The 194,946-nt window shown below is 62.3% G+C and carries 198 protein-coding genes, 2 other RNA genes, 2 pseudogenes and 1 riboswitch (1 of these 203 only partly in view); of the genes and pseudogenes, 97 read left to right on the top strand and 105 right to left on the bottom strand.

All coding sequences use genetic code 11. The features are described from left to right. Together prpC and prpB are read right to left on the bottom strand one after the other, a co-directional pair. Positions 1 to 763: the 5' portion of a 2-methylcitrate synthase gene (gene prpC, locus ABTW55_RS04580; protein WP_033646891.1), read on the bottom strand. It extends 401 nt beyond the left edge of the window; only the first 763 of its 1,164 coding nucleotides appear in the window; the start codon lies at positions 761 to 763; its stop codon lies off the left edge, out of view. A gap of 33 nt (positions 764 to 796) precedes the next feature. Next, positions 797 to 1,687 (bottom strand): methylisocitrate lyase, encoded by an 891-nt coding sequence (gene prpB / locus ABTW55_RS04585; protein ID WP_033646893.1) that lies wholly within the window; start codon positions 1,685 to 1,687, stop codon positions 797 to 799. A gap of 244 nt (positions 1,688 to 1,931) precedes the next feature. Between prpB and prpR the strand changes: the two genes are divergently transcribed. Continuing rightward, complete coding sequence (gene prpR / locus ABTW55_RS04590; protein WP_060419979.1) at positions 1,932 to 3,521, top strand: propionate catabolism operon regulatory protein PrpR; 1,590 nt, start codon at positions 1,932 to 1,934, stop codon at positions 3,519 to 3,521. A gap of 3 nt (positions 3,522 to 3,524) precedes the next feature. On the opposite strand, the gene ABTW55_RS04595 is transcribed toward prpR, so the two are convergent. Further along, positions 3,525 to 4,433 (bottom strand): DMT family transporter, encoded by a 909-nt coding sequence (locus tag ABTW55_RS04595; RefSeq protein WP_041034093.1) that lies wholly within the window; start codon positions 4,431 to 4,433, stop codon positions 3,525 to 3,527. 136 nt (positions 4,434 to 4,569) lie between these two features. Here ABTW55_RS04595 and ABTW55_RS04600 point away from each other — a divergent pair, with 136 nt between their 5' ends. Beyond that, positions 4,570 to 5,004 (top strand): Lrp/AsnC family transcriptional regulator, encoded by a 435-nt coding sequence (locus ABTW55_RS04600; protein ID WP_060419982.1) that lies wholly within the window; start codon positions 4,570 to 4,572, stop codon positions 5,002 to 5,004. On the opposite strand, the gene dinG is transcribed toward ABTW55_RS04600, so the two are convergent. The 4 genes from dinG to ABTW55_RS04620 all read right to left on the bottom strand — a co-directional run bounded on the left by dinG (position 5,005) and on the right by ABTW55_RS04620 (position 8,765). Beyond that, positions 5,005 to 7,203 (bottom strand): ATP-dependent DNA helicase DinG, encoded by a 2,199-nt coding sequence (gene dinG, locus ABTW55_RS04605; protein WP_033637643.1) that lies wholly within the window; start codon positions 7,201 to 7,203, stop codon positions 5,005 to 5,007. A gap of 66 nt (positions 7,204 to 7,269) precedes the next feature. Further along, on the bottom strand, positions 7,270 to 7,662 hold the full coding sequence (locus ABTW55_RS04610; RefSeq protein WP_033646903.1) for a tautomerase family protein: 393 nt from the start codon (positions 7,660 to 7,662) through the stop codon (positions 7,270 to 7,272). Continuing rightward, positions 7,652 to 7,984 (bottom strand): carboxymuconolactone decarboxylase family protein, encoded by a 333-nt coding sequence (locus tag ABTW55_RS04615; RefSeq protein WP_033637641.1) that lies wholly within the window; start codon positions 7,982 to 7,984, stop codon positions 7,652 to 7,654. Before ABTW55_RS04615 ends, ABTW55_RS04610 begins: the two co-directional genes overlap by 11 nt. Positions 7,985 to 8,108: 124 nt before the next feature. Continuing rightward, positions 8,109 to 8,765, bottom strand: coding sequence for a glutathione S-transferase family protein (locus ABTW55_RS04620; protein WP_060419984.1), 657 nt, complete (start codon positions 8,763 to 8,765; stop codon positions 8,109 to 8,111). A 241-nt stretch (positions 8,766 to 9,006) separates the two neighbouring features. Between ABTW55_RS04620 and ompC the strand changes: the two genes are divergently transcribed. From ompC to ABTW55_RS04635, 3 genes are all read left to right on the top strand, one after another. Then, a complete protein-coding gene (gene ompC, locus ABTW55_RS04625) occupies positions 9,007 to 10,104 on the top strand; it encodes a porin OmpC (RefSeq protein ID WP_033646909.1) in 1,098 nt (365 codons plus the stop codon). Between the two features lie 179 nt (positions 10,105 to 10,283). Further along, the gene (locus tag ABTW55_RS04630) at positions 10,284 to 11,135 is read left to right on the top strand and encodes a GNAT family N-acetyltransferase (RefSeq protein WP_350429239.1); all 852 of its coding nucleotides are present in this window, start codon (positions 10,284 to 10,286) and stop codon (positions 11,133 to 11,135) included. A gap of 17 nt (positions 11,136 to 11,152) precedes the next feature. Next, positions 11,153 to 11,983: a 5'-nucleotidase, lipoprotein e(P4) family gene (locus tag ABTW55_RS04635; protein ID WP_049233841.1), complete on the top strand. Its 831-nt coding sequence runs from the start codon at positions 11,153 to 11,155 to the stop codon at positions 11,981 to 11,983. A 3-nt stretch (positions 11,984 to 11,986) separates the two neighbouring features. Here the strand turns inward: ABTW55_RS04635 and ABTW55_RS04640 are convergent, their stop codons facing one another. The 3 genes from ABTW55_RS04640 to ABTW55_RS04650 form a co-directional block, all read right to left on the bottom strand. Next, positions 11,987 to 12,505, bottom strand: coding sequence for a GNAT family N-acetyltransferase (locus ABTW55_RS04640; protein ID WP_060425332.1), 519 nt, complete (start codon positions 12,503 to 12,505; stop codon positions 11,987 to 11,989). A gap of 2 nt (positions 12,506 to 12,507) precedes the next feature. Continuing rightward, on the bottom strand, positions 12,508 to 13,077 hold the full coding sequence (locus ABTW55_RS04645) for a helix-turn-helix domain-containing protein (RefSeq protein ID WP_033646915.1): 570 nt from the start codon (positions 13,075 to 13,077) through the stop codon (positions 12,508 to 12,510). 187 nt (positions 13,078 to 13,264) lie between these two features. Further along, the gene (locus tag ABTW55_RS04650) at positions 13,265 to 14,719 is read right to left on the bottom strand and encodes an MFS transporter (RefSeq protein ID WP_033646916.1); all 1,455 of its coding nucleotides are present in this window, start codon (positions 14,717 to 14,719) and stop codon (positions 13,265 to 13,267) included. 103 nt (positions 14,720 to 14,822) lie between these two features. On the opposite strand from ABTW55_RS04650, the gene ABTW55_RS04655 reads away from it, so the two are divergent. The 4 genes from ABTW55_RS04655 (at position 14,823) to ABTW55_RS04670 (ending at position 17,462) form a co-directional block, all read left to right on the top strand. Then, the gene (locus ABTW55_RS04655; RefSeq protein WP_033637630.1) at positions 14,823 to 15,476 is read left to right on the top strand and encodes a metalloregulator ArsR/SmtB family transcription factor; all 654 of its coding nucleotides are present in this window, start codon (positions 14,823 to 14,825) and stop codon (positions 15,474 to 15,476) included. A 177-nt stretch (positions 15,477 to 15,653) separates the two neighbouring features. Then, complete coding sequence (locus ABTW55_RS04660; protein ID WP_033646919.1) at positions 15,654 to 16,148, top strand: DUF2878 domain-containing protein; 495 nt, start codon at positions 15,654 to 15,656, stop codon at positions 16,146 to 16,148. Between the two features lie 110 nt (positions 16,149 to 16,258). After that, entirely contained in the window at positions 16,259 to 17,179 is a 921-nt protein-coding gene (yedA, locus tag ABTW55_RS04665; protein WP_033646923.1) for a drug/metabolite exporter YedA, read from the top strand. Positions 17,180 to 17,285: 106 nt separating this feature from the next. After that, positions 17,286 to 17,462: a hypothetical protein gene (locus tag ABTW55_RS04670; protein ID WP_016928550.1), complete on the top strand. Its 177-nt coding sequence runs from the start codon at positions 17,286 to 17,288 to the stop codon at positions 17,460 to 17,462. On the opposite strand, the pseudogene ABTW55_RS04675 reads toward ABTW55_RS04670, so the two are convergent. The 9 genes and pseudogenes from ABTW55_RS04675 to ABTW55_RS04715 form a co-directional block, all read right to left on the bottom strand. Beyond that, positions 17,450 to 17,554: pseudogene (locus tag ABTW55_RS04675) on the bottom strand (LysR family transcriptional regulator); the annotation flags it as partial. The gene ABTW55_RS04670 and the pseudogene ABTW55_RS04675 sit on opposite strands and share 13 nt — an antisense overlap. Positions 17,555 to 17,724: 170 nt before the next feature. Next, on the bottom strand, positions 17,725 to 18,486 hold the full coding sequence (locus tag ABTW55_RS04680; protein WP_080431143.1) for a phosphate/phosphite/phosphonate ABC transporter substrate-binding protein: 762 nt from the start codon (positions 18,484 to 18,486) through the stop codon (positions 17,725 to 17,727). 28 nt (positions 18,487 to 18,514) lie between these two features. Then, positions 18,515 to 19,288: an ABC transporter permease gene (locus ABTW55_RS04685; protein WP_033637624.1), complete on the bottom strand. Its 774-nt coding sequence runs from the start codon at positions 19,286 to 19,288 to the stop codon at positions 18,515 to 18,517. Further along, positions 19,285 to 20,220: an ABC transporter ATP-binding protein gene (locus tag ABTW55_RS04690; protein WP_033637623.1), complete on the bottom strand. Its 936-nt coding sequence runs from the start codon at positions 20,218 to 20,220 to the stop codon at positions 19,285 to 19,287. The genes ABTW55_RS04685 and ABTW55_RS04690 overlap by 4 nt, the downstream gene beginning before the upstream one ends. Next, complete coding sequence (locus tag ABTW55_RS04695) at positions 20,217 to 21,377, bottom strand: ABC transporter permease (RefSeq protein ID WP_043146959.1); 1,161 nt, start codon at positions 21,375 to 21,377, stop codon at positions 20,217 to 20,219. Before ABTW55_RS04695 ends, ABTW55_RS04690 begins: the two co-directional genes overlap by 4 nt. A 61-nt stretch (positions 21,378 to 21,438) precedes the next feature. Beyond that, complete coding sequence (locus ABTW55_RS04700; protein WP_033637621.1) at positions 21,439 to 22,368, bottom strand: ABC transporter substrate-binding protein; 930 nt, start codon at positions 22,366 to 22,368, stop codon at positions 21,439 to 21,441. Positions 22,369 to 22,408: 40 nt separating this feature from the next. Further along, entirely contained in the window at positions 22,409 to 23,440 is a 1,032-nt protein-coding gene (locus ABTW55_RS04705; protein ID WP_060419989.1) for a fatty acid desaturase, read from the bottom strand. Positions 23,441 to 23,594: 154 nt separating this feature from the next. Beyond that, positions 23,595 to 23,963: a cell envelope integrity TolA C-terminal domain-containing protein gene (locus ABTW55_RS04710; RefSeq protein WP_060419992.1), complete on the bottom strand. Its 369-nt coding sequence runs from the start codon at positions 23,961 to 23,963 to the stop codon at positions 23,595 to 23,597. Positions 23,964 to 24,006: 43 nt separating this feature from the next. Beyond that, a complete protein-coding gene (locus tag ABTW55_RS04715) occupies positions 24,007 to 24,918 on the bottom strand; it encodes a LysR substrate-binding domain-containing protein (RefSeq protein ID WP_033646934.1) in 912 nt (303 codons plus the stop codon). 140 nt (positions 24,919 to 25,058) lie between these two features. On the opposite strand from ABTW55_RS04715, the gene ABTW55_RS04720 reads away from it, so the two are divergent. Genes ABTW55_RS04720 through ABTW55_RS04730 form a run of 3 tightly spaced genes read left to right on the top strand, consistent with a single transcriptional unit; the run spans position 25,059 to position 28,190 of the window. Next, positions 25,059 to 25,703 carry a hydrolase gene (locus tag ABTW55_RS04720; protein WP_033637618.1) on the top strand — a complete coding sequence of 215 codons (645 nt, stop codon included), beginning with the start codon at positions 25,059 to 25,061 and terminating at the stop codon, positions 25,701 to 25,703. Between the two features lie 48 nt (positions 25,704 to 25,751). Further along, positions 25,752 to 26,297, top strand: coding sequence for an antibiotic biosynthesis monooxygenase (locus ABTW55_RS04725; protein WP_033637617.1), 546 nt, complete (start codon positions 25,752 to 25,754; stop codon positions 26,295 to 26,297). Positions 26,298 to 26,318: 21 nt separating this feature from the next. Further along, on the top strand, positions 26,319 to 28,190 hold the full coding sequence (locus tag ABTW55_RS04730; RefSeq protein ID WP_060419995.1) for an amidohydrolase: 1,872 nt from the start codon (positions 26,319 to 26,321) through the stop codon (positions 28,188 to 28,190). Positions 28,191 to 28,292: 102 nt separating this feature from the next. On the opposite strand, the gene ABTW55_RS04735 is transcribed toward ABTW55_RS04730, so the two are convergent. From ABTW55_RS04735 to ABTW55_RS04745, 3 genes are all read right to left on the bottom strand, one after another. Further along, the gene (locus ABTW55_RS04735; RefSeq protein ID WP_041034068.1) at positions 28,293 to 29,423 is read right to left on the bottom strand and encodes a Gfo/Idh/MocA family protein; all 1,131 of its coding nucleotides are present in this window, start codon (positions 29,421 to 29,423) and stop codon (positions 28,293 to 28,295) included. Between the two features lie 228 nt (positions 29,424 to 29,651). Further along, positions 29,652 to 30,275 (bottom strand): glutathione S-transferase family protein, encoded by a 624-nt coding sequence (locus tag ABTW55_RS04740; RefSeq protein ID WP_033646945.1) that lies wholly within the window; start codon positions 30,273 to 30,275, stop codon positions 29,652 to 29,654. Positions 30,276 to 30,284: 9 nt separating this feature from the next. Continuing rightward, positions 30,285 to 30,467: a DUF1127 domain-containing protein gene (locus ABTW55_RS04745; RefSeq protein ID WP_033637613.1), complete on the bottom strand. Its 183-nt coding sequence runs from the start codon at positions 30,465 to 30,467 to the stop codon at positions 30,285 to 30,287. Between the two features lie 180 nt (positions 30,468 to 30,647). Here ABTW55_RS04745 and ABTW55_RS04750 point away from each other — a divergent pair, with 180 nt between their 5' ends. Continuing rightward, the gene (locus ABTW55_RS04750) at positions 30,648 to 32,087 is read left to right on the top strand and encodes a PLP-dependent aminotransferase family protein (RefSeq protein WP_033646949.1); all 1,440 of its coding nucleotides are present in this window, start codon (positions 30,648 to 30,650) and stop codon (positions 32,085 to 32,087) included. Here the strand turns inward: ABTW55_RS04750 and ABTW55_RS04755 are convergent. Next, the gene (locus tag ABTW55_RS04755; protein WP_060419998.1) at positions 32,075 to 32,497 is read right to left on the bottom strand and encodes an NUDIX hydrolase; all 423 of its coding nucleotides are present in this window, start codon (positions 32,495 to 32,497) and stop codon (positions 32,075 to 32,077) included. The two genes, ABTW55_RS04750 and ABTW55_RS04755, sit on opposite strands and share 13 nt — an antisense overlap. 102 nt (positions 32,498 to 32,599) lie before the next feature. Between ABTW55_RS04755 and sseA the strand changes: the two genes are divergently transcribed. Further along, positions 32,600 to 33,445: a 3-mercaptopyruvate sulfurtransferase gene (gene sseA, locus ABTW55_RS04760; protein ID WP_060420002.1), complete on the top strand. Its 846-nt coding sequence runs from the start codon at positions 32,600 to 32,602 to the stop codon at positions 33,443 to 33,445. Here the strand turns inward: sseA and ABTW55_RS04765 are convergent. Further along, positions 33,442 to 34,311 (bottom strand): LysR substrate-binding domain-containing protein, encoded by an 870-nt coding sequence (locus ABTW55_RS04765; RefSeq protein WP_049233835.1) that lies wholly within the window; start codon positions 34,309 to 34,311, stop codon positions 33,442 to 33,444. The two genes, sseA and ABTW55_RS04765, sit on opposite strands and share 4 nt — an antisense overlap. 124 nt (positions 34,312 to 34,435) lie before the next feature. Here ABTW55_RS04765 and ABTW55_RS04770 point away from each other — a divergent pair. From ABTW55_RS04770 to ABTW55_RS04780, 3 genes and pseudogenes are all read left to right on the top strand, one after another. Continuing rightward, a pseudogene (locus ABTW55_RS04770) lies at positions 34,436 to 34,558 on the top strand (DUF4865 domain-containing protein); the annotation flags it as partial. Positions 34,559 to 34,634: 76 nt separating this feature from the next. Beyond that, entirely contained in the window at positions 34,635 to 35,852 is a 1,218-nt protein-coding gene (locus tag ABTW55_RS04775; RefSeq protein ID WP_060418339.1) for an FAD-dependent oxidoreductase, read from the top strand. Between the two features lie 41 nt (positions 35,853 to 35,893). After that, complete coding sequence (locus tag ABTW55_RS04780; RefSeq protein ID WP_043146939.1) at positions 35,894 to 36,406, top strand: GNAT family N-acetyltransferase; 513 nt, start codon at positions 35,894 to 35,896, stop codon at positions 36,404 to 36,406. Positions 36,407 to 36,428: 22 nt separating this feature from the next. Here ABTW55_RS04780 and ABTW55_RS04785 read toward each other — a convergent pair whose 3' ends face one another. Then, a complete protein-coding gene (locus ABTW55_RS04785; protein ID WP_049233831.1) occupies positions 36,429 to 36,941 on the bottom strand; it encodes a DUF2165 family protein in 513 nt (170 codons plus the stop codon). A 135-nt stretch (positions 36,942 to 37,076) separates the two neighbouring features. On the opposite strand from ABTW55_RS04785, the gene ABTW55_RS04790 reads away from it, so the two are divergent. Genes ABTW55_RS04790 through ABTW55_RS04800 form a run of 3 tightly spaced genes read left to right on the top strand, consistent with a single transcriptional unit; the run spans position 37,077 to position 37,623 of the window. After that, a complete protein-coding gene (locus tag ABTW55_RS04790) occupies positions 37,077 to 37,340 on the top strand; it encodes a type II toxin-antitoxin system ParD family antitoxin (RefSeq protein WP_049195072.1) in 264 nt (87 codons plus the stop codon). After that, positions 37,325 to 37,534 (top strand): hypothetical protein, encoded by a 210-nt coding sequence (locus tag ABTW55_RS04795; protein WP_229601695.1) that lies wholly within the window; start codon positions 37,325 to 37,327, stop codon positions 37,532 to 37,534. Before ABTW55_RS04790 ends, ABTW55_RS04795 begins: the two co-directional genes overlap by 16 nt. Further along, complete coding sequence (locus ABTW55_RS04800) at positions 37,492 to 37,623, top strand: type II toxin-antitoxin system RelE/ParE family toxin (protein ID WP_229601694.1); 132 nt, start codon at positions 37,492 to 37,494, stop codon at positions 37,621 to 37,623. Before ABTW55_RS04795 ends, ABTW55_RS04800 begins: the two co-directional genes overlap by 43 nt. Positions 37,624 to 37,630: 7 nt before the next feature. On the opposite strand, the gene urtE is transcribed toward ABTW55_RS04800, so the two are convergent. From urtE to trpS, 15 genes are all read right to left on the bottom strand, one after another. Continuing rightward, entirely contained in the window at positions 37,631 to 38,329 is a 699-nt protein-coding gene (gene urtE, locus ABTW55_RS04805) for an urea ABC transporter ATP-binding subunit UrtE (RefSeq protein WP_060420005.1), read from the bottom strand. Between the two features lie 12 nt (positions 38,330 to 38,341). Next, complete coding sequence (urtD, locus tag ABTW55_RS04810) at positions 38,342 to 39,148, bottom strand: urea ABC transporter ATP-binding protein UrtD (protein WP_049195077.1); 807 nt, start codon at positions 39,146 to 39,148, stop codon at positions 38,342 to 38,344. Further along, the gene (gene urtC, locus ABTW55_RS04815) at positions 39,145 to 40,221 is read right to left on the bottom strand and encodes an urea ABC transporter permease subunit UrtC (RefSeq protein ID WP_060420007.1); all 1,077 of its coding nucleotides are present in this window, start codon (positions 40,219 to 40,221) and stop codon (positions 39,145 to 39,147) included. The genes urtD and urtC overlap by 4 nt, the downstream gene beginning before the upstream one ends. Then, entirely contained in the window at positions 40,221 to 41,801 is a 1,581-nt protein-coding gene (urtB, locus tag ABTW55_RS04820) for an urea ABC transporter permease subunit UrtB (protein WP_047568689.1), read from the bottom strand. The genes urtC and urtB overlap by 1 nt, the downstream gene beginning before the upstream one ends. A 56-nt stretch (positions 41,802 to 41,857) precedes the next feature. After that, the gene (urtA, locus tag ABTW55_RS04825; RefSeq protein WP_060420009.1) at positions 41,858 to 43,126 is read right to left on the bottom strand and encodes an urea ABC transporter substrate-binding protein; all 1,269 of its coding nucleotides are present in this window, start codon (positions 43,124 to 43,126) and stop codon (positions 41,858 to 41,860) included. A 35-nt stretch (positions 43,127 to 43,161) separates the two neighbouring features. Beyond that, complete coding sequence (locus ABTW55_RS04830; RefSeq protein ID WP_060420012.1) at positions 43,162 to 43,872, bottom strand: GntR family transcriptional regulator; 711 nt, start codon at positions 43,870 to 43,872, stop codon at positions 43,162 to 43,164. A gap of 14 nt (positions 43,873 to 43,886) precedes the next feature. Further along, the gene (gene uca / locus ABTW55_RS04835; protein ID WP_060422243.1) at positions 43,887 to 47,507 is read right to left on the bottom strand and encodes an urea carboxylase; all 3,621 of its coding nucleotides are present in this window, start codon (positions 47,505 to 47,507) and stop codon (positions 43,887 to 43,889) included. 2 nt (positions 47,508 to 47,509) lie between these two features. Continuing rightward, positions 47,510 to 49,339, bottom strand: coding sequence for an allophanate hydrolase (atzF, locus tag ABTW55_RS04840; RefSeq protein ID WP_060420014.1), 1,830 nt, complete (start codon positions 49,337 to 49,339; stop codon positions 47,510 to 47,512). Between the two features lie 253 nt (positions 49,340 to 49,592). Then, positions 49,593 to 52,736, bottom strand: coding sequence for a right-handed parallel beta-helix repeat-containing protein (locus ABTW55_RS04845; RefSeq protein ID WP_060420015.1), 3,144 nt, complete (start codon positions 52,734 to 52,736; stop codon positions 49,593 to 49,595). A gap of 187 nt (positions 52,737 to 52,923) precedes the next feature. Continuing rightward, the gene (locus tag ABTW55_RS04850; RefSeq protein ID WP_004939471.1) at positions 52,924 to 53,388 is read right to left on the bottom strand and encodes a DUF1456 family protein; all 465 of its coding nucleotides are present in this window, start codon (positions 53,386 to 53,388) and stop codon (positions 52,924 to 52,926) included. Between the two features lie 108 nt (positions 53,389 to 53,496). Further along, complete coding sequence (gene phnE / locus ABTW55_RS04855; RefSeq protein ID WP_033637591.1) at positions 53,497 to 54,396, bottom strand: phosphonate ABC transporter, permease protein PhnE; 900 nt, start codon at positions 54,394 to 54,396, stop codon at positions 53,497 to 53,499. Next, entirely contained in the window at positions 54,393 to 55,256 is an 864-nt protein-coding gene (phnE, locus tag ABTW55_RS04860; protein WP_033637590.1) for a phosphonate ABC transporter, permease protein PhnE, read from the bottom strand. The genes phnE (ABTW55_RS04855) and phnE (ABTW55_RS04860) overlap by 4 nt, the downstream gene beginning before the upstream one ends. A gap of 78 nt (positions 55,257 to 55,334) precedes the next feature. Continuing rightward, positions 55,335 to 56,267: a phosphonate ABC transporter substrate-binding protein gene (phnD, locus tag ABTW55_RS04865; protein WP_025302014.1), complete on the bottom strand. Its 933-nt coding sequence runs from the start codon at positions 56,265 to 56,267 to the stop codon at positions 55,335 to 55,337. A gap of 41 nt (positions 56,268 to 56,308) precedes the next feature. After that, a complete protein-coding gene (phnC, locus tag ABTW55_RS04870) occupies positions 56,309 to 57,142 on the bottom strand; it encodes a phosphonate ABC transporter ATP-binding protein (protein WP_033642325.1) in 834 nt (277 codons plus the stop codon). A gap of 117 nt (positions 57,143 to 57,259) precedes the next feature. Continuing rightward, on the bottom strand, positions 57,260 to 58,267 hold the full coding sequence (trpS, locus tag ABTW55_RS04875) for a tryptophan--tRNA ligase (RefSeq protein ID WP_033653446.1): 1,008 nt from the start codon (positions 58,265 to 58,267) through the stop codon (positions 57,260 to 57,262). A 278-nt stretch (positions 58,268 to 58,545) separates the two neighbouring features. On the opposite strand from trpS, the gene ABTW55_RS04880 reads away from it, so the two are divergent. Then, on the top strand, positions 58,546 to 59,421 hold the full coding sequence (locus ABTW55_RS04880; protein WP_033653447.1) for an NAD(P)-dependent oxidoreductase: 876 nt from the start codon (positions 58,546 to 58,548) through the stop codon (positions 59,419 to 59,421). Positions 59,422 to 59,454: 33 nt separating this feature from the next. On the opposite strand, the gene ABTW55_RS04885 is transcribed toward ABTW55_RS04880, so the two are convergent. The 3 genes from ABTW55_RS04885 to ABTW55_RS04895 all read right to left on the bottom strand — a co-directional run bounded on the left by ABTW55_RS04885 (position 59,455) and on the right by ABTW55_RS04895 (position 62,152). Further along, positions 59,455 to 59,982 (bottom strand): cysteine hydrolase family protein, encoded by a 528-nt coding sequence (locus ABTW55_RS04885; protein ID WP_033653449.1) that lies wholly within the window; start codon positions 59,980 to 59,982, stop codon positions 59,455 to 59,457. A gap of 29 nt (positions 59,983 to 60,011) precedes the next feature. Then, the gene (locus tag ABTW55_RS04890; RefSeq protein WP_043146926.1) at positions 60,012 to 61,115 is read right to left on the bottom strand and encodes a suppressor of fused domain protein; all 1,104 of its coding nucleotides are present in this window, start codon (positions 61,113 to 61,115) and stop codon (positions 60,012 to 60,014) included. 164 nt (positions 61,116 to 61,279) lie between these two features. After that, the gene (locus ABTW55_RS04895) at positions 61,280 to 62,152 is read right to left on the bottom strand and encodes an oxygenase MpaB family protein (protein ID WP_060420018.1); all 873 of its coding nucleotides are present in this window, start codon (positions 62,150 to 62,152) and stop codon (positions 61,280 to 61,282) included. 241 nt (positions 62,153 to 62,393) lie between these two features. Here ABTW55_RS04895 and ABTW55_RS04900 point away from each other — a divergent pair, with 241 nt between their 5' ends. The 4 genes from ABTW55_RS04900 to ABTW55_RS04915 all read left to right on the top strand — a co-directional run bounded on the left by ABTW55_RS04900 (position 62,394) and on the right by ABTW55_RS04915 (position 65,626). Then, positions 62,394 to 62,837, top strand: coding sequence for an acetyltransferase (locus ABTW55_RS04900; RefSeq protein ID WP_015377088.1), 444 nt, complete (start codon positions 62,394 to 62,396; stop codon positions 62,835 to 62,837). Positions 62,838 to 63,101: 264 nt separating this feature from the next. Beyond that, a complete protein-coding gene (locus ABTW55_RS04905; RefSeq protein ID WP_041034030.1) occupies positions 63,102 to 64,127 on the top strand; it encodes a methionine ABC transporter ATP-binding protein in 1,026 nt (341 codons plus the stop codon). Continuing rightward, the gene (locus ABTW55_RS04910; RefSeq protein WP_033653452.1) at positions 64,120 to 64,788 is read left to right on the top strand and encodes a methionine ABC transporter permease; all 669 of its coding nucleotides are present in this window, start codon (positions 64,120 to 64,122) and stop codon (positions 64,786 to 64,788) included. Before ABTW55_RS04905 ends, ABTW55_RS04910 begins: the two co-directional genes overlap by 8 nt. 19 nt (positions 64,789 to 64,807) lie before the next feature. Beyond that, positions 64,808 to 65,626 (top strand): MetQ/NlpA family ABC transporter substrate-binding protein, encoded by an 819-nt coding sequence (locus ABTW55_RS04915; protein ID WP_033653453.1) that lies wholly within the window; start codon positions 64,808 to 64,810, stop codon positions 65,624 to 65,626. Between the two features lie 35 nt (positions 65,627 to 65,661). On the opposite strand, the gene ABTW55_RS04920 is transcribed toward ABTW55_RS04915, so the two are convergent. Further along, positions 65,662 to 66,306 (bottom strand): TetR/AcrR family transcriptional regulator, encoded by a 645-nt coding sequence (locus ABTW55_RS04920; protein ID WP_033637579.1) that lies wholly within the window; start codon positions 66,304 to 66,306, stop codon positions 65,662 to 65,664. 176 nt (positions 66,307 to 66,482) lie between these two features. Between ABTW55_RS04920 and ABTW55_RS04925 the strand changes: the two genes are divergently transcribed. The 3 genes from ABTW55_RS04925 to dapF all read left to right on the top strand — a co-directional run bounded on the left by ABTW55_RS04925 (position 66,483) and on the right by dapF (position 68,181). Then, entirely contained in the window at positions 66,483 to 66,740 is a 258-nt protein-coding gene (locus ABTW55_RS04925) for a DUF1471 domain-containing protein (protein WP_033637578.1), read from the top strand. A 193-nt stretch (positions 66,741 to 66,933) separates the two neighbouring features. Continuing rightward, entirely contained in the window at positions 66,934 to 67,191 is a 258-nt protein-coding gene (locus ABTW55_RS04930) for a YdgH/BhsA/McbA-like domain containing protein (RefSeq protein WP_033637577.1), read from the top strand. A 114-nt stretch (positions 67,192 to 67,305) separates the two neighbouring features. Next, positions 67,306 to 68,181 (top strand): diaminopimelate epimerase, encoded by an 876-nt coding sequence (dapF, locus tag ABTW55_RS04935; RefSeq protein WP_047568715.1) that lies wholly within the window; start codon positions 67,306 to 67,308, stop codon positions 68,179 to 68,181. On the opposite strand, the gene ABTW55_RS04940 is transcribed toward dapF, so the two are convergent. Both ABTW55_RS04940 and ABTW55_RS04945 read right to left on the bottom strand, forming a co-directional pair. Further along, positions 68,156 to 69,454, bottom strand: coding sequence for an SLC13 family permease (locus ABTW55_RS04940; protein ID WP_060420020.1), 1,299 nt, complete (start codon positions 69,452 to 69,454; stop codon positions 68,156 to 68,158). The genes dapF and ABTW55_RS04940 overlap by 26 nt on opposite strands. Before the next feature lie 84 nt (positions 69,455 to 69,538). After that, positions 69,539 to 70,444: a helix-turn-helix domain-containing GNAT family N-acetyltransferase gene (locus ABTW55_RS04945; protein ID WP_079656317.1), complete on the bottom strand. Its 906-nt coding sequence runs from the start codon at positions 70,442 to 70,444 to the stop codon at positions 69,539 to 69,541. Positions 70,445 to 70,925: 481 nt separating this feature from the next. Between ABTW55_RS04945 and ABTW55_RS04950 the strand changes: the two genes are divergently transcribed. The 5 genes from ABTW55_RS04950 to ABTW55_RS04970 all read left to right on the top strand — a co-directional run bounded on the left by ABTW55_RS04950 (position 70,926) and on the right by ABTW55_RS04970 (position 75,203). After that, on the top strand, positions 70,926 to 71,597 hold the full coding sequence (locus ABTW55_RS04950) for a CsgG/HfaB family protein (RefSeq protein WP_060420025.1): 672 nt from the start codon (positions 70,926 to 70,928) through the stop codon (positions 71,595 to 71,597). 18 nt (positions 71,598 to 71,615) lie between these two features. Further along, positions 71,616 to 71,972, top strand: coding sequence for a DUF4810 domain-containing protein (locus ABTW55_RS04955; protein WP_033637573.1), 357 nt, complete (start codon positions 71,616 to 71,618; stop codon positions 71,970 to 71,972). Next, positions 71,969 to 72,625: a DUF799 domain-containing protein gene (locus ABTW55_RS04960; RefSeq protein ID WP_033647017.1), complete on the top strand. Its 657-nt coding sequence runs from the start codon at positions 71,969 to 71,971 to the stop codon at positions 72,623 to 72,625. Before ABTW55_RS04955 ends, ABTW55_RS04960 begins: the two co-directional genes overlap by 4 nt. Positions 72,626 to 72,743: 118 nt before the next feature. Beyond that, complete coding sequence (amyA, locus tag ABTW55_RS04965) at positions 72,744 to 74,234, top strand: alpha-amylase (RefSeq protein WP_033647018.1); 1,491 nt, start codon at positions 72,744 to 72,746, stop codon at positions 74,232 to 74,234. A 120-nt stretch (positions 74,235 to 74,354) separates the two neighbouring features. Next, on the top strand, positions 74,355 to 75,203 hold the full coding sequence (locus ABTW55_RS04970) for a PA4780 family RIO1-like protein kinase (RefSeq protein ID WP_033637570.1): 849 nt from the start codon (positions 74,355 to 74,357) through the stop codon (positions 75,201 to 75,203). A 9-nt stretch (positions 75,204 to 75,212) separates the two neighbouring features. Here the strand turns inward: ABTW55_RS04970 and ABTW55_RS04975 are convergent, their stop codons facing one another. Then, positions 75,213 to 75,431 carry a hypothetical protein gene (locus tag ABTW55_RS04975; protein ID WP_060420028.1) on the bottom strand — a complete coding sequence of 73 codons (219 nt, stop codon included), beginning with the start codon at positions 75,429 to 75,431 and terminating at the stop codon, positions 75,213 to 75,215. A 69-nt stretch (positions 75,432 to 75,500) separates the two neighbouring features. Here ABTW55_RS04975 and ABTW55_RS04980 point away from each other — a divergent pair, with 69 nt between their 5' ends. Continuing rightward, entirely contained in the window at positions 75,501 to 76,328 is an 828-nt protein-coding gene (locus tag ABTW55_RS04980) for an AraC family transcriptional regulator (protein ID WP_047568720.1), read from the top strand. On the opposite strand, the gene ABTW55_RS04985 is transcribed toward ABTW55_RS04980, so the two are convergent. The 3 genes from ABTW55_RS04985 to lsrG all read right to left on the bottom strand — a co-directional run bounded on the left by ABTW55_RS04985 (position 76,304) and on the right by lsrG (position 78,264). Beyond that, on the bottom strand, positions 76,304 to 76,894 hold the full coding sequence (locus ABTW55_RS04985; RefSeq protein ID WP_060387815.1) for a LysE family translocator: 591 nt from the start codon (positions 76,892 to 76,894) through the stop codon (positions 76,304 to 76,306). The genes ABTW55_RS04980 and ABTW55_RS04985 overlap by 25 nt on opposite strands. Positions 76,895 to 76,977: 83 nt before the next feature. Then, a complete protein-coding gene (locus tag ABTW55_RS04990) occupies positions 76,978 to 77,883 on the bottom strand; it encodes an EamA family transporter (RefSeq protein ID WP_033647025.1) in 906 nt (301 codons plus the stop codon). Between the two features lie 87 nt (positions 77,884 to 77,970). After that, positions 77,971 to 78,264 (bottom strand): (4S)-4-hydroxy-5-phosphonooxypentane-2,3-dione isomerase, encoded by a 294-nt coding sequence (gene lsrG, locus ABTW55_RS04995; RefSeq protein ID WP_004939559.1) that lies wholly within the window; start codon positions 78,262 to 78,264, stop codon positions 77,971 to 77,973. Between the two features lie 193 nt (positions 78,265 to 78,457). Between lsrG and lsrK the strand changes: the two genes are divergently transcribed. The 6 genes from lsrK (at position 78,458) to ABTW55_RS05025 (ending at position 84,009) form a co-directional block, all read left to right on the top strand. After that, the gene (lsrK, locus tag ABTW55_RS05000; RefSeq protein ID WP_033637567.1) at positions 78,458 to 80,023 is read left to right on the top strand and encodes an autoinducer-2 kinase; all 1,566 of its coding nucleotides are present in this window, start codon (positions 78,458 to 78,460) and stop codon (positions 80,021 to 80,023) included. Between the two features lie 221 nt (positions 80,024 to 80,244). Continuing rightward, positions 80,245 to 81,429, top strand: coding sequence for an MFS transporter (locus tag ABTW55_RS05005; protein ID WP_033647027.1), 1,185 nt, complete (start codon positions 80,245 to 80,247; stop codon positions 81,427 to 81,429). Positions 81,430 to 81,488: 59 nt separating this feature from the next. Next, positions 81,489 to 82,382: a LysR family transcriptional regulator gene (locus tag ABTW55_RS05010; RefSeq protein ID WP_033637565.1), complete on the top strand. Its 894-nt coding sequence runs from the start codon at positions 81,489 to 81,491 to the stop codon at positions 82,380 to 82,382. Between the two features lie 79 nt (positions 82,383 to 82,461). Further along, positions 82,462 to 82,803 (top strand): HNH nuclease YajD, encoded by a 342-nt coding sequence (gene yajD, locus ABTW55_RS05015; RefSeq protein WP_016928619.1) that lies wholly within the window; start codon positions 82,462 to 82,464, stop codon positions 82,801 to 82,803. Positions 82,804 to 83,074: 271 nt separating this feature from the next. Then, on the top strand, positions 83,075 to 83,710 hold the full coding sequence (locus ABTW55_RS05020; RefSeq protein WP_033637564.1) for an AAA family ATPase: 636 nt from the start codon (positions 83,075 to 83,077) through the stop codon (positions 83,708 to 83,710). Then, positions 83,707 to 84,009, top strand: coding sequence for a hypothetical protein (locus ABTW55_RS05025; protein WP_033637563.1), 303 nt, complete (start codon positions 83,707 to 83,709; stop codon positions 84,007 to 84,009). Before ABTW55_RS05020 ends, ABTW55_RS05025 begins: the two co-directional genes overlap by 4 nt. Positions 84,010 to 84,059: 50 nt before the next feature. Here ABTW55_RS05025 and ABTW55_RS05030 read toward each other — a convergent pair whose 3' ends face one another. Next, positions 84,060 to 84,815: a CDP-diacylglycerol diphosphatase gene (locus ABTW55_RS05030; RefSeq protein ID WP_060422246.1), complete on the bottom strand. Its 756-nt coding sequence runs from the start codon at positions 84,813 to 84,815 to the stop codon at positions 84,060 to 84,062. Between the two features lie 237 nt (positions 84,816 to 85,052). On the opposite strand from ABTW55_RS05030, the gene ABTW55_RS05035 reads away from it, so the two are divergent. The 3 genes from ABTW55_RS05035 to ABTW55_RS05045 all read left to right on the top strand — a co-directional run bounded on the left by ABTW55_RS05035 (position 85,053) and on the right by ABTW55_RS05045 (position 88,611). Next, positions 85,053 to 85,853 (top strand): alpha/beta fold hydrolase, encoded by an 801-nt coding sequence (locus ABTW55_RS05035; protein ID WP_077791438.1) that lies wholly within the window; start codon positions 85,053 to 85,055, stop codon positions 85,851 to 85,853. Positions 85,854 to 86,143: 290 nt separating this feature from the next. Further along, positions 86,144 to 87,166: a methyltransferase gene (locus ABTW55_RS05040; protein WP_060420030.1), complete on the top strand. Its 1,023-nt coding sequence runs from the start codon at positions 86,144 to 86,146 to the stop codon at positions 87,164 to 87,166. Positions 87,167 to 87,240: 74 nt separating this feature from the next. Continuing rightward, on the top strand, positions 87,241 to 88,611 hold the full coding sequence (locus tag ABTW55_RS05045; RefSeq protein ID WP_033653464.1) for a tyrosine phenol-lyase: 1,371 nt from the start codon (positions 87,241 to 87,243) through the stop codon (positions 88,609 to 88,611). 221 nt (positions 88,612 to 88,832) lie between these two features. On the opposite strand, the gene ABTW55_RS05050 is transcribed toward ABTW55_RS05045, so the two are convergent. The 4 genes from ABTW55_RS05050 to ABTW55_RS05065 all read right to left on the bottom strand — a co-directional run bounded on the left by ABTW55_RS05050 (position 88,833) and on the right by ABTW55_RS05065 (position 93,483). Then, a complete protein-coding gene (locus ABTW55_RS05050; protein WP_144337685.1) occupies positions 88,833 to 89,051 on the bottom strand; it encodes a hypothetical protein in 219 nt (72 codons plus the stop codon). Between the two features lie 106 nt (positions 89,052 to 89,157). After that, complete coding sequence (locus ABTW55_RS05055; RefSeq protein WP_060420032.1) at positions 89,158 to 90,081, bottom strand: hypothetical protein; 924 nt, start codon at positions 90,079 to 90,081, stop codon at positions 89,158 to 89,160. 71 nt (positions 90,082 to 90,152) lie between these two features. Next, complete coding sequence (bglX, locus tag ABTW55_RS05060) at positions 90,153 to 92,450, bottom strand: beta-glucosidase BglX (RefSeq protein ID WP_060420035.1); 2,298 nt, start codon at positions 92,448 to 92,450, stop codon at positions 90,153 to 90,155. A gap of 112 nt (positions 92,451 to 92,562) precedes the next feature. Further along, positions 92,563 to 93,483 (bottom strand): LysR substrate-binding domain-containing protein, encoded by a 921-nt coding sequence (locus ABTW55_RS05065; RefSeq protein WP_033653469.1) that lies wholly within the window; start codon positions 93,481 to 93,483, stop codon positions 92,563 to 92,565. Between the two features lie 118 nt (positions 93,484 to 93,601). Here ABTW55_RS05065 and ABTW55_RS05070 point away from each other — a divergent pair, with 118 nt between their 5' ends. Both ABTW55_RS05070 and ABTW55_RS05075 read left to right on the top strand, forming a co-directional pair. Next, the gene (locus ABTW55_RS05070; protein WP_060420038.1) at positions 93,602 to 94,756 is read left to right on the top strand and encodes a methionine aminotransferase; all 1,155 of its coding nucleotides are present in this window, start codon (positions 93,602 to 93,604) and stop codon (positions 94,754 to 94,756) included. Positions 94,757 to 94,790: 34 nt separating this feature from the next. After that, positions 94,791 to 95,570 carry an ABC transporter substrate-binding protein gene (locus ABTW55_RS05075; RefSeq protein ID WP_033647048.1) on the top strand — a complete coding sequence of 260 codons (780 nt, stop codon included), beginning with the start codon at positions 94,791 to 94,793 and terminating at the stop codon, positions 95,568 to 95,570. Between the two features lie 34 nt (positions 95,571 to 95,604). Here the strand turns inward: ABTW55_RS05075 and ddlA are convergent, their stop codons facing one another. After that, positions 95,605 to 96,708, bottom strand: coding sequence for a D-alanine--D-alanine ligase (gene ddlA, locus ABTW55_RS05080; RefSeq protein ID WP_049195873.1), 1,104 nt, complete (start codon positions 96,706 to 96,708; stop codon positions 95,605 to 95,607). 168 nt (positions 96,709 to 96,876) lie between these two features. Between ddlA and ABTW55_RS05085 the strand changes: the two genes are divergently transcribed. The 5 genes from ABTW55_RS05085 to ABTW55_RS05105 all read left to right on the top strand — a co-directional run bounded on the left by ABTW55_RS05085 (position 96,877) and on the right by ABTW55_RS05105 (position 101,880). After that, a complete protein-coding gene (locus ABTW55_RS05085; RefSeq protein ID WP_006324220.1) occupies positions 96,877 to 97,080 on the top strand; it encodes a ParD-like family protein in 204 nt (67 codons plus the stop codon). After that, positions 97,077 to 97,871 carry a type I methionyl aminopeptidase gene (gene map / locus ABTW55_RS05090; RefSeq protein WP_033653472.1) on the top strand — a complete coding sequence of 265 codons (795 nt, stop codon included), beginning with the start codon at positions 97,077 to 97,079 and terminating at the stop codon, positions 97,869 to 97,871. Before ABTW55_RS05085 ends, map begins: the two co-directional genes overlap by 4 nt. Before the next feature lie 125 nt (positions 97,872 to 97,996). Further along, positions 97,997 to 99,703, top strand: a complete 1,707-nt coding sequence (gene dld / locus ABTW55_RS05095) for a D-lactate dehydrogenase (RefSeq protein ID WP_060420041.1) — start codon at positions 97,997 to 97,999, stop codon at positions 99,701 to 99,703. Positions 99,704 to 99,925: 222 nt separating this feature from the next. Further along, positions 99,926 to 100,351 carry a PAS domain-containing protein gene (locus ABTW55_RS05100; RefSeq protein ID WP_033647052.1) on the top strand — a complete coding sequence of 142 codons (426 nt, stop codon included), beginning with the start codon at positions 99,926 to 99,928 and terminating at the stop codon, positions 100,349 to 100,351. Between the two features lie 5 nt (positions 100,352 to 100,356). Then, positions 100,357 to 101,880 (top strand): sulfite reductase flavoprotein subunit alpha, encoded by a 1,524-nt coding sequence (locus ABTW55_RS05105; protein ID WP_060420043.1) that lies wholly within the window; start codon positions 100,357 to 100,359, stop codon positions 101,878 to 101,880. Positions 101,881 to 101,893: 13 nt separating this feature from the next. Here ABTW55_RS05105 and ABTW55_RS05110 read toward each other — a convergent pair whose 3' ends face one another. Genes ABTW55_RS05110 through ABTW55_RS05120 form a run of 3 tightly spaced genes read right to left on the bottom strand, consistent with a single transcriptional unit; the run spans position 101,894 to position 104,587 of the window. Beyond that, positions 101,894 to 102,901: an iron ABC transporter permease gene (locus ABTW55_RS05110; protein ID WP_060420046.1), complete on the bottom strand. Its 1,008-nt coding sequence runs from the start codon at positions 102,899 to 102,901 to the stop codon at positions 101,894 to 101,896. Continuing rightward, the gene (locus ABTW55_RS05115) at positions 102,898 to 103,854 is read right to left on the bottom strand and encodes an ABC transporter substrate-binding protein (protein WP_060420049.1); all 957 of its coding nucleotides are present in this window, start codon (positions 103,852 to 103,854) and stop codon (positions 102,898 to 102,900) included. The genes ABTW55_RS05110 and ABTW55_RS05115 overlap by 4 nt, the downstream gene beginning before the upstream one ends. Positions 103,855 to 103,870: 16 nt before the next feature. Continuing rightward, positions 103,871 to 104,587 (bottom strand): ABC transporter ATP-binding protein, encoded by a 717-nt coding sequence (locus ABTW55_RS05120; protein WP_060420052.1) that lies wholly within the window; start codon positions 104,585 to 104,587, stop codon positions 103,871 to 103,873. Positions 104,588 to 105,185: 598 nt separating this feature from the next. On the opposite strand from ABTW55_RS05120, the gene ABTW55_RS05125 reads away from it, so the two are divergent. Continuing rightward, positions 105,186 to 106,037 (top strand): DMT family transporter, encoded by an 852-nt coding sequence (locus tag ABTW55_RS05125; protein WP_033653478.1) that lies wholly within the window; start codon positions 105,186 to 105,188, stop codon positions 106,035 to 106,037. Between the two features lie 57 nt (positions 106,038 to 106,094). Here ABTW55_RS05125 and ABTW55_RS05130 read toward each other — a convergent pair whose 3' ends face one another. Next, positions 106,095 to 106,685: a Yip1 family protein gene (locus tag ABTW55_RS05130; protein ID WP_033637547.1), complete on the bottom strand. Its 591-nt coding sequence runs from the start codon at positions 106,683 to 106,685 to the stop codon at positions 106,095 to 106,097. Positions 106,686 to 106,890: 205 nt separating this feature from the next. Between ABTW55_RS05130 and ABTW55_RS05135 the strand changes: the two genes are divergently transcribed. The 5 genes from ABTW55_RS05135 (at position 106,891) to ABTW55_RS05155 (ending at position 110,497) form a co-directional block, all read left to right on the top strand. After that, positions 106,891 to 107,358 (top strand): acyltransferase, encoded by a 468-nt coding sequence (locus tag ABTW55_RS05135; protein ID WP_049212816.1) that lies wholly within the window; start codon positions 106,891 to 106,893, stop codon positions 107,356 to 107,358. Next, positions 107,358 to 107,900 (top strand): GNAT family N-acetyltransferase, encoded by a 543-nt coding sequence (locus tag ABTW55_RS05140; protein WP_060420055.1) that lies wholly within the window; start codon positions 107,358 to 107,360, stop codon positions 107,898 to 107,900. Before ABTW55_RS05135 ends, ABTW55_RS05140 begins: the two co-directional genes overlap by 1 nt. A gap of 104 nt (positions 107,901 to 108,004) precedes the next feature. After that, a complete protein-coding gene (locus ABTW55_RS05145; RefSeq protein WP_060420058.1) occupies positions 108,005 to 108,856 on the top strand; it encodes a DUF1460 domain-containing protein in 852 nt (283 codons plus the stop codon). Positions 108,857 to 108,986: 130 nt separating this feature from the next. Next, positions 108,987 to 109,799, top strand: coding sequence for a MetQ/NlpA family lipoprotein (locus ABTW55_RS05150; RefSeq protein ID WP_060420061.1), 813 nt, complete (start codon positions 108,987 to 108,989; stop codon positions 109,797 to 109,799). A 158-nt stretch (positions 109,800 to 109,957) separates the two neighbouring features. Continuing rightward, positions 109,958 to 110,497, top strand: coding sequence for a GNAT family N-acetyltransferase (locus ABTW55_RS05155; protein ID WP_060420064.1), 540 nt, complete (start codon positions 109,958 to 109,960; stop codon positions 110,495 to 110,497). A 229-nt stretch (positions 110,498 to 110,726) separates the two neighbouring features. On the opposite strand, the gene ABTW55_RS05160 is transcribed toward ABTW55_RS05155, so the two are convergent. The 3 genes from ABTW55_RS05160 to ABTW55_RS05170 form a co-directional block, all read right to left on the bottom strand. Then, the gene (locus ABTW55_RS05160) at positions 110,727 to 111,647 is read right to left on the bottom strand and encodes a DUF808 domain-containing protein (protein ID WP_049195887.1); all 921 of its coding nucleotides are present in this window, start codon (positions 111,645 to 111,647) and stop codon (positions 110,727 to 110,729) included. 102 nt (positions 111,648 to 111,749) lie between these two features. Next, positions 111,750 to 112,715, bottom strand: coding sequence for an alpha/beta fold hydrolase (locus ABTW55_RS05165; RefSeq protein WP_230199950.1), 966 nt, complete (start codon positions 112,713 to 112,715; stop codon positions 111,750 to 111,752). Between the two features lie 79 nt (positions 112,716 to 112,794). Next, the gene (locus ABTW55_RS05170) at positions 112,795 to 113,199 is read right to left on the bottom strand and encodes a VOC family protein (RefSeq protein WP_060420067.1); all 405 of its coding nucleotides are present in this window, start codon (positions 113,197 to 113,199) and stop codon (positions 112,795 to 112,797) included. Positions 113,200 to 113,274: 75 nt separating this feature from the next. Here ABTW55_RS05170 and ABTW55_RS05175 point away from each other — a divergent pair, with 75 nt between their 5' ends. Further along, a complete protein-coding gene (locus tag ABTW55_RS05175) occupies positions 113,275 to 113,496 on the top strand; it encodes a hypothetical protein (protein WP_230199949.1) in 222 nt (73 codons plus the stop codon). An 18-nt stretch (positions 113,497 to 113,514) separates the two neighbouring features. Beyond that, positions 113,515 to 113,730: a GNAT family N-acetyltransferase gene (locus ABTW55_RS05180; protein WP_258366548.1), complete on the top strand. Its 216-nt coding sequence runs from the start codon at positions 113,515 to 113,517 to the stop codon at positions 113,728 to 113,730. 34 nt (positions 113,731 to 113,764) lie between these two features. Here ABTW55_RS05180 and pbpG read toward each other — a convergent pair whose 3' ends face one another. The 3 genes from pbpG to ABTW55_RS05195 all read right to left on the bottom strand — a co-directional run bounded on the left by pbpG (position 113,765) and on the right by ABTW55_RS05195 (position 116,939). Further along, entirely contained in the window at positions 113,765 to 114,694 is a 930-nt protein-coding gene (pbpG, locus tag ABTW55_RS05185) for a D-alanyl-D-alanine endopeptidase (RefSeq protein WP_041033978.1), read from the bottom strand. Positions 114,695 to 114,845: 151 nt separating this feature from the next. Further along, complete coding sequence (locus ABTW55_RS05190; RefSeq protein ID WP_060420070.1) at positions 114,846 to 115,949, bottom strand: adenosylhomocysteinase; 1,104 nt, start codon at positions 115,947 to 115,949, stop codon at positions 114,846 to 114,848. Between the two features lie 45 nt (positions 115,950 to 115,994). Then, entirely contained in the window at positions 115,995 to 116,939 is a 945-nt protein-coding gene (locus ABTW55_RS05195; protein ID WP_060420073.1) for a GlxA family transcriptional regulator, read from the bottom strand. 91 nt (positions 116,940 to 117,030) lie between these two features. Here ABTW55_RS05195 and ABTW55_RS05200 point away from each other — a divergent pair, with 91 nt between their 5' ends. After that, positions 117,031 to 117,708, top strand: a complete 678-nt coding sequence (locus ABTW55_RS05200; RefSeq protein WP_060387410.1) for a DJ-1/PfpI family protein — start codon at positions 117,031 to 117,033, stop codon at positions 117,706 to 117,708. A gap of 50 nt (positions 117,709 to 117,758) precedes the next feature. Continuing rightward, on the top strand, positions 117,759 to 118,322 hold the full coding sequence (locus ABTW55_RS05205; RefSeq protein WP_033647075.1) for a DedA family protein: 564 nt from the start codon (positions 117,759 to 117,761) through the stop codon (positions 118,320 to 118,322). Positions 118,323 to 118,338: 16 nt separating this feature from the next. Here ABTW55_RS05205 and ABTW55_RS05210 read toward each other — a convergent pair whose 3' ends face one another. Then, on the bottom strand, positions 118,339 to 119,232 hold the full coding sequence (locus ABTW55_RS05210) for a LysR family transcriptional regulator (RefSeq protein WP_060420076.1): 894 nt from the start codon (positions 119,230 to 119,232) through the stop codon (positions 118,339 to 118,341). 112 nt (positions 119,233 to 119,344) lie between these two features. Between ABTW55_RS05210 and ABTW55_RS05215 the strand changes: the two genes are divergently transcribed. Together ABTW55_RS05215 and ansP are read left to right on the top strand one after the other, a co-directional pair. Next, positions 119,345 to 119,782 (top strand): PACE efflux transporter, encoded by a 438-nt coding sequence (locus ABTW55_RS05215; protein ID WP_060420078.1) that lies wholly within the window; start codon positions 119,345 to 119,347, stop codon positions 119,780 to 119,782. Between the two features lie 436 nt (positions 119,783 to 120,218). Beyond that, on the top strand, positions 120,219 to 121,685 hold the full coding sequence (ansP, locus tag ABTW55_RS05220) for an L-asparagine permease (protein ID WP_033637529.1): 1,467 nt from the start codon (positions 120,219 to 120,221) through the stop codon (positions 121,683 to 121,685). Between the two features lie 37 nt (positions 121,686 to 121,722). Here ansP and ABTW55_RS05225 read toward each other — a convergent pair whose 3' ends face one another. Next, positions 121,723 to 122,502, bottom strand: coding sequence for a 2OG-Fe(II) oxygenase (locus ABTW55_RS05225; protein WP_060418318.1), 780 nt, complete (start codon positions 122,500 to 122,502; stop codon positions 121,723 to 121,725). A gap of 116 nt (positions 122,503 to 122,618) precedes the next feature. Between ABTW55_RS05225 and ABTW55_RS05230 the strand changes: the two genes are divergently transcribed. From ABTW55_RS05230 to ABTW55_RS05240, 3 genes are all read left to right on the top strand, one after another. After that, a complete protein-coding gene (locus ABTW55_RS05230; protein ID WP_060420081.1) occupies positions 122,619 to 123,518 on the top strand; it encodes a LysR substrate-binding domain-containing protein in 900 nt (299 codons plus the stop codon). Between the two features lie 197 nt (positions 123,519 to 123,715). Beyond that, positions 123,716 to 123,973 (top strand): hypothetical protein, encoded by a 258-nt coding sequence (locus ABTW55_RS05235; protein WP_350429240.1) that lies wholly within the window; start codon positions 123,716 to 123,718, stop codon positions 123,971 to 123,973. Positions 123,974 to 124,026: 53 nt separating this feature from the next. Then, a complete protein-coding gene (locus tag ABTW55_RS05240; protein ID WP_350429241.1) occupies positions 124,027 to 125,550 on the top strand; it encodes a hypothetical protein in 1,524 nt (507 codons plus the stop codon). A 32-nt stretch (positions 125,551 to 125,582) separates the two neighbouring features. Here the strand turns inward: ABTW55_RS05240 and ABTW55_RS05245 are convergent, their stop codons facing one another. Next, positions 125,583 to 126,335, bottom strand: coding sequence for an SDR family NAD(P)-dependent oxidoreductase (locus ABTW55_RS05245; protein WP_060420084.1), 753 nt, complete (start codon positions 126,333 to 126,335; stop codon positions 125,583 to 125,585). Positions 126,336 to 126,486: 151 nt separating this feature from the next. Here ABTW55_RS05245 and ABTW55_RS05250 point away from each other — a divergent pair, with 151 nt between their 5' ends. From ABTW55_RS05250 to ABTW55_RS05285, 8 genes are all read left to right on the top strand, one after another. Then, positions 126,487 to 127,251 carry an arylamine N-acetyltransferase gene (locus ABTW55_RS05250; protein ID WP_060420088.1) on the top strand — a complete coding sequence of 255 codons (765 nt, stop codon included), beginning with the start codon at positions 126,487 to 126,489 and terminating at the stop codon, positions 127,249 to 127,251. Between the two features lie 123 nt (positions 127,252 to 127,374). Then, positions 127,375 to 128,004: a response regulator transcription factor gene (locus tag ABTW55_RS05255; RefSeq protein WP_033647090.1), complete on the top strand. Its 630-nt coding sequence runs from the start codon at positions 127,375 to 127,377 to the stop codon at positions 128,002 to 128,004. After that, positions 128,004 to 129,545 carry an MASE1 domain-containing protein gene (locus tag ABTW55_RS05260; protein WP_060420092.1) on the top strand — a complete coding sequence of 514 codons (1,542 nt, stop codon included), beginning with the start codon at positions 128,004 to 128,006 and terminating at the stop codon, positions 129,543 to 129,545. The genes ABTW55_RS05255 and ABTW55_RS05260 overlap by 1 nt, the downstream gene beginning before the upstream one ends. A 60-nt stretch (positions 129,546 to 129,605) precedes the next feature. Further along, positions 129,606 to 130,934 (top strand): MFS transporter family glucose-6-phosphate receptor UhpC, encoded by a 1,329-nt coding sequence (gene uhpC / locus ABTW55_RS05265; protein WP_225845470.1) that lies wholly within the window; start codon positions 129,606 to 129,608, stop codon positions 130,932 to 130,934. Then, entirely contained in the window at positions 130,931 to 131,962 is a 1,032-nt protein-coding gene (locus ABTW55_RS05270; RefSeq protein WP_033647097.1) for an ABC transporter substrate-binding protein, read from the top strand. Before uhpC ends, ABTW55_RS05270 begins: the two co-directional genes overlap by 4 nt. Positions 131,963 to 132,029: 67 nt before the next feature. Then, positions 132,030 to 134,108, top strand: coding sequence for an iron ABC transporter permease (locus ABTW55_RS05275; RefSeq protein ID WP_060420095.1), 2,079 nt, complete (start codon positions 132,030 to 132,032; stop codon positions 134,106 to 134,108). A gap of 11 nt (positions 134,109 to 134,119) precedes the next feature. Next, on the top strand, positions 134,120 to 135,166 hold the full coding sequence (gene fbpC, locus ABTW55_RS05280) for a ferric ABC transporter ATP-binding protein (protein WP_033653496.1): 1,047 nt from the start codon (positions 134,120 to 134,122) through the stop codon (positions 135,164 to 135,166). A gap of 246 nt (positions 135,167 to 135,412) precedes the next feature. Beyond that, entirely contained in the window at positions 135,413 to 135,679 is a 267-nt protein-coding gene (locus ABTW55_RS05285; RefSeq protein WP_033637517.1) for a hypothetical protein, read from the top strand. Between the two features lie 41 nt (positions 135,680 to 135,720). Here ABTW55_RS05285 and dusC read toward each other — a convergent pair whose 3' ends face one another. The 3 genes from dusC to rhlE form a co-directional block, all read right to left on the bottom strand. Continuing rightward, positions 135,721 to 136,653 carry a tRNA dihydrouridine(16) synthase DusC gene (gene dusC, locus ABTW55_RS05290; RefSeq protein ID WP_060420098.1) on the bottom strand — a complete coding sequence of 311 codons (933 nt, stop codon included), beginning with the start codon at positions 136,651 to 136,653 and terminating at the stop codon, positions 135,721 to 135,723. Between the two features lie 84 nt (positions 136,654 to 136,737). Next, entirely contained in the window at positions 136,738 to 137,697 is a 960-nt protein-coding gene (locus ABTW55_RS05295; protein WP_060420101.1) for a D-2-hydroxyacid dehydrogenase family protein, read from the bottom strand. A 113-nt stretch (positions 137,698 to 137,810) separates the two neighbouring features. Then, complete coding sequence (rhlE, locus tag ABTW55_RS05300) at positions 137,811 to 139,187, bottom strand: ATP-dependent RNA helicase RhlE (protein WP_033637514.1); 1,377 nt, start codon at positions 139,185 to 139,187, stop codon at positions 137,811 to 137,813. 297 nt (positions 139,188 to 139,484) lie between these two features. On the opposite strand from rhlE, the gene cecR reads away from it, so the two are divergent. From cecR to ABTW55_RS05325, 5 genes are read left to right on the top strand one after another with little or no spacing between them, the layout of a single operon-like run. Continuing rightward, complete coding sequence (gene cecR, locus ABTW55_RS05305) at positions 139,485 to 140,183, top strand: transcriptional regulator CecR (protein ID WP_041033964.1); 699 nt, start codon at positions 139,485 to 139,487, stop codon at positions 140,181 to 140,183. An 18-nt stretch (positions 140,184 to 140,201) separates the two neighbouring features. Next, positions 140,202 to 141,188 carry a secretion protein HlyD gene (gene hlyD, locus ABTW55_RS05310; RefSeq protein ID WP_033647110.1) on the top strand — a complete coding sequence of 329 codons (987 nt, stop codon included), beginning with the start codon at positions 140,202 to 140,204 and terminating at the stop codon, positions 141,186 to 141,188. An 8-nt stretch (positions 141,189 to 141,196) separates the two neighbouring features. Beyond that, positions 141,197 to 142,933 (top strand): ATP-binding cassette domain-containing protein, encoded by a 1,737-nt coding sequence (locus tag ABTW55_RS05315; protein WP_049235001.1) that lies wholly within the window; start codon positions 141,197 to 141,199, stop codon positions 142,931 to 142,933. Beyond that, entirely contained in the window at positions 142,930 to 144,084 is a 1,155-nt protein-coding gene (locus ABTW55_RS05320) for an ABC transporter permease (RefSeq protein WP_060420103.1), read from the top strand. Before ABTW55_RS05315 ends, ABTW55_RS05320 begins: the two co-directional genes overlap by 4 nt. 11 nt (positions 144,085 to 144,095) lie before the next feature. After that, positions 144,096 to 145,202 (top strand): ABC transporter permease, encoded by a 1,107-nt coding sequence (locus ABTW55_RS05325; protein WP_033637509.1) that lies wholly within the window; start codon positions 144,096 to 144,098, stop codon positions 145,200 to 145,202. A gap of 75 nt (positions 145,203 to 145,277) precedes the next feature. Here the strand turns inward: ABTW55_RS05325 and ABTW55_RS05330 are convergent, their stop codons facing one another. The 6 genes from ABTW55_RS05330 to moaA form a co-directional block, all read right to left on the bottom strand. Then, positions 145,278 to 145,988 carry a Bax inhibitor-1/YccA family protein gene (locus ABTW55_RS05330; RefSeq protein WP_033637508.1) on the bottom strand — a complete coding sequence of 237 codons (711 nt, stop codon included), beginning with the start codon at positions 145,986 to 145,988 and terminating at the stop codon, positions 145,278 to 145,280. 130 nt (positions 145,989 to 146,118) lie between these two features. Next, on the bottom strand, positions 146,119 to 146,586 hold the full coding sequence (moaE, locus tag ABTW55_RS05335; protein WP_004939764.1) for a molybdopterin synthase catalytic subunit MoaE: 468 nt from the start codon (positions 146,584 to 146,586) through the stop codon (positions 146,119 to 146,121). Between the two features lie 2 nt (positions 146,587 to 146,588). Then, positions 146,589 to 146,834, bottom strand: a complete 246-nt coding sequence (gene moaD / locus ABTW55_RS05340) for a molybdopterin synthase sulfur carrier subunit (RefSeq protein WP_019453985.1) — start codon at positions 146,832 to 146,834, stop codon at positions 146,589 to 146,591. Further along, positions 146,831 to 147,310, bottom strand: coding sequence for a cyclic pyranopterin monophosphate synthase MoaC (moaC, locus tag ABTW55_RS05345; RefSeq protein ID WP_033637506.1), 480 nt, complete (start codon positions 147,308 to 147,310; stop codon positions 146,831 to 146,833). Before moaC ends, moaD begins: the two co-directional genes overlap by 4 nt. A gap of 3 nt (positions 147,311 to 147,313) precedes the next feature. Then, positions 147,314 to 147,829: a molybdenum cofactor biosynthesis protein B gene (moaB, locus tag ABTW55_RS05350; RefSeq protein ID WP_033637505.1), complete on the bottom strand. Its 516-nt coding sequence runs from the start codon at positions 147,827 to 147,829 to the stop codon at positions 147,314 to 147,316. Between the two features lie 148 nt (positions 147,830 to 147,977). After that, positions 147,978 to 148,964, bottom strand: coding sequence for a GTP 3',8-cyclase MoaA (gene moaA, locus ABTW55_RS05355; RefSeq protein WP_041033959.1), 987 nt, complete (start codon positions 148,962 to 148,964; stop codon positions 147,978 to 147,980). Beyond that, positions 148,951 to 149,095: riboswitch (molybdenum cofactor riboswitch) on the bottom strand. (Overlaps the previous gene by 14 nt.) Positions 149,096 to 149,629: 534 nt before the next feature. Between moaA and yvcK the strand changes: the two genes are divergently transcribed. Beyond that, positions 149,630 to 150,547, top strand: a complete 918-nt coding sequence (yvcK, locus tag ABTW55_RS05360; protein WP_033637504.1) for a uridine diphosphate-N-acetylglucosamine-binding protein YvcK — start codon at positions 149,630 to 149,632, stop codon at positions 150,545 to 150,547. Positions 150,548 to 150,553: 6 nt separating this feature from the next. Here the strand turns inward: yvcK and ABTW55_RS05365 are convergent, their stop codons facing one another. The 4 genes from ABTW55_RS05365 to ABTW55_RS05380 form a co-directional block, all read right to left on the bottom strand. After that, complete coding sequence (locus ABTW55_RS05365; RefSeq protein ID WP_004939783.1) at positions 150,554 to 150,820, bottom strand: VF530 family DNA-binding protein; 267 nt, start codon at positions 150,818 to 150,820, stop codon at positions 150,554 to 150,556. A 100-nt stretch (positions 150,821 to 150,920) separates the two neighbouring features. After that, positions 150,921 to 152,933 (bottom strand): excinuclease ABC subunit UvrB, encoded by a 2,013-nt coding sequence (gene uvrB, locus ABTW55_RS05370; RefSeq protein WP_060420105.1) that lies wholly within the window; start codon positions 152,931 to 152,933, stop codon positions 150,921 to 150,923. Positions 152,934 to 153,464: 531 nt separating this feature from the next. Next, positions 153,465 to 153,587: a hypothetical protein gene (locus tag ABTW55_RS05375; protein WP_258366539.1), complete on the bottom strand. Its 123-nt coding sequence runs from the start codon at positions 153,585 to 153,587 to the stop codon at positions 153,465 to 153,467. 130 nt (positions 153,588 to 153,717) lie between these two features. Then, the gene (locus tag ABTW55_RS05380; RefSeq protein WP_130042688.1) at positions 153,718 to 153,897 is read right to left on the bottom strand and encodes a hypothetical protein; all 180 of its coding nucleotides are present in this window, start codon (positions 153,895 to 153,897) and stop codon (positions 153,718 to 153,720) included. A gap of 144 nt (positions 153,898 to 154,041) precedes the next feature. On the opposite strand from ABTW55_RS05380, the gene ABTW55_RS05385 reads away from it, so the two are divergent. Both ABTW55_RS05385 and ABTW55_RS05390 read left to right on the top strand, forming a co-directional pair. After that, positions 154,042 to 154,752 carry an ATP-binding cassette domain-containing protein gene (locus ABTW55_RS05385; protein ID WP_060420108.1) on the top strand — a complete coding sequence of 237 codons (711 nt, stop codon included), beginning with the start codon at positions 154,042 to 154,044 and terminating at the stop codon, positions 154,750 to 154,752. A 90-nt stretch (positions 154,753 to 154,842) separates the two neighbouring features. Then, complete coding sequence (locus tag ABTW55_RS05390; RefSeq protein WP_230199947.1) at positions 154,843 to 156,516, top strand: hypothetical protein; 1,674 nt, start codon at positions 154,843 to 154,845, stop codon at positions 156,514 to 156,516. 66 nt (positions 156,517 to 156,582) lie between these two features. Here ABTW55_RS05390 and bioD read toward each other — a convergent pair whose 3' ends face one another. Genes bioD through bioB form a run of 4 tightly spaced genes read right to left on the bottom strand, consistent with a single transcriptional unit; the run spans position 156,583 to position 160,195 of the window. After that, positions 156,583 to 157,263, bottom strand: coding sequence for a dethiobiotin synthase (gene bioD, locus ABTW55_RS05395; RefSeq protein ID WP_060420113.1), 681 nt, complete (start codon positions 157,261 to 157,263; stop codon positions 156,583 to 156,585). Continuing rightward, on the bottom strand, positions 157,256 to 158,023 hold the full coding sequence (bioC, locus tag ABTW55_RS05400; protein ID WP_060420115.1) for a malonyl-ACP O-methyltransferase BioC: 768 nt from the start codon (positions 158,021 to 158,023) through the stop codon (positions 157,256 to 157,258). Before bioC ends, bioD begins: the two co-directional genes overlap by 8 nt. Next, positions 158,007 to 159,158, bottom strand: coding sequence for an 8-amino-7-oxononanoate synthase (bioF, locus tag ABTW55_RS05405; RefSeq protein ID WP_060420118.1), 1,152 nt, complete (start codon positions 159,156 to 159,158; stop codon positions 158,007 to 158,009). Before bioF ends, bioC begins: the two co-directional genes overlap by 17 nt. Further along, positions 159,158 to 160,195, bottom strand: a complete 1,038-nt coding sequence (gene bioB, locus ABTW55_RS05410) for a biotin synthase BioB (protein ID WP_033653544.1) — start codon at positions 160,193 to 160,195, stop codon at positions 159,158 to 159,160. Before bioB ends, bioF begins: the two co-directional genes overlap by 1 nt. Positions 160,196 to 160,283: 88 nt before the next feature. On the opposite strand from bioB, the gene bioA reads away from it, so the two are divergent. Beyond that, positions 160,284 to 161,558: an adenosylmethionine--8-amino-7-oxononanoate transaminase gene (bioA, locus tag ABTW55_RS05415; RefSeq protein ID WP_049212786.1), complete on the top strand. Its 1,275-nt coding sequence runs from the start codon at positions 160,284 to 160,286 to the stop codon at positions 161,556 to 161,558. A 4-nt stretch (positions 161,559 to 161,562) separates the two neighbouring features. Here bioA and ABTW55_RS05420 read toward each other — a convergent pair whose 3' ends face one another. Then, on the bottom strand, positions 161,563 to 161,964 hold the full coding sequence (locus ABTW55_RS05420; protein WP_016928691.1) for a YkvA family protein: 402 nt from the start codon (positions 161,962 to 161,964) through the stop codon (positions 161,563 to 161,565). Between the two features lie 2 nt (positions 161,965 to 161,966). Continuing rightward, on the bottom strand, positions 161,967 to 162,242 hold the full coding sequence (locus tag ABTW55_RS05425) for a metal/formaldehyde-sensitive transcriptional repressor (RefSeq protein ID WP_019453999.1): 276 nt from the start codon (positions 162,240 to 162,242) through the stop codon (positions 161,967 to 161,969). Between the two features lie 78 nt (positions 162,243 to 162,320). Here ABTW55_RS05425 and dmeF point away from each other — a divergent pair, with 78 nt between their 5' ends. Together dmeF and ABTW55_RS05435 are read left to right on the top strand one after the other, a co-directional pair. Continuing rightward, positions 162,321 to 163,286: a CDF family Co(II)/Ni(II) efflux transporter DmeF gene (gene dmeF / locus ABTW55_RS05430; RefSeq protein ID WP_072264992.1), complete on the top strand. Its 966-nt coding sequence runs from the start codon at positions 162,321 to 162,323 to the stop codon at positions 163,284 to 163,286. A 32-nt stretch (positions 163,287 to 163,318) separates the two neighbouring features. Then, positions 163,319 to 163,801, top strand: coding sequence for a kinase inhibitor (locus ABTW55_RS05435; protein ID WP_033637497.1), 483 nt, complete (start codon positions 163,319 to 163,321; stop codon positions 163,799 to 163,801). 67 nt (positions 163,802 to 163,868) lie between these two features. On the opposite strand, the gene pgl is transcribed toward ABTW55_RS05435, so the two are convergent. Further along, positions 163,869 to 164,864: a 6-phosphogluconolactonase gene (gene pgl / locus ABTW55_RS05440; protein ID WP_033637496.1), complete on the bottom strand. Its 996-nt coding sequence runs from the start codon at positions 164,862 to 164,864 to the stop codon at positions 163,869 to 163,871. A gap of 178 nt (positions 164,865 to 165,042) precedes the next feature. Between pgl and ABTW55_RS05445 the strand changes: the two genes are divergently transcribed. After that, entirely contained in the window at positions 165,043 to 165,861 is an 819-nt protein-coding gene (locus tag ABTW55_RS05445; protein ID WP_049212871.1) for a pyridoxal phosphatase, read from the top strand. A 31-nt stretch (positions 165,862 to 165,892) separates the two neighbouring features. Here ABTW55_RS05445 and modC read toward each other — a convergent pair whose 3' ends face one another. The 9 genes from modC to ABTW55_RS05490 all read right to left on the bottom strand — a co-directional run bounded on the left by modC (position 165,893) and on the right by ABTW55_RS05490 (position 174,598). Continuing rightward, entirely contained in the window at positions 165,893 to 166,960 is a 1,068-nt protein-coding gene (gene modC, locus ABTW55_RS05450) for a molybdenum ABC transporter ATP-binding protein ModC (protein WP_060420266.1), read from the bottom strand. Then, complete coding sequence (modB, locus tag ABTW55_RS05455; RefSeq protein ID WP_033653514.1) at positions 166,961 to 167,650, bottom strand: molybdate ABC transporter permease subunit; 690 nt, start codon at positions 167,648 to 167,650, stop codon at positions 166,961 to 166,963. It lies immediately after the preceding gene. Continuing rightward, on the bottom strand, positions 167,647 to 168,420 hold the full coding sequence (modA, locus tag ABTW55_RS05460; RefSeq protein WP_033647133.1) for a molybdate ABC transporter substrate-binding protein: 774 nt from the start codon (positions 168,418 to 168,420) through the stop codon (positions 167,647 to 167,649). Before modA ends, modB begins: the two co-directional genes overlap by 4 nt. A 158-nt stretch (positions 168,421 to 168,578) precedes the next feature. Then, a complete protein-coding gene (locus ABTW55_RS05465) occupies positions 168,579 to 168,728 on the bottom strand; it encodes an AcrZ family multidrug efflux pump-associated protein (RefSeq protein ID WP_004939813.1) in 150 nt (49 codons plus the stop codon). Positions 168,729 to 168,872: 144 nt separating this feature from the next. Next, positions 168,873 to 169,661, bottom strand: coding sequence for an ABC transporter ATP-binding protein (locus ABTW55_RS05470; protein ID WP_060420269.1), 789 nt, complete (start codon positions 169,659 to 169,661; stop codon positions 168,873 to 168,875). Continuing rightward, positions 169,658 to 170,683 (bottom strand): iron ABC transporter permease, encoded by a 1,026-nt coding sequence (locus ABTW55_RS05475; RefSeq protein WP_041033936.1) that lies wholly within the window; start codon positions 170,681 to 170,683, stop codon positions 169,658 to 169,660. The genes ABTW55_RS05470 and ABTW55_RS05475 overlap by 4 nt, the downstream gene beginning before the upstream one ends. A 1-nt stretch (position 170,684) precedes the next feature. Continuing rightward, the gene (locus tag ABTW55_RS05480) at positions 170,685 to 171,440 is read right to left on the bottom strand and encodes a trans-aconitate 2-methyltransferase (RefSeq protein ID WP_033647137.1); all 756 of its coding nucleotides are present in this window, start codon (positions 171,438 to 171,440) and stop codon (positions 170,685 to 170,687) included. Between the two features lies 1 nt (position 171,441). Beyond that, entirely contained in the window at positions 171,442 to 172,431 is a 990-nt protein-coding gene (locus ABTW55_RS05485; protein WP_033653522.1) for an ABC transporter substrate-binding protein, read from the bottom strand. Positions 172,432 to 172,435: 4 nt separating this feature from the next. Then, positions 172,436 to 174,598 (bottom strand): TonB-dependent siderophore receptor, encoded by a 2,163-nt coding sequence (locus ABTW55_RS05490; RefSeq protein ID WP_033653523.1) that lies wholly within the window; start codon positions 174,596 to 174,598, stop codon positions 172,436 to 172,438. Between the two features lie 188 nt (positions 174,599 to 174,786). On the opposite strand from ABTW55_RS05490, the gene modE reads away from it, so the two are divergent. The 9 genes from modE to gpmA all read left to right on the top strand — a co-directional run bounded on the left by modE (position 174,787) and on the right by gpmA (position 183,846). After that, the gene (modE, locus tag ABTW55_RS05495; RefSeq protein WP_033653524.1) at positions 174,787 to 175,578 is read left to right on the top strand and encodes a molybdenum-dependent transcriptional regulator; all 792 of its coding nucleotides are present in this window, start codon (positions 174,787 to 174,789) and stop codon (positions 175,576 to 175,578) included. A gap of 90 nt (positions 175,579 to 175,668) precedes the next feature. After that, positions 175,669 to 177,156 carry a molybdate ABC transporter ATP-binding protein ModF gene (gene modF, locus ABTW55_RS05500; protein WP_060422257.1) on the top strand — a complete coding sequence of 496 codons (1,488 nt, stop codon included), beginning with the start codon at positions 175,669 to 175,671 and terminating at the stop codon, positions 177,154 to 177,156. A 95-nt stretch (positions 177,157 to 177,251) separates the two neighbouring features. Continuing rightward, positions 177,252 to 177,824, top strand: a complete 573-nt coding sequence (locus ABTW55_RS05505) for a cysteine hydrolase family protein (protein WP_060420272.1) — start codon at positions 177,252 to 177,254, stop codon at positions 177,822 to 177,824. Between the two features lie 166 nt (positions 177,825 to 177,990). Continuing rightward, positions 177,991 to 178,809, top strand: coding sequence for a CPBP family intramembrane glutamic endopeptidase (locus ABTW55_RS05510; RefSeq protein WP_060420274.1), 819 nt, complete (start codon positions 177,991 to 177,993; stop codon positions 178,807 to 178,809). A 285-nt stretch (positions 178,810 to 179,094) separates the two neighbouring features. Further along, positions 179,095 to 180,147 (top strand): galactose-1-phosphate uridylyltransferase, encoded by a 1,053-nt coding sequence (gene galT, locus ABTW55_RS05515; RefSeq protein ID WP_033647144.1) that lies wholly within the window; start codon positions 179,095 to 179,097, stop codon positions 180,145 to 180,147. After that, positions 180,144 to 181,295 (top strand): galactokinase, encoded by a 1,152-nt coding sequence (gene galK, locus ABTW55_RS05520; RefSeq protein ID WP_060420276.1) that lies wholly within the window; start codon positions 180,144 to 180,146, stop codon positions 181,293 to 181,295. Before galT ends, galK begins: the two co-directional genes overlap by 4 nt. Beyond that, positions 181,289 to 182,332 carry a galactose-1-epimerase gene (gene galM, locus ABTW55_RS05525; protein WP_060420278.1) on the top strand — a complete coding sequence of 348 codons (1,044 nt, stop codon included), beginning with the start codon at positions 181,289 to 181,291 and terminating at the stop codon, positions 182,330 to 182,332. The genes galK and galM overlap by 7 nt, the downstream gene beginning before the upstream one ends. Before the next feature lie 197 nt (positions 182,333 to 182,529). Further along, positions 182,530 to 182,877: a PsiF family protein gene (locus ABTW55_RS05530; protein WP_033637480.1), complete on the top strand. Its 348-nt coding sequence runs from the start codon at positions 182,530 to 182,532 to the stop codon at positions 182,875 to 182,877. Between the two features lie 216 nt (positions 182,878 to 183,093). After that, positions 183,094 to 183,846, top strand: coding sequence for a 2,3-diphosphoglycerate-dependent phosphoglycerate mutase (gene gpmA / locus ABTW55_RS05535; RefSeq protein WP_033647147.1), 753 nt, complete (start codon positions 183,094 to 183,096; stop codon positions 183,844 to 183,846). A 49-nt stretch (positions 183,847 to 183,895) separates the two neighbouring features. On the opposite strand, the gene ABTW55_RS05540 is transcribed toward gpmA, so the two are convergent. The 3 genes from ABTW55_RS05540 to aroG all read right to left on the bottom strand — a co-directional run bounded on the left by ABTW55_RS05540 (position 183,896) and on the right by aroG (position 187,447). Beyond that, positions 183,896 to 184,930 (bottom strand): M48 family metallopeptidase, encoded by a 1,035-nt coding sequence (locus ABTW55_RS05540; protein ID WP_033647148.1) that lies wholly within the window; start codon positions 184,928 to 184,930, stop codon positions 183,896 to 183,898. Positions 184,931 to 184,937: 7 nt separating this feature from the next. Beyond that, positions 184,938 to 186,128, bottom strand: a complete 1,191-nt coding sequence (locus ABTW55_RS05545; protein WP_060422260.1) for a YjgN family protein — start codon at positions 186,126 to 186,128, stop codon at positions 184,938 to 184,940. A 266-nt stretch (positions 186,129 to 186,394) separates the two neighbouring features. Next, positions 186,395 to 187,447, bottom strand: a complete 1,053-nt coding sequence (gene aroG / locus ABTW55_RS05550; protein WP_060387392.1) for a 3-deoxy-7-phosphoheptulonate synthase AroG — start codon at positions 187,445 to 187,447, stop codon at positions 186,395 to 186,397. A gap of 212 nt (positions 187,448 to 187,659) precedes the next feature. Here aroG and ABTW55_RS05555 point away from each other — a divergent pair, with 212 nt between their 5' ends. From ABTW55_RS05555 to zitB, 3 genes are read left to right on the top strand one after another with little or no spacing between them, the layout of a single operon-like run. After that, a complete protein-coding gene (locus tag ABTW55_RS05555; RefSeq protein WP_033653531.1) occupies positions 187,660 to 188,265 on the top strand; it encodes a response regulator transcription factor in 606 nt (201 codons plus the stop codon). Then, a complete protein-coding gene (locus ABTW55_RS05560) occupies positions 188,262 to 191,462 on the top strand; it encodes an ATP-binding protein (RefSeq protein WP_060420280.1) in 3,201 nt (1,066 codons plus the stop codon). The genes ABTW55_RS05555 and ABTW55_RS05560 overlap by 4 nt, the downstream gene beginning before the upstream one ends. Further along, positions 191,462 to 192,424, top strand: a complete 963-nt coding sequence (gene zitB, locus ABTW55_RS05565) for a CDF family zinc transporter ZitB (RefSeq protein WP_033637476.1) — start codon at positions 191,462 to 191,464, stop codon at positions 192,422 to 192,424. Before ABTW55_RS05560 ends, zitB begins: the two co-directional genes overlap by 1 nt. 35 nt (positions 192,425 to 192,459) lie before the next feature. Here the strand turns inward: zitB and pnuC are convergent, their stop codons facing one another. The 4 genes from pnuC to ABTW55_RS05585 all read right to left on the bottom strand — a co-directional run bounded on the left by pnuC (position 192,460) and on the right by ABTW55_RS05585 (position 194,914). Further along, complete coding sequence (pnuC, locus tag ABTW55_RS05570; RefSeq protein ID WP_033637475.1) at positions 192,460 to 193,185, bottom strand: nicotinamide riboside transporter PnuC; 726 nt, start codon at positions 193,183 to 193,185, stop codon at positions 192,460 to 192,462. A 20-nt stretch (positions 193,186 to 193,205) separates the two neighbouring features. After that, entirely contained in the window at positions 193,206 to 194,267 is a 1,062-nt protein-coding gene (gene nadA, locus ABTW55_RS05575) for a quinolinate synthase NadA (protein ID WP_015376982.1), read from the bottom strand. 323 nt (positions 194,268 to 194,590) lie between these two features. Beyond that, positions 194,591 to 194,715: non-coding RNA, RtT sRNA (locus tag ABTW55_RS05580), on the bottom strand. A 74-nt stretch (positions 194,716 to 194,789) separates the two neighbouring features. Continuing rightward, positions 194,790 to 194,914, bottom strand: a non-coding RNA gene (locus tag ABTW55_RS05585) — RtT sRNA. Between the last annotated feature and the right edge of the window lie 32 nt (positions 194,915 to 194,946).

Below are 194,946 nucleotides of genomic sequence, written 5' to 3' on the forward strand. Positions count from 1 at the left end.
CCGCTTCGTCCGGCGTTTCATAGCGTTGCTGGATCTCCAGCGACACCTCGTTGGCGCCGCCGTGTTTCGGCCCGCGCAGCGCGCCAATGGCGCCGACGATCGCCGAATAGACGTCGGATCCGGTGCCGGCGATCACTCGGCCGGCGAAGGTCGAGGCGTTGAACTCATGCTCGGCGTACAGGATCAATGACGCGTGCATCGCCTGCTCCCAACTGGCGGAAGGCGCTTCGCCGTGCAGCAGGTGCAGGAAGTGGCCGCCGATGGAGTCGTCGTCGGTCTCCGGCTGAATGCGCTCGCCGTTGTGGCTGTAGTGATACCAATACAGCAGCATCGATCCCAGCGACGCCAGCAGCCGGTCGGCGATGTCGCGCGCGCCGGCCGCGCCGTGCTGCTCTTTTTCCGGCAGCGTGCAGCCAAGGGCCGAGACGCCGGTACGCATCACGTCCATCGGGTGAGACGCCGCAGGCAACGCCTCAAGCACCGTGCGCACGCTGGCGGGCAGGCCGCGCAGGGCTTTGAGACGGTGTTTGTAGGCCTGTAGCTCATCGCGGTTGGGCAACTTGCCGTGGATCAGCAGGTGGGCGACCTCTTCAAACTCGCAGTGGCGCGCGAGATCGAGAATGTCGTAACCGCGATAGTGCAGATCGTTGCCGCTGCGCCCTACGGAGCACAGCGCGGTATTCCCGGCGGGCACGCCGGATAACGCCACGGATTTTTTCGGCTTAACGCCAGTCGGGCTTTGCGGGGGGATCGCTTGGCTCATACCGTCCTCGTTTGGCTTGTGCGTGAATGGCGCCTATTCGTCGCGCTGGCGAGCGAACAGGGCGTCGAGTTTCTCTTCGAACAAATAATAGTTGATGCTTTCATACAGCTCGTTGCGGGTCTGCATGGTGTCGATGACGCTTTTCTGCGTGCCCTCCTCGCGCAAAGCGCGGTACACCCGCTCCGCCGCGCGGTTCATCGCCCGGAAGGCCGACAGCGGATACAGCGCCATATCCACCTGGGCGCTGCGCAGCTCGTCGGTGGTAAACAGCGGCGTTGCGCCGAATTCGGTGATGTTGGCCAGGATCGGCACCTGCGTCGCTTCGGCGAAGCGGCGGTACATGCCCAGCTCGGTGATCGCTTCCGGAAACAGCATGTCGGCTCCGGCCGCCACGTAAGCCTGAGCGCGCTCGATGGCCGCCTCCAGCCCCTCCACCGCCAGCGCATCGGTGCGCGCCATGATCACGAAGTCTGGATCGCTGCGCGCATCCACCGCCGCCTTGATGCGATCCACCATCTCTCCGGTGGAAACGATGGCCTTATTGGGGCGATGGCCGCAGCGCTTGGCGCCGACCTGATCTTCGATATGCAGCGCCGCCGCCCCGGCCTTGCTCACCGATCGCACCGTGCGGGCGACGTTGAACGCCGAAGCGCCGAAACCGCTGTCCACATCCACCAGCAGCGGCAGCGGGCAAACGTCGGTGATGCGGCGAATGTCGGTCAGCACATCGTCCAAGGTCGAAATGCCCAGATCCGGCAGCCCCAGCGAACCGGCCGCCACGCCGCCGCCGGAAAGGTAGATGGCCTGGAATCCGGCCCGCTGGGCCAGCAGCGCATGGTTGGCGTTGATCGCGCCGGCGATTTGCAGGGGTTTTTCTTTACTCAGGGCCTGACGAAAGGCGAGCCCAGGTGAGCGCAGCGTCATGACGTTTTCTCCGATTAGCCAGATGAAACAGACAGAGCAAGGGGCGGGCCAGGTTGTGCTTCGGTGAGGAAAAAATTAAACACGATAAAAATAAGTGAGTTACAACATATTCAGCGCCATTAGCCTGGCAAAGGGGTAAAAAACGTTTCAGCTAACGTTTCAATCGCTGTTTCACGCAGTAAATTTGAAACATAACTGAAACCGGGCTACACCTAATGCAGCCACTTCCATTCGGTAACCCACCATGAGCGATCACGTCACGCCGGACAAACCGGTGATCTGGACCGTCTCCATCACCCGCCTGTTCGATCTGTTCCGAGACATCAGCCTCGAGTTCGACCATCTGGCAACCATCATCCCGATCCGCCTCGGCTTTGAGGAGGCGGTGCAGCACATCCGCGCCCGCCTGGCTACCGAGCCTTGCGACGCCATCATCGCCGCCGGCTCCAACGGCGCCTACCTGAAAAGCCGCCTGTCGGTGCCGGTCATCCTGGTCAAGCCCGGCGGCTTCGACCTGCTGCAGGCGCTGAGCAAGGCGCGCAGAACCGCCGATCGGATCGGCGTCATCACCTATAAAACCCCTCTGCCCGCGCTGCTGGAGTTCCAGCAGACCTTCGATCTGCCGCTGGAGCAGCGCAGCTACGTCACCGAAGAGGACGCGCGCGGCCAGATCGCCGAGCTGAAAGCCGCCGGTATTCAGGCCGTGGTTGGGGCGGGCCTCATCAGCGAGTTGGCGGAAGAGGCCGGGCTCACCGCCATTTTTCTCTATTCCGCCGCCACCCTGCGCGCCGCCTTCAGCGATGCGCTGGACGTGACGCGCCTGATGCTGGGCGGCAGCAAACGCGGCGGCGATTACGCCGCGCGCAATACCCTGCAGCCGCGCTACGGGCTGGGCGATTTGCAGGGCGACTCCCCGCAGATGGAGCAGATGCGGCGCACCATCATGCTGTACGCCCGCTCGCCGGCAGCGGTATTAATTGAGGGAGAAACCGGCACCGGCAAGGAGCTGGCGGCGCAGGCGATCCACCGGGAATACTTTTCCCGGCACGGCGCGCCGGCCAGAGGCGCGACGCCGCCGTTCGTCGCCATCAACTGCGGCGCCATCGCCGAATCGCTGCTGGAGGCGGAGCTGTTCGGCTATGAGGAAGGCGCCTTTACCGGCTCACGGCGCGGCGGCCGGCGCGGGCTGTTGGAAACCGCCAACGGCGGCACTCTGTTTCTGGATGAGATCGGCGAAATGCCGCTGCACCTGCAAACCCGGCTGCTGCGCGCGCTGGAAGAGAAGGCCGTCACCCGGGTCGGCGGGCAGCAGCCGGTGGCGGTCGACTTTCGCGTCATCAGCGCCACCCACAACCACCTGGAGCAGGCGATTCAACGGGGCGGTTTTCGCGCCGATCTGTTCTACCGCCTGAGCGCCCTGCGGCTGCAGCTGCCGCCATTGCGGGCGCGCGGCGACGATATCGCGATGCTGGCGGAACACTTTCTGAAGCGGTCGCTGGCGGCGCTCGACGTGCCGCTGACGGAGCCGCTGCGCGCCGCCCTGGCCGGCTGTTACGCCGCGCTGAGTCATTACGCCTGGCCCGGCAACCTGCGCGAACTGCGCAACATGATGGAGCGGGTGGCGCTGATGCTGAGCACCGGCACCGCGCCGAACGGCGAGACGCTGCGCTGGCTGCTGCCGGAGCTGGCGGCGGCCACGCCGCCCGAGACGCCGCCAGCGCCCGTCTCCGCCCACGAAGCGCTGGCGCGATGCGGAGGCGACCACGCCGCCGCCGCCCGATTGCTCGGGATCAGCCGCACCACCTTATGGCGCCGGCTGAAAAAAACGAACTGAGCATCAGCCGGCGCGCCGGCCGTCCGAGGCCGGCAGCAGCTGCGCTCGCCGCTCGCCCAGCAGGTTCATGCCCGCCGCCGCCAGCAGGATGATCGCCGCGCCCAACAGCTGCCAGGCCGACAGCCGGTGGCCAAACGCCAGGCGATCCACCAGCATGGCGGCGATCGGGTAGATGAACGACAGCGAGCCGATCAGGTTGGTCGGCAGCTTCTGCAGAGCGCCGTACATCAGCACGTACATCAGGCCGGTGTGCAGCACGCCGAGCGTCGCCAGCATGCCCCACTGCCCAGCGCTGGCCGAAACGTGGAAATCCACCAGCGGCAACAGCATCACCGCCCCTACCGCCACCTGGATCAGCGCAATAAGATGCGGCGGCGTGCCCTTCAGCCGCTTGGCCGCCAGCGCCATCAGGGCGTAAAAAAACGCCGCGCCAAGCGCCAGCGCGATGCCCGCCAAATAATGACTCTGTTCCCCCGCCTGCCGCGGCTGCGCCAGCACCACCAGCATCATGCCGCCGAACGCCAGCCCCAGCCACAGCAGCTTGCGGGCGGTCAGCCGTTCCCCCAGAAACAGCGCCCCCAGCCCCACCAGCATAAACGGCTGGGTGTTGTACACCGCCGTGGCGATGGAGATAGAGGCATAGGAATAGGCGGCAAACAGCAGCAGCCAGTTGATCACCAGCGCCACCCCACCGGCGATCGCCAGCAGCAGCGTGGCGCGCGTCAGCACATCGCGCCGCAGCTGCCCCAGCGCGCCGCACACCGCCAGCAGCACCAGCGCCCCCACCGCGCAGCGCCAAAACACCACGTTGACCACCGGCTGGCCGGACATCAGCACAAACCAGCCGATGGAGCCGGAAATCAGCATCGCCGCCGTCATCTCCAGCGAGCCGCGTTTTATCTCTGCATTCATTCTGCGTTCCTCCAAACTTGCCCAGAGGCATAGCTTGCGGCTTCGCCGGGCGGCTTTCCATAGCATAAAAAAGGCAGATGTGCTTAACTGCCTTTTTATCGTAGCTATAATAAAGAAAACACCTAACGGAGGCGTTATGGATGATATCGATCGCCAGATCCTGACTCTTTTGGCGCAGGACGCGCGCGCGTCGTTGAAGACGCTGAGCGCGCAGGTGGGGCTGTCGTCGCCGAGCACGTCGGAAAGGCTGCGGCGGCTGGAGGAAAGCAGCGTGATCCAGGGCTATACCCTGAACGTCAATCTGCAGGCGGTGGGCTACGCCTTCGAGTCACTGGTGCGCATCAAGCCGCTGCCGGGCATGCTGAAGAAGGTTGAACAGCTGATTCAGGCGATTCCGGAAGTGGTCGAGTGCGATAAGGTGACCGGCGAAGACTGCTTTATCGTGCGGCTGGTGGCGCACTCGATGGCGCAGCTCGATCACACCCTCGATCGGCTGGCCGAGCATGCGCAGAGCAACACCTCGATCGTGAAAACCACGCCGGTCAAGCGCCGCCTGCCGCCGCTGCTCTGATTAACGCCGCCGCTTGCGGGCGAACGGGTTGCCGCGCTTCTTCTCTTTTTTGGCCGCGTCGGCGGCGGATTTCAACGCCGCCAGATGCGCCTTGTCGGCCTCCGGCACCGCGCGCTGTTCGATCGGGAACACCGGCAGCGACGCCAACAGCCGCGAACCGTAGTTTTTGGTCAACAGCCGGCGATCGTAGATCACGATCTCGCCGTAGCATTGGTTGCTGCGGATCAGGCGGCCGACCTGCTGGATCAGGTTGAACGAGGCGCTCGGCAGGCTCTGCACTTCGAACGGATAGCGCTTCAGCGATTTCAGCCACTCGCCTTCGGTAATGATCACCGGGCTGTCGATCGGCGGGAACGCAATTTTGTGAATGTGTACCTGGGTCAGCAGCTCGCCTTTCAGATCCAGCCCTTCGGCGAACGATTGCAGCCCCACCAGCACGCTGGCGACGCCCTTCTCCACCCGCTTGCGGTGCTCTTCCACCAGCCGGTAGCGCGGCTGGTCGCCCTGCACCAGCAGCATCAGCCGCAGATCGGTCACGTAGCTGAGGAAAGTCTGCATCGCCCGGTGGCTGCTGAACAGGATCAGCATGCCTTTGTGTTTGCCGCTCGCCTGCTCAGCGCGGAAACATCGCGCCATCTCCTCAAGGTGCTCCGCCTCGTTGGCGAGAGCCGGTTCGTAGCGCATCTGCGGAATGACAATCTTGCCCTGTTCGACATGATTGAACGGCGAAGAGAGCGTTTCGAAACGATCGCCGGCCTTCTCGCTCAGCCCGCTCATCTCCTGCAAACGCGCGAAGCTGTTCAGCGAACGCAGCGTGGCCGAGGTGACCACCACGTGCGGCACCTTGCGCCACAGCAGCTTCTCCAGCTGGTCGCTGACGCGGATGCCGACGCAGTGCAGGTAAAGATGAGTGACGTTATCGCGCAGCTCGCGCGTGACCCATTTGGAGATCGGCGCGTTGGACGATTTGTCGAGCGCCGCCAGCCGCCACAGCTTGCTCATCGCCTCCAGATAACCCAGCGTGCGGCTCATCTGAATGATCGACCGGTGCAGGCGCACAATGTCATGCTTGCCGGTCTGCTCGGTGAGATCGTTAAGCACGAACTCCGCCAGCCCGCGCAGCGCGTCGGTCAGTTTGAACAACCGCGCGCAGCTCTCCACCATCTCCGCCGGCAGCTCGCCCATTTCAAAACGGTGCTCGGCCGCCACGCTGTCGCCGGGCAGATAGGCGCTGACCTGATGCTCGAAGATCTGCACCAGCTCGCGCAGCTCCTCGCAATGGTTTTTCAGCCGCTCGCTGTTGGCCAGCCCCGGCGGATTCTTCGGCCGGTACTGCGTCATGCACTGCTCGACCTGGCGCACGATCATGTCCAGTTGCAGGTTGGTCGACAGCGCGGTGATTTCCCCGTCGATCTCCAGCGCGTCGCGCGCCACCTCCGGCAAATGGTGGCCTTCGTCCAGCACCAGCAGCAGCTCTTTCGGGTTCGGCAGCACCGATTCCGTCTCCAGCGCCGCCATCACCAGGGCGTGGTTGGCCACCACCACGTCGGCGCTCTCGATCTCTTTGCGGGCGATATAGAACGGGCATTCGCGAATGTAGTGGCAGTTGCGCCCCAGGCAGTTGGCCTTGTCGGTGCTCAGCTTGGCCCACAGCGGATCGTCGATGCTCTGTTGATAGTGATCGCGCAGCCCGTCCCACTCGAAGCGAGCCAGCGCCTTGGTCAGCTTCTGGCACAGCGCCTGCTCTTCGCCGCTGGACGGCGCCAGCTCGTCGTCGAGGAACAGCGTCAGATCGCCCTGTTGGCTGACGTCGGTGCTCATCGCCGCCAGATTGCGCGGGCACACGTAACGCCCGCGGCCAAAGGCGCCGGTAAATTTCAGATCGGGGATAATCTTTTTCAGCAGCGGCAAATCCTTGCTGTAGATCTGGTCCTGCAGCGCCACGTTGGCGGTGCTGACCACCAGCGGTTTGCTCTCCGCCCGCCCGACGGCGATGCCCGGGATCAGGTATGACAGCGTTTTGCCGACGCCGGTCGGCGCCTCGATCGCCAGATGGCGCGGGTAGTCGCCGGCCAGCGTCTTCGCCACCTCGGCGATCATCTGGCGCTGGGGCGCACGGGAAATGAAATCCGGTATTTGCTGCTGCAGGGCTTTGTACCACTGGCCAATCTGATCTTTAACTGCGGAGGAGAGCGCCATTCAACTCTTATCTAAACGAAATGATGGCGCCATTGTCCCACAGACCGCCCGCGGCGTCAGCCCGAGTTACGCCTGCGGATCGATCATCGAGGCGCGCCCGGCGCTAAACGACCACTCGTCCAACTGGGTGGTGGTGATCACCACCATCACATCCTCGGGGCGCAGCCGCAGGTTTTCCGCCAGCAGCGCCGCCAGCCGCCCGTAGAAGCGCCGCTTGGTGTCGGTGTCGCGCGGCCGCCCGGCGGTGATGTAAAACAGCACGAAATCCGCGCTGCGCGGCCCGCCCAGATAGTCGCGATCGTAGATAAGCTCACCGGGGCGGTATTGATCGATCACCTGAAATTTATCCGTCGGTGGCACCTCGAAGGCCTCCACCAGCGCCTGATGCAGGCTGTCGGACAAGGTTTGCAGATAGTCGGCGGACTTGCCCTGATGCAGGGCGATGCGGCTAAACGGCATGGTTGTCCTCCTGTTCCAGTTCACGCAGGCGCGCCACGGCCGACGCCGCCGCGGGCCAGCCGGCGTAGAACGCCAGATGGGTGATGAGCTCGGCCAGCTGCTGGCGCGTCACGCCGTTGCGCTGCGCCAGCTGCAGGTGAAACGGCAGCTGTTCCACGCGGTTGAGGGCCACCAGCGCGGCGACGGTAATCAGGCTACGCTCGCGCGGGCTCAGCGCCGGCCGCTGCCAAATATCGTCAAACAAAACGCGGTCGCTGAGCTGCGCCAGCTTGGGGGCAATATCGCCGAACGCCTGCTGCCCAGCCTGGGATTCTGATGGCATCACACTCTCCTGTCAGTTGCGGATAGCCTTACGCTACCCGCCGCCGCAGCGAGTGAAAATCGGGATTTTCAGCAGTCTCGGTTCAGAAAAACGGGAGGGTTCCCCGCCGGGCGGCGGGGAGGCATCACGATTCCAGCGGGGCAACACCGTCGAAATGGGCGCTCAGCAACGCATTCAGCTCCGGCCGCTGTTCCACCCGCTCTGCGATGGCGTACAGCCGCGGGCAGTGTTGCCGGAACCACGCGCGGCCCGGCCGCCAGTTGCACATCACCGCCACGTACAGATCCAACGCGCTGAAGCTCTTGCCGAGAAACCACGGGCCCGCAGCGCCGGCGGCGGCGTTCAGCTGCCGCAATAAGCGCTCGCGATAATCCATTACCGCGTTTTTCAGCTGTTCCGCCCCCGCCGCCTGCGGCTGCCAGCGATGCGGATGGTCGGCATAGGTGCAGGTGGGGTAAATCTCCGCGTTGATGAACAGCAGCCAGCGCAGAAAACGCGGCAACAGCGGCGAGCCGCCGGGCGGCGCCAGTTCGGCGTGCGGCGCGCGATCGTGCAGCAACAGAATGATCGCCGCACTCTCCGTCATCACTTCGTCATTGGGCAACACTAAGGTGGGCACCTGGCCCAACGGGTTCAGCGCCAGCAGGCGATCGCGCTCCGGGCCGTCCTGCGTGTAGTCCACCTCCTCATAGCCCCAGGGGAAAGCGGTCAACACCAACGCGGCGGCCACGATCGTCGAGCCGCAGCCCTGCGTGCCGAACAAAGTATAAGTATCGTGCATGATTCCTCCCGCAGCGGAACAAGGTATCGATAACTGTAGACCAGCCGCCGACCGTCGGCCGAAGAAAAAATTCACTCTTTACGCGACTTTTTTAATCGTTCGACATGAAAATGAATTTTTTGTCATAAATAGATCACATTACTACGGTAAAAATTCTCCGCCGCCAACAATCAGGCGGCACAGTAAAACAGCAATGCAACTGATGATAAGCGTCTTTCAATCGAATAAAGCAGGGTAACCCATGAAACGTAATCTTCTGGCCGTTATTATTCCGGCACTTTTACTTGCGCAAGCGGCACAGGCAGCAGAAATCTACAATAAAGACGGCAACAAACTCGATTTTTACGGTCGTGTAAAGGCCCTGCATTATTTCTCCGATGATGCCGGCAACGACGGTGATAAAACCTACGTGCGTATCGGCTTTAAAGGCGCGACTCAGATTAACGATATGCTGACCGGCTACGGCCAGTGGGAATATCAGATCGCCGCCAACCACACGGAATCCGACGGCACTAAAGACACCAAAACGCGTCTGGGCTTCGCCGGTCTGAAATATAAGGATCTCGGTTCCTTCGACTACGGCCGCAACTACGGCATCATTTACGACGTCGGCGCCTGGACGGATATGATCCCTGAATTCGGCGACGATGCTTATATCAAGACCGACAACTTTATGAACGGCCGTACCAACGGCGTCGCCACCTACCGTAATAACAACTTCTTCGGACTGGTCGACGGCCTGAAATTTGCCGTGCAGTACCAGGGCAAGAACGAAAACGACGGCCGCTCCGCCAGCAAGGCGAACGGCGACGGCTGGGGCCTCTCCTCCAGCTACGAAATCATCGACGGCCTGAGCGTGGGCGCCGCCTATGCCTCTTCCAACCGCACCACCACGCAAAAAGCGGGCACCTTCGGTAAAGGCGACAAGGCCGATATCTGGGCCGGTGGTCTGAAATACGACAACAACAACGTCTACCTGGCCGCGACTTATTCGCAGAGCCGCAATATCGCGCCTATTTCCGGCACCGCCACCATCAATAACAACGCCACTTCCGTTAGCGGCTTCGCCAATAAAGCGGAAGGGATTGAATTGGTCGCACAATATCAGTTCGACTTCGGTCTGCGCCCATCGCTGGGTTACGTTCAGCAGAAAGGCAAAGATATTGAAGGCATCGGCGACGTCGATCTGGTGAAATATTTCGACGTAGCGGCAACCTATTACTTCAACAAAAACATGTCCACTTATGTCGAATATAAAATCAACCAGCTCGATGACGACAACAAGCTGGGTCTGAAAAACGACGACGTGGTTGTTGTCGCCCTGACCTACCAGTTCTGATGTGATGAATGAATAACCACCACTGCAAACTTTAGCGTCACTTGATACCCAGAGTTTTATTTCGCCGGGCGGCTGCGTCCGGCTTTTTTGTTTTTATTTTCCCCCTGTCCAATCCCCCCGCTTGCCTTGCAAAAAAAACGGGTCTACATGTATAGCTTTCTCCCCGAGCGAAATCAGCCATGCATAACGACGGACGCTTCGACTTCCACAACGCCCTGCGCTACAGCAGCGACGAACTGGCGAACATCCTCAGCCACTGCTTTGAAAACTACATCGTGCGCTTCGTTGTCGACGGGCCGACCTTCGCCGCCCGTTTCGGCGCCGAAGATCTCAGCCTGAACGACAGCCTGATCGTCACACACCGCCATGAACCGGTGGCGGTGGCGCTGATCGCCCGCCGCGGCCGGCACAGCCGGGTCGCGGCCTTTTCCGTGCGCCCGGAGATGCGCGGCCAGGGCCTGGGCAAGACGCTGATGCAGCGGCTGGTGGCAGACGCCCGCCACCGCGGCGACCGGCGGCTGTCGCTGGAAGTGATCGAAGGCAACGACGCCGCGCTGGCGCTGTACCACCGCGCCGGGCTGCGCATCGTGCGCACCCTGACCGGCCATCAGGCGCCGGCGGAAGCGCCGCCAGGCACGGCGGAACTGCAGGCGGTCGATCCGCTGACCGTCAGCCATCGCCTGACGGCGGAAGGCGCCACCAATCTGCCCTGGCTGATCGCCCCCGAATCGCTGTTCAAGCTGCCGGGCAAACCGCAAGCCTATACGCTCAATCGTCAGGCCTACGCCGTGGTGATGCCCGGCGCCGAGCACTGCTGGCTGCGCCTGATCTACGTGCCGCCGCAGCACCGCGGCCAGGGGCATGCGCGCGCCTTGCTGGCCACCCTGCAAACAAGGTTCGCCCCTTTGCCGCTGACTGCCAACGTCGTTGTGCCCGAGGTGGCCGCCCCCTTCTTTACGCATCTTGGCTGGCGGCAGGATCCCCTGCGACAGTTCGAGATGGATATGCTGCTGGACAGCCCACAAGAATAAAACCGAGAGAGATAACGATGGCAGGAAAACAGGCAAGGACACTCACCCTCGGCGCGGCGATTGGCGTCGCGCTGCTGACGTTGGCCGGTTGCGCGCAGCCGCCGCACACCGACGCGCAGGCCCAGCAGCGGCTGGCGGATCAGTCGGTGCTGGCGGTGAACTGGTTCCAACAGTCCGGCGAATACCGCGCGCTGGCGCATCAGGCGTTCAACAGCGCGCAGCGCGCCTTCGATCAGGCCAGGGCCGCGCCGGGCCGTAAAAAGGCGGTGGTGGTCGATCTGGATGAGACCATGCTGGACAACAGCGCCTACTCCGGCTGGCAGGCGCAGCAGGGCCAGCCATACGACGGCGCCACCTGGGCCAAATGGACACAGGCTGAACAGGCCGGCGCGGTGCCGGGCGCGGTGTCGTTCGCCCGCTACGTCAACGCCCATCAGGGCACGATGTTCTACGTGTCGAACCGCAAGCAGAGCGAATACGCCGCCACGGTGGCCAACATGCAGAAGCTCGGTTTCACCGGCATGTCGGAAAAGACCGTGCTGCTCAGCACCGATACCTCCAATAAGCAGGCGCGCTTCGACGCCATCAAACAAGCCGGCTACGACATCGTGGTGTACGCGGGCGACAACCTGAACGACTTCGGCGCCGCGACTTACCACCAGGACAACGCGCAGCGCCGGGCGTTCGTCAGCGAGAACCAGAACAAGTTCGGCACTGAATTCATCGTGCTGCCCAACCCGCTGTACGGCGATTGGGAAAGCGGACTGGCCCGCGACTACAACAAGCTGACGCCGCAGCAGAAGCTGCAGGTACGCCAACAGGCGATCAAAGCCTGGCGCGGGCGCTAAGCCTCACAGCAGTTTGTACATATAGCAGGTGGCTTCCAACGCCCCGCCGTCGCTGGCGCGGGCGTAATGCGGAATGTCGCCCGCCGCCTCGAACCCCAATTGGCGGTACAACCCCTGCGCCGCGCTGCCGCTCAGGGTATCCAGCACCAACAGGCTGCGGCGATGACGCGCCGCCAGCGCCTGCACTTCCTGCATCAACAGCCGCGCGACGCCCTGCCGCCGCGCCTGCGGGTGCACCATCAGTTTGACCACTTCCGCCCGGTGGCGGCCGTTGTCCGGCATCGCCAACAGCAGCTGCACGGTACCGACCGGCCGACCGTTCGCCAGCGCCACCAGCATCGCACGCTCTCCCCGCGCCAGGGCCGGCAGCAGCCCCTGCCAAAATGCCCGCGCCTGCTCCACTGTAAACGGCATGACAAAACCGATGCTGGCGCCGTGCGCCACGCTGGCGTGCAGCATCTCGGCCAAGTCGGCCATGGCGCTTTGCGCCGCGTCGGCGCCCCACTGTTGCAATTCAATCATGGCTATGGCCTGCAGATAACGAGCGTGTAATGAGCCGGCTCATCGCCGGGGACATGGAAACGGGACGCGCCGAACAGGCGGTAGCGCAGGCAGTCACCGGGCGACAGCCGGAAAACGCGCCCTTCCAGCGTCAATTCCAGCTGCCCGGACAGCAACCAGAGGTGATGCTCCAGCGCCGGTATCGACGGCAGGTCGTAATCAATCTGCGCGCCGGCATCGAGCCGGGCTTCGATAAACTCAGCCTTATACAGCGCGGCGGGAGGAGAAACGGAGCGACGGTGGAAACCGCTGGCGCGATCGACCCATACCGGCTGTTGCGGCGGCCGCAACAGCTCCGGCGGTTCGTCTTCGATTTCGCTCAACAGGCGCGACATGGTCAACCCGTAGGCGGCGCACAGCCGGTTCAGCAGCGACGCCGTCGGGCTGGTTTCGGCGCGCTCCACCCGCGAGAGCGTCGCCCGGCTGAGACCGGTGCGCTGCGCCAACTCCTCCAGCGACCACCCCTGCTGCTGGCGCAAATCCGCCAGCCGCTGCGCCAACCTCAGGTCGGCAGTCTCCAAACCGTTATCCATCGCTCACACTCCGCCTTGAAATCCCATATAAGAGAAATAATCTCAAATTAGAGATATGGCAAGCGGATTTTAAAAAATGCCGCGCAGCGCGATGAATATCAGCATGCTCAGCAACACCACCGCCAGCATACTGCGCAGCAAGAACGCCACTATCACCGGCAAACACTATCGAAGAAGGAGGAGCGTTCTAGCACTCGCGCGAGGGCGGGTTTTGTACAAGATTGCCCGTCTCGGCGCCCGGCGGCGCGATCGCCGCGCAGCGCCAGGCGCTGAATACCGCCAGCAGCGGCGCCAGCGCGAACGCCAGGAACAGCCAGCGCGCCGCCGACGCCGCGCCCGCCGCGCCGCCCGGATCGTTCAGCCCCGCCAGATTGGCAATCATCCCGGCCAGCGCCGCACCGAATGCGGTGGCGAACAGCTGCACCGTGGTAATCGAAGCGCCGGCGATATCTTTGTCCGCTTCGGGCGCCACCTGCAAAATGCGCGTCAGCAGGTGCGGCCAGCCGAAGCCGATGCCGAACCCCACCAGCAACAGCGCAATGACGATCGGCGCCAGCGCCTGCCAGTGGCCGCCGGACGGCACCGGCATCAGGATCGCCAGCGCCAGCAGCCCCACCAGCACAAACAGCGGCCCGCTGACGATCGCCCGGCGAATGCCCGCCCCGCGCCAACCTGAGCTGAGGATCTCGGACAGCGTCCAGCCGGCGGCCATGGCGGCGGCAATATAGCCGGAGATCAGCGGCGACTGGCCGTGCAGCAGCTGCAGAAAATAGGGCACGAAGATCTCGCTGGTCATGCCGATCACCAGCAACGCGGTCGTGATGTAGAGCGCCGCCAGCGATGAGCCGCGCCGCAGCGCGCCGTGCGGCAACAGGCGGGCGCGCGAGTGCGCTTCGCGCTTCAGCAGCCAGGCCATCAGCACCAGCGAGAGCGCGATGCCTGCCAGGTTGATCCAGGCGCTGTGCGCCAGACTGCCGGCGGACACCGCCAGCACCGCCACGGTCAGCAACAGCAGCTGCGCGGTCGGCAACGGCGCGGCCGCCTGCTGCGCTTTGCCCTTGGGCAGGATCAGGAAGGTAAATGCGGCGTACAGCGCCATGATCGGCAGCAGAATGCCGAAGGCCCAACGCCAGGCGTTCAGCTCGGCGAAAATGCCGCCCACCGCCGGCCCCACCAGGGTGGCGATGCCCCACATCGCCGAGATGAGCGCCATGGCGCGCGGCCACAATCGCTGCTCGAACACCAGGTTGATCATCGCGTAGGAGAGCGCAAAGATCAGCCCACCGCCGAAGCCCTGCACCGTACGGCCGATCAGCATCACCGGCATGCTCGGCGCCAGCGCGCACAGCGCCGCCCCGGCGATGAAGAACAGCGAAGCCACCAGATAGGCGCTGCGCGCGCCGTAGCCGCTGAGCAGCCGGGCCGACAGCGCGGAACCGAGGATCGACGCCACCACGAACAGCGTGGTGTTCCAGGCGTAGAGATCCAGACCGCCGATATCCTGCACCACCGAGGGCAGAATGGTGGTGGCGACCAGAATATTGATGGCATGCAGCGCCACGCCGAGCGAAAGCGCGATCGCACTGGCCGCATTTTTGCCGGAGAAAAGGTCGCTCCAGCGGCTATCGTCATGGGTTATCACGGTTGTCGTCCTGTTTTCAGAGGAATGGCATTGAGTTGGTCATAAGATTGCGTTAAATTTAACAAGAGTTATCTTGGAATAAGTTAGGGCGAGGCGGAGAAATATGTCAAGAATAAACTTGGAAAATAGCGGCGGCACCGCACAATCGGTCAGTGACCGCTTGCTGACGCTATTGAAAACCCGCGGCCCGCAGCAAGCTTCTGACGCAGGAAAGGTGCTCGGCACCACCGGTGAGGCGGCCCGCCAGCAGTTCGTCAAGCTGGCGAAAGAGGGGCTGGTCGAAGCGGTGGCGGAAACGCGCGGCGTAGGCCGCCCGGTGCAGCTGTGGCATTTGACCTCGGCCGGCAACGCGCGCTTTCCCGACACCCATGCGGATCTGACGGTGCAGCTGCTGCGCACCGTGCGCGACAAGCTTGGCGAACAGGCGCTCGACGTGCTGATCGAGACCCGCGAGCAGGAAAACCGCATCAACTACAAGCAGGCGATGATCGGCGCAGCCGATCTGCAGGAGCGCGTGGCGCGCCTGACCGAAATCCGCTGCCGCGAAGGCTATATGGCCGAATGGCGTCAGGAGGAAGACGGTTCCTATCTGCTGGTGGAAAACCACTGCCCGATCTGCGCCGCCGCCACCGTCTGCCAGGGCTTCTGCCGGGCGGAGCTGAGCATCTTCACCGAAGTGCTGCAGGCGCAGGTGGAGCGCGCCGAACACATTCTGGCCGGCTCGCGCCGCTGCGCCTACCGGATTTCGCTCCTTTAACACTGGTTTTTGCCCACGTTTTCAACCGGTACAGATTATTCTGCTTGTGCATCCCGCACCTTCCCTTCTAAGGTTGAATTAACGCATATTCAGACCAACAGCGGGCCTCGCGCTCGCTCTGGCAAATCCGTCGGCGCCTGGCGCGCAGCGGCAGAGTAACCCCACGGGAGTTGAACGATGAAGAAGCCGCATGCCGGATTCTGGCTGGCGACGCTGGGACTGGGCGTCTGCTGGCTGCTGGCGCTGCTGACTCGCGATCGGCTCAACGGCATCCTGCTGGCCGGCGCGGCGCTGGCGCTGATCTTTACCCCGGCCGCCCGCCGCAAAGGCGCGGCCCTGGCCGCCCTGGGCGGTATCGGCATGGATGGGCTGTGGAGCTACAGCGGCGTGCTGCACTACAGCGGGCAACACGGCCTGCCGCTCTGGACCATCGCGCTGTGGATCGGCTTCGGCTGCTGGTGGTATTGGCTGCTGGACGTGGTCAGAGCGGCCCCCTGGCCGCTAGCGGTGCTGGGCGCCGCCGCCGGCCCCTTCGCCTACGCCGTGTCCTGGAAACTGGACGCCTTGCTGCCCGGCGTGCCGCCGGAGTTCATGCTGCTGCTGCTGGCCGTCGGCTGGTCGATTTACCTGCCGGCCGTCAGCTGGCTGCAGTGGAAGCGGCGGGACAGCTGAACGGCGGGCGGCGGCCGGGAAAAATAATGCCGAAAGCCATTGCTTATCGGTTGCCCGATCGGGTTTACTGAGCGTTCTAATAATAATCACCCCTGCAAAAACATATCCCTATGCTTAGCCAACAAAGCCGTAGCGTCCTGCCGTTGATCGGGGCGTTGTTCACGTTATATATCGTTTGGGGTTCCACCTATTTCGTCATTCGCCTCGGCGTCGCGCAGTGGCCGCCGCTGATGATGGCCGGCATTCGCTTTCTGGTTGCCGGCATCGTGCTGTTCAGTTTCCTGGCCTGGCGCGGCCACGCGCTGCCGACGCCGAAGCAGTGGCTGGCCGCCGGCGCCATCGGCATTCTGCTGCTGGCGGTGGGCAACGGCCTGGTGACGGTGGCGGAGCACCAACACGTGCCGTCCGGCATCGCCGCGGTGATGGTGGCGACGGTGCCGCTGTTCACCCTCTGCTTCAGCCTGCTGTGGGGGATGCGCAACACCAAACTGGAATGGGCCGGCATCGCGCTCGGTCTGGTGGGCATCGTGCTGCTTAATACCGGCAACAACCTGGTGGGCAACCCGACCGGCGCGCTGCTGATTTTGCTGGCGTCGGCCAGCTGGGCCTTCGGGTCGGTACTGGGATCGCGCATCTCGCTGCCGGCCGGGCCGATGGCCGGCGCGGCGGAAATGCTGGTCGCCGGCGTGGTGTTATTGGCAGCCAGTCAGCTGAGCGGCGAGCGTCTGACTCAGATGCCGAGCACCGGCGGCTTTCTGGCGCTGGGCTATCTGATCGTCTTCGGCTCGATGCTGGCGATCAGCGCCTATATGTTCTTGTTGAAGAACGTGCGCCCGGCGGTCGCCACCAGCTACGCCTACGTCAACCCGGTGGTGGCGGTGCTGCTCGGCATCGGCTTTGCCGGCGAATCGCTGGCGCCGCGCGAGTGGCTGGCGCTGGTGATCATCGTGGCGGCGGTGGTGCTGGTGACGCTGGGAAAATACCTGTTCGCCCGCCCGGCCCGCGTGCAGGCCATCGACAGCGAACGGTAGCGATCGCAAAGGGCGGTCTGCGGGCCGCCGTTAAAAACGATTCTTGTTTCACCCGGCGAAGGGGCTATAATTCCCGCTGTTCCAAGCAACCTGCGAAATTATTCCTATGCTGAAAAAAGCGTTCGTCATCGTCATCGCCCTGTGCGCCTTCGGTTCTTTGGGCGGCGTATTCCTCGCCGGGCTGAACATCTACACCCGTTCCACCACCCCGCACGAAGAAAGCGCGCCTGCCGGGGATGCCGCCGCCACGCCGGCGCAAACCGAAACCCTTCAGGCCAAGTGATCGTCCAGCCAGCGCTGGCAGCGCAGCTGTAAAAAGCGCTGCAGCCGCCTGACGCGTTCCGACACCTGCGAGCGATGCGGGCACCAGGCATTTCGAGCAGTTCCTCACCGCGCCATAGCCGCCTTCCCCACGCCGGGGAGAAAAACGACGCGCTGCGCCTGATACAGGCCGACGCGCGGCGGGTTACCTGCTGGCGCTGGAGAAGGGCTTAGTGACCAGCAGCGCGATCGACATCGATGGCGACGCCCCGTTGTAACGGCGGCTAGAGCGCCGTCACGCCCTGCGCGGCGGCCTGCTGTTCCAGCACGGTGATAATCTGGTAGGCCGAACGCGGCACCAGGCTGAAATCGCCGATCAGCAGGCGGTCGCTGACCGCCTCATCCAGCATCGCCCGGGCGCCGGCGCGCAGGATTTCCACCTGTTCCGGCGGCGTACCCGCCGCGGTGATCAGCGGCAGACCGGGCACCGCCGCCGTGCGGCCGATGATTTTCAGCCCCTCCAGCGCCTGCGGCTGCGCGCGGCGCAGCAGTTCCATGCTGATTGAATCGATGGCGGCGATATCCGCCTGCCCGCTGCGGATCAGCTTCAGCGACTGATAATGCGCGCCGGAGGCGATAGCCGCACCGAAGAATTTCCCGTCCTGCGCCAGCGGCGCGATCAGCGCGCGCAGGCCGTTGTAGCCGGATTGGGAATCGGTGCTGTTATAGGCCACCGTCCGGCCGCGAAAATCCGCCAACCGTTCGCCGGAGTCGCCCGCGCGCACCACCAGCCAGCTGCGGTAATTCGGCCCGTCGCACCCCTCAACCCGATAATGGTAGGTGCCGATCAGCTGCACCTGCGGCAGAGTGCTGACCAACGGATAACCGCAGGTTTGGCTGAGCAGCAGATCGTCGCGCCGCCAGTGCTGCGCCAGATCGTCCGGCCAGCTGAGCCGCTCCGGCGCCGCCGGCAGCCCTAGGCGCAGCAGCTTGTCGCGCAATACCTGCCAGAAAGATTCGGCCTGCTCCCGGCCAACGCCGTACATCGGTAGAGACACCTGCATCATTTCCCCCTTACCCCGCCGGAGTGGTCGCCAGCGTCTGCTGACGCCAGGCGGTGAGATAACGCACCCAACGTTCGAACAGCATATCGGTGATAATAGCCAACAATGCCACCACCGCCGCGCCCTGGATCACATAGGCGGTGTTAAAGCCGCTCAGACCGATGATGATCGGCGAGCCGAGGGTCTTGGTGCCGACGGTGGAAGCGATGGCCGCCGTGCCGATGTTAATGATCACCGACGTGCGGATCCCGGCGACGATCACCGGCGCCGCCAGCGGCAATTCGACCCGCCACAGGATTTGCCAGGCGCTCATCCCCACGCCGCGGGCAATCTCGCGCGTGGCGGGCGGCACCGATTCGATGCCCGCCAGCGTGCCCTGCAGGATCGGCAGCAGGCCGTACAGCACCAGCGCAATGATCGCCGGCTGTTCGCTGAAGCCCATTACCGGCACCGCTACCGCCAGCACCGCTACCGGCGGGAAGGTCTGCCCCACCGCCACCACCGTTTCCACCAGCGAACGAAACTCCCGGCCGCTGCGCCGGGTTACCGCCACGCCGGCCGCCACACCGAGAGCCACCGCGATCAGGCTGGAGATTGCCACCAGCGACAGATGCGCCCCCACCAGCGCGATAAAGCTGTCCTGCTGATAAATGGGCCGCTCCAGATCGGGGAACCAGGCGGCGAACAGGCCGCGCAGATGATCCATGCCGAACACCAGCGCCAACAGCAGCGCCAGCGTCCAGGGCAGCGGATCGCGCAGCAGGCGCCAGATGCGCCCGCTCATGACAGCGCCTGCCCGGCGATCAGATCGTTGAAGTGCAACACCCCCAACGCTTCGCCCCGTTCATCCACCACCGGCAGGCAGTCGCTGCCGCGCGCCACAAACACCGACAGCGCCTCGCGCAGGCTCATGGCGGCGGCGATCGGCTCGCCCTCGGCGGCGCCGGGCCGCACTCGCTCCGCCACCGTTCCCAGTGACAGCAGCTTGATGCCGCGATCGCTGCGCCCGAAGAAGTCCCGCACGAAGTCGTTGGCCGGCGCGGTCAGCAGCGCCAGCGGCGTGCCCTGTTGCACCACCCGCCCCTGATCGAGCAGCACCAGGCGATCCGCCAAGCCCAGCGCCTCGTCGATGTCGTGCGTCACCAACACGATAGTGCGGCCGGAGAGCTGATGGATGCGCGCGATCTCCGCCTGCAACGCCGCGCGGGTGACCGGATCCAGCGCGCCGAACGGTTCGTCCATCAGCAACACCTCGGGATCGGCGGCCAGCGCGCGCGCCACCCCTACCCGTTGCTGCTGCCCGCCGGACAGCTGGTGCGGATAGCGACGGCGAAACAGATCCGGCTCCAGATGCAACAGCTCCAGCAGTTCGGTTACCCGATCGCGAATGCGCGCGCGCGGCCATTTCAGCAGCTGCGGCACGGTGGCAATGTTTTCCTCCACCGTCCAGTGCGGAAACAGGCCGATCGATTGGATCGCATAACCCATGCGCCGCCGCAGATCCTGCGGTTTGAACGACTGGATCTCTTCGCCGGCAAAGAGAATCTTGCCCCGATCGTGCTCGATCAGGCGATTGATCATTTTTAACGTCGTGGACTTGCCGGAACCCGAGGTGCCGATCAACACGGTGAATTCGCCCTCGGCGATGTGCAGCGTGAGATCGTCTACCGCCGGCTTGCCCTGAAAAATTTTGCTGACTTGCTCAAAGTGAATCATCGGCGCGATACGTCCAGGATTGAAACCCAAAATTTAAACAGCGAATCGACGATGACCGCCATCATGACCACCGGGATCACCCCCAGCAGAACCAGATCCAGCGCGCTGCTGAGCAGCCCCTGAAAGACGATGGCGCCAAAGCCGCCGGCGCCGATCAGCGCCGCCACCACCGCCATGCCGACGGTTTGCACCGCCAGAATGCGCACGCCGGTCAGGAACAGCGGCAGCGCCAACGGCAGCTGCACGCGCAGGAAGATCTGCCCGCGCGTCAGCCCCATGCCGGTGGCGGATTCGATCACCCCCGCCGGCACGCTTTGCAGCCCCGCCACCACGCTGCGCACCAGCGGCAACAGCGCGTACAGCACCAGCGCCACGATCGCCGGCGCCATGCCGATGCCGCTGACACCGTGTTCTGCCAGCCAGGGCACCGCCGTCGCCAGCCCCGCCAACGGCGCGATCAGCAGTCCAAACAGCGCAATGGACGGCACGGTCTGGATAATGTTCAGCGCGGAGAAAATCGGCCGCTGCCAGCGCTCGGAGCGAAAACACAGCACCCCGAGCGGCACGCCGATCGCCAGCGCCGGCGCCATCGTCGCCAGCAGAATGGTCAGGTGCTGCAGCAGCGCGGCGTCAAACACCTCCTGGCGATTGTGGTACTCCTTCAGCAGCGACAGCTGATCGAGCTGATGCCCGAACAGCAGCAGCGCCGGCGGCACCAGCACCAGCGCGTTGCCCAGCATGCGCCACAGATGCGACGCGGTGATGCGCGCCATGGCGTCGGCGGCGATCAGCAGGCTCAGCGCCATCGTCAGCCAGCATCCGCTGCCCCAGGAGGTGCGCGCCAGGCGCGATCCCTCCTGCGCCAGACGCCCGGCGGCCTGCCCGCTGATCCAGAAGGCCAGCGTCAGCACCCCGCAGGCGGCCAGCGCCGCCAGCAGCGCCCGTCCCCGCGTCGGCGGCAACAGGCTGAGGATCGCCAATGCCGCCAGCGGCAACAGCAGCCACAGCGCCGGGCCGTGCAGCAGGGATAACAAGGAGAGGCTTTTGCCCGACAACAGGCGATTGGGGGCATAACTGAGGAACGGCAGGCCGAACGCGGCCAGCAGCAACAGCATGAACAGCGTCAACAAGACGCGATGTTTTACGGCGATAGTCAAAGAAACGCTCCGGTTCCCTCGGTTTACCCCCTCTCCCGACGGCAGAGGGGGCACCTCGGCATTATCCCTTAACAAACCCTTTCTCTTTCAGGTAAGCGGCCGCCACCTGTTTGGCGTCCTGGCCTTCCACGGCGATCTGCGCGTTGAGTTTTTGCAGCGTCGGCCCGTCCAGCGAGGCGAACACCGGCTTCAGCAGCTCAGGCAGATTGGCGTGCGCCTTCAGGGCCGCTTCGCGCACGATCGGCGCCGGCGCGTAGATCGGCTGTACGCCTTTCGGATCCGCCAGCGTCTGCAGCCCCAGCGCCGCCACCGGGCCATCGGTGCCGTAGGCCATCGCCGCGTTGACGCCGGAGGTCTGCTCCGCCGCCGCCTTGATGGTCACCGCCGTATCGCCGCCGGCCAGGGACAGCAGTTGATCCTGATTCAGCTTGAAGCCGTAGGCATTCTGGAACGCCGGCAGCGCATCCGGCCGCTCGATAAATTCCGCCGAGGCCGCCAGCTTGAACTTGCCGCCGCCGTTGATCCACTTGCCGAGATCCGACAGCGTCTTCAGGTGATTGGCCTCCGCCACGTCCTGGCGAATGGCGATGGTCCAGGTGTTGTTGGCCGGCGCCGCGTCCAACCAGACGATTTTGTTTTTGTCGTAGTCGAGTTGCTTCACCTTCTCGAAACCGGCCTGGGCGTTCTTCCACGCCGGATCTTTCTCATCGGAGAAGAAAAACGCGCCGTTGCCGGTGTATTCCGGATAGATGTCTATCTCGCCGGACGTGATGGCGCCGCGCAGCACCTTGGTGGTGCCGAGCTGCAGCTTGTTGGTGGTCTGGATGCCGTTGGCTTCCAGCACCTGCACGATGATGTTGCCGAGCAGCGAACCTTCGGTGTCGATCTTGGAGCCGACGCGCACCGAGTCGGCCGCCTGCGCCAGACCGCCGGTGGCCAGCAGGGCCAGCGCGACGGCAAAGGAACGTCCGCGTGATAAGGTGATTGCCATACTTTTCCTCTGGTTATACGTTTTCCGGCTCATGGGCCGGTTAGGTTGGAAAATCCTGAGAAACGCGCTTCCAGCGCGCAATAAATTTTTCCGTCGGCAGGGCATCGCCCTCCCCCTGCGGTTCACCGGCGCGCAACGGATGCACGCCGACGTCGATCGGCGTCAGGGCGTAATCGCGCAGCCACTCACCGTAGCCTTGCGCGACAAATCCCTGGCTGCGGCGCTGGTACGCCTCGCGCTCCGCCAGATAGACTTCGCGCAAACCATACCACGGCAGGCCGGGCAGATCGTGATGCACTAAATGGTAGTTCAGATTGAGAAACAGCAGCCGCCACGGCCAACCCGCCTCATTAATAATAGAACGTGCCTGCGGTGCGTCCACGGCGCGATGCTCAAAAAACGATCTTACCTTGGTCAGCGCCAGCGCCGGGTAGCTGATGGCCAGCAGGTAAAACGCCGCGCCGATACCCTGCGCCTGCAGCCAGTCGAGCAGCATCGCCAACAGCGACAGGTGCACCAACCACCTCGCCCAGACGCGCCACTCCCCGGCGGCAAGCGCTTTCACCGCCCCGACCAGGGTCGCGGCGATATCCAGCGCCGGGCCAAGGAGCACCCGGCCTATCAGCGTATTGCGCACGGCGGCCAGCAGCGGCAGCAGCCGGGGATAGCGCCGCCACTGCGCGGCGCTGAAGTAATAGCTTTCGGGATCTTCGTGCGGATCGGTCAGGTGGTCGTTACGGTGGTGGCGCAGATGCGAATCGCGATACAGCCCGAAGGGATACCACACCGCCAGCGGCAACAGGCCGAACAGCTGATTGACGCGCGGCCAGCGCGTCGGATGGCCGTGGATCAGTTCGTGCTGCAACGACATGTACCAGGTGGTCAGCAGGATCAGCAGCGGCGCGCCAAGCCACGGGCCCAGCGTTTGCCACCCCAGCGCCACGCCGAACCAGCCGCCGTACACCGCCGCCATGATCCCCCAGGTGGGCAGCTCCAGCCGCCAATGCCGGCGCCGATAAAGCTGCCTGATTCGTTCGCGCTGTTCGGGGTGTAAATAGTGGGCGTGGGACATGCTGCGGCTCGCGGTAAGAGATTTTCTCCCAGTATCCGTGAGCCGTAGCGGCATTCAAAATAACGAAAATGGCAAAGCTAAGTGAAAATTCAGCGGGTTGCGTACGCGTAAAAGCGAAAAAACGGGCCGCGCAGGCGGCCCGTCGGTCACATCTTCAGGGAACGAAATCGAGCACCACGGCGTTGAACAGCGCATACTCGGTGGCGTTGGCCATCGGCGGAAACTGCGCGCGCTGCACCGCCGCGCTCGCCGCGGCGCACAGTGGCGCGTCACCCCGCACGACCTTGCTGCTAGCCAGCTTGCCGTCCGGCAGCAGCCGAATGCTGACTGTGCAGCGTTGGCCGCGCGCGCGTTCAGGCAAACGCAGCTCGCGGCTCACCGCGTTATGCACCCGCACCGGATAGCTGAGCGGCGCCGTGGCCTGCGCCTCGGCCTGCGGCTGCGGCAACGGGATGCCGGCCTGACGCCCGGCACCGCAGCCGCTTAACAGCAACAGCGCCAACAGGCCTAGTGTCTTTTTCATTCCCTATATCCTTATTGGGTTGTTAATCCTTATATGACGGCGATCACTGCGCCGCCGGGTAAGCCTCGCCGTCATCCGCGTAACGCTGCAGCCGCTCGCGCCACCACTTGGCTGCCAGACCGCTGGCGCTTTCCCGCCAGCCGAAATAGGCAACGTCGCTGCAGCGCTCAGATTCAACGCGTTTCGCCACCAGTTCGCCGCTGTTCAGGTAAGGTTCCGCCAGAGAACGCGGTAGATAGCCGCAGCCCAGCCCGGCCAACTGCGCCTGCAGCTTGGCGTCGAAGCCGAAGACCGTCAGCGTATCCTGTTCTTCCAGCAGGTTCAGGCTCTGCGGCGCGTTGACCCGCGAGGTATCGCGCACCACCACCGCCCGGTGCTGACGGATCTCATCTTTCGGCAACGGTTCCGGCAGCGCCGCCAGCGGATGCTGTGGCGCGACGGCGAACACGTAATCCAACTGCCCCAGGCGGCTGAACGCATAACCCACCCGCGACGGCGGCTCGCAGATGGCGCCGATGATAATGTCGGCGCAGCCGTAAACCAGCGATTCCCAGGAGCCGGCCAGCACCTCGTGGCTGAAACGCAGCCGAGTATGGTGATGCTGCCGATAGAACTCGTCGATCAGCGGCAACAGGCGGGCAAACGGGAAGGAGGCATCGATCCCGAGCGTGATCTCGCTTTCCCAGCCGTTCTCCACGTAGCGCGCCTGCTGCTCCAGATCCTGCGCCGCCCGCAGCAACACCCGCCCTTTTTCCAGCATCAGCTTGCCGGTATCGGTGAACTTCGCCCGGTGGCCGGAGCGGTCCAGCAGGGTGATGTCGAGATCGTTTTCCAGCTTTTGCACCATATAGCTGAGTGCCGAAGGGGTTTTAAACAGTGCGGCGGCCGCGGCGGCGAAAGATCCGTGCCGGTCCAGCGCGTCCAAAATCAGCAGCGCTTCCAGGTTTAATCTCATGCTTTCTCCCGTGTATAAAAAAACTCAACAAGTCGGCAAAAATTCTGCGGTATCTTTGAAATCGCCCTCTGCCTACCATGCGTTTTATCGGCGTTACACTCATCAGATGTTCAACCGAAATATCACTGGGAAGGTAAATTATGTCCAAGTTTCAACTGCTTGATAAAGACAACTCCGCACTGATTTTTATCGACCATCAACCGCAAATGGCCTTCGGCGTGGCTAATATTGATCGTCAGCAACTGAAAAACAACGTTGTTGGTTTGGCGAAGGCGGGCAAGATTTTCAACGTGCCAACCCTTTTCACCTCGGTAGAAACCGAAAGCTTCAGCGGCTATATCTGGCCGGAACTGCTGGCGGTACACCCGGAAATCACCCCGATTGAACGCACCTCGATGAACTCCTGGGAAGACGCGGCCTTCGTTAAAGCCGTGGAAGCCACCGGCCGCAAAAAGCTGGTGATCTCCGCGCTGTGGACCGAAGTGTGCCTGACCTTCCCGGCGCTGATGGCGCTGGAAGCCGGCTATGAAGTGTATGTGGTGACCGACACCTCCGGCGGCACCTCCGTCGATGCGCACGAGCGTTCGATCGATCGCATGGTGCAGGCCGGCGCCGTGCCGGTGACCTGGCAGCAGGTGCTGCTGGAGTACCAGCGCGACTGGGCGCGCAAAGACACCTACGACGCGGTGATGGCGCTGGTGCGCGAACACAGCGGCGCGTACGGCATGGGCGTCGACTACGCTTACACCATGGTGCACCACGCACCGGCCCGCACGCTGAAATAATTCCCCTTGCCCCGGCTCCGCGCCGGGGTATTTTCAGGAGTCGGTTTTATGGCCCATCCGCAGCATGTCACGCTGGTGATCACCCACCGTTTGGCGCCGGGGAACGAGCAGGCCTATGAGGCCTGGCTGAACCGCATCATGCCGGACGCCGCGGGCTTCACCGGCCATTTGGGCGTCAACGTGATTCGCCCTTCCGGCGACGAGCAGGCCTATACGGTGCTGGTCCGCTTCGACAACCTCGACAATCTGTACCGCTGGATCCACTCGCCGCTGCGCAAGCAATACATCGAAGAAGTCACCCCGCTGTTGCTGGAGAGCGACCATATCGAGATCCGCCCCGGCGCGGAGTTCTGGTTTACCCCGCCCAGCCCCGGCGTGCGCCAGCCGCCCCAGTGGAAGCAGTTCATCATCACCCTGCTGGTGATCTTCCCTTCCACCAATCTGGTGCCCTGGTTTTGGGGGCTGGCGCTGCCGCAGCTGAACGGCACGCTGCTCGGCCATTTTCTCAATGACGCCACCGTGGTCGCCCTGGTGGTGTACCTGTGGATGCCTATCGTGACCCGCGTTTTTCATCAATGGCTGACCCGCCGCTAGGCGGTTCGCCGGGAGAATGTTATGAACCACCACGCTTCATTGATCATCACCAACGGCAAGTTTCACACTGTCGATCGCCAAAATCCCACCGCACAGGCGGTCGCCATCCGCGACGGCAAATTTCTGGCGGTCGGCAGCGAAAGCGAAGTCATGCAGCACGCCGGGCCGGAAACCCAGGTGATCGACCTGCACGGCCACACCGCCATTCCGGGCCTGAACGACTCGCACCTGCACCTGATCCGCGGCGGCCTGAACTATAACCTGGAGCTGCGCTGGGAAGGCGTGCCTTCGCTGGCCGACGCGCTGCGCATGTTGAAAGAACAGGCGCTGCGCACACCGAGCCCGCAATGGGTGCGGGTGGTCGGCGGTTGGACCGAATTCCAGTTCGCCGAGCGCCGCATGCCGACGCTCGACGAAATCAACCAGGCGGCGCCGGACACGCCGGTGTTCATTCTGCACCTCTACGATCGCGCGCTGCTCAACCGCGCGGCGCTGAAGGTGGTCGGCTACACCAAAGACACGCCGAACCCGCCGGGCGGCGAGATCCAGCGCGACGCCAACGGCAACCCGACCGGCATGCTGATCGCCAAGCCCAACGCCATGATCCTGTACGCCACGCTGGCGAAAGGGCCGAAGCTGCCGCTGGAGCAGCAGGTCAACTCCACCCGCCAGTTTATGCGCGAGCTGAACCGTCTGGGCCTCACCAGCGCCATCGACGCCGGCGGCGGCTTCCAGAACTACCCGGAGGATTATCAGGTGATCGCCGAGCTGCACGAGAAAAAGCAGCTGACCATTCGCATCGCCTATAACCTGTTCACCCAGCGGCCGAAGCAGGAGCTGGAAGACTTCGAGCTGTGGACCGACATGCTCAAGCCGGGCCAGGGCACCGACTTTTATCGCCACAACGGCGCCGGCGAGATGCTGGTGTTCTCCGCCGCCGACTTCGAAGACTTCCTGCAGCCGCGCCCGGATCTGCCGCCGGGCACCGAGGACGAGCTGGAGCGGGTGGTGCGCCATCTGGTCGAGCACCGCTGGCCGTTCCGCCTGCACGCCACCTATGACGAATCCATCAGCCGCATGCTGGACGTGTTCGAGAAGGTGAACCGCGACATTCCGTTCAACGGGCTGCACTGGCTGTTCGACCACGCCGAAACCATTACCGAGCGCAATATCGAACGGGTCAAGGCTTTGGGCGGCGGCATTGCGGTGCAGCACCGCATGGCATTCCAGGGCGAATATTTCGCTGACCGCTACGGCATCGAAGCCACCAAACATACGCCGCCGGTGGCGAAAATGCTGGCGGCCGAGCTGCCGGTCGGGCTGGGCACCGACGCCACCCGTGTCGCCAGCTACAACCCGTGGACAGCGCTGTACTGGCTGGTCTCCGGCCGCACCGTCGGCGGCATGGCGATGTACGACGACAGCGCGCGGCTGGATCGCGAAACGGCGCTGATGCTGTGGACGCAAGGCAGCGCCTGGTTCTCCTCCGAGCAAGGCAAGAAAGGCCAGATCAAGGTCGGCCAGCTGGCGGATGTGGCGGTGCTGTCGCAGGACTATTTCAGCGTGCCGGAAGAGCAGATCAAAGGCATCGAGTCGGTGATGACGGTGGTGGACGGCAAGGTGGTCTACGCCGCCGGCAGCTTCTCGCCGCTGGCGCCGCCGCCGCTGCCGGTGCTGCCGGAGTGGTCGCCGGTCACCCAGGTGCCGGGCCACTACCGTTCTGCGCCGCCGTCGGCGGCGGCCAAAGTCGGCGTGCTGAGCCAGGCGCACCAATGCTGCGGCCCGTGCGGCGTACACGCGCACCAGCATGACATCGCGCGCCGCTCCAGCATCCCGGTGTCGGATGAAAACGCCTTCTGGGGCGCGTTCGGCTGTTCGTGCTTCTCGTTCTAAGTTGCCAGGCAAACAACTTATTATGTAACTAGCTTAATAAGATATTAAGTTATTAACATGACAAACTAATGGCGCTGCCCACGGGAGAGCGCCATTTCATTTTCAATCGCGGTTGATCTCCAGCCAGCGCCGCTGCTCGGCGGATGCGGCTATCGCATCCAGCACGCAAGACACCTTCCAGCCTTCTTCAAAGTCCGGCCACATGCGATCGCCCGCGGCGATGCCGTTGACCAGATCGCGGATCTCCACCGTCTTCTGATCGTTAAAGCCGATGCCGTGCCCGGCGCTGATGCAGAACGCCGCGTAGTCCGGGTGCTTCGGCCCTACCAACAGCGTTTTGAACCCTTGCCGCTCCGCCGGCTCATCGTGCCGATACAGCTTCAGCTCCGCCATCCGCTCCTGGGTATAGCTCAGCGTGCCCTTGGTGCCGGTGACCACATAGGTCAGCCCCATCTTGCGCCCGCAGGCAATGCGCGAGGTTTCGATAGTGCCCATCGCCCCGCCGGCGAAGCGCAGCAGCGCGCCGGCCTGATCTTCGTTTTCCACCGGCAGCAGGCGCGCCGGGTCTTGCGGATCCGGGCGCTGTTTGATCACCGTTTGCATATCGCCACAGACCGCCACGATGTCGCCCACCAGGTAGTGCGCCATGTTGACGATGTGCGCCGCCAGATCCCCCAGCGCGCCCAGCCCGGCGCTGGCGCGGCGGCAGTGCCAGTCGAGCGGCGTGCGCGGGTCGGCCAGATAATCCTCATTGTGGGTGCCGTAAAAATGCACCACTTCGCCGATTTCGCCGTTGGCGATGATCTCGCGCGCCAGCTGGCTGGTCGGGTTCTTCATGTAGTTGAAACCGACCAGCGTTTTCACGCCCTTGGCGCGGGCGGCCTGCACCATCTCCGCCGCGTCGGCGGCGTCCAGCGCCAGCGGTTTTTCCGAATACACGTGCTTGCCGTGGCGGATCGCCTCCAGCGCCATCTCTTTGTGCAAGAAGTTGGGCGCGCAGATGTCCACCACGTCGATCGCCGGATCGGCCACCAGCTGCCGCCAATCGCCGGTCGAGCGCGCAAAGCCGAACTCGGTTGCGCGCTGCGCCGCCAGCTCGGGCGTCACTTCCGCCAGCATCTCCAGCACCAGCTCCCCTTTCAGAGGAAAGACCGTGGCGGCCTGCGCATAGGCGATGGCGTGACAACGCCCGATATAACCGGTGCCGATTAACCCAACGCGTACCTGTTTCATCATTTTCTCCCGTGATCGAAATCCTGCATAGAACCAGGCGCTGCTCAATGAAACGCGCCGGCTGATAACAGGTTTATATGGAATTTAAATTTCAACAACAAGAAAAAAGGAAAATAAAGTTCACATTCGTGATGCCGTTCATGAAACATTGACGGGATGATGCAACGGGGAAAGCCCGGATACGGCTTGCCGTATCCGGACGAGATAAAATGAACCGTTTATTTCATATCAAGGTAAACCGTTGGCGCCATGCTGCACGTAGCCAGGGCGTTGCAGCAGGCGCTGCTGATAGGCCGCCAGCGCCGCATAATTCGGCCGCTCGAACGGCGTCATCAGCCAGCGATTCAGCGACAGCCCCAGCACCACGTCCGCCAGCGTGAAGGCCGCGCCGGCGGCATAAGGGCCGTGCTGCGCCAAATGCTTGTCCAGCAGCCCCATCAGCCGATTCCACTCACGCTCGGCGGCGGCCAGGCTGGCGGCATCCTGATAATCCGCATGCCCGCGCACCCGCGACATGAACACATAGCGCCAGGCGCCGTTCAGATCGGTGGCCTGCCAGTCCATCCACATCTCCACCGCCGCGCGCGCGCCGGGTTCCTGCGGCAGCAGATCGCGGCGCCCTTCCCGTCCGGCCAGGTAGCGGCAGATGGTGTTCGACTCCCACAGCACCCGCTCGCCGTCGATCAGCACCGGCACCAGGCCGTTGGGATTCAGCGCCAGAAACGCCGGCTCCTGCGTGGAGCGAAAGCCGCTGCCCCAGTCCTCCCGCGCCAGCGGCAACCCCAGCTCCTGGCAGGTCCACAATACCTTGCGCACGTTGATCGATGAGGCTTTGCCCAATAATTTCAGCATTCGCTTTCCTTACCCTCTCCAGAACGGTTTATCGCCTTCGCGCCGCGCATCCGCCCGCGTCAGGCCGATATCCGCCAATTGCCTGTCGTTCAGCAGCAGTAACTCTCTGCGCGTACTGCGGCGCAACAAATACCAACGCCAGCGTGACCAGCCTACCCGTCGCCACGTCGTCATGCCATCAAACAGTGCCATATTGTTATTCTCCCTGCTGTTTTTGCGTTGCAGTCATCATGCTCGCCGGGAGGAAAACAATACAGATTCACGCTGGCGCTATTTTTTTCATACAGCTGCGCCAAAAAAACCGCTGAATGGTTTACTTTGAAAGCATCTGTACCGGTTTTTTAATCCTGCATCCCGATAAGAGGCCTCTGTATGACACGCTACGCCACTCTGGCCGCCATTCTCAGCCAACGCATTCAGCAAGGGCTGTATCCCGCCGGCCATCGCCTGCCTTCGGTGCGCGCGCTGAGCCAGGAGCACGGCGTCAGCATCAGCACGGTGCAGCAAGCCTACCGGCTGCTGGAAGAACAGCGCCTGGTGGAGGCGCGGCCGAAGTCGGGCTACTTCGTGCATACGCGGCGCGCGCAGGCCGAGCTGCCCGCCATGACGGCGCCGGTGCAGCGGCCGGTGGACATTTCGCAATGGGAGCAGGTGCTGGAGCTGGTGCGCAGCAGGCCGCGCGAGGGCCTGATCCAGCTGGGGCGCGGCATGCCGGATATCGCCGAGCCGACGATGAAACCGCTGATCGTCGCCCTGCGCAACGCCGCCCGCCACGGCGATCTGCGCAGCCTGTATTACGACAGCATTCAGGGCGTGGCCGCGCTGCGCGAGCAGGTTGCCCGCCTGCTGCTGGATTCCGGCTGCCAAATCGGCCCCGATCAGTTGCTGATCACCACCGGCTGCCAGGAAGCGATCTCCGCCGGGCTGCGCGCTGTTTGCCAACCCGGCGACATCGTGGCGGTCGATTCGCCCTGCTTCCACGGCACCATGCAGACACTGAAGGGCCTGGGCATCAAGGCACTGGAAATCCCCACCGATCCGCTCACCGGCGTCAGCCTGGCGGCGCTGGAGATGGCGCTGGAACAGTGGCCGATCAAAGCGATTCTGCTGACGCCCAACTGCAACAATCCGCTGGGCTACATCATGCCCGACGCCCACAAACAGCGGTTGCTGACGCTGGCGCAGCGCCACGACGCGGCGATCATCGAGGACGACGTCTACGGCGACATCGCCTATCACTACCCGCGGCCGCGCACCATCAAGTCGTTCGACGAAGACGGCCGCGTGCTGCTGTGCAGCTCGTTTTCCAAAACGCTGGCGCCGGGGCTGCGGGTGGGCTGGATCGCGCCCGGCCGCTACCTGGAACGGGTGCTGCACATGAAGTTCATCGGCTCCGGCGCCACCGCCACCCAGCCGCAGCTGGCGATCGCCGAATTTATCCGCGGCGGGCACTATCTGCAGCACCTGCGGCGCATGCGCGCCCGCTACCAGCAGAACCGCGATCGCATGACCGACCTTATCCTGAAACACTTCCCGGCCGGCACCCGCGTCAGCCGGCCGCGCGGCGGCTTTATGCTGTGGATCGAACTGGACGAGGCGTTCGACACCCTGCGGCTGAACCGCCATCTCGAGCAGCAGGGCGTGCAGATCGCCGTCGGCAGCATCTTTTCCGCCGCCGGCAAATACCGCAACTGCCTGCGCATCAACTATGCGCCGAAGCTGACGGCGGAGATCGAACAGGCGGTGCAGCGGGTCGGCGCCACCATCCAGGCACTGATGCCGAGCGGCGTGCTGCAACCTCAGGCGGACTGAAGCCAATACTCCGCCACCCGGCGGCGCAGATGCCCGATGCCCTGCGGGTGGTGAATAAACTGCTCTACCGGCATCATTCGCCAGCGCTGCCCTTCATCGCCAAAGCGAATGGCGGCGATCTGCGCCGGGATGATCACCCCGGCCATAAACCAGGTCGGCGGGTAGCCGGGCTGAATACCGTCGTAACGCCGCTGCCAGACAACCTGGCGTTCGGCGAGCAACACCCCGAACTCTTCCTGCGTTTCCCGCAGCACGCACTGCAGCGGCGTCTCGCCGTTTTCCCGCCCGCCGCCGGGCAGATCCCACATCCCGGGCCACGGAATGCCCGGCTTGTCGTCCCGTTGGTAAACCAGCAGGCGGCCGTCGCACAGCAGCGCGATCTTGGCCCCGCCAAACGCCCGATCCGTCATGTTTTCCGTCTCCCGCCCATACCGTTGCCTGAACATCATACTCCATCCCGGCACGGCCTGGTGTATAGTGAAAATCCGTTTTCACAACAGGCGAACAATACGATGAATTCTCCGTTTCTGGTGACCCCTCAATGGCTTGCGCAACATATCAACGATGAAAATCTGGTGGTGATCGACGTCCGGATGTCGCCGGTGGGGCTGACGCCGAAGAAAGATATGCTTGCCGAGTTCGAACGCGGCCATATCCCCGGCGCGGTCTATTTCGATATCGACGAGGTGGCGGACAAAAGCACCGCACTGCCGCATATGCTGCCGACGGCGGCGGAATTCGCCGCGGCGGCGGGCCAATTGGGCATCAGCGAACGCGATACCCTGGTGATTTACGACGAGGGCAACCAGTTCTCCGCGCCGCGCGGCTGGTGGACTTTCCGCAATTTCGGCGCCGAGCGCGTTTACGTGCTGGACGAAGGGCTGAACGGCTGGATCGCGCAGGGCCAGGCGCTGGCAACCGGCCCGGCGCAGCCTGCCCCGCAGACGTTCAACGCCCGGTTCAACGCCGACGCGGTGGTGGATATGCGGCAAGTGGAGCAGGCGTTAGGCACGCCGGTGCAAATTCTCGACGCGCGCGCCGCGCCGCGCTTTTATGCCGAAGCGCCGGAGCCGCGCCCCGGCCTGCACCGCGGCCATATTCCCGGCAGCATCAACATTCCGTACGGCGAGCTGCTGGAAAACGGCCGCTTCAAATCGCTGGAGGCGCTGCGCCAAACCTTCAACGACAAGGGGGTGGATATCAACGGCCCGATCATCACCAGCTGCGGCTCCGGCGTGACGGCGGCGGTGCTGGCGTTCGGCCTGCTGTCGCTCGGCGCGCCGCAGGTCAAGCTGTATGACGGCGCCTGGAGCGAATGGGGCCAGCTGAGCAGCAAGCAGCCGATCGCCCAAGATTAAGTTTCGATCCGCTCGACCACGATCTGCGCCAGCCGCTGCACGGCGGCCGAAGGCTGATCCTCGGCGCGGTGCAGCACCACGCCGAGCTGGCCGAGAGCGGGCAGCAGATCGGGGGCCAGCGGCGCCAGGCCGGGCGGCAAACCCGCCGCCGTGCGCACCGTGACGCCCAATCCGGCGCTCACCGCCGCCCACACGCCGTTCAGGCTGCGGCTGGTAAAGGCGATGCGCCAGGGTATGCCGGCGCGATCCAGCGCCTGCGTCGCCGCGCTGCGCATCAGGCAAGGCGCGTCAAACATCACCAACGGCAACGGCTCATCCCCTTCTCGCCAGGGCGCCAGCGCGAAGCCGGGCGAGGCGATCCAGTGCAGCTGCCGCTGCCCCAGCGCCTGATGAAACGGCGTGCTCAAACCGCCATCCCACGCCAGCGACAGATCCAGTTGGCCTTTCAACACCCAGTCGATCAGCTCGGCATTGCGCGCGATGCGCGCCTCGATGCGCACCTTCGGATTGGCGCGCGCGAAGCTGCCCAACACCTGCGGCAGAAACGTCTCGCCGAAATCCTCCTGCAGCCCCAGCCGCACCGTGCCCTGCAAATCCAACCCGCGCACCGCGGCGGCGGCTTCGTCATTGAGCTCCAGCAGGCGGCGCGCGTAACCGAGCAGCGTTTCCCCCGCCTCGGTCATCACCATGCCGCGCCCGGCCTTGCGCAGGATCGGCGCGCCGACCTGCTGTTCCAGCTTTTTCAGGTGAGCGCTGACCGCCGACGTCGAACGCCCCAGCCGTTCAGCCGCCTTGGCGAAGCTGCCCAGCTCGACGCCGGTGACGAAGCTGCGCAAATCCTCGAGATCGAACGTTATTCGCCTCATGCTGACCATCCTGATTTTCTGAACCATCGATAAAAATAATACCGATTTTACTGATAAAGATGGCGTGTCACGCTCTCCCGGTCAACGTCTTTGCGGAGAATCCTTATGCTCGCGATGCACGCAGCCCGCCAAGTGGCGGTTAGTGCGGCTGGATTTATGGCGTGAACCACCGCAGGTGCAGCCGCACAACGGCCATCTGTCCGCCCCCTTTGACCACACTGCGCCGCGGGTTGACAGCCAAACTTGATATTGATAATCATTATCAACATTGAACATTCACTTGCGGCTCGCGGGATGCGGGCCGCTCTCCGGGGTCAACCGCCATGCCGTCATCACCGATCACACCTTACGCCACCACCTGCTGCATCGTGGGAGGCGGCCCCGCCGGGCTGATGCTCGGCTATCTGCTGGCGCGGGCGGGGATCGACGTGACGGTGCTGGAGAAGCACGCCGACTTCCTGCGCGATTTTCGCGGTGACACCATTCACCCGTCGACGCTGGAAGTCATGCACCAGCTGGGCCTGCTCGACGAACTGCTGGCGCTGCCGCACCAGCGCGCCGAATCCCTGCACGCCGAAGTCGCCGGGCGCGACATTAAGCTGGCGGATTTCACTCGCCTGCCGACGCGCTGCAAATTTATCGCCTTTATGCCGCAGTGGGAGTTCCTCAACTTTTTGGCACAGCAGGCCGCCGCGTTCCCCCATTTCAGGCTGCTCACCTCGACGCAGGTTCATAAGCTGCTCTACGACCGCGGCCAGGTATGCGGCGTGCTGGCCGACACGCCGGAAGGCCCGATCCGCGTACGCAGCCAGCTGGTGATCGGCACCGACGGCCGCAACTCGGTGGTACGCGAGCAGGCGGCGCTCAGCAGCCGCTCCTTCGGCGCCCCGCGCGACGTATTGTGGATGAAGCTCAGCAAGCAGCCGGGCGATCCGGCCTGGTCGATGGGCCATACCGGGCCGAAGCAGAACTTCATCATGATCGATCGCGGCGACTACTGGCAGTGCGGCTACTCGATCGATAAAGGCAGCTTCGACGCGATCCGCCGCAGCGGCCTGGAGAAATTTTTGCTGCACCTCGCCGAGGTGGCGCCATTCCAGGACGATCGCCTGCAGGAGATCGTCGAGTGGGATCAGGTGAAGCTGCTGAGCATCCGCATCGATCGTCTGGATCGCTGGGCCAAACCGGGGGTGCTGTGCATCGGTGACGCCGCGCACGCCATGTCGCCGATCGGCGGCGTGGGCGTCAACCTGGCGATTCAGGACGCGGTGGCCGCCGCCAACGCCCTGATCCCACCGCTGCGCCAGCATCGGCTGCAGCTGAAGCATCTGCTGAGCGTGCAGCGCCGGCGCGAATTCCCCACCCGGGCCATCCAGTTTTTGCAGATCAAAATGAGCCAGCGCAAGCCGGGCGAACGCCGCGCGGCGGGCGGTTCGCGCCTGATCGCCCGCGTCGGCAACAGCCGCTGGCTGCCGCGCCTGTTCGGCCGCATCATCGGCCTGGGTTTTCGCCGCGAAACGCCGCGGCATCTTGAAAGTTAACCCGCTATACTCATCGGTTCCCGCTTCGATGAGGTTCATTCATGTTCACCGTCCGTCAGGCATTGCTGGAAGATTTAACCCAGGTGCGCGATATCGGCATCCGCACCTATCGCGCGCACTTCGGTGAGCTGTGGCGCTACCCGCACGAGCTGGAGGCCTTTCTGGCCGAGGATTTTGCCGTCTCCGCGCTGGAACGGACGCTGCGCGATCCCGACGTGTGCTGGCTGTTGGCCTATGAGGATGACGCCCTGGTCGGCTATGCGCGGCTCAACGTCGACAGCTTGCTGGCGCCAACGCAAACCCGCGGCGCAGAGCTGCAGAAAATCTATTTCCTGCCGGGCCATGCCGGCAACGGCTATGGCCAGCGCCTGTTCGAACAGGTGCAGCAGCGGGCCATCGAGCGCCGGCAGAAGACGCTGTGGCTGGAGGTGCTGCAACGCAACACCGGCGCCCAACGCTTTTATCAGCGCCAGGGATTGAGCATTTGTGGCGAGACCTGCTACACCAGCGCCCAGGGCTCGATAGGCATCTGGTATATGAGCAAGGCGCTGTAACCGCGCCCCGCTCCGCCTTCGTTTAGCGCGGCTCCCGCTGCAGCATCAGGAACAGCAAGGCAAACGCATTGGGCGCCAGGTAGATCAGTGCCCCCAGCTGCACCGCCAGCGGATCCTGCTTGGCCTGCCAGGCCATAAACCAGTCGCCGGCGACCACCATAAAGCCGACGCCCCACACCGCGATCGCGCAAAGCGCCCCCAGCATCGCCCAGATTTTGCCCTTGGCGAAGGCGGCGTAAGGGCCTTTAAATCGCCCGATCATCAGCACCACGCCTGCGGCCGCGAATAGGCCGGCCAGCGTTTCCAGCGTGGTGATGACAGCCAACCCCAACATACAGGCCCAGTCGGCGCCGATCGCGCGCCACATCAACCCCGGTGTCTGATAGGTATCCTGCATGGCGAGCAGCGGACCCACCGCATTACGCGCGGTGCCGGCGAAATCCGCCGTATTGTTCAACAGGCTGAACAGCCCCCACAGGGCCGGAAACAGGGACAGGACGATGCAGCCGAGGCGTGACACAGTGATTTCGTTCATGGGTTATCCTTAATTAATAAACTTGCGGCTTCCACCATCATGGCGGTGCCGCAGTCGAGATCCTGAGAGTTTGACGTGCACAATGTAAGAACTAATCTTACAATTACGCAGCATAGCCGAAAGTGAGGAGGAATAATGGGCAGAACATTAACGGTAGATCTGGGTGACGAACTGCGTAGCTTCGTCGAAGACCTGGTGGCCAGCGGCGATTACCGCACGCCCAGCGAAGTCATCCGCGAATCCGTGCGCACTTTGCGCGAACGTACCGCCGCCTCAAAACTGGAAGAGCTTAGGCGCCTGATTGCCGAAGGAGAGAACAGCGGCGAAGCCGTCGAATGGGATCGTGATGTGTTTATGGAAAGAATACGGAGCAAAGCAAAAGGATGCGCAGGAAAGTAACCGTCCGCCCAAAAGCCTTGGACGATATGGAAGAGATCTATTTTTACGGATTGGCGCACTTTGGCTTACAGGTGGCCGAAGATTATCTGCGCCACCTGCACAGGCTTTCGATAACCTTAGCCACCACCAACTCGGCAGAAACATCGATGCAATCGGCCCCGGCCTATGGGTATTGCCCGTCGCCAACCACCTGATTTATTTTCGTCAGCACAGGCGGGAGGTGAATATCATCAGAGTGCTGCATCATTCCCGAGATCCGCTCAGCCGATCCTTTTTCAGCTGATCCAACGTCAAATCGCCACCAGCCCGCGTACGCCGTCCTGTTCCATATTGCTGCCGGCGCCGCGCTGCACGATGCTGCCGCGCGACATCACCAGATAGCTGTCCGCCAGGTCGGCGGCAAAGTCATAGAACTGTTCCACCAGCAGGATCGCCATATCGCCGCGCGTCGCCAGCTGTTTGATCACCGCGCCGATCTCCTTGATCACCGAAGGCTGGATCCCTTCCGTCGGCTCGTCGAGGATCAGCAGCTGCGGCCGGCAGGCCAGCGCCCGGCCGATCGCCAGCTGCTGCTGCTGCCCGCCGGAGAGATCGCCGCCGCGCCGATCCTTCATTTGCCGCAGCACCGGAAACAGTTCATAGATCGGATCCGGCACCGTGCGCGCGGCGGCGCCGGAAAAGCGCGCCAGCCCCATCAGCAAATTTTCCTCGACCGTCAGGCGCGGGAAAATCTCCCGCCCCTGCGGCACATAGGCGATGCCCGCCCGCACCCGCTGATGCGGCTTTTTACCGGTGATGGTTTCGCCCTGCCAACGGACGCTGCCGCTGCGCGCCGGGACCAGCCCCATCAGGCATTTCAGCAGCGTGGTCTTGCCCACGCCGTTGCGCCCCAGCAGGCAGGTCACCTCGCCAATGCGCGCCTCGAACGACAGGCCGCGCAGAATGTGGCTGCCGCCGTAATATTGATTCAATTCTTCTACCTGCAGCATGATTACGCCTCCTCAGCGCCCCAGATATACCTCAATCACCCGTTCGTCGGCCTGCACCTGCGCCAGCGATCCTTCCGCCAGCACCTGCCCCTGGTGCAGCACCGTCACGCGATCGGCGATGGTTTCCACAAACCCCATATCGTGCTCCACCACCATCAGCGAATGCTTGCCCGCCAGCTCGCGGAACAGTTCGGCGGTGTAGTCGGTTTCGGCGTCAGTCATGCCGGCCGCCGGCTCGTCGAGCAGCAGCAGGTGCGGCTCCTGCACCAGCAGCATGCCGATCTCGAGAAACTGTTTTTGCCCGTGGGACAGCAGCCCGGCGGGCCGGTGGCGTTCATGCCCCAGCCGCAGGGTCTTCAGCATCTCGTCGATGCGGTCGCGCTGTTCGCTGCTCAGGCGGGCGCGCAGGCAGGCCCACACCGACTTGCGGGTTTTCTGCGCGATCTCCAGATTCTCGAATACCGTCAGCGCCTCGAACACCGTCGGTTTTTGAAACTTGCGGCCGATGCCGGCGTGGGCGATCTGCATCGGCGCCAGCCGGGTCAGATCGACGGTCTGATCGTAAAACACCCTGCCGCTGTCCGGTCGGGTCTTGCCGGTGATCACATCCATCAGCGTAGTCTTGCCGGCGCCGTTGGGGCCGATCACGCAGCGCAGTTCGCCGACGCCAATGCGCAGCGACAGATCGGTCAGCGCGCGAAAACCGTCGAAGCTGACGTTGACGCTGTCGAGCTGCAGCACCGGATCGGTTTGCTGCCGGTATTTATCCGCCGGCAGCGGGTGGGTAAACAGCTCGTCGGTCACTTGCATCGCTTTCATGAGGTTTTCCTCCGGCGCAGCAGGCCGATCACCCCTTTGGGCAGAAACAGCGTGACGACGATAAACATCAGGCCGAGGAAGAACTGCCAGTATTCGGGAATGGCCATGGTGAACCAGCTCTTGGCGCCGTTGACGATGCCGGCGCCGAGCAGCGGCCCCACCAGCGTGCCGCGCCCGCCGAGCGCCACCCAGATGGCGGCCTCGATCGAGTTGGTCGGCGACATTTCGCCGGGGTTGATGATGCCGACCTGCGGCACATAGAGCGCGCCGGCCAGCCCGCACAGCACCGCCGACAGCGTCCAGACGAACAGCTTGAAGCCCTTCGGATCGTAGCCGCAGAAGGTCAGCCGGTTTTCCGCATCGCGCACCGCAGTCAGCACCCGGCCGAACTTGCTGCGCGCCAGCGCAAAGCCGATGGCCAGGCTGGCGGCCAGCAGCAGCACCGTCGCCAGGAACAGCGCCACCCGCGTGCTGGCGGCGGTGATGGGAAAGCCGAGCAGCGTGGTGAAACCGGTAAAGCCGTTATTGCCGCCGAAGCCGGTTTCGTTGCGAAAGAACAGCAGCATGCCGGCATAGGTCAGCGCCTGGGTCATGATCGAGAAATACACCCCTTTGATTTTCGAGCGGAAGGCGAAGTAGCCGAACAGGAAAGCCAGCAGGCCCGGCACCAGCACGATCAGGCACAGCGCCCAGGCGAAATGCTGGGTGCCGCTCCAGAACCACGGCAGCTCATTCCAGGAGAGGAACGCCATAAACGCCGGCAGCCCGTCGCCCGCCGCCTGCCGCATCAGGTACATGCCCATGGCGTAGCCGCCGAGCGCGAAGAACAGCCCGTGGCCGAGCGACAGCAGCCCGGCATAGCCCCACACCAGATCGAGCGCCACCGCCACCACCGCGTAGCACAGGATCTTGCCTGCCAGCGTCAGGGTATAGGTGGACACCGCCAGCGGATGATCCGCCGGCAACAGCGTCAAGAACGGCATCACCAGCAGCACCAGCAACGCCAGCGCGCCGATGCTCAACGCCAGCCGGGGCGCTTTCTGTACGCCGGTTACGGTCAATGGTTGGCTCATCAGTCAATCACCCTGCCCTTGAGGGCGAACAGCCCCTGCGGGCGCTTTTGAATAAACAGAACGATCAGCACCAGGATCAGGATCTTGCCCAGCACGGCGCCGATCTGCGGCTCGAGGATCTTGTTGACGATGCCGAGGCCGAAGGCCGCCGCCACCGTCCCCGCCAGTTGGCCGACGCCGCCGAGCACCACCACCAGGAACGAATCGATGATGTAACCTTGCCCCAGCTCCGGCCCGACGTTGCCCAACTGCGACAGCGCCACCCCGCCGAGCCCGGCGATGCCGGATCCCAACCCGAAGGCCAGCATGTCCACCCGCCCGGTGGGCACGCCGCAGCAGGCCGCCATCGCGCGGTTTTGCGTCACCGCGCGCACGTTCATGCCGAGCCGGGTCTTGTTCAGCAGCAGCCAGGTCAGCGCCAGCACCAACAGCACGAACGCGATCACCGCGATGCGGTTCCACGGCAGCACCAGGTTCGGCAGCAGCTGCACGCCGCCCGACAGCCACGCCGGGTTGGCGACCTCGACGTTCTGCGCCCCGAACAGCACCCGCACCAGTTGGATCAGCACCAGGCTGATGCCCCAGGTGGCCAGCAGGGTTTCCAGCGGCCGGCCATACAGGTGGCGGATCACCGTGCGCTCCAGCAGCATGCCGATCCCGGCGGTGATGGCGAACGCCACCGGCAGCGCCGCCAGCGGGTAGAGCGCCAGCCAGTGCGGCGCAAACTGCTGAAACAGCCCCTGCACCAGGTAAGCGGAATAGGCGCCGAGCATCAGCATTTCGCCGTGCGCCATATTGATGACGCCGAGCAGGCCGTAGGTGATCGCCAGCCCGAGCGCCGCCAGCAGCAGGATCGAACCGAGCGACAGGCCGCTGAACGCCTGGCCGAGCAGATCGCCGATCATCAGGCGATGCTGCACCCGCTGCAGGCTGCGTTGCGCCTCGGCGCGCACCGCGGCGTCCGGCTCGTGAGCGGCGTCGGTCAACGCCTGCAGCCGCGCGCGGGTTTCCGGCTCGCCCGATTCCCCCAGCAGCCGCACCGCATTGAAGCGCACCTGCGGGCTGGCGTCGGTCAATTGCAGGTTCGCCAGCGCAATGCTCAGCGCGTCGCGTACCTGCGGGTCTTTCTCCTGCGCCAGCCGCCGGGTCAACAGCGGCAACTGCTCGCCCTGCGCTTCGCGCTGCAGCGCGGTCGCCGCCTGCAGCCGCACCGCCGCGTCCGCGCTGACCAGCCGCTGCGCCGACAACGCGTTGGCGATCAGAATGCGCAGCCGGTTGTTCAGCCACACCTTCTTCGGTTCGCCAACCGGGGCCGCCTCGCCCTCGAGCGGCAGATAGCGATCGCCCTGGCGGATAAAGGCGCGCTTCGCCCCGTCGATCGCCACGGTTTCCTGCTGCAGCCCCTGCAGCAGCGGCAGGCGTGCGGCGTCCGGCTCGGCCGCCCAGGCCTGCAGCAACTTGGCCTGCTGCGCACGGTTGGCCGCCGCGAACTCATCGGCCGGCCCGGCCTGCGCCAGCAGGGGCCAGGCGCACAGCAGCCACAGCCCGACGCGCAGAGAGGATAAAAACGGAGATTGCATCAGCTGCCTCTTCTGTTGGGCCGGCGGGCGCTGGGCCGCGCCGGCGCTGAGTGACGTTACTTGCCGCCTTTCACCGGGTAATCCGGTTTTTTGTCGTTGCCGGCGATATACGGGCTCCACGGCTGCGCGCGCACCGGTGCCTCGGTCTGCCACACCACGTTGAACTGGCCGTTGCCCTCGATCTCGCCGATCATCACCGGCTTGTGCAGGTGGTGATTGGTCTGGTCCATGGTCAGCGTGAAGCCCGACGGCGCGGCGAAGGTTTGCCCGGCCATCGCCGCGCGCACCTTATCGACGTCGGTGGTGCCGGCCTTTTCCACCGCCTGCGCCCACATGTGGAGGCCGACGTAGGTGGCCTCCATCGGATCGTTGGTCACCGCGGTGGCGTAATTCGGCAGGTTGTGCGCCTTGGCGTAGGCTTTCCACTGGCTGACAAACCGCTTGTTGGTCGGGTTATCCAGCGATTCGAAGTAGTTCCAGGCCGCCAGGTTGCCCACCAGCGGCTTGGTGTCGATGCCGCGCAGCTCTTCCTCGCCGACCGAGAAGGCGATCACCGGCACGTCGGTGGCCTTGACGCCCTGGTTGGCCAGTTCTTTGTAGAACGGCACGTTGGAGTCGCCGTTGATGGTGGAGATCACCGCCGTATTGCCGCCGGCGGCGAATTTTTTGATGTTGGCGACGATGGTCTGGTAATCGCTGTAGCCGAACGGCGTGTAGACCTCTTCGATATCCTTGTCCTGCACGCCTTTGCTGTGCAGGAAGGCGCGCAGGATCTTGTTGGTGGTGCGCGGATAGACGTAATCGGTGCCCAGCAGGAAGAAGCGCTTGGCGCCGCCGCCGTCCTCGCTCAGCAGGTATTCCACCGCCGGGATCGCCTGCTGGTTCGGCGCCGCGCCGGTATAGAACACGTTCGGCGACATCTCTTCGCCTTCGTATTGCACCGGGTAGAACAGCAGCCCGTTCAGCTCCTCAAACACCGGCAGCACCGACTTGCGCGACACCGAAGTCCAGCAGCCGAACACCGCCGCCACCTTGTCCTGGCTCAGCAGCTGGCGCGCCTTTTCGGCGAACAGCGGCCAGTTGGAGGCCGGATCCACCACCACCGGCTCCAGCTTTTTGCCGAGCACCCCGCCTTTGGCGTTGATCTCGTCGATGGTCATCAGCGCCACATCCTTCAGCGGCGTCTCGGAAATCGCCATGGTGCCGGAGAGCGAACTCAGAATGCCGACCTTGATGGTGTCGGCGGCCTGCGCGCTCCAGGCCAGGCCCAGGCCGACAGCGGCGGCGGACAGCGCAAAAGCTTTGATAAAACGACGACGTTGCATAGTTCAAACTCCTGATGTGTGTGAAATCAAAATCGTTACGCCGAGCGCGCCGGCTGCTGGGCCCGCGCCTGGTGCAACATGTGCAGCGTTATTTTTCGTACCTCTGCCTTGCTGACGGCGATATGCTCGCCGAGCAGCGCTTGCGCCACCCCGCTTTGCCGCTGCAGGATCGCCTGCAAAATGGCGGCGTGTTCGCGGTAGGTGGCGTCCACCCGCGCCTGCTGGGTGAAATCCAGTCGGCGAATGATGCGGATCTTTTCGGTCAGCTCGCGGTGGATGCGCGCCATTTCGCCGTTGCCCGCCGCGGCCACCAACGCCTGATGAAACTGCTCGTCGTGCTGCGACACCGCCTGGCCGTCCGCCAGACGCGGCGCTTCGGTCCAAAAACGGTTCAGCGCCGCCAGCGCGGCCGGCGTTTCCCCGGCCGGCCATTCGCACAGCCGTTTCACCGCCTCTTGTTCCAGCACGATGCGCAGGTCGTACAGCTCTTCGAAGTAGGCGAAATCGAACGGCCGCACGTGCCAGCCGCTGCGAAACAGCACCTCGACATAGCCTTCGCGCTCGAGTCGAAACAACGCCTGACGCACCGGTGTGCGGCTGGCCGCCATGCGCTGCGCCACGTCGCTTTCGCTGAAGCGATCGCCCGGCAGCAGGCGAAACTCGAAGATGTCGGCCTTGAGCTGCAGATAAATGCGCTCCGCCAGCCCCTCCGGCCGCGCCTTGTGCTCTCCGTTGGTGATTTGCATCCTCGCCCCTCCATTCAGATCGCTTTTTCCAGCCACAGCAGGGCGTCGCCCGGCCCGACCGGCCGCCCCTGCCGGCAGCTGATGCGTTTGACGATCCCGGCGCGCGGCGCGGTGACCGCCAATTCCATCTTCATCGCCTCGACCACGATCAGCGGCTGCCCGGCCGCCACCGCCTGCCCCGGCTCCACCAGGATCTTCCACACGCTGCCGTTCAGATCGGCGCTGACCAGATCGCCGTCGATCGCGTCTTCTTCAACCGGCGGCAACAGCTGCGCCTCGGCCTCGTCGTCATCGCTGCGCCAGCGCGCCACTTCGGCGTTGAACGCCTGCTGCTGGCGATGCTGGAAGTCGGCGATCGCCCCGGCGTTGTCGGCCAGGAAATCGGTGTAGGCGGCGAAGTCGAATTCGCTCTCTTCGATGCGCACCTGCATGCGCCCTTCGCGGAACGCTTCGCGCTGCTCGTCCAGTTCTTGCTCGCTGACCGGGTAGAAGCGCACCTGATCGAAGAAGCGCAGCAGCCAGGGTTCACCGGCGGTGAACTGCGGGTTTTTGAGGAATTTGTTCCAGATCGGCAGCGTGCGCCCCACCAGCTGGTAACCGCCCGGCGAATCCATGCCGTAGATGCACATGTACATGCCGCCGATGCCGACCGTCCCTTCGGCGGTGTGGGTGCGCGCCGGGTTGTATTTGGAGCTCAGCAGGCGATGGCGCGGATCGAGCGGCACCGCGCAGGGTGCGCCGAGGTAGACGTCTCCCAATCCGAGGATCAGGTAGCTGGCGTCGAACAGGATGTCGCGCACCTGCTCGCGTCGGCTCAGGCCGTTGATACGCTGAATAAAATCGACGTTGTTCGGCAGCCAGGGCGCCGAAGCGCGCACCGTCTGCTGATAGCGATCGACCGCCCCCAGCGTGGCCGAATCCTCGAACGCCATCGGCAGCCAGACGGTGCGCGTCGGCACCTTCAGGCGGCTGACGTCCCCCAGCGCCCGTTCGCGCGCCAGCAGGCGCTGCAGCAGATCGGCCTGGCTTATCAGCCGGCTGTCGTAGCGGATCTGCAGCGAACGCACGCCCGGCGCCAGCTCCGCCACGCCCGGTATCGCCTCCTGCCGCAGCGACTGCATCAGCAGATGAATGCGCAGCCGCAGCGCCAGATCGAGCACGTTGTCGCCGTACTCCATCAGGATGTAGCCGTCTCCCGCCTGGCGATACGCCACCGCCGGGCGCCCTTCCGCCGCCGGCAGCGCCGCCAGCACCGCGGCGGAAACGGTATCCGCCGGGGCCAGATCCGGCGGCGGCAGGGTGATGGCCTTCACCGCCGCCAGCGCTTCGATGCTGCCGAGCTGCGCCTGTTCCAGCGACTGCGCCTGGCGAAAACCGATCGGATGAAACCGGATGCGGTCGCCCGGCTTCACCTGCCCCACTTTCCACAGCTCGGCCTTGGCGATGGTCACCGGGCAGACGAAGCCGCCGAGGCTCGGCCCGTCGCGGGTCAGGATCACCGGGAAGTCGCCGGTGAAGTTGATCGCGCCGATGGCGTACTCGCAGTCGTGCACATTGGAAGGATGCAAACCGGCTTCGCCGCCGTCCTCTCTCGCCCACTCGGGCTTCGGCCCCGACAGGCGCACGCCGAGGCGATTGGAGTTGTAATGCACCTGCCAGTCGGTGGCGAAGAAGGCGTCTATCGATTCGGCGGTGAAAAAGTCCGGCGCGCCGTGCGGCCCGTACAGCACGCCGATGTGCCACTGGTCGCCGTAGTGCGGGATCAGGCTGTCGTCCATCGCCTGCGGCGCGGCGATCGGCGCCGGCGTGGTGCTGGCGGCCAATTCCGGTTGAGCGATCGCCAGCATGTCCGCCACGCGCAAGGTGCGCCCGGCGTGGCCGCCGAACTGGCCGAGCGCGAAGGTGGAGCGGCTACCGAGATACACCGGCACGTCGAAGCCGTTGCGTACCGCCAGATAGGTGCGGCAGCCGTGCGTGGCGCGCCCCAGCGTCAGCACCTGCCCGGCCCGCACCGCGATCGGCCGCCAGTAGGCGACCGCTTCGCCGTCCAGATCGGCCGGGCAGCTGGCACCCGTCAGCGCGATGGTGGCGTCGCAGTGAAAGCGCAGCGTCGGCCCCTGCAGGGTGAACTCCAGCCCGGCGGCCGCCGGGTGGTTGCCGACGATGCGATTGGCCAGCCGGAACGCGAAGTCGTCCATCGGGCCGGACGGCGGCACGCCGATGTCCCAATAGCCGAGGCGGCCGGGATAGTCCTGCACGCTGCTGTAGGTGCCGGGTTGCAGCACTTCGAGGCAGTGCGGCTGGTAATGCAAATCGTCCAGCAGGCGCGTCCAAACGTCGCCGCGCTGAAATTGCGGCGTGGCGATCACCTGCCGCAGATAATCGAGGTTGGTGGCGATGCCGTGCAAACGGGTCGCCGCCAGCGCCACACGCAGTTTTTCCAGCGCCTGCGCGCGGTCAGCGCCGTGTACGATCAGCTTGGCGATCATCGGGTCGTAAAACGCCGAGACTTCGCTGCCGGTCGCCACCCAACCGTCGAGGCGCACGTCGGCGGGGAAATGCACCTCGGTCAGCACGCCGGGGCTGGGCTGGAAGTTCTTCAGCGGATCTTCGGCATAGAGGCGCACTTCGATCGCCGCACCCTGCGGCGCGCGTTGCAACGCCGCCCAATCCAGCGCATCGCCCGCCGCCACCTGCAGCATGCATGCGATCAGATCCAGGCCGGTGACCATCTCGGTGACCGGGTGCTCGACCTGTAAGCGGGTGTTCACTTCGAGGAAGTAAAACTCGTCGCGCGCGGCGTCGTAAATAAATTCCACGGTGCCGGCGCTGCGGTAATTCACCGATTCGCCCAGCGCCACCGCCGCCCGCTGCAGCGCCTGGCGGGTCGCCGCCGGCAGGTGTGGCGCCGGGGTTTCCTCCACCACTTTTTGGTTGCGGCGCTGCAGCGAGCAGTCGCGCTCGCCGAGCGCCGCCACCCGCCCCTGGCCGTCGCCGAAAATCTGTACCTCGACGTGGCGCGCCCGATCGACGAAGCGTTCGATAAAGGCGCCGGCGTCGCGGAAGAACTGCTCTCCCAGCCGTTTGACGCTGTCGTACGCCTCGCGCAGCGCCGCCTCGTCGTCACAGCGCGTCAGGCCGATGCCGCCGCCGCCGGCGGTGCTTTTCAGCATCACCGGGTAGCCGATGCGCGCGGCGGCGGCAACCGCCTGCTCCACGTTCTCCAGCAAGCCGGTGCCCGGCGTCATCGGCACCCCGGCCAACGCCGCCAGCTCGCGCGCCCGGTGCTTGAGACCGAACTCGCGCATCTGCGCCGCCGTCGGGCCGATAAAGGCGATACCCGCCGCCTCGCAGGCGTCGGCAAACTCGGCGCTCTCGGACAAAAAGCCGTAGCCGGGGTAGATCGCCTGCGCGCCGGTGGCTGCCGCCGCCGCAAGGATCTTGTCGATGCTCAGGTAGCTGTCGGCGGCCTTGTCGCCGCCGAGCGCCACCACCCTGTCGGCTTCGGTGACGTGCGGCGCATTGCGGTCGGCGTCGGAATAAACCGCCACGCTGGTGACGCCCAGGCGTTTCAGGGTGCGAATGGCGCGGCAGGCGATTTCGCCGCGGTTAGCGATCAGTACGGTAGTAAACATGTTCATGCCCCCTTAACGCCGGCGAGATAATCGCGCCAGCCGCCAAACTCGGTAATATCCGTGGCGCCTTCCAGCGCCCAGGCTTCGCAGATAAACCCCTTCACCCGCCGGCCGTCCGCCAGCAGCAGCGTGCCGATACCCAAGGGCGCCGGAATTTCCGCCACAAACTCGCCGAAACGGGCCAGCGGGATGTCCCACAGCTCAAGACGGATCGCCGCTCCCTGCGCCGCGCGCGCCAGCCCCGGCTTCGGCGGCTCGGTATCGGCCAGCGCGTACAGGCGGTAACAGGGGGCGGTGACGGTTTGCTCCACCCGCACCGCGTCGCGCTGCGTCAGCTGGACGTTGAGCGGCATACCGCTGAGGTGAGCGCCCACTACCGCCAAACGCACATGCCCCGCCGACGGCGCCGGCGCCGGCTGCGGCGGCAATGCCCGGCCGGTTGCCCCGAGCGGCAAGGCGCTTTGCCGTTGCCAGCGCAGGCCAAACGCCGCCAGCGCCCGGTCATGCCAGGCGGGCGCAATCAGGGTGATGCCCGCCGGCAGCCCGTCTTCGCGCAGCGGCCCCGGCAGCGCCAGCGCGCTCAGATCGGCCAGGTTGGTGAAATTGGTGTAAGTGCCGAACTGCGAATTGAACAGCACCGGCTCCTGCGCCATCTCCGCCAGGGTGCGAATAGTGGGCGCGGTCGGCACCACCAGCGCGTCGAACGGCGCCAGCCGCTGAGCGATCTGCCGCGCCAATTCGGCACGCAGGTATTCCGCCTTGTAGGCGTCGCAGGCGCTGTAGCCCAGGCCGTTGCCGACGATGCCGCGCACCACCGGATCGATAGCCTGCGGGTTCGCTTCCAGCACCTGCTCAATCGCCACGGTGCGCTCCGCCACCCAGGGGCCGTAATACAGCTGCTCCGCCAGGGTGCGAAACGGCGCGAAATCGAGGGGCTCCAGCGTGGCGCCGCCCACCTGCAGCTGCGCCAGCGCGCGGTGAAACGCCCGCTCGGCCTGCACGTCGCCGAAAAACTCCAGCTGGGCGGGAACGGCAAAACGCGGCGCGGCGGGGATATCCGCCGGCGCGGTATGCGGATCGGGGCGGGAATACGGATCTGCCGCGTCAAAGCCGCTCGCCAGTTCCGCCACCTGCGCGGCATCGGCCACCGTCAGCGCGAAGACCGATACCGTATCGTTCAACCGGCAGGCCGGCACCACGCCGCGGTTGGACAACCGCCCTTTGGTCGGCTTCAGCCCGACGATGTTGTTGAACCCGGCGGGCACGCGCCCCGAACCGGCGGTGTCGGTGCCCAGCGCAAACGGCACCAGGCCGCGCGCCACCACCGAGGCGGAGCCGGAGCTGGAGCCGCCGCTGACGTAGCGGCTGTCGAAGCTGTTGACCACTGCGCCATAAGGTGAGCGGGTGCCCACCAACCCGGTAGCGAACTGGTCGAGGTTGGTTTTACCGAGGGCGATCGCCCCGGCGGCGCGCAGGTTGGCGACCACGGTGGCGTCCGCCGCGGCCTGATAGGTGAACGCCGGGCAGGCGGCGCTGGTCGGCCAGCCGCCGACGTCGATATTGTCTTTGATGGCGAAGGGCACGCCGAACAGCGGCAGGCGGCTGAGATCGCCGGCGACTGCTTCGAGCCTCTGTGCCAGTTGCCGATACTGCCGCTCGCGCTGCGCCGGGGTGGCGAGATACAGCCAGGCGTTGTCGTCTGAATCCAAATCGGCGACCAGCGCTTCGATCGCGGCGCTGACGCAGGCGAGGCGCTCGCCCGCCGGACGGGTTTGATAATGGTGCTGCCATTCACTGAGGGTAAAACCGCACGTTTCAACAGGGTCGCTCATCGGCTGAATTCCATCTGGTACACAAGATGGGATTCAACAGAGCAACCGGCGTGCCAATTTTTAATCTCATGATTTCAATAAATTATAATTAAAACTTATGACGACGACGGCGAACGACCTGCACCAGCGGCGCGCAGCGGGAGAACAAAAAGAGTGCAATAAGGGGATGATGCAGAGGAAAACCGGGGCGACGACGCTCGCCGCCCCGGGAGGGGGATGTGGATCAATACGCAATATGTTGCAGGCCAGGTTGCTACCAATTTTCTAACGCGATCCTTCTCCAGGTATTGGCCGCCGTGCAAACATAAAAGAACGCGGAGTCTGCCGACCATTGACCGACTTTACCGGGGGCGGCGGCCGAAGCGGGGACGGCGACTCTGACACCTATGGGATCTCCGTTCACGTTCGCTGAATCATAAATATTCAACACTTTTATGTGGCCAGTGGAGAATTGGTTATTCGGCCCGCCAATAGGATAAGCACCGTTGCCGGCCGGGTAAATGCCATTATCCGCAACCGTTAACTGCTTAGTGTACAACCCGCTCCATTTGAATGAAGGTTGTCCTAAGGCGGTCGCGATATCCTTCTGCGGCGAAAAATCCGCAGGGGAGATGGATACGCCACTGCTGGTCGTATTGTTATTAGCGCCGAGCGTAAACTTAGGTGCAAAACTAATGAAAGAAGCCCCGTCCTGAGCCAACCTGACGCCTGGTTCAAATCCCTGAAGGTTTTTGCCTGGAGAAATGCCGCCAAAGTAATGGTAGTTGGTATTCCCTCCTCTGGCGGCATAGAACAGGTTATCGGATTCACCCTTGATGCCATGAAAAATGACTGGATAAGCGCCAGTGCTGGCTCTGTCCGCCAAGGACCACGGAAGCTGCCTCGGAGCCATATCGGCGATTGCCGCGTTGGCGAATCTTGTCGTATTGCTCATCATGTTATCAAATACAAATGCCGCCGCGATGCCGTTTACCGGCTCTGCCGCCACATTGTAAGTGGTATTACTCACATTATAGAAACCGCCTCGGCATTCAAAAGTGCTTCCATCACTCTGAAGAATGGTTTCACCTTCGCAAGTAAACTGCCCCAAGATGTTATCGGTGTCAGTTCGGGTGAGTTTAATAGCCGTAGCGCCGACGCCGCCGAACAGGTGGATATAGCAGAAACCGTTGTACCACCGCACCCTGTTGGCGTTTCCTCTCAGCTCCAGCCCTACGCCGGCATCCGTATTTGTGCCACCATCGCCCGGATTGCCGGAAACTTTTATCTGACATTGAATTTCGTGGAACCCCACGCCGTGGAAGGAGCTATCCCCGCCATTGCTCTCCATCAATATGTTGGACAGGCCGCGGTGGAACCGGCAAGAGTGAAAATTTACGAACTCGGTAAACGCACCGGCATAGCCGTTTAACAGATGTAGATTCACAAAAAACTTCATAATCAGCAGTCTTTCATGCCGCATGAAGCAGGAACCATTGATCCGATAGCCGGTGCCCGTATATAACGCGCCCTTGGCCGGCGTAATCGTCACGTCGCTGATATATCTGTTGGTATGGATCCCGGAACCGCCTTTCGACTCAAAACACGCATGATCATTAGACGTCGGCTTAAAGAAGAATTTCGTACTAATCCAATTTTCCCCCTCTATCGCAATGCCTTTATCTCCGATGTAGTTTTCTCCCCCTAAATTTAACGTATCCGTAATGTAATAGTTGCCAGCGGGAACATAGAGTTTCTTGTAGCCTTGATTAATCGCATAAGCGATAGCCTGTTTAAACGCCTGCGTATCATCTGTACCAACACCAGCTGTATCATTCCAATCGCCCTTCGCGCCGAACATCTGCGGGGTAATGTGTGCCACGCCTTCATTCGGGAAGGAATACTGAATGAGTCGATTGCCCGTCACCCCAGCAATCGTAGAGAGAATCGATTTAAAAGCGCAATCCCAGACGTTCTTGCCAATGAGGGTCGTTTCGTCAAATGCCCCGCCTAACTCCAGTGCACGAGCAGGCGAGGCAAGCTTAATCACATTCCCTTCAATAATGGCGTTTTTCCCATTCAAAAAGCGGATATAACCAAAACCAGAGTCCGTTACCCTATTGCCGGAAAACACCGTGCGGTCGCCATAGAGCTTGATCCATACCTGGCTGCTGGTCCATCCGGAGTCGGTTATCTTGTTGCCGGTCATCACGCAGCTATTGGCGAACAGGGCGACCTTACAGTTATTGATAATATTACCTGAAAGGGTCGCCTCCGTTGCGGCAATGCCATTGAAGGCCGACGCCGTGGAGGTACCACAGAAATTTAAAAAGTTATCTGCGATAACAGACTCCGCGACAGAAATATCGTTATTGCCGTGATAGTCGATGCCATTCTCAACGGTATCTTCCACGTGATTCCCAATGATTCGGGAATTATTCGTAGGGATTTTGCTGGGGTTATTTACTAAGGAATAGTCTATCTGAATGCCGAACCTTTCGATCGTTTTGATGTAGTTATTAGAGATATTAATGTCACTGATTCCACCCAGCGCGATGCCATAGCTGGTATTAACAATATGGTTATTGGCAACGGTCAGGTTAGTGAATGAATGAGGCGTGCCGGTCACCTCGTTATTCAGCGTCACCCCGCCCCCTCTTTGCGTGTGCCCTGCCCCTGCCGGTTTCGCAGGCTTGTGCCCGTCGTGAATATGATTGTTCACGATTAATATGTCATAAGCCTCTCTGTTCACGCCCGTTTTCAGCAGGATCCCATCACCCTGGTGATTCGTCAGCTCGTTATTCTGGATCGTGATATGGCGACCTCCACGAACCGCGATAGGTTCCTCTCCCAGATCTTTAAGTAAATTGTTCTCAAGGGTAACGGACGTACAGTCAGAAAGGCCCAAAGCATCAGTATGCATACTGATGACGCAATTTCTCACGGTGAAGTTTTCACAACGGGTGAAAGCCATGCCGGTACACGCGCGAGTGGCGTACCACCAAATAGGATCTGCATCTTTCTGAGTCACCTTTCTCGTGATCCTCAGATCTTCTACGATAAAATTCGACTGCTCAACGGTATTAAAAATGTTGATTTGAGGCGTATCGTCATCCAGGTGAATTTCACCACCGCCATAAACATGGCAGTTGCTGGGGATCTGCAAAGGCTGCCAAGCCGTACCCAGCGTCAATCTATAAACATTCGCCATTCTGACCTGCCGTTTTTTTATCGATTTAGCGGCGTCAATAGCCACTTTAGCGAACATGGCGCTGACAGCCTCTCGATCATCGGCCAGACCATCTCCTACGGCACCGAACTGTTCAGGGGTATATTCAGCGAATTCGCCGCCGTCATTGACCTGAACGGCGGTATTTCCTGCGTTGAACTGCTGATCTTCTTTTGACATTTGAGCCATTGAATTACTCCTCTGGATTTGACGTTTCAATCGACATTGAACGAACCCTAAAAAAGTAACCGGAGGGGCGGCCCGCCCTCCATCGATGGCGGATGGCTGAGAGCCAGTACAACAACGGCGGGCGGGAGAGCGGCAAAAAAAAAGCGCAACCTTGCGATTGCGCCCGATGTTCGGTGAACGCTGCGCGTTACTCGCCGCGAACGCGCTGCGCCAGCCCTTTGAGGAAGTAGCGCAGCATCTGATCGCCGCACGGGCGGTAGTTCTTGGTGCCTTCTTTGCGGAACAGCGCGCTCAGCTCCGGCTTGGAGATACGGAAGTCCACCGCGGTGAAGATCTGGTGCATATCGGTGTCTTTCAGCTCAAACGCCACGCGCAGCTTTTTCAGCACCAGGTTATTGGTGATCGGCAGCTCAACCGCCGGCGCCGGGAACTTGTCGTCCTTGCCGCGCTTGAAGAACACCAGGCCGTTGAGGAAGTGCGCCATCACTTCGTCCGGGCACTTCTCGTAGCCCGGCTCGCCTTCTTTGATCACGTAAGCGTCCATCGCCGACACCGCCACCTCGAAATCGTCCAGTTTGATAATCTCGACCATTTTGGCGTTGTTAATGCTCAGCATATAGCGCACGCTGCGCAGCACGTCGTTGTTCATCATGGGATTGCATTGCCTTATTTGTCTAACGGGGACGTGCGCACATTGCGAAACGAAATGACTGCCACACACCTTGAATGTGCGGCAGTATAGGGATCGGCAAGGGGTTTCTCAATCGATTTGGCTTTTTTGCTGATACAGCGGGATGTCTTCGCCGATGATGTACTTGTTGCGCAGCATCGACGAGACCTTGTCCATGATCATCACCACCACCACCAGGATCAGGGTGATGAACATCACCACGTCCCAGTTCCACAGCCGCATGTTCTCCGCGTATACCAGGCCGATGCCGCCGGCGCCGACGAAGCCCAGCACCGCCGCAGAGCGGGTGTTGGACTCGATCTGGTACAGGCTGAGCGCCAGGAAGGTGGGGAACGATTGGGTGAAGATGCCGTAGCGGTGCTTCTGCAACCCGTTGGCGCCTACCGCCGTCAGGCCACGGCTGGGGGACTTGTCCACCGCCTCGTGCCCTTCGGCGTACAGTTTGCCCAGCAGCCCGACGTCCTGCATCACGATCGCCAACACCCCGGCCAGCGGCCCCATGCCGACGGCGCGCACGAAGATAAGCCCCCAGATCGCCATGTCGATACCGCGCAGCACGTCCAGCAAGCGGCGCACCAGCACGGAGATCGGCCGCAGCAGCGGCGTCGACATCACGTTGCGCGCGGCGAAGAACGACAGCGGCAGCGCGATCAGCGACGCGGTAATGGTGCCGGCGAACACGATGGCGATGGTGATGCCGATCTGCTGGAAGTAGTACATGAACGGCCAGTTGACGAAGTCGTGCCAGACGAACATGCGCAGGAAATAGCGCCCCAGCTGCTGGCAGCCGTTGATAAACTGCGGCCAGGTAATGCCGAACACCAGGAAGAAGAACACGTAATACAGCACGATCGCCAATGCTATCAGGCCGACGGTGCGCAGGTAGCGCCCCTGCTGCGCGAAGATCGCCGGATGCTGCTGTTTCAACTGGCGCAGCGTTTCCGCCGACGCCGGAGTGCCCGCTATCATTTTGCCCCCTCCACCACGCGCTTGCGCAGCTCGCCCGACACGTAGTCGAGCACGGAAACCACCACGATAATCAACAGCAGCGTCATGCTGACCTGATCGTAGCGGTCGAGTTTAATGTTGGTCATCAGCTCCTGGCCGATGCCGCCCGCCCCCACCAGCCCCAAAATGGTCGACTGGCGGAAGTTGATCTCCAGCCGCATGAAGCTGTAGGAAAGAAACACCGGCTTCACCTGCGGCCACAGGCCGAAGCGCATGCGCTGCAGCGGCGTGGCGCCGCAGGCCGCCAGCCCGCGCACCGGTTTGTTGGAGGCGGTTTCGATCGATTCGTAGAACAGCTTGGTCAGGCTGCCGATGGTGTGCAGCGCCAGCGCCAGGAAGCCGGGAATGGCGCCGATGCCGAACGCCATCACGAACATCACCGCCCACGCCAGCTCCGGCATGGTGCGCAAAAACGCCACCAGCGTGCGGATCGCCAACCGCACCGAGGCCGGGGTATAGGTGTTACCGGCCGCCAGGAACGCCAGCACGGTCGCCACCAGCACCGAGAAAATGGTCGCCGCCAGCGCCAGCTGCAGGGTCTCCCAGATCAGCGGCAGCTGGATATTCAGGCGGTAACCCCAGTAGGCCAGCGAGCCCTCGGTGCGCCCGTCGGCGAACAGCAGAGGCCAGTGCAGCGTCGGAATGGTTTCGGCCAGGTAGTCGAAGAAGTGCGGAATAGACACCCAGACGGTGTGCAGGTTGAACTCGGCGAGGTTGCCGGCGCCCAGGTACAGCGCCACCAGCCCGAGCGACCACAGCAGCGCTTCGCGCTTTTGCTTGCTGCGGATCCGTTGGTAATAGTGTGCGAAATCGGTATTCAAAAGAGGTCTTCCATCTTTATGGAACAAGGGGCTCAGCACGCTGAACCCCTTCATTCGAACGGCCAGGGCAGCCGGGAATTAACGGTCGCCTTTGGTCAGCTCGCGCTTCATATCGATGATGGTCTGGTATTCCGCCAGGGTGGTGTCGCCGATGTGCTGCTTGCCGCCCATCGCCTTGATAAAGCACTGGTGATCGTCTTTATCCAGCTTCTTGATGGCGGTGACCACTTTGGCCTTGAAGTCGGCCGGCAGCGAGTTGCTCACCAGGATCGGGCCGTTCGGGATCAGCGGCGACTGCCAGATGATGCGGATCTGCTTCATCAGGTCTGGATGATCCATGCGGATCATGCGGGTGAACGCGCCGCTGGTGTAGCCGGTGTTGTAGTCGCCGATCATCGACGCCCAGGTCACCGCACCTTCGAACTGGCCGTTCAGCACGCCGAGGATGTCCTGCTCGTGGCCGCCGGAGAAGGTGACGCTGGAGAAGGTGTTGTTGTATTTGTTGTCGACCGTGCCGCCGAACAGCTTTTTAAACGCCTGGTTCGGGATCAGGAAGCCGGAGGTGGAATCCGGATCGGCGAAGCCGATGGCCTTGCCCTTCAGATCTTCCAGTTTCTGGTACGGGCTGCCGGCCTTCACCACCACCACCGAGTGGTAGCCGCGCGACTGGTCGACGTCGTCGACCGCGATGCCGACGATGTCCACCGCTTTCGGATCCTTGATGTAGACCGAGGCGAACGACGACGGCGACATGCTCAGCACCAGGTCAATCTTGCCGCCCAGCAGGCCCTGGATCACGCCGGAATAGTCGGACGAGTTGCGCAGCTTGGTATCGACGTTCAGCTCTTTGTCCAGAAACTGCTTCACGCACTGGTTATCGCCGATCTGCTGGGTGGCGTTCTGGCCGCCGAGAATGCCCAGGTTCAGCTCTTTCGGCGCATCCGCTGCGGCAGCATTAAATACCATCATCGCGCCGGCCATCAGGGTGGTCAGACTCAATACTTTTTTCATCAGGTGTGCCTTGTGTGTAAAGGGTAAAGGTCAAAAGTGCTTCAATGGATCTGATTGGCTTCTTCGCCATACAGCTGGTGCAGGATCCGTTCGTTCAGTTGCGAAGGATGCCCGTCAAACACGATCTTCCCGTGGGCGATGCCGATCACCCGCGAGCAATACTCTTTCACCAGTTCGACCGAGTGCAGGTTCACCATCACCGCGATGCCGTCTTCGCTGATTTTCTGCAGCGCGTCCATGATGCGGCGGGTGTTTTTCGGATCGAGCGACGCGACCGGCTCATCGGCCAGCAGGATTTGCGGGTTTTGCATCAGCGCGCGGCAGATGGCGACGCGCTGCATCTGGCCGCCGGAGAGGTGCTCGGCGCGCTGCAGCGCGTGCGGCAGCATGTTCAGCCACTGCAACAGCTCGATGGCGCGAGCGCGGTCGGCGTCATCGAACAGTTTGAAGAAGGATTTCAGAGTGGAAGTGTGGCTCAGGCGGCCCAGCAGCACGTTGGTCATCACGTCCAGCCGCGGCACCAGGCAGAAGTCCTGGAAGATCATGCCGCAGCGCGCGCGCCACTGGCGCATCTGGCGGCCGGCCAGCTGGGCGATATCCTGCGCTGCGCCATCGTCCTCGAAGTGCAGCATCTCGCCGCAGCTGGAAGGAATGGTGCCGTTCAGGGTGTGCAGCAGCGTGGACTTGCCCGCGCCGGAGCGGCCGATCACCGCCACGAATTCGCCGGCGTGCAGATCGAAATTGATGTCATCCAGCACGCGCTGCTGCGCTTTGTAGGCCTTGCCGAGTCCCTTTACCGACAATACTTTGCGGGATGCGGCGGCGTGCTGCCCTGGAAAGTCGTGCTGTGCCAATTTTAACAGTGCCTGAGCCATATGATTTCTCTGGTTTCAGTGGCTAATCATTATGGGCACCTATTAACGGATAAGTTTATGACAGTGGGATGATGGTTTTATGGCCGGGGCGTGACGCGTGCCGCCCCGGCGTTCGCCTCACGCCAGGGTGAAGAAGTCCAGCCCCAGCGCCGTCTTGACCTGCCGCAGCGTCTGCTGGCTGACCTGATGCGCGCGGCGGGTGCCGTGCTGCAGGATGCGCGTCAGCTCGCCTTTATCGGCGATGAATTCGGCGCGGCGGGTGCGGATCGGCTCAAGCAGGCTCTGCAGGCAATCCTCCAGCAGCCGTTTGATTTTCACGTCCCCCAACCCGCCGCGCCGATAGTGCGCCTTCAGATCCGCCACCAGCGCGGCGTCTTCGCAGAAGGCGTCCAGGTAGGTGAACACCATGTTGCCTTCCACCCGGCCGGGATCGCTGACGTTGAGATGGCCGGGGTCGGTGAACATGCTCATCACCGCCTTGTGCACCTCGTCGGCGCCGGCGCCTAGCTGAATGGCGTTGCCGCGCGATTTCGACATCTTGCCCTGCCCGTCCAGCCCCGGCAGACGCCCGACGTTGCTCAACAGTGGCCGGCACTCCGTTAATATCGCTTGGCCGACGATGTGGTTGAAACGCCGCACGATCTCATTGGTTTGCTCCAGCATCGGCAGCTGATCCTCGCCGACCGGCACGTGGGTGGCGCCAAAGGCGGTGATGTCCGCCGCCTGGCTGACCGGATAAATCAAAAAACCGGCCGGCAGGCTGCGGGCGAAATCCTTCTCGGCGATTTCGTTTTTCACCGTCGGGTTGCGTTCCAGCCGCGCCACACTGACCAAATTGAGGTAGTACATCGTCAGCTCGGCCAATGCCGGCAGCGCCGACTGCAGGCAGATCGTGGTCTTGTGCGGATCGATGCCCACCGCCAGATAGTCGGCCACCACGTTGAGCACGTTGGCGCTGATTTTTTGCGGGTTGTTGCCGTTGTCGGTCAGACCTTGCAGATCCGCCACCATCACCGTTTGGTTATGCTGGTGCTGCAGTTCCACGCGCTGGCGCAGCGAGCCGACGAAGTGGCCTAAATGCAGTGGGCCGGTGGCGCGATCGCCGGTAAGAATGGTGTAGCTCATGACAGTGCTCCTGAAGTCCTTGGACCGCCGGATCAACGCCACAAAAAATAATGCCGCCAAACCGGCGGCATTAATAAGAGATGTGAATACTCGTGCCGCCTCAGAAGAGGCGCCACCATGACTGATTGTGGGTGGAGTGCATCGATATATTCATGGCATCAAGGTATACCCGCAGCGGCAACGCGTCAATAGCGCGTAAGACGGCGTTACACTCCGGCATTTGCGTTCCTGCCCTGGCGCGCTAGGGTAAAACCTTCAACCTGAAAAAGGAGCGCATGATGAAGATCGGATTTGCCGGACTGGGTGGGATGGGCAGCGCCATGGCGGCCAACCTGTTGCAGGCGGGCTTCACCTTAACGGTATGGAACCGCTCGCCGCAGGCGGCGCAGCCGCTGGTGAGCGCCGGCGCGCAGCAGGCAGAACGGCCGGAACAGCTGGCCGATGCCGACGTGCTGATCACCATGCTGGCAGACGATGCCGCCACGCAACAGGTGGTGGTCGACAGCGGGTTGCTGCAACGGATGAAACCGGGCGCGCTGCATATCAATATGGCGACCATCTCGGTCGAACTCGCCAAGCGTTTGACGGCGCTGCATGCGGAACACGGCATCGGCTATCTCGCCGCGCCGGTGCTGGGGCGGGTCGACGTGGCCGCCGCCGGCAAGCTGAATATTCTGGCGGCCGGCGATAGCGAGCGGCTGAAGCAAGCGCAGCCGCTGTTCGATGCCCTCGGCCAGAAAACCTGGCACTTCGGCGCCGATCCGGCGCAGGCCAACGTGGTCAAAATCGCCACCAACTTTACGCTGGCCAGCGCCATTGAAGCGATGGCGGAAGGCAGCGCGCTGGTGCGCAACTACGGCGTGTCCGGCGCCGACTACCTGCAGATGCTGGGCGGCACCGTCTTCGCCGCCCCGGCCTATCAGGGCTATGGCGCGCTGATCGCCGCCGAGAAGTATTCCCCCGCCGGGTTCCGGCTGGCGCTGGGGCTGAAGGACGTCGGGCTGGCGCTGGCCGCCGGCGCCGACAGCCATACGCCGATGCCGTTCGCCGGGGTGCTGAAAGACAACTTCCTCGACGCGATGGCGCAGGGGGATGCGGATCTGGACTGGGCGGCGCTGGCCAAGGTGGCGGCGCGGCGGGCGGGCCTGAAATAACGAACGGGGGCTGAGGCCCCCGTTTTTCTGTTCTCAGAACACGATGTCCGCCGCGGGCACGGCGCGGATCGGCACGCCGAAGCTTTCGATATTCGACAGCGTCTCGTTATGGTGGGTGCGGATCAGCAGACCGTCGGCATAGGGTTTGTCGTGGCAGGTATGCGCATCCGCCGCCAGCGTCACCGGATAACCGTGCGCCGCCGCGCTGCGCACCGTGGTATCGATGCAAAACGGCGTGGAATAGCCGCAAACCACCAGCTGCGATACGCCGTTGGCGATCAGTAACGCGCCGAGCGAAGTGCGCAGGAACGAGTCCGGCGTGGTTTTATCCACCCGATGGTCGCCCGGCGCCACCTTCAGCGCCGCGAGCACTTGCCAGGCGGCGCTGCCGTGCGGCAGTTCGTCGTCCGGCGTGTGGTGCTGAATGACGACAACCGGCACGCCCGCCCGGCGGGCGCGCTCGCTCAGTTGATTGATGCGCGCAACGGTGCCCGCGGCATCCGCCGGCGGCGGCGTAAACAATCCTTCCTGCACATCGATAATCAACAGCGCGCTGGTCATGGCGGCTCCCGAAGAGAAGATAAGTGGCGTCAGCACACCGGCTGGCGCGGGCGGAAAATATGGTCGACGCCCTGCTCGCGCAGCCGGTTCACCAGATCGTGCCCGCCGTTCGGCGTGGCGTGCGCCAGCTGCCGCTCGGCGGTAAACACTGGGCTGGCCCAGAACAGGTTCACCGGATCGCCGTACTGCTGCGGCAGAGTCAGGTGCGCGTTATGCGGGTAGAAGGACGACGATAAAATATAGCCCTCGTAGCCCAGCGGCGCCACGTCCGACTCCAGCGTATGCCCTTCGCCGATCCAGGTCAGCCGCGCCCACGGCGCATGCGCGAAACCGGCCAGCGCGCTGGCCATCTGCACCGCGTTGTCTTCGGTCATGTATTGGCTGTCGATGGCGATCGCCATCTCCATACGGCGATAGCGCGAAGCCTCGTCGTTGAACAGGATCTCCACCCACGGCATCGGCCGGATGCTGACCCCCATGGTGAGGAAGTAATAGATGCCGTCGCGCTCGTGCTGGGTGATGGCCATCGGCGGCCACTTGCCCTGATCGATGGCGTAGTACTTCACCGAAGGGCCGAAATGCGACTCATAGCGCGCCTGAAAATCGCGCTGCATCTTCGGCCACGGGTTGCCCTCTTCACGCTGCCAGCTGCGCCAGAACTGGCGGGTGCTCTCCGCCTGCGCATACTGGGTGTTGGTCGAGGCCGAACCGAGCGGATAGGCCAGCGGGCTCTCCTTGATGCAGCTGGCGGAATAGCACACCGAATGGTCGATATACAGGCTCCAGCCGGGGATCACCGCCAGCAGTTGGCCGTAATACCACAGGGCCGCGCCGTCGTCGCTTTCGCTCCACACCACCATCAGCCCTTCCGGGTTCAGCGGCGCTTCGCCTTCCAGGTTGCGGCAATACTCCGCCGCCAGCATCGGCGGCTGCCCTTGTTCCAGCGCGGCGCGATCTTCCTGCAGCGGCGCGGCGGCCAGGTTGCGCAGCCAGCAGGCGCGCACCTGATAGCGATCGCTGTAGGCTTCGGCGGGATAGATATAAAAATAAGCTGCCCTGCTCCCTTGCTGAACCACCGCAACCAGCGTCTGGTTCTCATTGCTGACTTCAGCAAGTACGTATGACTCGTTCATATCACCTCAATAGGGTCAGGGCGCGGCAGAATCGGCTGCGCGCAAAAAATGGAATGTGGCTTTTGCCCCCAAGTGTAAAACGCATTACTGGCCGGATCACCCGTAAAAGTCTCAAAAGCGGCCGTAAACGAAGATAAACAAAGACTAATTATAGCGGCTGTGGCTCATGACGGCTGAGTGATGCGCCGCACCGCGCGCTGATAGGAGCCGTTGCGCATCGACGCGCCCAGCACCTTGCCGAGGCCTGCGGCGCCCGTTCGCACCAGCCGCCGCCGCAGCGCGCCCGGATGAAAACCGAACTGCCGCTGCGCCCAATCGGGCAACAGATCGATGCCCGCCTGCATCACCACCCCGCCGAGCGGGCGCGCCAATGCGCTCGGCGCCGGCGCCTTCAGCAGAATGCGCGCCACCTCTTGCGTGCGTTCATCGCAGACCAGCTGCGGCCGCATCGCCTGCAGGTACTCTTCGACCTCCGCGCAGGACTGAGGAATTGCGGTCGCCCCCAGCGCGGCGGCCACGCGCGCCGCTTCGCGGTAGTATTGATCCTGCAAATCGCGGGAAAGATGGGGGTTGCGGTAGCGCAGGTGGCTGGCCAGAAAACGGCTGCTCTCCGCGACGTGCACCCAGGTGAGCAGCGCCGGATCGCTGGCGGCATAAGGCGTGCCGTCGCTGCCGACGCCGGTCACCCGCAGATGGATGGCTTTGACTTTGGCAATCAGCCGCTGCGCCTCGGCGGTCGGGCCGAAGGTGGTGACCGACACGAACTGGCTGGTGCGGCGCAGGCGGCCAATCATATCGTCGCGGAAGTTGGAGTGATCCCACACCCCGGCCAGCGCCAGCGGGTGCAGCATCTGCAGCAGCAAGGCGCTGACGCCGCCGCACAGCATCGGGGTGAAATCGCGGTGAACCTGCCAAATGACCGACTGCGGGCCGAACAAGCCCGGATCGCCCGGCGGGTTCTCAAAATCGACGCCGCCGAGCGCCAGCCCGGTCAGGCTGAGCACCTGTTTTTCTATCGCTGCGCGTACCGCTTCCATCCTGCTGCCCTCTCGCTCATTCAGCGGCCAGTGTATCACGCGGCGAACGCCCCATTGCGCCCTGCGGCGGTTGAAAGCATTAACTTACTGAATTACATTTATTATACCGCTGGCAGAAAGGCGGGCCTATTCGATCCACTGCAGAGGCGCTTTGCAGGGCGTTAACCCACGTTAATTCGGCACTAACCCCACAAAACCTCTATCTAGTTTTTTTCCTCCAACTTAGATAGCAGAGAGTTCGATGATTACCATCAGAGCACGCGCGGCGGAAGACAACGCGCAATTGGCAGATATCTGGCTGCGTTCGGTGCGCGCCACTCACCATTTTTTAACCGAAGACAACATCGCGCAGCTGTTCCCGCTGGTGCTGAACGACTACCTGCCGGCGGTTAACGTCTGGGTGGCCGAAGAGCGGCCGGGGCACCCCTGCGGCTTTATCGGCCTGAACGGCAACAAGGTGGAGATGCTGTTTATCGACGCCGATCAGCGCGGCAAAGGGGTGGGCAAAGCGCTGCTGACCCACGCGGAAACGCTGCACGATGAGCTGCAGCTGGACGTGAACGAGCAAAATCCGCAGGCCAGCGGTTTCTATCGCCACTACGGGTTTGTCATCACCGGCCGCTCGCCGCTCGACGGCCAGGGCAACCCGTTCCCGCTGCTGCACATGAAGCTGGACAAACGCTAGCCCTCCCGCCGGCCGCCCTGCGGCCGGTTTTCTCCCCCCCTGTTTCACCCGCCGTTTTATATATCAAATCAGAATAAGTAATAGAATTTACATTCTTCCTGTCACTATAAACCCTCGGTAGGATTGCCCGGTATTCACCCGCAACAGAGGTTCCGTCCGCCACTCCCCGCCGGGTTGTGCCCGCCGAAAAGCCGAACGATCCCTGTCCGGCGCACCGCGCTCTGGACGGAATGCTGTGATGTATCGATAAGGATCCGCTTCGCTATGATCGTTCTTTCGAACGTTTGCAAAACTTTTGACAGCACACAGGGCCGCGTAGTGGCGGTAGACAACGTCAGTCTGGCGGTAGAGGCCGGGCAAATTTACGGCATCATCGGCTACAGCGGCGCCGGCAAAAGCACGCTCATCCGCCTGCTTAACGGCCTGGAAACGCCCACCAGCGGCCGCATTGACGTAGGCGGCTTCGATATCGCCCGCGCCAAAGGCAGCCATCTGCGCCAGGCGCGCCTGAAAATCAGCATGGTGTTTCAGCACTTCAACCTGCTGTGGTCGCGCACCGTCAGCCAAAACATCGCTTTTTCCATGCAGATCGCCGGCGTGCCCAAGGCGCAGATTGCGCCGCGCGTGGCGGAACTGATCGCGCTGGTCGGCCTGCAGGGGCGTGAAGACGCCTACCCTTCGCAGCTCAGCGGCGGCCAGAAACAGCGCGTCGGTATCGCCCGCGCGCTGGCCAATAACCCGAGCGTGCTGCTGTGCGACGAGGCCACCTCGGCGCTCGATCCGCAGACCACCGACGCCATTCTCGACCTGCTGCTGGACATCAACCGCCAGCTGAAATTGACCATCGTGCTGATCACCCACGAGATGCACGTGGTGCGCAAAATCTGCCACCGCGTGGCGGTGATGGAAAACGGCCGCATCGTCGAAGAAGGCCCGGTGCTCGACGTGTTCACCCGGCCACAGCAGCCGATCACCCGGCAGTTCGTCAAACAGGTGTCGCAGTATGCGGATACCGAAGAGAGCTTCAACCCGCTGCTCACCGCCCATCTGCCGGGGGCGATTTTCAAGCTGACCTTCGTGGGTGTGCAGACTCACCAGGCGGTGATCGCCGAAGTGATCCGGCGCTACGCCCTGACCATCAACATTCTGCACGGCAAGATCAGCCACACCCTCAACGGTTCGTTCGGCGAACTGTATATTCACGCCGAAGGCAACGAACAACAAGTCGCCGACATGCTCAGCCTGCTGCACGAAAGAGATATCGCCGTCGAGGTTATCCAACATGATTGAATCCCTGTTCCCCCACCTGCGCCTTGACTCACTGTGGGACGCCACCTGGGAAACGCTGTACATGACCGGCATCGCCGGTTTGGCCACGCTGGTGCTGGGCATCGTGCTCGGCGTGCTGCTGTTTTTAACCTCGAAAGGCCAGCTGTGGCAGAACCGTGCGGTCTACTCGCTGATCTCCGTGTTGGTCAACGTCTTCCGCTCCATTCCGTTCATCATTCTGATCGTGCTGCTGATCCCGTTCACCAAATCGCTGATCGGCACCATTCTCGGCGCGGATGCGGCCCTGCCGGCGCTGATCGTCGGCGCGGCGCCGTTCTACGCCCGGCTGGTGGAGATCGCGCTGCGCGAGGTCGACAAAGGGGTGATCGAAGCGGCGCGCTCGATGGGCGCCAAAAACCGCACCCTGATTTTCCGCGTATTGCTGCCGGAAAGCTCGCCGGCGCTGGTTTCCGGCATCACCGTCACCCTGATCGCGCTGGTGAGCTACACCGCGATGGCCGGGGTGATCGGCGCCGGTGGCCTGGGCAACCTGGCCTATCTGGAAGGGTTCCAACGCAACCACAGTGACGTGACGCTGGTGGCGACGCTGACGATTCTGCTGATCGTTTTCGTCATTCAGTTCATCGGCGACACCCTGACAAGAACGCTCGATAAACGTTAATTAACCAAGGAAAACGATGATGAAAAAGCACCTACTGATGTTGGCTTTCGCCTCCGTCGCCACCCTCGCCTCTTACGGCGCCGCCGCGGCGACCAAGCTGGTGGTCGGCGCCTCCAACGTGCCGCACGCCGAGATCCTCGAACAGGCCAAGCCGATACTGGCGAAGGAAGGCATCGACCTGCAGATCAAGCGCTTCCAGGACTACATCCTGCCGAACACCGCCTTGGCCAGCCGCGACATCGACGCCAACTACTTCCAGCACGTGCCTTATCTGAACTCGGTGCTGAAAGACCACGCCGACGACAAGAGCTACGACTTCGTCAGCGCCGGCGCGATCCATATTGAGCCTATCGGCATCTACTCGAAGAAGTACAAGAGCCTGAAAGATCTGCCGGAAAACGGCAAAATCATCATGCGCGACGCGGTGGCGGAAGAAGGCCGCATCCTGTCTATTTTTGAGCGGGAAGGCGTGATCAAGCTGAAGCCGGGGGTGAGCAAAGTGGACGCGCGCATCACCGACGTGGTGGAAAACCCGAAACACCTGAAATTCCAGGCCAACGTTGAGGGCGCGCTGCTGCCGCAGATGTACAACAACGACGAAGGCGACGCGGTGGTGATCAACGCCAACTACGCCATCGACGCCGGGCTGAACCCGACCAAAGATCCGATCGCGGTCGAAAGCGGCGAAAACAACCCGTACGCCAACATCATCACCGTGCACCAGGCCGACGTGAACAAACCGGAGATCGTGGCGCTGGTGAAGGTGCTGCACTCCAAACCGATTCAGGACTTTATCCGCGAGAAATACCAGGGCGCGGTGATCCCGGTCAATCAGTAATGGGTTACACGGCCCGGTAAAAGCCGGGCCGGTTGTTACACCTTATTGCCAATCTGGCTGAGCCGCGGCCACACCAGCATCAACGCCTCCAGCAACCGCAGCAGATCGCTCCGGCTTGCCCCTTCGCGCGCCTGCACCGACATGCCTTCAATGGTGCAAATCACGTATTTCGCCAGCAGCGTGGTGTCGGTTTTCGCCAGCAGTTCGCCCTGCTGCACCTTGCGATCGAAGCAGGCCTTCAGCGCCGCTTCCTGCGCATGATGTTTCCTGCGCAGCATCTGGGCGACGTCGTCGGACGCAGACGACAGCGCGGCCGAGGCGCACACCATAAAGCAGCCTGACGGCGTATCGGGGTCGGTAAACACTTCAACGGAAGAGCGCACGTAGGCCTCGACGATCTCGGCCACCGGCAGATCCTGCTCCAACAGTTGGTTGGTGCAGGTGGTATATTTTTGCAGATAGCGTTCCACCGCCGCGCGGAACATTCCTTCCTTGTTGCCGAATTCCGCATACAGCGTCGGCGCCTTGGCGCCGGTCACTTCCACCAGATCGGCCAGCGAGGTGGCTTCATAACCGTGCCGCCAGAACAGATCGAGCGCGCTTTCCAGCGCCCGGTCGCGATCAAATTGTTTCGGTCTGCCGCGGCTTTTCTTGCCGCAAACCTCTTCATTGATGCTCATCGTTCCTCTCCTATCCCGCTCCACGGCAGGGTTAGCACAAATAAATTAACGATCATTATAAAAAAATATTGCGCCTTCGTCGAGAACCGATTAGCATTTAGTTATCGATCGTTAAGATAATTTAGCGAAGCGGATTAAAACCCTCTATTCACCGTTATCGGAAAGGAATTAACATTATGAAAAACTTAAAATTAACATTAGCAGCTCTCACTCTGGCCAGCGTTTCCTTCGGCAGCTTCGCCGCCGATTTAGTCCAGAACCAACCGGCAGACCAGCAGAAAGTGGGCGTCATCACCGTCAGCGGCGCGTCCGATCTGACCTCGCTGGAAAGCAGCCTGGCCGCCAAAGCCGATCAGGCGGGTGCCAAATCCTTCCGCATCATCGGCGCCGGCGGTAACAACCAGCTGCATGGCACCGCAGAAATCTATCAATAACAAGACATTAATCCAGCGGATCGCGAGAAATTCTGCTTCCGACGCCAGGGCATCAAAAAAAATTAATTAACGAGCATTAAAAAAATACTTGCAATCCGTGAAACCGGCATCTAACATTAAATTATCGATCGTTAATTAATTTAACGACCTTACAAAACAAACATCGTAAAGAACATAGATAGGAAATAAGACCATGAAAAACCTGAAAATGACCATCGCCGCCATCGCACTGGCCTCCGTCTCCTTCGGCAGCTTCGCCGCCGAACTGGTCAACGCTCAACCGGCCGATCTGCAAAAAACCGGCGTCGTTACCGTCAGCGGTGCTTCCGACCTGAGCAGCCTGGAAAACAAACTGGCGGCCAAAGCCGACGCGGCCGGCGCCAAATCCTTCCAGATCATCGCCACCACCGGCGACAACAAACTGCACGGTACCGCGATCATCTACAATTAATTGCCACACCGGCAATCGTGCAAAAGGGCGGCTCAGGCCGCCTTTTGTTTGTTTTGACGCCAACGTTCTGTTGTAAGCTATAACAACCTTTTTTTTGCTGAGCCGAGCAACGACATGACTCCCCTGCTGTTTCACAAATATCACGGCCTGGGCAACGACTATCTGGTATGCCACCGTTCGGTCGCCGATCGTCTGAGCCAGGAACAGATCCGCCTGCTGTGCCACCCGCATTACGGCATCGGTTCCGACGGCCTGCTGATCGACAGCGGCGACGCCGTCAATCCCACCCTGCGCATCATCAACCCGGACGGCTCCGAAGCGGAGAAAAGCGGCAACGGCCTGCGTATCTACGCGCGGTATCTGTTCGACAGCGAGCGCGTGGGGCATCAGCCGTTTCTGGTGCACACCGCCGGCGGCGACGTGCGTTGCCAAGTGGCGGAAGACGCGCATCAGATAACCGTGGAGATGGGGCGCGCCAATTTCAGCCCGGCGGCGCTGCCGGCCTTGATCGATCTGCCGGAGGCGCTGAACTATCCCCTGCCCCTGAGGGAGGAGACGTTAAGCGTTTCGCTGGTGTCGATGGGCAACCCGCACTGCGTGGTGCCGGTGGAGAAACTTGATCTGGCGCAGGTGCATCGGCTCGGACCGCAGATTGAACGCCATCCGCTGTTCCCGAAACGCACCAATGTACAACTGGTGGAAGTGGTCGATCGCCAGACGCTGCGCATCGGCATCTGGGAGCGCGGCGCCGGTTTTACCCTCGCCTCCGGCAGCAGCAGCTGCGCCGCCGCCAGCGTGATGCGCAAGTTGGGACGAGTCGGCGATCGGGTTAGCGTGCGGATGCCTGGCGGCGAACTGCAGATCGCCTTCAGCGGCGATTTTCAGGTCAGCATGCGCGGACCGGTGCATAAAATCGCCACCCTGACGCTGGACGAAGATTGTTTTGCCGGCGGCGCGGGGCTGTTTACGGGATCCACCCCAGCAGTCTGAACCACAGATAGTCCAACGGCACCAGCAGCGCAAAGCTGAGCGCGGCCAACAGCAGGCACAGCTTCAGCCCTTCGCGCGCCGGCACTTTGCCCATCCCCATCGCCACCACGATCGGCGAAGCCTGATACGGCAGCAGCGGCGTGGCGTAACCGATCACCTGGGTCATCAGCACCGTCAGCAGCGGCAGGCCGCTGCCCGCGGACAGCGCCTGCGCCAGCGGGGTAAACAGCGCCGGCACGCCGTTGGCGGTCACCACGAAATTCAGCAACGCGGTGATCCCCACCAGCGAACCGAATGCGGTGAACGGTTTGCCGTGCAGATCCGGCATCATCGCCAGCAGCGCACCACCCAACCGATCGCCAAGCCCCGAGTGGCTGACCAGCGCCGTCAGCCCCAGGATCCCCGCCACGTAGATGCAGGTGCGCACGTTAACCCCGGCGGCGAACTGCTCGCCGTTGAGAAACCCGATACGCGGCAACAGGCACACGCAGGCCGCCGCCAACCCGATCCAGGCGGGAGCGATGCCGTGCCAGCTGTCGGTCATCCACAGCAACACCGTGGCGCCCAACAGCGCGATCAGCCGCCATTCGGCGGCGCTGAGCGGGGTTTGCGCCGCCTCGGCCGCCACCGGCTGCGGCCGCGCACGGAACAGGCCGCAGATGCACAGCGTCAGCAGTGCGCCTTTGGCGATCCCGAGCACCGGGGCGTGCAACAGCAGGTAAGAGAGATAAGCGAAGTGGCTGCCGTAGGCGCTTTCCGCCGCGCCGCTCATCACCAGGTTGGGCACATTGGCCGGCAGGATGCTGGCGGAGAGCTGGAAGGTGCCGAACCCCACCGCCAGCGCCAAACCGATGCGGCCGCGCGAGCCCTCCGCCAGACCGGCGCGATCGGCCAACGCCATGACGATCGGCATCAGCAGCGTAATGCGCCCCATGTTGGAAGGCATGACAAACGCCAGCGCGTAGCTTATCGCCACCACGCCGCCCACCAGGCGCGGCCAGGAGCCGGCCAGGTGCGGCAAGAGTCGGTTGGCCAGGCGATCCGCCAAGCCGGTGCTGCGTATGGCGGTGCCCAGCACGAAACCGCTGAGCACCAGCCAGAATGCGGAAGACGCGAAACCGGAAAAGGTCACTGCGGCGGGCGCCAGCTGCAACACCATCACCGCCGCGAAGAACAGCAGCGCGACCAGATACTCCGGTAAGCGGGCGCTGGCCCATAGCGCGATGACCACCAGCGTGACCAGCGCGGACAGCGCCATCGGATCCCCCAACATAGTTTCCTCCCTGATAAAACGTTGTGATTGTTATCAAACGGTTAACAGGGTGGCACAAGGCGCGGGCGCTAACCTTGAAACCGCTCACATATCGTCGTTCTGCAGATTTTTCAGCATGCACACGTTGCAGCCGTGATGGCCGGTGTTGCCGCGCCGTTCCGTCAACAGCGTGAACCCCAGCGCGTAGTACAGCCCGATCGCCTCTTTCAACTGTTCGGTGGTTTCCAGGTAGCAGTAGCGATACCCCGCCGCCCGCGCCGCCTTAAGCGCCTGCACCACCATATAGCGCGCCATGCCCAGCCCGCGCGCGCCGGGCTTGAAGAACAGTTTCTGCAGCTCGCAATAGCCGGGCTCTTCGCCCGCCAGCGGCGCCATGCCGACGCCCCCCACCACCTGCCCGTCCCGCTCCAGCACCCAGTAGTGGCCGCCGTTGTCGCGATACAAGCCGGTCAGCCGATCGAGATCCGGATCGTGCAGGCTGACCCCTTCCATCTTGTCCATGCCGTACTCGCGAAACACGTCGCGAATGATCGCCGCCATCGCCGCATCGTCGCGCGCGGCGATCGGCCGCACCCGCAGGTTGGCGTCGCGCTGTTTGCGCGCGCTGCGCAGCGCCGCGGTCATCTTTTTCATCGCCGCCGTGGTGCTCGCCAGCTCATCGTCGTCCAACTGCGCCAGCGCTGCCTGCATAAAACCGTCGGCGTCGCTCTCGATGCCGGCCAGCGCCTTGCCGCCCTTTTTACTCAGCCGATGCAGGTTGTGCCGCCTGTCATCCGGATGATCCACCGTTTCTATCACGCCGGCGGCCACCAGGCTGCGCAGCGCCCGGCTGGCGCTGGCCTTGTCGATGCAAAGCCGGGCCGCCACCTCGGTGACGCCCAGCGGCTGCTCGCTGACTTCGATCATCAGATGGATCTGCAGCGGCGAAAAGCGCGAGCCGTTGCTCTGCTTGTTCAACATGCCGAATTCTCTGACCAAACTACGCGCCAATGCTCTGAAATCCCTGATGTTCACAATTGATATCCCCGATTAGCTACCGATGAAAAATGACACTTGGTTGATAGTGTTACCTATTTTTCACTACCTTAACGGATCATCAAGCCGCCATGAATCCCGGCATAACACAGGAGTTGATGCAAAACGTAACATTACTCAATACAACAAACTGATTAGTTAAAATATTTCAGGATTAATGGCCATATGTTTGCGATTAAAAAGACAATAACCCAGACAAAAAATGCACAATCGTGGAAAACGCTGTGATGACAAGAGAAAATTGATACTAATTCATTGTATTCCAATAGGTTACAACAATGTTAATAGCGGCATTAATGCCGATATCTTGTTGTAATTTGTTACATACTCATGGCAGGATCGCGGCGTTTCCATAACGGCGACAACGTTCGTTATGTCAACGTCGGGCGCGGGTTGCTCCCGCGCTGTTTTATGCTCATGGAGAGATCGCATGCCAATGAAAAAATCACTCGCCGTCTGTTCCGTTGCCCTTTCCGTCACTTTGCTGGCGGGCTGCGCGACCGAATCCTCCCGCTCTTTGGAAGTGCCGAAAGTGGCTTCCTACAACACCACTTATCAGGGCCCACGCAGCCCTATCGCCGTCGGCAAATTCGACAACCGATCCAGCTACATGAACGGCATCTTCTCCGATGGCGTCGATCGGCTGGGCAATCAGTCCAAGACTATCCTGATCACGCATTTGCAGCAGACTGGCCGTTTCAACGTGCTGGATCGCGCCAACATAGAAGAGTTGAAAACTGAAGCCGGCATTAAAGGGAAGGCGCAAACGCTGAAAGGCGCCAACTATGTGATTACCGGCGATGTCACCGAATTCGGCCGTAAAGAAGTCGGCGATCATCAGCTGTGGGGGATTTTGGGCCGTGGTAAATCACAGGTCGCTTACGCCAAAGTCAATCTGAACGTCGTAAACGTACAGACCTCAGAAGTCGTCTATTCCGCTCAGGGTGCCGGTGAATACGAACTGTCCAATCGCGAAATCATCGGTTTCGGGGGCACCGCCAGCTACGACTCCACCCTCAACGGCAAGGTGCTGGATCTGGCCGTGCGTGAAGCCGTCAATAACCTGGTCACCGGTATCGAAAACGGCGCATGGCGCCCTGCTAACTAACGGAATAGAAGCAGAAAGATGATAACTAAAAAAATGGGCGGGGCGCTGTTTGCAGCGACCCTGCTGGCCGGCTGCGCCGCGCCGAAAACGCTTTACAATTGGGATGGCTACCAGACTTCTCTCTATCAATACTACCAGCAGGAGGGGCAAAGCCCTGAGCAGCAGATCGCCACGCTGAAAGAGATCGTCGAGAAATCCCGCGCCAAGGATAAAGCCGTACCGCCAGGTCTGCATGCGCAGCTGGGGCTGCTGTACAGCAAAATCGGCAACGACGGACAAGCCATGAATGAATTCAACACGGAAAAAACGCTGTTCCCGGAGTCGGCGCCGTTTATGAATTTCCTGATGGCCAGGGATAAAGGGAGCTTTAAATGAAACGTGTACTCACTTTCCTCGCCGTTGCCGCCACCCTGTTGCTAAGCGGCTGTGCCAAGCAGACGCCTTATGACTATGCGGCGTTCCATGAGAGCAAGCCGAAGTCGATCCTGGTCTTGCCGCCGGTTAACCAGTCGCCGGACGTCAAAGCCAGCCACAGCGTGCTCGCCAGCGCCACCTTGCCGCTGGCCGAGGCCGGTTACTATGTGTTGCCGGTCGCTGTAGTGGAGGAAACCTTCCTGCAAAACGGCCTAACCAACGCCAACGACATCCGCGCCGTCAGTCCGAAAAAACTGCACCAGATTTTCGGCGCCGACACCGTGCTGTACCTGGATGTCACGCAATACGGCACCAGCTACATGGTGATCAGCAGCGAAACCCGCGTTACCGTAGCCGCTCGCCTGGTCGATCTGCGCAACGGCAAACAGCTGTGGGCCGGCACCGCCACCGCATCCAGCAACGAAGGCAACAACAACTCCGGTGGCCTGCTGGGCATGGTGATCAGCGCCGCGATTTCGCAAATCGCCGATACCATCAGCGACAAAGGATTTGATGTTGGCGCCATCGCCAACACCCGCCTGCTATCGGCGACAGGTCAGAACGGCGCCATTCTTTATGGCCCACGCTCACCTCATTACGCCAGCCAACGTTAAGCCGTCTCTCGGGCGGCCTTCTCGGGCCGCCTATGCCAAACTTGTCCCTTTTGCCAAAAGTAGCCCATGCTTTAACGGCAACTGCTCCTCTCCTTCTGGCTAACCGGGACGCTGGCTCATGACGAAAAAAACCACCCTGCTGCAATTCTTCCACTGGTACTACCCCGACGGCGGCAAACTGTGGCAGGAGGCCGCCGAGCGCGCGCCGCACCTCGCCGAACTGGGCATCACCGATCTGTGGCTGCCGCCCGCCTGCAAGGGCGCTTCCGGCGGCTACTCCGTCGGCTACGATACTTACGATCTGTTCGATCTCGGCGAGTTTGACCAGAAAGGCAGCGTGGCCACCAAATACGGCGACAAGGCGGCGCTCGAACACGCCGCCAATACGCTGCGCGAACACGGCGTGGGGGTGCTCTACGACGTGGTGTTCAACCACAAGCTCGGCGCGGACGAGAAAGAACAGGTACACGTGTTCAAGGTGGACGCCAACAACCGCAACGACATCGACGACCAGGGCTTCGACGCGCTGGCCTACACCCGCTTCACCTTTCCCGGCCGCCAGGGCGTGCATTCCGAGTTTATCTGGGATTACAAATGCTTCAGCGGCGTCGACTACGTTGAGCAGCCGGACGACAAAGGGGTGTTCAAAATCGCCAACGACTATGGCGACGACGGCTGGAACGATCAGGTCGACGACGAAAAGGGCAACTACGACTATCTGATGGGCGCCGACGTGGAGTTCCGCAATACCGCCGTGACGGAGGAGCTCAAATACTGGGCGCGCTGGCTGTTGGAAAGCCTGCCGTGCGACGGCTTCCGCCTGGACGCCGCCAAACACATTCCCGCCTGGTTCTTCAAAGAGTGGGCGGATCACGTGCGCGACAGCGCGCAGCGCGACCTGCTGATCGTTGCCGAATACTGGTCGCACGATCTGAGCGCGCTGCAACAATACATCGAGTTGGTGGACGGCAAGGTGATGCTGTTCGACGTGGCGCTGCACCTGAAGTTTCATCAGGCGTCGAAACAGGGCGACGGCTTCGACATGGCGCAAATCTTCACCGATACCCTGACCGCCGCCGATCCGGCCCACGCGGTGACGCTGGTCGCCAACCACGACACCCAGCCGCTGCAGTCGCTGGAAGCGCCGGTGGAACCCTGGTTCAAACCGCTGGCCTACGCGCTGATCCTGCTGCGCGAACAGGGCGTGCCCTGCGTGTTTTATCCCGACCTGTATGGCGCCAGCTACCGTGACAAGGGGCGCGACGGCGGCGAGTACCAGATTGATATGCCGGCGATCCCGGAGCTGGAGAAGCTGATCGCCGCCCGCCAGCGTTTCGCCAACGGCCCGCAAACCGACTACTTCGACGACAGCCACTGCGTGGCCTTCAGCCGCGCCGGCACCGCCGAGGCCCCCGGCTGCGTGGTGGTGCTGACCAACGGCGGCGAAAGCGGCAAAACCGTCGCGCTGGGAGCCGATCTGGCGCACACCGCCTGGCGCGATTTCCTCGGCAACCGTCAGGAGGAAATCACCACCGACGACCAGGGCAGCGCCCATTTCCCGGTCAACGCCGGCAGCGTCAGCGTCTGGGTGCCGGCCGCCAGCCTGTGAGCGCCCGCCGCCGCGCAATGATGCAGCGGCGGCAAAACTAATGTTTGCCTTTCGGGTCTAACTTACGCTATCAACTGCGCAAGCCATTCACACCGGAGCCTAAATAGGGTACAAGGCTGCATGAAAATTCCAAAACGACTCCAGCCGCTGGTTGATGACGGATTAATCGACGACGTCATCCGCCGGTTGAAAAGCGGCAAAGAAGCCGACGTGTTTATCGTGCGCTGCGGCGATGAGATCCGCTGCGCCAAAGTGTACAAAGAGGCCGAGAAGCGCAACTTCAAGCAGGCCGTTCACTATCAGGAAGGGCGCAAGGTGCGCAACAGCCGCGACGCGCGCGCCATGAGCAAAGGCTCCAAATTCGGCCGCCAGCAGCAGGAAGAAGCCTGGCAAAACACCGAAGTGGACGCGCTGTATCTGCTGGCCAAGGCCGGGGTGCGGGTGCCGCAGCCGGATATCTGCCTGGACGGCGTGCTGCTGATGGAGCTGATCACCGACGAAGAAGGCCTGGTGGCGCCGCGCCTGAGCGATGTCATCCTGACGCCGGAACAGGCGCGCGCCGATCACGCCCTAATGATGAACTACGCGGTGCGCATGCTGTGCGCCGGCCTGGTCCACGGCGACCTGTCGGAATTCAACGTGCTGATGGATAAAGACGGGCCGGTGATCATCGATCTGCCGCAGGTGGTGGACGCCGCCGCCAACAACCACGCCAAAAGCATGTTCGAGCGCGATATCGGCAATCTGGCGGAGTATTACGGCCAGTTCGCGCCGGAGCTGCGCGATAGCCAATACGCCAAAGAGATTTGGGCGCTGTATCAGGAAGGCAACCTGACGCCGGACAGCGTCCTCAGCGGCCGGTTCAGCGAAACCCTGAAACGCGCCGACGTCGGCTCGGTGCTGGAAGAGATCCAGGCCGCCGGCGAGGAACATCAACGCCGCATGATGGCGCGCAACGCGGAAGAGTAACGCGCCGCGCTATTCGACGCGAAACACCTCCGGCCGCTGCAGCGTCGCCGCCTCGTGATAAATATCCCCCAGATAGCCGGCGATCTCCTCTTCGCGCAGGTCGGCCGGCAGCACGATATCGCAGCTGGGAGCATATTTGCGCTCCGGCAGCGTCACGCGGAACAGCCGCCATTCGTCCCCGATGCGCTTCACGCCCAGCAGACGGCCGAATACGTTAAAAATCATCATCCGCCATTCCCCCGCTCGTCGCTTTCAGGCTATAACACTGTGATGCCGCCGCAGTGAAAAGGAAAGCGTATGAGTGAAAAAACGCCGCAGTTCTGGCGCGATCCGCAGTTGCCGTTCGTCGAAGCCCGCGCCATCGCGGATGGCCGCCAGGTGTGCTACAGCCTGCACAGCCACGAATTCTTTTCCATCGGCGCCATCACCGGCGGCGTCAGCACCTATGTCAACGGCGAGCGGCGCATGCAGGTCAGCGCCGGCGATTTGGTTGTCATCAACCCGCAGCAGGCGCATGCCTGCAACCCCATCGCCGATCGGCGTTGGTCGTACATCATGTTCTATCTCGATCTCGCCTGGCTCGGCGCGCTGCAGCAGGAGCTGCTCGGCGGCGACGGCGACCGTTTTGTTCCGTTCAGCCAGCCGCTGAGCCGCGATCCGGCGCTGTTCCACGGCCTGAACCGGCTTTATGCGCTGCTGACGGATCCGCTGTGCAGCGCGCTGGAAAAACAGATCGCCATGGTGGAGTATTTCAGCGCCCTGCAGCTCGGGCTGGGCGATGCCCGCCAACCGGAGACACCGCCGCATACCCGACTGGAAGCGGCGGCGGCGTTTATCGACGCGCACTGCACCCGGCCGCTGACGCTGGACGACATTTGCCGCGCCGCCGCGCTGTCCCCTTCTTACCTGATCCGCGCCTTCCGCCAGCGTTACGGCATGACGCCGCACGCCTATCTGGTTAACCGCCGCGTGCAGCACGGCCATCGGCTGTTGAAAAGCGGCCTGCCGATCGCCGCGGCCGCCAGCGAAAGCGGCTTTGCCGATCAGGCGCACTTCCAGCGCACCTTCAAGCAGCTGCTGGCCGCCACGCCGGGGCAGTATCAAAAACCCTCCGCCAGCAGATAGCAGGCGCTGGCTGCCAACAGCAGCGCCATTACGCGGTTGAAACGCCGCACGTTGCGCGCCTGCCTGAGCAGGCCGCGCAGCATCGCGCCGACATAGGCCCAGCAGGCCACCGAGGCATAGCAAATCACGAAGTAGAGCCCGGCGAACTGCCACAGCAGCCGGATGTCGCCGTCGCCGACAAAGGCGCCGAGGCTGGCCACCGACGCCAGCCACGCCTTGGGGTTCAGCCATTGCATCAGCGCGCCGTAGCGGCAGGAAGGCGCCCGCGCCGCGCCACTGCCCAACCTGCCGTCGTCAAACGCCAACCGATAGGCCATAAACAGCAGAAAAGCCACGCCGGCCCACTGAATCAAGCGGGTCAGCGCCGGCCACAGGATCAGCAGCTGGTGCATGCCCAATCCCAGCAGCACCAGCAACAGGGTAAACCCCAGCGTGGCGCCGAACACGTGGCGCTGGGCCGCGCCAAAGCCGAATTGCGCCCCGGCGCTCAATGCGACGATGTTGACCGGGCCGGGGGTGATGGAGGCCGCCAGCGCAAACGCGGCCATGGAAAAGTAGATATTCATGATGGTCACCTGAGAAAGTATTCACAGGCGCCAGAATGCCGACCGCCGTCGACAAGGTATTGAACAGAATTGCCCTGTTCGGTTTAACGCGCGATCGCCGCCCGGCGGCGCGGCAGCCCGAAGGTGTTGACCGCCATGCCGCCCAGCACCAGCAATGCGCCGCCGAACTGCGCCGGCGACAGCGCTTCGTCCAGCAGCAGCCAGGCGGCGAACAGCCCGACCAGCGGCACCAGCAGCGTCAGCGGCGCAACGCGCCAGGTTTCATAGCGCCCCAGCAGGCTGCCCCACACCGAATAACCGAACAGCGTGGCGGCAAACGCCAGGTAGGCAACCGCCAGCCAGGTGCCGACCTGCACATGGCCCAGGCTGCTCAGCACCGCCTGCGGGCCGTCGAACAGCCAGCTGCAGGCCAGGAACGGCACGACCGGGATCGGCGCGCTCCACACCACCAGCGACAAAATGTTGCGCTGCGGGAAACCGGCCAGGATCTTCTTGTTGGTCAGGTTGCCCAGCGCCCAGGAAAACGCCGCCGCCAGCGTCAGCAGCAGGCCCGCCAGGGGGACCGCGCCGCTGCCCGGCTTATGCAGGCTGGCCTGCGCCAGCACCAGCATGCCGCCGCTGGCGATAGCGATGCCGACGAAATGGTTGACGCGCAGCTTTTCGCCCATCAGCACGACACCCAACAGCAGGGTGAAGAACACCTGCGCCTGCAGCACCAGCGAAGCCAGCCCCGCCGGCATGCCCACCTTGATGGCGACAAACAGGAAGGCAAACTGCGCGAAGCTCATGGTCATGCCGTACAGCAGCAGCCATTTCCACGGGATCGTCGGGCGCGGGATAAAGAAGATCGCCGGCAACGCCACCAGCAAAAAACGCATCCCGGCCAGCAGAAACGGCGGCATGCCCTGTAAACCGAACTTGATCACGACGAAATTCACGCCCCAGATCACCACCACCAACAGCGCCAACAGCCGATCGCGCAATGTCATCCTCGCCCCGCTTATCCCATTGAAAATTCGCTTTAGCTTGCAGGTTACAACCAAACCGGGCGTATGGACACCGGCAAACGCCGGCGATTATTCCGGCATCAGGCCGATAAAGGTGGTCTTCTTGCGCGGGCCGGTCATCAGCGCTTCCAGCTTCTCCACGCACTGCAGGTAGTGCGGGGTCTGCTTGTGCGCCGCCACCGCCTGCTCGTCGCGATAGGCTTCGTAGATGTAAAACCGCGTCGGAATCTGTTCGTCCTGCAGCACGTCGAAGCGCAGGTTGCCCGGCTCTTCGATTGCACCCAGGTGATTGGCGCGGAAAACATCGATAAATTCGTCTATTTTGTCTTGTTTAACGTTGATCTCAACCAATGTGACGTGCATGACAGCTCCTTGTTTGAACGGCGCGCCGTAGCATGGCGCTTTCCAACCATAGGTTTATTCCCGTCGATTGCCCTGCCGCAACGGCAATTTTGCCGCCTGGCTCACAAATCGCACCGGCGACGCCCACTCCTCCCCCGGCGGGGTATGGCGGCGGCATCTATAGTTAACACTCCTCCCCCTGAGAGCATAGGCTATGGATAACTACTTGATGGCGCTGGACGCAGGAACGGGCAGTATTCGCGCGGTGATCTTCGATCTGGCGGGCAATCAGATCGCGCACGGCCAGGCGGAGTGGCAACACCTGGCGGTGCCGGGCGTGCCCGGCTCGATGGAGTTTGACCTCAGCCGCAACTGGCAGCTGGCCTGCCAGTGCATTCGCCAGGCCTTGCAGCGCGCCGGGCTGACGGCGCAGGCGATACGCGCGGTGGCCTGCTGCTCGATGCGTGAAGGCATCGTTCTGTACGACCGCAACGGCGTGCCGATCTGGGCCTGCGCCAACGTCGACGCGCGCGCCAGCCACGAAGTCAGCGAGCTGAAAGAGTTGCATAACCACGGCTTCGAACGCGAGGTGTATCAATACTCCGGCCAGACGCTGGCGCTGAGTGCCATGCCGCGTCTGCTGTGGCTGGCGCACCATCGGCCGGACATCTACCGCCAGGCGGCGACGCTGACCATGATCAGCGACTGGCTGGCCAACATGCTCAGCGGCGAGCTGGCGGTCGATCCTTCCAACGCCGGCACCACCGGCATGCTGGATCTGACCAGCCGCGACTGGCGGCCGGCGCTGCTCGACATGGCCGGGCTGCGCGCCGATATTCTGTCGCCGGTGAAAGAGACCGGCAGCGTGCTGGGGCGCGTCACCGAACAGGCGGCGCAGGAGAGCGGGCTGCTGCGCGGCACCCCGGTGGTGATGGGCGGCGGCGACGTGCAGCTCGGCAGCCTGGGGCTTGGCATCGTGCGCGCCGGGCAGACGGCGGTGCTCGGCGGCACCTTCTGGCAGCAGATCGTCAACCTGCCGGAGCCGGCCATCGATCCGGAGATGAACATCCGCATCAATCCCCACGTCATTCCCGGCATGGCGCAGGCGGAATCCATCAGCTTCTTTACCGGCCTGACCATGCGCTGGTTCCGCGACGCCTTCTGCGCGGAGGAAAAATTGCTGGCGGAGCGGCTGGGGGTCGATGCCTACAGCCTGCTGGAAGAGATGGCGGCCAGGGTACCGCCGGGCGCCTACGGCGTGATGCCGATTTTCTCCGACGCCATGCATTTCAAAACCTGGTATCACGCGGCGCCGTCGTTCATCAATATGTCGATCGACCCGGAGCGCTGCAATAAACAGACGCTGTTCCGCGCGCTGGAGGAGAACGCCGCCATCGTCTCCGCCTGCAACCTGGAGCAGATCGCCGCCTTCTCCGGCGTGCAGGCGCGCTCGCTGGTGTTCGCCGGCGGCGGCGCCAAGGGCAAGCTGTGGAGCCAGATCCTCAGCGACGTCACCGGGTTGACGGTGCGGGTGCCGGTGGTGAAAGAAGCCACCGCGCTGGGCTGCGCGATCGCCGCCGGCGTCGGCGCCGGGCTGTTCGAGTCGCTGGCCGAAACCGGCGAACGCCTGGTGCGCTGGGAGCGCGAGCATCAACCCGACATGACCCACCATGCGCTGTATCAGGAACAGAAAGAAACCTGGCGGCAGGTCTACGCCGATCAGCTGACGCTGGTGGATAACGGCCTGACCACCTCGCTGTGGAAAGCGCCGGGGCTTTAAACGCAAGCGGCATTCGGTCATAACCTTATGCCGTTTTATTCCTTTCCCCCGCAGCGCGGCGCAAGCCGCGTTTTCACTCGCCGCCGGCGATTGTTTCCCCTCAGAAACAGTGTAACCACCGCAAACGGATTTATCCGCGGCTTCGGCCTGCCGTAGATTGTGACTTCGGTCACACCGCGCCCCGAGCGCGGCCTGCGCATTCACCCAAGACGAGCGGCATTATGCTGAATAATAAAGATAAACCTGCATCATCCCCGTGGCCGGCGATCTTCTCGCTGACGGTCGCCTGTTTTGTCATGGTCACCACCGAGTTTCTGCCGATCGGCCTGCTGACCAACATCGCCCCTTCGCTCGGCGTCAGCACCGGCACCGCCGGGCTGATGGTCACCATGCCCGGCATCGTGGCGGCGGTGGCCGCACCCGTGTTGAGCCTGGCTTCCGGCCGGCTGGACAGACGCCTGCTAATGCTGGGACTGTCGTTACTGCTGATGGTGTCCAACCTGGTGGCGGCGCTGGCCGTCAACTTCCCGATGATGCTGTTGGGCCGCGTGCTGCTGGGCGTCTGCGTCGGCGGCTTCTGGTCGTTCGCCGCCAACTACGGCCGCCATCTGGTGCCGGAAGCCAGCCAGGGCCGCGCCACCGCGCTGATCCTCAGCGGCATCTCGGTCGGCGCGGTGTGCGGCGTGCCGGCGGGGGCGCTGATCGGCGATCTGTTCGGCTGGCGCGCCGCCTTCTTCGGCGGTGCGGCTCTGGCGGTCGGCGTACTGTTGGCGCAGCTGCGTTTACTCACGTCGGTACCGCCTTCCCGGCCGGTTACGCCGCGCGATCTGGTGCTGCCGCTGCGCCTGCCGATGGCGCGCATCGGCCTGATTGCCATCGTGCTGCTGTTCATCGGCCACTTCGCCGCCTATACCTATCTGCGCCCTCTGCTGCAACAGGTGTTCGTGCTCAGCCCATCGGCGATCTCGCTGCAGCTGCTGGCCTATGGCGCCATCGGCCTGCTGGGCACCTTCCTCGGCGAGCGTCTGGGGGAGTACAGCCTGCGCGCCACCTTTATCCTGATCGCCGCCATGCTGGCGGGTATTCTGATCGTTTCGCCGCTGCTCAGCGGCCTCGCCGGCGCCACGCTGATGGTGTTGGTCTGGGGGTTGGCGTTCGGCGCCGTGCCGGTATGCGCCACCAACTGGATGTTCGCCGCGGTGCCGCAGGCGCCGGAAGCCGGCCAGGCGCTGCTGGTGTGCGTCATCCAGATCGCGCTGGCCTCCGGCGCACTGCTGGGCGGCGAGGTGGTGGACTGGCAGGGCGTCAGCAGCGCCATGCTGTTCGGCGGCGCGCTGATCCTCTCCGCCACGCTGGTGTTCGGCCTCAGCTTGCGCTCCGGCGCAATTGGCGCTAAACAGTGTTAATCATTATCTATCTGCAGAAACATGCCCCGGCCACTGCCGGGGCATGACGTTGGGAACCTATGGACCATCATTTGCTCGCTATCCGGGTATTTAACCGCGTGGTGGAAACCGGCGGTTTTACCCGCGCCGCCGATTCGCTGGGCATGCCGAAAGCGACGGTCACCAAGCTGATCCAGAATCTGGAGGATCACCTGCAGACCAAGCTGTTCCAGCGCACCACCCGCAGCGTGTCGGTCACCCGCGAAGGCGAATGCTATTACCAGAATACGGTGAAATGGCTGGCGGATTTGGAGCAGATGGAGGGCTGTCTGACCGAGTCACAGAATTCTCCGCAGGGCGTGCTGCGCATCGATACCGGCAGCGGCACCGCCCGCCAGCTGCTGTTGCCGGCGCTGCCCGGCTTTTTGGAACGCTACCCGCAAATCCAGATCGATCTCAGCATCGGCGATCGCGTTATCGATCTGATCAGCGACAGCGCGGACTGCGTGATTCGCAGCGGCCCGTTGGCCGACTCCAGCCTGATCGCCCGGCGTCTGTTCGATCTGGACTGGGTCAGCTGCGCCACCCCGGCTTATCTGGCGCGCCACGGCGCCCCACGCCACCCGTGCGATCTGGAACAGGGTTTTCCGATGGTGCACTACCGCCATCCGGTCAACGACCGCATCCATCCGCAACGCTATGTCGAACGCGGCAAAGAGATCGCCATTCAACAGCGCTACCCGGTCAGCATTAACGAAGGCAACGCGCTGCTGGCGGCGAGCCTGGCCGGATTGGGCATCATCCAGATCTATCGGTTTATGGCGCAGCCGCACCTCGAGCGCGGCGAGCTGGTCAGCCTGCTGCACGACTGGCAGCCGCCGCCGGAGCAGATGTACGTGGTGTACCCGTCCAATCGCCACCTCAGCGGCAAGCTGCGGGCGTTTATCGACTGGGCGGTGGAGACATTTCGCTAGCGACAGGATGAGCCGCACGTTGTCGCCGCACGCAGTGTGGTATTATTTGCCGCATAGTGATTCACGACGGACGACCACCATGGCCTATATCCCCAAAAACTATGCGAAGCTGGAAACCGGCTATCGCGAAAAAGCGCTGAAACTGTTCCCCTGGGTATGCGGGCGCTGCTCGCGCGAGTTCGTTTATTCCAACCTGCGCGAACTGACGGTGCACCACATCGATCACGATCACAGCAACAACCCCGAAGACGGCAGCAATTGGGAAATGCTGTGCCTGTACTGCCACGACCACGAGCACTCGAAATACACCGAGGCCGATCAATACGGTTCGACGGTGGTGGCCGGTGAAGACGCGCAGAAAGATGTCGGCGTCGCCACCCATAACCCGTTCGCCAACCTGAAGGCGATGATGAAGAAGTAACGCCACCGACAGCTTAATGAGCCACTAACTTATTAAGCTGTTAAATTAACAACTCCCTCTTCCGTTCCGCCACTTCCCAGAGAATTCCTACTTACCCATCCGGGCCATCCAGCGCAAAATAAGCTGCGCAGTTAACGACATACTGGCTTGGCAAGCCGCCGCAGTTGGTGCATATTGTTCGCGAGTTGTTCTTGTTAACCTGTTTGATTATCAACCTAATAAGCACATTAACTTAATAAGTTATCAGCTTAATAACTTGAGAGATGGCAGCATGATTGTTCTGATTGGCTCGCAAAAAGGCGGCGTCGGCAAATCGACGAAAGCGGTGAATATCGCCGGGTATCTGATTCTTAAGCAAGGCAAGACGGCGATCATCGTCGATGCCGACGACCAGAAATCGATCATGACCTGGTACAACGACCGTCAGAACGTCGAGGGGCTGCCGCACATTCCGGTGGTGGCCGCGTCGGGCAAAATCAAGGAAACGCTGTTGGAACTGGATCGCCATTACGACTACGTAATCGTCGACACCGCCGGCCGCGACAGCGCCGAACTGCGCTCCGGGCTGCTGGCCGCCGATCTGTTCCTCTCGCCGCTGCGCCCTTCGCAGATGGATCTCGACACCATCGGCTATCTGTCGGAGATGTTCTCCACCGCGCAGGAATACAACGAGAAGGTCAAAGGCTACATCGTGCTGAACATGTGCCCGACCAACATCTTCATCAATGAAGCCAACGAAGCGGCGCAGGTGCTGAGCGAATATCCGGAGTTCACCCTGGTGAGCCACCGCCTGTGCGACCGCAAGATTTACCGTGACGCCTGGGGCGAAGCCATCACCGTGCATGAGGCGAACAACGAAAAGGCGCAGAGCGAAATTGAATGCCTGGTGAAAGAGGTGATCCTGTGAAGAAGCGCACCCCCACCCACCGCATGTCGGAAGACGAATTCATCAACAGCGCCACCTCGCACACGCTGCCGGTCGCGGCGCCCGCGCCGGAAGCCAAACCGGCCGGCCGCAAGCGCACCTATAAGGCGATTTCCGTCAGCCTGACGGACAGCCACATTGAAGCCATCGATGAAGTGATCGTGCAGGCGGCGCGCAGCGGCATCGTGCGCATTACCCGCTCCGACATCATCAAGCTGGCCATCGACGGGCTGGCGGAGAAAAGCGAAGCGCAGCTGCTGGCGCTGCTGAAGAAGCTCTGAGCGCGCGGCAGCCGGCGGCTAACGCAGCAGCCGGCGGGTTGTCATCACCTTCAGTTCCCCGCCACCGCGCAGTGGTAGTCCTGAATTTCGCCGGCCGAGCCCAGGTTCAGATCGGTCAACTTCAAACGGTTAGCCAACAGCAGCATCTCACCCTGCGGGCTGACCGCCAGCGCCAGGCCATAATTGCCGATGCTGTCGCCCTGCTCGACCACATAGTTGTGCAGCAAACGGAAAGGATCTTCCTGGGTTAAATCGGTGCCCGCCAATTTTCTGGCCAGATATTGGTGGCCGACCAATTTCACCGCCAGCGGGCGCCACTGCTGATCTAATTGCTCCGCCTGTTGCCCCAGCGCGTTATAGACATCCTGACGCAGGCAGGCAACGTGAATATGCAGCTGATCCTGAGAACGGCCATATTTCGAATTGACCGCCAGCGAAAGCCACGCATCTTTTAACGGTTTGCCCAGCTCGCCGGATATATGTTCGCGGTTATTCCAGGCCTGGGCGAAATAAGGCGGCGCGTGATCCGTCTGCAATGCCGGGCTCTCGATGCCGCTGACCTTTTCGGTTGGCATCACCAGATCGTGATAGGGGCCTTTGCTGTCCTTAAACAGCACATAACCCTGTGTTAAATCAACCTTTAAGCAGGGCGCCGGATCGTCGTTCTGCTGCTGATTGGGCACGCACTGTTGGCTGACGATTTGCCACAGCGCATTCGGATTGCCGCGCCCAAAGAACCACCACAGCACCGCCGCCAGCAGTAAAATGGCAAGCAAAATAATTAATAGTCTGAAAAGTTTTTTCATCATGACTCCCTGTTTAGCTATTCCATCTTGAAAGGAGCGCCAGCATAAACCAAGGCGCTTATCGTCACCAGAATATTATCATTAGCATTACCTTTCATTGACGTCTTGTTATCAAGGGAAATTAAAAATAAGGATTTGCCTGAGTAATTTAAGGTAAATTAATACCGCAGTTCGAATATGAGTGTGATATAAGCAGCCGGACTCTCTTTATATTAAGGAACCGATAAGATGCCAACGATGGGCAACTCCCTGCATTATCTCGACGTGGGCTCAGGCTTTCCGTTGCTGCTGGGCCACAGCTATCTGTTCGATCTGAACATGTGGGCGCCGCAGTTTGAAGCGCTGGCGAAACGCTACCGCCTGATCGTGCCGGATCTCTGGGGCCACGGCGACTCACCGGCGCTGCCGACCGGGCGAAACAGCCTGTCGGATATCGCCGCCGATCATTTGGCGCTGATGGATCGCTTGGATATTGAAGAGTTCGGCATCGTCGGCCTGTCCGTCGGCGGCATGTGGGGCGCCGAACTGGCGGCGCTGGCGCCGGAACGGGTCAAGGTGCTGGCGCTGATGGACAGCTACCTGGGCGACGAAACGCCGGAGGCGCGGCAGCGTTATATGGGCATGCTGGCCGCCGTGGAGCAAGCCGGCGCCATCACTTCGCCGCTGCTGGAACATGTCGCGTCGCTGTTTTATTCCGATGACGTCCCCGACGCCTTATTGCAATCGCTGTTGTGTCAGCTCCAGAGCCTGCCCGCCGATCGCCTGCGCGAGAGCATCGTACCGCTGGGCCGGATGATCTTCGGTCGCCCCGACAAGCTGGCGCTGCTGGAAAACATCACCGCCGCCAGCATCGTCATCACCGGCGCCCAGGATAAGCCGCGCCCGCCGGCGGAAGGCCAGCGCATGGCGGATCTTCTCGGCTGTCAACATGTGCTGATCCCCAACGCCGGGCATATCAGCAACAAGGAAAACCCGACGGCGGTCAACGAAACCCTACTGGCGTTTCTGGCTGAAAACACCACCCCGCTGTTCTGGTAACATTCTCCGGGCCGCCAGGCCCGGCCATGCATGCCGCCGGCGTCGTCCGCAACGGCGCGCATCCATCCGTATTGACCAGGCAAACGGCGAAATAATGGATTGGGCGCCCTAAAATAAAATCAGGCCTAAAATAATTATTTTTAATCTCATAATTAATTAGCCATATCATTTTAAATAACAACCAATCAATCCCATTTAAAAATACAAAAAAATAAAGGCGATACTTTGCGAAAAATGAATTGATGACATAACCTTTCTAAACCCTATAACTCCACTCCCCGGAGATTAACATGCGTTTAGCGGTAATTCCTCCTCGTTGTCATGACAGAAACATTCTTGATATCACCATGAATTTATATACTTATCCAACCATCATTATCGCGCACCGCCTGGGCGTATTTGAATTCATGTCTAAATCGCCAAGAAATATTAACGATATCAGTACAGAACTGCAGATTAAAAAGCGGCCGGCGGAAGCGATCATGGCCACGCTGCGCGCGTTGAATCTGGTCGAACTGAATGCGGGCCTCTTTAGGCTCACGTCGGAGGCACAAGAGTTTTTATTAAAGGGCAGCCCAAATTACTTCGGTTACTTTTGGGACATGATGTATGAAAACAGTGAAAACTTCTCGCTAAAAAATCTGGAATCAGCCATCAGGAAGGATACGGCCCAAGTTTATCGCGAACGCGCTCTTTTCGATACGCATGCTCATGATACCGAGAAAGCGCGCAAATTCACCCACGCCATGCATAGCCTGAGCATGGGCTCGGCCAGCGTTTGGCCCACCGCGCTCTCTTTGGCATCACACCGCAAGGCGCTCGATATCGGCGGAGCATCAGGCGCGCACGCCATCGGCATGGCTGCGCATTGGCCCAATCTCCAGTGCACCATTTTCGATTTACCGGAGGTTTGCCCCCTTTCGGCCGATTATATACGGCAATATGGTTTTGATAATCGCATCGGCACCTATTGCGGCAATATGTGGCAAGATGATTACCCCGCTGCGGATCTTCATTTCTACTCCAATATATTCCACGACTGGCCGACGGAAAAAAACCGTTTTCTGGCACAAAAAAGCTATGCGTCATTATCGAAAGGCGGAAGGATCGTTATTCATGAAATACTGTATGACGACACAGCTCCGGGGCCACTTGCCGCTGCTGCCTACAGTTTGATGATGCTAGGCTGGACGGAGGGGCAACAATACTCCGGCAAAGAAATTGGCTCTCTGTTATCTGAAGCGGGATTCGAAAACATTGAAGTATTTCCCGCCCTTGGTTATTTCAGCATCGTCACCGCAATAAAAAAATAAACTTTATTTTTGAACGGCAAGGCGCATCACGTCCGTAAATTACCCATCAACTTGATTGTCATAAGGTGAAAACGATGTCTTATCCAGCCGAACCTTTTCGTATAAAAAGCGTTGAAACGGTAACACTGCTCTCCCGGGAAGAAAGAATAAAAAAAATAGAGGAGGCGGGTTACAACACTTTCCTGCTGAATTCGCGGGATGTGTATATCGATTTGCTGACCGACAGCGGCACCAATGCCATGAGCGATAAACAGTGGGCGGGCATCATGTCGGGAGATGAAGCCTATGCCGGCAGCGAAAACTTTTTCCACCTTGAACGTACCGTTCGCGAGTTGTTTGGCTTCAAATATCTGGTGCCGACCCATCAGGGGCGCGGCGCGGAAAATTTGCTCTCTCAGGTCGCGATAAAACCGGGCCAATTCGTCGCCGGCAACATGTATTTCACCACCACCCGCTATCATCAGGAAAAAAACGGCGCCACCTTTGTTGACGTCATCAGAGACGAAGCCCATGACGCCGGCGCGATTCTGCCGTTTAAAGGCGATGTCGATCTGCGCAAACTGGCAGCGCTGATCGCGGAAAAAGGTGCTGAAAACATCGCCTATGTTTGCCTGGCGGTCACCGTCAATATGGCCGGTGGTCAACCGGTATCGATGGGCAACATGCGCGCCGTTAGCGAACTGACCCGTCGACACGGCATTAAACTTTATTACGATGCGACCCGGTGCGTGGAAAACGCCTATTTCATCAAAGAAAGAGAAGAGGGATTCAGGCAGCGGTCGATCGCGGATATCGTTCTGGAAATGTTCAGCTACGCCGACGGCTGTACGATGAGCGGCAAAAAAGACTGTCTGGTGAACATCGGCGGATTTCTTTGCATGAATGACGAAGAAACGTTTAACGCCGTGCGGGAATTGGTCGTGGTGTATGAGGGAATGCCCTCATACGGCGGGCTCGCCGGGCGTGATATGGAGGCGATGGCGATCGGCCTGCGCGAAGCGATGCAATTCGAATACATTGAACATCGTGTTCAGCAAGTACGCTACCTAGGCGACAGGTTGCTCGCGGCCGGCATTCCCATTGTCGAACCCGTGGGCGGGCATGCGGTTTTCCTCGATGCGCGCCGTTTTTGCCCGCATCTTCAACAGGAGCAATTGCCCGCGCAAAGCCTGGCCGCCAGCATCTATATCGCAACCGGCGTGCGCGCCATGGAACGCGGCATCGTTTCGGCCGGGCGCGATGCGAAGACAGGCGACAACCGTCGGCCGAATCTGGAAACCGTGCGCCTGACCATACCGCGTCGCGTATACACCTACGCGCATATGGACAAAGTCGCCGACGGCATTATTGCGCTATATCAGCGCAGAGCAAGCATTCACGGTCTGCAGTTTACTTATGAACCCAAACAGCTCCGATTCTTCACGGCGCGTTTTGCTTACCGCTAACATCCGCGCTCTTGGCGGTTGCTCGAACGCGCTATATGGCTGCCAACATGTGCAGATCCCCCGGGCCGTCAGGCCCGGAGTTTCCTCTCAGTTAAGCCATTTGCGATCGCGAGTAAAAGAAACGGCCAATCACAGATCGTCGTCATCCATCCCTAAACCGGACTGAATTTCTTCGCGCATTGCATCCAACTCGTCTAACTTAACGCTCTGCACGACCCCCATCAAAATATTGATTTCGATAATGCTGATGCGCCCGTCATTTTGGCAATAGCTGTGATAATCGATGATATTGTGCCTGGCACCAGCGCCGCCATCGTCTTCTCAACCAAAGTGTCCAGTTCAACCGGCACCACGCGCAGCATATCCTTCAACGCGGGCCGCAAAATTTTGCCAACCGACGGCAACATTGCCAGAGCGATCACCACCAAAAACACATTCACCAATGCCTGCCGACATCTCACCCGATCGCTGCGTCCTCAGGCTTTCCGCCGCGCAACCGCTGGCCACGAGCGATGACCGCATCGTGACGGCGCAAAAACCCCGGGCTTAGCGGTTCACCGAGCGCGCTATGCGGCTGTAGGTGTGGCGCACGCCGCGAATCGCCACGCTGTAAGCGAAGATGTTTTCCGGCAGCGCCAGCCCCAGATAGCCGGTATCGCCGATATGGTGCAGATCCGCGCCGGCCATTTTGCTCATCAGCGCAATCTGCCGCACGGTCTGCACGTCGGCCCCCTCTTGCGAGGTGCCGATCGCCGTCATTGCCAGCGCGCCCTGCCGCTGGGCATAAGCAATCAGCGCCGCCACTTTCTCCTGCGACATGCCGGGAATGGTGCCGGGCGCCGGCAACAGCACGATGTCCGCGCCGTTCTCCACGAACAGCGCGATGTCCTGCTCGCCGATCAGCTGGCTGCCGCTTTCGCGCACGATACCGGCCCCGTGCATCTTGCCGGTCACCAGCACCATCTCGTCGCCCACCTCATCACGGATCGCTTTCAGCGCGGCGGCGATCGCCTGATTGCTGACGCCGTTGTTCGGGTTGCCGGTCAGCACCAGCATGCGCGCGCCGAGTTGATACAGCTTGCGCGCATTCTCGGCGGTGGCGGCACGCCCCGCCGTCATCTGCCAGAAATCGTTATGTTCGGTGGCGAAGGCCGGATCGACGGCCTCCAGGTTCACCCCGATCACCCGCCCGGTCAGGCGCTGCAACGTGCGCAGCGCCTCCTGTGGCGGCACGTCGGCGGGCAGGCCCGCGATGTGCGGATGGTCGACGTCGAACAGGTTCAGCAGCAGCAGGTCGGCGCCCTGGCTGGCCGCCAGCTCGGCGTTGGTGACGTTATTGAGCAGCGGCTGAGTGACCGCGATGGTTTCGCTGACCAAGATGCGCCCTTCGCTGGCGCGGATGGCGTAGAGCAGGTCGGCTTTGCCGATATCGGCCAGATCGCTGGCGCTGCAGTCCAGATAGCGTTTCATGAGGCAAGCTCCGATGACGTTAGCGGGAATGGACGCCCCTCGCTCAGCGCGGCTGAACGAGGGGGACAGGGTTACTTCAGCGTAAAACTTTGCGCCTGCACGTTGTCGGAGTCCAGGCCGACGAACACGTTGAATTTGCCCGGCTCCGCCCCCCATTTCAGGCTGGCGTTGTAGAACTTCAGATCGTCTTCGCTAATCGGCAGCTCAACCTGCTGCGACTGGCCGGCCTTCAGCGTCACTTTCTTGAAGTTGCGCAGCTCTTTCACCGGCCGGCTGACCGAGGCGGTCACGTCCTGCAGATACAGTTGCACCACCGTGGCGCCGTCGTACTTGCCGGTATTTTTCAGCGTGACGCTGGCGGTTAGCTTGCCGTTGCGCGCCATCGTCGGGCTGGACAATGTCAGATCCGACAGGCTGAAGGTGGTGTAGCTCAGGCCGTAACCGAACGGATACAGCGGGCCGTTGGGCGAATCGAAGTAGCGCGAGGTGTACTTGCCCGGATTCTCCTTGCCGAACGGGCGGCCGGTGTTCAGGTGGTTGTAGTACATCGGGATCTGGCCGACCGAGCGCGGGAAGGTCATCGGCAGCTTGCCCGACGGGTTGTAGTCGCCGAACAGCACGTCCGCCACCGCGTTGCCGCCCTCGGTGCCGCTGTACCAGGTTTCCAGCATCGCGTCCGCCTGTTCGCTCTCCCAGCTCAGCGCCAGCGGCCGGCCGTTCATCAGCACCAGCACCAGCGGCTTGCCGGTGGCTTTCAGCGCGGCGATCAGATCGCGCTGGCTCTGCGGGATCGTGATGTCGGCGCGGCTGGAGGCCTCATGCGCCATGCCCTGCGATTCCCCCACCACCGCCACCACCACGTCGGCCTTGTTCGCCGCCTGTACCGCTTCGTCGATCATCTGCTGCGGCGAACGGGTATCGAACGCCACCGCCGGCTCATACTCGTTCAGGTAGTCGATGATGCCTTTATCCTGCGTGACGTTGGCGCCCTTGGCGTAAAGAATGCGCGCCTTGTCGCCCACCGCCCGCTCCAGCCCTTCACGCAGGGTCACCGACTGCTTGACCACTCCGGCGGCGGACCAACTGCCCATCACGTCGCGCTGGCTGTCGGCCATCGGCCCGACCAGCGCGATGGTCGCCTGCTTGCTCAGCGGCAGCGTCTGCTTATCGTTCTTCAGCAGCACCATCGTTTTGCGTGCCACCACCCGCGCCTCGGCGCGGTGCAGGCGGCTTTCGGCGTTGGTGTCCTGCGGATCGGCACCCGCCGGGCCCAGATGCACATACGGATCGGTGAACAGTCCCATGTCGTACTTGGTGTTCAGCACGTCGCGGCAGGCGCGGTCGATATCGCTTTCAGCCACCAGCCCGTCTTTCACCAGGCCCGGCAGGTATTTGTCGTAGAACTCGTCGCTCATGCTCATGTCGACGCCGGAGGTGATTGCCAGCCGCACCGCGTCGCGCGCGTCGGCGGCCACGCCGTGTTTAATCAGTTCTTTAATTGCGCCGTGGTCGCTGATGGTGATGCCTTTAAAGCCCCACTGGTCGCGCAGCAGATCTTTCAGCAGCCACGGGTTGGCGGTGGCCGGCACGCCGTTGATCGCGTTGAGCGACACCATCACCCCGCCGCTGCCGGCATCCACCGCCGCTTTATAAGGCGGCAGATAGTCCTGATGCATGCGCAGCGGGCTCATGTCGACGGTGTTGTAATCGCGGCCGCCTTCGACGGCGCCGTACAGCGCAAAGTGCTTGACGCTGGCCATCACCGAACCGGGTTTGGCCGGGTCGCCGTTCTGGAAACCGTCGACCATCACCTTGGCGATTTTCGACACCAGCCAGGTGTCTTCGCCGAAGCCTTCGGAGACCCGGCCCCAGCGCGGATCGCGGGTGATATCGACCATCGGCGCGAAGGTCATGTTCAGGCCGTCGTCGCTGGCCTCCTGCGCCGCCACCCGAGCGCTGAGCGCGATGGCTTCCAGATCGAAGCTGGCCGCCAGCCCCAGGCTGATCGGGAACACGGTGCGCTGACCGTGCACCACGTCATAGGCGAAGAACAACGGGATTTTGAGGCGGCTGAGCTGCATCGCCTGATCCTGCATCACCCGGATATCCGGCCGGGTAACGGTATTGAAGATGGCGCCGATCTGCCCTTTGCGGATGCCCTCGCGGATCGCTTCTTTCGGGTTATCCGGCCCGACGCTGATCAGCCGCAGCTGGCCGATCTTCTCTTCCAGCGTCATCTGCTTCATCAAATGGGACACGAAGGCGTCGCGCTGCTGGGCGTGCATGCCCTGCGTTATCGGCGTTTCCTGCGCAAAAGCCGGGCTGAGGGCCAGACCGGACAACATACTCACCACACAAAGCCATTTCATCTTGTTTTATCTCAGGCGTGTTTCCGCCGCCAACGCCGCGGAGTTTAATCGGAGTGAAGAAACAGTTTGCCACACTCTGTTTCATCGCCAAGGTAATTCGCATCGTTAATGTTTACAAAGCATTACAGGTTATCGGCAGGTAATTCTGCAGCCGGGCGCGGCTGTCGGCGGCCTCCGCCGTCAGGAAATCGATAAACTGCGCCAGCGCCGGCGATGGCGCCCCGCGTTCAGGATAGACCAAATAATAGGCCGCGCCGCTGCTGACGCAGAGCGGGAACGGCGTGACGATACGCCGCGCCTGAATATCCTCCTCCAGCAGGCACAGATCGCCGATGGCGATGCCAAACCCTTGCAGTGCGGCGCTCATCGCCAGATCGAGGGTATCGAAATGCTGAGCCTTGCCGGACGGCAGCGCATCGGCCCCCGCCGCCTTCAGCCAGCGCAGCCAGTCGCGCCGATCGCGCGTCGGGTGCAGCAGGGTTTTGTCCGTCAAGTCCGCCAGCCGGGGCGTTGGCGGCAGGAACGTCGGCGTGCAGACCGGCGTGAGGATTTCGTCGAACAGCAGGTGCGCGCTCAGCTTTTTGCCCGGCGGCCGGCCGAATACCACCGCGGCGTCAAATTGCTCGGTGCTGAAATCCAGACCGTGCGACACCGAAGCGGTCAGCTCAATATGCATGTCCGGCCGTTCATTCTGCAGGCGAATGATGCGCGGCAGCACCCAGCGCATGGCGCAGGTCGGGCATTTGATGCGCAGCGCCCCCGGCGGGGCGGCGGCCCGCGTCAGCGCCTCGTCCAACTGCCCCAGCGCCTGCTGCACCGGCGCCAACAGCTGCGCGCCCTGCGGCGTCAGCGCCAAACCGCGCGCCTGGCGGCTGAACAGCGGATAGCCCAGGCGCTGTTCCAGCCCGAGAATTTGCCGGCTGACCGCCCCCTGCGTCAGGTGCAACTGCCGGGCGGCATGGGTAAAGTTGAGGCGTTGCGCCACCACCACGAAGGTTTTCAACACGTCGAGCGACGGCAGGGATATCGGCATAGCGGGCCTCGATTAGGTATGATCGTAGTGCATGGCAAGTATGACAAACTTTCCCTTGTCCGCCTACGCCGCCTGATGCTTAATCGCTCAACACTTCCCTGTTTGCCTGGAGCCCATCATGCAGAGCGCCTGCTCATCCCGCTCGAAGCTGCCGGACGTCGGCACCACCATTTTCACCGTCATTGGCCAACTCAGCGCCGAACATCAGGCCCTCAATCTGTCACAGGGCGCGCCCAACTTCGCCGGTGACCCGCAGCTGATCGAGGCGACGGCGCAAGCCATGCGCGCAGGTCATAACCAATACGCGCCGATGAGCGGCGTGGCGGCGTTACGTGCTGCTCTGGCGGAAAAAGCTGAACGATTGTATGGCGCGCGCTATGACGCCGACGAAGAAATCACGGTGATCGCCAGCGCCAGCGAAGGGTTGTACTCGGCAATCAGCGCGCTGGTGCATCCCGGCGACGAGGTGATCTATTTCGAACCGGCGTTCGACAGCTATGCGCCGATCGTGCGCCTGCAGGGCGCCACGCCGGTGGCGATCAAGCTGTCGTTGCAGGATTTTCGCGTCGACTGGGACGAAGTGGCCGCCGCCATCAACGGCAAAACGCGCATGATCATCGTCAACACGCCGCACAACCCGACCGGCGCGGTGTTTGACGCGCACGACATCGAACGTCTGACCGCCCTGACCCGCGACACCGACATCGTGATCCTGTCCGACGAGGTCTACGAGCACGTGGTGTTCGACGGCGATATTCACCACAGCATGGCGCGCTACCCGCAGCTGGCGGAACGCAGCGTGATCGTGTCGTCGTTCGGTAAAACCTACCACGTCACCGGCTGGCGCGTCGGCTACTGCCTGGCGCCGGCGGCGCTGATGGACGAGATCCGCAAGGTGCACCAGTTTATGGTGTTCTCCGCCGATACGCCGATGCAGCACGCCTTCGCCGCCGCGCTCGCCAACCCGCATAGCTACCTGGGGCTGGCGGCGTTTTATCAACAAAAGCGCGATCTGCTGGCCAGCGCCCTGCAGGATTCGCGCTTTGAGCTGCTGCCCAGCCGCGGCAGCTTCTTCATGCTGGCCCGCTTTAGCGGCTTCAGTCACGAAAGCGACAATGATTTCGCCGTGCGCTTGATCCGCGAAGCGAAGGTGGCGACGATCCCGCTGTCGGCGTTCTACAGCGACGGCACCGATACCGGCATTATCCGGCTGAGTTTTTCCAAAGATAACGAGACCCTGCTGGAAGGCGCGCGCCGCCTGAGCCAGGTGTGATTTTTTGTCCAACCATGGGAAAGGGGCACTGCCTATGAAAGCATTGAAAACGCTGTTCGCCGCCGGATGCCTGCTGGCCGCCGGCGCTTCGCTGGCGGCGGAAAACAGCCTGCGCTTCGGCCTGGAAGCGCTGTATCCGCCGTTCGAATCCAAATCCGCCAGCGGCAAACTGGAAGGGTTCGACATCGAACTGGGCGACGCGGTGTGCGCCGCCGCGCAGTTGCAATGCAGCTGGGTGGAAACCTCGTTCGACAGCCTGATCCCGGCGCTGCAGGCGCGCAAGTTCGACGCCATCAACTCGGCGATGAACGTGACCGAACAGCGGCGCCAGGCGATCGCCTTCACCGACGCCATCTATCAGGTGCCGAACCGCCTGATCGCCAAGGCCGGCAGCGGCCTGCTGCCGGACGCCAAATCGCTGGCGGGCAAACACGTGGGCGTGCTGCAAGGATCGATTCAGGAGATTTACGCCAAAACCCATTGGGCGCCGGCGGGCGTGGACGTGGTGTCTTATCAGGATCAGAATCAGGTTTACCTCGATCTGGCGGCCGGTCGGCTCGACGCCACGCTGGTGATGGCGCCGTCGGGGCAAAGCGGCTTCCTGTCGCAGCCGGACGGCAAAGGCTTCGCCTTCGTCGGCGAGGCGGTGCGCGACGACAAAATCCTCGGTGAAGGTATCGCCTTCGGCCTGCGTAAAGGGGATGAGGCGCTGAAGAAAAAACTGGATGCCGCCATCGCCAAAGTGAAACAGCAAGGCACGGTGACGGCGCTGTCGAAGAAGTATTTCGGCGACATCGACGTGACGGTGAAGTGAGAGACGGGGGCGGCACCGCCGCCCCCTGCCGCGATTAGCGATCGAACACCGAGCTGTTCAGCGCGCGATCCTGCTGGTGGCGCTCCAGCGCCAATTCGATCAGGCGCGTGATCAGCGCCTGATAGCTGACGCCGCTGGCGGCCCACAGCTTGGGATACATGCTGATGTTGGTGAAGCCCGGCAGCGTGTTGATTTCGTTGATCACCACCTGGTTGTCCGGCGTCAGGAACACATCCACCCGCGCCAGCCCGAAGCACTCCAGCGCGCGGAACGCCTTCAGCGCCACCTCGCGGATGTGGTCGCTCACTTCCGGCGCGATCGCCGCCGGCACCACCACCTGAGCGCCCTGCTCATTGATGTATTTGGTGTCGTAAGCATAGAAGGCGTCGCTCAGCACGATCTCGCCGCACACGCTGGCCTGCGGATCGTCGTTGCCCAGCACCGCGCACTCGATCTCGCGGCCGACGATCGCCGACTCCACCAGCACCTTGTGATCGAAGCTGAAGGCCAGCGATACCGCCGCGTCGAACTCGGCGCGGTTTTCCACCTTGCTCACCCCGACCGACGAGCCCTGGTTGGCCGGCTTGACGAACAGCGGCAGGCCGAGGCGTTCGCTCAGTTGTTCAAACGTGAATCCGGCGCGGTTGGCGCGGGTTAGGGTGACGAACGGCGCCACCGCCAGCCCGGCATCGCGCAGCAGGCGCTTGGTCACGTCTTTATCCATGCTGACCGCCGAGCCGAGCACGCCGGCGCCGACGAACGGCATATTGGCCATGCGCAGCAGCCCCTGCAGCGAGCCGTCCTCCCCCAGCGTGCCGTGCACGATCGGGAAGATGACGTCGAGTTGGCCCAACGCGCCGGCGCTGCCCGCTTCGATCAGCTGCTGTTTTTCCTGGCCCGGGATCAGCGCCACGTTCTTGTTCGAGCGGTTCAGCGCGATCAGCGCCGGGTTCTCGGCGTTGAGCAGGTAGTTGGAGGCGTCGTTGATGTGCCACTGCCCCTGTTTGTCGATCCCCAGCAGCGTGACGTCAAACTTCTCTTTGTCGATTGCATCCACAATGTTTTTGGCCGACTGCAGCGACACCTCATGCTCCGCCGATTTACCGCCAAAAATCACCCCAACACGTAGTTTAGTCACGCCTTAAATCCTTCTGAAAAATCATGGCAAAAAAGTCGTTTATCACAATAAACGCATTGCCTGGCGGCGGCAATCGTTGTTGCCAGAATCTTCTTACGCCACAGAATGCCACATCGCCACCATCCTAAACGTATACACTTCGTATATCGTTCACTTAGGGAGACGCCGATGGGCATCGTAAAAATTTCAGACGCGCTGCATGACGATCTGCGCCTCGCCAGCCTGACCATGACGCGTTCGATCAACGCGCAGGCCGAGTACTGGATCAAGATCGGCATGCTGGCGGAGTTCCATCCGGAACTGACCTACCCGCAGCTGGTAAAAAAAATGATGAAAGATAACGCGCTGACGCTGAAGGAGATTGTCGGGTGAAACAGATTGTGATTAAAACGCCGGAAGAGATTGCCAAAATGCGCCATTCCGGCGCCCTGCTGGCGAAAGTGTTTGCTATGCTCGATGAGGTCATCGTCGAAGGCATCTCCACCATGGAGATCAATGACCGCGCCGAGGCGTTTATCGTCGAAGAGCTGAAGTCGCGCCCGGCCAGCAAGGGGCAGTATGATTTCCCCTATGTGCTCAACACCTCAATCGACGACGTGGTGTGCCACGGGGTGCCGTCGGCCAGCAAAATCCTGCGTTCCGGCATGATCGTCAACGTGGACATCACGCTGGAAAACGGCGGCTATATCGCCGACTCCAGCAAGATGTACTGCGTCGGCCAGGTGACGCCGCTGGCCAAACGGCTGGTGAACAACGTCTATGAATCGATGTGGCAAGGCATTCGCGCGGTAAAACCGGGCGCTACCCTGGGGGATATCGGCCATGCCGTCCAGCGGCACGCCGAGCAGGCCGGCTACAGCATCGTGCGGGAATATTGCGGCCACGGCATCGGCCGCGATATGCATGAAGAGCCGGCGGTGCTGCACTACGGCCAACCCGGCAGCGGTCTGGTGCTGCAGGAAGGCATGGTGTTCACCATCGAGCCGATGATCAACCAGGGCGACCGCCGTATCAAGCAGAAGAAAGACGGCTGGACGGTGGTGACGCGCGACAAAAAACTGTCGGCGCAGTGGGAACACACCGTGGCGGTCACCGCCGACGGCGTGGAGATCCTGACGCTGCGCGACGAAGAGCGCCGGGCCGGCTACGCCGAGCGTTACTAAACCCGCAAGCCATTAGCCTGGCAAGCTGATAGCTTAATAAGTTATTTAATTGATAACCTCTTAGCTTATATGCGGCACTCCGGCGCCGCGGTTAAAGCGACGGGGATGACAGGGAGACAGACAGCATGCAGTCAGGCAATCAGGCGTTTATCAATCAGCTCAAGGACATCGTCGGCGGCCCGCAGCTGTTGACCGGCGATCGCAACACCGAGCGGTATCGCAAGGGGTTCCGCTCCGGCGAAGGCCAGGCGCTGGCGGTGGTATTCCCAACCAACCTGCTGCAGCTGTGGCGCATTTTGCAGGCCTGCGTGGCCGCCGACAAAATCGTCATCATGCAGGCCGCCAATACCGGCCTGACCGAAGGATCGACCCCCAGCGGCAACGACTATGATCGCGACATCGTCATCGTCAGCACCCTGCGCCTCGACCATATTCAGGTGCTGGACAACGGCAAGCAGGTGGTCGGCTTCCCCGGCAGCACCCTGCACCACCTCGAGAAATTGCTCAAACCCTACGGCCGCGAACCGCATTCGGTGATCGGTTCCTCCTGTATCGGCGCCTCGGTGATCGGCGGCGTGTGCAACAACTCCGGCGGCTCGCTGGTGAAACGCGGCCCGGCCTATACCGAAATGGCGCTGTACGCCCAGCTAGGGGAAGACGGCCAGCTGCGCCTGGTGAATCATTTGGGCATCCGCCTCGGCGACACGCCGGAAGAGATCCTCACCCGGCTGGAAAAAGGCGATTACCGTCCAGAGGACGTCGAATACGGCGAGCTGCGCGCCTCGGATAACGAGTACGCCAGTCGGGTGCGCGACGTCGATGCCGACACCCCTTCCCGCTTCAACGCCGACAAACGCCGCCTGTTCGAGGCCTCCGGCTGCGCCGGCAAGCTGGCGGTGTTCGCGGTGCGGCTCGACACCTTCGAGAAAGAAGGCAAAGAGCAGGTGTTCTATATCGGCACCAACGACACCGCGGTGCTGACCGAGCTGCGCCGCCACATGCTGAGCCAGTTCGAAAACCTGCCGGTGGCCGGTGAGTACATGCACCGCGATATCTTCGACATCGCCGAGGTCTACGGCAAAGACACCTTCATGATGATCGACAAGCTCGGCACCGATCAGATGCCGCGCTTCTTCACCCTGAAAGGCCGCATGGACGCCAGCCTCAACAAGCTGCCGCTGCTGCCGCACAACCTGACCGACCGGCTGATGCAGGGCCTGAGCCATCTGGCGCCGAGCCACCTGCCGAAGCGCATGAAGGACTACCGCGAACGTTTCGAACATCACCTGCTGCTGAAGATGGCCGGCCCCGGCGTAGACGAAGCGCAGCGCTACCTGACCGAGTACTTCGCCCAGGCCGAAGGCGCTTTCTTCGCCTGCACGCCTGACGAAGGCAAAAAGGCCTTCCTGCACCGCTTCGCCGCCGCCGGCGCCGCCGTGCGCTACCATGCGGTGCACGCCGACAAGGTGGAAGATATTCTGGCGCTGGATATCGCCCTGCGCCGCAACGACACCGACTGGTTTGAAACGCTGCCGCCGGAAATCGACAGCCAGCTGGTGCATAAGCTGTATTACGGCCACTTTATGTGCCACGTCTTCCATCAGGACTACGTGGTGAAAAAAGGCGTCGACAGCCACGCGCTGAAAGAAAAGATGCTCGAGATCCTCAACCGGCGCGGCGCCGAGTACCCGGCGGAGCATAACGTCGGCCACCTGTATCACGCCAAACCGGATCTGCAGGCGTTCTACCGCGTCGCCGATCCGACCAACAGCTTCAACCCCGGCATCGGCAAAACCAGTAAACGCAAAGGCTGGGCCGAAGGCCCCCGCTAAGACCGCCCGATTGGCCCGCCGCCGCACCCGGCGCGGGCCTACTCTCCCCTGCCTGCCTCATCGTGATCTTTCTGCGCCCTTAAAGATGCATTTTTATTGCAACTTATAAATTTCCCGATTACCATTCATCGCAAATGAGAATCAATTACAAAATTGTCATGACGGATACATGGCATCCGCCGTGGCAATCACCGCGAAGTTGTTAATGAGAAGGAACCTACCATGAGTCAGACCCTCGATTCCGCCCAGCTGTTAGCCGCGCTCGATAAAGTGATGGTGATCTCCACCACCGATCTGCAGGGCACCATCACCTACGTCAACGATCTGTTTTGCCAACTGACCGGCTTTTCCCGGGAAGAGCTGGTGGGCCAGCCCCATAGCATCGTGCGCCACCCTTCCGTGCCGAAAGCGGTTTACAAAGCGATGTGGGACACCATCAAGGCGGGCGGCATCTGGACCGGCATCATTCCGAACGTCGGCAAAGGCGGCGTGCTGTACGTGGTCGACACCACAGTGCAACCGCTGTATGACGCCCAGGGCAATATCGCGGCCTATATCAGCATCCGCCGCGTGATCAACGATCTGATGACCGACTTCGAATCGGTGGAATTCGCCAAAGAACAGTTCGACAACCACTACGACAAGTAACCGCCATGGCCGACCTTATCGAACGCATCCTGATTGGTTACGGTTCGGAGTCGGGCAACGCCCGGGCGCTGGCGATGCGCCTGGGTGAGCAAAGCAGCCTGCAACCCTACCGCCCCGTCGTGAAAGAACTCAACGCCATCCAGCCCGCCGATGTGGGCGAGCATGACGCCCTACTGATCGTCTCGAGCTCATTTGGCGACGGCGAACCGCCCGCCAACGCCGAGCGTTTTTCCGACGCGCTGGCGCAATGGCCTGACCGCCATCGGTTGCGCTACGCCATCTTCGGCCTCGGCGACACCGCGTACCCGCATTTCTGCGGCTTCACGCAGGCGCTGGATGCACGCCTGACGCAATACGGCGCCCAGGCCATCGTCAATCGCGTCGACGCCGACGTTAACTTCGAACCGTTCTTCGCAACCTGGCTGACGACGCTGGATAAGGTGCTGGCCGGCGATGCCCAGGCCGGCCGCGATTTACATCTGCGCGTGACCGCCTACGGTGAAGACCATGCGTTCAGCGCCGCCCTCCTCGAACGGCGGCCGCTCAGCGCACGCACGCCGCAGGCCTGGCACCTGCGGCTGAATATCGCCGGCAGCGGCATCGTTTACCGGGCGGGAGATACCGTCTATCTGTTGCCGGAGAACGACGAAGGATTATTGACCCGGCTGGCTGACTGGCTCGGCAGGCCGGAGGCCGCCGACGCGCTGCGCCGCCGGGAGCTGCGCCAGCTCAGCAAAACGACGCTGCGCGAACTGGCGCAGTTGGCCGACAGCGAAGAACTCAAAGGCTTGCTCAAGATCCGCCAGCGCAAAGCCCTGGAGAGTTATCTGTACGGGGCCGATCTGCTGGACGTGCTGCACGATTTTTGCCCGCCGCACGCGGTCACGCTGGAGAACCTGCTGACGCTGCTGCCCGTTTGCCTGCCGCGCGCCTACTCCATCGCTTCGGCAAGGCGGGAAGAGAGCCTCGATCTGTGCGTGCGCGACGTGCATTATGAACGCGGCGGCCGCACCCGGCGCGGCACGGCGACCGGCTGGCTGCTCAGCCAACCCGGCCCTTTCCGCCTCTTCTGCCGCGCCAACCCCGGCTTTTACCTGCCGCGCGATACCACCGTACCGGTGCTGCTTATCGGTACCGGTACCGGCATCGCACCGTTGATTGGCTTACTGCGCGAAATGGCCGCCCAGGGCGAACGGCGTGAAACCGTGCTGATCTTCGGTGAGAAAAGGCGCGATGAAGACTTCCTGTATGGCGAGGAATTGGTCACGCTGAACGCGGCGGGCGTACTCACGCGGCTCATCACGGCATTCTCGCGCGACACCGCCGACAAGTATTACGTGCAACACGCCATCGACGATCACGCCGATGTCGTCAGCGGCCTGCTGCGGCGGGGGGCGCATGTCTACCTGTGCGGCAATCGTCAGTATCTGGAACATGCCGTGGCGACGGCGCTGGAGCAAGCCCGCGGGGCGGAAAACCTGTGGCAGACGCTGATTGAGCAGCAGCGCCTGCATCTGGAGCTCTATTGAGACAGGGCGGCGTTCACCGCTCCGCGCGCAGCAGCAAGGACACGATGAACGCGCCCCCCAGCCCCGCCGTAATGATGCCGATGGGCAGCTCCTGATTGGGGATCAGGCTGCGGCTGAGCATGTCACCGCCGGTCAGCAGCATCGCCCCCAGCATGCCGCACATCGGCACGGACAATCGGTGGCGCACGCCCACCAGGCGCCGGGCCAGATAAGGCACCATTAGCCCGACAAAGCCGATCACGCCCGTCAGCGAAACGAGAAACGCCGTGGACAGTGCGCAGCACAGAAAGGTCTCGGTGCGCAACCGCGCCACGTTGACCCCCATCGAATGAGCGGTTTGCTCGCCCGCCAGCAGCGCGTCCAGCGCCCGCCAACGCAGCGCCGTAAACCCGGCCAGCAGCACGAAACTCGCCAGCGGAATGAACAGATTATCCCAACGCGCCAGCCCCAGCCCGCCGAGCGACCAGAACAACACCGAACCGGCCGCCCGCTGATCGCCGGAAAACACCAGGTAGCTGGTGAGCGCGCTAAACAAAAATGAGACCGCCAGGCCACAGACGATCAGCTGCTCGGCGCGCCTGACCCGGCTGACGCGAAACAGGATCATCACCGCCATCGCGGACAGAATGCCGCCGACGAAAGCGGACAGCGGCAACGTCAGTGCGCCCAGCGCATCACCGAAGCGCGTGATGACCAGCACCGCGCCGGCGGAGGCACCGGAAGAAAGCCCAAACAAAAAAGGATCGGCCAGCTCATTGCGGGTGGTGGTCTGCAGCAGCGCGCCGGTCATCGCCAGTCCGGCGCCGGTTAACGCCGCCAACAAAGCCCTGGGCACCCGCAGCTGCACGACGATGGTGTCCAGCATGCCGGAAAGCGGCGCCGAACCGAGCCCTAACGCCGCAAACGCCTGCCGCCATGACAGCGCGACGCTCCCCAGCTGCAGGCTCCAGATCATTAGCCCGCACAATACCGACAGCGCCAGCGGTGCGAGCAGCATAAAGCGCCGAGTCGGCGAGTTCATTCAGCCTCCGGCGCGTACAGCGCCCGCGCCAGCTTTTCCACTGCGCCGATGTTGGCCGGCCCCGGCGTCAGCTCCGCATACTGCAGTTTCAGATAGCGGTGGTGCCGTACGGCAGGCGTCAATTTCATCAACGGGTGAGACTCGAGGAAGCGCCGCAGCGCATCGGCGCCCGAACCGGTCTGGTAATCCAGCAGAATAATGAAATCGGGCTCGGCCGCCGCTACCGCCTCCCAGGACGCCGTCGTCCAGCTCGCCGGCAAACCGTCCATCACGTTGCGGCCGCCCGCCGCTTCGATGATCGCCGTCGGCATAGCGTATTTGCCGCTGGTGAAAGGCTTCTCCTCCCCCGAGTCATAGACGAACACCTTGAGCGGCGGCTGGCCCGCCGGCCTGGCGGGAAGCGCAGCCAACCGGCGCTGCCAGCCCTCAACCAGCGCGGTGGCCTCTTGCTGCTTGCCGAAAATCTTGCCGAGCTTCAGCTCATCGTCATACAGCAGGTTCATATCGGCCTTCTGCGGCCGCCCGCCGGCCTGTACGCAGCTCTCGCTCAGCACCAGCGTTTTGATGCCGAACGGGGCGAGCTTCTCCGGCGTGACATCGCCGCCAATCTTCATGCCGTAATTCCAGCCGGCGAAAAAGAAATCCGGCTGTGCCGCCAGCAGCGTTTCCAAAGCGGGATATTTCGGCGCCAGCTCGGGAATGGTGCCCATCGCGGCCTTGAAGTCGGGCGTCAGTTTGTACCAGCCGGTGATGCCGGTCAGCCCGACAATGCGACCCTGCAGATGCAGTGCAAAGGCCATCTCGGCCATGTTGATGTCGTTGATGACGGCGCGCTGCGGCGCCTGGTTGAAGGTGACCGGCACACCGCAGCTTTCTACGGTGACGGGAAATTGTTCAGCCGCCGCCGACCTGGCGGCCAACAGCAGCAGCAGGATGAATACGCGTGCGTTCATGTTTCTCTCTGGTTGATCAAGCGCAATGGGGAACGTCAAAAATGCGCAGCGTTTTCCCGCTGACGGGATGCGCCACCTTGAAACTGTTCATGCCGAACACCGGCAGAATCACCGGGGTCTGCAACACCGCCTCGGGCGTACCACAGGCCACCTGACGGCTTTCGTTCAGCACCAGGATCCGATCGGCAAACGCCTCTGCCACGGGCAGATCGTGCAAGACCGCAATCACGGCGATGTCTTTATTTTTCACTAACGACAGCAGCGCCGAGCGCCCGGGCGGATCGAGGTGATTGGTCGGTTCATCCAGCAACAACAGATCGGGAGACTGCGCCAACGCCCTAGCCAGCGCGGCACGCTGGCGCTGGCCGCCCGAGAGCCGCCCCAACGGGTGGTGCCTGAGCGGCACCAACCCGGTTTCCCCGATGGCTTCGTCAACGATGCGCTTTCCCGTCGCAGAACATGCGCCATGCGGCAAACGGCCCAACGCCACGTAGTCCTCAACCGACAGCCGCAAATCCGGCGAATCGTTTTGCGCCAGAAAGGCGATGCTTCTGGCGCGCTCCGCCGCCGGCCACGCGGACAAGGCGCGCCCTCGCCAGTAAATGCCGCCGCTGTCCGGCCGCGTTTCACCGATCAGGGCACGCAACAGGCTGGACTTGCCGCTGCCGTTAGGGCCGATCACCGCCAGCTTCTCACCGGCGCGCAGCGCGAAATGGATGTTGTCGAGTATCAATGCCCCGCCGTGGCCGGTCAGGCTAATCCCATCAACGTGGAGGATGTCGTTAACTGAATTCATTATGCGCAAATTGTTATATTATAACATATCAATATTTTTACCACGATTACGCGCCTTCTGCAAAAGCGAATCGCAGCGTCTTTCGTCGCACGCATTGCGTGAACCGAGGCAAGAGCAAGCCGCGCCCTCTGCGTCAAAACTGCGCGGCCAAAGCAACATAGCATACCTCCCAATAAATGATAATGATTTTCATTATCATTTAAATCACTGCGATTTCCGATTGCACGCCCCGCTGAACTTAGTTATGTTTGAGCGATTAGTTTCATTCCCGGTTTTCAGGAACTCACATGGCCTACCTGGCGCACAGCACAGATCCGACAAACGCGACCGTTCCGGCCGCCGTTTTGCTGTGTGCTTCTTCCGCTCCACCCGCCGTTTCCTCTGTCGTTTCAGCGGTTGCCGCTTACCCGCCACGCATTGTGGTCGTGCGCTAAGCCAAACCGACTTTTTACCTCCGGCTTATTGATCTGTTGCGTTCAGGCGTAGACCGCCGCGCGCGCCGGAGCCTGTAATTTTCACGACAGGTGAAATTGACATGCGATTACCTTCTCTCTGGGCCAATGCCGGCCTGGCTACGCTGTTCGTCCTGCTTTGGAGCAGCGGCGCGATTTTCTCCCGTTGGGGGCTGGAGCACGCCTCCGCCTTCGCTTTTCTGTTCTTCCGCTGCGCCATCGCGCTGGCGGTGCTGTTGGCCATCGGCCTGTGGCAGCGCCAGTGCCTGCCCGCCCCCGGCACCCGCCGGCGCGTCGCGCTGATTGGCGTGCTGATGATCGGCAGCTATCAAATCTGCTATCTGCTGGCGTTGGAACAGGGTATTACGCCCGGCGTGCTGGCCACGTTGCTCGGCGTACAGCCGATCCTCACCCAGTTCATCACTGAACGGCGCTGCACCGGGCTGCGGGCGCTCGGCCTGGCGCTGGCGATGGCCGGGCTGACGCTGGTGGTGTACCAAAGCCTGATGGTGGCCCACTTCTCGCTGAGCGGCATGCTGTTCGCCTTTATCGCGCTGGGCTGCATGACCGCCGGCACCCTGCTGCAAAAAGGCATGACGCAGCCGCCGCTGGCGGTCTTGCCGCTGCAGTATGCCGTCGGGTTGCTGATGTGTACGCTGGCGCTGCCGTTTGAGCCGCTGCGGGTCGAGTGGCGGCCAGAGTTCGTGCTGCCGCTGCTGTGGATGGCGGTGGTGATCTCGGTGCTGGCGACCTTCTTGCTGTATCGCCTGATCCAGCGCGGCAACCTGGTGCAGGTCACCAGCCTGTTCTATCTGATCCCGGCGGTCACCGCCCTGCTGGACTACCTGCTGCTCGGCCACGCGCTGGCGGCGCTGAGCCTGCTGGGCATGGCGGGCATCGTGCTCGGCGTGATGCTGGTTTTCCGCCGCGCATAAAAGCAAAAGCCCCCGCGCCGTTCCACCGGCGCGGGGGCGACAACAACAACCGTTAACTCAGAATAACCAGGAACCGTACCCCCACAGCAGCACCGTCACCCCAAGCAGCAGCTCGAGCAACAGAATGCCGATGGCGAAGGTCGAGCTGGAGAAGATGAACCCTTCCTTACTGTCGATATTCAGGAAGTGCGGGATCCCCAGATTCAGCAGATAGCCCGAATAGCACAGGCCGATAATGCCGACAAACAGACACAGCCAGACGACCGGATAGAGCGCCACAATCCCGCTGAGGAACATCGGGGTCGCCACGTAGCCGGCGAACACCATGCAGCGGTGCAGGCTGGGGCGCGATTCATAGCGCCGCGCCATCCAGTGAATGACTTTCCCCATGGCCGCTACGCCCGCCAGCATCAGCAGGTAAAACGCCACGGCGGTATAAAGCGCGGTAAACATGTCGAGCCTGATGGCATGTCCCTCGCCGGAGAGCCAGCCCAACTGGGTGGTGCCGATAAAAGCGCAGACCACCGGGATTGCTGCCAAGAGCAACACGTGATGGGTGTATAGGTGCGAGACGCTTTCATTCTCGTTTTTGATCTGTTCGAACTCGGCGCTGGGATGCGCCAGAAGTCCCCAAACATGACTGACCATGAGACACCTCCTATCTCGCCGTAGGCCGCGATCGGCGAACGAATTTCACACCTCCGACGGACTGCTACCCGTGCGAGGATTGCGGCCACGGGGCTCTCTCCCCTGTACTCATTATAGTCTTTCGGCGAAAAAACGTGCGGAAAGCGCAACGCCGCGGCGCTTTGTCTTATACTCCCACCATAAAAACCAGGCTGCGAGGAAGGCCATGTCATCCGTTATCACCACCCGCCAGGCGGGGATCGTCGACGTCGACGCCGGGCGCAACGTCACCGTTATCGAGCCCTGCAATCTGTACGGCTGCCGGCTCGGCGACGATGTCTTCGTCGGCCCGTTCGTGGAGATCCAGCGCCACGTCAGCATCGGCGCACGCAGTAAAATTCAGTCGCACAGCTTTATCTGCGAATACGTTACCCTCGGTGAAGCGTGCTTTGTCGGCCACGGCGTCACCTTCGCCAACGATCTGTTCAAAGACGGCGCGCCCAATGCCGATCCGGCCAGCTGGGGGCGCACGCGCGTCGGCGATCGGGTGTCCATCGGCTCCGGCGCCACCATCCTGGCGGTGGAGATCTGCAGCGACGCGGTGATCGGCGCCGGGGCGGTCGTGACCCGCAACATCACCCGCAAGGGGATTTATGCCGGCAACCCGGCGCGCCTGCTGCGGGAGCTGCCGTAATGACCCCGGCCATCCGCATTGCGGCCATTGAGGCGCTGCCCGATGATTACCTGACGCGCGGCGATTTCGGCTTTACCATCCGCTGTTACGCCCTGCCGCAGTTCGATACCCCGGTCGACAGCTGGCCAACCCGCCCGGTGGCGCCGTTTCGCAAACAGTATCCCCTGGCGCCGTTCGCCAACGAAGACAGCGCGACTTTCCTGGCGTATCGCCAGGACCAAGCCGTTGGCCACATCACGCTGAGCAAAAACTGGAACGGTTACACCCTGATCGACGAGATCGCGGTCAGCGCTCACGCGCGCCGTCAGGGCATCGCCGGGGCGCTGCTGGACTGCGCCAAACAGTGGGCGCGGCAGCAGGAAACCTCAGGTATGATGCTCGAAACGCAGAACAACAATCTGGCCGCCTGTCGCTGCTACCAGCATTACGGGTTTATTCTCGGCGGCATCGATCGTTTGCTGTACCGCGCCGAGCCGGAGATCGCCGATCACGAAATCGCGCTGTTCTGGTATTTGCCGTTCAATAGCGAAATCGGTTACTGATTTATCGGCCGCCATTGAGGCTATGTTTACTTTTTAACCCCTACCATCGGATGAGAACTGTTATCACTGACTCTGATAAGCCAGCGACACCCAGGGAGGGCCGTATGAACCAGAACAAGGTTGTTTTACTGATGTTAGCTATCGCCATGAGCGGATGCGCCGAGCGCCCCACCGCCGTCTCCCCCGCAACGCCGCCGACCGACGTCACCGTTTCGCCGCCGGCTGTGCAACCGCAGATGGACGCCAGCACCCGCAGCAAGCTGCATGAGATCCTCGCGCTGCGCGCCGGTTGGCCCGCCACGCAGCCGCATGGCCGCACCGTCGATTTGATTTCGCGCGAGTTTCTCGGCACGCCCTATCTCGCCAACCGCCTGATCGGTTCGCAGAGCACGCCCGAGCAGCTGGTGATCGACTTCCGCGGGCTGGATTGCTTCACCTACATCGATTATGTGGAAGCGCTCAGCACCGCCAGCAGCGAGGGCGAGTTCGTACAGCGCCTGGTAGACATTCGCTACGTCGACGGCAACATCGCCTTCCCGCAGCGCAAACACTTCTTCACCGATTGGGCGCAGCGGCCGAAAAAAGTGGCTGAAGACATCACCGCGCGGCTCAGCCCGCACGCCGTCACCCTCGTGAAAACCCTCAACCGCAAAGCGGATGGCGGCAGCTACCTGCCCGGCTTACCCGACGTACAACGCAGCGTGACCTATATCCCCAGCGACCGCATCGACGACAAGGTGCTGGCCCAGCTGCGCACCGGCGATTACATCGGCATTTACACCAACCTGGACGGGCTGGACGTGACCCACACCGGCATCTTCGTGATGACCGACAACGGCCCGGTGCTGCGCAACGCCTCATCGCGCAAGGCCAACATGCGGGTGGTCGATTCGCCCTTTATGGATTACGTGATGGCCACGCCGGGCATCGTGGTGCTGCGTTCGCTCAGCCGATAATCCCCCGCCGCATAACGGCTATAAGCTATAGCCGTTTATGCTGAGCGAGCGTTTGACTTCATCGGCGGTTCAAGCTTAGCTGTAAGAACAAAAACCAACTGATTTTATTGTTCTTTTCAGGGAGACTTCGATGACCTTACGCTGGCGTATCACCCCTCTGGCGGCGGCCTTCGCCGCCGTTTTGGCGCTTCAGGGCTGCGAGCAAAAAACCGATCGGAACCATATCAAGGTCGGCGTCATCAACGGCGCGGAACAGGACGTGGCGGAAGTCGCCAGGCAAGTGGCGAAAGAGAAATACGGGCTGGACGTCGAGCTGGTCGGCTTCAGCGGTTCGCTGCTGCCGAACGACGCCACCGACAAGGGCGAACTGGACGCCAACGTGTTCCAGCACCGCCCGTTCCTCGAACAGCAAAACAAAGATCACGGCTATAAGCTGGTGGCGGTCGGCAATACCTTTGTCTTCCCGATGGCCGGCTACTCCAAAAAGATAAAATCGCTCAAAGAGCTGCCGGACGGCGCGGTGATCGCCATCCCGCTCGATCCGACCAACCTGGGACGCGCCCTGCTGCTGCTGGAAAAAACCGGATTGATTACGCTGAAACAAGGCAAGGGGTTGTTGCCCACCGCCCTGGACATCAGCGCCAACCCGCACCGTTACCAAATCATGGAGCTGGAAGGCGCGCAGCTGCCGCACGTGCTGGACGATCCAAAGGTCACCGTCGCCGTCATCAGCACCACCTACATCAACCAGACCGGCCTGTCGCCGACCAAAGACGGCATCTTCATCGAGGATAAGGACTCGCCGTACACCAACATCATCGTCACCCGCGAAGACAACAAGGACGCGCCGAACGTGCAGAACTTCATCAAAGCCTATGAGTCTGACGAAGTGGCCAAGGCCGCCGAGAAAATCTTCAACGGCGGCGCGGTGAAAGGCTGGTAATTCCAGGCACAGCGCCACAGGGGCTCTCCCCAAAGAACCCCTGCCACATCATCATCGCCTTTTCTTATCTCACCATAAGAAAACCCGATTTACCCCGGCGGCGAGCGGCGCGCATAATGGCGTTTATCCGCTGATTTCCAAGGTAAACAGGCATTACCATGACGCTCTCCGCTCCCGTACTCAGCCTCCTCGATGCCACGCCGGACGATATGGCCGCCGTGCTGCAAATTTACACTCACCACGTGCTGTACGGTGCCGCCTCGTTTGAAGAACAGCCGCCGCCCCTGGCGGAAATGCAGCTGCGGCTGAGCAAGGTGCAAGAAGCCGGGCTGCCCTGGCTGGTGGCGAAAAGCGAAGGCCATATTGTGGGCTACTGCTACGCCACGCCGTATCGGCCCCGGCCGGCCTATCGTTTTACCGTGGAAGACTCGGTGTATATCGCCGAGGGGCAACAGGGTAAAGGCGTCGGCAAGGCGCTGCTGAGCAAGCTTATCGCCCGCTGCGAGCAAGGCCCCTGGCGCCAGATGCTGGCGATCGTCGGCGATTCCGCCGCCAACCGCGGTTCGCTGGCGCTGCACCAGTCGCTCGGCTTTACCAGCGTCGGGACGTTAAAGGCCGTGGGGTTCAAACTGGGGGAATGGCGCGACACCCACCTCATGCAGCGCGCGCTGGGCGCGAGCGACAGTCAGCATCCTTGAATACATGGCGACGCACGATAGGAAGTTAGCGTCTATAGTGAAGAGTGATTTCATTAAGTTAGCGCCAATCGTGCGCCACATTTAACCGGTAAGGGAGAAGTAAATGAAAATTATTCTGTGGATTGTCGCCATCATCTTCATCGTGGGTTTGTTGACGATTACCGGCGTTCTCAAACTGATTTTTTAAAGCGTCAGCTCCGTCCCGCCCCTTGCGGGGCGAGACTTTTCATCATGCCTTGAAACGCGCGCGCACCGCGCCCAGCGCCGACACCACCGCCAGCACCACGCCGCCGGCGATTACACCGAACACCACGTTCAGCAGAGCTGGAATGACACCCTGCAAAATATGCCCCAACGTCGGCACCACCGTAGCGTAGGAAGCCCAGTCCTCAAACAGATGATGTACCGGCGGCAGACCATGGGTCAGGATGCCGCCGCCGACCATAAACATGGCGACTGTGCCGACGATCGACAGCGTTTTCATCAAATAAGGCGCGGCGCGCACGATGCCGCCGCCGACGGCGCGCGCCAACGCGCTGCCCTTGCGGCTCAGGTACAGCCCCAAATCATCCAGCTTGACGATACCGGCGACGATGCCGTAAACCCCCAGCGTCATCACCAGCGCGATGCCGCACAGCACGATCACCTGCTGACTGAAAGTGGCGCCGGCGACGGTGCCCAACGTAATGGCGATAATCTCGGCGGATAACACGAAATCGGTACGCACAGCCCCTTTTATCTTGCGCTTTTCATAGGCCGCCACATCCTCATTGGCGCCCGGTCCGTCTTGCTTATCCTCATGCGCCTGCTTGTCTTGGCTCAGGCTGTGATACACCTTTTCGAACCCTTCGTAGCACAGGTAGGCGCCGCCCACCATCAGCAGCGGCGTGATCGCCCAGGGCGCGAAAGCGCTGATCAGCAGCGCCAGCGGCACCAGGATCGCCTTGTTGATCAGCGAACCTTTGGCGACGCTCCACACCACCGGCAGTTCGCGGTCAGCTTTAACGCCAGTGACCTGCTGCGCGTTGAGCGCCAGATCGTCCCCCAGCACCCCAGCGGTTTTTTTTGCCGCCATCTTGGTCATCAAAGAGACATCGTCCAGCAACGAGGCGATGTCGTCGATAAGGGTAAGTAAGCTACTTCCTGCCAAAATGATTCATCCTTTTCATGTTCACGGGCCATTCTATATTTAGCATAGCGGTAAAGCGTCATGAAAGGATATGGGAGGATCGCGGAAAACGCCGGGTGGAAGTTAAAACCTCTCGCCTGACAGTCCCTCATCAGCTCCGAGAGCGAACGCGCGTGAGATATGTTGAAGGACCGGGCCGTGGGCCTCAAAGACGCACGATAAATGCGTACTGCCCTCAAGCAAACCAAAGGCAACATGCACGCTGCCATGCTGTTCGACGAAACGCTGCAAGGATTGCGCGCTGAACAACTCATCCTGCGCTGCCGCCAGCAGCAAAGTCGGCAATCGCAGCGCCGCCAGTTGCTTTGCCGGGGTGCGTGGCGTCAACGCGTTAGCCATATTAACGCTGTATTGGCAGACAAAATCGGGGGAGGCGGCCAGCACGGCCGGGGGAAAATTCAGGCTGACCGCCCGAGACTGCCCAAACCATCGCCCACCGCTGAGCGCATTGGCCACAAAAGGCCATTGGCGCACCTGGGCAAAACGGGCCGCCGCCGCCAGATCGCGGGCCATCCCGGAAAATGGCCCCAGCTCGGGTGCCAGCAGGATCAGGCTGTCCGCCTGCTGTTCACAAGGATAGCGGGTCAGGTAGTTGAGCAACATCCCGGCGCCGCTGGAATGGCCAAGCAGGTGCCTGCGCGCTAACGGAAAACGCAGGCGCATTTCCGCCAGGATGACATCGACATCGCGCCAAATACGCTCAGGCCGCTCAACCGTCCCCCGCTCTCCCGTGGAATCGCCATGCCCGCGAATATCGACCAGGCACACCGCGAGCGTTGGCTCGGCAGCCAGCTGGCGCGCAAGAATGTCATACCCGGCGGCGCTGTTAACCCCGCCGCCGTGATAAACCACGATCACGTCTTCGCTCTCGGCAGTTTGCCGATACAGGCGGTAGCTCAATCCCTCAACACAACCGGACAACGTGCCCACCTGTGCCCCCGGCCACTCACCGTAAGACTTCGCTTGCTCAACATAGCGGTCAAAATCAATCAATTCGCACCTTTCCATGATGTTGTCGGTATTCCCCACGGCAGAGTTCCTGCCCCGGCGATAAGCATATGAAACAACAGCAGGAACTACCATGCCTTTTGCACACTCCCCCTTAGCCTCAGGGCAGATCCCCCGCCGGCACATTGAGCTGCCAGGAAAGCCCAAAGCGATCGTTGAGCCAGCCGAAACGCGCGCTGAAGCCGTAGTCGTCGAGCGGCATCAGCACCTTACCGCCCTCCGCCAGGCGGTGGAACGCCCTCTCCAACGCTTCTTCGTTAGGCAGGTTGATGAACAGCGACACCGCCGGGGTAAAGCTGAAATCATGGCTGATCGGGCTGTCGATAAACACCAGGTTCTGCCGATCGAAATCGATGGTGGCATGCTTGATTAACCGCTGGCCGTCCGGCGTCGGGTCGTAATGCTGCACCTGCATGAGCCGAAAACGCTCAAACACCTGGCTGTAGAGGTCGATCGCCTGCTGCGCCTCCCCCTGGAACATGACAAAGGTCGAAACCTGACTCATAACATCCCCTTCGGTAATCGTTGTGGTATTAATGGAGGATAGCGGATTACCCTTGAAGCGGCGAAAGGAGCAACCATGAGCATCATTCATCGCCTGGCGCAGCCGGACGATCTCAACGGCCTGTTGGCTCTGTATCGCGAGCTGCGCCCACAGGATGCGCCGCTGCGCAGCGACGACGCGCGCCGTGCCCTGCAGCGCCTGCTGGACGATCCGGCGATCCGTCTGGTGGTAGCGGCGGACGAGGAACAGCCGATCGCCACCTGCATGCTGGCGCTGATCCCGGGGCTGGCGCATTAGGCGCAGCCGTTCGGCGTCATCGAACACGTGGTGACGGCGGAGCCCTATCGCGGCCACGGCGTGGCGCTCGCGATGATCGAATACGCGCTGCAGCTGGCCTGGCGCAAGGGCTGTTACAAGGTGATGCTGCTGTCGGGGCAGCAACGCACCGGCGCGCACCAGCTTTATCTCAAGGCGGGTTTCGACGGCGATCGCGAGCGGGGATTTGTCATCAGGCGGCCCGAGGGCCGATAGCGGCCTGCCGCAAACGGGCAGACCGCCAGGCGGGTTATTCGCTGTCGTTCTTCGCCAGACGGGCGTCTTTTTGGCGGCGATAGTCACGGGCTGCGGCCGGGATCGGCGTCACCTTGCCGGTTTCAATCCAGCTGCGCAGACGGTTGGCGTCGGCGAAGTGGGTGTATTTGCCGAAGGCGTCCAGCACCACCAGCGACACCGAGCGGTTACCGATCACCGTGCGCATCGCCAGGCAGTGGCCCGCCTGGTTGGTGAAGCCGGTTTTGGTCAGCTGGATGTTCCATTTCGGGTTGTACACCAGGTGGTTGGTGTTGCGGAACGGCAGCGTGTAGTTCGGATCCTTGAAGCTGGCCATGCGTTCGGTGGTGGTGCTGAGCTGGCCGATCAACGGGTATTGCTTGGTGGCGATCAGCAGCTTGGTCAGATCGCGCGCCGTCGACACGTTATGAATAGACAGCCCGGTCGGTTCCACATAATGGGTATTGGTCATGCCCAGCGCTCTGGCCTTGGCGTTCATCGCTTTGATGAAGGCGTTGTAGCCCCCCGGATAGTGGTGCGCCAGGCTGGCGGCGGCGCGGTTTTCCGACGACATCAGCGCCAGCAGCAGCATATCCTTACGGCTGATTTCGCTGTTCAGCCGCACCCGTGAATACACCCCTTTCATCTCCGGCGTCTGGCGGATGTCCACCGCCAGCATCTCGTCGAGCGGCAGGTGCGCGTCGAGCGTGACCATGGCGGTCATCAGCTTGGTGATCGAGGCGATCGGCACCACTTCATCCGGGTTGCGCGCATACATCACCTTATGGGTTTGCATATCGACGACCATCGCGCTGCCGGAGGCCAGCTCCGGTTGGGTGGCGTGCAGGGCGGCGGCGTTGTCGCTGGCCAACGCGCGCGGCGCAAAGCCTGCGCCCGCCTGCAAAGCGAGCAGGGTCAGAACCAAAACACGTATTTTCACAGGCATTACTCTGAAATGGGGGCTTGAACTCAGCGAATTATATGTGAGGGTTCAGCGCTTGGCACTGGGATTGTATGGCGGATTTGTGACAAATTCTGTCCGCTGAAAAACGACGCAGCCCGCGGGCGCTCTGGGATGAACGCCCGCGTGAAAAAAGTTACAGCGCCGGCTGCCAGGCCGACTGCGGCAACAGGTACAGCCCCGGCGTTTGCCGCGCCCCGGCGCCGACGATATGGCCGATGCCGGCCGTCATCACCGCCAGCGTCACATCGAAGGCGTTAAGGCTGTCGCCATAGCCGGCGGTCAGGTTAAACATCGAGCCGTTGGCCAGCAAATACACCGTCTTCTCATTAAGTTGGTAAGCGTTCACATAAGGCATCGGCTCGTGGTGCGGCAGGCCTTGCAGGAAGCCGACGTCGATCTCTTCCGCCACGTGGCCGACGTTGAGGATAAACACGCCGTCCTGTGCCTGTTGCAAATGCTGCGCCGAGAGCACGTTTTTCGCGCCGGTTGCGGTGGCGATCACGTCCGCCTGCGCGACGGCGCTCGCCAGATCCACCACCTGCCAGCCGTCATAACGCGCCTGCAGCGCGCGCGCCGGATCGATTTCCGCCACCATCACCTGGCCGCCGTAAGCCCTGGCCGCCGCCGCTGTCCCCTGCCCGACCAGGCCGTAGCCGATCACCAGCACGCGCTTTTCGTGCAGCGTCAAATGGGTGGTCTGGAAGAAGGTGTGCCAGGCGGTCAGCCCAACCATATGCCGATTGTGCAGCCCCTCTTTCACCGGCAGATCGTCCCAGTTGAAGATCGGGTAGCGCGGCGCCACGCCGTGCAAACGGCTGATGCCCGAGCCGGTGGCCTCCAGCCCGGCGACGATCTGCGGGCCGTTCGGCGATTGGTGCAAACGGGTGGTCAGATCCGCCCCCATTTCGCACAGGTGAGTCGGCTGCCAGGCCAGCGCGCGGTCGAAGGACTCCGACCATTCGCCGGCGTTCATGTCGCGCCAGGCATAGGCCTGCGCGCCCCGCCGTTCCAGCCAGGCCACCACGTCGTTCTGCACCGTGGTGGGATTGCAGGTGGTCAGGAAGATCGCCGCGCCCTTGTCCAGCAGGCCGGCCACCAGCGGCGCCATTTTCAGATCCAGGTGCATATTGCACGCCAGCCGCACCCCGTGCAGGTCCGGCAACGCCGCCACCGCCGCCCGGGTGCGCGGCATATGGCGCATCGCCCAGTTCAATTCGCTCTCGAAATCCTGATACATCCGTTGCTCCTCTGGTGTGCCCCGCCGCCAGGCGTGGCAAAAAAGTTATCCCGCGCGGCCGAGCCGGCGGATCGCCTGCGGCGACAGGCCAAATATGCGGATAAAAGCCCGCCTCATGCGCTCCGGATCGCTGAATCCCACCGAGCGAGCGATCGCCTCCAGCGGCTCGGCGCTCTCTTCGATGCGCACCCTGGCCGCCTCCACCCGCAGCTGTTCGATCACCTTGGCCGGCGTCTGCCCGGTTTCGGCGCGGAACAGCCGGCCGAACTGGCGCTCGCTCAGGCAGGCGGCGTCGGCCAGATCCGCCACCGACAGCGGCAGATGCAAATGCTCTCGCGCGAACGACAGCGCGGCGCGCATGCGATCCGACGACGGGTTCAACGCCAGCAGCAGCGAATACTGCGACTGCCCGCCGGGGCGCCGATGATAGACCACCAGTTGCCGCGCCACGGCCGCCGCCAGGGTGGCGCCAAGGTCGTCTTCTATCAACGCCAGCGCCAGATCGATACCGGCGCTGATGCCGGCCGAGGTCCAGATATCGCCGTCGCGAATGAAAATGCGGTTGCTGTCGACGCGGATGCGCGGATAACTCTGCTGCAGCCGCGCCGCGTGATACCAGTGGGTGGTGGCGCGCTTGCCGTCCAGCAAACCGCAGGCCGCCAGAATAAACGCGCCGGTGCACACGCTGGCGATGCGCCGCGCCCGCCGGCTGTGGGTGGTCAGAAACGCCACCAGCGCCGGCGACTGCGCCGCCATCACGTTGCCGCTGCCGCCGGCCACCACCAGCGTATCGAAACGCTCGTCGCCGCACGGCTGCGTGGCGATCGCCACCCCGGCCGAGCTGGCGACCATCCCACCCTGCGGCGAGATCGCCACGCAGCGGTAGGCCGGCGGATCGGTAAACTGGCTGACGTTATCGAACGCCGCCAGCGGGCCGGCAAAGTCCAGCAGGTTGAAACCGGGAAAAACCACAAAACCGATCGTTTTCATGATGGCGCTTTTTGAGGGTTATCTGTCATACCAGCCAAAAACAGGGCGGCTATTATGGCCCAGGTCCAACGATAAAAATGAGGCGAATGTCATGTCTGAACCACTCGTGATTGTATTTCCCATCTATCAAGGCGTCACCCAGCTCGACTTCACCGGCCCGCTGCAGTTTCTGCGCCACATGCCGGGCGCGGAAATCATCGTCGCTTCGGTAGACGGCGCGGATGTCGAATCGGAAGGCTTGCACTTCACCCAGCTGCGCCCGCTGCCGGAGATCGCGCGCTGCGACGTGCTGTGCGTGCCGGGCGGCAGCGGCTGTACCCAGGCGCTGCAGGATAAAGCGTTCATGCAGCAAATCCGGCGGCTGGGCGCCGATGCCCGCTACCTGACCTCGGTGTGCACCGGTTCGCTGATCCTGGCCGCGGCCGGCCTGCTGGCGGGCAAACGCGCCGCCTGCCACTGGTCGATGCGCGACAGCCTGGCGCTGTTCGGCGCCATCCCCAGCGCTGCACGCGTAGAGCGCGACGGCAACGTGATCAGCGGCGGCGGCGTCACCGCCGGCATCGACTTTGCGCTGGCGCTGATCGCCGAACTGCACGGCGAAGACACTGCCCAGACGATCCAGCTTTATCTGGAGTACGCCCCGGCCCCGCCGTTCACGGGCGGCACGCCGGAACTGGCCCCACCGCACATTTACGCCAGGGTACAGGCGCAGATGGCGGAAAGCCTGGCGCGGCGCAGAGCATTGGTGGCCCAGATCGCCCAAGGCTAGCGATCGGGCGTATACTTGCCCTTATGCGTCAGTCACATAAGGAGTAAGGAATGACCGATTTGGCCCACTACATTACGGACTACGGCTACTGGGCGTTGTTTATCGGCTGCCTGGCTGAGGGAGAAACCATCACGCTGCTGGGCGGCATCGCCGCCCATGAAGGCTTGCTGCACTGGCCGTGGGTGATCGCGGTGGTGGCGCTGGGAGGTACGCTGGGGGATCAGCTGCTGTACTTCGCCGGCCGCCGGTTCGAAGGCCGGGTCATCTCGCGGCTCAAGGGGCAGGAAAAGCGCATCGCGCGCGCCAGAAAGCTGATCGCCCGCCACCCAATGCTGTTCGTTATCGGGGTGCGCTTTATGTACGGTTTCCGCATCATCGGCCCGGTGCTGATCGGCGCCAGCCGCCTGCCGCCGTCGCGCTTCGTGCCGCTCAACATCCTCGGCGCCATTCTGTGGGCGACGATCTTCGTCATGCTCGGCTATTTTGGCGGCCAGGCGATCGAACGCTTCGTTACCGGCTTCGACAAAAAACTCTCCAGCCTGCTGTTTGTCGCGCTGGCGATCGCCGCCATCCTGCTGGTGCGCTTCTGGTGGCGCAAACGCCACGCGGAATAAGCAAGCGTAGCGGGCGTCAGCCTTCCTGCGGTGCCGCGCGCATCAGCTCGACCAGCTCGCGCGCCGCCTTGTCCAGCGGGCGATTCTTCAGCCAGATCAAATGCATCGGCAAGCGCAGCTCGTTCTTGGTGTTTTTGAATTTCAGCCGTACCAGCCGCCCCTGCGCCAGCAGCGGCTCGGCCAGCGACAGCGGGAAATTGCCCCACCCCAGGCCCGCTTCCACCATGTTCAGCGCCATCGGCAGGCTGTCGGTGCGCCAGTAGGCCTCCGCCACCTGCGGGCGCAGATCGCCGATCGGCAGATCGCGGCTGGCCACCATGATCTGCCGCACGTTGACCAGATCCTCGAGAAACAGTTCGCCCGCCGCGCCGTCCAGCGCCGGATGCTGCGGCGAGACCATCGCCACCAGCGATTCCGCGCCAACGGAGTGGAACTGCTCCGCGCTGTTGATGTTCAGCCCGCCGAACGCCAGGCAAACGCCAATGCGCTCCTGGTGCAGCATGTGCAGCACGTCGTCCTGCGGCGCGCTGAGTACTTCGATGTTCAGTAGCGGATAACGCTGCGACAGCGTCTTCACCGCCGCCAGCAGGCCGGCGCCGTTAATGTCCGACGCCACGCCGATCGAAAGCCGGCTCTCCAGCCCCTGAGACAGTTCGATAGCGTGCACCTGCAGCTGCTTGAGCTGCCCGGCGATCAGGCGGGCGTGCGGCGCCAGGGCCAACGCCAGCGCGGTCGGCGTCGGTTCGCGGTGCGAGCGATCGAACAGCGCGAAACCGAGTTCCGCCTCCATGTTGGCGATACCCATGCTGACGGCGGACGGTACGCGCCGCAGCGCGCGGGCGGCGGCGGAAAACGAACCGCGATCGAGCACCGCCAGAAACAGTTCGATATTGTCGCTGGAAAAGTTCATCGTTTAACCTGTCAGTAAAACTGACAGCTCCTGACTTTTTCTATCAATGTGATTGACGCTATCTTAGCCGCCGTCGCTACAGAGGCAACTAAAAACAGATCGGGAGAAAACAATGCAAGGCGTCAAACGCAAACTGGTGTATGTCACCGCTTATGAAATCATCGGCATGGCGATCTCGGCGCTGGGGCTGGCGCTGCTGTCGGGCCATGCGCCGAGCAGCACCGGGCCGCTGGCGGTGGTGATCACCACCATCGCGGTCAGCTGGAACTTCATTTACAACTATTTATTCGAGTGGTGGGAAAGCCGCCAGGCGTCGCGCACCCGCACGCTCAAGCGCCGCATTTTGCACGCCGTCGGCTTTCAGCTGACGCTGGTGGTGTATCTGATCCCGCTGATCGCCTGGTGGATGGGCATCACGCTGTGGCAGGCGCTGCTGCTGGATATGGCGCTGATCGTCATCATTCCTTGCTACACCTTCCTGTTTAACTGGGCGTTCGACAAGCTGTTCGGCCTGCCGGCTTCGGCTCTGCCGGCCCGTGAATCCGCCTAAAAAGCCCCCACGTCCGATTCGCCTGCGCACGCTAATTACTGCGCAGGCGCCATCGCTTTATTTTCCGCCCGCCTTCCCCCTCACGCAAAATAACGTCCAAATCCCTTTAATTTGCGCGGTAATTATTATTCTGTGATTTCAATCACTTTTATCGTTCGATATTTCCGTGTTGATAATGAGACTCATCTTACTGAATAATATGCGCTTTTGTTTTCAGTTTAAAAAATACACACAATTGTTCACGCTTTGTACGCAGGTTTTTTTGCCAGCTTTATCGGGAAACGGTAGCATGCCACGCCGTTATTTAACGGCGGCTGTATACACAATAAACAGCGGAATGATGCCACGACCTCATTCTCATTACGATTGCTGATGGCAATCGTTTGCCCTGCAGCTCAGGGCGGCGTTCATCATAGACAGGTAAACAGGACGGATAATGCACTCACAAAAAAAGTCGGCGGACGATAAACACGCCGCCAGAAGACGCTGGCTAGACTCTCATGAATCCGGTTATCACAAAAGCATGGGCAACCGGCAGATCCAAATGATCGCCATCGGCGGTTCGATCGGCACCGGCTTGTTCCTCGGTACCGGCGGCCGTCTCGAGTTGGCCGGGCCGGCGCTGGCGCTGGTCTATCTGGTGTGCGGGATCTTCTCTTTCTTCATCCTGCGTGCGCTGGGCGAGCTGGTGCTGCATCGCCCTTCCAGCGGCAGCTTCGTTTCTTACGCCCGCGAATTTCTCGGTGAGAAAGCCTCTTACGTCGCCGGCTGGATGTATTTCCTCAACTGGGCGATGACCGGCATCGTCGACATCACCGCGGTGGCGCTGTACATGCACTACTGGGGCACCTTCGCCGACGTGCCGCAGTGGCTGTTCGCCCTCGGCGCGCTCGGCATCGTCGCCACCATGAACATGATCGGCGTGAAGTGGTTCGCCGAGATGGAGTTCTGGTTCGCGCTGATCAAGGTGGTCGCCATCGCGCTGTTCCTGATTGTCGGCGTGGTGTTCCTCGGCACCGGCACCCCGGTCGCCGGCCACACCACCGGCATGCACCTGATCACCGAAAACGGTGGCATGTTCCCGCACGGCCTGCTGCCGGCGCTGGTACTGGTGCAAGGGGTGATCTTCGCCTTCGCCGGCATCGAGCTGATCGGCACCGCCGCCGGCGAGTGTAAAGATCCGGCCAAAATGATGCCCAAAGCGATCAACAGCGTGATCTGGCGTATCGGCCTGTTCTACGTCGGCTCCGTGGTGCTGTTGGTGCTGCTGCTGCCGTGGAACGCCTACCAGGCCGGCCAAAGCCCGTTCGTCACCTTCTTCAGCAAGCTGGGCGTGCCTTACATCGGCACCATCATGAACATCGTGGTGTTGACCGCCGCGCTGTCCAGCCTCAACTCCGGCCTCTACTCCACCGGCCGCATCCTGCGTTCGCTGGCGATGGGCGGCTCGGCGCCGAAGCTGATGGCCAAAATGAGCAGCCAGCAGGTGCCTTATGCCGGCATCCTGGTCACCTGCGGCATCTACGTGATCGGCGTGGTGCTCAACTACCTGGTGCCTTCGCAGGTATTCGAGATCGTGTTGAACATCGCCTCGCTGGGCATCATCGCCTCCTGGGCGTTTATCATCGTCTGCCAGATGCGCCTGCGCAAAGCCGTGCGCGAAGGCCGCGCGCAGCCGGTATCGTTCAAAATGCCGGGCGCGCCGTTCACCTCCTGGCTGACGCTGGCGTTCCTGCTGATCGTGGTGGTGATGATGGCGTTCGACTACCCGAACGGCACCTGGACCATCGCCACCATTCCGGTGCTGGCGGTGCTGCTGACGCTGGGCTGGTTCGGCCTGCGCAAGCGCGCGCAGGAAGTGAAGCGGGAGCAGCAGGCTCACGAAGAGCAGAACCCGCACTGAATCGACAAACCGCCCTCCGGGGCGGTTTTTTTATCCGCTATAAGCGGCCGTAGAACGTCATTCTGGCGCTTTCCGACAGCATCACGTCCGGCTGCGCATTGTAGGCCAGCACCACCAGCATGCGCGTGGTGTCGCCTTCGGTCGGCGTCACCCGGTGCATGGCGTTGCGCCCGCGAAACAGCACCAAATCCCCCTCCTCCATCGCCAGCCGTTTGGCCGCTCGCTCGCCGTCCAGCACCTGCGTGACCCCGGCATAGTTCATCTCGCCGCGATCGGCGTCGCGCAGGTTCTCCACGTACTCGAAACGCCCGCCCGCCGCCGGTTTCTGGATCAGCAGCGTGATGGCGAACGACGAGTTGTCGAAGTGCCAGCCCAGCTCCTGGCCGGTGTGGGCGTAATGCAGGTTGATCGACGACAGCCGATCGGCGTAGGGATACAGCTGCGCCTCATCCAGCACCGCGCAGAGGAACGCGCGAAACGCCGGGGCGTCGTACAGCGCACGCAGCGGCGACTGCGGCGGAATATCTTCGTCGGTAATGCAGCCCTTGGACGACACCACCAGCCGGTTGCGCGCGTGATCGGCCGGCAGCGTATCGTCCTGCGGCCGCAGATACACGTTGTGTTTGCTGGTGGCGTAAAACGCCGCATGGTGCTGTTCGGCACCTTCCAACCGCACCGTCGCCAGCGCGGCGGCGCGCAGAAATCCCGGCAGCACCAGCGCGCCGGCGCGCTCCAGCGTTTGCCGGCAGCGGACGCGGAATGCGGCGTCGTCGATGGGATGAGCGGACAGATCGATAATATCGGCAAGTTGCGGCATGGCGTTCCCCTCGTGTGCGATAGCCGGATGCCTCTCACTGTAGCGAATGGCGCATTGTCGCCATAACAAAAATACGTTATGGATAAGCTAACCAATTCTTAGCGATAGCCCTGCCCATGCACTCACCGTCCCGCGCGCGCTTGCCCAAGCTGAGCGCCATTCTGGCGTTCGAAACCGCCGCCCGCACCGGCAGCCTGGCCCGCGCGGCGGATACGCTGGCGCTGACCGCCGCCGCCGTCAGCCAGCAGATCCGCCAGCTCGAACAGCATCTGGGCATCACGCTGTTCATCCGCGCCAAAAGCGGCGTCACGCTGACCGAACAGGGCGCGGACTACCTGGCCTACGTGCAGGAGGCGTTCGAAACGCTGCGCGTGGCGCAGCAGCACGTCGAGCGCCAGCGCGGCAAACAGACGCTGACGGTGTTCGCCCTGCCGGCGTTGGCCTCCAAGTGGCTGAACCCGGCGCTGGGCGACTGGTTGGCGCAGTGCCCCGACGGCGATCTGCGGCTGCACGCCACCCATGCGGCGGTCGATTTCGCCCATTCGGCGGCGGACTTCGCCCTGTGCTTCGGCGATCAGGACTATCCGCTGCTGGAAAAGGTGCGGCTGTTTCAGGATCGGGTGCAGCCGGTGTGCAGCCCGGCGCTGCGCGATCGCGGCGACTGGACGCAGTTGCCGCTGATCCACGTCGACTGGGGCAAGGAGAGCCAGTTTCTGCCGGGCTGGCACGAGTGGTTCACCGCCGCCGATCGAATGCCGCCGGCGCGGCGCGGGCTGACCTATAACCTGACCTCGCTGGCCATCGACGCCGCCGTGCAAGGGCGCGGGGTGCTGCTCGGCCAGCGGCGGCTGATCGGCCGTGAACTGGCGGAGGGCCAGTTGGTCACCCTGGCCGAACCGGCGCTGCCGCTCAGCAAACCCTACTACGTGGTTTACCCGCCGCGCACGCTGGAAAAACCCGGCGCAGCGGCGTTTCTGGCCTGGTTGCAAACCCTCGCATCTACAGACCAAGCCTGAACCCCAACGGCGATGTTTGCTGGCGTCAGACACAACCCTGAACGCTTAAGCCTCTCACCTCAGCCTGTTAATTTATCTCTGCCGACCGGGATCGCGAACCGATCCGCCCTTCGGCCACAATGCCATTTCCCTATGCCGCCGCCCCTGCAATCGCCATATTGCATCGGCCTCTTACTGTTCAAAATGAGGGTTACTCCATGATTTCATTAAATGATTACGCCAACCTACGCAGCTATGCCGGTAGCGAAACCGCGGTGATGCTCGAAAACCGCTACCACCACGGCGTATTTACCCGAGACGATGCAGATACCACCAGCCAGGACAACGGCGTCACCCTGCTCGTCGACGCGCAAAACCGCCGCTGGAAGCGCATCATCAATGACGGCGATTACAGCATCGATTGGTGGCACCTGCCGGGCGATGAACTGGATTACTCGCTGACCATTACTCGCTGACCATTACCCGCGCGTGCAACTTCTTGCAGGTCAAAGGCGAAGAGTGGTGGCAATTGCCTATCCCTACGACCCCTGCGGGGATTACCTTGGTTGGCCCCGGCGGCGTTCGCCCTTGTAAAACCACCGCCAACCTGAAGCTGTGGAAAAACGCCGTCGATTTTAAGGGCACCATTCTGGACTTCAGCGGCGCCGCCAACATCGAGTGCGTACGCGTGCAATATTCGCTGGGAGCGCCGGCGATTTATAACCTGCGCATCGTGGGTGCCCCTGGCGCGGCGGCCAATCTGCGCGGCCTGTGTGTCTACAGCGATGCCTCAAACATGCACGGCCTGCCGGCCTGCCAACTGCTGGTGCAAAACGTCTGGCTGACCAACCTGTATAAAGGCATCGTCTTCGGCAATAACGCCTATATCCAGAGCTGGCACAGCATCATGGTGCGGGGCTGCTTCTGGCCGATCTGGTCTGAAACTACCGCCAACGCCGGCGAAAAAATCGTCTTCTACAAATGCCTGTTCGGCGACAGCCGAAACTATTATCAGGGAGTGCATAACCTGGCCTTCCGCGATTGTTCGTTCGACTACAGCGGCTTTAACAATGAAACCGAACAGTTGGCCAATACCGACTATGGTTTGTTCGACCTTAAGGGCGGCACGCTGGACTTTAAAAATTGCCACTTCGAATGGGGTAACGCCAACTGCCGCAACTACCGGCCGGTCTTTACCAGCAACAACGGCGGTACGGTAAAAATCAAAGACAGCCAATGGCACAGCGTGATGACCAACAACACCGATGCCGGCAGCAGTGTGCCCTACCAATACGTCGAGTATTTCTTCTTCGATAAGTCCAGCGAGCTAAGCGGAAAATGTTATATCGACGGTTTCGATCTGGTGAACGCCGACATTAAAAAAGGCTGGTCCAACAACCATATCGAGATGAAAAAGATCGTCGCGCCCGGCTACATCAACATGTGGCGCCTGCTCTATCTGGGCGATGGCGTCAACCATCTGCCGGAGCCGAGCTGGAAAGAGAGCGGCGCGCTGGCATTGAATAACGTCTACGCCTTCGGCGGCGCACGCCTCTCGCAAACGGAGACCGCCGATCTGGCGGTGACGCTACAAAACGGCGTGCTGACCGCCACCACCAAAACGGCGACAACGACGGACAAACGCGTCGAGATCTACTTCCCAATCGAGAAAAACGATCTGGTGCTGTGGCGCGCCACGCTGGCAAACCTGAAAGGCCAGAACAGCCTTGATGTCACCATCGGCACTTACCAAGGCAAGTATGTCCTGAACGGCGATGCCGGCGTCACTACCCTACTGGAAAAAGCTTGCCAGTGGGGGCGCACCGGCACGGTAACGCCGGCCGCTTCGGCAACGATGACCTCGGATCGGATCACTGCGCTTAACTCGTCGGAATATTTGCCGCTGCCTGAGGGCTATGTCAATTACGCCCGCATCGCCATCGTGCTGAAAAACTTTACCGGCAGCGCCGCTCAGCCCACCTCGGTGGATATCACCCAACTGTTGTGTCAAAAGATCGACATCGTCTCCCGCAACCCGCGTAAATCCTGGTAACCGAACGGGCCCCGTCAGGGGCCTGTCTTCCATTAACGCGCGGTATAACCGCCGTCGATGCTGTAAAACGCGCCGGTGGTGAAACTGCTGTCGTCCGAGAGCAGGAAAGCCACCGTTTTCGCCACCTCTTCCCGCGTCGCCATTCTCCCCATCGGGTGCGAAGCGGCCATCTGCGCCCGCGCCGACGCCGGCAGTTCCCTCATCGCCGGCGTCTCCACATAGCCCGGCCCGACGGCGTTGATGCGCACGCCGCGCGTGGCGAACTCCAGCGCCGCCGAGCGCGTCAGGCCCAACACGCCATGCTTGGCGGCGGTATAAGGCGCGATCCCGGCAATGCCCACCACGCCGTTGGCGGAAGAGAGGTTCACCACCGCCCCGCCGCCGCCGGCGACGATCGCCGGCAGGCCGTACTTCATGCCGAAAAACGTGCCGCTCAGGCAGGTGGCGATCACCTCATGCCAATCTTCGACCGCGTACCGATCGATGTCCACCTCATGCGGGCCGGTGATCCCGGCGTTGTTGACCAACAGATGCAGCGCGCCGCAGCGCCGCACCGTCTCTTCAATACCCTGCTGCACCGACGGCGCCTCACGCACGTCCATCCGCAACGTCATCACCCGTCGGCCCTCGGGATCGAGCCGCGCGGCGGCAGCGGCGAGAGGCGCTTCGTGGCGGCCGGTCATCACCACCGTGGCACCGCGCCGAAACAGTTCGGCGGCGATCGCTTCGCCGATGCCGGTGGAAGCGCCGGTCACCAGCGCCACCCGATGTTTGAAATCTTGCATAGCCGTTCTCCTGCCAGATTGAACTCAGGGGAACAGGCTAGCGCCGGCCAGTGACAGTTTGCGGCAGCAGCGACAGCGCAGCACGTAATGCGCTCACAAAAGCCGCAAAGCCCGCTATTTTATGCCTACTTTTTCTCATGCGAGACTCCCTGTGGATACCCAACGCTACCTGCAGCATATCGGCTTTACCGGCGCCGCCCGCCCTGACCTCCCCACGTTGCAACAGCTGCACCATCGCCACATGCTGAGCGTCCCGTTCGAGAACCTGAGCATTATTTATCATCAGGGTATTCAGCTGGCGCCGGAGGCGCTGTTCAGCAAGGTGATCGAGCGCAACCGCGGCGGTTTCTGTTATGAGCTGAACGCGCTGTTCGCCCTGCTGCTGCGGGAGATCGGTTTTAAGGTGAGCTTCATCTCCGGCGAGATCCGCGCGCGCGACGGCCATTTCGGCCCGCCCTACGACCATCTGGCGCTGCGGGTGGATCTGGCGGGCCAGGCCTGGCTGGTGGACGTCGGTTTCGGCGATTCCTTCCTGACGCCGCTGAAGATCGTCGCCGCCGAGCCGCAACCGCAGGCCAGCGGCACCTTCCACCTGGAGCGGGAAGGCGACTATTACCTGCTGGAGCGCCGCAACGGCGACCAACGTTCGCATGCCAAAACCCTGTATCGCTTTACCGTTCAACCGCGCGAGCTGCATGAGTTCGACGAGATGTGCCGCTTCCACAGCACCTCGCCGCAGTCGCACTTCACCCAGCGGCTGGTGTGTTCACGGCCGACGAACCACGGCCGGGTGACCCTCAGCGACATGAAGCTGATCGTGACCGAAGATCATCAGCGCCACGAAACGACGCTGCATTCGGAAGAGGAGCGGCGTGCCGCGCTGTGGCAGCATTTCGCCATCGATTTGGATCGTTGACGGCGCAGGCGGCGCCCTTTTATTACGATTCTGTTACACCGATTGCATAACCGCGCTTGGCTGATTGCCAGCACCGCGGCGGCAGGCATCATAGGGCCATGATTCGGCAACAGAGTGCGAAAAATGATCCGTGTGATACTGGTGGATGACCATGTGGTGGTGCGCTCCGGCTTTGCGCAATTGCTCAGCCTCGAGGACGATCTCGACGTGGTGGGGCAATACAGCAGCGCGGCGGCGGCCTGGCCGGCATTGCTGCGCGACGACGTCAGCGTCGCGTTAATGGACATCGCCATGCCGGATGAAAACGGCCTCAGCCTGTTGAAGCGCCTGCGGGCGCAGAAGCCGCAGTTCCGCGCGATCATCCTCAGCATCTATGACTCCCCCACCTTCGTGCAAAGCGCGCTGGACGCCGGCGCCAGCGGCTATCTGACCAAACGCTGCGGGCCGGAAGAGCTGGTGCAGGCGGTGCGTTCCGTCGATATGGGCGGCCATTACCTGTGCGCCGACGCGCTGCGGGCGCTGCGCGGCGGCGAGCAGCCGGCCACGGCGCTGGAAGCGCTGACCCCGCGCGAGCGTGAAATCTTCGATCTGCTGGTCAAAGGCGACAGCGTAAAGGAGATCGCTTTCAAGCTCGCGCTCAGCCATAAAACGGTGCACGTGCATCGCGCCAACGTCCTGGGCAAGTTGCAGTGCAACAGCACCATCGAGCTGGTGCATTTCGCCCTCGACCATCAGCTGCTGGCGGGGCATTGATGTCGCCCAAACTCCGGCACTGGGTTATCTCGCTGTTTATCCTGTTGGCCTGGGGCAGCGGCTGGCTGATGCTGTGGACGCTTGGTTTCTATCTGACCCACAACGGCAACCAGGCGGCGCTGTTTCTGCCGCACGGCGTCTATCTCGCGCTGCTGATCCTGCTGGCGCGCCGCTATTGGCTCGCCCTGATAATTCCGCCGGTGCTGTTGCTGTTCTGGCTGCACGGCGAACGCCTGCTGAGCGGCTACGGCCTGCTGGCCGCGCCGTTTATCACCCTGCTTCCGGCCGCGGTCGCGCAACGACTCTGGCACCGTTTTCCGCTCTACTGGCAACGGCTGACGCTGCTGCTGGCAGCGGTGACCGCCGCCTCGCTGCTCAATACCGCCCTGCTTTCGCCGTTTGTGCCAAGCCCGGCGATGCTGCTTGGCCTGGCGTCGTTTACCGGCGGCGTCTTGCTGACCCCGTTCGTCTACCTGATCTTTGAATTTCTGCGCCAGCAGCACCGTTACCACCTGCTGGGGCTGGACACCCCCAACCCGCCGCTGCGCGCGTCCTTAATCATCTGGTGCAGCCTGTTTTTCGTTATCGGCATCGGCACGCAGATGGTGCTGTCGCCGGAAATCGAACGCCTGCTGCTGATCGTGGTGTTTCTGCCGAACGTGGTGATGGCGTGGAAGTTCGGTTGGCAGGGCGGCGTGCTGTCCGGCCTGCTCGGCAGCATGATGATCACCCTCGCCCGGCAGGTCGGCGTGGGGTTCGGCAATCTGGTCGAGCTGGAAATCTTTCTGGCGACGCAGGCGCTGCTCGGCATCGGCCTGGGCATCGCCATCAGCCGCCAGCAGCACCTGGCGCAAAACCTGCACCACTATCAGCGTCGCCTGGAAGAAGAGCTGGCGGCGCGGCGGGCGCTGACCGAAAAACTGATCCACACCGAAGAAGACACGCGGAAAAATCTGGCGCGCGAGCTGCACGATGAAATCGGCCAGAACATCACCGCGATTCAAATTCAGTCGCAGCTGGTCAAACGGGCGCGCGATCCGGCGCAAACCCAGGCCGCCGCGCACCAGATAAGCGAGCTCGCCCGGCGCATTCATCACTCCACGCGCCAGCTGCTGCGCCAGCTTCGCCCGCCCGCATTGGACGAGCTGGCGTTCAAAGAGGCGCTTCACCACCTGCTGAGCGAATTCGCCTTTGCCGAACGGGGCATCCGCTGCCGTTTCGACTACCGGCTCATAGACACGCCCGCCGGCGAAACGGTGCGCTTCACCCTCTACCGGCTGCTGCAAGAGCTGCTCAACAACGTGTGCAAACATGCCGAAGCCAGCGAGGTCGCCATCGTCTTGTATCAACAGGGCGCGCTTTTGCACCTCGAGGTGCGGGATAACGGCGTCGGCATCCGCGTGGACAAGGCGCCCGGCCTCGGCATTCAGGGGATGCGCGAGCGGGTCAGCGCGCTGGGCGGCGAGCTGACGCTGGAAACGCATTGCGGCACGCGGGTAATTGTTAACCTGCCCACAAATTTGCAACAAACCATCGACTAACTAGGAAAAAGTCTTAGCCACTCCGGACTTTCTCTCATCCCCTTTCCCTTTCACCTTCTTATAGTCAGCACCAGGGAGGCGGCTATGCAGGCACGCTCGGCATCTGAAATCGATCATCGTTACCGCGCGCTGCGCCCGCGACTGCTGCTGTACATGGTCATCGGGTACGCCGCCTTTTACCTGACGCGCAAAAGCGTGAACTACGTGCTGCCAGCGCTGCAAACGGATTTGGGGCTGGATAAAGGGGACATCGGCCTGCTCGGCTCGCTGTTTTACCTGAGCTACGGCCTGTCGAAATTCGCCGCCGGACTGTGGCACGACGGCCACGGGCAGCGCAGGTTTATGGGGATCGGCCTGTTCGCCACCGGCTTGCTGAACGTGGCGTTCGCCTTCGGCGAATCGCTGACGCTGCTGCTGGCGGTCTGGGCGCTGAACGGCTTCTTTCAGGGCTGGGGCTGGCCGCCCTGCGCGCGGCTGCTGACCCACTGGTATTCGCGCAACGAGCGCGGCTTCTGGTGGGGCTGCTGGAATATGTCGATCAACCTCGGCGGCGCGATCGTGCCGCTGATCAGCGCCTTCGCCGCCCAGCGCTGGGGCTGGCAGGCGGCGATGCTGATCCCGGGCGCCGTCAGCATGGTGTTGGGCATCTGGCTCACGCGGCGGCTGACGGGCACGCCGCAGGAAGAAGGCCTGCCGTCGGTCGGCCGGTGGCGCCACGATCCGCTGGAGCTGCGCCAGGAACAGCAAAGCCCGCCGATGGGGCTGTGGCAGATGTTGCGCACCACGATGCTGAAGAACCCGATGATCTGGCTGCTCGGCGTCTCTTACGTGCTGGTCTACCTGATCCGCATCGCGTTGAACGACTGGGGCAATCTCTGGCTGACGGAAAGCCACGGCGTCAACCTGCTCAGCGCCAACGCCACGGTGATGCTGTTCGAGGTAGGCGGCCTGCTCGGCGCGCTGTTCGCCGGCTGGGGCTCGGATTTGCTGTTCGGCGGGCAGCGCGCGCCGATGATTTTGCTGTTCACGCTCGGGCTGATGGTTTCCGTCGCCGCGCTGTGGCTGGCGCCGGTGCATCACTACGCGCTGCTGGCGGGCTGTTTCTTTACGGTGGGCTTTTTTGTCTTCGGCCCACAGATGCTGATTGGCCTCGCCGCCGTGGAATGCGGGCACAAAGGCGCAGCGGGCTCCATCACCGGTTTTCTCGGCCTGTTCGCTTACCTGGGGGCCGCGCTGGCGGGCTGGCCGCTGTCGCAGATCATCGAAGGCTACGGCTGGTCAGGCATGTTCAGTTTGCTGTCGATCGCCGCCGTTCTTATGGGTTTATTGCTGATGCCGCTGCTGATGGCGAGCGTTACCACCTCTACCGAGAGAAGGATAAAACAATGAAAAAAACCTTAGTCACTACCCTGATAGCTTCCGGCATCGCGCTTGCCACGCTGAGCGGCGCCGCGCACGCCAAGGGCCGCCTGGTGGTCTACTGCAGCGCCACCAATGAAATGTGCGAAGCGGAAACCAAAGCCTTCGGCGAGAAATATGACGTGAAAACCTCGTTCATCCGCAACGGCTCCGGCAGCACGCTGGCGAAAGTGGACGCCGAGAAGAAAAACCCGCAGGCGGACGTCTGGTACGGCGGCACGCTCGATCCGCAATCCCAGGCCGGTGAAATGGGGCTGCTGCAGCCATATAAATCGCCAAACCTCGAACAGGTGATGCCACAATTCCGCGATCCGGCGAAGCTGAAAGGCAACTACTCCTCGGCGGTCTACGTCGGCATTCTCGGCTTTGGCGTCAATACCCAGCGCCTGAAAGAGAAAAACCTGCCGGTGCCCAAGTGCTGGAAAGACCTGACCAAGCCGGAATACAAAGGCGAGATTCAAATCGCCGATCCGCAGAGCTCCGGCACCGCCTACACCGCGCTGGCGACCTTTGCCCAGCTGTGGGGAGACGATCAGGCGTTCGATTATCTCAAGCAGCTGAACGCCAACGTCTCGCAGTACACCAAGTCCGGCATTGCCCCGGCGCGCAACGCCGCCCGCGGCGAAACGGCGATCGGCATCGGTTTCCTGCATGACTACTCGCTCGAAAAGGAACAGGGCGCGCCGCTTGAGCTGATCTCGCCTTGTGAAGGCACCGGCTACGAAATCGGCGGCGTCAGCATCCTCAAAGGCGCGCGCAACCTCGACAACGCCAAGCTGTTCGTGGATTGGGTGCTGTCGAAAGAGGCGCAGGAACTGGCATGGCAGAAAGGCAAGTCCTATCAGATCCTGACCAATACCACCGCCGCTACCTCGCCGAACTCGCTGAAGCTCGACGATCTGAAGCTGATCAACTACGACATGGACAAATACGGCTCGACCGAGGTCCGCAAGGCGCTGATCAACAAATGGGTCAGCGAAGTCAAGATGGGTAAATAAGCCCACATTCTGCGCCTGTTGCCGGGTAAGCCTCACGCCTTACCCGGCCTGAACATCCGGGAAACTTATGTCACATACACATGCTCTCCATCTCGTGGAAAAACGAGATGCGATATTCCTTTGGGTCTTGCTTGGCTGGCTGGCGTTCGCCCTGCTGCCGAGCTGGAGCCTGGATTACGGCCTGCTGGAGTCCACCGGCGATGAAATCCTCGCGGCCTACGGCTGGTCACACCGCAATGTCAGCTGGCTATGGTGCCTGTTGCCGAGCCTGCTGCTGCTTCGCCCCTACGCCCCGGCGGGCGGTGAACGGCGGCGGCGCCACGCGTTCGATGCCGGCTGGGCGCTGCTGTGCATGGCCTTTATCGTCGTCAGCGCCACGGTGGCGGGGCGCGGTTTAGGCTACGCCACCCTGGTGCAATTGACCGCGCTGGGCGCCATCATGACGCTGGCGCTGACCCGCCTCGAATGGCTGGGCGGCGACCGTTTCGTTATCGGTGCGCTGGTCACCATCGTGGCGCTGATCGGCGTCTTCATCGTCTGGCCGAGCATCGCAATTTTCATTCCGATGTTCACCGACCAGACGGGTGCGTTCGCGCCGCTGGCGTTTATGAACGTGCTGTCGCAGGCGCATATCGTTCAGGTGATCCTCAACTCCATCGCCCTGTCGATCGCGGTGGGCGCCGGCTGCACCTTCTTCGGCCTGGTGCTGGCGATTTACACCACCCGCATCGCCAGGCGCAGCGCCATTATCGGCCGCATCTTCTCCATCCTGCCCATCGTCACGCCGCCGTTCGTCGTCGGCCTGGGCGTCACGCTGATGATGGGGCGCTCCGGCTACGTCACCGAGTGGATGGTGGCCTGGTTCGGCCTAACCAACACCAACTGGCTGTACGGCTTTACCGGCATCTGGCTGGCGCAGGTGCTGGCGTTCACGCCGATGGCGTTCATGATCCTCGACGGCGCGATCAAGACCATTCATCCTTCGCTGGAAGAAGCCTCCTACACCCTGCGCGCCAGCCGTTGGCAAACCTTTAACGGCGTGTTCGTGCCGCTGCTGAAACCGGCGCTGGCCAACGCGTTTCTGATCGTGGTGGTGCAATCGCTGGCCGACTTCAGCAACCCGCTGGTGCTCGGCGGCAACTTCGACGTGCTGGCGACGCAAATCTATTTCTACATCACCGGCTCACAGCTCGACTATCAGGCCGCCAGCACCCTCGGCGCCTTCCTGCTGCTGTTCTCGCTGCTGGTGTTCTGCATTCAGTACCTGTGGATCGGCAAGCGTTCCTACGTCACCGTGTCCGGCAAATCCTACCGCGGTGACGTACAGCCGCTGCCGGTCACGCTGGTGTGGGGCGTGATCGCGTTGCTGGCGGTGTGGATAGCCTTTAACGCCCTGCTCTACGGCAGCATTTTCTACGGCAGCTTCACCGTCAACTGGGGGGTGGATTACACGCTGACGCTGGATAACTTCATCAAGCTGTTCGGCCAGGGCATGAGCGACGGCGCGTGGCCTTCGCTGCTCGACACGCTGCTGTACGCCGGGATCGCCGCGCCGATCACCGCCGCCTTCGGCCTGCTGATCGCCTGGATCGTGGTGCGCCAGCAGTTCAGGGGCAAAAAGACCATCGAGTTCACCACCATGCTGTGCTTTGCGGTGCCGGGCACCGTGGCCGGCGTCTCTTACATTCTCGCCTTCAACAGCGCGCCGGTGTACCTCACCGGGACGGCCGCCATCGTGATTATCTCGATGGTGATGCGCAACGTGCCGGTGGGCATTCGCGCCGGGATCGCCGGGCTGGGCCAGATAGACAAATCGCTGGACGAAGCCTCGCTCAGCCTGCGCGCCGGCTCGCTGCGCACCATCGCGCACATCCTGCTGCCGCTGCTGCGCCCGGCGATCCTGTCGGCGCTGATCTACAGCTTCGTGCGCGCCATCACCACCGTCAGCGCCATCGTCTTCCTGGTCACCCCCGATACCCGGGTGGCCACCGCCTACATCCTCAACCGCGTGGAAGACGGCGAATACGGGGTGGCGATCGCCTACGGTTCAATTCTGATCGTGGTGATGCTGGCGATTATTTTCCTCTTTGACTGGCTGATCGGCGAGGCTCGCATCTCCCGTTCAAAAGCCAAAAACCAGGCGTAATGGAGCCCATGATGAGCCAGAAAAATTTCGTTGAACTGCGCAACGTCTCCAAACGGTTCGGCAGCAACACGGTGATCGATAACATCGCGCTCACCATCCCTCGGGGGCAGATGGTGACGCTGCTCGGCCCTTCCGGCTGCGGCAAGACCACCATTTTGCGCCTGGTCGCCGGGCTGGAGAAACCGAGCGACGGGCAGATATTCATTGATGGCGAAGACGTCACCCATCGTTCCATCCAGCAGCGTGACATCTGCATGGTGTTCCAGTCTTATGCCCTGTTCCCGCACATGTCGCTGGGGGAAAACGTCGGCTATGGCCTGAAGATGCTCGGCATTCCGCGCGCCGAAGTGAAAGCGCGCGTGCAGGAAGCGCTGGCGATGGTGGATCTGGCGGGGTTCGACGATCGCTATGTCGATCAGATCTCCGGCGGCCAACAGCAGCGCGTGGCGCTGGCGCGCGCGCTGATCCTCAAGCCGAAAGTGCTGCTGTTCGACGAGCCGTTGAGCAACCTCGACGCCAACCTGCGCCGCAGCATGCGCGAAAAGATCCGCGAGCTGCAAAAGCAGTTTGATATCACTTCGCTGTACGTCACCCACGATCAGAGCGAGGCTTTCGCGGTCTCAGACACCGTGCTGGTGATGAACAAGGGGCATATCATGCAGATAGGCTCGCCGCAGGATCTCTATCGGCAGCCGGCGTCGCGCTTTATGGCGAGTTTCATGGGGGACGCCAACCTGTTCCCGGCCGGCTTCAGCGCGGACTATGTCGATATCAGCGGCTATCGCCTGCCGCGCCCCGCGCACTTTGCCACCGAAGGCGCCGGCACGGTGGGCGTGCGGCCGGAAGCGATCACGCTGAGCGAGCACGGCGAGGAAAGCCAGCGCTGCGTGATCCAGCATGTCGCCTACATGGGGCCGCAGTATGAGGTGACGGTGGCGTGGCATGGGCAGCAGATTTTGCTGCAGGTTAACGCCACTCGCCTGCAGCCGAACGTCGGCGAACATTATTATCTGGAAATTCACCCCTACGGCATGTTTATGCTGGCGGACGCGGCATAATAAGCATCACTCTTAAGCGTTAGAATAACGGCCATTCCGCATGGAATGGCCGGAAATAACCGTCTCAAAAACCGTATTTATCTATTTTTACAATTCCATCCAAGTCCTTGTTCAATCGAAAAATAAATATAGTCGCCTTCATTAAAAAATAACCACCAGGGCCAACAAGGGTGATATTTTTATTTAGATGGGGTAAGCTTAATCCCGCAGTCGAAATTATTTAACGGCCAACTCAAGGAGAAATTCATGAGCAACAATGCAAACGCACAGGCGCAGCTGGATAATTTACGCAACGTCGCTTCCCAGCTGAAGGAAATGCGCCACTATGCGCAGTCGAATACCGAGACGCTCTCCGCACACTGGCTGGCCTTCGATCAGGGGGAATGCAAAAATAAGGCATTCGCCGAAGCAATTAACGACCTGTTGAATAAACAGGGTGCCTGTCTGGAAGGGCTGGAAAAAACCATTCAGGATATCGAGATAGAATTGAACCGTCTCGACAACGCCGCCTGATAATACCTATTTAAATAAACCCGCCGCGTGCGGGTTTATTTTTAGCTGCGGCAGATGACGCGCGCAATATCCCCTGACGTCGTCAGCGCACGTATTTCGGTGAACAGTTCGGTGGCTTCGTCATATTCCTTGCGCAAATAGCCCAGCCACTGTTTGATACGCGCCACGTGATACAGGCCGGTGTCTCCTTGCTTTTCCAGATGGACGTATTTTTGCAGCAGCTCAACCACCTGCGGCCAGGGCATGCGCGGTTCGTTGTACTTCACCACCCGGCTCAGGTTCGGCACGTTGAGCGCGCCGCGCCCCAGCATGATGGCGTCGCAGCCGGTCGTCTGCAGGCAATCCTGCGCGCTCCGGTAATCCCAGATCTCGCCGTTGGCGATCACCGGAATGCTCAGTCGTTGGCGGATCTCGCCGATCGCCGCCCAGTTGATGCGATCCGCCTTGTAGCCGTCCTCTTTGGTGCGGCCATGCACCGTCAGCTCGCTGGCGCCCGCCTGCTGCACCGCATCGGCGATTTCAAAACTGCGGTTGGAGGAGTCCCAACCCAAACGCACCTTCACCGTGACCGGCAGATGGGCCGGCACCGCCGCGCGCATCGCTTTGGCGCCCTGGTAGATCAATTCCGGATCTTTGAGCAGCGTCGCCCCGCCGCCGCTGCCGTTCACCAGCTTGGACGGGCAGCCGCAGTTGAGATCGACGCCGTAAGAGCCCAGCTCCACCGCGCGCGCGGCGTTCTCCGCCAGCCACTGTGGGTGCTGCCCCAGCAGCTGTACGCGCACCAGCGTGCCCGACGGCGTGCGGCTGGCGTGGCGCAGCTCCGGGCACAGCCGGTAGAACGATTTGGCCGGCAGCAGCTGATCGACCACGCGCAAAAATTCGGTGATGCACAGATCGTAGTCGTTCACCTCGGTGAGCAACTCACGCACCAAAGAATCGAGAACGCCCTCCATCGGAGCCAATAATACGCGCATGACCAATCCCAGCTAAAAAAAGACCCGCAATGATACGGGTGAATGCCCGCGCCAGACAAGCCTCTGCGGGCATTAAAAGCGCCGTCAGCCCAGCCGGCGGATCGGTTGGCCGGCGAGGAACGCCGCAATGTCCTCGACCGCCTCGGTGAAGTAGGCGCGGTAGTTGTCGTCCGCCACGTAGCCCACGTGCGGCGTCGCCAGCACGTTGGGCAACTGACGAAACACATCGTCGGCCGGCAGCGGCTCCGTCTCGAACACGTCCAGCCCGGCGCCGGCGATCTTCCGCTGTTGCAGCACGTCCACCAACGCCGCCCGATCGACGATCGCCGCACGCGAGGTGTTGATCAGGTAAGCGGTGGGCTTCATCGCCGTCAATTCGTCACGCCCCACCAGCCCGCGGCTGCGATCGCTCAGCACCAGGTGGATAGAGACAAAATCGCTCTGCTCGAACAACGCCCGTTTGGACGGCGCCAGTTCAGCCCCCTCCTGCGCCGCCCGTTCCGCCGTCAGGTTCTGGCTCCAGGCCAGCACCCGCATGCCGAACGCCTGCGCCACCCGGGCCATCTGGCCGCCGATCTTGCCCAACCCCAGCAGCCCCAGCGTTTTCCCCTGCAGGGTGACGCCGAGATCCCGCTGCCACGGGCCGTTGTTTTGCAGCCCGACGCTTTCCGGCACGATATGCTTCGCCAACCCGAGCAGCAGCGCCCAGGTCAGCTCCATCGGCGCCGCCGACCCGCTGCTGGTGCCGCACACCACCACGCCGCGCTCGGCGGCGGCGGCCAAATCGATAGCGGCGTTGCGCATGCCGGAGGTGATCAGCAGCTTCAGCTTCGGCAGCCGCGCCAGCAGCGAGGCGGTCATCGGCGTGCGCTCGCGCATGATGACCAGAATGTCGCACTCCTGCAGATGCACCGCCAGCTCCGCCTCATCGGTAAAGTGCGCGCTGATGGCGGACACCTCCACCCGCTCGGCCAGCGCCGACCAGTCCGCCATCTTGAGCGCCACCTGCTGGTAATCATCGAGAATTGCGCACTTCAATTTCATCTCCGTCTCCTGGAATCTAGGGGTAGCCACCGTCCAGCCTAGTACGAAAATGCCTTTCCGCCAGGCAAAAAAAAGCCGCCCGTATCGGCGGCTTACTCTTAGAGCAATCAGGCTTATTCGGCCGGTTTGCGATTGCGCGGGCGGCGCGAAGGCGCGCCGGAACGGCGCTGGCCGTCACCCTGCGGGCGGGCGTTACCGTTGCCGTTGCCGCGGTTTTCACGCTGGCCGCCGTTCGCGTTACCGCTGCGCTGACCGCCGCCGTTACCGGAACGCTGGCCACCGCCGTTGCCGCGCGGCGCACCGCGCCCGCCACCCTGGCGGCCGTTGATGATCGGCTCGGCCTTGATGGTCGGATCCGGCTCGTAGCCCGGCAGCGCGATGCGCGGAATTTCACGCTTCAGCAGACGCTCGATGTCGCGCAGCAGCTTGTGCTCGTCCACGCACACCAGCGAGATAGCTTCGCCGGTGCGCTCCGCGCGGCCGGTACGGCCGATACGGTGCACGTAGTCTTCCGGCACGTTAGGCAGCTCGTAGTTCACCACGTGCGGCAGCTGGTCGATATCCAGACCGCGCGCCGCGATGTCGGTGGCCACCAGCACGCGGATGCGGCCGTCTTTAAAGTCCGCCAGCGCACGGGTACGGGCGCCCTGGCTCTTGTTGCCGTGGATAGCCGCGGCGGTGATGCCGTCTTTGTTCAGCTGCTCCGCCAGGTGGTTGGCGCCGTGCTTGGTGCGGGTAAACACCAGCACCTGTTTCCAGTCGCCTTCGCCGATCATCTGCGACAGCAGTTCCCGCTTACGCTTCTTGTCGACGAAGTGCACGCTCTGTTCGATCTGCTCGGACGCGGTGTTGCGGCGCGCCACTTCTACCGAAGCCGGGTTGTGCAGCAGCTTGTTGGCCAACGCCTTGATGTCGTCGGAGAAGGTGGCGGAGAACAGCAGGTTCTGACGCTTGGCCGGCAGCTTGGCCAGCACGCGGCGGATGTCGTGGATAAAGCCCATGTCCAGCATGCGGTCCGCTTCGTCCAGCACCAGAATTTCGATTTTGGACAGATCAACCGCGTTCTGATGTTCCAGATCCAGCAGACGGCCCGGCGTCGCCACCAGGATATCGACGCCGCCGCGCAGCTTCATCATCTGCGGGTTGATGCTCACGCCGCCAAACACCACCAGCGAACGCAGGCGCAGGTGTTTGCTGTAGGCATCGACGTTTTCGCCGATCTGCGCCGCCAGCTCACGGGTTGGCGTCAGGATCAGCGCGCGCACCGGGCGACGGCCCTTGACCGGATGGTCATGCTTGCTCAGCAGCTGCAACAGCGGCAGGGTAAAACCGGCGGTTTTACCGGTGCCGGTCTGGGCGCTGGCCATCAGGTCACGACCTTCCAGCACGACAGGAATAGCCTGACGCTGAATTGGCGTCGGTTCGCGATAGCCCTGTTCTTCAACAGCGCGCACAATTTCAGCACTTAAGCCGAGGGTTTCAAATGACATAAAGAGAAAAACTCCAGATCCCCCCTAACCTAACGGTGTTCGGTGCAGTTTCCTGGGAGGATGATCAGACGGGGCATTAAGCATGACCACGAGGGATTGGCACAAACTGCAGTGCACCAGGCGCCGATTGTAACAGAAGTCGCGCAATAAAAAGCACTTTTACGCGTGGAGAGCACAATCTGCCGTAAATTCAGCATTGTCTGAAGCCGATCACATAACGCATTGTGATTGGCGGTTGCATTTTAAACAATCTGGCATAAAGTTAATCATATGATTGATTAACTTCGAGCGTGACCCATGCCAGCTTCCGTACCTCATCAGGCCGCCGGCCGGGCGCGCGGCGAGCAAGCGCGCCGGCAGCTGCTCGCCGCGGCGACCGACCTGTTCGGCGAATATGGCCTGCAGGGCGCCACCACCCGCGATATCGCCCAGCGCGCCGGCCAGAACATCGCCGCCATCACCTATTACTTCAGCTCCAAAGAGGGGCTGTACCTGGCCGTGGCGCAGTCGCTCGCCGATTTCATCCAGCAGGCGTTCGCCCCGCTGGCCGAAGAGGTCGATCGCTTCTGGCAACAGCCCGTCGCTCAGCGCTCACCCGACGCGGCGCTGCGTTTGCTGCAGCGTGGCCTGCTGGCCTTCAGCGAACTGATGACCCAGCCGCACACGCTGAACCTGAGCAAAATCATGTCGCGCGAACAGCTCGCCCCGACCGACGCCTACCCGCTGATCCACAGCCAGGTGATCGCGCCGATGCACGAGCGGCTGTGCCGCCTGCTGGCGGCCGCCACCGGCATCGACGAACGCGCCCCCCGCCTCGTGCTGCATACCCATGCGCTGATCGGCGAGGTGCTGTCGTTCCGCGTGGCGCGCGAAACCATCCGCCGTCAGGCCGGCTGGCAAGAGATTGGCGAGGGCGAAGCGGCGCAAATCGCGGCGGTGCTGAGCGAGCATATCGAGATTCTGGTTGTTGGGCTGCGCCAACGTCACGGCGCGTAAATTCAGGCAGGGAGTGTTATGAACAAAAAACGCAGTGCCTTGATCGTGTTGTTAATTCTGCTGATCGCGGCCGCCGCTTACGGGGTTTGGCATTACCAACAGCAGCAGGATAAGCCGCTGACGCTGTATGGCAACGTCGACATCCGCACGGTGAACCTCGGCTTTCGCGTCGACGGCCGCCTGGCGTCGCTGACGGTGGATGAAGGCGATGCCGTTCAGCCGGGCCAGTTGCTCGGTAAGCTGGACGACGCCCCCTACCGCAACGCGCTGCAGCAGGCCGAAGCCAACGTCGGCAGCGCGCGCGCCAAGCTGTCGTTGCTGCAGGCCGGTTACCGCGCCGAAGAGATCGCCCAGGTGCGGTCGGAAATGGCGCAGCGCCAGTCCGCCTTCGCCTACGCCGACAGCTTCCTGAAACGCCAGCAGGGGCTGTGGGCGAAAAACGCCACCTCCGCCGACGCGCTGGAGGATGCGCGCACCGCCCGCAATCAGGCGCAGGCCAACCTGCAGGCGGCGAAAGACAAGCTGTCGCAATACCGCAGCGGCAACCGCCCGCAAGAAATCGAACAGGCCAAGGCCGACGTGGCGCAGAGCGAGGCGGCGCTGGCGCAGGCGCAGTTGAATCTGCAAGACGCCACGCTGGTTTCCCCTTCCGCCGGCACGGTGCTGACCCGTGCGGTGGAGCCGGGCACCATGCTCGGCGCCGGCGGCACGGTCTTCACCCTGTCGCTGACCCGGCCGGTGTGGGTGCGCGCCTACGTCAACGAAACCAGCCTGAGCCAGGCGGTGCCCGGCACCGAACTGGAGATCTACACCGACGGCCGCCCCGGCAAGCCTTATCACGGCAAGATCGGTTTCGTCTCGCCGACCGCCGAATTCACGCCGAAAAGCGTTGAAACGCCGGATCTGCGCACCGATCTGGTGTACCGCCTGCGGGTGATCGTCACCGACGCCGACGACGCGCTGCGCCAGGGCATGCCGGTCACCCTGCGCTTCGCCAAACCCTGAGGCCGGCCATGGAACAGGCGCACACCATTGAGCTGGAAGGGCTGGAGAAGCGCTTCCCGTCGCTTGAGAAACCGGCGGTCGCCAGCCTGACTACCACCCTGCGCAGCGGCGCGGTGATCGGGCTGGTCGGCCCGGACGGCGCCGGCAAAACCACCCTGCTGCGCATGCTGGCCGGGCTGCTGCAGCCCAGCAGCGGCAAACTGCGGGTCGCCGGGCTGGATCCGATCGCGCAGGATCGTCAACTGCACGCGATCCTCGGTTACATGCCGCAGAAGTTCGGGCTGTATGAGGATCTGACGGTGATGGAGAACCTGACGCTGTACGCCGATCTGCGCGGCGTCACCGGCGATCTTCGCCGCCAGACCTTCGAGCGGCTGTTGAAATTCACCGATCTGACCCGCTTCACCGAGCGCCTGGCGGGCAAGCTGTCCGGCGGCATGAAGCAAAAGCTGGGCCTGGCCTGCACGCTGCTGGGCGAACCTCAGGTGCTGTTGCTGGATGAGCCGGGCGTCGGCGTCGATCCGATCTCGCGCCGCGAGCTGTGGCGCATGGTGCACGAACTGGCCAACGACGGCATGCTGATCCTGTGGAGCACGTCTTATCTCGACGAAGCCGAGCAGTGCCGCGAAGTGCTGCTGCTCAACGAAGGCGAGCTGCTGTTCAGCGGCGCGCCGCAGGCGCTGACCCGCCGTATGGCCGGGCGCACGGTGTTGATCGCCGCGCCCCCCGGCAGCCATCGATCGCTGCTGCAGCGGGCGATCTGCCTGCCGGCGGTCACCGACGGGGTGATCCAGGGCAAGTATCTGCGCCTGATCCTGAAGGAAGGCGAAGATCACCGCCGGCTGTTGCAAGCGCTGGATCTACCGGACGCCGAACTGGACGAAGCGGATCCGCGCTTCGAGGATGCGTTTATCGATCTGCTCGGCGGCGGCCCCAATCACCGCTCGGCGCTGGCGGAGATCATGCCGACCGTCAACGGCGCAAGCGGTGAAACGGTGATCGAAGCGGTGCAGCTGACCAAAAAATTCGGCGACTTCGCCGCTACCGATCACGTTGATTTCCAGGTGCGGCGCGGCGAAATTTTCGGCCTGCTCGGGCCGAACGGCGCCGGCAAGTCCACCACCTTCAAAATGATGTGCGGCCTGCTGATCCCCTCCAGCGGCAAGGCGCTGGTGCTGGGGATGGATCTGAAGACCAGCTCCGGCAAGGCGCGCCAGCGGCTCGGCTACATGGCGCAAAAATTCTCGCTGTACGGCAACCTGACGGTGGCGCAGAACCTGAAGTTCTTCTCCGGCGTCTACGGCCTGGGCGGCAAGGCGCAGCGCGACAAAATCGACGAGATGTCCCGCGCCTTCAACTTCGCGCCGATCCTCGATCAGACGCCGGACGCGCTGCCGCTCGGCTTCAAACAGCGCCTGGCGCTGGCCTGCGCGCTGATGCACGAACCGGATATCCTGTTCCTCGACGAACCGACTTCCGGCGTCGATCCGCTGACGCGGCGCGAGTTCTGGTTGCACATCAACGGCATGGTCGACAAGGGCGTCACGGTGATGGTGACCACCCACTTTATGGACGAGGCGGAGTACTGCGACCGCATCGGCCTGGTGTACCGCGGCAAGATCATCGCCGCCGGCACGCCGGACGATCTCAAACAGCAGGTGGCGCGCGACGACAATCCCAACCCCTCGATGGAGCAGGCGTTTATCGAGCTGGTGCAGGGCTACGATGAGGAGGAATCACGGTGAGCGATAACCGCACCCCAATCGACGACGGCGGCTTCTCCTGGCGCCGGCTGCGCGCGCTGTGCCTGAAGGAAACGCGGCAGATACTGCGCGATCCCAGCAGCGGCCTGATCGCCTTCGTCATCCCGCTGATGCTGCTGTTTATCTTCGGCTACGGCATCAACCTGGACTCCAGCAAGCTGCATCTGGGCATTCTGATGGAGCAGCAGAGCGAAGACGCGCGCGATCTGGCCCAGGCGTTCGCCGGCTCGCCCTATATCGAACCGACCATCAGCGACAACCGCCAACGGCTGATCCAGCAGATGCAGGCCGGCACGATCCGCGGCCTGGTGGTGATCCCGGTGGATTTCGACCAGCGCATGGCGCGCCCGCACGACAGCGCCCCTATCCAGGTGATCACCGACGGCAGCGAGCCGAACACCGCCAACTTCGTGCAGGGTTACGCCCAGGGCGTATGGCAAGTTTGGCAGCAGCAGCGCGCCACCGATCGGGGCAACAGCGACAAACCGCTGATTGACGTGCAGATGCGCTACTGGTTCAACCCGGCGGCCATCAGCCGGCACTACATCATTCCCGGCGCCATCACCATCATCATGACGGTGATCGGCGCCATCCTCACCTCGCTGGTGATCGCCCGCGAATGGGAGCGCGGCACCATGGAGGCCCTGCTGTCCACCCAGGTGACGCGCAGCGAGCTGCTGCTCTCCAAGCTGATCCCTTATTACTTCCTCGGCATGGCCGCCATGGCACTGTGCATGGCGGTGGCGGTGTGGGTGCTCGGCGTACCCTATCGCGGCTCGCTGCTGATCCTGCTGCTGATCAGCAGCCTGTTCCTCGCCAGCACCCTCGGCATGGGCCTGCTGATCTCCACCCTCACCCGCAATCAGTTCAATGCGGCGATGGTGGCGCTGAACGCCGCCTTCCTGCCGTCGATCATGCTGTCCGGCTTCATCTTCCAGATCGACAGCATGCCGGCCATCGTGCGCGCGGTGACCTACATCATTCCGGCGCGCTACTTCGTCAGCACGCTGCAAACGCTGTTCCTGGCGGGCAACGTCGGCACCGTGCTGCTGATCAATCTGCTGTTCCTGATCGCTTCCGCGGTGGTGTTCATCGGCCTGACGGCCTGGAAAACCCAGCGCCGGCTGGATTGAGGAGAAAAGCGATGTTTCATCGTCTGTTGACGCTCATCATCAAGGAAATGCAGGCGCTGCTGCGCGATCCGCAAACCCGCGCCATTTTAATCATGCCGGTGATCCTGCAGGTGCTGCTGTTCCCGTTCGCCGCGACGCTGGAAGTCACCAACGCCACCATCGCGGTCTACAGCGAAGACAGCGGCCAGGCCTCGGTAGAGCTGACCCAGCGCTTCGCCAAGGCCAAGGCCTTTCAACACGTGCTGCTGCTGCGCAGCCCGCAGGAGATAAAGACCACCATCGACAACCAGCGGGCGCTGCTGCTGATCCGCTTCCCGGCGCAGTTCTCGCGCGATATCGCCACCGGCAACACCGCGCCGCTGCAGCTGCTGCTCGACGGGCGCAACTCCAACAGCGCGCAGATCGCCGCCAACTACGTGCAGCAGATCGTGCAGGAATATCAGAACGAGCTGCTCGGCAACCGCGCTAAACCCAACAACAGCGAGCTGGTGGTGCGCAACTGGTATAACCCGAATCTGGACTACAAATGGTTCGTGGTGCCGTCGCTGATCGCCATGATCACCACCATTGGCGTGCTGATCGTCACCTCGCTGTCGGTGGCGCGCGAACGCGAACAGGGCACGCTGGAACAGCTGCTGGTCTCGCCGCTCACCACCTGGCAGATCTTTATCGGCAAGGCGGTGCCGGCGCTGATCGTCGCCAGCTTCCAGGCCAGCATCGTGCTGCTGATCGGCATCTTCCTGTATCAGATCCCGTTCGCCGGATCGCTGCTGCTGTTCTATGCCACCATGCTGATCTACGGGCTGTCGCTGGTCGGTTTCGGCCTGCTGATCTCGTCGCTGTGCGCCACTCAGCAGCAGGCGTTCATCGGCGTGTTCGTGTTCATGATGCCGGCGATCCTGCTCTCGGGTTACGTCTCGCCGGTGGAGAATATGCCGGTGTGGCTGCAGGATCTGACCTGGGTTAACCCGATACGCCACTTCACCGACATCACCAAGCAGATCTACCTGAAGGACGCCAGCTTCGACATCATCTGGCACAGCCTGTGGCCGCTGCTGGTGATCACCGCCACCACCGGCAGCGCCGCCTACGCGCTGTTCCGCCGCAAAATCGCATAAAAAAGGCTCTGCATGTCACATGCAGAGCCTGGTAAGTCCTAGGGATTTCAAGCTGCTGCTTGAAAGGCCACGGATTTAGCGACGGTTGCCGAAGATACGCAGCAACATCAGGAACAGGTTGATGAAATCGAGATACAGCGTCAGCGCGCCGACGATGGCGTACTTGCGGAAGCTGTCTTTATCATCGGCGTTCAGCTGCTCGCCCATCGCCTTGAGTTTTTGCGTGTCGTACGCGGTCAGGCCGACGAACACCACCACCCCGATGTAGGTGATCGCCCACATCAGCGCGGTGCTTTTCAGCCAGATGTTCACCAGCGAGGCCAGCACGATGCCGATCAGCGCCATGAACAGCATGCTGCCGAAGCCGCTCAGATCGCGCTTGGTGGTGTAGCCATACAGGCTCATGGCGCCGAACATGCCGGCGGTGACCACGAAGGTGCTGGCGATCGAGCTGTAGGTGTAGGCGATGAAGATGCTCGACAGCGTCAGCCCGGTCAGCGCCGAGTACAGCATGAACAGCGAAGTGGCCACCGCGCCGCTCAGGCGGTTGACCATGCCGGAGATCACGAACACCAGCGCCAGTTGAGCGATGATCAGGCCGAAGAAGGTGATCTGGCTGGAGAAGATGAAGTTGAGGATCGCGGGCGTGTTGGCCGCATACCAGGAAACGAACGCCGTCAGCAGCAGACCGCAGGTCATCCAGCCGTAAACCTGCGCCATGTAGGCCTGAATGCCGCTGTTGGCACGTTCGACGATTGAACCATTAGAGCGTGGATATCGGTCCATGACGGTTACCTTTTGCGTTGTAAACAAGATTCCGAAGCCCCGCGAACGGGGCTTCGCCTGCTATAAGCGTACCACAGAATATGCCGGGCGAAAGCGGCAAAGGTCTTGATTTGTTTCCGCTGTTGACGCGTTATTTAGCCGCGTCGTGCCAGCGCTGCGCGGCCTCGCGATCGCTGTCGCGGGCGTCCACCCAACGATCGCCCTGGCCGGTGGCTTCGCGCTTCCAGAACGGCGCGCGGGTCTTCAGGTAGTCCATGATGAACTCGCTGGCGGCGAACGCCATGCTGCGGTGCGCGCCGGTCACGCCGACGAACACGATCTCGTCGCCGGGATACAGCGCGCCGACGCGGTGGATCACCGTCACCCGCTGCAGCGGCCAACGGCTGCGCGCCTCGGCCACGATCTCCGCCAGCGCCTTCTCGGTCATGCCGGGATAGTGTTCCAGCGTCAGCGCGCTGACGTCGTCACCCAGATTATGGTTGCGCACCTTGCCGGTGAAGGTCACCACCGCGCCATCGGCGTCGCACTGCGCCAGCCACTGGTACTCGTCGCCGACGTTGAACGGCGCTTCGCCCACGCGAATGCGGGTATTTTCCATGCTTACCCCCCGGTGACCGGCGGGAAGAAGGCCACTTCATCGCCGGCGCGCAGCGGATGGTCCGCCGCCACCAGCGACTGATTGACCGCCGCCAACAGCTTGCCGGACTCCAGCGCCAGCGCCCAGCGATCGCCGCGCGCGCACAGCGCCTGGCGCAACGCCTCTACGGTCGGGTAATCCGCCGGCATCGACAGGCCGCCGGTGCCCACCAGTTCGCGCACCTGCGCGAAGAAAAGAATATCGATCATACGTTCACCTTAAAATCGCCGGATTTGCCGCCGCTTTTCGCCAGCAGGCGCACCGGGCCGATCACCATGTCTTTCTGTACCGCTTTGCACATGTCATAAATGGTCAATGCCGCCACCGAGGCGGCGGTCAGCGCCTCCATCTCGACGCCGGTTTTGCCGGTCAGCCGGCAGCAGGTTTCGATGCGCACCCGGCTGTGCTGCGTTTGCGCCTCCAGCTGCACTTCGACCTTGCTCAGCATCAGCGGGTGGCACAGCGGGATCAGCTCCCAGGTGCGTTTGGCCGCCTGAATGCCGGCGATGCGCGCCGTGGCAAACACGTCGCCCTTGTGATGGCTGCCGTCGACGATCATCGCCAGCGTGGCGGGCAGCATCTCGACGAAGGCTTCGGCGCGCGCTTCACGCACCGTTTCGGCCTTGGCGGAAACGTCGACCATATGGGCTTCGCCGGCGGCGTTAATGTGGGTTAGCTGTGTCATGACTCAGGGCTTCTTCAAATGGGGCTGGAAGTTGCACGGGCGATGGCGCGCGTCCAACTGCTCTTCGATAATCCGCTCCCAGGCGGTGCGGCAGGCGCGGGTGGAGCCCGGCATGGCGAAGATCACCGTGCGGTTGGCCAGGCCGGCCAGCGCGCGCGACTGGATCGTCGCGGTGCCGATCTCTTCGTACGACACCATGCGGAACAGTTCGCCGAATCCTTCCACCTCTCTGTCGAACAGCGGCAGCAGCGCTTCCGGCGTGTTGTCGCGGGCGGTAAAACCGGTGCCGCCGGTGATCAGCACCGCCTGCACGTTGTCATCGGCGATCCAGGCGGAAACCCGCGCGCGGATCTGGTAAATGTCATCTTTGACGATGGCGCGATCCACCACCTGATGGCCGGCTTCCTGCGCCGCTTCCTGCAGATAGTGGCCGGAGGTGTCTTCCGCCGCGCCGCGGCTGTCGGAGACGGTCAGGATGGCGATATGCGCCGCAATAAACTCGCTGCTCGCATGGCTCATGGTTCAATAGGCTCCTATTCTGAGATACCCAACAGATTTCAAGCTGCAACCAGGCGGCCAGTGCGTAAATCCCCCAGGAGCTTACTCCGGTAAGTGACTGGGGTGAGCGCACGCAGCCAACAACGCTGCGGCTTGAAATATGTGGGTATCAGCCGCCGATAAACGACAGGTTCTGGGTGATCCCGCTGTTGCCCTGATGCAGGAAATGGGTCTGCTTCTTGCTCAGCAGCCCGCTCTGGATGCGCGCCTTCAGCGCGTCGAGCTGGCCGTCCTCGGCCAGCAGATCGCGCAGGGGCACCCCCTGCTCGCCGAACAGGCACAGGTGCAGATTGCCGATGGAAGAAACGCGCAGCCGGTTACAGCTGGCGCAAAAGTCTTTTTCATACGGCATGATAAGCCCCACCTCACCCTGGTAGTCCGGGTGGCTGAACACCTGCGCCGGGCCGTCGCTGCGGCCGCGTGCCTGGCGCTGCCAGCCCTGCTGCTCCAACTGCAGGCGAATCACTTCGCCGGAAACGTGGTGTTTGCGAAACAGCTCGCCGCCCTCGCCGGTTTCCATCAGTTCGATAAAGCGCAGCTGGATCGGCCGGTCCTTGATCCAGGCGAGAAAGGCGCCGAGCTGCTGGTGGTTAACGTCGCGCATCAGCACCGCGTTGACCTTGACCTTGCTGAAACCGGCGCTGAAGGCGGCGTCGATGCCGTCCATTACCTGGCGGAACTTGTCCTGGCCGGTGATGGCGTGAAACTGGCGGGGATCCAGGCTGTCGATGCTGACGTTGATCGCCGTCAGACCGGCGTCACGCCAGGCGGCAACGTCGCGCGCCAGACGGTAGCCGTTGGTGGTGACCGCCAGGGTACGGATGGCCGGGTTTTCCCGCACGGCGGCGATGATCTCGGTAAAATCGCGGCGCAGCGAAGGCTCGCCGCCGGTGAGGCGCACCTTTTCGGTGCCCAGTTCGGCGAACGCGCGGCTGACGCGGCGGATTTCATCCAGCGACAGGAAGCTTTTCGGGCTGCCGCTCGGCTTGTAGCCGTCGGGCAGACAATAGGTGCAACGAAAGTTGCACACGTCGGTGATCGACAAGCGCAGGTAATAGAACTTGCGCTCATAAGCATCAATGAGTTGCGGCACCATAACACCTTTCCAAAGTCGGGAGATGCGAGCGTTTCCCCTCTGCACCCTGGTGGCTGACTTCGCCACGGCCCAGGCGCCATATCGTTCCGGATGAACAACGTAGGCGCAGGGGCTAGGAGTTTGATTTCTCTTCCCGCTACCTTGAGTAGCCGGAACGAAACCGTGGTTTTCAGCAGAATTCTAGCGCTAATCGGCAACGATAGCCAACGCGTAAATTCGCTATATAATTGTCTATACAGCGTTTTTAGACGCCGCGTATTCTGGTAAACTATGATAAACATCACTTGCGCGGACGAATTGACCGGAATCACGCAAATGACACTCTTTATGCCCTAAATAATTGGAGTTGCCTCCCGACGGCAAGAGCGGGACAAATCGGTCGGGAACCGATTTGAACAGCGCTTGCGCTGGCCCGAAGGGGGGGCCTCAGGACGAGGCCCATCAGTCCCCAGGAGCTTACTTAGGTAAGTGACTGGGGTGACAAATCTGCCGGGAGCAGATTTGAACGCTGCTTGCAGCGGCCCTGAAGGGGCGTGGCCCATGGACGGGCCACGTAACTAAATGCAGCCAACACAGAGGCAACTTCAAGGATGACGGGTATATCGCGTTTTTATGCCGGATCCGTTACCTTATGCGGGCAGTTCAGCCCCTTTGTAAGGAAATTTATGCGTAATCGTACCCTGGCCGATCTCGACCGCGTGGTGGCGTTAGGCGGCGGACACGGCCTGGGCCGTGTGATGTCGGCCCTGTCGTCCTTAGGCTCCCGCCTGACCGGCATCGTCACCACCACCGACAACGGCGGTTCCACCGGCCGCATCCGCCGTTCGGAAGGCGGCATTGCCTGGGGCGATACCCGTAACTGTCTCAACCAGCTGATCACCGAACCGAGCGTCGCCTCGGCGATGTTCGAATACCGCTTCAGCGGCAACGGCGAACTGGCCGGCCACAACCTCGGCAACCTGATGCTGAAAGCGCTGGATCACCTGAGCGTGCGCCCGCTGGAAGCGATCAACCTGGTGCGCAGCCTGCTGAAGGTGGACGCGGCGCTGATCCCGATGTCGGAACAGCCGGTGGATTTGATGGCGCACGATCACGAAGGCAATCACGTTTACGGTGAAGTGAATGTCGATCAGTTGGCCCATATGCCGCAGGAGCTGATGCTGTCGCCGCCGGTCAGCGCCACGCGCGAAGCGCTGGACGCCATCGCGCAGGCCGACGTAATCCTGATCGGGCCGGGCAGTTTCCTCACCAGCCTGATGCCGCTGCTGCTGCTGGACGATCTCACCCAGGCGCTGCGCCGCAGCAGCGCCAGCATGATCTATATCGGCAACCTCGGCCGCGAGCTGAGCGTGGCCGCCGCGGCGCTGTCGCTACAGGATAAGCTGACGCTGATGGAAGAGAAGATTGGCCGCCGGATGATCGATGCGCTGATCGTCGGCCCGGCGGTAGACGCCAGTGAAGTGCAGGATCGGGTGGTGATTCAACAGCCGCTGGAAGCGAGCGACATCCCCTACAGACACGATCGCCAGCTGCTGCGCCAGGCGCTGGATCGGGCGCTGGTGGCGCTGGCCGCCCGCCGCTGACCGAATTTAACCGTCTCGCCCGCGCAGCCAAGGGTTATCGCTGGCTGGGGCGGGATGGCTGACCATATCGATATACAGATCTTCCACCTCTTTGCGCGCCCAGGGCGTGCGACGCAAAAACTTCAGGCTGGACTTGATGCTCGGATCGCTGCGGAAGCAGTTGATGCGAATGCGTGCGCCCAGCTCGGACCAACCGTAGTGATCCACCAGCTTATTCAGCAGTTGCTCCAGCGTCACGCCGTGCAGCGGGTCTTTGGACTGGTGTTGGCTCATGTTCGGTACTCTTCGTGGTCAAATCGGGCCGCACACCTTAACAGCTTTGACGCGGCCGACAAGGAATTTCGACGCCCACGGCACGGGCGTCATCCAACGGTCAGGAAATCGCAATAAACTGCTCGCGCAGTTGGTGGATCTCGTCGCGCAGCGCAGCCGCCTGCTCGAACTCCAGGTTTTGCGCGTGGGTGTACATCTGCGCTTCGAGATCGCGGATTTTCTGATCCAGCGCTTTCGGCGTAAGGTTCTGCAGCGAAGCGCCGCCGTCCGCCGCCTTGCCCTTGCCTTTGCTCTTGGCGCGGTTGACCGGCTGGCCGATCTGCAGAATGTCGCCGATCTTCTTGTTCAGCCCCTGCGGCACGATGCCGTTGGCTTCGTTGTAGGCCTGCTGCTTGGCACGGCGCCGCTCGGTTTCACCGATCGCCTTGGCCATCGAATCGGTGATGCGATCGCCATACAGGATCGCCTTGCCGTTCAGGTTACGCGCCGCGCGGCCGATGGTCTGGATCAGCGAACGCTCGGAACGCAGGAAACCTTCCTTGTCGGCGTCCAGAATCGCCACCAGCGACACCTCAGGCATGTCGAGCCCCTCACGCAGCAGGTTGATGCCCACCAGCACGTCGAACTCGCCCAGACGCAGGTCACGGATGATTTCGACCCGTTCCACGGTATCGATGTCCGAGTGCAGGTACCGCACGCGCTCGCCATGCTCTTCCAGGTATTCGGTCAGGTCTTCCGCCATGCGTTTGGTCAGGGTGGTCACCAGCACGCGCTCGTTGATCGCCGCTCGCTTGCGGATCTCGGAGAGCAGATCGTCCACCTGGGTGGCGACCGGCCGCACCTCCACGATCGGATCCAGCAGCCCGGTCGGCCGCACCACCTGATCGATCAGATCGCCGCCGGATTTCTCCAGCTCGTATTTGCCCGGCGTCGCGGAGACATAGATGGTCTGCGGCGCCAGCGCCTCGAACTCCTCGAAGCGCAGCGGGCGGTTGTCCAGCGCCGACGGCAGGCGGAAGCCGTACTCCACCAGCGTTTCCTTGCGCGCGCGGTCGCCCTTGAACATCGCGCCGATCTGCGGAATGGTGACGTGGGATTCGTCGACCACCAGCAGGCCGTCCGCCGGCAGGTAGTCGAACAGCGTCGGCGGCGGCTCGCCCTCGGCGCGCCCGGACAGGTAGCGAGAGTAGTTTTCGATGCCCGAGCAGTAGCCCAGCTCGTTCATCATCTCCAGATCGAACTGGGTGCGCTGCGTCAGGCGTTGCTCTTCCAGCAGCTTGTTGTTGGCCAGCAGCACCTTGCGGCGGTCCGCCAGATCGACCTTGATCTCTTCCATCGCCTGCATGATCCGCTCACGCGGCGTCACGTAGTGCGATTTCGGGTAGATGGTAAAGCGCGGCACCACCTGCTCGATCTGCCCGGTCAGCGGATCGAACAGCGACAGCCGCTCCACTTCTTCGTCGAACAGCTCGACGCGCAGCGCCAGCTCGTCCGACTCCGCCGGGTAAATGTCGATCACCTCGCCGCGCACACGGAAGGTAGCGCGCTGGAAGGCCTGATCGTTGCGGGAATATTGCAGCTCCGCCAGGCGGCGCAAAATGGATCGCTGATCGATGATCATCCCCTGGGTCAGGTGCAGCATCATCTTCAGGTAAAGATCCGGATCGCCCAGGCCGTAGATCGCCGACACCGACGCCACCACCACCACGTCGCGCCGCTCCAGCAGCGCCTTGGTGGCGGAAAGGCGCATCTGCTCGATGTGCTCGTTCACCGAAGCGTCTTTTTCAATGAAGGTATCGGAGCTGGGCACGTAGGCTTCCGGCTGGTAGTAGTCGTAGTAGGAGACGAAGTATTCCACCGCATTCTCCGGGAAAAACTCTTTCATCTCGCCGTACAGCTGCGCCGCCAGCGTCTTGTTCGGCGCCAGCACCATGGTCGGCCGATTCAGATCGGCTATCACATTGGCGATGGTGAATGTCTTGCCCGAACCGGTGACCCCCAGCAACGTCTGGTGCGCCAGGCCGTCTTCCAGCCCCTCTTCCAGCTTGCGGATGGCTTCCGGCTGATCGCCGGCCGGTTTGAAATCAGAATGCAGTTTGAAAAGTTTACTCATTGCTCGGCTACCCTGTGGAGATGCGCGCGCTCAGGCGGCCAGCCGACTCTGCGCCGGGCATGGCCCCTAATTATGGAAAGTGTCGGCGATTTGCGCCAGTGCCCATGATACTGGATATAAAACCAGCTTCAAGCGGATTCGTCGCTGCGCCCGATGCCGCGGCAACGCCGTTGCACCGTGGCGTTACAGTCCGGTGACATTTTTATTGTCAATAACAGATTTATCCCCAGAACTTGCCGCGAATTAACTTATTGATAGCACCGCGTCGAAAAATCATACATAGAGACCTGATCAATACTCTCGCGTCTTGATTTTAATTAAATTATTGATAATTAACTACTTTAATAAAAAGACGAGAATGCGGGCAAAGCGAACAGAACCCGCGTCCGCTCTCGCTTTACAGCGTTTTTCTAAATCTAATACACAAGGTTATCCACAGGAATAGTGGATAACTCTCACCGCCCCGCCCGGGGCGGGAGTTACAGAAAGAAAGCTTTTCGCCCTTTACACTGGCCAAAATGCCTTTTTTAGTTATTTTTTCATAAAAATATCGCTTTGTTTATGCCGATTAATACTAAAAATCCCCATTGCCAAAATCGCATTGGCTCCTTTCACGCGGATCACTCTTGACGGCGGCGCAATGCCTTGCACCATACCCACACCGAACAGCACCACAAGAGTGCAAAAAACGTCCGGGTTAACTTGCCCGCGTATTTCCAGGCCGTCACGGCAGCGCGCGTCAGGCCTGACGTGCGGTTAACAAGGCGATAACAATCCCCCGTTTTCACCCGGCGGCAAAAATTGGCCTGGGAGTTGCTTTATCTTCCTGCGTATAAATGCGGTGCGGCAGCATGATGCGCTGCCGGCCGCGGAGTTTCACCGCCGCGGCGTTATCGCCCGTAAAAACGCAAGAACGACACCAAGTCGTCACAAGCGTCGTTTTTAACGACATATTGACTGTCATTCCGTCCACCGCAGACCTGGCTCTGGCTCCTCGGACGGACGGCATTTTGTTCCAGACATTGCCACACTCGGGAAATTCGCCGCGCATGCGGCCTTTGCAGCCCCCGCCAACGAGTGAAACGAGCGTCTATGAGGAGAATGCCAAATGCTGAGCCTGAGATCGGTCAATCAATTTTACGGGCAGAACCACACCCTGTGGGACATCAACCTGGAGCTGCCGCGCGGCCAGTGCACCGTGCTGCTCGGGCGCAACGGCGTGGGCAAGACCACGCTGGTCAACTGCATCATGGGGCATGTGCCGGTGGTGAGCGGCAGCATGACCTGGCAGCCGGCGGATCAGCCGCCGCAAAATCTGCTGCTGCAGCCGATGGAGCGCCGCGCCGCGCTGGGCATCAGCCACGTGCCCCAGGGGCGGCAGCTCTTCTCGCAGCTGAGCGTGGAGGAGAATCTGCAGGTGGCGCAAATGGCCGGGCACGGCGCCCCTCGCCGTATTCCGCCGCTGATCTACAGCCTGTTTCCCCATTTGCGCCAGATGCGCGCGCGCCGCGCCGGCGATCTGTGCGTGGGCGCTCAGCGCCAACTGGCGATTGGTCGGGCGCTGGCCCAGGAGCCGGCGCTGCTGATCCTCGACGAACCGACGGCGGGCGTCCCCCCCTCGATCGCCGCCGACATCGGCAACGTGATCCGCCGGCTTAACCGCGAACTGGGCATGACCATTTTATTGGTGGAGCATCAGCTGCCGTTCGTGCGCCGGGTGGCGGATCGCTTCTGCCTGTTGGACAGCGGGCGCACGGTGGCGCACGGCGCGCTGGCGCAGCTGGATGAGGCGCTGATCGGCGCCGGGTTGGCGGAGTGAAAGCCCGGTTTGCCGCCTATGCCGATGTTGTATCAGCCACGGCAGGTCTGCGCCCAATAGGCAACGGCCTGCCGTCTTCCCATACTCGATATGCATTATACCAACACCACAATATCGAGGGATTTAGGCATGGCAGACAACAACGCGGCATTTATTCAATACGCGGATTTGCGCAATAGAAACTGGAGCCTGCAGGAACGGCTCAATGTCGAAGGGATTTATGTCAGCTCACGTGATGAACTGGTCAGCGCGCAGGATTTCATCATCAACACGTTAAAACGCCCGACGATCGTCAGATTTGCTGCGCCTTTTGCCACCTGGACCGCATCTAAAACCGACATCAACGTCGGCTTCGTTTATCTCGACGGCAACGGCGTCAGCATCACTACCGAGATCCCTAACGGCACGGAAAGCGACCATAACTATTTCCTGCGCTGCTATACCAGCAGCGGCGCGTTGGATAACAACGTTCCTATTCGCCCAGCGCCTATCATGAAAGATTTCACCGTCAAAGGCATTGGTGCCAAGATTAACAAAGGCAAGGATGAAACCCCGATCGAATACAACTATATCGATGGTATCCGTTTCCATTCGCCTGAAGGGCCGCTGGGCAACTTCTCGGTCAATAACGTCTATATTTCGGGTTTCTACTACGGCCTGTACTACGGCACCAATGCCTATATCGCCCACCATTACGCCTGTGAAGTCATCCGCTGTTTTGAAAGCCTACATATGCCCTCAACGAGCAGCGGAGCGCAAAACTTCGGCGAAGGCATCAACTTTTTCGGCGGCACCCTCGGCAATTCCCAGGGGCTGGCCGTACGCAACGCTAACCCCAACGGCGCCTTCCGTCTATTCGGCACGTCGCTCGACTACGCCGGTTCGATAGCTTACGTTCAGGCCGGTAGCGTTGAACTGCATGGCTGCCATATGGAATTCAACAACGGTAATAGCCCGCTCACGGATATCCCCTTTCGCTGCAGCGCCAATCAAAATGCATCGCTGTTAATTCACGGCGGCGAAATCATCGTCGCCGGCAGCCGACTGGCGCAGGAGTCGCTGTTTTACGCCGAGGCCGGCAGTAGCGGGATTATCGTCGACAGCGTGAAATTCTATGGCGTAAGAACCGCGAGCGGCCGCTATTTCAGCGGCACCGGCGACTTTGTCATCGCCCATAGCCGCCTGGATGGCGGCGGTGGCGGCGCCGGGATCCAGACACTGGTCGGCGCCGTGAATAACAAGCTCAAAGACGGCGATTTCACCTTTTCCACCAAGCCGTTCGGCTGGGAGGTGACCGGCGGCACGATCGACGATCCCTTTACCTCAGATGCGGTGACTATCGGCATCGAAGCCGGCGCGGGCATCGACGGCGGTAACGCCCTGAAAGTAACCAAGTTGGGCAACGCCAATACCAACGCCGGGGTGAAAGTAAGCGTGCCCGTCGCGCAATATGAACAGCTGGGCGCCTGCTTTACCCTGAAAACGGTCAACGGCGGTACCGGAAATCTGTTTGCAACGCTACAGTTTGCCTGTATTCAAGAGCATGCGGACAACGGCATCTCGATCGTCGCCAAAGCCGCGCCGGCAGCCTGGGATGCCGTCATGAAAGCCGATGCTTACACCGAATACACCGAATATCGTTTCAACGCCAATCGGCGGAAGGTCCCGGTCTGGGCGACCCATGTCATCCTGACGTTCAACCTGTTTGCCCTGGCGAAAAATGGCGTGCTTTATCTCGATAATGCCTGCATTACCGCCATGTAAAAGCCAACGCCGGGTCATAAGATCCGGCGTTGCGACATCATCAGCCAGAGAGACGGCAAAGATTTCTTACTGTGCCAACAGACTGATATCCAGATACTGCCCCAGCGGCGCCCGCTCAGCCTGCGGCAGGTGCGGGATTTCGCCCAGCAGCGGCGCCGGCAGCATGCGGCGCAGCGTGGCCAGGTATTCCTGATGCCGCCGCCCCGGCGGCGCCACGTCGTTGGCGATCCAACCGGCCAGCGTCAGCCCGGCCTGCTGCACCGCCTGCGCCGTCAGCACCGCGTGGTTGATGCAGCCTAGTTTGATGCCCACCACCAGGATCACCGGCAGTTGCTCCTGCTGCACCCAGTCGGCAAAGGTGTACTCCGCCGACAGCGGGGTAAACCACCCGCCCGCGCCCTCGACCAGCACCCAGTCGGCGCTCTGCTCCAGCCGGCGCAGGCCGTCGGACAGCCGCGCCGCGTCGATCGGCCGGCCTTCATCGGCGCTGACGATATGCGGCGAGGTGGGTTCGGCAAAAACGTAAGGGTTCACTTCATCGTAGCTGAGCGCCACGCCGCTGTTGGCCTGCAGCGCCAGCGCGTCGCCGTTGCGCAGTCCCTCGGCGGTCATCTCGCTGCCGGAAGCCACCGGCTTATACCCGGCGCTGCGGTAGCCCGCCCGGTTGGCGGCCTGCAGCAAGGCGCTGCTGGCGACGGTTTTCCCCACTTCGGTGTCGGTGCCGGTTACGAACCAACGTTTAATCACGATAAATCACTCCATAAGCCAGATGATAGCTGAGCGGGAACTGCCCCCGCCGGCACGGGTAAGCCGCCTGCAGCGCGGCGAGACGGCCGCGCGACATCAGGCCGCCCTCGCGCCCCTGATGCAGGTGCGTGGCCCCGATGCCCTTGAGCGAACGCATCAGCGTCATCACGTCCGGGTAGTTCAGGGTGCGCAACTCCGTGACCAGCTCGTGTCGATAGCCAGCACAGGCGGCGCGGATCTGCGCCAGCGGCAGAAAGGCGTTCACGTGGCGCTCGCCGTCCACCTGTTGCCAGGCATCCCCCAGCTCCTGCAGCGAGCCCGCCGCCAGCGTGGAAAACAGGATCGCGCCGCCGGGGCGGGTCACGCGGTACAGCTCCGCCAGCGCGGCGGGCAGATCGCTGCACCACTGCACCACCAGGCTGCTGAAACAGATGTCCATCGCCGCATTGGGCAACGGCACCTGTTCGATATCGCCCAGCAGATAATGATGCGCCGCCTGCCGTTGGCGGGCGACGTCCAGCATGCCCGGCGCCAGATCGAGCGCGGTCACCTGCTTGCCGCGCTCGCGCCACAGGCGGCTGAAATAGCCGGTGCCGCAGCCGGCATCCAGCAGCCGTTCACCCGGATGGGCACTCCCCATCCCCAGTAAGCGCTCGCCAACGTCACGCTGCAGCGCGGCGGCGGCGTCGTAGCTGCCGGCGGCGCGGCTGAAGGCCGAAGCGACCGCCTGTTTGTTCACCCAGTCATTGGCTGACGTCATGCAATACCTCCAGCAGGCGATCGATATCCTGCGGCTGATGCGCCGCCGTCAGGGTGATGCGCAGCCGCGCGCCGCCCGGCGGCACCGTCGGTGGGCGGATGGCGCTCACCCACAGCCCGCGCTCGCGCAGGCGGGCCGCCAGATCGAGCGCGCGTTGATTGTCACCCACCAGCAGCGGCTGGATGGCGGTGTCGGAGCCCGTCAGGGTCAGCGCCAGCGGCGCAGCGCCCTGGCGGAAACGGCGGATGTTGTCCCGCAGCCGGGCGCGCAGTTCATCGCCCTCTCGAATGCAGGCCAGCGCCGCCTGCAGCGCGCAGGCCTGCGCCGGCGGCATCGCGGTGCTGTAGATCAGATGACGGGCGAACTGCAGCAGATACTCGGCGGTCGCCTCATCGCACAGCACCGCCGCGCCGCTGACGCCGAACGCCTTGCCGAAGGTGGCCACCAGCAGTTCAGGGCGCACGCCCTGCTGCCAGCAGCTGCCGCGGCCTTGCTCGCCGCGCACGCCGACGCCGTGGGCATCGTCCACCATCAGCCAGGCGCCCGCCGCGCGGGTTAAGCGATGCAGTTCCGCCAACGGTGCACCGTCGCCGTCCATGCTGAACACCCCTTCGGTCACCGCCAGCCGCTGCCCTTCACAGGGTTTGGCCAGCAGATCCGCCAGCGCCTGCGGCTGATTGTGCTGGAAGCGGCGCAGCTCGGCCGGCGATTGCGCCGCCGCCTCCAACAGCGAGGCGTGGCTGAGGCGATCGGCCAAAATGCGATCGCCCTTTTGCATCAACGCCGCCAGCACCGCCTGGTTGGCGGCGTAACCGGAGATGAACAGCAGCGCGCGCGGATAGCCGAGCCACGCCGCCAGTTGCTCCTCCAGCGCCTGATGCGCCGCGCTAAAGCCGGTGACGTGGCCGGAACCGCCGCTGCCAACGCCGTAGCGCTGCGCGCCCTGCTGCCAGGCGGCGATCACCCGCGCATCCTGGCTCAGCCCCAGGTAGTCGTTGCCGGAGAAATTCAGGTAGAGACGATCGCCGAGCCGAATCTGGCGGCCATTGCCGCCCTCGGTGGTCTGTCGCCGACGGTAGGCGGCGTTGAGGCGCCGCTCTGCCAGCGCCTGCTCAATGCGTTGTTGCCAGCTCATCACAGCGCCGCGTTGTAAAACTCGGCGGTATCGGCGGTCAGCAGTTGCTTAGCCAGCGCCTGCTGTTGCTGGTTGTCGCCGTGTTCGGTGGCGGTCTGCTGCGGGTTCAGCCCCAGCTTGCGGAACAGCTGCAGGTCTTTGTCTTCTTCCGGGTTCGGCGTGGTCAGCAGCTTGCAGCCGTAGAAGATCGAGTTGGCGCCGGCCATGAAGCACATCGCCTGCGTCTGTTCGTTCATCTGTTCACGGCCGGCGGAAAGGCGGACATAAGAAGACGGCATCATGATGCGCGCCACCGCGATGGTGCGGATGAAATCGAACGGATCGACGTCGTCGTTATCCGCCAGCGGCGTGCCTTTCACCTTCACCAACATGTTGATCGGCACGCTCTCCGGCGGCTTCGGCAGATTGGCCAGCTGCACCAGCAGCCCGGCGCGGTCACGCACCGTTTCTCCCAGCCCGACGATGCCGCCGGAGCACACTTTGATGCCGGCGTCGCGCACTTTGTCGAGCGTATCCAGGCGTTCCTGGTAGCTGCGGGTGGTGATGATGCTGCCGTAGAACTCCGGCGAGGTGTCGAGGTTATGGTTGTAGTAATCCAGCCCGGCCTCCGCCAGCCGTTCAGCCTGAGTGCCGTCCAGCGTGCCCAGGGTCATGCAGGTTTCCATGCCCATCGCTTTCACGCCCTGCACCATCTGCTGCAGATAAGGCATATCGCGCTCGTGCGGGTTCTTCCACGCCGCGCCCATGCAAAAACGGGTCGATCCGTTCGCCTTGGCCTTGCGCGCCGATTCCAGCACCTGCTCGACCTGCATCAGCCGCTCCGCCTCCAGGCCGGTCTTGTAGCGCGAACTCTGCGGGCAGTATTTGCAGTCTTCCGGGCAAGCGCCGGTTTTGATCGACAGCAGCGTGCTGACCTGCACCTGACGCGGGTCAAAGTGCTGACGGTGTACGGTTTGCGCTTCGAACAGCAGTTCAAGCAGCGGTTTATCAAACAGGGCCTGGGCTTGCCCTACTGTCCAGTGAATGCGATCGGCCATCATGGCGTCTCCAAAACGAAAAAGTGTCGCCAGTTTAAATATTGTGGATATACTGTCAACCAATCTTAATTCAATTTGGTTTACAAGTATGTCTGTCACCGCTTCCGACCTGGCGTTTGACCAACGTCATATCTGGCACCCCTACACCTCCATGAGCCGCCCGTTACCCTGTTACCCGATCGAGTCGGCCAGCGGCGTCGAGCTGCAGCTGGCGGACGGCCGGCGTCTGGTGGACGGCATGTCCTCCTGGTGGGCGGCGATCCACGGTTACAACCATCCTCGCCTGAATCAGGCCGCCAGCCAGCAGCTGGAGAAGATGTCGCACGTGATGTTCGGCGGTATTACCCATCCGTCCGCCATCTCGCTGTGCCGTCGGCTGGTGGAGATGACGCCGGAAGCGCTGCAGTGCGTGTTCCTGGCGGACTCTGGTTCGGTGGCGGTGGAAGTGTCGCTGAAGATGGCGCTGCAGTATTGGCAGGCGCGCGGCGAGCGGCGGCAGCGCATCCTGACGCTGCGCCACGGCTATCACGGCGATACCTTCGGCGCGATGTCGGTCTGCGATCCGGACAACTCGATGCACAGCCTCTATCAGGGCTATCTGGCGCCGCACCTGTTCGCCACCGCGCCGCAGTGCCGCTTCGACGAGGAATGGCGTGAAGAGGACATCGCGCCGTTCGCCGCGCTGCTGGAGCAGCACGCCGGTGAAGTGGCGGCGGTGATCCTGGAACCGGTGGTGCAAGGCGCCGGCGGCATGCGCATCTACCACCCAAGCTACCTCAAGCGGGTGCGCGAGCTGTGCGATCGCCATCAGGTGCTGCTGATCGCCGACGAGATCGCCACCGGCTTCGGCCGCACCGGCAAGCTGTTCGCCTGCGAGCACGCGCAGGTGGTGCCGGACATTCTCTGCCTGGGCAAGGCGCTGACCGGCGGCTACATGACGCTGTCCGCCACCCTGACCACCCGCCACGTGGCGGAGACCATCAGCAACGGCGCGGCCGGCTGCTTTATGCACGGCCCTACCTTTATGGGCAACCCGCTGGCCTGCGCGGTGGCGGACGCCAGCCTGGCGCTGCTGGCGGAAAATCGCTGGCAGGCGCAGGTGAGCGCCATCGAAGCCCAGCTGAAGCAGGAGCTGCTGCCGCTCGCGGCGCTGCCGAAGGTGGCGGACGTGCGGGTGCTGGGCGCGATTGGGGTGGTGGAGATGCGTGAACCGGTGAACGTCGCCGAGCTGCAGCGCGGGTTCGTCGAACGCGGGGTGTGGATCCGGCCGTTCGGCAAGCTGATTTACCTGATGCCGCCTTACATCATCGAAGCGGAACAGCTCAGCCGCCTGACCGCCGCCGTGGCCGCCGCCGCGCGTTAATGGCTTACCAATGCTGGTCCAGATAGCGGGCCAGCAGCCCCAGACACAGCAGCCAGAGTAAAATGATCATCACCGCCGCCATGCGGCCGGTGGGGTTATCCACGCGCTTTTGCGCCTTCTCGCGCAGCTCGGCCATCAGCGGCTTGGGGATCAGGCGCACCGCCAGCATGATGCCCAACGGTACGATAATCACGTCGTCCAGATAGCCCAGCACCGGAATGAAGTCCGGGATCAGATCGATCGGCGAGATCGCATAGCCGGCCACCAGCAGCGCGATCAGTTTGGCGTACCACGGAGTGCGCTTATCACGGGCGGCCAGCCACAGCGCGTAAATATCGCGCTTGATGCCTTTGGCCCAACGGCGCAGCCAGCCGAACCACGGCGTGCGTTTTTTCAGTGAGATCATGCTTATTTCATATAGGAACGTAAGACGGTCATCAATTGCTCGATGTCTTGCTCACGCTGCTGCGGCGTGGCGTCCGCAGCAGCCAAGTGTTCGCGCACGTGCCCTTCCAGCACCTGCGCCATCAAACCGTTGACCGCGCCGCGCACCGCTGCGATCTGCTGCAGAATAGCAGAACACTCACCGCCGCTTTCCAGCGCGCGCTCCAGCGCTTCGGCCTGCCCTTTAATGCGGCGCACCCGCGCCAACAGCTTCTTTTGATCTCTGATGGTATGGCTCATCATTTCCGCCTGATTGTTATTTACTATACTGGGGTATAGTATATTTCAGAACACTACCTTTTGCTGAGGAACTTCACCATGACTTCTCACGCGCCCGCTTTGCACCGCGAGCACAGCCACGTTTTTGACGATGGTAACCCATTGGCTGAAAGAAACACCAGATGGGCGGTGATACTCACCGCCGGTATGATGGCCATCGAGATCGCCGGTGGCTGGCTGTTTAACTCGATGGCATTGCTGGCCGACGGCTGGCATATGAGCTCACACGCGCTGGCTCTGGGCCTGTCGGTGCTGGCTTACGGCGCCGCACGACGGCTGGCCAAAGACCGCCGCTTCAGCCTCGGCACCTGGAAGATAGAAGTGCTGGCCGGTTACACCAGCGCGGTGTTGTTGGTGCTGGTGGCGGCGCTGATGCTGTTCCAGTCTGCGCAGAGGCTGATGAATCCCAGCCCGATTCATTACAACGAAGCCATCGCCATCGGTACGATTGGGCTGGCCGTCAATCTGCTTTGCGCCTGGCTGTTGCGCGGCTGCGGCCACCATCATCACGGGGATGACCACGATGACCATCATCATGACCTCAACCTGCGTTCCGCCTATATCCACGTCATCGCCGACGCCGCCACTTCGGTGCTGGCGATCGTGGCGCTGTTCGGCGGCAAGCTTTGGGGCGCCGTCTGGCTCGATCCGTTGATGGGCATCGTCGGCGCGATGATGGTGGCCGCCTGGGCCTATAGCCTGATGCGCGATAGTGGAAAGATTTTGCTGGATGCCGAAATGGACGCTCCCGTTGCACAAGAGATTCGTCAAACTCTGGCCACTGCCGGCCACTCGCTCACGCTGACCGATTTGCATTTAGGCCGCATCGGCAAAGGAAAGTATCATTGCGTCATCGCCTTGAGCAGCGCCGATCGCACCCTCACCCCCGATCGGGTACGCCAACTGTTGGCCGCGCGTCCCGAACTGGTGCATGTCACCGTCGAGATCAACCGTCCGCCGCTGGCGCAAGGGGTTGTATTGTTCCACCGAAAAGATCTAGCTTAAGGGTTCGCGTTTACCGACAACTGGGAGTCACTATGGCTTTTCGTTTGTACAGCAACGATCTGCAGGACGGCGGCAAACTGCCGCAGCAGCAGGTTTTCAACGGCATGGGCTATCACGGCGATAACCTGTCGCCCCACCTGGCCTGGGACGGCGTGCCGGCCGGCACCAAAAGCTTCGTGATCGCCGTTTACGATCCCGATGCCCCGACCGGCTCCGGCTGGTGGCACTGGATCGTGGCCAACATTCCCGCCGACGTGCGCGAGCTGCCGCAGGGCGCGGGCTCCGGCAAAGCTCCGCTGCCCGCCGGCGCGCTGCAGACCCGCACCGACTTCGGCTCAGCCGGCTACGGCGGCGCGGCGCCGCCGAGTGGCGAAAGCCACCGCTACCAGTTCACCGTGCATGCGCTGGACGTGGAGCGCATCGAGGTGGATGAGGGTTCCAGCGGCGCGCTGGTGGGCTTTAACGTCCATTTCCACAGCCTCGGCAGCGCCACGCTGACGGTGACGTTCAACTGATCCCCCGCCAATAAAAAAGCGCGATTCCACCGAATCGCGCTTTTTCCATACTCGTCTGACCGCCGAATTACTTCGCCAGCACGCTCACCCACATCGGGCCTTTGCCCACCGGATAACGCGCCAGCGTGGTCAGCTTACCGCTGGCCTGGTCAATTTCATGCACCGCGATGTGATCGGATTTCTGGCCGGACGAAATCACGAAGCGGCCGCTGTGATCGATGTTGAAACCGCGCGGCTGCGCTTCGGTCGGATGATAGCCGACCACGCTCAGCGTGCCGCCGTCTGCGGAAACGCTGAAGATGGTCAGAATGCTGGCGGTGCGGTCGCTGGTGTACAGGAAGCGGCCGTTCGGCGTGATATGGATGTCCGCCGCCCAGCGGGTGCCGTCGAAGTCGGCCGGCATGATGTCCAGCGTCTGCGTCACGGTGTATTTGCCGCCGTTTTCCGAGATGGCCAGCACGTCCACCGTGCCGTCCAGCTCATTGACGCAGTAGGCGAACTTGTCGTTGTGGTGGAACGCCATATGACGCGGGCCGGCGCCGGCGGCGGTCGCCACCGCTTCCTGCGCGTGCGGCGTCAGCTGGCCCGCCAGGCTCAGGTTGAACAGGCGGATACGGTCTTCTTTCAGGCAAGGCACCAGCACCAGCTGGTTGGTCGGATCGATGTTCGCCGAGTGCGGCGCGGTCAGGCCGTCGATCTGCTGAATAGGCGCCGTCACCACGCCGTCGTGGCCGATCGGGCTGATGCTGGCGCAGTTGCCGCTGTAGGAGGCGGAGAACAGGTAACGCCCCTGCAAATCGGTGGAGATATGGGTCGGGCTGCCCGGCAGCGGCGCCATGCCGGCCTGCTGCAGCGTGCCGTCCGCCTCAATGCGGTAGCTGACGATGCCGAACGCCGGACGCACGCCGACGTACAGGTGGGTCTTGTCCGGATGAAGGGTCATCGGCTGCACCTGGCCCGGCACGTCAACGGTTTGCAGCAGCGCCAGCGCGCCGGCGTCATCCAACTGCCAAACGTGGATCTGCTGGCTCTCCGGGCTGGCGACATAAACGATTTGCTTCATGTGTTCTCCTTGCAAAGGGTAAAAGAGGAACCGGTTTCAGGCCGTTCGATTGCCCCTAGCTTACCGCACATCCGTCGCATGGCAACCCCGCTTAGCACCGGAAGCTCACGCGGTTTTCTCCGTTGGCTATCCGGTGTACCATCGGATTAATTTTATGGCTAACGATAACGAGAACCCTATGAGCTACCGCGTCATCGCCCTCGATCTTGACGGCACCCTGCTGGACAACCAAAAACGCATCTTACCGCAATCGCTGGAAGCGCTGGCGCAGGCGCGCGCCGCCGGCATCCAGGTGGTGGTGGTCACCGGCCGCCACCACGTCGCTATCCATCCGTTCTACCAGGCGCTGCAGATAGATACCCCGGCTATCTGCTGCAACGGCACCTATCTGTATGATTTTCAGCAGAAGAAGGTGTTGGCGGCCGATCCGCTGGCGAAAGATCAGGCCAGGCAGGTGCTGCAGATGCTCAAACAGACCGACATTCACGGGCTGATGTACGTCGACGACGCCATGCTGTATCAGGAGCCGAGCGGCCACGTGATCCGCTCGCTGGCCTGGGCCGAAACCCTGCCGGCGGCGCAGCGCCCGACGCTGCTGCAGGTCGGCAGCCTGGCGCAGGCGGCCGACGACGCGCAGGCGATCTGGAAATTCGCCACCTCGCACACCGATACCCTGGCGCTGCGCGAGTTTGCCGACACGGTGGAGAAAGAGCTGGGGCTGGCGTGCGAATGGTCCTGGCACGATCAGGTGGATATCGCCAAAGGCGGCAACAGCAAAGGCAAGCGCCTGCGCCAATGGGTGGAGTCGCAGGGGCTGAGCATGGATCAGGTGGTGGCGTTCGGCGACAACTACAACGACATCAGCATGCTGGAAGCGGTCGGGTTGGGCGTGGCGATGGGCAACGCCGATGATGCGATCAAGGAACGCGCCGATCTGGTGATCGCCGATAACCTGCAGCCGGGCATCGCCGAGGTGATCCGCACCCGCGTACTCTAGTTTTTTCGCCCTCCCGCCGGGAGGGCCTGTCTTAGCGGCTCTCGCGGCTGATAGACACGCTCTTCACCTGCGCGTACAGCCACTGCCCAGGGCGGATCGCCAGTTCATCGCGCGCCCAGGGCGTGATCCGCGCCCACAGCACGTGTTCCCCGACCGCCAGCTTCACTTCCACCTGCCCATCCACGTCCAGACACTCGCTTACCTTGGCCGGCAACACGTTGCGAATGCTGCTGTTGACCGGTGGCTGCAGCACCAGCGAGACATCGGCGGCGTTGATGCGGATGCGCAGCTGGGTGCCCAGTTCGGCGTTGATGCCGCTGACCCACAGCCTTTGATCGCCGAGCGCCAGCGCGGTCATGGCATAGCGTTGATGATGCTCAATCACGCTGACGCGCAGCACGCTGCTCTGATCTTCACGCTGCAGCCACGGCCGCAGCGCGCTGCTGGCCCAAACGGCTTCCAGCCCGCCGAACGCGCGCACCTCGCCGCGATCCAGCACCATCACCTGCTCGGCCAGGCGCAGGATCTCGTCCAGGCTATGGCTGACGTAGAGGATGGGGATGTTGACGTCCTGCGCCAACCGCTCCAGATACGGCAGTAGCTCGCGTTTGCGCGGCAGATCGAGCGAGGCCAGCGGCTCGTCCATCAGCAGCAGTTCCGGCGCGGTCAGCAGCGCGCGGCCGATCGCCACCCGCTGTTTTTCACCGCCGGAGAGCGTCAGCGGCAGCCGATTGAGCAGCGGCCCGATGCCCAGTAGCTCGACGATGGTGTTGAACTGCGCGCGCATGCCGGCCGCCATGCCGTATTGCAGGTTGCCGCGCACCCGATAGTGCGGGAACAGCCGCGCATCCTGAAACACGTAGCCGATACGGCGCTTTTCCGGCGGCAGGCAAAGGCCCGCGGCGGTATCCACCAGCGTGCGGCCATTGAGCGCGATGCGCCCCTGCTGCAAACGGGTCAGGCCGCCGATGGCGTTGATCAGGGAAGTTTTGCCCGCGCCGGACAGGCCGAAAATCGCGGTGATGCCCTGCGCCGGCAAATCGGCGCGGACGTTGAGATTGAGGTCGCCCAGCTGCTGCGAGAAATCCAGCTCCAGCATTTACACCCCCATCCGTTTGCGGCCCCAGCGGGCCAGCCATTCGGACACCATCAGCGAAGCCAGCGACAGCACGATGGCGATCGCGCACAGCCGCGCGGCGGCGGCTTCCGCCCCCGGCGTTTCGATCAGCGTATACATCGCCAGCGGAATGGTGCGGGTTTCACCGGGAATGTTGGAGACAAAGGTGATGGTGGCGCCGAACTCCCCCAGCGAGCGGGCGAAGGCCAGCACCACGCCGACAATGACGCCGGGCAGCGACAGCGGCAGCGTGACGGTGAAAAACACCCGCCACGGGTTGGCGCCCAGCGTGCGCGCCGCCTGCTCCAGCCGGGTATCCACCGCCTCCAGCGCCAGCCGGATGGCGCGCACCATCAGCGGAAACGCCACCACCGCCGATGCCAGCGCGGCGCCGCGCCAGCTAAAGCTGAAGCTGAAGCCGAACCAGTCGTACAGCCACTCGCCGATGACGCCGCGCCGCCCCATGGCGATCAGCAGCAAATAGCCGACCACCACCGGCGGCAGCACCAGCGGCAGGTGAATGACGCCGTCCAGCAGCGCCTTGCCGGGAAAGCGGCAACGCACCAGCACCCAGGCCATCAGAATGCCGAACGGCAGGCTGCAGACCACCGCCAAACCGGAGACTTTCAGGCTCAGCTCAACCGCCTGCCACTCGTACTCACTCAGAATCATTTACGCGGGGTGAATCCATAATGTTCGAAAATAGCGGCCGCTTCCGGGCCCTTCAGATAGGTATAGAAAGCGCTAACCGTCGGATTTTGACGATCTTTCACCATCGCCATCGGATATTCAACCGGTTTGTGGCTGTCTTCCGGGAACACGCCCACCACTTTCACCTTGTCGCTGGCGACCGCGTCGGAGCCGTAGACGATGCCGAGCGGTGCTTCACCGCGCTCCACCAGCGCCATCGCGCTGCGCACGTTGTTGGCGCGCGCCAGTTTCGGCTCCAGCGCGCTCCAGGCGCCCAGGTGTTCCAGCGCCTCTTTGGCGTAGATGCCGGCCGGCACGTGATCCGGATCGCCCACCGCCAGACGGCCGCCGTTGAGCAGCTTGGCCCAGTCGGTCTGCTTGTCGATGGCGATCTTGTCTTGCTTATCGCTCTTGGCGGCGATCAGCACCAGTTCGTTGCCCAGCAGCGTATAGCGGGTGTCTTTCACCATCTGCTGTTTGTCGATGGCGTAATCCATCCACTGTTGATCGGCGGAGATGAACAGATCGGCCGGGGCGCCCTGCTCAATTTGGCGCGCCAGCGTCGAGGACGACGCGAAGGAGGAAACCACCTGCACGTCCTTGCCTTTTTGATACTGGGTGGCGATGTCCTGCAGCGCGTTGGTCAACGACGCGGCGGCGAACACGGTGATCTTTTCCGCCGCCGAAGCCTGTGCCACCAGGCCCGATGCCAACACGATCCCGCCAACCCATTTGGTCCATTGCTGTTTCATTGTTTTTCTCCGCAAGTTAACGTGCATTATCACTCTTCGTTATATAAAAAATAATATAACGTTGCGCGAAAGCTTGTCATGCGGTTTATCGGCAAAGCGTGAGATAACTTGAGGAATGCCCGCCGGGCGATGCCGGCGGGTATCTGGATGGGGAACGGTCAGTGCTGGGTGCGGTTTTCTTTCGAACGGCCCACTTTGGAGAAGACGTTGAACACTTCGCCAAAACCGTAGATCAGGCCGAGGATCAGCGCCATGACCACCGGCACCATGACCACGGCAAACAACAGACTTTTCAATAATTCCAACATGATAGCCTCGCTTAACTGCCCATTGAGCGGCAAATGCCTTTCACCGCATATCGGGTTATTCTAACCCAAAAAATCGCTAAAACCGGAGTTATTTTAGCCAGCGGGGCGAAATTGTGATCGGCCAAACGTGCCCTTTCCACCGGCTCATCCCGCCGCAGGATAGTAGATCAGCGGTGGCGCATAGCCGGCGGGCGCCGCCAGCCGGGCTTCCACCCCGTACACCGCGCGAATGTGCTCCGGCGTCAGCGCCTGCCGCGGCGTGCCCGCCGCACAGATCCCGCCCTGCTGCAGCAGCGCCACCCGATCGCAATAACAGGCCGCCAGATTCAGATCGTGCAGCGTCACCACCACGCTGAGTTTCAGCCGCCGCAGCAAGGCCATAAACTGCTGCTGATGGGCGATATCCAGATGGTTGGCGGGCTCATCCAGCAGCAGCCACGGCGTCTGCTGCGCCAGCGCGCGCGCCAGATGCACCCGCTGTTGTTCACCGCCGGACAGCCGCTGCCAATCGCGATCGGCCAGGTGGCTGATGCCCACTTGCTCCATCGCCTGCCCGGCGAGGCGGCGATCCTCGGTACCAAAACCTCGCCAGCGGCCGACATGGGCCAGGCGCCCCAACAATACCGCCTCCTTCACCGGCAGCGCGAAAGCGCCGGGGGCGGATTGCTCGAGAAAGGCGATGCGCCTGGCGCGCTCCCGCCCGGAAAACGCGGTAATTTGGCGCCCTGCCAGCCAAACGCGGCCCCCGGCGGCGGGCTGCAACCCGGCCAGCAGCTTGAGCAACGTGGATTTACCGCTGCCGTTGACGCCGAGCACGCCGGTGACCTCACCGGGCAAGGCGCAGAAATCCAGATTTTCCAGCACCGTGCGTTCGCCCGCTCGCCAGCTCACCGCCTCGGCGCACAGGCCGGATCGCGCTTTTTCAATCGTCATGCATTGACCTTCCGATACAGCAACAGCAGGAATACCGGCACCCCCAGCAGCGCCGTCAGCACGCCGACCGGCAGCTCGCGCGGGGCAAACAGCGTTCTGGCCAGGGTGTCCGCCGCCACGGCGAACAGCGCACCGCACAGCGCGCTGGCCGGCAACAGCAGCCGATGCCGCGAGCCGACCAGCCGCCGGGCGACGTGCGGCACCGTCAGCCCGATAAATCCCACCGCGCCGCTGAACGCGACGATCGCCGCCGTCAGCGCGGTGGTCACCACATACAGCAGCAGCTTCAGCGGAGCCACCGCCACCCCCAGCGAAGCGGCGGTCACGCCGCCAAACGCCAGCGCGTCCAACTCACCCGCCCGCAGCCAACACAGCAGCAGCGCCGCCGCCAGCGCCAACCCGCACAGCCCGACCTGCGGCCAGCGCGCGTCGCTGAACGAGCCCAGCAGCCAGAACATCACGCCGCGCGTGGCGTTGGCGTCCGCCTGCCAGAGCGTGATCAGCGAAGTCAGCGCGGAGAGCAGCTGCGTCACCGCCACCCCGGCCAGGATAAACAGCGTGGACTCCCCCTGCAGCGAACGCCCGGCCAGCAGCATCACCAACGCAAACGCCCCCAACGCGCCGATAAACGCACCGCCGGACACCGACAACAGGCCGCCCCCCAGTCCCAATACCAGCACCGTTACCGCTCCCACGCCGGCGCCGGAGGAGATGCCCAGCACCCAGGGATCGGCCAGCGGATTGCGGGTCAGCGACTGCAGCACAGTGCCCGCCAGCGCCAATCCGGCGCCGGCCAGCGCCGCCAACAGCGCGCGCGGCATCCGCAGCGACCAGATGATGCGCTGATACACATCGGCATCGGTCGCCGCACCGCCGCTGACGCCAAGCACAATGCGCCAGGCGTCGTGCCACGCGATCGGCGCGGGCCCCGACAGGGTGGCGCCCAGCAGGGCCAGCGGCAGCGCCGCCGCCAGCAACAGCAGCCAGCCGGCCTCACGGCCGGGCAGTAACCGCCGGATCATGCTATTTCCAGCCTGCGATCACATAGTCGTCCAACAGCTGCCACACCGTCCCCGCCTCGCTGAAACCGGCCTGCCTGAGGGCCGCGAGCTGGAAATCCACCGGCGTCGGCGGCGGCACCGGGCGGCCGGCGAACAGCGCTTCACGCTCGGCCTGATAAGCGGCCAACGCCGGCGATTGCAGCGCGCCCGCAAACCAGCGATCCCAATCCTCAACGCCGTTGTCCCAGGCGCGCTGTTGGGTCTGCTCGTCATGCCGCTCCGCCAACGCTTTCAGCCGCGGCTGGCGCTGGTCATAGCGCTGATGATCGGCGTTCAGGAACACGCCGCCGTCGGCCAGCAGCCCGGCGACGTTGCGGTACAGCGCCAGCTGCTGCTCGGGCATCAGCCAGTGCAGCGCCGTGCTGGACACCGCCGCCTGCGGCGCGGGGCCGGACAGCGCGGAAAAACAGGCCGGATCCGCCAGATCGGCCTGCAGAATGCGGATCCGATCGCCGTACGCCGCCAGCGCGCCGCGCGCCACCGCCAGCAGCAGCGGATCGAGATCGATGGCGGTCACCCTGGCCTGCGGAAAGCGCTGCAAAATGCGCAGGCTCAGCGAGCCCGGGCCGCAAGCCAGATCCACCACATGAAAATCCTGACCGGCGGCCAGCGCGAGCACGTCCAGCTGGGCGTTAAAACGCGCTTCCCGTTCGGCGATGTAGGCCGCCTGCTGGCGATCCCAGGAGTCCAGCAGCGAAGAGAATGAAACGGCAGTCATATCAAGGTTCCTTGTTGGAAAAAGTCGGCGCCTGCGGCGGCAAGGCCGCCAGGCCCCGAATCAAACGGCCCAGAGCCGCCACGGTGCGGGCGGAAGGGTCCATGTCGTAACCGGGGAGGATCACGTAGCGCCGCTGACGCACGGCGCGTAGCGTCGCGGTCAGCGGGTGATGCTCCAGAAAGGCGATCTTGTCGGCCGCGCTGTCGCCGAGGCCGCCACGCGGCAGATCGCCAAGCACGATCGCATCCGGATCGCGGGCGGCGATGATTTCCCAGGACACCGTCGGCCACAGCTCGGACCGGTCGCCGAACAGGTTCTCGCTGCCGACGCTGCGGCTCAGCAAACCTGGCGCGCCGCAGCAGCCGGCCACGTAGGGCGTCTGCGCGCCGGCATACCACCACAGCAGACGTAAATGCGGCAGCTGAGCACGCTGTGGTTCGAGCGCCCTCAGCTGCCCGCGCAGCCGTTCGACCAGCGCTTCACCGGCGCGGCTGACGTTGAAAATGCGCGCCAGCTCCCGCAGCTCGGTGAAAATGTCTTCAAACGTCAGCGCGGCGGCGATCGCGCTTTGCTGGCCGCTGCAGGCGCCGGGTGAGAGATAAGTGCCGATGCCCCATTCTGCCAGCCGCGCCCGATCGGGCGTTTCCGGGCTGTGCAGCCAGTAATAGCTGGCCGAATAGACAAAATCCGGCCGCATCAGCAACAACGCTTCCGCCGTGGGCGGCGCCGGGCTGGTGGGCGCCTGCAGCGCATCGGCCGTCGGCGCGGGATCGCGCGCACGGTCATACCCGACCACGCCGATCGCGCGGGCGGCCAGCCCCAGCGCCAGCAGGTTTTCCAGCGCCGGGTTGGCGTAAACCAGCACCCGCTGCGGCGGCTGCGGGTAATCGTGCGTTACCCCGCAATTTTGCAGGCTGACGGCATCGGCGCGCAGCGGCGCGCCGCCGCCCAATCCCAGGGCGCACAACAGCAGAGCAAGCCGGCGTTTCACGCCGTCAGAACCTGACCGACACAAAGGTTTCATAACTGCGCGGCGGCGCGATCAGCGCCTGATCCGGGTAAGTGCGCTGGTAGGCGTACAGCTGGTTGGTGGCGTTGCGAATGCGAAAACCGACATCGACGATCGGCGTCAGCTGATAGTCCGCCGCCAGATCGAGCGTGGTGTACGCGCGCATCTTGCGCCGGTTGGCGTCGTCGTTGTAACTGCTGCCGACGTAGCGCAGTGAAGAAGCCAGCCCCAGACGCTCCGTCGCCTGATAATGCACGCTGAGGTTGGCGGTCCAGTCCGGGATATAGGCCGGGCGATTGCCGTTGTAGCTGCGCAGCGGGCTGCCGCCGCGATAGTCGTCGTAGCGGGCATGCGTGTAGGCGGCGTTGCCGGCCAGCTCCCAGCGCTCGTCGGGATGCAGCACCACGCCAAGCTCGATGCCGCGCGACGTCTGCCTGCCTACCGCGTTCAACGCATCCGGCCGCTGCACGTCGGGCACAAACAGGTTGTCCTTGCGCAGTTCATACAGCGCCAGCGTCGCCTCGCCTTTGTTACCCCAGAACTGCCCTTTGGCGCCGGCCTCCCACTGGCGCGCTCGCGTCAGCGGCAGATCGGTCTGCGTTGGGCTGAGGAAGAACAGATCGTTGCCCGGCTCCTGGCCGGTGGTGTAGTTGGCGTAGAGCGTGAGGTTATCGGTCAATGCATAGCTGGGGCCCAGGCTCCAGGTGCTGAAAACGTAGGTATGCGCGCGGCTCTCTTCCTGCGGCCCCTGGAAGCGCCAGTCCATGTTCATATGGTTGTAGCGCAGCTGGCCCAGCAGCGCTAAACGCTCGGTCAGGCTGAAGCGATCTTCAAGAAAGGCGGCGTACTGGTTCTGGGTAACGTGGCGCACCGGCGCGCGTTGGCGGTCGGTTCCCTGGGCGAACGGCTCTCGGGGCGGCGCGCCAAGCGGCACGTCTTCGGATCCGGGGAAGCCGTTGGAGTAGTATTGAAAATGCCGCTTGCTCAGATCGAGGCCGACCAGCAACCGGTTATCGAAACCGGCGATGGCGCGATCGAACACCAGCGAACTGCGGTTGCCGATCAGATCGTCGTCGTGCGCCAAGGCGCCGAAGGAGTCGCGGTTGACGTCACCGGGCCGGGCCGCCGCCGCGACGCGAAAGCGTTCGACGTTGCGCCACTCGCGAAAGCCGCTGTAGTAATAAAATTGGTTATGCCACTCCACTTCGGGCGTCATAAACCAGTCCAGACTGGCCTGAAATGCCGTGGCGTTGCTCTGGATGCGGCTGTCGGTCAGGTTGTTGTAATTGATGTCGCGCAGCTCGCCGGCAATGCGCCCGTCCAGCAGCGGCGTGCCGTAGTAAGGGTTGTTGGTGCGGTTGAGCATGCGGTCCAGGCTCAGCGTCAACAGCGCATCGTCCGTCAGTTTAAACAGCAGCGAGCCGGAAACCCGCTTCTGCCGATCGCGTTCGTACTGCACGTTGCTGCCGCTGTCGTTGCCGCTGACGTCCAACCGGTACGCCACCGCATCGTCCACCAGCGCGCCGCCGGCCCCCAGATGCAGACGCTGGCTGCGGTAGCTGCCGAAGCCATAATCGAGCTCGAACGGCTGGCGGCTGAAGGTCGGCCGCCGCGAGATCAGGTTGACGCTGCCGCCCGCGGCGCTCAGGCCGTTCAGGGCCGATCCCGGCCCGCGCAGTATCTCGATGCTGTCGTAATGCGCCGGATCGCCCAGCTGCAGCGTGCTGCCGGGCATCTCCACGCCGTTATACAGCCAGGCGATCGGCCGGAAACCGCGCGCGGAAAAGTTGTTGGACAGCGTCGGCGAAGCGACGCCGGACAGGCCAGTGGCGTGCTCGACGGCGGCGGCCAGCGAGCGATCGCCCCGCTGTTGAATCGCTCTTGCGCTGATGATATCGACGCTACGCGGCGTCTCCCGAGCGGTCAGCCCAAGCTGCGAAGCGCTGCGGCTCACGGCGCTCAACGCATCGTAGCGCCCGGCGGGGGCCGCCGCCTCCACGGTGAGCTGTTCTTCGCATCCCGTGGCATTGCGGGCTTTATCGCAGTCGGCGGCGAAAGCCAACGGCGCCGTCAGTGCGCCGCCGACCCAGGCGGCGGCAAGGCATAACGATTTTCTGGGCGTGACAAGACGCCGGCGTGTCGTACTCATGTGAAGCATCCCTGTGGTGAAATAAAAACCGGCCGCAGCCAGCGTAAAACCTTATCGTTTTTCTGTTATGTTATATTATAACAACAAAGCAATGCCAGTCTTTATTGCCCCGCCCTCCAGCGCACTGCGCTTGGCGCTTTGCCGCCAAATCGGCGACAATAAGATTTTTGCCGCCGACAGGATGCGCTATGCAGGCCGAAATTCTTCTGACTCTCAAACTCCAGCAAAAGCTGTTCGCCGATCCGCGCCGCATCGCGCTGCTGAAACAGGTGCAGCACACCGGCTCCATCAGCCAGGGCGCCAAACTGGCGGGCATCAGCTACAAAAGCGCCTGGGACGCCATCAATGAGATGAACCAGTTGGCGGAACAAACGGTGGTGGAACGCGCCACCGGCGGTAAAGGCGGCGGCGGCGCACAGCTGACGCACTATGGCCAGCGGTTGATCCAGCTGTATGACCTGCTGGGCCAGGTGCAGCAAAAAGCTTTCGACGTGTTGCAGCAGGACGATCTGCCGCTCGACAGCCTGTTGGCGGCCATCTCGCGCTTCTCGCTGCAAACCAGCGCGCGCAATCAGTTTTTCGGCACCGTCATCGAACGCGATCATCAGCAGGTGCAGCAGCACCTGGCGATTTTGTTGAATGACGGCACCACTCGCCTGACGGCGGCCGTCACCCAGCAAAGCGCCGACCGGCTGCAGCTGACGCCGGGCAAAGAGGTGCTGACGCTGATCAAGGCGCCCTGGGTGCGGTTAAGCGTCGATTCGGCGGAGCATATCGGCGCGGATAACGCGCTGGCGGGCGTGGTGGCCGGCATTCAGCCGGGCGCTGAACACAGCGAGGTGCTGGTGACGCTGGCGGGCGGCGAAACCCTGTGCGCCACCCTGATGACGGCGGAGCTGCAGCGCCTGCAGCTGAGCGTCGGCACCGCCGTACACGCCCTGTTCAACGCCGATCGCGTGATTGTCGCCACGTTGTGTTAAGCGCAACGTAACGTTGCGTTTTTGTTGATTGACATCACCCTGCAATGCGCCTATTCCTAAGGCAAATAATTGCAAAAAAAGGAACAGGTGATGTCGTCGTTGCACATTTCGCAAGGTTCATTCCGCTTAAGCGATACCCGCACCCTGACGCTGGACGCGCTGGAAATCCAGGCCGGCGACAGCTGGGCCTTCGTCGGCGCCAACGGCAGCGGCAAATCCGCCCTGGCGCGCGCGTTGGCCGACGAACTGGTTCTGCTGGGCGGTGAGCGCCGCAGCGACTTTCAGCACGCGGTGCGCATCTCCTTCGAACAGCTGCAAAAAATGGTCAGCGACGAGTGGCAACGTAACAACACCGATCTGCTCAGCGCGGACGAGGACGACACCGGCCGCACCGCGGCGGAAATCATTCAGGAAGAGGTGCAAGACGCCGCGCGCTGTGAGCGGCTGGCCGCGCAGTTCGGCATCACCGCCCTGCTGACGCGCCGCTTCAAATACCTCTCCACCGGCGAAACGCGCAAAACCCTGCTGTGCCGGGCGCTGATGCCAGAGCCTGACCTGCTGATCCTCGACGAACCCTTCGACGGGCTGGACGTGCACTCGCGCGCGCAGCTCGCCACGCTGCTGAGCGAGCTTTCCGCCCAGGGCCAGACCGTGGTGCTGGTGCTCAACCGGTTCGACGACATCCCGGATTTTGTCCGGCAGGTGGGCGTGCTGGCGGACTGTACCCTGACCAACCGCGGGCCGCGCCGCCAGGTGATGGCGGACGCGCTGGTGGCGCAGCTGGCGCACAGCGAAAACCTCAGCGGGCTGGCGCTGCCGGAGGAGGAGGATCCAACGCAAAAGGTGGCGCTGCCGGCGGATCGGCCGCTGATCGTCCTGCGCGACGGCGTGGTCAGCTATAACGACCGGCCGATCCTCAATCATCTCGACTGGCAGGTTAACCCCGGTGAACATTGGCAGATCGTCGGCCCGAACGGCGCCGGCAAATCCACGCTGCTCAGCTTGATCACCGGCGATCACCCGCAGGGCTACAGCAACGATCTGACGCTGTTCGGCCGCCGCCGCGGCAGCGGGGAAACCATTTGGGAGATCAAGCGCCATATCGGCTACGTCAGCAGCAGCCTGCATCTGGATTATCGCGTCAACACCAGCGTGCGCAACGTGGTGCTGTCGGGGTTCTTCGATTCGATCGGCATTTATCAGGCGGTTTCGGATCGTCAGCGGCAGCTGACCGAGCAATGGCTGGCGCTGCTCGGGCTCGACGGCGCGCGCGGCGGCGCCCCGTTCCACAGCCTTTCCTGGGGCCAACAGCGGCTGGCGCTGATCGCCCGCGCGCTGGTGAAACACCCGGCGCTGCTGATCCTCGACGAGCCGCTGCAAGGGTTGGATCCGCTCAATCGCCAGCTGGTGCGCCGCTTCATCGACGTGCTGATCGGCCAGGGTGCCACCCAGCTGCTGTTCGTCTCGCACCATGCCGAAGACGCGCCACAGTGCATCACACACCGCCTCAGCTTCGTGCCCGACGGCGAGGGCGGCTACGGCTACCAACAGCAACGGCTGGAGGCGGCTTCCGCCTGAAGCGCGGCGTAAACATATCCGGCAACACTTCACCGCAGCACATCACATTTGGCCTTTTATCATAGAAAGAAAGAAGGCCATTTTCTGGAGACGCCATGTCCGCTGCGTTGATTATCATCGACCTGATCGAGGATCTGATCGGGCCCAAAGGGCGCGCCAACCACTGCCGCGAACAGGTGACGGCAAGCCACCTGCTCGCCAACGTCAATGCCGCCGCGGCCTACGCCCGGGTGCGAAAAATCCCGGTGATTTGGGTGCGGACGGGATTTGCCGACGATTATCATGACATCCCGCTCCACTCGCCGCTGTTCAACCATTTGAAACAGATAGGCGCGCTGCGGCTAAACGGCCCGGGCTGCCGCTGGACGCCCGATCTGCATCAGGAGGAGACCGATCTGCAGTTTGATAAAACGGCGGTGAGCGCCTTCTCCGGTAACAATTTGTTAGCCTGGCTGCGGCAACATCGGTGCCATCATCTGCTGCTGGCGGGCGTCAGCACGTCGCTCGCCATCGAGAGCACCGCGCGTCAGGCGCACGACGCCGGCTTCCAGGTGACCGTGCTGCACGATCTGTGCGCAGCCCCCACGCAGGAGCTCCACCAGCAGAGCCTGGACACCCTGCAAAACCTGGCGGAAATCGCCCGTTCGCAGGCCTGGATGCAAGGCTGACCTCAATATCGCCGGTCGTGTGGGCCGGCACCCTGCACGGATGCGTCACTGCCCCGACCTTTAGCGTCATCTTGGTGTGCTACTATCCGCTCTAGCGCTCAATTTCGCCATCATCGCACGCCGCATAGGCGCTGAGCGCCGTGTACATATTTTAAAGGGACATATCATGTGGGGCGTACTGGCTGCTTCGTTATTTTTCTTACCGTTTAACCGGCTGATAGCCTGGGTTATCCTGGCCGCCTCGGCGGGCATGGGGCTTTATCATGGGGTATTGACGCCGCTCAGCCTGGGTTGCCTGTTGGCCATCGTGGCGCTGGCGGGGCTACGTCACCATTTTCGCGAGCGGCGTAGTCTGGCGATCGCGTTCGAAGGGTTGGTGGTCGCCGGCTGCGTGGCGCTGTTCTTGCACCTGGTGCCGGGCATCCACAATCAGCTGATGATCGACGGTGAAAAAGCCGGCCCGCTCAGCGCGCCGTTCACTATGTATTACAACTTCGACAAGGCGATGGTGCCCTTCCTGCTGTTCGCCTGCTTGCCCACGCTGTTTTCCGCTGAACGCGGCGGCAACGTCGGCAAAGCGGGCTGGATTGCGCTGCTGCTGGCCGTGCCGGCGCTGTTGCTGCTGGCCGTGGCGCTGGGCGGCTTAAAAATCGAGCTGCATGCGCCCGCCTGGATCCTGCCTTTCGTGATGGCGAACCTGTTCTTCGTCTGTATGGCCGAAGAAGCGCTGTTTCGCGGCTACCTGCAGCAGCGCCTCAGCCAGTGGCTGGGCGCCTGGCCGGCGCTGATCGTCGCTTCTCTGGTGTTCGGCGCCGCGCATTTGGCCGGCGGCATGCTGATGGTGATCTTCGCGACGCTGGCCGGGGTAATCTACGGCCTGGCGTGGATGTGGAGCGGCCGCCTGTGGGTGCCGATTCTGTTCCATTTCGGGCTTAATCTGCCCCATCTGCTGTTCTTTACCTACCCGCTGTATCAGCATCCTTAACGGCTGACGCCGGCAGAGAGCCTTTCTCTGCCGGCAGGTCGGGTGAAAACGCTATCACCGGTAGCGCACCGCAATGCCCTCAATCACGTTGCCACCGGCTTTTCTCCGCCCATCAGGCGCTTTTCATCACAGTGTAAACGATTCCATTTTTCGCGTTAGATCACCTTTTTAGTGCCGCGGGCGTGCTATCTTTTTGCGCAATGACCTCTCCCTGTTCAGCAACGGGCGTATTAAGACGGTAATTGGAAGCGATTACACCCTCGTCGACGCCAAGAAAGGAACCGTATGACAGAATTTAACCCTATCGATCATCCGCACCGCCGCTATAACCCGCTGAGCGGCCAGTGGGTGCTGGTCTCACCGCACCGCGCCAAGCGCCCCTGGCAGGGCCAGCAGGAGGCCGTCCCGACGGAAACGCTGCCGGCGCACGATCCCGACTGTTTCCTGTGCCCGGGCAACGCGCGCATCACCGGCGATCGCAATCCGGATTATCGCGGCACCTACGTCTTCGCCAATGATTTCGCCGCGCTGCTGAGCGATACACCGCCGGCGCCCGACAGCCAGGATCCGCTGATGCGCAGCCAGAGCGCGCGCGGCGTCAGCCGGGTGATCTGCTTCTCTCCCGATCACAGCAAGACCCTGCCAGAACTGACGCTGCCGGCGCTGGAGCAGGTGATCGCCGCCTGGCAGGCGCAAACCGATGAGCTGGGCAAGCACTATCCCTGGGTACAGCTGTTCGAAAACAAAGGCGCGGCGATGGGCTGCTCCAACCCGCACCCGCACGGGCAGGTCTGGGCCAACAGTTTTTTGCCGAACGAGGCCGAACGCGAAGATCGCCTGCAGCACGCGTATTTTCGGGAACACGCCTCCCCGCTGCTGCTGGACTATGCGCAGCGCGAGCTGGCCGCCGGCGAACGCATCGTGGTAAACACCGAACACTGGCTGGCGGTGGTGCCCTACTGGGCCGCCTGGCCGTTTGAAACGCTGCTGCTGCCGAAAGCGGCGGTGCAGCGCATTACCGATCTCAGCGCGGCGCAAAGCCAGGATCTGGCGCTGGCGCTGAAGAAGCTGACCAGCCGCTACGACAACCTGTTCCAGTGCTCCTTCCCCTATTCGATGGGATGGCACGGCGCGCCGTTCAACGGCGCCGACAACCGACACTGGCAGCTGCACGCCCATTTCTATCCGCCGCTGCTGCGTTCAGCCAGCGTACGCAAATTTATGGTCGGGTACGAGATGCTGGCGGAAGCCCAGCGCGATCTGACCGCCGAACAGGCCGCAGAGCGTCTGCGCGCCGTCAGCGATATTCATTACCGTGAAGCCGGAGCCCAAGCATGAGCCTGAAACCGCTTACCCATTCTCTGTTTACCGAACACTTTGGCTACGCGCCGGCGTTGACCATCCAGGCGCCGGGGCGGGTGAACCTGATCGGCGAACATACCGATTACAACGACGGCTTCGTGCTGCCCTGCGCTATCGATTACCAAACCGTCATCGCCTGCGCCAAGCGCGACGACCGCCAGATCCGCGTGCTGGCCGCCGATTATCAGCATCAGCAGGATCAATTCTCGCTCGACGATCCGATCGTCAGCCACCCCGATCAGCGCTGGTCGGACTATGTGCGCGGCGTGGTGAAGCACCTTCAGCGCCGCAACGCCGACTTCGGCGGCGCGGATCTGGTGATCGCCGGCAATGTGCCGCAGGGCGCGGGGCTCAGCTCCTCCGCCGCGCTGGAAGTGGCGGTGGGCCAGGCGCTGCAGGCGCTCTATCAGCTGCCGCTGGACGGCGTAGCGCTGGCGCTGAACGGCCAGGAAGCGGAGAACCAGTTCGTCGGCTGCAACTGCGGCATCATGGACCAGCTGATCTCCGCGCTCGGCCGGCGCGACAGCGCGCTGCTGATCGACTGCCGATCGCTGGAGGCCCGGGCGGTGCCGATGCCGGACAACGTCGCGGTGGTGATAATCAACTCCAATGTGCAACGCGGGCTGGTGGACAGCGAGTACAATATCCGCCGCAAACAGTGCGAGGAAGCCGCGCGGTTCTTCGGCGTCAAGGCGCTGCGCGACGTCAGCCCGGAAGAGTTCGAAGCGCGTCAACATCAGTTGGATCCGCTGGTGGTCAAACGCGCGCGCCATGTGATCAGCGAGAACGCCCGCACGCTGGCGGCGGCCGACGCGCTGGCGGCCGGCGATCTGCAACGCATGGGCCGGCTGATGGCGGAGTCGCACGCCTCGATGCGTGACGACTTTGAAATCACCGTGCCGCCGATCGATAAGCTGGTCGAGATCGTCAAAGCGGCGATCGGCCCGCGCGGCGGCGTGCGCATGACCGGCGGCGGCTTTGGCGGCTGTGTCGTCGCGCTGATGCCGCAGGATCTCGTGGAGACGGTGCGTGCCGCCGTGGCGCACGAGTATCCGCGGCAAACCGGCGGATTGCAGGAAACGTTCTATGTCTGCCAGGCTTCGCAAGGCGCCGGCCTATGCTGACCGCAACCACGGCAGTCGCCCCCGATGGGCAACCTTATCAGCTGACGCAGCTGCAAAACGCCGGCGGCATGACGGTGACGCTGATGGACTGGGGCGCCACCTGGCTGTCCGCCGTCTTGCCGCTCAAATCCGGCGAAAGGCGCGAGCTGTTGCTTGGCTGCCGCAGCCCGGCGGACTACCCGCTTCAAGACGCCTATCTGGGCGCCACCGTCGGCCGTTACGCCAACCGCATCGCCAACGCCAGCCTGCCCATCGACGGAAAACCCCATGCGCTGGCCGCCAATCAGGGCGCCCACCAGCTGCACGGCGGCCCCGACGGTTTTCATGCCCGCCGCTGGCGCCGGGTACAGCATGATGCGCAACAGGTCTGCTATGTGCTGCACTCGGCGGAGGGCGATCAGGGCTTTCCCGGCAATCTCGACGTGCAGGTTTGTTACCGCCTGACTCATGACAATCGCCTGGAAATCAGCTATCTGGCGCAGGTCGATCGACCCTGCCCGGTCAACCTGACCAACCACGCCTATTTCAATCTGGACGGCGCCGGCACCGACGCCCGCGCCCAGCGGCTGCAGCTGTTCGCCGATCGCTATCTGCCCGTCGACGCCGAGGGCATTCCCTGCGCCGATCTGACGCCGGTGGACGGCAGTGGCATGGATTTTCGCCAGCCGAAAACGCTGCTGCAGGATTTCCTGCGCGACAGCGACCAGCAGCGGGTAAAAGGCTACGATCACGCATTCCTGCTGCATCGTACCTGCGGGGCGCTGGAGAGCCCGGCGGCCCATTTGTGGTCCGCAGACGGGCAAGTGCAAATGAGCGTGTTCACCGACGCGCCGGCGCTGCAACTCTACAGCGGCAATTACCTGGCCGGCACGCCGGCGCGCGATGGCGGCAGCTACGCCGACCATGCCGGCGTGGCGCTGGAGAGCGAGTTCTTGCCGGACAGCCCGCACCATCCCGAGTGGCCGCAGCCGGACTGCTGGCTGCAGCCGGGGAGCCGCTATCGCAGCGCCACGCATTATCAGTTTTATCCTATCTGACCCGCCACGCCCCTCGCCGTGCGGCCGGGGGCAATTTGTTATAAATGCTTACCTTTTAGCGCTATCCCCCCACCGGCGCCCGCCTTCCCTTATTCCAAAGCGCGCACTACACTCAGGCTACCGTGATAAGCACAACGCCTTGTGCAACGTCACCTTTTTCGGCCAATGGCGGCCAATCAATAGCTGAAGGAACACCTATGCGTCTGATTACTGCACTTCCATTGCTGGCGGGCTTAATGCTGAGCACCAATCTGATGGCGGCCGACGCGACGACGGCGACGAAAACGCCTTCGCCGGCGCAGGCGGCTCAACAGAAACGCATGACCGATTGCAACCAGCAGGCATCTACCAAATCGCTGAAAGGCGCCGATCGTTCCACCTTCATGAGCACCTGTCTGAAATCCGAAGGCTCCGCCGCGACGGGCAAAACCCTGACGCCGCAGCAGCAGAAAATGAAGAACTGCAACGCCGACGCCAAGACCAAAGATCTGAAGGGCGACGCGCGTAAAACCTTCATGAGCAACTGCCTGAAAAAATCGGCCTGATTTTCCCCACGCCACGGCGCGCCCGAAGCGATTTTGGCGCGCCGTTTCCCCCCTCGCAGCGCCAGCCTGAACGATTCAGCTTTTTCCTTTCGCCAGCCCTTACTTTGCGGCAAGAAATTGGCTATGGTTAGACACTATCGATTGCCGAGCCCCGGCCCGCGGCAATATAATGATTTTCGTTATCATTGAAATGTCAGATTATTAAGGAGTTAAGCTATGGCTGTAACTAAGCTGGTTCTGGTGCGTCACGGCGAAAGCCAGTGGAACCAAGAAAACCGCTTCACCGGTTGGTACGATGTTGATCTGTCCGACAAGGGCCGTACCGAAGCGAAAGCAGCAGGCAAGCTGTTGAAAGAGGAAGGTTTCACTTTCGACTTCGCTTACACCTCCGTACTGAAGCGCGCGATCCACACCCTGTGGAACATCCTCGACGAGCTGGATCAGGCCTGGTTGCCGACCGAAAAATCCTGGAAGCTGAACGAACGTCACTACGGCGCGCTGCAGGGTCTGAACAAAGCGGAAACCGCCGAAAAATACGGCGACGAGCAGGTGAAACAATGGCGTCGCGGCTTCGCGGTGACCCCACCTGAGCTGACCAAAGAAGACGAACGTTACCCTGGCCACGATCCGCGCTACGCTTCGCTGACCGAGCAAGAGCTGCCGCTGACCGAAAGCCTGGCGCTGACCATCGATCGCGTTATTCCTTACTGGGACGAAGAGATCCTGCCACGCATCAAGAGCGGCGAGCGCGTGATCGTTGCGGCGCACGGCAACTCGCTGCGCGCGCTGGTGAAATACCTGGATAACCTGAGCGAAGACGAAATCCTCGAGCTGAACATCCCAACCGGCGTGCCGTTGGTGTATGAGTTCGACGAGAACTTCAAGCCAATCAAACGTTACTACCTGGGTAACGCCGACGAGATCGCTGCAAAAGCGGCCGCCGTGGCAAACCAGGGTAAAGCGAAGTAATTTCGCCCGTTAACGAAAAAGCCCCCGGTGAAAACCGGGGGCTTTTTTATTACTGCTGCGCCATCGCCTCGTTCACCGCGTCCAGCCGTTCCTGCATCGCCGGATGGGTGCTGAGCCAGGCCGGCAGCGCCCAGCCGTCAGCCGTTTCGCGTTCAGGCGCCTGCGCCAACGCGCGGTAGATCGCCGCCATTTGCGCCAGCGAACGCCCCTGGCGCTGCATTTCCGCTATCGCAAACGCATCCGCCTCACGCTCCATGCCGCGGGAAAACTGCATCTCATTCACGAAGGACGCAGACTGCAGCAGCGTGTCGCCGATGCCGCTGACGTCGCCGGTCATCCACATCAGCGTCAACGCCACCAGTGACGAACGCACCAGCATGCGCATCGGATGGCGATAAGCGTGATGCCCCATCTCATGCAGCATCACCGCCGCCAGAGCATCGTCGTTTTTCGACAGGGCGACCAGCCCATCGCTGAGCACCAGCGTGCCGTCCGGCAACATAAAAGCGTTCGGCGCACCGGGCGCCGCCATCAGCTTCAACGACAGCGGCGTACGCTCCTGGCGCATCTCGGCCGGCATCACCTGCCGGAACAGCTGCTGCAACGCCTGCTGCCGCTCGGCCGGCAATGCGGAGGGTTCAAAGCCGCTTTGGCTCAAAAACGTCTGCGTATGTTCGCCCAGCGTCTGTTCCACCGAGGTGGGGATGCGCATGGCGATCTCGCTGCTCGCCCATGGCAGCACGACGTTAACGTAGGCCACGACCGCCAGCAGCGTCATCAGCAGCGCCACGGCGACGCCGCGTTTGTGGCGCTCCAGGCGATGCACCCACCCCGGCGAACGGCGCTGATAGAACCAGCGGCGGAAGGCCGCATCGTCATCCGGCACAAAGCGCGCGCCGTCCTTGAAGGTCAGCGTCAGCGGGATATTGCCCAGCGCCGCAGAGACGGTAATGTCCGCCAAGGGGATGTAACGTTGCTCATCCTGCCGCTGCAGCGTCACACCCTCGCCGCTTTCGTTCACCAGCAGGCGAGCCGCCTCACGTGCGGCCCGCCCCGGCAACTGATAGGCGCCCTCGAGGATCATCGGCGCCTCAGAAGCTGCCGCCCAGATCCAGCGCCTGCACCGCTTCTTCGGCCACCGCGCTGTTGGCGGTTTCCTGATGCGCCGCGATGTCCAGCAACGCCAGATCGCCTTCGACCGCCGTGCACTCCGCCAGATAACGGGCGTGGCGCACTTCCGCCACCGGCACGGCGAAACCGAGCGAGAACAGGGTGATCAGGGTATTGGTGATCAACAGCCCCATATACGGCAGCGTTTGCATGGAAGAGTGCAGTTTAACGTTGCCGTTCAGCGTCGCCTGGTTAAACAGATAGTTGCGTTGGGCGACGACCTGATAGCTGCCGGCGATCAAGGCGCCAATCAGCAGCACCACCATCATCAGCAGCAGGCTGCCAATATTTTCCAACACCAGCAAATCGGCGGTTTCATCCGTCAGCATGCCCATCAATACCATTTGGTACAGCGACAGAATGAACGACCCCATACACACCAGCGCCGCCAACATAAACGGCAGGAAAATGAGCAGGCCGATCAAGGCAAATTTGATAAAGGCCGACTTTTTCAGCTCGGCAATAAACGGCGTATTCCCGAAAAACAGGTTATTAACGTACAGATCGTGCTGCAGCGCGCTAATAATACCGTTGACGGCGGCGAATGCCGGTACGGCCAACAGCAGCGTCAACACCAACATCAGGCCGATGGCGTTGATGCTTTCAAAACCGCTGCCAATGCTGAGCAAAATGATTAAGGCGACATAAAGCCCGATAATCAGCAATAGCGGGCAGAACAGTAACGCCCAATAAGCGCGCCCGGTGCGGCAAACATAATTAAAACGCACGCCGCGATAGCTCGACATAATCGCATTGTAGCGCCAGCTGCGGATAACGATCCACGGCAGCAGAGCAAGCAACACCAGCAAAGCCAGCAGCCCCAGCAGTGGCGTTACCGCCAACAGGATATAAAATACGATGAGGCCGCCGATCACCAACAGCCGCCCTTTCAGAATTTGCAGCGGTTGCGCATGGTAATCGAAACGATCGCCGTCCAATTCCGTGTTGCCGTAAAAATAGCGGCGGCGGCGCACCGTCGCCCAGGCGGAATAGATGCCCAGCGTCACGATGGTCAATAATGCGTTGACCAACCAAATCGCGAAGTACTCGCCACCTTTCCCATGGAATTTAATCCGGTGCAGCCCCAGCGGCTGCGAGGTATTGCTTGTCATAATTCTTTCGTCCTGAAAGGAATAGGTCATACCACTCCCCGCTTATTTGTCATGCGGGGTTTGTGGAATAAAAAAAGCGTCTTATATAAGCACAATGCCATGAGCAGTGACAATTATTCTTTTATTAAATAGGAATAATGCGAAGGTGGCCGCTTAATGATTTCATTGGCCTATTAAGTGTAAGCCTTAAATGAGTGGGATATATAGAGGTGCAATGACAAGGATAAAACAAGGGCCTGGCTGCCAGGCCCTTGTCATTTTAGCTATTATCCGCGGCGCGCTTTCACCGCCGCCGCCAGATCGCGCAGCACGGTTTCGGTATCCTGCCAGCCGATGCAGCCGTCGGTCACGCTCTTGCCGTAAACCAGCGGTTCGCCGCTTTCGAGGTTCTGGTTGCCTTCCACCAGGTGGCTTTCGATCATCACGCCGATGATCGCTTTTTCACCGCCGCCAATTTGCCCGCAAACGTCAGCGCTCACGTCCATCTGCTTTTTGAACTGTTTGCTGCTGTTGGCATGGCTGAAGTCGATCATCACCTGCGCCGGCAGCCCGGCTTTGCTCAGGCCGGCTTTGACGTCCTTCACGTGCGCCGCGCTGTAGTTCGGCTCTTTGCCGCCGCGCAGGATAATGTGGCAGTCGCCGTTGCCGCTGGTGTTAACGATCGCCGAGTGGCCCCATTTGGTCACCGACAGGAAGCAGTGCGGCGCGCCGGCGGCGTTGATGGCGTCGATCGCCACCTTGATGGTGCCGTCGGTGCCGTTCTTGAAGCCCACCGGGCAGGAAAGGCCGGAGGCCAGCTCGCGGTGCACCTGCGATTCCGTGGTGCGCGCGCCGATGGCGCCCCAGCTCATCAGATCCGCCAGGTACTGCGGCGTGATCATGTCGAGGAATTCGCCGGCGGCCGGCAGGCCGCTGTCGTTGATCTCCACCAGCAGCTTGCGCGCCAGGCGCAGACCGTCGTTGATGTTGAAGCTGTTGTCCATCTGCGGATCGTTGATCAGGCCTTTCCAGCCCACGGTGGTGCGCGGTTTTTCGAAGTATACGCGCATGACCACTTCCAGCTCGCCGCTCAGTTCTTCACGCAGCGCCAGCAGGCGCCCCGCGTACTCTTTGGCGGCTTTCGTATCGTGGATAGAGCAAGGGCCAATCACCACCAGCAGGCGATCGTCGCTGCCGCGGAGGATATTGTGAATTGCGCTGCGGGCCTGGGACACCGTCTTCGCCGCGCGTTCAGTGGCCGGGAATTTCTCCAGCAAAGCCACCGGCGGCAGGAGTTCCTTAATATCATTAATGCGTAAATCGTCGTTTTGGTAATTCATAGCTTTTCCATTCGGTATCGAGGGGTATTTCGCAGTGCGTAACGGTGTAGATCCCAACAATCTAGCCTGTGGGAATGGCGCTGTAAATCACCTTTGCCCCCCGCCGCTGGAACCGCCAAATTAACAGCAGATTGTGCTGTTTCATCAGGGGAGCGCAGAGCCTCCTTTTTCGCTATGCTAGCGATCGGAATATAAAGCGACCCGAGTTGAACATGCCCTCTCTGTTATTAGTTGATGACCACCCGGTGGTTCATGTCGCACTGGAAGCGGCGCTAATGAAATCATCCCGCCCCTACCGCCTGCAGGCGGCGCAGGACGACGTCCAGGCGCTGGCCCTGCTGGCCGAGGCCACTTTCGGCCTGGTGATCCTGGATATTGGCCTGCCGCAGGTCGACGGGCTGCAGCTGTTGAAAAAAATCCGCCGCCGCTACCCGCAGCAGCCGATCCTGATCTATACCGCGCAGGAGGCCGAGGTCTATGCGCGCATGGCGCATGCCGCCGGCGCCAACGGTTTCGTCAACAAAGGCAGCTCGTTGGCAGAGTTGTTGCAGGCGATCGAGCAGGTGCTGGACGGTGAAACCCACTTCCCCGCCGCCGCGCTGGCCGAAGAAGCGCCGACGGCAGACGGCGGGCTGCTCACGCCTAAAGAGCTCGAGGTGCTGGGCTTGTTGAGCCAGGGGCTATCCAACCTGCAGATCGCCGATCGGCTGCACATCAGCAACAAGACCGTCAGCACCCACAAGAAGAACATCCAGCGCAAAACCGGCGCCGGCAACCTGCTGGAGCTGGTGGCGGTGTTTAAAGAGCTGGCGCCATGATGCGCCGCGCCCTGCTGCTGCTGCTCCTGTGGTGCGGTCTGGCGCAGACGGCGGAGCCGGTGCGCTATCAGCTGGTCAGCAATCTGAATACCCCCGAGAATATGCTGATCGTCGGCGAGAAAAACCCCTGGCGCGACCGTACGCTGCGCGTCGGCATCGTCAGTGAGAACACCAGCCCGTACAACATCATCGTGGATGACGATCTGTATGGGCTGAATGCCGACTACCTCGGCTATATCCAGCAGGTGACCGGCATTCGCTTCGCCATTTACGGCTTTGCCGATCTGACGCAGCTGGAGCAGGCGCTGCACGACGGCAAGATCGATCTGCTGTACGGCATCCCGCAGAGTGAGGCGCTGCACGGCCTGGCGATCTCTCAGCCCTATTACGTCAGCAACCTGCGCGTATTGCGCGATCGCAGCAACGATCGCCCGGTGATGCTCAACTCCGCCAACGCCCGCGTCGCGATCGGCGCGCTGACCGACATGCAGTCCGGCGGCGCTCTGCAGGCGGTCGCGTCGCAGATCCAGCGCTACGACAACAATCTGCAGGCGGTCTACTCGCTGCTCAACGGCAGCAGCGACTACTTTATCGCCGACGAGGCCAGCGCCAGCTTTATCATCGATCAGCTGCAGCTCGGCCAGCTCTATCAGATTGAAAGCAACGAGAACCTGGGCAACCTGTCCTTCGTGTTCGCCGCCGACGACTCGCGGCTGATAGACACGCTGGACACCGCCATCGCCGACGCGCCGATGGAGCTGATGAACGCCCTGCAGGGCCGCTGGAGCAAGAAGATCCCCAGCTACCTCGACACCGGCAATGCCGATCTGACGACGATGGAGAAGAATTGGGTGGCGAGCCACCGCGTGGTTTACTACGCCGCCATCGAAAACAACTTCCCGTTCGCCTACCGCGGCTCCGACGGCCAGCCGCGCGGCTACGCCATCGACATTCTCAACATCATCGCGCAAAACACCGGGCTGCGTTTCGCGCCGCTGTGGGCGCGCAACGCCGAGCAGGCCGATCTGCTGGTGCAGTCCGGCCAGGCCAGCTTCCGCGCCGCCCTGCCGCTGGCGCGCGGCGTCAAGGCGCGCTACGGCGCCAGCATGCCGATCCACCGTTCGCTGTGGGGGGTTTACGTCGGCCAGCACGCCGACGGCATTTCCACCTGGAGCGATTTGGCCGGCAAGCGCATCGGCGTGCTGCAGGGCGATTTGGCGCAGGGGCTGGTGCCGGAACAGGAGCAAACCATCAGCTTCGCCGACAGCAAGTCGATGTACGACGCGCTGGCCAACGGCCAACTGGATGCGCTGGTGGATAACGTCATCTCCGCCAACTTTTTGGCGCTGTCGCGCTATTCCGGTGCCATCAAGCTGGCCTTCGCCGCCAACAACATTCCCTATCCGGTGGCCTTCGGCGTGCGCCGCGATCAACCTCTTCTGTTGGCGATCCTTGATAAGAACCTGATGCAGATCCCGGCGGACACCCTGCAATCGCTGCGCGACGAGTGGATCGTCGATCGCAGCAACCTGATCGACGCGGTGAACGACAACCGCATGCCGCCGCAGACCACCTGGCTGCTGGCGCTGCTGGCCGCCGCCACCGTGCTGCTGCTGGCGCTGACGCTGCGCCGTTTCATGCTGCAGCGCCGTGAAAAACGCGAACGCGAAGAACTCGAGCACGCGCGCCGCCGCGCCGAAGCGGAAAACCGCATGAAGAGCAAATTCCTCGCCACCGTCAGCCATGAGCTGCGCACGCCGATGCACGCCATCCTCGGCCTGCTGGAACTGGAGCTCAAACGCCAACCCGCGCCGGAAGGCCTGCCGGTGATATACAGCTCGGCCTCATCGCTGCTCAACCTGCTCAACGACCTGCAGGATCACGCGCGGCTGGAAACCGGCTCGCTGACGCTGGCACCGAAACCGGTGGTGCTGCGCCCTTGGGTAGCGCGCATCGACGCCCTCTACCGGCCGCTGATCGGCGAGCGGCCGTTGACGCTGAGCGTGGTGGCGGATCCGGCATTGCCGGAGGCGGTAGTGATTGATGGTGAGCGTTTACTTCAGGTGGCTAACAACCTGATAAACAACGCGATAAAATTTACGCCGCGCGGCGCCATTCAGGTCGAGATCGGCTGGCGCGCGCAGGATGAGCGGCAGGGGGAATTGCATCTGACGGTGAACGACAGCGGCTGCGGTATCGCCGCCGATGAAATAGACAAACTGTTCCAACCGTTTTACCGCGCGCGCGGCGCGCAACGCATCTCGGTGCAGGGTACCGGTTTGGGGCTGTCGATCTGCAAAGAGATCGTCGAACAGATGGGCGGCCGCATCGAGCTGCACTCGCAGCCGGGCGTAGGCACCCGCGTCGAGATCGCGATACCGGTCGAGCTGAGCGGCGCGGCGCCGGTTGCCGCCCCGGAGGAAAGCCCCTTTGCTCTGCCGTCTTCCGCCTTGCGTACCGCGCTGATCGACGATCACCCCACCAATCTGTTGCTGATGGAACGCCAGCTGCGCCACTTCGGGCTGCAACCCGCCCGCTTCGAACAAGGCTATGCGCTGTTGAAGGCCCAACGCCGGCAACCGTTCGATCTGCTGTTTATCGACTATAACATGCCGCGCCCGGACGGCCTGACGCTGGCCAGGCTGATCCGCCGCGACGAACAGCGGCTGCAACGCCCGCCTTGCCGCATCGTGCTCTGTTCGGCAGACGTGCAGGAGTTTACCCGCATTTCTCCGGGGCTGGTGGCGATCGACCACTTCCTGACCAAACCGATTTCACTGGCGGCGATCGGCCAGGTATTGGCTCAGCAACCGCAGGCTCAGGAAGCAAAGTCAGTCCTTACTGACCTGCGACAAACGCTGGTCGAAATGGCGGGTGGCGATCGCGCCATGCTGCAGCGGCTGGCGCAGACGCTCGGCGATACGCTGCGGCAAGACCGGCAGCGGCTCGCGGACGCCGTCGCCGCGAACGACTGGCCGCGCCTGGAGCAGGCGGCGCACCGCATCAAGGGCAGCCTGCTGATGCTGCAGCTGCCGGAAGCCGCGCAGCTGTGCCAGCAGCTGGTGGAAACCGCACGTCGGGGCGCGCTTGCCGCCGCCGCTTATACTAAATTAAAGGCGTTAGTGGCGCAGATAGTGCCGGAGCTGGACGCTCTGCTCGCCGCCGCCCCCACTTTGGCTATGCATAAGGATGAATAATGTCGGACACTCCACACGTACACCTGCCGAAAGACAGTAATAGTAAACGCCTACTGACCGCTTTTTTAGTCACCGCCGTCTTTATGGTGGCCGAGGTGGTCGGCGGCCTGTTGTCCGGCTCGTTGGCGCTATTGGCCGACGCCGGCCACATGCTGACCGATGCCGCCGCGCTGCTGGTGGCGCTGATGGCGGTGCATTTCTCTCAGCGCAAGCCCAACGCGCGCCACACCTTCGGCTACCTGCGCCTGACCACCCTGGCGGCCTTCCTCAACGCCGCGGCGCTGCTGGTGATCGTGGTATTCATCCTGTGGGAGGCGATACGGCGTTTCTTCGAGCCGCAGCCGGTGATGGGTACCCCGATGCTGATCATCGCCGTAGCGGGGCTGCTGGCGAACCTGTTCGCCTTCTGGCTGCTGCATCGCGGCAGCGAAGAGAAAAATATCAACGTGCGCGCCGCCGCGCTGCATGTGCTGGGCGACCTGCTCGGCTCGGTGGGCGCCATCGTCGCCGCCATCGTCATTCTTGCCACCGGCTGGACGCCGATTGACCCGATCCTGTCGGTGCTCGTCTCCTGTCTGGTGCTGCGCAGCGCCTGGCGGCTGCTGAAGGAGAGTTTCCACGAGCTGCTGGAAGGCACGCCGCAGGAGGTCGATATCGCCAAGCTGCAAAAAGACCTGTGCCTGAATATCCCGGAAGTGCGCAACATCCATCACGTGCACGTCTGGCAGATCGGCGAACAGAAGCTGATGACGCTGCATGCGCAGGTGATCCCGCCGCATGACCACGATGGGCTGTTGCAACGCATTCAGGCTTATCTGTTGGAACACTACAAGATTGGCCACGTGACCATTCAGATGGAGTACCGGCACTGCGAGACGCCGGACTGCGGTATCAACCGGGCGCCGGAGCCGAGTGAACACTCACATGCCGAAGCCCACTCCCATCTGGGACATCGGCACTAAGCCAAGAGGGCGCCATCACGGCGCCCTCTGCGTTGTTAAGGTGCGGAAGAGAGCGGGTTGGAACCATTGCGCCCGGCGCTCTTGATCCATAGCCAGGAGCCGTTCAGGGCAATCAGCGTCAGAATGACATACTCCAGCGCCATCGCGTACACCCCCTGGTAGGCGAAGATCGCCACGCTGATGACATCGATAACCACCCACAGCAGCCAGTTTTCCACGTACTTGCGCGTCATCAGAATCATCGCCACGATGGAGAGCACCATCATCGCCGAATCCCAGAACGGGAACGCGTCCGGCTGCAGCTCAGGCATCTGCACGTTCAGCCCCAGCCCTTGCATCACCGCCACCGCGATCTGCGTCAGCCAGGCGAACACGCGGTCGATATTGAAGGTCATCAGGCCGATGCCGATGACGCAGACCGCCGCCCAGGCCAACGCTTTCGGCAGCGGCAGCCAGCGGATCTGCAGCTCAGCCTGATTATCCTGGGTCTGGCGGCTCCAGGCATACCAACCGTAAATGTTGGCGCCGAAGAAGAACAGCTGCAGCAGCAGGCTGGCGTACAGCTGGATCTGGAAGAAAATCACCGCGAACAGCGTGACGTTGATCAGGCCGAACAGGTAGTTGATGATTTTTTCCTTGCTGGCGTACCAGATGCACAGCAACCCGAACAACGTGCCGATGGCTTCGATCCACGACAGATCGTAACCGCCCGCGCCAAGCGGAATGTGCACCAGAATATTGCTGGTACTGAAGAAGCTCATGAGGTCATCCTTTTAAACGGTTAAGCGTTGCCTTTAACCTGCATTTTAAGCTGAGCGGCGAAATCCAGCATGCGGTTCAGCGGCACCAATGCCTTCTCACGCAGCGCGGCGTCCACGTGGATCTCATGCTGCGCGCCCCCCTGCTCCAGCCCTTCGGCAATCGCCTTCAGGCCATTCATCGCCATCCACGGGCAGTGCGCACAGCTGCGGCAGGTCGCCCCTTCTCCGGCGGTCGGCGCTTCGAACAGCTCCTTGTCCGGACAGGCCTGCTGCATCTTGTAAAAGATACCGCGATCGGTGGCGACGATCAGCTGTTGATGCGGCAATGTTTTCGCCGCCTGGATCAGTTGGCTGGTCGATCCCACCGCATCCGCCAATTCAACCACCGCCTGTGGCGATTCGGGATGCACCAGGATGGCCGCCTGCGGATAGAGCGCCTTCATGCGCCGCAGCGCCTGAGTCTTGAACTCGTCATGGACAATGCAGGCGCCTTGCCAGCACAGCACGTCGGCGCCGGTCTGCTTTTGCACGTAGCTGCCGAGATGGCGATCCGGCGCCCAGATGATCTTCTCGCCCAGGCTGTCCAGGTGTTCGATCAGCTCGACGGCGATGCTGGAAGTGACCACCCAGTCAGCGCGCGCTTTGACCGCCGCCGAGGTGTTCGCATAGACCACCACGGTACGATCGGGATGGCTGTCGCAAAACGCATGAAACTCCTCTTCCGGGCAGCCCAGATCCAGCGAACATTCGGCAAACAGCGTCGGCATCAGCACCTGCTTTTCCGGGCTGAGGATCTTGGCGGTTTCCCCCATGAAACGCACGCCGGCCACCAGCAGCGTGGAAGCCGGATGGGCGCTGCCGAAGCGCGCCATTTCCAGCGAATCCGCCACGCAGCCGCCGGTTTCTTCCGCCAGCGCCTGGATTTCCGGATCGGTATAATAGTGGGCGACCATCACCGCATTGCGCTGCTTGAGCAGGGTTTTGATCTTCTCGCGATAAAAGGCTTTTTCGGCTACGTCCAGCGGTACCGGTTTAGGCGGGAAGGGATACACCGCCGCATTGACATCAAACATTTCACTCATCGCTGCAATCTCATGCTAGGCTGGGCGCCTGCCGCGTGAATATCGCCTGCCGCAACGCCCTTCGTTTTATATACTAAACAAAATACCTAAATTTGCGCGAAAAGTCCGCTGATATTTTCATATTTGCGCATCCATTGTTTAATGAATTAAAAACACGGACGCTGGCCGTGCAGTTCACAGCGGATAATGGCCTGACGAGACCGTATAGCCCGTTCAGAGAACAGCGGGATGATGATCGGTGCAGTGTTGAAACGAGAAAGCACGAATGTAGATTACGGTGCTGCAGATGCGAAAAAAGCGCCAAAAGGCGCTTTTTTCTGAATTGGTGGGTCGTGCAGGATTGATTCGGCCTTTGGCCTCACCCTGCGGGCAACGCTGCGCGTTGTCGTATCGCTGCGCGATGCTCGAACCTGAGCGCAGGCTCTCACCCGCACGACTCGGTGAACTCTGTTGGCAAGAGGATAAAGCAGAATCTGGTGGCGCAGATGCGAAAAAAGCGCCAAAAGGCGCTTTTTCCTGAATTGGTGGGTCGTGCAGGATTGATTCGGCCTGTGGCCTCACCCTGCGGGCAACGCTGCGCGTTGTCGTATCGCTGCGCGATGCTCGAACCTGAGCGCAGGCTCTCACCCGCACGACTCGGTGAACTCTGTTGGCAAGAGGATAAAGCAGAATCTGGTGG

This window comes from Serratia sp. SM04 (genome assembly GCF_040280225.1).
Lineage (GTDB): Bacteria > Pseudomonadota > Gammaproteobacteria > Enterobacterales > Enterobacteriaceae > Serratia > Serratia sarumanii.

Coding starts and splice junctions, on each gene's coding strand:
- prpB (WP_033646893.1), bottom strand. CDS start 1,687: ATGACGCTGCGCTCACCTGGGCTCGCCTTTCGTCAGGCCCTGAGTAAA.
- prpR (WP_060419979.1), top strand. CDS start 1,932: ATGAGCGATCACGTCACGCCGGACAAACCGGTGATCTGGACCGTCTCC.
- ABTW55_RS04595 (WP_041034093.1), bottom strand. CDS start 4,433: ATGAATGCAGAGATAAAACGCGGCTCGCTGGAGATGACGGCGGCGATG.
- ABTW55_RS04600 (WP_060419982.1), top strand. CDS start 4,570: ATGGATGATATCGATCGCCAGATCCTGACTCTTTTGGCGCAGGACGCG.
- dinG (WP_033637643.1), bottom strand. CDS start 7,203: ATGGCGCTCTCCTCCGCAGTTAAAGATCAGATTGGCCAGTGGTACAAA.
- ABTW55_RS04610 (WP_033646903.1), bottom strand. CDS start 7,662: ATGCCGTTTAGCCGCATCGCCCTGCATCAGGGCAAGTCCGCCGACTAT.
- ABTW55_RS04615 (WP_033637641.1), bottom strand. CDS start 7,984: ATGCCATCAGAATCCCAGGCTGGGCAGCAGGCGTTCGGCGATATTGCC.
- ABTW55_RS04620 (WP_060419984.1), bottom strand. CDS start 8,765: ATGCACGATACTTATACTTTGTTCGGCACGCAGGGCTGCGGCTCGACG.
- ompC (WP_033646909.1), top strand. CDS start 9,007: ATGAAACGTAATCTTCTGGCCGTTATTATTCCGGCACTTTTACTTGCG.
- ABTW55_RS04630 (WP_350429239.1), top strand. CDS start 10,284: ATGCATAACGACGGACGCTTCGACTTCCACAACGCCCTGCGCTACAGC.
- ABTW55_RS04635 (WP_049233841.1), top strand. CDS start 11,153: ATGGCAGGAAAACAGGCAAGGACACTCACCCTCGGCGCGGCGATTGGC.
- ABTW55_RS04640 (WP_060425332.1), bottom strand. CDS start 12,505: ATGATTGAATTGCAACAGTGGGGCGCCGACGCGGCGCAAAGCGCCATG.
- ABTW55_RS04645 (WP_033646915.1), bottom strand. CDS start 13,077: ATGGATAACGGTTTGGAGACTGCCGACCTGAGGTTGGCGCAGCGGCTG.
- ABTW55_RS04655 (WP_033637630.1), top strand. CDS start 14,823: ATGTCAAGAATAAACTTGGAAAATAGCGGCGGCACCGCACAATCGGTC.
- ABTW55_RS04660 (WP_033646919.1), top strand. CDS start 15,654: ATGAAGAAGCCGCATGCCGGATTCTGGCTGGCGACGCTGGGACTGGGC.
- yedA (WP_033646923.1), top strand. CDS start 16,259: ATGCTTAGCCAACAAAGCCGTAGCGTCCTGCCGTTGATCGGGGCGTTG.
- ABTW55_RS04670 (WP_016928550.1), top strand. CDS start 17,286: ATGCTGAAAAAAGCGTTCGTCATCGTCATCGCCCTGTGCGCCTTCGGT.
- ABTW55_RS04680 (WP_080431143.1), bottom strand. CDS start 18,486: ATGTACGGCGTTGGCCGGGAGCAGGCCGAATCTTTCTGGCAGGTATTG.
- ABTW55_RS04685 (WP_033637624.1), bottom strand. CDS start 19,288: ATGAGCGGGCGCATCTGGCGCCTGCTGCGCGATCCGCTGCCCTGGACG.
- ABTW55_RS04690 (WP_033637623.1), bottom strand. CDS start 20,220: ATGATTCACTTTGAGCAAGTCAGCAAAATTTTTCAGGGCAAGCCGGCG.
- ABTW55_RS04700 (WP_033637621.1), bottom strand. CDS start 22,368: ATGGCAATCACCTTATCACGCGGACGTTCCTTTGCCGTCGCGCTGGCC.
- ABTW55_RS04705 (WP_060419989.1), bottom strand. CDS start 23,440: ATGTCCCACGCCCACTATTTACACCCCGAACAGCGCGAACGAATCAGG.
- ABTW55_RS04710 (WP_060419992.1), bottom strand. CDS start 23,963: ATGAAAAAGACACTAGGCCTGTTGGCGCTGTTGCTGTTAAGCGGCTGC.
- ABTW55_RS04715 (WP_033646934.1), bottom strand. CDS start 24,918: ATGAGATTAAACCTGGAAGCGCTGCTGATTTTGGACGCGCTGGACCGG.
- ABTW55_RS04720 (WP_033637618.1), top strand. CDS start 25,059: ATGTCCAAGTTTCAACTGCTTGATAAAGACAACTCCGCACTGATTTTT.
- ABTW55_RS04725 (WP_033637617.1), top strand. CDS start 25,752: ATGGCCCATCCGCAGCATGTCACGCTGGTGATCACCCACCGTTTGGCG.
- ABTW55_RS04730 (WP_060419995.1), top strand. CDS start 26,319: ATGAACCACCACGCTTCATTGATCATCACCAACGGCAAGTTTCACACT.
- ABTW55_RS04735 (WP_041034068.1), bottom strand. CDS start 29,423: ATGAAACAGGTACGCGTTGGGTTAATCGGCACCGGTTATATCGGGCGT.
- ABTW55_RS04740 (WP_033646945.1), bottom strand. CDS start 30,275: ATGCTGAAATTATTGGGCAAAGCCTCATCGATCAACGTGCGCAAGGTA.
- ABTW55_RS04745 (WP_033637613.1), bottom strand. CDS start 30,467: ATGGCACTGTTTGATGGCATGACGACGTGGCGACGGGTAGGCTGGTCA.
- ABTW55_RS04750 (WP_033646949.1), top strand. CDS start 30,648: ATGACACGCTACGCCACTCTGGCCGCCATTCTCAGCCAACGCATTCAG.
- ABTW55_RS04755 (WP_060419998.1), bottom strand. CDS start 32,497: ATGACGGATCGGGCGTTTGGCGGGGCCAAGATCGCGCTGCTGTGCGAC.
- sseA (WP_060420002.1), top strand. CDS start 32,600: ATGAATTCTCCGTTTCTGGTGACCCCTCAATGGCTTGCGCAACATATC.
- ABTW55_RS04765 (WP_049233835.1), bottom strand. CDS start 34,311: ATGAGGCGAATAACGTTCGATCTCGAGGATTTGCGCAGCTTCGTCACC.
- ABTW55_RS04775 (WP_060418339.1), top strand. CDS start 34,635: ATGCCGTCATCACCGATCACACCTTACGCCACCACCTGCTGCATCGTG.
- ABTW55_RS04780 (WP_043146939.1), top strand. CDS start 35,894: ATGTTCACCGTCCGTCAGGCATTGCTGGAAGATTTAACCCAGGTGCGC.
- ABTW55_RS04785 (WP_049233831.1), bottom strand. CDS start 36,941: ATGAACGAAATCACTGTGTCACGCCTCGGCTGCATCGTCCTGTCCCTG.
- ABTW55_RS04790 (WP_049195072.1), top strand. CDS start 37,077: ATGGGCAGAACATTAACGGTAGATCTGGGTGACGAACTGCGTAGCTTC.
- ABTW55_RS04795 (WP_229601695.1), top strand. CDS start 37,325: ATGCGCAGGAAAGTAACCGTCCGCCCAAAAGCCTTGGACGATATGGAA.
- urtE (WP_060420005.1), bottom strand. CDS start 38,329: ATGCTGCAGGTAGAAGAATTGAATCAATATTACGGCGGCAGCCACATT.
- urtD (WP_049195077.1), bottom strand. CDS start 39,148: ATGAAAGCGATGCAAGTGACCGACGAGCTGTTTACCCACCCGCTGCCG.
- urtC (WP_060420007.1), bottom strand. CDS start 40,221: ATGAGCCAACCATTGACCGTAACCGGCGTACAGAAAGCGCCCCGGCTG.
- urtB (WP_047568689.1), bottom strand. CDS start 41,801: ATGCAATCTCCGTTTTTATCCTCTCTGCGCGTCGGGCTGTGGCTGCTG.
- urtA (WP_060420009.1), bottom strand. CDS start 43,126: ATGCAACGTCGTCGTTTTATCAAAGCTTTTGCGCTGTCCGCCGCCGCT.
- ABTW55_RS04830 (WP_060420012.1), bottom strand. CDS start 43,872: ATGCAAATCACCAACGGAGAGCACAAGGCGCGGCCGGAGGGGCTGGCG.
- uca (WP_060422243.1), bottom strand. CDS start 47,507: ATGTTTACTACCGTACTGATCGCTAACCGCGGCGAAATCGCCTGCCGC.
- atzF (WP_060420014.1), bottom strand. CDS start 49,339: ATGAGCGACCCTGTTGAAACGTGCGGTTTTACCCTCAGTGAATGGCAG.
- ABTW55_RS04845 (WP_060420015.1), bottom strand. CDS start 52,736: ATGGCTCAAATGTCAAAAGAAGATCAGCAGTTCAACGCAGGAAATACC.
- ABTW55_RS04850 (WP_004939471.1), bottom strand. CDS start 53,388: ATGATGAACAACGACGTGCTGCGCAGCGTGCGCTATATGCTGAGCATT.
- phnE (WP_033637591.1), bottom strand. CDS start 54,396: ATGATAGCGGGCACTCCGGCGTCGGCGGAAACGCTGCGCCAGTTGAAA.
- phnD (WP_025302014.1), bottom strand. CDS start 56,267: ATGAAAAAAGTATTGAGTCTGACCACCCTGATGGCCGGCGCGATGATG.
- phnC (WP_033642325.1), bottom strand. CDS start 57,142: ATGGCTCAGGCACTGTTAAAATTGGCACAGCACGACTTTCCAGGGCAG.
- trpS (WP_033653446.1), bottom strand. CDS start 58,267: ATGAGCTACACCATTCTTACCGGCGATCGCGCCACCGGCCCACTGCAT.
- ABTW55_RS04880 (WP_033653447.1), top strand. CDS start 58,546: ATGAAGATCGGATTTGCCGGACTGGGTGGGATGGGCAGCGCCATGGCG.
- ABTW55_RS04885 (WP_033653449.1), bottom strand. CDS start 59,982: ATGACCAGCGCGCTGTTGATTATCGATGTGCAGGAAGGATTGTTTACG.
- ABTW55_RS04890 (WP_043146926.1), bottom strand. CDS start 61,115: ATGAACGAGTCATACGTACTTGCTGAAGTCAGCAATGAGAACCAGACG.
- ABTW55_RS04895 (WP_060420018.1), bottom strand. CDS start 62,152: ATGGAAGCGGTACGCGCAGCGATAGAAAAACAGGTGCTCAGCCTGACC.
- ABTW55_RS04900 (WP_015377088.1), top strand. CDS start 62,394: ATGATTACCATCAGAGCACGCGCGGCGGAAGACAACGCGCAATTGGCA.
- ABTW55_RS04905 (WP_041034030.1), top strand. CDS start 63,102: ATGATCGTTCTTTCGAACGTTTGCAAAACTTTTGACAGCACACAGGGC.
- ABTW55_RS04910 (WP_033653452.1), top strand. CDS start 64,120: ATGATTGAATCCCTGTTCCCCCACCTGCGCCTTGACTCACTGTGGGAC.
- ABTW55_RS04915 (WP_033653453.1), top strand. CDS start 64,808: ATGAAAAAGCACCTACTGATGTTGGCTTTCGCCTCCGTCGCCACCCTC.
- ABTW55_RS04920 (WP_033637579.1), bottom strand. CDS start 66,306: ATGAGCATCAATGAAGAGGTTTGCGGCAAGAAAAGCCGCGGCAGACCG.
- ABTW55_RS04925 (WP_033637578.1), top strand. CDS start 66,483: ATGAAAAACTTAAAATTAACATTAGCAGCTCTCACTCTGGCCAGCGTT.
- ABTW55_RS04930 (WP_033637577.1), top strand. CDS start 66,934: ATGAAAAACCTGAAAATGACCATCGCCGCCATCGCACTGGCCTCCGTC.
- dapF (WP_047568715.1), top strand. CDS start 67,306: ATGACTCCCCTGCTGTTTCACAAATATCACGGCCTGGGCAACGACTAT.
- ABTW55_RS04940 (WP_060420020.1), bottom strand. CDS start 69,454: ATGTTGGGGGATCCGATGGCGCTGTCCGCGCTGGTCACGCTGGTGGTC.
- ABTW55_RS04950 (WP_060420025.1), top strand. CDS start 70,926: ATGAAAAAATCACTCGCCGTCTGTTCCGTTGCCCTTTCCGTCACTTTG.
- ABTW55_RS04955 (WP_033637573.1), top strand. CDS start 71,616: ATGATAACTAAAAAAATGGGCGGGGCGCTGTTTGCAGCGACCCTGCTG.
- ABTW55_RS04960 (WP_033647017.1), top strand. CDS start 71,969: ATGAAACGTGTACTCACTTTCCTCGCCGTTGCCGCCACCCTGTTGCTA.
- amyA (WP_033647018.1), top strand. CDS start 72,744: ATGACGAAAAAAACCACCCTGCTGCAATTCTTCCACTGGTACTACCCC.
- ABTW55_RS04970 (WP_033637570.1), top strand. CDS start 74,355: ATGAAAATTCCAAAACGACTCCAGCCGCTGGTTGATGACGGATTAATC.
- ABTW55_RS04975 (WP_060420028.1), bottom strand. CDS start 75,431: ATGATGATTTTTAACGTATTCGGCCGTCTGCTGGGCGTGAAGCGCATC.
- ABTW55_RS04980 (WP_047568720.1), top strand. CDS start 75,501: ATGAGTGAAAAAACGCCGCAGTTCTGGCGCGATCCGCAGTTGCCGTTC.
- ABTW55_RS04985 (WP_060387815.1), bottom strand. CDS start 76,894: ATGAATATCTACTTTTCCATGGCCGCGTTTGCGCTGGCGGCCTCCATC.
- ABTW55_RS04990 (WP_033647025.1), bottom strand. CDS start 77,883: ATGACATTGCGCGATCGGCTGTTGGCGCTGTTGGTGGTGGTGATCTGG.
- lsrG (WP_004939559.1), bottom strand. CDS start 78,264: ATGCACGTCACATTGGTTGAGATCAACGTTAAACAAGACAAAATAGAC.
- lsrK (WP_033637567.1), top strand. CDS start 78,458: ATGGATAACTACTTGATGGCGCTGGACGCAGGAACGGGCAGTATTCGC.
- ABTW55_RS05005 (WP_033647027.1), top strand. CDS start 80,245: ATGCTGAATAATAAAGATAAACCTGCATCATCCCCGTGGCCGGCGATC.
- ABTW55_RS05010 (WP_033637565.1), top strand. CDS start 81,489: ATGGACCATCATTTGCTCGCTATCCGGGTATTTAACCGCGTGGTGGAA.
- yajD (WP_016928619.1), top strand. CDS start 82,462: ATGGCCTATATCCCCAAAAACTATGCGAAGCTGGAAACCGGCTATCGC.
- ABTW55_RS05020 (WP_033637564.1), top strand. CDS start 83,075: ATGATTGTTCTGATTGGCTCGCAAAAAGGCGGCGTCGGCAAATCGACG.
- ABTW55_RS05030 (WP_060422246.1), bottom strand. CDS start 84,815: ATGAAAAAACTTTTCAGACTATTAATTATTTTGCTTGCCATTTTACTG.
- ABTW55_RS05035 (WP_077791438.1), top strand. CDS start 85,053: ATGGGCAACTCCCTGCATTATCTCGACGTGGGCTCAGGCTTTCCGTTG.
- ABTW55_RS05040 (WP_060420030.1), top strand. CDS start 86,144: ATGCGTTTAGCGGTAATTCCTCCTCGTTGTCATGACAGAAACATTCTT.
- ABTW55_RS05045 (WP_033653464.1), top strand. CDS start 87,241: ATGTCTTATCCAGCCGAACCTTTTCGTATAAAAAGCGTTGAAACGGTA.
- ABTW55_RS05055 (WP_060420032.1), bottom strand. CDS start 90,081: ATGAAACGCTATCTGGACTGCAGCGCCAGCGATCTGGCCGATATCGGC.
- bglX (WP_060420035.1), bottom strand. CDS start 92,450: ATGAAATGGCTTTGTGTGGTGAGTATGTTGTCCGGTCTGGCCCTCAGC.
- ABTW55_RS05065 (WP_033653469.1), bottom strand. CDS start 93,483: ATGCCGATATCCCTGCCGTCGCTCGACGTGTTGAAAACCTTCGTGGTG.
- ABTW55_RS05070 (WP_060420038.1), top strand. CDS start 93,602: ATGCAGAGCGCCTGCTCATCCCGCTCGAAGCTGCCGGACGTCGGCACC.
- ABTW55_RS05075 (WP_033647048.1), top strand. CDS start 94,791: ATGAAAGCATTGAAAACGCTGTTCGCCGCCGGATGCCTGCTGGCCGCC.
- ABTW55_RS05085 (WP_006324220.1), top strand. CDS start 96,877: ATGGGCATCGTAAAAATTTCAGACGCGCTGCATGACGATCTGCGCCTC.
- dld (WP_060420041.1), top strand. CDS start 97,997: ATGCAGTCAGGCAATCAGGCGTTTATCAATCAGCTCAAGGACATCGTC.
- ABTW55_RS05100 (WP_033647052.1), top strand. CDS start 99,926: ATGAGTCAGACCCTCGATTCCGCCCAGCTGTTAGCCGCGCTCGATAAA.
- ABTW55_RS05105 (WP_060420043.1), top strand. CDS start 100,357: ATGGCCGACCTTATCGAACGCATCCTGATTGGTTACGGTTCGGAGTCG.
- ABTW55_RS05110 (WP_060420046.1), bottom strand. CDS start 102,901: ATGAACTCGCCGACTCGGCGCTTTATGCTGCTCGCACCGCTGGCGCTG.
- ABTW55_RS05115 (WP_060420049.1), bottom strand. CDS start 103,854: ATGAACGCACGCGTATTCATCCTGCTGCTGCTGTTGGCCGCCAGGTCG.
- ABTW55_RS05125 (WP_033653478.1), top strand. CDS start 105,186: ATGCGATTACCTTCTCTCTGGGCCAATGCCGGCCTGGCTACGCTGTTC.
- ABTW55_RS05130 (WP_033637547.1), bottom strand. CDS start 106,685: ATGGTCAGTCATGTTTGGGGACTTCTGGCGCATCCCAGCGCCGAGTTC.
- ABTW55_RS05135 (WP_049212816.1), top strand. CDS start 106,891: ATGTCATCCGTTATCACCACCCGCCAGGCGGGGATCGTCGACGTCGAC.
- ABTW55_RS05140 (WP_060420055.1), top strand. CDS start 107,358: ATGACCCCGGCCATCCGCATTGCGGCCATTGAGGCGCTGCCCGATGAT.
- ABTW55_RS05145 (WP_060420058.1), top strand. CDS start 108,005: ATGAACCAGAACAAGGTTGTTTTACTGATGTTAGCTATCGCCATGAGC.
- ABTW55_RS05150 (WP_060420061.1), top strand. CDS start 108,987: ATGACCTTACGCTGGCGTATCACCCCTCTGGCGGCGGCCTTCGCCGCC.
- ABTW55_RS05155 (WP_060420064.1), top strand. CDS start 109,958: ATGACGCTCTCCGCTCCCGTACTCAGCCTCCTCGATGCCACGCCGGAC.
- ABTW55_RS05170 (WP_060420067.1), bottom strand. CDS start 113,199: ATGAGTCAGGTTTCGACCTTTGTCATGTTCCAGGGGGAGGCGCAGCAG.
- ABTW55_RS05175 (WP_230199949.1), top strand. CDS start 113,275: ATGAGCATCATTCATCGCCTGGCGCAGCCGGACGATCTCAACGGCCTG.
- pbpG (WP_041033978.1), bottom strand. CDS start 114,694: ATGCCTGTGAAAATACGTGTTTTGGTTCTGACCCTGCTCGCTTTGCAG.
- ABTW55_RS05190 (WP_060420070.1), bottom strand. CDS start 115,949: ATGTATCAGGATTTCGAGAGCGAATTGAACTGGGCGATGCGCCATATG.
- ABTW55_RS05195 (WP_060420073.1), bottom strand. CDS start 116,939: ATGAAAACGATCGGTTTTGTGGTTTTTCCCGGTTTCAACCTGCTGGAC.
- ABTW55_RS05200 (WP_060387410.1), top strand. CDS start 117,031: ATGTCTGAACCACTCGTGATTGTATTTCCCATCTATCAAGGCGTCACC.
- ABTW55_RS05205 (WP_033647075.1), top strand. CDS start 117,759: ATGACCGATTTGGCCCACTACATTACGGACTACGGCTACTGGGCGTTG.
- ABTW55_RS05210 (WP_060420076.1), bottom strand. CDS start 119,232: ATGAACTTTTCCAGCGACAATATCGAACTGTTTCTGGCGGTGCTCGAT.
- ABTW55_RS05215 (WP_060420078.1), top strand. CDS start 119,345: ATGCAAGGCGTCAAACGCAAACTGGTGTATGTCACCGCTTATGAAATC.
- ansP (WP_033637529.1), top strand. CDS start 120,219: ATGCACTCACAAAAAAAGTCGGCGGACGATAAACACGCCGCCAGAAGA.
- ABTW55_RS05225 (WP_060418318.1), bottom strand. CDS start 122,502: ATGCCGCAACTTGCCGATATTATCGATCTGTCCGCTCATCCCATCGAC.
- ABTW55_RS05230 (WP_060420081.1), top strand. CDS start 122,619: ATGCACTCACCGTCCCGCGCGCGCTTGCCCAAGCTGAGCGCCATTCTG.
- ABTW55_RS05235 (WP_350429240.1), top strand. CDS start 123,716: ATGATTTCATTAAATGATTACGCCAACCTACGCAGCTATGCCGGTAGC.
- ABTW55_RS05245 (WP_060420084.1), bottom strand. CDS start 126,335: ATGCAAGATTTCAAACATCGGGTGGCGCTGGTGACCGGCGCTTCCACC.
- ABTW55_RS05255 (WP_033647090.1), top strand. CDS start 127,375: ATGATCCGTGTGATACTGGTGGATGACCATGTGGTGGTGCGCTCCGGC.
- ABTW55_RS05260 (WP_060420092.1), top strand. CDS start 128,004: ATGTCGCCCAAACTCCGGCACTGGGTTATCTCGCTGTTTATCCTGTTG.
- ABTW55_RS05270 (WP_033647097.1), top strand. CDS start 130,931: ATGAAAAAAACCTTAGTCACTACCCTGATAGCTTCCGGCATCGCGCTT.
- ABTW55_RS05275 (WP_060420095.1), top strand. CDS start 132,030: ATGTCACATACACATGCTCTCCATCTCGTGGAAAAACGAGATGCGATA.
- fbpC (WP_033653496.1), top strand. CDS start 134,120: ATGAGCCAGAAAAATTTCGTTGAACTGCGCAACGTCTCCAAACGGTTC.
- ABTW55_RS05285 (WP_033637517.1), top strand. CDS start 135,413: ATGAGCAACAATGCAAACGCACAGGCGCAGCTGGATAATTTACGCAAC.
- dusC (WP_060420098.1), bottom strand. CDS start 136,653: ATGCGCGTATTATTGGCTCCGATGGAGGGCGTTCTCGATTCTTTGGTG.
- ABTW55_RS05295 (WP_060420101.1), bottom strand. CDS start 137,697: ATGAAATTGAAGTGCGCAATTCTCGATGATTACCAGCAGGTGGCGCTC.
- rhlE (WP_033637514.1), bottom strand. CDS start 139,187: ATGTCATTTGAAACCCTCGGCTTAAGTGCTGAAATTGTGCGCGCTGTT.
- cecR (WP_041033964.1), top strand. CDS start 139,485: ATGCCAGCTTCCGTACCTCATCAGGCCGCCGGCCGGGCGCGCGGCGAG.
- hlyD (WP_033647110.1), top strand. CDS start 140,202: ATGAACAAAAAACGCAGTGCCTTGATCGTGTTGTTAATTCTGCTGATC.
- ABTW55_RS05315 (WP_049235001.1), top strand. CDS start 141,197: ATGGAACAGGCGCACACCATTGAGCTGGAAGGGCTGGAGAAGCGCTTC.
- ABTW55_RS05325 (WP_033637509.1), top strand. CDS start 144,096: ATGTTTCATCGTCTGTTGACGCTCATCATCAAGGAAATGCAGGCGCTG.
- ABTW55_RS05330 (WP_033637508.1), bottom strand. CDS start 145,988: ATGGACCGATATCCACGCTCTAATGGTTCAATCGTCGAACGTGCCAAC.
- moaE (WP_004939764.1), bottom strand. CDS start 146,586: ATGGAAAATACCCGCATTCGCGTGGGCGAAGCGCCGTTCAACGTCGGC.
- moaD (WP_019453985.1), bottom strand. CDS start 146,834: ATGATCGATATTCTTTTCTTCGCGCAGGTGCGCGAACTGGTGGGCACC.
- moaC (WP_033637506.1), bottom strand. CDS start 147,310: ATGACACAGCTAACCCACATTAACGCCGCCGGCGAAGCCCATATGGTC.
- moaB (WP_033637505.1), bottom strand. CDS start 147,829: ATGAGCCATGCGAGCAGCGAGTTTATTGCGGCGCATATCGCCATCCTG.
- moaA (WP_041033959.1), bottom strand. CDS start 148,964: ATGGTGCCGCAACTCATTGATGCTTATGAGCGCAAGTTCTATTACCTG.
- yvcK (WP_033637504.1), top strand. CDS start 149,630: ATGCGTAATCGTACCCTGGCCGATCTCGACCGCGTGGTGGCGTTAGGC.
- ABTW55_RS05365 (WP_004939783.1), bottom strand. CDS start 150,820: ATGAGCCAACACCAGTCCAAAGACCCGCTGCACGGCGTGACGCTGGAG.
- uvrB (WP_060420105.1), bottom strand. CDS start 152,933: ATGAGTAAACTTTTCAAACTGCATTCTGATTTCAAACCGGCCGGCGAT.
- ABTW55_RS05375 (WP_258366539.1), bottom strand. CDS start 153,587: ATGGTGCAAGGCATTGCGCCGCCGTCAAGAGTGATCCGCGTGAAAGGA.
- ABTW55_RS05380 (WP_130042688.1), bottom strand. CDS start 153,897: ATGACAGTCAATATGTCGTTAAAAACGACGCTTGTGACGACTTGGTGT.
- ABTW55_RS05385 (WP_060420108.1), top strand. CDS start 154,042: ATGCTGAGCCTGAGATCGGTCAATCAATTTTACGGGCAGAACCACACC.
- ABTW55_RS05390 (WP_230199947.1), top strand. CDS start 154,843: ATGCATTATACCAACACCACAATATCGAGGGATTTAGGCATGGCAGAC.
- bioC (WP_060420115.1), bottom strand. CDS start 158,023: ATGACGTCAGCCAATGACTGGGTGAACAAACAGGCGGTCGCTTCGGCC.
- bioF (WP_060420118.1), bottom strand. CDS start 159,158: ATGAGCTGGCAACAACGCATTGAGCAGGCGCTGGCAGAGCGGCGCCTC.
- bioB (WP_033653544.1), bottom strand. CDS start 160,195: ATGGCCGATCGCATTCACTGGACAGTAGGGCAAGCCCAGGCCCTGTTT.
- bioA (WP_049212786.1), top strand. CDS start 160,284: ATGTCTGTCACCGCTTCCGACCTGGCGTTTGACCAACGTCATATCTGG.
- ABTW55_RS05420 (WP_016928691.1), bottom strand. CDS start 161,964: ATGATCTCACTGAAAAAACGCACGCCGTGGTTCGGCTGGCTGCGCCGT.
- ABTW55_RS05425 (WP_019453999.1), bottom strand. CDS start 162,242: ATGAGCCATACCATCAGAGATCAAAAGAAGCTGTTGGCGCGGGTGCGC.
- dmeF (WP_072264992.1), top strand. CDS start 162,321: ATGACTTCTCACGCGCCCGCTTTGCACCGCGAGCACAGCCACGTTTTT.
- ABTW55_RS05435 (WP_033637497.1), top strand. CDS start 163,319: ATGGCTTTTCGTTTGTACAGCAACGATCTGCAGGACGGCGGCAAACTG.
- pgl (WP_033637496.1), bottom strand. CDS start 164,864: ATGAAGCAAATCGTTTATGTCGCCAGCCCGGAGAGCCAGCAGATCCAC.
- ABTW55_RS05445 (WP_049212871.1), top strand. CDS start 165,043: ATGAGCTACCGCGTCATCGCCCTCGATCTTGACGGCACCCTGCTGGAC.
- modC (WP_060420266.1), bottom strand. CDS start 166,960: ATGCTGGAGCTGGATTTCTCGCAGCAGCTGGGCGACCTCAATCTCAAC.
- modB (WP_033653514.1), bottom strand. CDS start 167,650: ATGATTCTGAGTGAGTACGAGTGGCAGGCGGTTGAGCTGAGCCTGAAA.
- modA (WP_033647133.1), bottom strand. CDS start 168,420: ATGAAACAGCAATGGACCAAATGGGTTGGCGGGATCGTGTTGGCATCG.
- ABTW55_RS05465 (WP_004939813.1), bottom strand. CDS start 168,728: ATGTTGGAATTATTGAAAAGTCTGTTGTTTGCCGTGGTCATGGTGCCG.
- ABTW55_RS05470 (WP_060420269.1), bottom strand. CDS start 169,661: ATGACGATTGAAAAAGCGCGATCCGGCCTGTGCGCCGAGGCGGTGAGC.
- ABTW55_RS05475 (WP_041033936.1), bottom strand. CDS start 170,683: ATGATCCGGCGGTTACTGCCCGGCCGTGAGGCCGGCTGGCTGCTGTTG.
- ABTW55_RS05480 (WP_033647137.1), bottom strand. CDS start 171,440: ATGACTGCCGTTTCATTCTCTTCGCTGCTGGACTCCTGGGATCGCCAG.
- ABTW55_RS05490 (WP_033653523.1), bottom strand. CDS start 174,598: ATGAGTACGACACGCCGGCGTCTTGTCACGCCCAGAAAATCGTTATGC.
- modE (WP_033653524.1), top strand. CDS start 174,787: ATGCAGGCCGAAATTCTTCTGACTCTCAAACTCCAGCAAAAGCTGTTC.
- modF (WP_060422257.1), top strand. CDS start 175,669: ATGTCGTCGTTGCACATTTCGCAAGGTTCATTCCGCTTAAGCGATACC.
- ABTW55_RS05505 (WP_060420272.1), top strand. CDS start 177,252: ATGTCCGCTGCGTTGATTATCATCGACCTGATCGAGGATCTGATCGGG.
- ABTW55_RS05510 (WP_060420274.1), top strand. CDS start 177,991: ATGTGGGGCGTACTGGCTGCTTCGTTATTTTTCTTACCGTTTAACCGG.
- galT (WP_033647144.1), top strand. CDS start 179,095: ATGACAGAATTTAACCCTATCGATCATCCGCACCGCCGCTATAACCCG.
- galK (WP_060420276.1), top strand. CDS start 180,144: ATGAGCCTGAAACCGCTTACCCATTCTCTGTTTACCGAACACTTTGGC.
- galM (WP_060420278.1), top strand. CDS start 181,289: ATGCTGACCGCAACCACGGCAGTCGCCCCCGATGGGCAACCTTATCAG.
- ABTW55_RS05530 (WP_033637480.1), top strand. CDS start 182,530: ATGCGTCTGATTACTGCACTTCCATTGCTGGCGGGCTTAATGCTGAGC.
- gpmA (WP_033647147.1), top strand. CDS start 183,094: ATGGCTGTAACTAAGCTGGTTCTGGTGCGTCACGGCGAAAGCCAGTGG.
- ABTW55_RS05540 (WP_033647148.1), bottom strand. CDS start 184,930: ATGATCCTCGAGGGCGCCTATCAGTTGCCGGGGCGGGCCGCACGTGAG.
- ABTW55_RS05545 (WP_060422260.1), bottom strand. CDS start 186,128: ATGACAAGCAATACCTCGCAGCCGCTGGGGCTGCACCGGATTAAATTC.
- aroG (WP_060387392.1), bottom strand. CDS start 187,447: ATGAATTACCAAAACGACGATTTACGCATTAATGATATTAAGGAACTC.
- ABTW55_RS05555 (WP_033653531.1), top strand. CDS start 187,660: ATGCCCTCTCTGTTATTAGTTGATGACCACCCGGTGGTTCATGTCGCA.
- ABTW55_RS05560 (WP_060420280.1), top strand. CDS start 188,262: ATGATGCGCCGCGCCCTGCTGCTGCTGCTCCTGTGGTGCGGTCTGGCG.
- zitB (WP_033637476.1), top strand. CDS start 191,462: ATGTCGGACACTCCACACGTACACCTGCCGAAAGACAGTAATAGTAAA.
- pnuC (WP_033637475.1), bottom strand. CDS start 193,185: ATGAGCTTCTTCAGTACCAGCAATATTCTGGTGCACATTCCGCTTGGC.
- nadA (WP_015376982.1), bottom strand. CDS start 194,267: ATGAGTGAAATGTTTGATGTCAATGCGGCGGTGTATCCCTTCCCGCCT.